The 174,163-nt window shown below is 35.3% G+C and carries 157 protein-coding genes and 1 other RNA gene; 64 read left to right on the forward strand and 94 right to left on the reverse strand.

Annotated features, from left to right (window positions below; genetic code table 11):
* On the reverse strand, positions 1–1,650 hold a 1,650-nt coding region (locus G530_RS16915; protein ID WP_035716428.1), incomplete at its 3' end, for an HYR domain-containing protein.
* 623 nt (positions 1,651–2,273) lie between these two features.
* On the opposite strand from G530_RS16915, the gene pdxH reads away from it, so the two are divergent.
* From pdxH to G530_RS0112795, 4 genes are read left to right on the forward strand one after another with little or no spacing between them, the layout of a single operon-like run.
* A complete protein-coding gene (pdxH, locus tag G530_RS0112780; protein WP_026934911.1) occupies positions 2,274–2,921 on the forward strand; it encodes a pyridoxamine 5'-phosphate oxidase in 648 nt (215 codons plus the stop codon).
* Positions 2,922–2,924: 3 nt separating this feature from the next.
* Positions 2,925–3,410 carry a SixA phosphatase family protein gene (locus tag G530_RS0112785; RefSeq protein ID WP_026934912.1) on the forward strand — a complete coding sequence of 162 codons (486 nt, stop codon included), beginning with the start codon at positions 2,925–2,927 and terminating at the stop codon, positions 3,408–3,410.
* 6 nt (positions 3,411–3,416) lie between these two features.
* Positions 3,417–5,519, forward strand: coding sequence for a polyphosphate kinase 1 (gene ppk1, locus G530_RS0112790; RefSeq protein WP_026934913.1), 2,103 nt, complete (start codon positions 3,417–3,419; stop codon positions 5,517–5,519).
* A complete protein-coding gene (locus tag G530_RS0112795) occupies positions 5,519–6,427 on the forward strand; it encodes a Ppx/GppA phosphatase family protein (RefSeq protein WP_026934914.1) in 909 nt (302 codons plus the stop codon). Before ppk1 ends, G530_RS0112795 begins: the two co-directional genes overlap by 1 nt.
* On the opposite strand, the gene G530_RS0112800 is transcribed toward G530_RS0112795, so the two are convergent.
* Positions 6,424–7,005, reverse strand: a complete 582-nt coding sequence (locus G530_RS0112800; protein ID WP_026934915.1) for a MiaE family protein — start codon at positions 7,003–7,005, stop codon at positions 6,424–6,426. The two genes, G530_RS0112795 and G530_RS0112800, sit on opposite strands and share 4 nt — an antisense overlap.
* A gap of 2 nt (positions 7,006–7,007) precedes the next feature.
* Positions 7,008–8,981, reverse strand: coding sequence for a DNA polymerase III subunit gamma/tau (locus tag G530_RS0112805; protein ID WP_026934916.1), 1,974 nt, complete (start codon positions 8,979–8,981; stop codon positions 7,008–7,010).
* A 115-nt stretch (positions 8,982–9,096) separates the two neighbouring features.
* On the opposite strand from G530_RS0112805, the gene rnpB reads away from it, so the two are divergent.
* An RNA gene (gene rnpB, locus G530_RS17390) (RNase P RNA component class A) lies at positions 9,097–9,410 on the forward strand.
* Here rnpB and G530_RS0112810 read toward each other — a convergent pair.
* The 5 genes from G530_RS0112810 to G530_RS0112830 are packed head-to-tail and all read right to left on the reverse strand — an operon-like array spanning position 9,408 to position 12,623.
* Positions 9,408–10,181, reverse strand: a complete 774-nt coding sequence (locus G530_RS0112810) for a glycoside hydrolase family 16 protein (protein WP_240472162.1) — start codon at positions 10,179–10,181, stop codon at positions 9,408–9,410. The genes rnpB and G530_RS0112810 overlap by 3 nt on opposite strands.
* A 50-nt stretch (positions 10,182–10,231) precedes the next feature.
* Positions 10,232–10,618: a hypothetical protein gene (locus G530_RS0112815; protein ID WP_026934918.1), complete on the reverse strand. Its 387-nt coding sequence runs from the start codon at positions 10,616–10,618 to the stop codon at positions 10,232–10,234.
* 16 nt (positions 10,619–10,634) lie between these two features.
* Positions 10,635–11,168, reverse strand: a complete 534-nt coding sequence (locus G530_RS0112820) for an RsmD family RNA methyltransferase (protein ID WP_026934919.1) — start codon at positions 11,166–11,168, stop codon at positions 10,635–10,637.
* Entirely contained in the window at positions 11,168–11,986 is an 819-nt protein-coding gene (locus tag G530_RS0112825; RefSeq protein ID WP_026934920.1) for a DUF3822 family protein, read from the reverse strand. Before G530_RS0112825 ends, G530_RS0112820 begins: the two co-directional genes overlap by 1 nt.
* Positions 11,970–12,623, reverse strand: coding sequence for a hypothetical protein (locus G530_RS0112830; protein ID WP_026934921.1), 654 nt, complete (start codon positions 12,621–12,623; stop codon positions 11,970–11,972). Before G530_RS0112830 ends, G530_RS0112825 begins: the two co-directional genes overlap by 17 nt.
* Positions 12,624–12,747: 124 nt before the next feature.
* Here G530_RS0112830 and G530_RS0112835 point away from each other — a divergent pair, with 124 nt between their 5' ends.
* Both G530_RS0112835 and kdsB read left to right on the forward strand, forming a co-directional pair.
* The gene (locus G530_RS0112835; RefSeq protein WP_026934922.1) at positions 12,748–14,184 is read left to right on the forward strand and encodes an ATP-dependent DNA helicase; all 1,437 of its coding nucleotides are present in this window, start codon (positions 12,748–12,750) and stop codon (positions 14,182–14,184) included.
* A 24-nt stretch (positions 14,185–14,208) separates the two neighbouring features.
* Entirely contained in the window at positions 14,209–14,955 is a 747-nt protein-coding gene (gene kdsB, locus G530_RS0112840; protein ID WP_026934923.1) for a 3-deoxy-manno-octulosonate cytidylyltransferase, read from the forward strand.
* Here the strand turns inward: kdsB and G530_RS0112845 are convergent.
* Genes G530_RS0112845 through G530_RS0112855 form a run of 3 tightly spaced genes read right to left on the reverse strand, consistent with a single transcriptional unit; the run spans position 14,948 to position 17,468 of the window.
* On the reverse strand, positions 14,948–16,258 hold the full coding sequence (locus tag G530_RS0112845) for a cryptochrome/photolyase family protein (protein ID WP_026934924.1): 1,311 nt from the start codon (positions 16,256–16,258) through the stop codon (positions 14,948–14,950). The two genes, kdsB and G530_RS0112845, sit on opposite strands and share 8 nt — an antisense overlap.
* Entirely contained in the window at positions 16,258–16,956 is a 699-nt protein-coding gene (locus G530_RS0112850) for an SDR family NAD(P)-dependent oxidoreductase (protein WP_026934925.1), read from the reverse strand. The genes G530_RS0112845 and G530_RS0112850 overlap by 1 nt, the downstream gene beginning before the upstream one ends.
* 2 nt (positions 16,957–16,958) lie before the next feature.
* Complete coding sequence (locus tag G530_RS0112855) at positions 16,959–17,468, reverse strand: SRPBCC family protein (RefSeq protein ID WP_026934926.1); 510 nt, start codon at positions 17,466–17,468, stop codon at positions 16,959–16,961.
* Between the two features lie 152 nt (positions 17,469–17,620).
* Here G530_RS0112855 and G530_RS0112860 point away from each other — a divergent pair, with 152 nt between their 5' ends.
* Entirely contained in the window at positions 17,621–18,469 is an 849-nt protein-coding gene (locus tag G530_RS0112860; protein WP_026934927.1) for a DUF2911 domain-containing protein, read from the forward strand.
* Positions 18,470–18,589: 120 nt separating this feature from the next.
* On the opposite strand, the gene G530_RS0112865 is transcribed toward G530_RS0112860, so the two are convergent.
* The 9 genes from G530_RS0112865 to G530_RS0112910 form a co-directional block, all read right to left on the reverse strand.
* Positions 18,590–19,564, reverse strand: a complete 975-nt coding sequence (locus G530_RS0112865; protein ID WP_026934928.1) for a Gfo/Idh/MocA family protein — start codon at positions 19,562–19,564, stop codon at positions 18,590–18,592.
* Positions 19,561–21,261: a sodium:solute symporter family protein gene (locus G530_RS0112870; RefSeq protein ID WP_026934929.1), complete on the reverse strand. Its 1,701-nt coding sequence runs from the start codon at positions 21,259–21,261 to the stop codon at positions 19,561–19,563. The genes G530_RS0112865 and G530_RS0112870 overlap by 4 nt, the downstream gene beginning before the upstream one ends.
* 108 nt (positions 21,262–21,369) lie before the next feature.
* Positions 21,370–23,859, reverse strand: a complete 2,490-nt coding sequence (locus G530_RS0112880; protein ID WP_026934930.1) for a PIG-L family deacetylase — start codon at positions 23,857–23,859, stop codon at positions 21,370–21,372.
* A gap of 72 nt (positions 23,860–23,931) precedes the next feature.
* Positions 23,932–24,471 carry a mechanosensitive ion channel domain-containing protein gene (locus tag G530_RS0112885; RefSeq protein ID WP_026934931.1) on the reverse strand — a complete coding sequence of 180 codons (540 nt, stop codon included), beginning with the start codon at positions 24,469–24,471 and terminating at the stop codon, positions 23,932–23,934.
* Positions 24,471–25,358, reverse strand: coding sequence for a hypothetical protein (locus G530_RS0112890; protein ID WP_026934932.1), 888 nt, complete (start codon positions 25,356–25,358; stop codon positions 24,471–24,473). The genes G530_RS0112885 and G530_RS0112890 overlap by 1 nt, the downstream gene beginning before the upstream one ends.
* A 23-nt stretch (positions 25,359–25,381) precedes the next feature.
* Complete coding sequence (locus tag G530_RS0112895) at positions 25,382–25,969, reverse strand: Maf-like protein (RefSeq protein WP_026934933.1); 588 nt, start codon at positions 25,967–25,969, stop codon at positions 25,382–25,384.
* 4 nt (positions 25,970–25,973) lie between these two features.
* On the reverse strand, positions 25,974–26,888 hold the full coding sequence (locus tag G530_RS0112900; protein ID WP_035716432.1) for a geranylgeranylglycerol-phosphate geranylgeranyltransferase: 915 nt from the start codon (positions 26,886–26,888) through the stop codon (positions 25,974–25,976).
* Positions 26,889–26,892: 4 nt separating this feature from the next.
* Entirely contained in the window at positions 26,893–27,408 is a 516-nt protein-coding gene (locus G530_RS0112905) for a KdsC family phosphatase (protein WP_026934935.1), read from the reverse strand.
* Positions 27,392–28,153, reverse strand: a complete 762-nt coding sequence (locus G530_RS0112910) for a Rossmann-like and DUF2520 domain-containing protein (RefSeq protein WP_026934936.1) — start codon at positions 28,151–28,153, stop codon at positions 27,392–27,394. The genes G530_RS0112905 and G530_RS0112910 overlap by 17 nt, the downstream gene beginning before the upstream one ends.
* Positions 28,154–28,281: 128 nt before the next feature.
* Between G530_RS0112910 and G530_RS0112915 the strand changes: the two genes are divergently transcribed.
* The gene (locus G530_RS0112915) at positions 28,282–31,446 is read left to right on the forward strand and encodes a cytochrome c biogenesis protein CcsA (protein ID WP_035716434.1); all 3,165 of its coding nucleotides are present in this window, start codon (positions 28,282–28,284) and stop codon (positions 31,444–31,446) included.
* A gap of 69 nt (positions 31,447–31,515) precedes the next feature.
* Here the strand turns inward: G530_RS0112915 and fumC are convergent, their stop codons facing one another.
* Positions 31,516–32,913, reverse strand: coding sequence for a class II fumarate hydratase (fumC, locus tag G530_RS0112920; protein WP_026934938.1), 1,398 nt, complete (start codon positions 32,911–32,913; stop codon positions 31,516–31,518).
* Positions 32,914–33,200: 287 nt separating this feature from the next.
* Here fumC and G530_RS0112925 point away from each other — a divergent pair, with 287 nt between their 5' ends.
* Together G530_RS0112925 and G530_RS17710 are read left to right on the forward strand one after the other, a co-directional pair.
* Positions 33,201–33,713, forward strand: a complete 513-nt coding sequence (locus tag G530_RS0112925; RefSeq protein ID WP_026934939.1) for a hypothetical protein — start codon at positions 33,201–33,203, stop codon at positions 33,711–33,713.
* 128 nt (positions 33,714–33,841) lie between these two features.
* Positions 33,842–34,018 (forward strand): hypothetical protein, encoded by a 177-nt coding sequence (locus G530_RS17710; protein WP_026934940.1) that lies wholly within the window; start codon positions 33,842–33,844, stop codon positions 34,016–34,018.
* 55 nt (positions 34,019–34,073) lie between these two features.
* Here the strand turns inward: G530_RS17710 and G530_RS0112935 are convergent, their stop codons facing one another.
* The 4 genes from G530_RS0112935 to prfB all read right to left on the reverse strand — a co-directional run bounded on the left by G530_RS0112935 (position 34,074) and on the right by prfB (position 38,616).
* Positions 34,074–36,611 (reverse strand): TonB-dependent receptor, encoded by a 2,538-nt coding sequence (locus tag G530_RS0112935; protein ID WP_026934941.1) that lies wholly within the window; start codon positions 36,609–36,611, stop codon positions 34,074–34,076.
* Positions 36,612–36,725: 114 nt separating this feature from the next.
* The gene (locus G530_RS0112940) at positions 36,726–37,094 is read right to left on the reverse strand and encodes a hypothetical protein (protein WP_026934942.1); all 369 of its coding nucleotides are present in this window, start codon (positions 37,092–37,094) and stop codon (positions 36,726–36,728) included.
* A 10-nt stretch (positions 37,095–37,104) separates the two neighbouring features.
* A complete protein-coding gene (arsC, locus tag G530_RS0112945) occupies positions 37,105–37,446 on the reverse strand; it encodes an arsenate reductase (glutaredoxin) (protein ID WP_026934943.1) in 342 nt (113 codons plus the stop codon).
* A gap of 71 nt (positions 37,447–37,517) precedes the next feature.
* Positions 37,518–38,616 (reverse strand): peptide chain release factor 2 gene (gene prfB, locus G530_RS16920; RefSeq protein ID WP_156888635.1). Its coding sequence is split into 2 segments (ribosomal slippage): positions 37,518–38,552 and positions 38,554–38,616, totalling 1,098 coding nucleotides; the frame shifts between segments, so codons are not numbered across the junction.
* Positions 38,617–38,713: 97 nt separating this feature from the next.
* Here prfB and G530_RS0112955 point away from each other — a divergent pair.
* The 3 genes from G530_RS0112955 (at position 38,714) to G530_RS0112965 (ending at position 42,801) form a co-directional block, all read left to right on the forward strand.
* A complete protein-coding gene (locus G530_RS0112955; RefSeq protein WP_026934944.1) occupies positions 38,714–41,110 on the forward strand; it encodes a zinc-dependent metalloprotease in 2,397 nt (798 codons plus the stop codon).
* Positions 41,111–41,167: 57 nt separating this feature from the next.
* The gene (locus G530_RS0112960; RefSeq protein WP_026934945.1) at positions 41,168–42,196 is read left to right on the forward strand and encodes a threonine aldolase family protein; all 1,029 of its coding nucleotides are present in this window, start codon (positions 41,168–41,170) and stop codon (positions 42,194–42,196) included.
* 89 nt (positions 42,197–42,285) lie between these two features.
* Positions 42,286–42,801 carry a redoxin domain-containing protein gene (locus G530_RS0112965; protein ID WP_026934946.1) on the forward strand — a complete coding sequence of 172 codons (516 nt, stop codon included), beginning with the start codon at positions 42,286–42,288 and terminating at the stop codon, positions 42,799–42,801.
* Positions 42,802–42,871: 70 nt separating this feature from the next.
* On the opposite strand, the gene G530_RS0112970 is transcribed toward G530_RS0112965, so the two are convergent.
* On the reverse strand, positions 42,872–43,198 hold the full coding sequence (locus tag G530_RS0112970) for a YbaB/EbfC family nucleoid-associated protein (protein WP_026934947.1): 327 nt from the start codon (positions 43,196–43,198) through the stop codon (positions 42,872–42,874).
* Positions 43,199–43,260: 62 nt separating this feature from the next.
* Here G530_RS0112970 and G530_RS0112975 point away from each other — a divergent pair, with 62 nt between their 5' ends.
* The 3 genes from G530_RS0112975 to capB all read left to right on the forward strand — a co-directional run bounded on the left by G530_RS0112975 (position 43,261) and on the right by capB (position 47,910).
* Complete coding sequence (locus G530_RS0112975; RefSeq protein WP_026934948.1) at positions 43,261–45,387, forward strand: S9 family peptidase; 2,127 nt, start codon at positions 43,261–43,263, stop codon at positions 45,385–45,387.
* A gap of 78 nt (positions 45,388–45,465) precedes the next feature.
* Positions 45,466–46,506, forward strand: a complete 1,041-nt coding sequence (capA, locus tag G530_RS0112980) for a cysteate synthase (protein WP_026934949.1) — start codon at positions 45,466–45,468, stop codon at positions 46,504–46,506.
* Between the two features lie 141 nt (positions 46,507–46,647).
* On the forward strand, positions 46,648–47,910 hold the full coding sequence (gene capB / locus G530_RS0112985; protein WP_026934950.1) for a cysteate-C-fatty acyltransferase: 1,263 nt from the start codon (positions 46,648–46,650) through the stop codon (positions 47,908–47,910).
* A 67-nt stretch (positions 47,911–47,977) separates the two neighbouring features.
* Here the strand turns inward: capB and G530_RS0112990 are convergent, their stop codons facing one another.
* Complete coding sequence (locus G530_RS0112990) at positions 47,978–48,949, reverse strand: transporter (RefSeq protein ID WP_035716437.1); 972 nt, start codon at positions 48,947–48,949, stop codon at positions 47,978–47,980.
* Positions 48,950–49,055: 106 nt separating this feature from the next.
* Here G530_RS0112990 and G530_RS0112995 point away from each other — a divergent pair, with 106 nt between their 5' ends.
* The 4 genes from G530_RS0112995 to G530_RS0113010 all read left to right on the forward strand — a co-directional run bounded on the left by G530_RS0112995 (position 49,056) and on the right by G530_RS0113010 (position 54,592).
* Entirely contained in the window at positions 49,056–49,337 is a 282-nt protein-coding gene (locus G530_RS0112995) for a DUF4834 family protein (protein WP_026934952.1), read from the forward strand.
* A gap of 78 nt (positions 49,338–49,415) precedes the next feature.
* The gene (locus G530_RS0113000) at positions 49,416–51,830 is read left to right on the forward strand and encodes a YfhO family protein (protein ID WP_026934953.1); all 2,415 of its coding nucleotides are present in this window, start codon (positions 49,416–49,418) and stop codon (positions 51,828–51,830) included.
* A gap of 20 nt (positions 51,831–51,850) precedes the next feature.
* Positions 51,851–53,134 (forward strand): glycosyltransferase family 4 protein, encoded by a 1,284-nt coding sequence (locus G530_RS0113005; RefSeq protein ID WP_026934954.1) that lies wholly within the window; start codon positions 51,851–51,853, stop codon positions 53,132–53,134.
* The gene (locus G530_RS0113010) at positions 53,135–54,592 is read left to right on the forward strand and encodes an oligosaccharide flippase family protein (protein ID WP_026934955.1); all 1,458 of its coding nucleotides are present in this window, start codon (positions 53,135–53,137) and stop codon (positions 54,590–54,592) included.
* Between the two features lie 80 nt (positions 54,593–54,672).
* Here G530_RS0113010 and G530_RS17370 read toward each other — a convergent pair whose 3' ends face one another.
* Complete coding sequence (locus G530_RS17370; protein ID WP_156888636.1) at positions 54,673–55,926, reverse strand: hypothetical protein; 1,254 nt, start codon at positions 55,924–55,926, stop codon at positions 54,673–54,675.
* Between the two features lie 140 nt (positions 55,927–56,066).
* The gene (gene uvrA, locus G530_RS0113020) at positions 56,067–58,853 is read right to left on the reverse strand and encodes an excinuclease ABC subunit UvrA (protein WP_026934956.1); all 2,787 of its coding nucleotides are present in this window, start codon (positions 58,851–58,853) and stop codon (positions 56,067–56,069) included.
* Between the two features lie 232 nt (positions 58,854–59,085).
* Between uvrA and G530_RS0113025 the strand changes: the two genes are divergently transcribed.
* Positions 59,086–59,670 (forward strand): RNA polymerase sigma factor, encoded by a 585-nt coding sequence (locus G530_RS0113025; protein ID WP_026934957.1) that lies wholly within the window; start codon positions 59,086–59,088, stop codon positions 59,668–59,670.
* 62 nt (positions 59,671–59,732) lie between these two features.
* Entirely contained in the window at positions 59,733–59,885 is a 153-nt protein-coding gene (locus G530_RS17715; RefSeq protein WP_169514043.1) for a hypothetical protein, read from the forward strand.
* Between the two features lie 39 nt (positions 59,886–59,924).
* On the opposite strand, the gene G530_RS0113035 is transcribed toward G530_RS17715, so the two are convergent.
* Positions 59,925–60,581, reverse strand: a complete 657-nt coding sequence (locus G530_RS0113035; protein WP_026934958.1) for an endonuclease III domain-containing protein — start codon at positions 60,579–60,581, stop codon at positions 59,925–59,927.
* Between the two features lie 31 nt (positions 60,582–60,612).
* Between G530_RS0113035 and bcp the strand changes: the two genes are divergently transcribed.
* Positions 60,613–61,065 (forward strand): thioredoxin-dependent thiol peroxidase, encoded by a 453-nt coding sequence (bcp, locus tag G530_RS0113040; protein ID WP_026934959.1) that lies wholly within the window; start codon positions 60,613–60,615, stop codon positions 61,063–61,065.
* A gap of 37 nt (positions 61,066–61,102) precedes the next feature.
* Here the strand turns inward: bcp and G530_RS0113045 are convergent, their stop codons facing one another.
* The 5 genes from G530_RS0113045 to porX all read right to left on the reverse strand — a co-directional run bounded on the left by G530_RS0113045 (position 61,103) and on the right by porX (position 65,810).
* Entirely contained in the window at positions 61,103–61,483 is a 381-nt protein-coding gene (locus G530_RS0113045; protein WP_026934960.1) for a DUF4258 domain-containing protein, read from the reverse strand.
* Between the two features lie 3 nt (positions 61,484–61,486).
* The gene (locus G530_RS0113050; protein ID WP_026934961.1) at positions 61,487–62,689 is read right to left on the reverse strand and encodes an alanine dehydrogenase; all 1,203 of its coding nucleotides are present in this window, start codon (positions 62,687–62,689) and stop codon (positions 61,487–61,489) included.
* A gap of 57 nt (positions 62,690–62,746) precedes the next feature.
* A complete protein-coding gene (locus G530_RS0113055; protein ID WP_240472163.1) occupies positions 62,747–63,370 on the reverse strand; it encodes a hypothetical protein in 624 nt (207 codons plus the stop codon).
* A gap of 355 nt (positions 63,371–63,725) precedes the next feature.
* Positions 63,726–64,130 carry a tRNA (adenosine(37)-N6)-threonylcarbamoyltransferase complex ATPase subunit type 1 TsaE gene (gene tsaE / locus G530_RS0113060; protein WP_026934963.1) on the reverse strand — a complete coding sequence of 135 codons (405 nt, stop codon included), beginning with the start codon at positions 64,128–64,130 and terminating at the stop codon, positions 63,726–63,728.
* A 129-nt stretch (positions 64,131–64,259) separates the two neighbouring features.
* Positions 64,260–65,810, reverse strand: a complete 1,551-nt coding sequence (gene porX, locus G530_RS0113065) for a T9SS response regulator signal transducer PorX (RefSeq protein WP_026934964.1) — start codon at positions 65,808–65,810, stop codon at positions 64,260–64,262.
* A gap of 127 nt (positions 65,811–65,937) precedes the next feature.
* On the opposite strand from porX, the gene G530_RS0113070 reads away from it, so the two are divergent.
* The 22 genes from G530_RS0113070 (at position 65,938) to G530_RS0113180 (ending at position 88,395) form a co-directional block, all read left to right on the forward strand.
* A complete protein-coding gene (locus G530_RS0113070; protein WP_026934965.1) occupies positions 65,938–67,167 on the forward strand; it encodes an HD domain-containing protein in 1,230 nt (409 codons plus the stop codon).
* Between the two features lie 24 nt (positions 67,168–67,191).
* Positions 67,192–68,217, forward strand: coding sequence for a UDP-3-O-(3-hydroxymyristoyl)glucosamine N-acyltransferase (gene lpxD / locus G530_RS0113075; RefSeq protein ID WP_026934966.1), 1,026 nt, complete (start codon positions 67,192–67,194; stop codon positions 68,215–68,217).
* Complete coding sequence (locus G530_RS0113080; RefSeq protein ID WP_026934967.1) at positions 68,210–69,607, forward strand: bifunctional UDP-3-O-[3-hydroxymyristoyl] N-acetylglucosamine deacetylase/3-hydroxyacyl-ACP dehydratase; 1,398 nt, start codon at positions 68,210–68,212, stop codon at positions 69,605–69,607. The genes lpxD and G530_RS0113080 overlap by 8 nt, the downstream gene beginning before the upstream one ends.
* A gap of 5 nt (positions 69,608–69,612) precedes the next feature.
* Entirely contained in the window at positions 69,613–70,398 is a 786-nt protein-coding gene (lpxA, locus tag G530_RS0113085; protein WP_026934968.1) for an acyl-ACP--UDP-N-acetylglucosamine O-acyltransferase, read from the forward strand.
* 8 nt (positions 70,399–70,406) lie between these two features.
* On the forward strand, positions 70,407–70,973 hold the full coding sequence (efp, locus tag G530_RS0113090; RefSeq protein ID WP_026934969.1) for an elongation factor P: 567 nt from the start codon (positions 70,407–70,409) through the stop codon (positions 70,971–70,973).
* Entirely contained in the window at positions 70,974–71,903 is a 930-nt protein-coding gene (locus G530_RS0113095; protein WP_026934970.1) for a UDP-3-O-(3-hydroxymyristoyl)glucosamine N-acyltransferase, read from the forward strand.
* A 7-nt stretch (positions 71,904–71,910) separates the two neighbouring features.
* Positions 71,911–72,306, forward strand: coding sequence for a nuclear transport factor 2 family protein (locus G530_RS0113100; protein ID WP_026934971.1), 396 nt, complete (start codon positions 71,911–71,913; stop codon positions 72,304–72,306).
* A 116-nt stretch (positions 72,307–72,422) separates the two neighbouring features.
* The gene (locus G530_RS0113105) at positions 72,423–72,788 is read left to right on the forward strand and encodes a BlaI/MecI/CopY family transcriptional regulator (RefSeq protein WP_026934972.1); all 366 of its coding nucleotides are present in this window, start codon (positions 72,423–72,425) and stop codon (positions 72,786–72,788) included.
* Position 72,789: 1 nt separating this feature from the next.
* The gene (locus tag G530_RS17375) at positions 72,790–74,859 is read left to right on the forward strand and encodes a M56 family metallopeptidase (RefSeq protein WP_084519470.1); all 2,070 of its coding nucleotides are present in this window, start codon (positions 72,790–72,792) and stop codon (positions 74,857–74,859) included.
* Positions 74,860–75,361: 502 nt separating this feature from the next.
* Positions 75,362–76,237 carry a succinate--CoA ligase subunit alpha gene (gene sucD / locus G530_RS0113120; protein ID WP_026934973.1) on the forward strand — a complete coding sequence of 292 codons (876 nt, stop codon included), beginning with the start codon at positions 75,362–75,364 and terminating at the stop codon, positions 76,235–76,237.
* Between the two features lie 128 nt (positions 76,238–76,365).
* Positions 76,366–77,112: a 3-oxoacyl-[acyl-carrier-protein] reductase gene (gene fabG / locus G530_RS0113125; protein WP_026934974.1), complete on the forward strand. Its 747-nt coding sequence runs from the start codon at positions 76,366–76,368 to the stop codon at positions 77,110–77,112.
* A gap of 72 nt (positions 77,113–77,184) precedes the next feature.
* Positions 77,185–79,218 (forward strand): hypothetical protein, encoded by a 2,034-nt coding sequence (locus G530_RS0113130; protein ID WP_026934975.1) that lies wholly within the window; start codon positions 77,185–77,187, stop codon positions 79,216–79,218.
* 15 nt (positions 79,219–79,233) lie between these two features.
* Entirely contained in the window at positions 79,234–80,049 is an 816-nt protein-coding gene (locus G530_RS0113135; RefSeq protein ID WP_026934976.1) for a prohibitin family protein, read from the forward strand.
* 212 nt (positions 80,050–80,261) lie between these two features.
* On the forward strand, positions 80,262–81,125 hold the full coding sequence (gene hisG, locus G530_RS0113140; protein WP_026934977.1) for an ATP phosphoribosyltransferase: 864 nt from the start codon (positions 80,262–80,264) through the stop codon (positions 81,123–81,125).
* Between the two features lie 21 nt (positions 81,126–81,146).
* Positions 81,147–82,430: a histidinol dehydrogenase gene (hisD, locus tag G530_RS0113145; RefSeq protein ID WP_026934978.1), complete on the forward strand. Its 1,284-nt coding sequence runs from the start codon at positions 81,147–81,149 to the stop codon at positions 82,428–82,430.
* Positions 82,431–83,483 carry a histidinol-phosphate transaminase gene (gene hisC / locus G530_RS0113150; RefSeq protein WP_026934979.1) on the forward strand — a complete coding sequence of 351 codons (1,053 nt, stop codon included), beginning with the start codon at positions 82,431–82,433 and terminating at the stop codon, positions 83,481–83,483.
* Positions 83,476–84,615, forward strand: coding sequence for a bifunctional histidinol-phosphatase/imidazoleglycerol-phosphate dehydratase HisB (hisB, locus tag G530_RS0113155; protein ID WP_026934980.1), 1,140 nt, complete (start codon positions 83,476–83,478; stop codon positions 84,613–84,615). The genes hisC and hisB overlap by 8 nt, the downstream gene beginning before the upstream one ends.
* Positions 84,615–85,208, forward strand: a complete 594-nt coding sequence (hisH, locus tag G530_RS0113160) for an imidazole glycerol phosphate synthase subunit HisH (RefSeq protein ID WP_026934981.1) — start codon at positions 84,615–84,617, stop codon at positions 85,206–85,208. Before hisB ends, hisH begins: the two co-directional genes overlap by 1 nt.
* 255 nt (positions 85,209–85,463) lie before the next feature.
* Positions 85,464–86,189, forward strand: coding sequence for a 1-(5-phosphoribosyl)-5-[(5-phosphoribosylamino)methylideneamino]imidazole-4-carboxamide isomerase (gene hisA, locus G530_RS0113165; protein ID WP_026934982.1), 726 nt, complete (start codon positions 85,464–85,466; stop codon positions 86,187–86,189).
* 81 nt (positions 86,190–86,270) lie between these two features.
* Positions 86,271–87,029, forward strand: coding sequence for an imidazole glycerol phosphate synthase subunit HisF (gene hisF / locus G530_RS0113170; RefSeq protein ID WP_026934983.1), 759 nt, complete (start codon positions 86,271–86,273; stop codon positions 87,027–87,029).
* Positions 87,030–87,113: 84 nt separating this feature from the next.
* Positions 87,114–87,734 carry a bifunctional phosphoribosyl-AMP cyclohydrolase/phosphoribosyl-ATP diphosphatase HisIE gene (gene hisIE, locus G530_RS0113175; protein ID WP_026934984.1) on the forward strand — a complete coding sequence of 207 codons (621 nt, stop codon included), beginning with the start codon at positions 87,114–87,116 and terminating at the stop codon, positions 87,732–87,734.
* A 106-nt stretch (positions 87,735–87,840) separates the two neighbouring features.
* Positions 87,841–88,395: a DUF4256 domain-containing protein gene (locus tag G530_RS0113180; RefSeq protein ID WP_026934985.1), complete on the forward strand. Its 555-nt coding sequence runs from the start codon at positions 87,841–87,843 to the stop codon at positions 88,393–88,395.
* A 26-nt stretch (positions 88,396–88,421) separates the two neighbouring features.
* Here G530_RS0113180 and G530_RS0113185 read toward each other — a convergent pair whose 3' ends face one another.
* The 8 genes from G530_RS0113185 to G530_RS0113220 form a co-directional block, all read right to left on the reverse strand.
* Positions 88,422–89,273, reverse strand: a complete 852-nt coding sequence (locus G530_RS0113185) for a pirin family protein (protein WP_026934986.1) — start codon at positions 89,271–89,273, stop codon at positions 88,422–88,424.
* A gap of 9 nt (positions 89,274–89,282) precedes the next feature.
* Positions 89,283–90,017, reverse strand: a complete 735-nt coding sequence (locus G530_RS0113190; RefSeq protein WP_026934987.1) for an NYN domain-containing protein — start codon at positions 90,015–90,017, stop codon at positions 89,283–89,285.
* A gap of 130 nt (positions 90,018–90,147) precedes the next feature.
* Positions 90,148–91,302, reverse strand: coding sequence for a baeRF7 domain-containing protein (locus tag G530_RS0113195; RefSeq protein ID WP_026934988.1), 1,155 nt, complete (start codon positions 91,300–91,302; stop codon positions 90,148–90,150).
* A 129-nt stretch (positions 91,303–91,431) separates the two neighbouring features.
* Positions 91,432–92,316, reverse strand: a complete 885-nt coding sequence (locus G530_RS0113200; RefSeq protein WP_026934989.1) for a cation diffusion facilitator family transporter — start codon at positions 92,314–92,316, stop codon at positions 91,432–91,434.
* A 38-nt stretch (positions 92,317–92,354) separates the two neighbouring features.
* A complete protein-coding gene (locus G530_RS0113205) occupies positions 92,355–93,110 on the reverse strand; it encodes a sulfite exporter TauE/SafE family protein (RefSeq protein WP_051199790.1) in 756 nt (251 codons plus the stop codon).
* A gap of 36 nt (positions 93,111–93,146) precedes the next feature.
* Entirely contained in the window at positions 93,147–93,980 is an 834-nt protein-coding gene (locus tag G530_RS0113210; protein ID WP_026934991.1) for a DUF1853 family protein, read from the reverse strand.
* Between the two features lie 105 nt (positions 93,981–94,085).
* Positions 94,086–94,598, reverse strand: a complete 513-nt coding sequence (locus G530_RS0113215; protein ID WP_240472164.1) for a GyrI-like domain-containing protein — start codon at positions 94,596–94,598, stop codon at positions 94,086–94,088.
* A gap of 14 nt (positions 94,599–94,612) precedes the next feature.
* Positions 94,613–96,793 (reverse strand): S9 family peptidase, encoded by a 2,181-nt coding sequence (locus G530_RS0113220; RefSeq protein WP_026934993.1) that lies wholly within the window; start codon positions 96,791–96,793, stop codon positions 94,613–94,615.
* Between the two features lie 394 nt (positions 96,794–97,187).
* Between G530_RS0113220 and truA the strand changes: the two genes are divergently transcribed.
* The gene (truA, locus tag G530_RS0113225) at positions 97,188–97,976 is read left to right on the forward strand and encodes a tRNA pseudouridine(38-40) synthase TruA (protein ID WP_026934994.1); all 789 of its coding nucleotides are present in this window, start codon (positions 97,188–97,190) and stop codon (positions 97,974–97,976) included.
* Here the strand turns inward: truA and recQ are convergent.
* Positions 97,973–100,081, reverse strand: coding sequence for a DNA helicase RecQ (recQ, locus tag G530_RS0113230; protein ID WP_026934995.1), 2,109 nt, complete (start codon positions 100,079–100,081; stop codon positions 97,973–97,975). The two genes, truA and recQ, sit on opposite strands and share 4 nt — an antisense overlap.
* A 145-nt stretch (positions 100,082–100,226) precedes the next feature.
* Here recQ and corA point away from each other — a divergent pair, with 145 nt between their 5' ends.
* Together corA and G530_RS0113240 are read left to right on the forward strand one after the other, a co-directional pair.
* Complete coding sequence (gene corA, locus G530_RS0113235; RefSeq protein ID WP_026934996.1) at positions 100,227–101,306, forward strand: magnesium/cobalt transporter CorA; 1,080 nt, start codon at positions 100,227–100,229, stop codon at positions 101,304–101,306.
* Between the two features lie 16 nt (positions 101,307–101,322).
* Positions 101,323–102,465, forward strand: coding sequence for a lactonase family protein (locus G530_RS0113240; RefSeq protein ID WP_026934997.1), 1,143 nt, complete (start codon positions 101,323–101,325; stop codon positions 102,463–102,465).
* 41 nt (positions 102,466–102,506) lie between these two features.
* On the opposite strand, the gene G530_RS0113245 is transcribed toward G530_RS0113240, so the two are convergent.
* From G530_RS0113245 to G530_RS0113260, 4 genes are all read right to left on the reverse strand, one after another.
* The gene (locus G530_RS0113245; protein ID WP_026934998.1) at positions 102,507–103,406 is read right to left on the reverse strand and encodes a M14 family metallopeptidase; all 900 of its coding nucleotides are present in this window, start codon (positions 103,404–103,406) and stop codon (positions 102,507–102,509) included.
* A gap of 10 nt (positions 103,407–103,416) precedes the next feature.
* On the reverse strand, positions 103,417–104,466 hold the full coding sequence (locus G530_RS0113250) for a glutathione synthetase (protein ID WP_026934999.1): 1,050 nt from the start codon (positions 104,464–104,466) through the stop codon (positions 103,417–103,419).
* Positions 104,463–106,313 (reverse strand): peptidase MATCAP family protein, encoded by a 1,851-nt coding sequence (locus G530_RS0113255; RefSeq protein ID WP_026935000.1) that lies wholly within the window; start codon positions 106,311–106,313, stop codon positions 104,463–104,465. The genes G530_RS0113250 and G530_RS0113255 overlap by 4 nt, the downstream gene beginning before the upstream one ends.
* Before the next feature lie 269 nt (positions 106,314–106,582).
* A complete protein-coding gene (locus tag G530_RS0113260; RefSeq protein WP_026935001.1) occupies positions 106,583–107,521 on the reverse strand; it encodes an NAD-dependent epimerase/dehydratase family protein in 939 nt (312 codons plus the stop codon).
* Between the two features lie 167 nt (positions 107,522–107,688).
* Here G530_RS0113260 and G530_RS0113265 point away from each other — a divergent pair, with 167 nt between their 5' ends.
* From G530_RS0113265 to G530_RS0113310, 10 genes are all read left to right on the forward strand, one after another.
* Positions 107,689–108,402, forward strand: a complete 714-nt coding sequence (locus G530_RS0113265; protein WP_026935002.1) for a glycosyltransferase family 2 protein — start codon at positions 107,689–107,691, stop codon at positions 108,400–108,402.
* 379 nt (positions 108,403–108,781) lie between these two features.
* Positions 108,782–110,035, forward strand: a complete 1,254-nt coding sequence (locus tag G530_RS0113270; RefSeq protein WP_026935003.1) for a tyrosine-type recombinase/integrase — start codon at positions 108,782–108,784, stop codon at positions 110,033–110,035.
* 502 nt (positions 110,036–110,537) lie between these two features.
* Positions 110,538–110,672 carry a hypothetical protein gene (locus G530_RS17900; protein ID WP_276202555.1) on the forward strand — a complete coding sequence of 45 codons (135 nt, stop codon included), beginning with the start codon at positions 110,538–110,540 and terminating at the stop codon, positions 110,670–110,672.
* An 11-nt stretch (positions 110,673–110,683) separates the two neighbouring features.
* Positions 110,684–111,043: a single-stranded DNA-binding protein gene (locus G530_RS0113280; protein ID WP_026935004.1), complete on the forward strand. Its 360-nt coding sequence runs from the start codon at positions 110,684–110,686 to the stop codon at positions 111,041–111,043.
* A 65-nt stretch (positions 111,044–111,108) separates the two neighbouring features.
* Positions 111,109–111,558, forward strand: a complete 450-nt coding sequence (locus G530_RS0113285) for a JAB domain-containing protein (protein ID WP_026935005.1) — start codon at positions 111,109–111,111, stop codon at positions 111,556–111,558.
* 464 nt (positions 111,559–112,022) lie between these two features.
* Complete coding sequence (locus G530_RS0113290) at positions 112,023–112,400, forward strand: BfmA/BtgA family mobilization protein (protein ID WP_026935006.1); 378 nt, start codon at positions 112,023–112,025, stop codon at positions 112,398–112,400.
* A gap of 11 nt (positions 112,401–112,411) precedes the next feature.
* The gene (mobB, locus tag G530_RS0113295) at positions 112,412–113,443 is read left to right on the forward strand and encodes a MobB family relaxase (protein ID WP_026935007.1); all 1,032 of its coding nucleotides are present in this window, start codon (positions 112,412–112,414) and stop codon (positions 113,441–113,443) included.
* Positions 113,444–113,449: 6 nt separating this feature from the next.
* Positions 113,450–115,030 (forward strand): type IV secretory system conjugative DNA transfer family protein, encoded by a 1,581-nt coding sequence (locus G530_RS0113300; protein WP_026935008.1) that lies wholly within the window; start codon positions 113,450–113,452, stop codon positions 115,028–115,030.
* Between the two features lie 214 nt (positions 115,031–115,244).
* Positions 115,245–119,021, forward strand: a complete 3,777-nt coding sequence (locus tag G530_RS0113305) for a class I SAM-dependent DNA methyltransferase (protein ID WP_035716447.1) — start codon at positions 115,245–115,247, stop codon at positions 119,019–119,021.
* A gap of 63 nt (positions 119,022–119,084) precedes the next feature.
* Positions 119,085–122,225: an STAND family AAA ATPase gene (locus tag G530_RS0113310; protein WP_026935010.1), complete on the forward strand. Its 3,141-nt coding sequence runs from the start codon at positions 119,085–119,087 to the stop codon at positions 122,223–122,225.
* A 242-nt stretch (positions 122,226–122,467) separates the two neighbouring features.
* Here G530_RS0113310 and G530_RS0113315 read toward each other — a convergent pair whose 3' ends face one another.
* The 15 genes from G530_RS0113315 to G530_RS0113385 all read right to left on the reverse strand — a co-directional run bounded on the left by G530_RS0113315 (position 122,468) and on the right by G530_RS0113385 (position 134,554).
* Positions 122,468–122,830, reverse strand: a complete 363-nt coding sequence (locus G530_RS0113315; RefSeq protein WP_026935011.1) for a nuclear transport factor 2 family protein — start codon at positions 122,828–122,830, stop codon at positions 122,468–122,470.
* 8 nt (positions 122,831–122,838) lie between these two features.
* Complete coding sequence (locus tag G530_RS0113320; protein WP_026935012.1) at positions 122,839–123,690, reverse strand: DUF4138 domain-containing protein; 852 nt, start codon at positions 123,688–123,690, stop codon at positions 122,839–122,841.
* A gap of 11 nt (positions 123,691–123,701) precedes the next feature.
* Positions 123,702–124,634, reverse strand: a complete 933-nt coding sequence (gene traM / locus G530_RS0113325) for a conjugative transposon protein TraM (protein ID WP_026935013.1) — start codon at positions 124,632–124,634, stop codon at positions 123,702–123,704.
* Positions 124,635–124,664: 30 nt separating this feature from the next.
* Positions 124,665–125,279, reverse strand: a complete 615-nt coding sequence (locus G530_RS0113330) for a conjugal transfer protein TraK (protein WP_026935014.1) — start codon at positions 125,277–125,279, stop codon at positions 124,665–124,667.
* 19 nt (positions 125,280–125,298) lie between these two features.
* The gene (locus G530_RS0113335; protein ID WP_026935015.1) at positions 125,299–126,135 is read right to left on the reverse strand and encodes a hypothetical protein; all 837 of its coding nucleotides are present in this window, start codon (positions 126,133–126,135) and stop codon (positions 125,299–125,301) included.
* A gap of 9 nt (positions 126,136–126,144) precedes the next feature.
* A complete protein-coding gene (locus G530_RS0113340; protein ID WP_026935016.1) occupies positions 126,145–126,726 on the reverse strand; it encodes a hypothetical protein in 582 nt (193 codons plus the stop codon).
* Positions 126,727–126,731: 5 nt separating this feature from the next.
* Complete coding sequence (locus G530_RS0113345; protein WP_026935017.1) at positions 126,732–129,134, reverse strand: TraG family conjugative transposon ATPase; 2,403 nt, start codon at positions 129,132–129,134, stop codon at positions 126,732–126,734.
* The gene (locus tag G530_RS0113350) at positions 129,127–129,405 is read right to left on the reverse strand and encodes a hypothetical protein (protein WP_026935018.1); all 279 of its coding nucleotides are present in this window, start codon (positions 129,403–129,405) and stop codon (positions 129,127–129,129) included. The genes G530_RS0113345 and G530_RS0113350 overlap by 8 nt, the downstream gene beginning before the upstream one ends.
* 32 nt (positions 129,406–129,437) lie before the next feature.
* Entirely contained in the window at positions 129,438–129,725 is a 288-nt protein-coding gene (locus G530_RS0113355) for a hypothetical protein (protein ID WP_026935019.1), read from the reverse strand.
* A gap of 392 nt (positions 129,726–130,117) precedes the next feature.
* Positions 130,118–130,774 (reverse strand): P-loop NTPase family protein, encoded by a 657-nt coding sequence (locus G530_RS0113360; RefSeq protein WP_026935020.1) that lies wholly within the window; start codon positions 130,772–130,774, stop codon positions 130,118–130,120.
* A complete protein-coding gene (locus G530_RS0113365) occupies positions 130,758–131,510 on the reverse strand; it encodes a hypothetical protein (RefSeq protein ID WP_026935021.1) in 753 nt (250 codons plus the stop codon). Before G530_RS0113365 ends, G530_RS0113360 begins: the two co-directional genes overlap by 17 nt.
* Before the next feature lie 3 nt (positions 131,511–131,513).
* Positions 131,514–131,798 carry a helix-turn-helix domain-containing protein gene (locus G530_RS0113370; protein WP_026935022.1) on the reverse strand — a complete coding sequence of 95 codons (285 nt, stop codon included), beginning with the start codon at positions 131,796–131,798 and terminating at the stop codon, positions 131,514–131,516.
* Between the two features lie 312 nt (positions 131,799–132,110).
* Positions 132,111–132,947, reverse strand: coding sequence for an RteC domain-containing protein (locus G530_RS0113375; RefSeq protein WP_026935023.1), 837 nt, complete (start codon positions 132,945–132,947; stop codon positions 132,111–132,113).
* Positions 132,948–133,166: 219 nt separating this feature from the next.
* Complete coding sequence (locus G530_RS17855) at positions 133,167–133,487, reverse strand: helix-turn-helix transcriptional regulator (RefSeq protein ID WP_240472165.1); 321 nt, start codon at positions 133,485–133,487, stop codon at positions 133,167–133,169.
* A gap of 593 nt (positions 133,488–134,080) precedes the next feature.
* Positions 134,081–134,554 carry an asparaginase domain-containing protein gene (locus G530_RS0113385; RefSeq protein WP_026935025.1) on the reverse strand — a complete coding sequence of 158 codons (474 nt, stop codon included), beginning with the start codon at positions 134,552–134,554 and terminating at the stop codon, positions 134,081–134,083.
* A gap of 276 nt (positions 134,555–134,830) precedes the next feature.
* On the opposite strand from G530_RS0113385, the gene G530_RS0113390 reads away from it, so the two are divergent.
* Positions 134,831–135,133: an IS110 family transposase gene (locus G530_RS0113390; RefSeq protein WP_026935026.1), complete on the forward strand. Its 303-nt coding sequence runs from the start codon at positions 134,831–134,833 to the stop codon at positions 135,131–135,133.
* On the opposite strand, the gene G530_RS0113395 is transcribed toward G530_RS0113390, so the two are convergent.
* The 6 genes from G530_RS0113395 to G530_RS0113415 all read right to left on the reverse strand — a co-directional run bounded on the left by G530_RS0113395 (position 135,097) and on the right by G530_RS0113415 (position 140,111).
* The gene (locus G530_RS0113395) at positions 135,097–136,347 is read right to left on the reverse strand and encodes an alpha/beta hydrolase-fold protein (RefSeq protein ID WP_026935027.1); all 1,251 of its coding nucleotides are present in this window, start codon (positions 136,345–136,347) and stop codon (positions 135,097–135,099) included. The two genes, G530_RS0113390 and G530_RS0113395, sit on opposite strands and share 37 nt — an antisense overlap.
* Before the next feature lie 100 nt (positions 136,348–136,447).
* The gene (locus tag G530_RS17655) at positions 136,448–136,600 is read right to left on the reverse strand and encodes a hypothetical protein (RefSeq protein WP_156888637.1); all 153 of its coding nucleotides are present in this window, start codon (positions 136,598–136,600) and stop codon (positions 136,448–136,450) included.
* Positions 136,584–137,294: a hypothetical protein gene (locus tag G530_RS16940; RefSeq protein WP_051199791.1), complete on the reverse strand. Its 711-nt coding sequence runs from the start codon at positions 137,292–137,294 to the stop codon at positions 136,584–136,586. Before G530_RS16940 ends, G530_RS17655 begins: the two co-directional genes overlap by 17 nt.
* A 53-nt stretch (positions 137,295–137,347) precedes the next feature.
* Positions 137,348–138,016 carry a DUF6090 family protein gene (locus G530_RS0113405; RefSeq protein ID WP_240472166.1) on the reverse strand — a complete coding sequence of 223 codons (669 nt, stop codon included), beginning with the start codon at positions 138,014–138,016 and terminating at the stop codon, positions 137,348–137,350.
* Between the two features lie 403 nt (positions 138,017–138,419).
* A complete protein-coding gene (locus tag G530_RS0113410; RefSeq protein WP_026935029.1) occupies positions 138,420–139,505 on the reverse strand; it encodes an acyltransferase family protein in 1,086 nt (361 codons plus the stop codon).
* 12 nt (positions 139,506–139,517) lie between these two features.
* Positions 139,518–140,111 (reverse strand): ankyrin repeat domain-containing protein, encoded by a 594-nt coding sequence (locus G530_RS0113415; RefSeq protein ID WP_026935030.1) that lies wholly within the window; start codon positions 140,109–140,111, stop codon positions 139,518–139,520.
* A gap of 238 nt (positions 140,112–140,349) precedes the next feature.
* Between G530_RS0113415 and G530_RS0113420 the strand changes: the two genes are divergently transcribed.
* Entirely contained in the window at positions 140,350–142,449 is a 2,100-nt protein-coding gene (locus tag G530_RS0113420; RefSeq protein ID WP_026935031.1) for a helix-turn-helix domain-containing protein, read from the forward strand.
* A gap of 187 nt (positions 142,450–142,636) precedes the next feature.
* Here the strand turns inward: G530_RS0113420 and G530_RS0113425 are convergent, their stop codons facing one another.
* The 11 genes from G530_RS0113425 to G530_RS0113475 all read right to left on the reverse strand — a co-directional run bounded on the left by G530_RS0113425 (position 142,637) and on the right by G530_RS0113475 (position 156,544).
* A complete protein-coding gene (locus G530_RS0113425; RefSeq protein ID WP_240472167.1) occupies positions 142,637–143,551 on the reverse strand; it encodes an alpha/beta fold hydrolase in 915 nt (304 codons plus the stop codon).
* A 4-nt stretch (positions 143,552–143,555) separates the two neighbouring features.
* Positions 143,556–144,989: an amidohydrolase family protein gene (locus tag G530_RS0113430; protein WP_026935033.1), complete on the reverse strand. Its 1,434-nt coding sequence runs from the start codon at positions 144,987–144,989 to the stop codon at positions 143,556–143,558.
* 245 nt (positions 144,990–145,234) lie between these two features.
* Positions 145,235–145,810: a YdeI/OmpD-associated family protein gene (locus G530_RS0113435; protein WP_026935034.1), complete on the reverse strand. Its 576-nt coding sequence runs from the start codon at positions 145,808–145,810 to the stop codon at positions 145,235–145,237.
* 156 nt (positions 145,811–145,966) lie between these two features.
* Positions 145,967–146,899 carry an NAD(P)-dependent alcohol dehydrogenase gene (locus tag G530_RS0113440; protein WP_026935035.1) on the reverse strand — a complete coding sequence of 311 codons (933 nt, stop codon included), beginning with the start codon at positions 146,897–146,899 and terminating at the stop codon, positions 145,967–145,969.
* Between the two features lie 94 nt (positions 146,900–146,993).
* Positions 146,994–147,848, reverse strand: coding sequence for a CPBP family intramembrane glutamic endopeptidase (locus tag G530_RS0113445; protein WP_035716450.1), 855 nt, complete (start codon positions 147,846–147,848; stop codon positions 146,994–146,996).
* A 26-nt stretch (positions 147,849–147,874) separates the two neighbouring features.
* Positions 147,875–148,957 carry a tryptophan--tRNA ligase gene (trpS, locus tag G530_RS0113450; protein ID WP_205619199.1) on the reverse strand — a complete coding sequence of 361 codons (1,083 nt, stop codon included), beginning with the start codon at positions 148,955–148,957 and terminating at the stop codon, positions 147,875–147,877.
* 180 nt (positions 148,958–149,137) lie between these two features.
* Positions 149,138–150,580 carry a serine hydrolase gene (locus G530_RS0113455; protein WP_026935038.1) on the reverse strand — a complete coding sequence of 481 codons (1,443 nt, stop codon included), beginning with the start codon at positions 150,578–150,580 and terminating at the stop codon, positions 149,138–149,140.
* Between the two features lie 224 nt (positions 150,581–150,804).
* On the reverse strand, positions 150,805–151,491 hold the full coding sequence (locus tag G530_RS0113460) for a DUF4386 domain-containing protein (RefSeq protein WP_026935039.1): 687 nt from the start codon (positions 151,489–151,491) through the stop codon (positions 150,805–150,807).
* 111 nt (positions 151,492–151,602) lie between these two features.
* Positions 151,603–152,223, reverse strand: coding sequence for a hypothetical protein (locus G530_RS0113465; protein ID WP_240472168.1), 621 nt, complete (start codon positions 152,221–152,223; stop codon positions 151,603–151,605).
* A gap of 125 nt (positions 152,224–152,348) precedes the next feature.
* Entirely contained in the window at positions 152,349–155,654 is a 3,306-nt protein-coding gene (locus tag G530_RS0113470) for an ABC transporter permease/M1 family aminopeptidase (RefSeq protein WP_026935041.1), read from the reverse strand.
* Between the two features lie 2 nt (positions 155,655–155,656).
* The gene (locus G530_RS0113475; RefSeq protein WP_026935042.1) at positions 155,657–156,544 is read right to left on the reverse strand and encodes an ABC transporter ATP-binding protein; all 888 of its coding nucleotides are present in this window, start codon (positions 156,542–156,544) and stop codon (positions 155,657–155,659) included.
* Positions 156,545–156,753: 209 nt separating this feature from the next.
* Between G530_RS0113475 and G530_RS0113480 the strand changes: the two genes are divergently transcribed.
* Together G530_RS0113480 and G530_RS0113485 are read left to right on the forward strand one after the other, a co-directional pair.
* Positions 156,754–157,548: a sensor histidine kinase gene (locus G530_RS0113480; protein WP_026935043.1), complete on the forward strand. Its 795-nt coding sequence runs from the start codon at positions 156,754–156,756 to the stop codon at positions 157,546–157,548.
* The gene (locus G530_RS0113485; RefSeq protein ID WP_026935044.1) at positions 157,545–158,246 is read left to right on the forward strand and encodes a LytR/AlgR family response regulator transcription factor; all 702 of its coding nucleotides are present in this window, start codon (positions 157,545–157,547) and stop codon (positions 158,244–158,246) included. The genes G530_RS0113480 and G530_RS0113485 overlap by 4 nt, the downstream gene beginning before the upstream one ends.
* A gap of 119 nt (positions 158,247–158,365) precedes the next feature.
* On the opposite strand, the gene G530_RS0113490 is transcribed toward G530_RS0113485, so the two are convergent.
* From G530_RS0113490 to G530_RS16965, 14 genes are all read right to left on the reverse strand, one after another.
* On the reverse strand, positions 158,366–158,665 hold the full coding sequence (locus G530_RS0113490) for a hypothetical protein (protein WP_026935045.1): 300 nt from the start codon (positions 158,663–158,665) through the stop codon (positions 158,366–158,368).
* A gap of 256 nt (positions 158,666–158,921) precedes the next feature.
* On the reverse strand, positions 158,922–160,175 hold the full coding sequence (locus G530_RS0113500) for an alpha/beta hydrolase-fold protein (protein ID WP_026935046.1): 1,254 nt from the start codon (positions 160,173–160,175) through the stop codon (positions 158,922–158,924).
* A gap of 81 nt (positions 160,176–160,256) precedes the next feature.
* The gene (locus G530_RS16945) at positions 160,257–160,454 is read right to left on the reverse strand and encodes a glycine zipper domain-containing protein (protein WP_035716453.1); all 198 of its coding nucleotides are present in this window, start codon (positions 160,452–160,454) and stop codon (positions 160,257–160,259) included.
* A gap of 288 nt (positions 160,455–160,742) precedes the next feature.
* Positions 160,743–162,698 carry a serine hydrolase domain-containing protein gene (locus tag G530_RS17535; RefSeq protein ID WP_084519473.1) on the reverse strand — a complete coding sequence of 652 codons (1,956 nt, stop codon included), beginning with the start codon at positions 162,696–162,698 and terminating at the stop codon, positions 160,743–160,745.
* Positions 162,699–162,778: 80 nt separating this feature from the next.
* Positions 162,779–164,515 (reverse strand): helix-turn-helix domain-containing protein, encoded by a 1,737-nt coding sequence (locus G530_RS0113520; protein WP_035716456.1) that lies wholly within the window; start codon positions 164,513–164,515, stop codon positions 162,779–162,781.
* A gap of 126 nt (positions 164,516–164,641) precedes the next feature.
* The gene (locus G530_RS17935) at positions 164,642–164,863 is read right to left on the reverse strand and encodes a DUF4113 domain-containing protein (RefSeq protein ID WP_051199792.1); all 222 of its coding nucleotides are present in this window, start codon (positions 164,861–164,863) and stop codon (positions 164,642–164,644) included.
* A 201-nt stretch (positions 164,864–165,064) separates the two neighbouring features.
* The gene (locus tag G530_RS17385) at positions 165,065–165,652 is read right to left on the reverse strand and encodes a DinB/UmuC family translesion DNA polymerase (protein WP_051199793.1); all 588 of its coding nucleotides are present in this window, start codon (positions 165,650–165,652) and stop codon (positions 165,065–165,067) included.
* Between the two features lie 249 nt (positions 165,653–165,901).
* Entirely contained in the window at positions 165,902–167,377 is a 1,476-nt protein-coding gene (locus G530_RS0113530; protein WP_026935048.1) for a serine hydrolase domain-containing protein, read from the reverse strand.
* A 103-nt stretch (positions 167,378–167,480) separates the two neighbouring features.
* Complete coding sequence (locus G530_RS0113535; protein WP_035716458.1) at positions 167,481–168,074, reverse strand: hypothetical protein; 594 nt, start codon at positions 168,072–168,074, stop codon at positions 167,481–167,483.
* Between the two features lie 69 nt (positions 168,075–168,143).
* Positions 168,144–168,713: a Crp/Fnr family transcriptional regulator gene (locus G530_RS0113540; RefSeq protein WP_026935050.1), complete on the reverse strand. Its 570-nt coding sequence runs from the start codon at positions 168,711–168,713 to the stop codon at positions 168,144–168,146.
* A gap of 236 nt (positions 168,714–168,949) precedes the next feature.
* On the reverse strand, positions 168,950–169,777 hold the full coding sequence (locus tag G530_RS0113545; protein ID WP_026935051.1) for an alpha/beta hydrolase: 828 nt from the start codon (positions 169,775–169,777) through the stop codon (positions 168,950–168,952).
* Between the two features lie 158 nt (positions 169,778–169,935).
* Positions 169,936–170,613 carry a tetratricopeptide repeat protein gene (locus G530_RS0113550; RefSeq protein WP_026935052.1) on the reverse strand — a complete coding sequence of 226 codons (678 nt, stop codon included), beginning with the start codon at positions 170,611–170,613 and terminating at the stop codon, positions 169,936–169,938.
* 152 nt (positions 170,614–170,765) lie between these two features.
* Positions 170,766–171,464 carry a LytR/AlgR family response regulator transcription factor gene (locus tag G530_RS0113555; RefSeq protein ID WP_026935053.1) on the reverse strand — a complete coding sequence of 233 codons (699 nt, stop codon included), beginning with the start codon at positions 171,462–171,464 and terminating at the stop codon, positions 170,766–170,768.
* Positions 171,461–172,414: a sensor histidine kinase gene (locus G530_RS16965; RefSeq protein ID WP_051199794.1), complete on the reverse strand. Its 954-nt coding sequence runs from the start codon at positions 172,412–172,414 to the stop codon at positions 171,461–171,463. The genes G530_RS0113555 and G530_RS16965 overlap by 4 nt, the downstream gene beginning before the upstream one ends.
* A 230-nt stretch (positions 172,415–172,644) precedes the next feature.
* On the opposite strand from G530_RS16965, the gene G530_RS16970 reads away from it, so the two are divergent.
* Positions 172,645–173,733 carry a serine hydrolase domain-containing protein gene (locus G530_RS16970; protein ID WP_051199795.1) on the forward strand — a complete coding sequence of 363 codons (1,089 nt, stop codon included), beginning with the start codon at positions 172,645–172,647 and terminating at the stop codon, positions 173,731–173,733.
* The last annotated feature ends 430 nt before the right edge of the window (positions 173,734–174,163 follow it).

A 174,163-nucleotide genomic window follows, 5' to 3' on the forward strand; every position in this document is an offset into this window, starting at 1 on the left:
AACTGAACAGGTAAGTTCAGCATTCTCACCAGCTTCCGCAGTAGGAGCAGTATCATCTAACGTAGTTGAAACAGATTCGGTATCTGTACAACCATTATCAGCGGTAACTGTTACTGTAAAAGTATCTTCAGTAGAAACTGTGATAGAAGCATCAGTTCCCAGGTCATCACCGTTGGAGTTGGTCCATGCAAAGGTGGTTCCGCCAGAAGCAGTTAGTGTGGTAGAAGGAGTGTCACAATTAAGCGCTAGTCCGTTATTATTATTGATCATTGCCGATGGAGCAGTATCATCTAGCGTAGTTGATACAGATTCGGTATCTGTACAACCATTTTCAGCAGTTACTGTTACTGTAAAGGTATCTTGGGTAGAAACTGTAATAGAAGCATTAGTTCCCAGGTCATCATCATTGGAATTGGTCCATGCATAGCTAGTTCCACCAGAAGCAGTAAGTGTAGTTGATGAATTCGCACAATCAAGTGCTAGTCCATTATTGTTATTGATCACTGCCGTTGGATCAGTATTATTCAGCGTAGTTGATACAGATCCTGTATCTGTACAACCATTATCATTGCTTACCGTTACTGTAAAAGTATCTTCAGTAGAAACTGTGATAGAAGCATTAGTTCCCAGGTCATCACCATTGGAATTGGTCCAGGCATAGCTTGTTCCACCAGAAGCAGTAAGTGTAGTTGATGAATTCGCACAATCAAGGGCCAGTTCAGTATCAGAAGATATATTGACCTCAGGAAGAGGGTTTACTGTCACATCAAAACTACAGGACTCTTGAAGAAATTCCTCACAGCCATTACAAGTTGCAGTATAAGTAACGGTTGTTGTACCTACAGGGAAGAAATCACCGGGATTATGGGTCGAAACAACAGCAAAATTAGCTTCAGCTGCACATGCAGATCCAAATAAACCGGCATCAATTGTAATAAATTCTATGTAGCTTTTGTTATTTAAATTTGTTCCATTAATGGCTGAAAATTCAAAATATAAACGGAAAATTTTATTATCATCATAAGAACCAGACCCATCAAAATAAGAAGGATCCACACTATATTGATAATTAGTTAATGAGTTATTTCCAAATACATTAAATGAATCTAGAATTCCAGATCTGGATCCATCAGCCTCTTCAAGATATACATCAACTTTAAAGTCCTGGTTGTTTGGAGCAAACACATCCATGGAAGCATTTACTATTTCATCCATGTAAAAAGAAGGTGAAGTTACTTCGGCAATACCGGAAGCACTGCCATCAGAACTCCAAAGTCTAAGTGTACCAGATCCGGTACCCACACGTTGTACCTTATAAAATTCCCAACATTCTTCTTTTCCCTCTGGTAAATCAAATGAAATTTGATACTGATAAGTATTTCCATCGCCGCACTCCAAACTGTAATCAGGTCCAGTCCAGGTAATGTAATTACCTAGAACATCATCTACAGTTACGTCCCCACACGGCTCAAATAAATTGCTTGGCGGACATTCAGCTTCGATAATTTCGCATTCTGCAGATTGTGCGAATAAGTTAGGAGTGGATCCTAGGAAAGCAAGGATCATAATAATACCGAAAGACTTAAACTGTCTACTCAGTCCAGTAGTTATAGTTTCGGTTATTTTAGAAATAGTAGTTTTCCAAATCATATCAATAATGTTTAGAATTATCAATTCTGTTTATATCGGTGTTAGCGATTCTTGTTCAAAAAAAAATTCAATAGTTTGACTTTCAGTGAAAATCAATTTCATCTGATTTGGGGAGGTCAGTATTTACAAAAACAAATTGGGTAAAAACACCGTAGTCTTGAGGAACTACTTAGAGAAGTGTGGGGGTGACTCTATAGCGGTGTAATTATGATGTAAAACTATCACAAGAAAAGCGGTATTGTATAGAAAAATTTAACTTTTAGATATAATGAGGTATATATTCGTTCAAATGCACCATTTTTGGATTTTTATCCTTTGATAATCTGGCATTTATCAGTTCGATTTGTGGGAATTTTGTAGGAAAAAATGAAAATTTATAAGGGTAAACCCGTATAAAACACTAAATTTTCATCCATTAAAACCTTGAAAATAAGCAATGTATAAGTTCTTGATATGTAGTCTTAAAAATGTAATTTGAAGGTTATTTCTGAAGAATTAATTTTTTCCTGAAATCTCACTTTATCGGAGAATTTTGTAATAAATCTAAATCGAATCTGAAATACCCAAAAAACATTTTATCGATGTTCATTAATCTTGTAAATTGCATGAAACAATCGGTGTAAATGGAAAAAGACCTTAAAGAATATCGTAAATCTTACGAAAAAGGTGCACTTCTGGAAGTAGATCTGCCAGAGAATCCTTTAGAATTATTCCAATCATGGTTTCACCTGGCTGATGAGTCTGACAGTGTAGATGAAGCAAACGCTATGAACATTTCGACAGTAGGCAAAGATATGATGCCTGTCTCCCGTATTGTGCTTCTTAAGAGCTATGATAAGGATGGATTCGTGTTTTTTACGAATTACCATTCTCAGAAGGGTAAGGCACTTCTGGAAAACCCTTATTGTTGTTTATCTTTTTTCTGGCCTGCTTTAGAAAAACAGGTAATTATCCATGGGAAAGCAACCAAAATATCGAATCAGGAATCTGAAGAATATTTTCATTCCAGGCCAAGAGGTAGCCAGCTTGGAGCGATCGCATCAGAACAAAGTTCCTCTATACCCTCCAGAGAATTTTTAGAAGATAAATTAAAAGGCCTGGAACAACGTTATCATAATATTGAAGTTCCTAAACCTGATAACTGGGGAGGGTACAATGTAAAGCCTTTGAAAATTGAATTCTGGCAGGGTAGAAGTAGTAGATTACACGATAGGATACTTTACTCTTCTACATCAGAAAATAAATGGAAAATAGAAAGACTAGCACCTTAACATATGAAAAGATTAATTTTAGTAAGACATGGTAAATCTTCTTGGGATAACAATCTTCCAGACCATAAACGTCCTTTGAAGAAAAGAGCTTATAATGATGCTGAAGTTGTTCTAAATACATTTCAGAATTTTCATCAACCCGGTGCATTATTCTGGAGTAGTTATGCTGTAAGAGCCCATGAGACCGCTAAATTGTTCAAAGAGAGATTGAATATTGCAGATGTCGATTTTAAAGTAAAAGAAGACCTGTACACTTTTAATCAGAATGAATTATTGTCTGAAATAAAGTCCTGTGATGATAGCAGAGATAAACTCATAGTCTTCGGGCATAACCCTGCCATGACAATTCTTGTAAATTCCCTCGGAGATAAAAAAATGGATAATCTTCCTACCACCGGATTATGTGTCATTGATTTTCAAGTAGATTCCTGGAAAGATATTCGGCAAGGCAAAACAATTCTAACTTTATTGCCTAAAAATCTACGATAGAACTATATGGCCGAAAAACGTTATATAAACAGAGAATTAAGCTGGCTGTCTTTTAATGCCAGAGTTTTACAGGAAGCCGCAGATGAGACTGTTCCGCTGATCGAACGCCTGAGATTCTTAGGTATTTTTTCTAATAATCTGGATGAATTCTTTAAGGTTAGATATGCTACGGTTAAACGTATAGATCTGGCCGGGAAAGCCGGGAAGAAAGTTTTAGGCGGAATCAAAGCAAATAAGTTGCTGGAAGAGATCACGAAGATCGTTATTGATCAACAATCTGTAAGTTTAAAGATCCTGGATGATATTCAGACTAAACTGAAAGCACACAATATCAATATTATAAATGAAAATGAAGTAACCCAGAGTCAGAAGGAATTCATCAAGAATTTTTTCCTGAGTAAAGTAAGCCCGGCTTTGGTAACTATCATTTTGAATGATCTTCCAGAAATGCCTTCCCTTAAGGATAGTGCAGCTTATCTGGCAGTAAAGATGGTGATGTCTGAAGATAAAGAGCCGGTACCCGGACTTCCTAAGATCATTGGGCGAAAGGTAAATGAAAAAAGATATGTCCTTATTGAGATTCCCCGCAATATTGAAAGATTTGTAGTGCTTCCAGAGGAAAACGGTAAGCAATATGTGATTCTCCTGGATGATCTAATCAGGTATAACCTGAATACCATTTTTAATATTTTTAAATATGAAAGCCTTTCGGCGCATATGATCAAGATTACCCGGGATGCCGAATTAGACCTGGATAGTGATCTTAGTAAAAGTTTTATAGAAAAAATATCTGATAGTGTAAAAGACAGGATCAAGGGTGACCCTGTAAGATTCGTTTATGATAAAAATATCGATAGTGATACGCTTACTTATTTAATGAACAAAATGGGAATCGACGCGACAGATAGTATCATTCCCGGTGGTCGTTATCATAATAGGAGGGATTATATGGATTTCCCGAGTCTCGGAGGAAAAGAACTTCAATATGAGGTTAGGGAGCCATTACCAATTCCGGGATTGATATTACAAACCAGTGTTTTGAAAGGGATTGCAGATAAAGATTATCTTCTTTACACCCCATACCAGAGTTTTGCATATGTTGTAAAATTTCTGCGTGAGGCCGCTTTAGATCCAAAAGTAAAAACGATCAAGATCACTATTTACAGGCTGGCCAAGATCTCTCACATTGCCAGTTCCCTGATAAACGCGGTTAAAAATGGTAAGAAAGTTACCGTCCAAATTGAGCTTAGAGCCAGGTTTGACGAAGTGGCAAATATCAGGTATGCCGAACAGATGCAGGAGGAAGGGGTTAATCTAATTTTTGGTGTACCCGGTTTAAAAGTACACTGTAAAACCTGTGTTATTGAGAGGGAGGAAGAAGGGAAGCTTAGAAGATATGGATTTATTAGTACCGGTAACTTCAATGAGAATACTTCCCGGGTTTATACAGATTATACCTTGTTTACTGCAGATCCTGAGATCCTGAAAGAAGTGAATATGGTTTTCGATTTCTTTGAAACCAATTATAAGGTGAATAAGTATAAACATTTGATAGTTTCTCCTCACTATACCAGAAATGTGATCTATAATCTAATTCAGATTGAAATAGATAATGCTAAGAACGGCAAACCATCTGGTATAAGATTGAAGCTAAACAGTCTTTCAGATAACGGAGTAATTGAAAAACTCTATACGGCCAGCAAAGCAGGAGTGAAGGTTAAATTATTAGTTAGAGGAATTTGCTGTCTTGTTCCTGGAGTCGAAGGTCTCAGTGAAAATATAGAAGCGATTAGTATTGTAGATAAATTCCTGGAGCACCCGCGGGTTTTTATTTTTGAGAATAATAAAGATAATAGGGTATATATATCTTCAGCAGATTTTATGACCCGTAATCTCGATCAAAGGGTCGAAATTTCCTGCCCGATTTATGATGAGGATATTAAACAGGAGCTTATTGAAACCTTTGATATTAGCTGGAATGACAATGTAAAGGCGAGAAATCATTGTAGGGGAATGGAAAATCCATACAGAGAAAGCAAAGGGCCTAAGGTAAGATCGCAATTTGCCTTATATGATTACTATTTAAGAAAAACAGATATTCAGGAATAATGATAAAGCAAAAAACATTCGCAGCGATAGATATTGGATCTAATGCCGTTAGGTTATTAGTATCTACAATAACTGAAAAGGAGGGAATGGAAACTAATTTTAGAAAAACTTCTCTGGTAAGGGTGCCTATTAGATTAGGAGCTGATGTTTTTTTGAAACAAAAAGTATCTGAAAAGAACAGAACTAGAGTCATAGATACTATGCATGCCTTTAGTTTATTGATGCAGTCACATGGAGTTGAAAAGTATAAGGCTTACGCTACTTCGGCGATGCGAGAAGCCAAAAATGCTTTAGAAATTGCTAAAACAGTAAAGAAGAATAGCGGTATTGATATAGAAGTAATAGATGGAAGCCATGAAGCGGCTATTATTGCGGCTACAGATCTACATGCGCTCATTCAGAATGACTGTAATTATCTATATGTAGATGTAGGAGGAGGAAGTACCGAATATACTATGTATAGCAATGGGAAAACCGTGGCTTCAAGATCATTTAAAGTGGGAACGGTTAGAATGATGGAAGACCTGGTTGAGCACAAAACCTGGGAAGAAATGATACAATGGGTTAAGGATGTTACCAAAGACTATGATGATATAGAGCTGATAGGTTCAGGAGGTAACATTAATAATATCTTTAAGACCAGTGGTAAAAAAGTAGGAAAGCCATTGAGTCTTAAATACCTTAAAGATTATGACGAAAAATTGAATTCTTACACTTATGAGGAGAGAATTACAGAGTTAGATCTTAAGAATGACAGGGCAGATGTAATTATTCCGGCTTCAAAGATCTATGTAAATTCTATGAAATGGGCAAAAGCGCACTGGATACATGTACCGCAAATTGGTCTAGCCGATGGAATTATTAAATCTTTATATAATGAATCAAGAAGAAAGAAAGTGACTTCCTAACCGTGGATGCTTTCCTTATTACCCAGGTCTTTCATGACTTCAGCTTCAAATTGTAAAAGGTCGTCCCATTTTTGATCTACAATTTCCCGATCACCATATTTTCTGGCAAATTTCAGGAACATGGTATAGTGATTGGCTTCGCTGACCATAAGATCTCGATAGAACTTAGCAAGTTCCTTGTCTTCCAGTTCCTCAGATAGTAGCCGGAAGCGTTCACAACTGCGTGCTTCGATTAATCCAGCAATTAGTAGACGATGAATTAATTGGGTTGCTCTGCTACCACCTTTAGGAAAGAACTCTCTAAGCTTAATTACGTATTCATCCTTACGATCCCATCCCATTTTAAAGCCCATATTCAGGATGCGGTCATGAACCATTTTAAAATGACCCATTTCTTCTCTGGCCAGGGCTGTCATTGCAGTTACTAATTCAGAATATTCTGGATAGGTTACAATTAAAGAGATAGCAGTAGAAGCTGCTTTCTGTTCACAATAAGCATGATCTACAAGGATGTCTTCAATATTCTTTCCGGCAATATCTGCCCATCGTGGATCTGTGGGTAATTTAAGTCCTAACATAATTATACGTCTAGATCAAAAGTTGCTCTTAATTTGTCTAATAAAGGATTGGATTCTTTCAGTTTCTCATATTTCTCCTGCGGCGTAAAAGCGTATTTCTTTGAAATCACCTCGTCTACATGAATATTCAGGGTAATATGTGTATTCCTGAGTTTTGCCTTTAAATAGGTCATCAATCTATTTTCTTCTCTTTCGAGATCGATCTTCATCGTCTCATTTGGAAAAGTAAGATGAATTTCTCTACCCTGTAGCGTTGGTGTCTGTGATTCAAAAATTGAAGCAAGGATCTTTTCGCCTTTTCTTTTCAGCCTTTCGGTGTAACTTTTCCATTCTTTAACCAGGTCTTCTTCGGTGAATTCATCATCCATGACCTTTTCTACCGGCATATTTGCCTTCTGCTGTTCGGCAAGTTCTTTTTTCTTCCCTATGCTTTTAATGGATAGGCCAGATACTTTTTCCCTTTTTATCTCCGGAAAAGCTCTTTTCTGAGGTTCTTCAACTTTCTGTTGTTGATTTTCTTCAGCCGTTACTGGATCTGAATTTTCTTCTGAATCCTCATTTTGAGGAGTTTTAGTTGCTTCTACAGGTGTCTCTTTCTGAGCTTCGGTTTCATTCTCGAAATCCTGAGCTTCATTAGAAGGAATAGTATCAGGTTCAAACTGTTTAGGTTGCTCTGAAACTTCATTATTTTCCTGATTTGTTTCCCCAGGACTTTCTTCAGAATAATATTTTTCTTCCTCTTCCCTGGCACAGGATTCTACAGCAACCTTTTGCTCCGGTAAATTGTTTTCTTCAGCAGGGGAGGAAGTATCATGTTCATTCTCCCTAACAAGTTCTTTTTTTTCTGAAGAAATACTTACTGCTTCCTGCTCATAATTTGAAGCAGGAACTATTTTGCGATCATTCTTTTTTTTTTGAGGATCAAATGTGACTGATGCAAGCTGCATTAAACACAGTTCCACTAAAAGTCTCTGATTGTGACTGGTCTTATATTTTAAGTCGCAAGAGTTAGCAAGCTCTATAGATTCAAGTAAAAATTGATGTGAAGTCTTTTGAGATTGCTCAAAATATTTTGCTTTGGTTTGTTCGCCAACTTCTAAAAGTATGATAGTTTTCTGGTCTTTACATACCATAAGATCTCTAAAATGAGAAGCAAGTCCGGCTATAAAATGATGACCATCAAAACCACTGGAAAGAATGTCGTTGAATTTTACCAGTAAATTAGGGATGTCATTGTCAAGAATTAGATCTGTAATCTGCATGTAGGTATCGTAATCCAACACATTCAGGTTTTCGGTAACTGCCTGTCTGGTTAGATCATTTCCACTAAAACTCACTACCCGGTCATAAATTGAAAGTGCATCCCGCATGGCACCATCGGCCTTTTGAGCAATAATGTGGAGAGCATCATCCTCAGCTTTTACTCCTTCCTGTTCTGCTATATATCCAAGATAATTCTTGGCATCGGTAACAGTGATCCTTTTAAAATCAAAGATCTGACATCTGGAAAGGATCGTTGGGATGATCTTATGTTTTTCAGTAGTCGCCAGGATAAAAATGGCATGTTTAGGCGGTTCTTCTAAAGTCTTCAAAAAAGCATTAAAAGCAGACTGAGATAACATGTGCACCTCATCTATGATATAGACCTTGTAATTTCCAACCTGCGGCGGAATTCTTACCTGGTCTATCAGATTTCTAATATCGTCTACAGAGTTATTAGAAGCAGCATCAAGCTCAAAGATATTGAAAGCAAAATCCTCATCTGGATCCTGGGTTTCTCTCTGGTTAATCATTTTGGCAAGAATACGTGCGCAGGTAGTTTTTCCCACCCCACGAGGTCCTGTAAACAATAAAGCCTGGGCCAGATGATTATTATTAATGGCATTTGCCAGGGTATTCGTGATCGCCTGCTGGCCCACCACATCTTTAAAGGTTTGCGGCCTGTATTTTCTTGCCGATACTACAAAATGCTCCATCAAAAAGTATTGAACTACAAATATAAAAATCACGAGCCTAAAGACTAGTCTGGGGTGGCTTATTTATGAACAAATACGCGAAGAAATCAACATAATTTAACTTACATTTGCCGCTGAAGCAGGCCGCCTTATCGCTCCGACATTATTTCGGGGAGGAAAGTCCGGACACCACAGGGCAGTATAGTGGGTAACGCCCACCGGTCGTGAGATCAGGACCAGTGCAACAGAAAGAATGTACAGGTTAAGCTGTAGTGAAACCAGGTAAACTCTATGCGGTGCAATGCCATGTAAACCGGCATTTAAGGATCGCCCGTCCGTTGCCGGAGGGTAGGCAGCTAAAAATTAGTGGCAACGCTAATTTCAGATAAATGATAAGGAGCCCGATCAATTATCGGGTTACAGAATCCGGCTTACAGGCCTGCTTTTTTATTCTTCAACTTGCTTATAAACCCTTACGTAGTCTATCGTGAATTTTTGAGGTAAGATATCAGGATCTACGGGGCCGGCCCAGTTTCCGCCTAATGCCAGGTTCAGGATCAAATAGAATGGTTTTCTAAAAGGATTATTTTCAACTCCGGCATCATCGATCGTAAAAGTGTGGAAGGAAATATTATCTATTAAGAATTCGATCTTTTCAGGAGTCCATTCAACAGAGTACACATGAAATTCGGTTGCCAGATCTTTCAGGTTTTTTGTTCCTCCCTTAGATTTTATTCCGTTATGATTATCCCATGGAAAATGTACAGTAGAATGAACTTCCTGAGGTTCAATGCCTACATGCTCCATAATATCTATTTCTCCTGCGAGCGGATACTCGATTTCTTCAAAATTGGCGCCTAACATCCAGATCGCCGGCCATACGCCATTACCTTCAGGTAGTTTAGCCCTTACCTCTACACGGCCATATTTGAATTCGAATTTGTCTTTGGTATTAACGCTTCCAGAAGTATATTCTGAATACTGGGTATTCATCCTGTAATTCTGAATATCTGGATCATAGCGTTTATTTTTGTACTCTTCTTTTAAGGCAGTGATCTCAAGTTTGCCATTTTTAACCCTTACATTTTTCTTTCTTTTTGTGTAGATCTGTTCCTCGAGGTTTCTAATAAATCCAGTTTCGTAATTCCATTTTTCAGGATCAGGTTTTCCGGAATAATTAAAATCATCATTCCAAACCAATTTATAATTTTGAGCATCCATATTTTGTAAAAATGAACTGCCTAGAAAAATTAAAAATAGGATGGAGGACCTCATTGAGACTCTGTAGAGACAATACCCTTTGCCCAGATAAGAGCTTCTTCCTTATTATCGAAAAGTTCGTACGGAACAGGGGAAAAGTTTTTTTCAAAATTGGCGGTTTTCAATCTTCCTAAGTTGTCGCTAAGAACAGCTATGCCTTTTAGGGTATTTACCTGTATAAGATCAATATAAATTACAGGATTAACATTGTAATTATTTTTTCTGTGCGTTATATAAACAAAATTTTTGTTTCCAAAATGTGAGGTGCATATCTCCCTGAGATCATCTATATGTTCTTTTTCTATAATAGTATCTTCTTTAACTGTAGACACGACTATAGAATCAAAGAACTCAAGACTTGTAAATTTCAAGTCGAGCTTTTTATTAGATTTAGTCATGGTTTAATATAGTTATTTATTCGAAGAAACTAAATACGGAACTTCCATATTTCCGAGATTCTCTAAAATTAGGAACATCAGAAAGATCTGTATGCTTTGAATGTTCCAGGATCAATTGCCCTTCTTCATGGAGTAATTTCTTTTCAAACACTAATTCTGCGATCCTGGTAAATTCTTCTTTTTCGAGGTTATAAGGTGGATCTGCGAAAATAATATCTGCTTTTACAGGAGCTTTTTCAAGGTATTTAAAAACGTCACTTTTAATAGTGGTAATAGGAAAGTCAAGCTCTGAAGATGTTTTTTTAATAAACTTCACGCAATCATAATTTGAGTCTACCGCCGTAATATTTTCTGAACCACGTGCAGCAAATTCATAGGAGATATTACCGGTTCCTGAGAATAGGTCCAGAACACTTACCGAAGAAATATGGTATTGGTTATTCAGGATATTGAATAAGGCTTCTTTGGCAACATCTGTGGTGGGTCTAACCGGCAATTTAGATGGCGCTATTATTCGTCTTCCCTTATGTGTTCCTGAAATAATTCGCATTATAAAGATTTTATTAGAAGATATTCTGAAAGCTCTTCCTTAGGTTTTGCTGTTTCTTCAAAAGTAAAAGGATGAAATGGTCCCATAAAGGAAATATTCTTTATGTATTCCCAGGCCATTTTATATTCCTCAGAGTTTTTATTGATTTCACCTAAAAGGATCAACTCAAATTTCTCTGGATCCAGCTTTAATTGTTCAGCCGTAAATAATAGATAGTATAAAAAATCGTCCTTAGTGTCGTACTCAAAGCTATTTGCAAATACCAGTTTACCGTTTTCAATTATAACTAGTTCATAAAAATTCTTATGTACATGAAGATAAACCTTTGGAGTGTCTGATTCTTTAGGTAAAGAAAGAAAAGATTCAATTAAAACACTTAAGCTATGACGATACTCAAATTCTCCATATCTATCAAAGAAATAATTTGTAATGTTTGCGTAGGGGATATAAACATTTACAGTGTCCTGGCCTATCTTATCAAAAGCAATAAAATCTGTCTTAAGAATCCTGGTATTGAATTTTAAATAACTGGCTGCGTTATCCTCATCAAATAAATTTTCCGGGACCAGGCTGAAAAGAGCATTATTAAACAAAAGAGCTACCTCATCAACTGGTTGATTAAGTTGCTCTTCATGTTCATATAGAAGTTCGATCTTACTCAGTACTTTAATAGGGTCCAGCTGTTTCTCAAAGTCTACCTTTTTGAAATAACAGATCTTATTATCCTTCCTGTTCAGGATACAAAAAGAAAGTCCATTCAGGCTAACCTGAATGGACAGTTTCTTATATACGTCTTTTTCTTTATTCGTTGTCACCATAAACTTTTGGCCAGTTACCGCTGGTATTGACCTCGCTCATAGAACCTACGCTAATATATCTACCGTTTACGTCATCAACAGACTGGATTTCATTTTCCTGAAGAACTAATGTTCTATCCTGATCGTTTAAGATCTTAGCCTTGGCAACTTTTACCTCGAATACCGGAATTTGAGATTCACCTTTCTGGATGGTTCCAGCTTCAAGATCAAATTGACCGTCAACACCTTCAATAGGTATATTCATCATATCACGGTATCTTTTCTCATCTCCTTTAAATAAAGAGTCTTTAACTGGTACAAATCCTAAAGTATCAATAACAACACTTTCTATGTACTGGTCTACACCATAAGTTTTCTTGTACTCCTCATCAAGGAAAGTAGTATCCCTTCTCTGAGTAATTGCAAATTCAGCAGTATCAAGGAATTTTACCAGATTATCCCAGTCTCCTGCGAACTCTCCAGCCACCTCTTTATGGGCTAATTGAGAAGACCTAATATCCTTAAGATTACTAATAACCTTAGCGTATCTCTTCTCTTTAATTTTGTTGAATTGTATCGGTTCGTAAACCGCGTTGAAAGTAAGATATGCCAGGAAGATAATCACCAACCAAAGAAGTATCTGAATTACAAATCTCATGTTTTAAAAGTTTATGTTTTAATTTGAAGGTTATTGGTTACACGCAAATCTACAACTTTTTTTTATTCGGAAAAGTTTCTGTGATGAAAATCCATTCTTATCTTTGAGATTTTATGCACTTTCTATGGAAAAAACCACTCCGGATTCCTTTTTTAAATTACTAATAGATGATCTTGGATTTGCTGCAACTCATAAACAGGATGTTGCCTTAAAAATGCTGTCTGAATTCGTCGTTAATGGAGGGAAGGACAGGCTTTTTCTTTTAAGAGGATTCGCCGGAACCGGGAAAACCACTATTATAAGTACACTGGTTAAAAATTTATGGAAGATAAGAAAGTCTGGTGTTCTACTCGCACCCACGGGACGCGCAGCCAAGGTGATCTCTAATTACTCTAAGAAGGAAGCTTTTACCATCCATAAAAAGATCTACTTTCCGAAGAAATCGAGTGGAGGCGGAGTTCAATTCACCTTGCAACCCAATAAACATAAGAATACTTTATTTATAGTAGATGAAGCCTCGATGATCTCTGATGATGGGGGGAATTCTAAACTATTTGAAAATGGATCTCTTTTAGATGATCTAATTCAATATGTATATCAGGGACATAATTGCCAGTTAATCCTTATTGGTGATACCGCTCAGTTACCTCCTGTAAAAATGGATCTTAGTCCTGCTCTGGAAGAGGACAAACTTCGAATGAACTATGATAAAGAAGTTTCGTTCATTGAATTGGATGAAGTGGTACGGCAGGGAGAAGGAAGTGATATTCTGCATAATGCCACTTTGATCAGGGAATCTCTTCAGGAAGGGTTTTATGAAAGTTTCAAATTTGAAATATCTCAAAATGCCGATGTAGTTCGTCTCGTAGATGGATACGAGATCATGGATGCTATTCAGGATTCTTACGGTGTCAATGGATATGAAGATACCAGTATCATTGTGCGTTCTAATAAAAGAGCGAATCTATATAATCAACAAATTAGATCTCGAATACTTTTTCAGGAAGAAGAACTTTCTGCAGGAGATTATCTAATGGTGGTCAAAAACAACTATTTCTGGGTTAAACCAACCAGCGAGGCTGGTTTCATTGCTAATGGGGATATTGTAAAAGTGCTTGAAATATTCGGTTTTAAAGAGCTTTACGGTTTCCGTTTTGCTGAAGTTCAGGTTCAAATGGTAGATTACCCCAAGATGCGACCATTTGAAACTGTCATCATGCTGGATACATTAACTAGTAATACACCTTCTTTAACATATGATGAATCTAATAAGCTTTATGAAGAAGTGAAAAAAGATTATGCCGATGAAAGGTCTAAGTATAAGCAGTTCATGAAGATCAAGAATAATAAATACTTTAATGCCCTGCAGATCAAATTCTCTTATGCCATCACCTGTCATAAATCTCAGGGTGGCCAATGGAAAAATGTTTTTATAGAACAGCCTTATTTGCCAAATGGTGTTGGAAAGGAATATTTAAGATGGCTCTATACAGCCATTACCAGGGCAGAGGATAAATTGTATCTTATTGGTTTTGGAGATGATTTTTTCGCATCTAACTAATTATTACTTTTACTGAAAAATTTTATGAGAGGATCAGCACAAAATAAGGTCATCGCCATGATTCCTGCGCGTTATGAGGCTTCGAGATTTCCGGGGAAATTAATGAAGGATCTTAATGGTAAGACCGTAATTACCCGAACTTATGAAGCTGCTGTAAATACTGGCCTTTTTGATGACGTGTATGTAGTTACAGATAGTAATAAGATCTTCGATGAAATTGTGAATGAAGGTGGTCAGGTAATTAAAAGTGATAAAGAACATGAATGTGGCAGTGACCGTATTGCAGAAGCTGTTGAGCACATGAATGTTGATATTGTTGTAAATGTTCAGGGTGACGAACCTTTTATAGATAAAAACAGCCTGGCGAAACTTCTGGAAGTTTTTAAACAGGAAGGGGCAGAGGAGATAGATCTTGCATCATTAAAAACACCGCTTTTAGAAAGCGACGATATAACTAATCCTAATAATGTAAAGGTGATTACCGGGAAAGATGATTTTGCTCTTTATTTCTCAAGATTCCCTATACCATATCCAAGAGATACTTCTGCCAATGTCACATATTACAAGCATATCGGGATCTATGCTTTTAGAAAATCAGCCTTGATGGACTTCTACCGTCTACCTATGTTACCATTGGAAGCTGCTGAAAAAATAGAATGCATTAGATATCTTGAGTATGGTAAGAAGATCAAAATGGTTGAAACCAGTGTGAAAAGTATAGGTATAGACACTCCTGAAGATTTAGAAAAAGCCAGGAAAATATTTAGTTAGTGCTTACCGCTTCTTTATAAGTTTTCAAGGCTCTTTCACGTGCTTCCTTATGATCTACCATTTTTTCTGGATACTTGTCTGAGCCATATTCCGGAACCCATTCCTTTATATACGCTTCGTTTTTATCGAATTTATCTATCTGTGTCGTAGGATTGAAGATCCTGAAATAAGGTGCAGCATCCACGCCACTGCCGGCAACCCATTGCCAGTTACCTACGTTTGAAGACATTTCATAATCCAGCAGTTTTTCAGCAAAATAAGCTTCTCCCCACCTCCAGTCTATGAGTAAGTGTTTACAAAGAAATGAGCCTACCAGCATTCTAACCCGGTTATGCATAAATCCAGATTCATTTAATTCTCGCATTCCTGCATCTACAAGAGGGTAACCTGTTTTTCCCTGTTTCCATAATTCAAATTCATCCTCATTATTTCTCCAGTTGATCCGGTCATATTTTTTCTTGAAAGCTTCTGTAACTGTATTAGGAAAATGATATAAGATCTGCATAAAGAATTCTCTCCAAACAAGTTCATCAAGAAAAGTTTTGTTCCTTTCCTTATCTGCATCCCTAACCATTTGTCTTACGCTTACCGTACCAAACCTAAGATGCGGGCCTAACCTTGAGGTGCCATTTTCAGCAGGATAATCTCGTTTGTCTTTATAATCTTTTATGAGACCGGGAGTAACCTTAAAATCAGGAACTTTTAATGAAGATTTCTTGAATCTCATATCACTTAGACTCAAATTTGGTAACCTGGTATTTTTTATAAGATTATCTAAATACCTGGTTGTATAATGGAATTCAAGATCTGTATTTTTAAATTTATTTCTCCAGAGATTTTTATAAGGGGTATACACCACATAAGGGTCTCCGTCCTTTTTTACTACTTCGTCTTTTTCGAATATAACCTGATCCTTGAAATCCTGGAATTCAATGTCATTCTTATTTAATAATTTTTCAATTTTTTCATCGCGCTCCTTTGCATAAGGTTCATAATCCCTATTTGTAAAGACTTTTTTGATTTCGTGATTGTCGATTAGTTCTTTAAAGATCTCATCTGGTGTTCCATGAAATATGGCTATTGAGCTATCATGCTTTTTCTGTAGCTGATTACGCATTTCCTGAAGGGTCTCAAAAATGAAGGTTACCCTTGCGTCGTCTTCAGGTAACTTTTCCAGAATTTCTTTATCAAAAATAAAAATTGGCAATACTGGTAGATCTTCCTGTAGGGCTGCTTTAAACCCGGCATTATCATCTAACCTGAGATCTCTTCTAAACCAGAATATATTTACTTCCTTTCCCATTAATTACTGTTTATGGTAGAAAGACCTCCATCTACTCCTAATACCTGACCTGTGATCCAGCTGCTGTTATCACTTAAAAGAAAGGCAGCCAGATTTGCAATATCTTTAGCTTCACCAACTCTTTTTAAAGGATGCCTGTTATTCATTCTTTCTCTCTTATCATCGTTCGATAATAATTTTTCCGCTAGAGGTGTGTCTGTTAAAGATGGTGCTATGACATTAACTCTGAATCCTGGAGCATACTCGGCCGCCAGAGATTTGGCAAAACCTTCGATTGCTCCCTTTGCTGCTGCCACATTAGTATGAAAGGGCATTCCAACTTTAACAGCAACAGTGCTAAAAAACACCAGGCTAGCCTGATCAGATTTTTTCAGTTTATCCAGTAAACCCTGTACAGATCTAACCAAACCGAAAAAATTAAGCTGCATTTCCTTTTCAAAACTCTCAGGTTTTATCATTTTAAAAGGTTTCAGGTCGATGCTTCCAGGGCAATATACCAGACCGTCGAGCTGGTCTGGGAGATCCAGCTTGGATATATCATCTTTTAATACATCAAATTCCAGATGCGTTACTTGATCTGTATCCAGATCACCTTTACTTCTTGAAGCGACGATGATCTTATTATTTTTATTAAGCAGTTCTGCAATCTGAAATCCAATTCCAGTGGAACCGCCTATCAGTAAGATATTCTTCATGATATTTAGTTTAAGATATCCTGTTTTAAAGTTTCGTTCTTTTCGGGATTACCCTTATAATCTCCAAAAAGCGCTATTAGCTTTTCTTTTCGGTAATCGAAAATTTCCTTTAGTTTAGGTCTTACCAGCACAGGATGTGTAAGCTGGCCCAGAATTCCGAAAGGCAATTTATAATCTATAATATCTTCCATCTCCACTCCGCCATCTATTGGTTTAATAAAATGTTTGTGATGCCATAGAGCATAAGGGCCAAAACGTTGTTCATCTACAAAGTATTCACCTTCTCGCACATGAGTTATTTCAGTAACCCATTTCGTTTTAATCCCGGCGACAGGAGTAACTATATATTGTATGATCTGTCCCGGAAACATTGGTCTATCTCCTCCAGAAAGTATTTCGAATCCCATATAATCTGGAGTTATCGTTTTTAAGTTTCGGGGATCTGAGAGAAATTTCCAGGCTTCCTCTGGACTTATGGGTAACTTTTGAACGCTTCGCAGGGTATAAATTTTCATTTAGCTAATTTCAAGTAAAAATAGGATAGCTTTTGTTTAAAATAAAATTTAATTAGTTAAACAAAAATTAAAACCTTTGGATGAAATTCAATTTGACTTGCTCATTTAGCTATGCTTCTTCCTATATTTACCTTGAATTAAACTACTAAAACATGAAAAAACTATTAGCAATTGCAGTAATCTATTTCCTTACCTTTTCGGTAAATGCACAAATTGAAACCCCTCAACCCAGTCCTCTCGGAAAGATCGAACAAAAGGTTGGCCTAACCGATGTAAGTGTTGAATATTCCAGGCCTGGAATGCGTGGAAGAACTATCTTCGGTGATCTTGTTCCTTTTGGAGAAGTCTGGAGAACCGGGGCCAATGCCAATACTAAGATCACATTTAGTGACGATGTTAAGATAAATGGAAAGGAACTTAAAAAAGGATCTTATGGTATCTACACCGTGCCTAATGAAGGTTCCTGGGAAGTAATGTTCTATGCTGATACTAATAACTGGGGTGTACCTCAAGAATGGGATGATAGTAAAGTTGCTTTAAAAGCTACTGCCGAAACTATGGAGATGCCTATGAAGATGGAGACATTCACTATAGTTATAGATGATCTTAAAAATAATTCAGCAACACTAAATTTCATCTGGGAAAATACGATTGCAATGTTGAACATCGAAGTGCCTGCAGATGAAAAAGCTATGGCTAGTATAGAAAGAGTGATGAATGGTCCTTCTGCGAACGACTATTTCTCTGCAGCAACGTTCTATCATGAAGCTGGAAAAGATCTTGAAAAAGCTCATAAATGGGTAACCAAAGCAACAGAAATGGCTGGTGACCAGGCATTCTGGATGCTGAGAAGAAAGTCTTTGATAGAAGCAGATATGGGTAAAAAGGAGCAGGCTATCGCTACTGCTAAGAGATCATTGGCATCTGCTGAAAAGGCGAAAAATGCTGATTATGTAAAAATGAATAAAGAGTCTATTGCAGAATGGGGAGGAAGTAAATAATTTTCTACCAAATTAAAAAATAAAGGTTTTCTGAATCATCCGTCATCCTGAACTTATTTCAGGATCTAATAGAAGCTGAATCAAGTTCAGCTTGGCGAAACTGGTGCAGAAAACTTTTTTCTATTTATAATAAAGACCAATTTCATTCCTGATCTTATCTAAAAGTCTCATCAAATCCAGGGTCTTTTCAAAATTCCAAATATCACTTTCAATTTTACCGCTCTGAAGCATTTTAGTAACATGGTCTGCTTCAAAATAGTAACCACTTTTATCCACTTGAAATTCTAAAGTTTCTTCTTTCTCTTTAGTAATTATAGTCACAGAGGTTGGTTCATGGAATCTGGTATTTAGAATGATCCTGCCTTTTTCCATATCAATCTCAGTGATCGTGGGGGTTTTTTCCATAAAGGTTGAGAAAAGATCTGCCGCAACATCTTCAGCATATTCAAATTTAACCTTGCAAGAAGAATCTATACCAGTTTCAGAAAACTCTGCATTTGCATTTACTTTCAACGGGTTTCCTAAAATACTGTAAGCTATAAAAACCGGATAAATTCCTATATCTAAGAGACTGCCGCCACCAAGGGTTTTATTGAAAAGTCTTTTTGTTTTATCAAATTTTGCCGGGAATCCAAAATCAGCTTTTAATGATTTTACTTTTCCCATTTCTCCTGAATTTATTTTTTCTAATACAAATTGGAAATGTGGCAGGAACATCGTCCAGAGTGCTTCCATTAAAAAAACACCCTTCTCCCTAGAGATTTTGACCATTGCCTCGGCCTCTTCCAAATTCATGGCAAAAGGTTTTTCACATAAAACAGCTTTGCCATTCTTTATGCAAGCTATAGTGAGGTCATGATGAAATACATGCGGAGTAGCAATATAGATCACATCAACATTGGAATCCTGCATTAAATCTTCATAAGTTCCATAAGCAACCTGTGCATTATGCTTATTGGAGAAAGAGATGGCATTGTCTTTATTTCTGCTGGCCACAGCGTACAGTTCTGCATTTTCAACAGGGGCAAGGCCTTCGGCAAATTTATTTGCGATCTTACCAAGTCCTATGATTCCCCATTTGATACTCTGTTTCATGTTGTTTTCAGTTCAGAATTATTAGAAATTAATTGAATTATAAATGCAATTGCAATGACCAGTACGCATCCCAGAACATTCAGCCATAAATATGGCATAAGTTCAAGTTCGAAAACCAGGAATATTAAGGCCTGGGTAATTATAGCAGCGATGAATACCGCATTACTTTTTACCGGTTTTATAAAGAATGCCAGTAAGAAGATTCCAAGTACATTACCGTAAAAGAGGCTTCCAATGATATTAACCAGCTGAATTAGATTGTCAAAAAGATCGGCAAGGCTGGCAAAGGCTATGGCGATTATTCCCCACATTAAAGTGAACCATTTGGATGCTGCCAGGTAATGTTCCTCACTTTTTGCTTCTTTATGATTTCTGCGATAAAGATCGATCACTGTAGTAGATGCCAGAGCATTCAGCTCTGAAGCAGTAGAAGACATGGCTGCTGAAAGTATTACAGCCAGTAAAAGTCCAATAAACCCTCTTGGCAGGTTATTCAGGATAAAATGTATAAAAACATAATCTTTATCATTGCTTTCTGCATCTTCGTCTGAAGCGTCTATAAATGTTCTTGCCTCCTCCCGAACTTCATTTTGTTCTTTTTCGAGCTGCACATATTCTTTTTCAAAATCTGCTTTTTGATCTTCAGTATAATTCGCTCTATTTTCAGAATAGCTTAGACTTAAATTTTGCTTTCTTTCCTGGATCTCATCGTTTTTTAGCATAAGATCACGATACTGTTCAGAATAATCTGAATTCAGGACTGTTTCAGTTGCCGCCGGATTGAAATTTAAAGGAGCGGTATTGAATTGATAGAAAACGAACACCATTACCCCAACAAGTAGTATAAAGAATTGTAATGGCACTTTTAATAAACCATTAAAGATCATTCCCATCTGACTTTCCCTAACCGTTCCTCCGGAAAGATATCTTTGCACCTGACTTTGATCTGTACCAAAATATGAAAGAGCTAAGAAGCTACCTCCAATAAGTCCGCTCCAAAGGGTGTAGCGATTTTCTAAATCAAAGGAATAGTCAAGAATATCCATTTTTCCTCCTGTCCCGGCAATTTCTAATGCATTGGTAAAACTCACCGATTCTGGCAAATAACTTAGAATTATAAAAAATGCTACTACCATTCCCGTTAAAATAACGGCCATTTGCTGTTTATGAGTAACGCTCACTGCCTTTGTTCCTCCAGAAACCGTGTAGATGATCACCAATACACCAATGATCATGGTTAGATACGTAAGATTCCAGCCAAGTACTGCAGATAAGACGATGGCAGGAGCAAAAATCGTGATACCTGCAGCCAGACCTCTTTGAACTAAAAATAATATAGCAGTAAGAGTCCTGGTCTTACGGTCAAATCTGGATTCCAGATATTCATAAGCTGTATAAACCTTTAAACGGTGATAGATCGGAATAAATACCATGCAGATAATTACCATAGCTATAGGCAGTCCGAAGTAAAACTGGACAAAACCCATTCCGTCATGAAATGCCTGTCCCGGCGTGGATAAAAAAGTGATCGCACTAGCCTGGGTTGCCATAACAGATAAACCAATGGTCCACCATTTGGCATTTTTACCTCCACCTATATAATCTTCAACATTTTTACTTCCGCGTGATTTATAAACTCCGTACCATACGATGAAAGCAATGGTTCCGGTAAGAATGATCCAATCTATTAACTGCATATCAGGCGAAATAATTCATAATTAAATAAAACGCCAGTATATAGATTGCGTTTGCGATAAGTACAAGGGTATAGCTTTTTTTCCAGTAGTAGGATTCCGGTTTTTCCATTATTTACCTATTGAAATTAAATTTGCAAAAAGTCTGAAGGCTCCTGGAACCGCTTCAGGAAATTGCCTGAAAAAGCTAATTCCCGTATAGATATAGTGTCCTTTTCCGTATTCAGCTACAAGTAAACTTCCATTTTTAGGTGATTCTCCCTGATCATGCATGCTAAGAATAGGAGTGAAGTTCTCGTCCCAGGTACCGGGAAAATATAAACCTCTTTCCTGAACCCAGCCCTTGAAATCATTGCCCGTAAGTTTATTTGGGGTGTTTAGAATGGCATGCTCTGGTGCAAGAAAAGTAACTTCCGCATTTTCATCGGTTACCCTGTCTCTGGAAAGACTTAAATTAAAGGGAGATATATTATTCACCACCAGGCCTCGATTTGTATTATACTGTACGATCATGGTTCCGCCTTGTTTCACATAATCATGTAAAATATCCTGTTTATACTTCAATTCATCCTGAATATTTAAAGCTCTTATGCCTAAAACCACCGCATCATATTTATTTAGTAATCCAGGAGTAATGGCAGATGGCGAAATCCTGGTAACCGTATAACCAATTTGCACCAGGCTTTCCGGGACAGCATCTCCTGCACCTTCGATATAGGCAATATTCTGACCCTTTTTCTTAATATCCAGTTTTACCAGTTTTAGCGAAGCAGGTCTAATGAGGTTTTGATCGGGGATATGATCGTAATTAATTTCAATTAAATGCTGATCATAAACTTTTCCATTTATGGTTGCTTTTGGTTCCAGCCTGGTTTCATTTTGTCCTTCTGGAGGAGTGATTTTAAATTTCAGATTTTCAGAACCTCCAGATTGTGCAATAGAAAAATTGGTTTTTATTGGTTCTACTTTCCAGCCAGCTCCTACATTTAAATTTAAGTCTCCGGTTAAATCAGCTCTCTTTGAAGTAACCAGGATCGAAATTTCTTTTGGTTCAACCGTGTTGAAAATAAGTACATCTTCTTCGAATTTAAGGTCTACAGGCGGTACGATCTCAAAATTCTTATAAGTTTCACCATAAACATTGTCGTTGAATTTATAAACCACTGGTTTCTCGAAGCTAATATTTACATCTTTAATAGATAACTTAAAGGTGGCCTTAGTGTTTAGGGGTGTTTCTGGGAGTCCTCTTAATTTCTGCTCCTTTACAGTATACATTCCCATGCTGCCAGTTTCTTCCAACCAGTAAGGTGTAGTGTAATTTGCAGTTTCGGGAATCTTAAAGGTCATTTTGTTATCCCAGCCTTTATTATTCTGAAGAACTACGCCAGGGTTAAGAATAGAATTATTTGGAGTTAATTCAATAGAGTTTAATACGATGTTTTCATCACTTCTATTGATAGCTTCCAGTTCTACTTTTAATTCTTCGGAAGGAGTGATGGCTGGTTTCTCAGCTACAGCTTCCAGGTATAATCCTGAACACGCATAGATAATATCCTTGATCTGCTCTATCTTAATTTCTTTCCAGTGTTCATCTTTCAGATCTTGAATCAATTCATATGCTTTCATTAATTCTGAAAGACTCTTTGAAGGATTGGCGAAATCGAAGTTTTTCTCAACCTGGGACAGGATCCTTTCTATTTCTTCTCCACCCTTAACTCTATTCCAGCTGGTGTCTATACCTTCAAAAACACCAAATTCTTTAGAAGGCAGATCCCCTTTTAATAATTCCAGGTATTCCATTTGTTCTCCTCTGCTACCGGTGCTGCCAAATCCCTGGGAACGATGCTGACTTCTGCTGATCGAAGCTATTTCTGTATTAGAAATACCTCTCAATGGGAAATAGGTTCCCGTATCGAAGTTGATGAAATTTGATTTATCGGCAGATTCGAATGCTTCATCACCTCCATAGAACCATGGCGAAGTATTAAAGAATAACCTCTTAGGTTGATAAGGAGATAAATATTCCAGTTGATCTTCATATGCATTCCTAGAGCCGGCAAGATCAAACGCTTCTACACTTAAAATAGCGGAAGAAGTATGATGACCATGAGTGCTGCCGGGAGTTCTGTGATCAAATCGATTGATTATGACGTCTGGCCTGAATTTTCTTATGATCCAAACCACGTCACTTAAAACTTCATCCTTATTCCAGATCTCTAAGGTTTCTGATGGAGCTTTAGAATATCCAAAATCGTTAGCGCGGGTAAAGAATTGCTGTCCGCCATCTATTCGTCTTGCGGCTAGTAGTTCCTGGGTTCTAATTAAACCTAGTTGTTCTCTAAGTTCTGGACCAATCAAGTTTTGACCGCCATCGCCTCGAGTGAGAGATAGATACGCCGTACGCGCATTCTTTTCATTGGAGAAATAGGATATTAATCTAGTATTCTCATCATCGGGATGTGCAGCTATATATAGAACTGAACCGAGGAAGTTCAGTTTCTTGATTTGGTTATATATCTCTGAAGAACTCCATTTTTCAGGAGCCTGGGCTTTACTGAAAGAAAAGCTAAAAAGAAAAAGAGCAAAAACTAGTTTCCGCATTAGATAAAGGATTTTACCAAATATAAAAACTTTCAATTCCTTAATCTGATAAATTTCCTGTTCTTTTATAGATCAAAGAGCATCTTTACCTTCGTCATTTCTTCGGTGTGTTTCTATTAAAGAAACGGCCTTCTGTAAAATAAGGTTATTAGGGTAGGTGATCAATTCTCCATCTGAAGTTCGAAGGTGCAGGTGAAAAGCCTTTATATCCTCAATCTCTGCCTCGACAGGTAGATCCTTATCATGGATCTTTATGGTATCGCCAATCTTATAAGGAAAGGAGAAAAACATTATAATCCCCGAAGTGATATTGCTTAGAATAGACCAGATCGCAAAAAGGGCAACCCCGATAACTGCGAATACCGAGGAAAAGATAAGAGAAAGGTCGGTTAAACCTACTCCCCAGGCAAAAGCAAGTAAAAATGCTGCGATCAATAAAATAAGAATATTAATGTATTTAAACATTAACCTGGTACGGGTAATATTTATTTCACTTCGCTTACCTACTTTATTTGCAGCCTTTCTTAATACAAATTGAATGATCATTAAAAGGATAATAACAGCAACCGTGTAGATTAATTGATCGCGATAATCTGAGAATAGTTCGTACATTAATTTAGCTCCAATTTATCTCGCAAAGGTATATTTTTATTCGAATTCTTATTCCAGTAATCACTTTTTATACGCTGTTTTTTTACGGCTTTGGTAGTTAAAACTTTTTGGTTATCTCCAAATCCCGATGGATAACTTTCTTCCCATTTTTCGATAGAATAGGGGAAGCCTCTACTGTAATATATTTTTAGTACTCTATTGAGTTCTGGATATTCCAGGCGGTAAACATTCAAATTTTCAATCGTATAAAACTCAGCGTTTACAGTATAAGGTTTGATTTCCCGATGGCTCAATCTTAAGAATTCTAAGGAGGGCAACATTTTGAATTCTCCAACCGGCAGATCATCTGGATTGATCCTTATCCTATTCCATACTTCATTTTCCAAAGGTATTTCGTCGAGGATGTAATCTTTATCGGCTTCTCCCTGGAAATAAGAGTGACTGGTAATATAGAAATCACCTCTGTTATTTAGTTGTGTATAAACCTGCCCACACCATTCCTGTATAGAGGCAGAAACCTTTAAAGCATGCTCTTCTCCATTTAAAGGGTAAAAAGTGCTTTGCATAATGCTGTATGGATATATACCGGTGATGAAATTTTTGGTATAATTCAATTTTAAAACTGAGATATTATCTTCCTCAGCAGAATTCGCTTTTACTTGTTCTTCCGGAAGGAAGTCTTCAGTCACGAAAATAAGAACTGCTTCACCATTTCTTATTTCGCCATACCTGGCCTGTTCCAGATCGTAAGAAGTGATCTCTGCCTCTCCAGAATACCAGTAACTTTTGAATTCATCTGAAACCTCAAGTGATGTGTTTTCCTGAGAAGGGCTAAGGCATGATGCAAGGATAGTGAGCAAGAATATGAAAATAGATTTTCTGATCATATTTTCTTTTAAAGTTACAACTTTCAGCTTTTCAATAATTTCTTTAAGGTTTTATATACTAGATGGGTAGGTAAACCAACAACGTTAAAATAACTGCCTTCTATCTTTTCAATTCCTATTAACCCAATCCATTCCTGTATGGCATAACCTCCCGCTTTATCGAAGGGTTTATAGTTGGATACATAGTATTCTATCTCCTCATCACTTAATTCTGAAAAATATACCCTGGTAGTGTGATGCAATATTTCCTGTGATTCCTTGGCAGTAAAACAAACGGAAGTGATCACCTCGTGATCTTTTCCAGATAAGGCTTTGATCATACTAACAGCTTCAAGATGATCTTTAGGTTTACCCATTGCAACTCCATCATTATATACTATGGTATCGCTGGTAATTAATACCTCATTGTTTTTAAGATCGGTAAAAGCATCTGCTTTAAGCGCTGCCAGGTAATCTGTGATCTCTGCGTCTGTTAAGTGCTCAGGGTATACTTCATCTACGGGTCTTACATCTATAGTAACCGGAATCTCTAATTCTTCAAAGAATTTTTGTCTTCTAGGTGATCCCGAAGCAAGTATGATATCGTGATCTTTCAGTAAGTCTTTCAGCATAATTTTATAGTAAAATGAATTGCAGTAAACCAATAGAAACCAAACCGAAGAATAGCACAGCTTTAAGGATCATGCTTAGTCGGCCATATTCAGCTATTTTTTCGGCAGTCCAGATATTGATAAGAAAAAAGAGCAGGGGAGCTACTAGCAGTAAAAGTGTATAAATTACAGCGGCAATATTTTCAAATAGGTAATGGTAAATATAATAGATAAGGAATCCCAATGGTAACAGGCACGCTAAAAATAAAATTTTATTGGTTCGGCTTTTGCCGAAAACAATCGGTAAAGTCTTGTACCCGGCATTGTAGTCTCCATCAATATCCTGTTGGTCTTTGACGATCTCTCTTAGTAGGTTCACTAGAAATGCAAAAATGGAGTAGTCTATTAAAATTGAAAAAATAGTGGACTGGGTTTGTTGATTTTGAGGGGTGATCGCAGGTAATAGATCGTAAAGACCCACACCAATTGGAATAAGGCCAACAATTAAACTAACCAGGATATTCCCAACTAATATAGTCTGTTGAAATTGTGAATTATATAGATAAAGAATTGCCGATCCAAAAATGAAAAATGCTGAAAATCCAGGTCTGCCAATCAAATTAGACAGGTAAAAACCCAATCCAACCCCAATTATATTCAGAATAAAAAAGAGCCTGTACCCAGCTTTTTCCGAGATCTTATTATTTATAAAAGTCTTCTCTGGTTTATTTTTAAGGTCTGCAGAAACGTCATATATATCGTTGATCACATACCCGGCGGCGGCTACAGTAACTACTGCCAATACCAAAAGTGAGAATCCGAATAAATTTAAAGTGATAGCAACACCAAAAGGTTCGAATAAGCCATACTTTATAAGGAACATCGTTAGAGCTATGAAAATTAAATTTCCGGCCCTAATAAGTTTTAAATAACTCAGCATGAAACTAGGAGTTTTTATCTATCCACTTACCCTGAACTTTCATTACCTGCTCGATCACATCTCTTACGCAACCTTCACCACCTTTTTTGTGAGATACATAAAGGGAAACGTCTTTTACTTCAGGCACTGCATCCTGGGGACAGCAAGGAAGCCCTACCAATTTCATTGGATAATAATCTGGAATGTCATCACCCATATAAAGAACCTCTTCTGGTTTAATACTGTAGATATCAAAGAATTCATCCATTTGCTCAACCTTGTCACTAACCCCAAGATATATGTCTGTGATCCCTAAGTCTCTTAAACGCGCACGAACACCTTCATTTTTTCCACCACTAATTATACAAACTGTATAACCAGCTTTTTGCGCCATTTTCATGGCATATCCATCTTTGGTATTCATAGTTCTAAGAAGTTCTCCGCGGGTAGAGATCTGGATATTCCCATCGGTTAATACTCCGTCAACATCAAAAACAAATGTATTTATCTGGTTAAGGTGTTCTTTATAGCTTTTTTCCATGCAATTTCTGTATAGATTCGGTTAATATAGTATATATCTTTTTTCGGTCTTCATCCAGTAAATTAAGATGTGCCGAAATAGTTTTCTGGTCATTTCTCAGGGCCGGTCCTGTTTGCGCCGAATAAGGATCTAAAGTTTCGATCTTAGAAACGGTTTCTTTTATAAGTGGTCTTAGAATCTCGAACGGAAGATCGTTTTCACGGCAGTAATCATCGGCCAGAGCAAATAAATGGTTGCTGAAATTATTTACAAATACGGCAGATACATGTAACGCCCTGCGCTGTTCAGAATTTACTTCAAAGTTCTTTTCACTTACTAATGAAGCAACATGTTTTAGAATATCCAGGTTTTTCTGGGAATTCGCTTCCAGACAGATCGGGATATCCTTAAAGTCCACCGATTTATTTTTTGAAAAAGTTTGCAGAGGATAAAAAACTCCGAAATTATCAAATCTGGAAAGCGCATTCATATGTTGACTCCCTGATGTATGAATAACTATACCATTATTAACGTTTAGTTTTGTTGCTAATTCTTCAATCGCTTCGTCTTTAATGGCAATTAAATAAAGATCAGCATCTTTGATATTGTCGATGTTTGAAACTTTCAATTCAGGATCCTTTACAAAATCCAGGTGATCTATATTTCGGTTAAAAACCTGTATTACATCAATTTGCTTCTCTTCTGAAAAGCTTTGGTATAAGTGCATAGCCACATTTCCGGCGCCAATAATTACCACTTTTATCATTTGGCTAAAATACCAAAATTTTCATGCGGGTGAAATTAACATTTGTAGACTTGAGATTGAATTGGGATAAGTCTTTAAAACTGATAATAAATCGTTAAATTTGCAGCCGTTAAAATGACACTTCTTCCATGCAGAAAAAAATAGCCTCTATCCTTTTTTCTACCCGCATTATGGCCGTTTTATTTATAATTTTCGCAGTAGCGATGGCCATGGGTACATTCATAGAAAGTTGGTACAGTATTGAAACCGCAAGAATCCTGATCTATAACACCTGGTGGTTTGAAGGGATCATGCTCTTTCTTCTAATTAATTTTATAGGTAACATAAAGCGTTATCAGCTTTATAAAAAAGAGAAATGGAGCACCTTATTGCTACATCTTTCTTTTATCCTGATCTTAATTGGTGCTATAATCACTCGTTATATTAGTTATGAGGGGATAATGCCGATTAGAGAAGGTGAGACTACCAATACTTATATGACTCATGAATCTTACCTCACTTTTTTTATAGATGGTGAAATAGATGGAAATGCCCGAAGACGAGTGCTTCAGGAAGATGTCCTTTTTGGTCCTGAAGTTGAAAATGATTATACTTTAAATACAGATTTCAATGGTCAGCCGGTAAAATTTGCTGTAACCAACTTTATTCATGGTGCAGAGGAGGCTTTAGTGCCTGCAGAAGATGGAGAGAATTATTTAAAGATCGTGGAAGCTGGAGATGGCAATCGTCATGATCATTATCTGCAAGAGGGAGAAGTAAGCAATATTCACAACACACTTTTTACATTGAATAGTCCTCAGGATGGGGCTATCAATATTCAGGTGACCGAGGAAGGGGAATATCTTATTGATTCTCCATTTGAGGGAACTTATATGAGAATGGCCGATCAAAAACAAGGTGAATTGTTGCAGGATTCTACTCAAACTTTAATGCTGAGGTCTCTTTACAACATAGGGAGTATGCAATTCGTAATTCCTGAACCTGTTGTAAAAGGTGAATATGATGTAGTTCCTACCAATCCTAAGACTAAGCAAGATATGGATGCGGTTACGCTAAATGTATCCAGTGGTGGAGAATCTGAAACTGTTACATTATTAGGTGGCCAGGGCGTAGTGGCAGATCCAGTTCCTCTTAATGTTGGAGGCTTGGAGATCTTCGTTAACTACGGTTCAATAGAAAAGGAACTTCCTTTTGCTTTAAAGTTGAATGATTTTATCGCAGAAAAATACCCGGGTACTGCAGACAGGGCGACTCCGGGGTATGCCTCATTCAAAAGTAAAGTTGAAATTGTTGAAGAAGGTAAGGAACCAGAGCCTTATGACATTTATATGAATCATGTATTAGATCATCAGGGATATCGTTTTTTCCAGTCTAGTTTTGATCCAGATGAGAAAGGTACGATCCTTTCTGTAAATCATGATTTCTGGGGAACATGGATAACTTATATAGGATACTTCTTATTATATTTTGGATTAATGTGGATCTTATTCGATAAAGGTTCAAGATTTGGACATCTTGAAAGAAAACTGAAGAAAATTAAAAAAAGAAAGAAGGCATTAGCAACATTGTTGTTGATAGTTTCTGCAAGTTTCGGGATTAATGCCCAGGATGCAGATCATGATCATATAGATTCTGATTTTTCACAAATAGACAGTATTATAAAGACAAATGCTGTAAGTGAAGAGCATGCGGCTAAATTCGGAAGATTGATCATACAGGATGCAGGGGGTAGAATGAAACCTGCCAACACCTATTCTTCTGAATTACTTAGAAAATTAAGTAAGAGTGATGAGTATGCAGGACTAAGTTCAGATCAGGTATTGGTTTCAATAACTGAAAACCCGGTCTTCTGGTACCAGGCTCCGCTGATTTATGTAAAAAAGCATAATGACAGTCTGCATAATTTACTTGGAGTAGAGGAGGGTAGAAAATATTTGTCACTTACCGATTTCTTTGATGAAAAAGGAAATTATAAGTTGTCTTCTGTTCTTGAAGGCGCTTATAAGGCAGCTGTTCCTAATCAATTTCAGAAAGATTTTATAGAGACCGATAAGAAGGTAAACTTACTTTACCAGGCGGTACAGGGAAAAGTATTAAAGATCTTCCCAATCCCGGAAGATGAAGACAATAAATGGGTCTCCTATCCAGAAGTTGGAGAAGCTAATTTAAAGGGAATGGATTCGGTTTATACCCAACAAATCCTTCCTTTATATATGAATGCTTTAAGATCGGCGAGAGAGACCGGTGATTATGAAAAAGCTGATCAATACCTGGAAAGTATTAAAAGCTATCAGACTAAATTTGGTAGTGAAGTTATGCCTTCAGAAGAAAGGGTAAACGCCGAGATCCTATACAATAAGTACGATGTTTTCAGAAATCTTTTCTGGATGTATATGGTTGCCGGTCTGGCAATGCTATTATTTGTGATCATTCAGATTTTCAATGACAATAAAATCATTAGATCGCTTATTACGGTTGGCGCTGTATCTATAACTATCTTGTTTTTGATCCATACCGCTGGGCTTGCTGCCAGGTGGTACATTTCTGGTCACGCTCCATGGAGTGATGCTTATGAGTCCATGATCTATGTGGCGTGGGCAACTATGTTCTTTGGTCTTGCCTTTGGTAGAAAATCTAATCTAACCATTGCATCTACCGCATTTGTTACTTCAATGATATTGATGATTGCACACTGGAACTGGATGGACCCTGCGATTGCAAATTTACAACCGGTACTTAATTCTTACTGGTTAATGATACACGTTTCTGTGATTGTTGGTAGTTATGGTCCGTTTACATTAGGAATGATCTTAGGGACTGTAGCGCTTATTTTAATGATCCTTACCAACGATAAGAATCGCAAAAAAATGGAGATTAATATCCATGAGATCACTGTTATTACTGAAATGGCATTAACCGTAGGACTGGTGATGTTAACTATAGGAAACTTTCTTGGTGGTCAATGGGCTAATGAGAGCTGGGGGAGATACTGGGGCTGGGATCCTAAAGAGACCTGGGCATTGATCAGCATCTTTGTATATGCATTTGTAATTCATATGAGACTGGTACCTGGATTAAGAAGCCGTTGGTTCTTTAATTTAATGGCTATTGTTGCTTTCGCCAGTATTATGATGACTTATTTTGGAGTGAACTTCTACCTGAGCGGACTGCATTCATATGCCAGTGGAGATAAAGTGATCACACCAACCTTTATTTATTATGCAGTGGCAGCCGTGGGATTACTTGGAGCGGTCTCTTACTGGAAGTATAAAAAGTATTTCGCGAAAAAATAGATACTTGATAATCTTATATAGAAAAAGCCCTGCAAATTGCAGGGCTTTTTTTGGGGGGGAGTGGAATATCTATTTAAGATTTCCCACCATATCTTTTGGATCTACCCACTCATCAAACTGTTCTTCGGTTACATAACCAAGATTTGCAGCTTCTTCTTTTAAGGTAGTCCCATTTTGGTGAGCTGTATTTGCAATTTCAGCAGCTTTATAATAACCAATTTTAGTATTCAAAGCAGTTACCAGCATTAGGGAGTTGTTAAGGTGTTCCTTGATCCTTTGTGTATTTGCTTCAATTCCTCTGGCACAATGCTCTTCGAAAGACATACAGGCATCTCCAAGTAATTCAGCACTCTGCAATAAAGCATTAGCCATTACTGGTTTAAATACATTCAATTCAAATTGTCCCTGCATTCCTCCAACACTCATAGTAGTATCGTTTCCAATTACCTGAGCGCATACCATAGTTAATGCTTCACACTGAGTTGGATTCACTTTTCCTGGCATTATAGAAGAACCTGGTTCATTAGCCGGGATATTAATTTCTCCAATTCCACTGCGTGGTCCTGAGGCCAGCATTCTAATATCGTTACCTATTTTATTAAGAGCAACAGCTATTTGCTTTAGAGCACCATGCGTTTCTACAAATGCATCATGTGCTGCTAAAGCTTCGAATTTATTGCCCGCAGATATAAAAGGCATATCAGTGAATTTGGCGATGAATTCTGCCACCCTTTTTGAATAACCTTTAGGTGTATTTAAGCCCGTTCCTACCGCTGTACCACCCAAAGCAAGTTCAGCTAAATGGGGAAGAGTATTTTCAAGTGCTCTAATTCCGTAATCCAGTTGCGCAACATATCCGCTAAATTCCTGACCCAGGGTTAGGGGAGTGGCATCCATAAAATGAGTACGACCAATTTTCACAGTAGTCTTATACTCATCAGACTTTTTCTTTAATGTATCTCTTAATTTGCGTAAACCTGGAAGAGTTACTTTGGTAACTTTTCTATAAGCAGCAATATGCATTCCCGTTGGGAAAGTGTCATTAGAAGACTGAGATTTATTTACATCATCGTTTGGTTGAAGTGTTTTATCACCTTCACCTATAGTTTTTCCGGCTAACTGATGCGCACGATTGGCTATAACCTCGTTCACATTCATATTACTTTGAGTACCACTACCGGTTTGCCAGATCACTAATGGAAATTGATCATCATGTTTCCCTTCGAGAATTTCATCACAAGCTTGCGCAATAAGATCTCTCTTATCAACCTGAAGTACTCCTAATTCACAATTAGTATAAGCTGCAGCCTTTTTTAGGTAGGCAAAACCGTAAATAATATCCAATGGCATGGAGGAAGCAGGACCAATTTTGAAATTGTTTCGTGAACGCTCGGTCTGCGCACCCCATAATTTATCTGAAGGAACTTTAACTTCCCCCATGGTGTCTTTCTCTATTCTGTATTCCATAATACTAAAATTGGTTGTCGCGCAAAGTTAAGGTTTAGCAATTTTCTTTAAACTAAAAAATCTTTAAAATTAATTATTTCTTAAACCAGTTTCGACTTTATCAATTTTCTTTTTCTGAACCTTTTTTCTTTGAAATTTTCACATTTAGAAGACAATTTTTATCAAAATGTGAATATTGTAGAATACTGAAAAACAGAAAGTTAAATGACAAAATAGGGGGTATCTCCCGTTTTATTGCATGATTATTAGACTTAACTTTTCAGAACTAAATTCTAAATTATAGTAATATGAAAAAGCACTATTTCTTTTTATTAATTTCATCGGTATTATTGCTTTCTACAACAGGCTGTAGTTCTGATGATGACGGAAAATTTACTTCAGATCAATTTGTGACTGCGAATGTAAATGGTGTTACATTTCAATCAGATCAAAATGTTGGACCTCTTGGTTTTTCCAGAACCCTTACGCCTTCAGGCAGTATAAATTTATATGCTAAAGCTGTGTCTTCAGATGGATATGTTATGGAAATGCAGGTAGAAAATTATAAAGGACCCGGGAAATATTATATTGGGGAAAATTTTTATAACAAAAGCTGGATGAAATTTCATCATTCCGCCGAAACCGAATCCTGGAGTATTAGCTCTAACGGAGCCTTAAATAAACATTCAAATTACATCGAGATCACATCGGTGAAGGATAATTATATAGAAGGTAAAATTGGTTGTAAAGAATTAAGAAACAGTCTTGATGGAGTTTTAGGCGCTATGGAAGGAGAGTTCAGACTTCTGTTTATCGAATAGTTTTGTGACTTATTGTGGATATTCTAACTGGCTCAGCTTTAAAACTTAAAGAAAAAAACAGGTATTTTTTGTGATAAGCGCCGTAGACTTCATATCTTTGGCGAGATTCAAATCAAACTTTGACTGTTATGTTCGAATTCGATCAATACCTTGGTTTCTTAGCATTTTTAGCTATTTTAACAATGGGTTTCTGGCTTATGATCTTCTTAATGGCATTCCTTCCTTACTGGATTGGAGGTTCTGTAGGAGAACTAATTAAAGAGAAACGAGAAGCTCGCAAGAAAGCTAAAGCGGAAAAAGCATAAAAAAAGGGACTAATTTTAGTCCCTTTTTTTATGTCTAGTTAATATATCTTGATTTCTAGAATTCTCCTTCTTCAAAATCTTCACCACCGCCTCTTCTTTCCTGACGCTGCTTTTTTTGATTGAATCTATAGATAAAAGCTATATTTACAGATTGGCCCTGTCTCCATTGAAATTCACTTTCCTGATTAAAAAATTCGGTTGTTGTAGTACTACTTCTTTTTCTTCCGTTGAATATATCCCGCACGTTTAAAGAGATCGTTGCTTTCTCATTTAAAATTTCCTTGCTAAATGCCAGGTCAACATTCAGGATACCATCCTGTGTTCCCTGGATCTCATCTGAAGGTCCTCTGTAGTAAAGGTTTGTCTGCCAATCTATTTTTGCAGGCAGGGTCACCTTAGAACTAAATCTACCAAACCAGCTGGAGTTTTCCTGGCTATAATCTACACCATTGAATTCTCCATCGAGTTTAAATTGAAATAAATTCACACTTCCATTTAATCTTAACCAATCTGCAGGATTATATAGGAAACCTAATTCAGCTCCCATACGATCGTTTGTTGCAAGGTTAAAAGGTATACTTCTAATTACTTCGATATCCTGTCCAGAAGGTCCCGAGATCATAACTTCTTCACTAACTCTCTGGAATGCATCTGTTTCTCGTTGATAATAAACAGAAGATGTAAGAGTGAGTTTTTCCCATCTCTTTAAATAACCAAGATCAAATGCATTAGAAAATGCCGGGTTTAAATTAGGGTTACCCTGGAATATATTATTTCTACTACTTCTAGATGGGAATGGATTAATGTACCAACCTCTTGGTCGGTTTATTCTACGGTTATAGCCTAAAGTTATATTTTCTTCTTCTCCAAGTTCATAAATTAGATTAAGAGTAGGAAATAAACCAAGGTAGTTATTGTCAAAATCGGTATTTATATCAAATGAAAACTCTTCCTGTAATTCTGCTTCAGTAAGTTCAGAATCAATTTCACCTTTTAGGTTAGTGTTTTCTAATCTTAAACCAAGAAGAAAGCTAAAATCTCCAAATTTTGTCCCGTACTGAGTATATATCGCCTGTACATTTTCAGAATAGTCAAAAATGTTCGTCTGGCTTTCATTTAGTATAAAATCACCATCTACATTTTCCTGAAAAAGTTTATAATCTGTAACTTCATTTTCAAAATTACCACGGTAACCGGCCTCGAATTGAGACTCTTCGCCAATAGGACGAACGTAATCTACCTGTAACAAATATTCTTTCTGATCTTCTAAAGTAATCGTAGATTCTGAAGGAACCCTTACGGCTTCAATATCAGTATTATTATAAAGAACGGGTTCTTCAATAAAAGCATCCTGGGTTTCACTATCTATTTCATATTGAAAATCTGCAGTTAACTCATGTCCTTTATTATCGAACTTCTTCATATAATTTAGGGAGAATTGAACGCTTTCATCATCTTCATTTTCGGTTTCCATTCTATTAGTTCCTAATAGCTCCTGGTTCCCTATTAAATAATCGTTCACGTTAAGAGTGATGTCACGGTCATCGCCAATTCTATAAAATACAGATCCGGTAATAGAGGACATATCAGAAAGATACCACTCCAGGCCAACATTTGTATTGAAACCTCTATTGATTCTATCATAATCTCTATCCTCTATATTGCGATCATATGCAATATCACCTAAGAATCCGTCTTCTCTAGGTTCAAAATATCTTGTATCGAAATATGCATAACCTGGAGATTCGCTATAACGATAACCGGTAGTTGTAAATAAGTTGTATTTATCTGTTCTATAGTTAAGATTCGTAGAAATACTGGCATTTTCAGGAATACCGGCATTTAGTGAAACAGAGCCATTAAATCCTAAAGTTTCCTTTTTTCTGAGGATGATGTTTATAATACCAGCGGTTCCTTCAGCATCATAACGAGCAGAAGGGGAAGTGATCACTTCAACTCTCTCAATCGCCTCTGCAGGTAATTGACTTAAGACATCTGTGCTGCCAAAACCAGCCATAGCAGAAGGTTTACCATTAATAAGAATCCTTACATTCTGGTTACCTCTAAGGCTTATTCCACCTTCTATATCCACAGAAATTGAAGGGACGTTATTTAATGCATCACTTACGGTTCCTCCGGCTGTGGTAAGGTCCTTACCAATATTGTAGATCTTTTTGTCTAATCTTATATCTACCTGGGTAGTTTCAGCACGAACTACAACTTCATCCAGATTCTCTGAACCAAGACCTAATTTTATTACCCCGAGGTCGAGGTCGTTTCGTACAGCGCGATTTTTGTATTCCCTGGTTTCGTAGGAAATGAATTCTACGATTATATTATAAATTCCGTCTTTAACCTCTACAGAAAATTCTCCTTCTGCATTGGTAATACCACCGGTTATATCTGAAGGATCTTCAGTATTCTGAACTGAAATTGTAGCATATTCAAGAGGAACTTCAAGTTCGTTGTCTATAACTTTTCCTTTTATAGTGTTCTTTTTGAAATTTGATGGGCCCTGCGCAGAAACATTAAAAATGAAAACGCTGAGGAAACTCAGGATCAGGCTGAGCGTAAAGATTTTTCGGATGGTCATTGTCAATTTTTTTACTATGACCAATAAGAAACAGGATGGTTTAATCCAAAGCGGTTAATATTTTGTTAAACAAAACAATGTAAATATTAAACAGAAAATTAAACAGGTTGAGAATCAGGATTTACGCGTAAGTTGTTTATTTAAATGGACATAATTTTCAAACTGATCTTCCCCTAAAAATTTTCTCAAAGACTTATATTCATTCTTCTGAATACTTTTAAGTTTATTTATCTGCTGGGTTGTACCCAGACTGGAATTAATGATCTCATTTTTCTTAATAGTGTACTCAATGATCGAGTCTTCCAGTAATTGAGTTTGAGTTGAATTTAATTGCAGCTGATCTTTCCAGGTCAAAGCCAGTTCACTTGCGACATCTTTGATCTCTCTTCTGTTCTTTTCGTGGATATAGATTTGTGAATAGACGAAACCTGCAACTGCTGCAGCTGCTACACTTATTAATGCAATTCTATGTTGAACTTTCATTATACCTTGTTTAAAGCATTTTTTCAATATCTGAAGGAGGTCTACCAATTACAGCCTTATCATCGGTCTCTACCACGGGTCTTTCAATAAGTTTCGGGTGTTTCACCATGACTGTTATTAGTTCCTTATCGCTGAGATCTTTGTCTTTATAATCCTCTTTCCAGATCTTTTCATTTTTTCGAACGAGTTGAATAGGGGTTATCTCAAGTTTATTGATTAGTTTCTCCAGTTCACTCTCACTCAAAGGTTCCTTAAGATATTCTCTAATTTCAAAATCCTTTCCAGAATTCTCTAAAATTTCGAGTCCTTCCCTTGATTTTTTACATCTGGTGTTATGATATATCCTAAGCATTACTATTTATTTTTTCTTTTTAAAATAATCAATTATTTCAAATTTAAAAATCTTATTGAAACGGTATTTAATCAATCATCGTTCCGTTGTCCCATCATCATTAAAAAAGATTTTAGAAATGCGTCGATATCACCATTCATCACAGCATCTACATTTCCTGTTTCTTCGGCCGTTCTAACGTCTTTTACAAGTTTGTAGGGATGCATCACATAATTTCTAATTTGTGACCCCCATTCTATTTTCATTTTAGAATCCTCGATCTCTCTTCGTTGTTCCTGTCTCTTCTGAAGTTCGATTTCAAATAACTGGGATTTTAAAAGCTGCATGGCTTTGTTCTTATTTTCAAGCTGAGATCTGGTCTCTGAATTTTCAATAACGATACCTGTAGGCTCGTGGTGTAATCTTACCGCGGTTTCCACCTTGTTTACATTCTGTCCTCCAGCCCCTGAAGATCTCATTGTTTCCCATCTTAAATGTGATGGATTTATATCAATTTCGATAGTATCATCGACTAAGGGATAAACATAAACTGATGCAAATGAAGTATGTCTTTTGGCATTGGAATCGAATGGTGAAATTCTCACCAGTCTGTGAACTCCATTTTCCCCTTTTAACCAGCCAAAGGCAAATTCACCTTCAATCTCCAGGGTTACGGTTTTAATTCCAGCTACATCGCCTGCCTGATAATTAAGTTCACGTATCTTATATTTTCGCTTTTCAGCCCACATAAGATACATACGCATGAGCATTTCTGCCCAATCGCAACTTTCAGTTCCACCTGCACCGGCAGTGATCTGAAGCACAGCGCTCATATTATCGCCTTCTTCAGAAAGCATATTCTTGAATTCAAGATCTTCTATAAGATCTACAGCCTGATCGTTTCTTTGCTCAACGTCTTCTGCAGTAGCTTCATCCTCTTTGTAGAATTCGTAAATGACCTCAAGGTCATCTACCAGGGTTTCGGCCTTTTCAAAGTCACCCACCCAGCTTTTTTCAGAATTGACCTCTTTCATGATCTGCTCAGCCTTTTTAGGGTCCTCCCAGAAATCCGGAGCAAAGGTCTTTTCCTCCATATTGGTTATTTCGATCTTTTTGGCATCAATGTCAAAGATACCTCCTTAACGCAACCAGGCGCTCTTTAAGATCTCTAATATTTTCTATTGTAATCATTCTTGGTCGATTTGTCGTAAAAATAGAATTAAAGGGAGTTTCGGAAAAGTATTTAACGAATATTTTTTAGTTTTAGAAGGCTTTAAAAAATCACTAAATGCGCACTATATTATTTATTATTCTGGCTCTCAGTATATCTCTGTCTTCTTCGGCTCAATTTTTAGAAAATAAGAAAGACCTGAAGGAATATGAAGGTTACTTCAATTTTCATTATAACGAGAAAGAAGATGAGATCTACCTTGAGGTAGATACTCTAAATGCAGAATTTCTCTATACCCATTTCTTAACCACTGGAGTAGGATCAAATGACATTGGTTTAGACCGTGGACAATTAGGAGGCACTGCGGTGGTGAAATTTGAAAAGGCCGGGAACAAGCTTTTGCTGGTTCAGCCTAATCAGGATTACAGGGCGATCACAGATAATGAAGCTGAAAAACAAAGTGTGGCTGAAGCTTTTACCAAATCTGTAATATTTGGTTTTGAAATTAAAGAAGAAAAGGGAGGTAAGTATATAATTGATCTTACTCCATTTTTAATGCAGGATGCACATGGTGTAGCTGATAAGTTGAAGAAAGGCGAATACGGAACTTATAAGATCGATAAATCTAAAAGTGCCCTGGCGCTGGAAAGAACAAAAGCTTTTCCCGAAAATGTGGAATTTGAAGCCTTAATTACTTTTGAAGGGGAACCCAAAGGAAGAACTATAAACACTGTTGCCCCTGATCCGAAAAACATAAGTGTGAAGCAACATCATTCTTTCGTGAAATTACCAGATGATAATTACGAAAAAAGGGAGTTTGACCCTCGTAGTGGTGCTATATTTATTTCTTATATGGATTATGCCTCTCCGGTATATGAGCCAATAAAAAAGCGTTATGCGGTTAGACATAGATTGAAAAAGAAAGATCCACAAGCTGAAGTGAGTGAAGCTGTAGAGCCAATTATCTACTATCTGGATCCTGGAACTCCCGAGCCGGTTCGGTCTGCCTTATTAGATGGAGCAAAATGGTGGAACCAGGCTTTTGAGAATATAGGTTATAAGGATGCTTTTCAGGTGAAAATGTTGCCTGAAAATGCCGATCCTTTAGACGTTAGATATAATGTAATTCAGTGGGTGCATAGGTCTACTCGAGGTTGGAGTTACGGTGCCAGCGTGGTAGATCCAAGAACGGGGGAGATCATAAAAGGACATGTGAGTTTAGGAAGTTTGAGAATACGTCAGGACTTTATGATCGCCCAGGCAATGATGAATAAGCCTTTTGCTGAAAGCGATTCTAATCATGACCCAATGATGGAACTGGCCCTAGCCAGGATAAAACAACTTTCAGCACATGAAGTTGGACATACCATAGGTTTTACCCATAATTTCGCTGCAAGTACAGAGAGTCGTGCTTCGGTTATGGATTATCCGCATCCACAATTCGAATTGAATAATGGAGAAGTTACTTTTAAAAATGCCTATGACACTGGAATAGGAGAGTGGGATAAAGTGACTGTCAATTATAGTTATAGCGATATTCCGGAAGGAAAGGAGGAGAAGGAATATCTCAAGTCAATTCTGGAGAAAGCCAGGGAAGATGGTTTGATTTTTATTACAGATTCAGATGCTAGAGCTGCAGGAGGAGCAAATGCTCTGGCGCATTTATGGGATAATGGTAAAAATGCCACAGAAGAGTTAGAAGAGGTTTTAAAGATCAGGAAAAAGGCAATAGAGAATTTTTCTATAGATAATATTAGAGATGGTGAGCCTTATTCTGTTCTGGAAGATGTATTTGTGCCACTTTATTTCTTTCATAGATACCAGACCGAAGCTGCAGTTAAATTAATTGGTGGTCTTGAATATGAATATGCTGTTAAGGGTGGGAATAATCAGGTTGTGAATCATGTTGATGGAAAAGTTCAGAAGAAAGCCATCTCAACCATATTAAAAACTTTATCTGCAGAAGAAATTGCCATTCCTCAGGAGAAATTAGAGCTTTTCCCACCGCGAGCATTTGGATATTCAAGAGATCGCGAATCCTTTAAAACTAATACCGATGTAGCATTTGATGCATTTGGCGCACCTGCAACTGCCAGTGAGATGACGCTTACCTATTTATTGCATCCGGCAAGAGCTGAAAGGCTGGTACAGCAGAACTCTATGAATAATGATCTACCCGGTCTCTCCTGGATGCTGGAAGAATTGATCTCTGAGACCATTAAGAATAGAACAAATGGGAACGACTATGAATCTTCAGTTCAAAAAACGATTAACTTCGTAGTTTTTAAGCATCTGCTGAACCTTGCCGTAAATAACGAATCAACACCTTTGGTAAGATCCATCACGAATGAAAAGATAGATAATTTAGCTAATTGGCTAAAAGGGAGAGGTGATGCTGTTTCAGAAGAAATGTATCGTAACATCAAAATGTTGAGAGATAAACCTGAAGAATTTAAATTGGAGTTGAATGTTCCAGAAATTCCAGATGGTTCACCCATCGGTTCTTATAAATAATCTAATGTTGCTGGAGACTTTAGAAATTTTACCTTAGCATCTCTGAAAAATTATATGATGAAAGAAATAGATCTTAGAAGTGATACGGTTACTCGACCAACCAAAGGAATGCTACAGGCAATCATGTCTGCTGAAGTTGGAGATGATGTATATAAAGAAGATCCTACCATAAATAAACTGGAAAAGAAGCTGGCTGATATGTTTGGGAAAGATGAAGCTTTATTTTTTCCAACAGGAAGTATGGCTAACCAGGCCGCAATAAAATTACATACTCAGCCAGGAGAACAATTGATCTGCGATAAATGGGCCCACGTATATAATTATGAAGGAGGCGGTGTATCTTTTAATAGTGGGGTTTCCTGTAAGCTTGTAGATGGCGACCGCGGAATGATCACCGCTGCACAGGTTGAAGAAAATATTAATCCACCAGATTTTTATCATAGTCCCCTAACGACATTGGTGTGCCTTGAGAACACTACCAATAAGGGCGGAGGAGCTTGCTATGACCTGGAGGAAATTAAAAAGATTCGCCAGGTATGTAATACACATAAGCTGGGTTTACATTTAGATGGAGCGAGATTATTTAATGCACTGGTTAAAAAGAATGAAGACCCTAAAGATTATGGAAAGCTGTTCGATACCATTTCAGTATGTCTTTCTAAAGGGCTAGGTACTCCAATGGGATCTGTATTAATAGGTGATAAACGCCTTATGAAAAATGCCATTAGAGTGAGGAAAGTTCTGGGTGGGGGAATGCGACAGGTTGGATTTATGGCTGCAGCCGGAATTTATGCTCTGGATAATCATTTGGAACAATTGGCAAAGGATAATCAAAGAGCTTCAGAAATTGCTGAGGTTCTCAAAACCATGAATTATATAGGTAAGGTTGAACCTGTGGAAACCAATATTGTCATATTTTATCTTGAAAAGGCTGAGAATGAAGATGAGTTCATGAAACAACTTTCAGAAAACAATATCAGGATAAGTAATATGGGTCAGGGTAAACTAAGGATAGTGACGCACCTTGATTATTCTGAAGAGATGCATAATCACTTCATTGATACCTTACGTCAAGTAACATTCTAGAATATTTTCAATAAAACTTAACTAAAGATTGGCAGGTCTTTAATATAGACTGGGATCTAATTCAGGTAATTTTCAGGAAAATTGAAAAAATGAAGAATTTGAAACCAGGCCAGGAAGTTCCAGAGCTAATTGTAGAAACTACAAAAGGTCTTAAATGGAATCTGCGAGATAATGAACCAGAGAATTTCACAATGCTAATTGTTTACCGCGGTATTCATTGCCCGGTATGTAAAAAATATCTGGAAGAACTTAATACAAAAATTGAAGATTTCAAAAACAAAGGAGTAAACGTGATTTGTCTAAGTTCTAACAATAAAGAACTTGCTCAAAGAACGGTAGAAGAGTGGGATATAGAAAACCTAAATATTGGCTACGACTTTAGTCCGGAAGAGGGTAGAAAATGGGATCTCTTCGTATCAAAGGGAATTAAGGATTCTGAACCAGATGTTTTTCTGGAGCCTGCATTATTCTTAATCAAACCAGATAACACATTATATTCGGCTAGTATTCAATCAATGCCATTTGCACGACCAAAATTCGATGAATTATTAAAGTCTATTAGCTTTGTTCTGAAAGAAGACTATCCTGCAAGAGGAGAAGCTTAATGAACAAATCTCAATCATAATAAAAAAAGCCCGGAAGTTTTATCCGGGCTTTTTTTATATAAATGCATTTTTATTTCATCAAACCATCCATTCCAGGGATATCTGGCATTCCATCTTTTGCGGCTGCACCAATTTCAGCTTCATTAATACTGGTTGCTTTCTCGATCGCCTTGTTCATTGTAAGAACCAGGTAATCTTCAAGTTGCTCTTTATCTTCCAGTAGCTTATCGTCAATAGAAATATTCTTTACTTCTCTATTTGCTGTAATAGTAACCTTTAAAAGACCATCACTGGATTGTTCGTCTACCAAAACAGTATTTAGCCTCTTTTTTGTGGCTTCGACTTTTTCCTGGGCTTCCTTCAGTTTATTCATCATGCCCATCATATCTCCAAACATATTTTTTCAATTTAAAATTTATGATTTCAAATTTACTAAATTACCACATCAAACCAGTCAATATGAAAAGACTATTAGTATTTCTATTAGGATGCGTTACATTTGCAACCGCTCAAAATAATACCGAATTGAAAAAAGATATTAAAGCCCCGATAGCAAAGAAGGCAGCTAAAGAACTTGAAATGCATGGAGACGTGCGTATTGATAATTATTTCTGGATGAATCAGCGCGAAGATCCAGAGGTCATCGCTTATCTGGAGGCAGAAAATGACTATAATGATAAAATGACTTCTCATACCAAAGAATTCCAAAGTGAATTATTTGAGGAGATGAAATCAAGAATAAAAGAAGATGATGAGTCAGTTCCCTATAAACTGAATGGTTACTGGTATATCACACGTTTTGAGAAAGGATATGATTATCCTATATACTCCCGAAAAAAGGATACTCAGGATGCTCCAGAAGAGATCATGTTCAACGTAAATGAAATGGCCAGAGACTTTGATTATTATAGTCTGGGAGGTCTTAATGTGACTCCAGATAATAAACTGGTAGCATTTGGAACAGATACATTAAGTAGACGAAAATATACCATCAGGATCAAGAACCTTGAAACAGGGGAGATCTACGATGAACAGATAAAGAATACTACAGGTGGATCTACCTGGGCGAATGATAATAAAACGCTTTATTACACCAAGAAGGATCCTCAAACTTTAAGATCTTACAGGATTTATAAACACATTTTGGGGACCGACCCAAAAGAAGATCTATTGGTCTATGAAGAAGGAGATGAGACCTTCAATACTTATGTCTATAAATCTAAATCTAGAGAATATATTATTATTGGTTCTCACAGTACCTTAACCACGGAATATCGCTTTCTCGATGCCGATACACCCGAAGGAGAATTTACAGTTTTTCAGCCAAGACAAAGAGGTCTGGAATATAGTATTTCCCACTTTGAAGATTACTTCTACGTAGTAACCAATAAGGATAAAGCAACCAATTTTAAATTGATGAGGACTCCGGTGGATAATACGGGAATGGATAACTGGGTTGATGTGATTCCGCATAGAATAGATTTTCTGCTTGAAGACATCGACATTTTCAAAGATTACCTTGTAGTTAGCGAAAGAACCAATGGTCTAAATAAGATAAGAATAATTAAATGGGACGATAGTGAAGAGTTCTATATTCCTTTTGATAATGAGACATATACTGCTTATACGTCGATAAATCCAGATTTTGAAACAGATATTTTAAGGTATACCTACAACAGTCTTACCACGCCAACTTCGGTTGTAGAATACAATATGAAAACTGGTGATAAAGTCGTGCTTAAAGAACAGGAAGTCCTGGGTGGGAAATTTGACAAAAATAACTATGTTTCAGAAAGGCTTTGGGCAACTGCCAGTAATGGCACAAAAGTTCCGGTTTCACTAGTATACCGCAAGGGAACTAGAGTTGATGGAAGTAGTCCTTTACTGCAATATGCTTATGGATCTTATGGTTCTACTATAGACCCATATTTTTCATCTGTAAGGTTAAGTCTTTTAGATCGCGGGTTTATTTACGCAATTGCTCATATTAGGGGAGGAGAATATCTGGGCCGTGAGTGGTATGAAGACGGTAAACTCTTTACTAAAAAGAATACGTTTACAGATTTTATTGATGTATCAGAATTTTTAATAAAAGAGAATTATACTTCCTCTAATCATCTATACGCCATGGGTGGTTCTGCAGGAGGATTATTGATGGGGGCCATTGTGAATATGGCGCCTAATCTTTATAATGGGGTGATCTCTGCGGTTCCGTTTGTAGATGTGGTAACTACGATGCTGGATGATAGTATCCCTCTTACTACGGGAGAGTATGATGAATGGGGTAACCCGAACAACAAAGACTATTATGAATATATGAAGTCTTATTCGCCTTATGATAATGTTGAAAATCAGGATTATCCAAATATGCTGGTCACCACTGGATTACATGATTCTCAGGTTCAGTACTGGGAACCTGCGAAATGGGTTGCAAAATTAAGAGAGCTCAAAACCGATAATAATACATTATTACTACATACCAACATGGATGCTGGTCATGGAGGAGCTTCGGGGAGGTTTGAAGCCTTGAAAGAAGTGGCTGAAGAATATGCGTTTTTGCTGGATCTGGAAGGTATAAACGAATAATTAAAATATTTGCCTTAAATTTGACCGGTCTTAATTAGTAATACTTTTTAAGATCTTTTGTAAAACGAACTTCGATTTATGAGAGAAGACTTAAAGGTTTATGATAATGTATTACAGCTAGTAGGTAATACACCGTTGATTCACCTAAACAAAATAACCAGGGGGTATAAAGGACAGTATTTTGCTAAAGTAGAAGCCTTTAACCCGGGACACTCTTCAAAAGATAGAATCGCCCTGCACATTATAGAAGAAGCCGAAAGAAAAGGCATCTTAAAACCGGGAGATACCATCATCGAAACTACTTCAGGTAACACTGGCTTTAGTATCGCTATGGTAAGCTGTATCAAAGGTTATGAATGTATTTTAGCTGTTAGTTCTAAATCTTCTAAAGATAAGATAGACATGCTAAAAACGATGGGAGCGAAGGTCCATGTATGTCCTGCTAATGTTCCTGCAGATGATCCAAGATCTTATTATGAAGTTGCAAAAAGACTTCATTCTGAAATAAAGGGTTCTGTCTATATTAATCAATACTTTAATGAGTTGAATATTGATGCACATTTTCAATCTACAGGGCCTGAAATTTGGAAACAAACTGAAGGAAAAATCACACATTTAGTGGCTTGTAGCGGGACTGGAGGAACTATCTCTGGAACAGCGAGATATTTAAAAGAACAAAATCCAGATATAAAGATTCTTGGAATAGATGCTTTTGGATCTGTTCTGAAGAAATATCATGAAACCAGGGAATTTGATAAAGAAGAAATTTATCCATACAGGATAGAAGGTCTTGGTAAGAATTTAATTCCTACAGCTACAGATTTTGATGTAATAGACAAATTCACTAAAGTAACAGATGAGGAGGCAGCCCACTCTGCAAGGGAACTTGCAAGGTCTGAAGGCCTTTTTGTTGGGTACACTAGTGGTGCGGCAATGCAGGGATTAAAGCAATTGAATGATGAAGGAGAATTTGACGAGAATTCTAATGTTGTAATTATTTTCCCAGATCACGGTTCTCGCTATATGAGTAAAATCTATAGTGATGACTGGATGAATGACCAGGGATTTTTCGATACCGAACACGAAAGCAAATCACAATCTATTGATGTGATCAAATAAATACTTTGTTAACACTTATTAACAAAAGCATCCTATTTTTTGTAGGATGCTTTTGTTTTTATTAGATTTCGATGTTTATAATTTACTTTGTAGAATTGAGCCAAATTTCAGTATTTTTGCGGCTCGTCTAAAAAATGACCGATGAAGGATTTATTTGATAAAATTTACAAAGACAAAGGACCGCTAGGTAAATGGGCTGAGCAGGCAGAGGGATATTTCGTTTTTCCTAAACTGGAAGGACCAATTTCTAACCGTATGAAATTCCGTGGTAAGGAAGTTATTACCTGGAGTATCAACGATTACCTGGGGCTTGCCAACCATCCTGAAGTTCGTAAAGTAGATGCAGAAGCAGCAGCCGAATATGGTTCTGCATATCCTATGGGTGCTAGAATGATGAGTGGGCATACCGACCTTCACGAGAAATTACAGGATGAACTTGCATCTTTTGTTCATAAACAATCAGCATATTTATTGAATTTTGGTTACCAGGGAATGGTGTCTACTATTGACGCATTGGTTTCTAAACAGGATGTTATTGTATATGATGTAGATGCACATGCTTGTATTATTGATGGTGTAAGATTACACTTAGGCCAGAGATTTACTTACAAGCATAACGATATGGAAAGTATCGAGAAAAACCTGCAACGAGCTACCAAGATTGCTGAACAAACCGGAGGCGGGATACTTTTGATCTCAGAAGGTGTTTTTGGAATGCGTGGTGAGCAGGGTAGACTAAAAGAAATTGTTGAGCTTAAGAAAAAATATAATTTCAGATTATTTGTAGATGATGCTCATGGTTTTGGAACTCTTGGTAAAACTGGAGCCGGTGCAGGTGAGGAGCAGGGAGTTCAGGACGAAATAGATGTATATTTCGCAACTTTCGCAAAATCTCTTGCAAGTACAGGTGCCTTCATCGCCGGTGATAAAGAGATCATGGATTATTTAAAATATAATCTCAGGTCACAGATGTTCGCTAAATCATTGCAAATGCAATTGGTTGTTGGAGCATTAAAACGTTTGGAAATGCTTAGAACTATGCCAGAGCTTAAAGAGAAGCTTTGGGAGAATGTAAATGCATTACAAAACGGATTAAAGAACAAAGGATTTGATATTGGTACTACACAAAGTTGTGTGACTCCAGTATACCTTAAAGGAAGTATTCCAGAAGCCATGGCTTTAGTGAAGGATCTACGTGAGAACCACGGAGTATTCTGTTCTATAGTTGTGTACCCGGTAATTCCAAAAGGACTTATCCTTCTTAGAATGATCCCAACGGCAACGCATACTATTCAGGATATTAATGAAACACTAGAGGCATTCTCAGCAATTAGAGAAAGACTTGAAAATGGTACTTATAAAAGACTTTCTGCCTCTGTAGAAGCAGCGATGTCTAATAAGTAAAAAGATAAATTCTATATAAAAAAAGCCTCGTTTATAGCGAGGCTTTTTTTATTTAGAATATTTTCAGTTAGTTGTTGTTGCCATCTCCGCCATCATCTTCGCCTTCGTTCTCTCTACTTAACTTTTCACTTCTTCGCCTTCTTTTATTTCCTTCATTGGATTCCTCCAGAAATTCATCGACTTTATGTAGATCCAGCCTGTAAGAAACACCAGCTCCAACCTGCCATTTTGAAGGAGTATCTTTAAAGTTAACCAGGCCCGAGATGTCAAACTGTAAGTTCTTACCAATTAAATAAGCGCCCCCAGCCCTTAAAATATCATCAGCATAAATATCACCTTTAATGGCCTGGTATTCCCCGAATATTGCCATATTCTGGCTCAAAGTATGAGTTACCGTAACGATCCCTGTATAGGATCTAAAATCTTCAGAAAGTTTGTCGGCAATTAAGTTCAATACTAATACCCAACGACCCCAGTTGTTCTGAGTAATAATAGCTGCTTTCGGACTAAATTTCCCTTCACCTTCAAATAAGTACGGATTATCCCCAAAAGCAACGTTTGCCCCTGCATAAATTGAAATTGCCGGAATTAATGTTTTCCATTTAAATCGCTGATTCGCTTTCCAGCTATATAAATTTGGTTTGTCTTCTTCAAGACTTTTATAAGGATCAAAGATGAGGTATTTAGCGCCAATAGTATTAGATTTAAAATTACTTATCTTTCCTTCACTAGTAACCCCCAGAAAATCCCGGTAGATATTTTGAGATTCAAAAGCACCTGAAATATTTAATTCAAGGTTCTCGAAAAGTAATCCATATCTCAATTGGTAATCTACTCCCCATAGATCTGTTTCTGTACCAAGCCCCGTATGTTCTTCATCACCAAAATATAGACCAGATTCTAACTGTATTACATTTGTCCCTACGGCAAAAGCACCCTGAGATTGTCCCGGCCGGTTGGAATTTATGGTTTCGGTATATTGAGCGTGAAGACTGGTAGCAATAATTAGAAATAGGCTAAATACGGCTGATTTACGCATAGTTAATTGGGTTGATTCTATCAAAGATATAAGATTTATTATAATTTTATAGCTGAAACTTCCCTGATTGTGGCGGCTTCTTTTTATTTTTACAAAAAGTTTTAGAATGTTAGAAGCATCTATGTCTGGAGTATTAAAAACGGTACTTATAGTTCTGTTAGTATACTTTGGTCTTAAAATATTACTTCGGTTTTTTGGGCCTCTCATCCTTAAATGGTTTATGAAAAAGATGGGGCAGAAATTTGAAAAACAATTCAGCCAGCAATTTGGAGGCGCCCAACAAACTCAGGATAAAAAAGGAAAAGTAAGTATCGATAAAAAGCCAAAAAATGGAAACCAATCCAATAAAAATGTTGGTGAATATATCGATTACGAAGAAATTGATTAATTTCGGATTTTAACAAAGCGCTGATATCAAGGCTTTGTTTTACACAAAATTTGTGGTTTAAAATCAAAAGTCCGATTAATGGCTAAATTGAAGCAATTCTTACCTCACCTGTTCGTTCTGGCAGGTTTTATCTTATTATCATTATTTTACTTTAATCCGGTTCTTCAAGGCAAGGAGATATACCAAAGCGATATTATTCAATATATCGGGATGGCTAAAGAGCAAAACGACTTCAGAGCCGAAACTGGAGAGGAGCCTTACTGGACAGATGCCGCTTTTGGAGGAATGCCCACTTACCAGTTAGGTGCATACTATCCGCATAATTATATAAAGAAACTTGACACCGCTTTAAGATTCCTTCCCAGGCCGGCAGATTACCTTTTTCTCTATTTTATAGGATTTTATATTCTACTGCTATGTATGAAAGTGGATTATAAGCTGGCTTTTCTTGGATCTATTGCTTTTGGTTTTTCAACTTATTTAATAATTATTCTGGGAGTTGGTCATAATGCCAAGGCCCATGCCATTGCCTATATGCCAATGGTTCTTGCTGGAATAATTAGCATTTTCAGGCATAGAAATATCTGGAGTTTTCTGTTACTTACTGTGGCCATGGCTCTGGAGATCCAGGCGAATCATTTCCAGATGACCTACTATTTATTACTCCTGGTCATTGCTCTGGGAATCGCTTACCTGGTGGATGCCTATCGTAAGAAGTTAATTCCTGAATATTTTAAATCTTTAGGGATCATGGTTGTTGCGGTGGTTCTTGCAATAGCCGCGAATGCAACAAATTTACTCGCGACTAGTGAATATACAAAGTTTAGTACCAGAGGTGAATCAGAATTAACGATTACACCAGATGGTGCTCCTAAAGAAAACACCGGTTTAAGCTTCGATTATATTACTGAATATAGCTATGGAATTATAGAAAGTTTTAATCTCCTGATTCCGCGTTTTATGGGAGGAGGTAGCTCAGAAAACATAGGCAAAGATTCAAATCTTTATGAAGCCCTTAGAGAAATTGGTGCTTCTCCTGTACAGGCTGAAGGTTTTACAGAAGGTGCTCCAACCTATTGGGGAGATCAGCCATTTGTTGGTGCTCCAGCATACATTGGAGCAACCGTTATCTTCCTTTTTGTCTTTGCCTTATTCCTTATTAGAGGAAGATTGAAATGGTGGATCGTTGGTGGTAGCCTTCTGGCATTGTTTTTAAGTTGGGGGAAGAATTTTGAGTTTCTCACCAGTTTCTTTATCGATTTTATACCTCTTTACGATAAATTCCGAGCAGTTTCATCTATACAGGTCATACTTGAATTATGCCTTCCGTTATTGGCCATCATTGGTTTATATAAATTGTTTCTTGCTGAAGTTAAAAAAGAAGAGAAATTATACGCATTAAAATGGTCGTCCATAATTACAGGTGGATTGTTATTGATCTTCTTATTATTTAAATCGGTATTATTCGATTTTGCCGGTGCTAACGACGCTGCTTATTCTCAGCAATTTGGGATGGATTTTATGAATGCTCTGGAAGAGGACAGGAAAAGCATATTTACTTCAGATGTAATTCGTTCTCTTATTTTTATACTACTTTCTGCAGGATTGATCTGGGGCTATCTTCAGAATAAAATAAACCGAAATCTTGTTATTGGTGGTTTTGTAGTACTTATGCTGGTTGACCTTATTGGTGTAGATCGCAGATATGTCAATGAAGATGACTTTGTGATGGCAAGGGAAATGGAGCAGCCATTTCAGAAGTTAGCGGCAGATCAGGCAATTCTTGAAGACAAGGAACATTATAGAGTCTTTGATGTTTCCGGTAGTCCTTTTAATACGGGAAGAACATCGTATTATCATAATGCACTGGGCGGATATCATGCAGCTAAACCAGGTAGAATTCAGGAACTCTACGATTTCTATATTTCAAAGAATAATATGAAAATATTGAGCATGCTGAATGTGAAATATTTCATTGTGCCTACAGAAGAAGGAACCAAGGCCCAACAGAATCCTAATGCTTTTGGAAATGTCTGGTTAGTGAATGATATTAGATGGGTGGAAAATCAAAATGATGAAATGCTTGCCCTGGTAAATACAGATCTGCGATCTACAGCAGTTGTTAATTCAGAATTTAAGCAAATCCTAAATGAAGATTTTAATTTTGATCCAGGAGCAAGTATAGAACTTGTAAGCTATCAGCCAAATGATTTGAAATATAAATTTTCGGCTAATTCTGCTCAGTTTGCTGTTTTTTCAGAAAATTATTATCAACCAGGTTGGCAGGCTTACCTCGATGGTAAACCTGTTTCCCATGCCCAGGTGAATTATGTTCTAAGAGGAATGAATATTCCTGCCGGGGATCATGAAATTGTGTTTAAATTCGAACCTGAGGTTGTTAAAACCGGTAGTACCATTGCGCTTATTAGTTCGATATTAATCGGATTAGTTTTAATAGGCGGGATAGGCTTTGAATTTAAAAAGCGTAAATGATCTTTTGATCTGAAACCTGAATGAAAAAAGTTCTCATTATAACATATTACTGGCCACCTGCAGGTGGTCCCGGAGTTCAGCGCTGGCTTAAATTCGTAAAGTATTTAAGAGGATTTGAAGTAGAGCCTGTGGTATATGTGCCGGAAAATCCTAGTTACCCGATAATTGATAAGACTTTTGTAAAGGAAATTCCTGAAGGAATAAGGATAATCAAAAAGAAGATCTTTGAGCCCTATGCCATTGCCGGAATATTCTCTAAAAAGGATACTGAAACAATTAGTTCCGGGATCATTCAGAAAGAAGAGAAGCAATCATCGCTGCAAAAAGCGATGTTGTATATAAGGGGAAACTTTTTTATTCCTGATGCCAGAAAGTTCTGGATAAAACCTTCAGTGAAATTTTTAAAAGAGGAAATAGAGAGAGGAGCATACGATGGTATTATCACTACCGGACCTCCGCATAGTTTGCATCTCATCGGCCTGCAGCTAAAAGAAAATTTGAACATTAAATGGATTGCAGATTTTCGTGACCCTTGGACTCAGATAGGTTATCATGACAAATTAAAACTTAGTGAAAGTTCAAGAAAGAAGCATGAAGAACTCGAAAAAAGAGTCCTGAATTCTGCAGATCATATTATCACTACTAGCTTTACTACTCAAGAGGAATTTTCTGCCAAGACTAGCAAACCGACTACCGTAATTACCAATGGATACGATTCAGAAATAGAATATAAAAATTCGTTTAGCTCTAAATTCAAAATAGCCCATATTGGTTCCTTGTTATCTGGTAGAAATCCTGAATCCCTTTGGAAAGCATTAAAACAGCTTAAACAGGAACACGAAGATTTTAATAAACTTTTTGAGCTTGAACTCGCCGGTAAGGTAAGTGAAGAAGTGCTGAGAAGCATTAAGAATTACGGGCTGGAGGAAAACCTTAATAATAAAGGATATATAAGCCATTCTAAAGCCCTGCAGATGCAAAGAGATGCATCTGTTCTCCTATTGATTGAAATCGATTCACAGGAAACCAGAGGTATAATCCCGGGTAAATTGTTCGAGTATCTTGCTTCCGGAAGGCCGATCTTAGCTATTGGCCCAGATAAATGGGATGCTGAGAGGATAATATCTGAAACTGAAGCGGGAAAAGTTTATAGCTATCAGGATATTACATTGATTAAAACATACATTTTAGGTTTATTTCAGAAGTACATGAATAAAGAGGATATGGTCTATTCTCATGATTTAGATCAATATCATCGCAAATCATTGACGGGCAAACTGGCAAATCTAATTAAGCAAGTCTAGATGGGAATCATAATTAATCAGTCCTTTAAGAATATGGTTACCACTTACGTGGGATTCGGGATCGGGGCGGTTAATACTTTATTTCTTTTTACCTATTTTCTGGAGAAGGAATATTATGGTCTGGTGAGTTTCCTTTTATCGGCAGCAAATTTAATCTGGCCATTTCTTGTATTTGGTGTTCACAGTACACTTATAAAATTTTTCACCTCCTATAAAACCCGTGGAGATCAGGACAGGCTATTGAACCTGATTTTAATTATTCCTGCAATTGTAGGATTAGTATTAGGAGTTTTTGGTCTTATCTTTTATGAATATCTGCTGAATTATTTTGAGGGGGAAAATAACCTTGTGCAACCCTATGTATGGCTGATCTTTATCATTTCCCTGGCTACAGCCTATTTCGAAGTTTTCTTTTCCTGGTCTAAAATATATTATAAGAGTGCTTTCGGGAATCTTATGAAAGAAGTATTCCATAGGATCTGCATTACCATTCTCTTATTGGCATTCTATTTTAAATGGATTAGTGTAGAAACATTCATATATAGTATATCGGGCGTGTTTGTAATAAGAACCCTTTTAATGGCGATGTATGCATTTTCATTACATAGACCAAAGTTCAGTTTTAAGTTTCCAAAGAATTTATCTCCTGTCTTAAAATATTCTTCTCTAATTCTTTTGGCGGCTTCTGTTGCTACTGTTTTACTGGATCTCGACAAAGTGATGATTGAGCATTATTTGCCAATTGAGAATGTGGCTATCTACGGAATTGCGGTTTACATAGCTACAGTGATCTCAGTTCCTCAAAAAGCTATGCACCAGATCACAAATCCTCTTACGGCAGAAATGCTGAATAAAAAAGACAAAGCCGGACTGAAGGATCTATATGAAAAAAGTTCATTAAACCTTCTTATAGTAAGCGGCCTGATTTTCGTTTGGATCATATCTAACGTGAATTCGCTGTACGAGCTTATTCCTGATGAATATGAAATAAGTATCCTGATCGTATTATTAATCTCTCTGGTGAAGCTATACGATAATTTGCTAGGGAATAATAACAGCATACTTTTTAATTCAGATTATTACAGGATCGTTCTTGGAGTAGGAGTGATCCTAGTATTTGTTGCCTTTATTTTAAATATGTTATTCATACCTGAATTTGGAATAGAGGGAGCTGCTATAGCTAGTTTTATTGCTTTTACTCTTTACAATTCATCCAAGCTATTTATTGTTTTCAATAAATTCAGGATTCACCCTTTTACAATGAAATCCTTTTGGGCATTCCTCCTAACGGTTATTTTCAGCATAGGATTCTATTATCTGAATTTCCTGGTGCATCCAATTCTGAACATTTTTATAAAGGGAATTCTAGCAGGAGTATTATATCTTGCCATTGTTTATTCCTTTAGGTTTTCTGAAGATATCAATGCAATGATAGATAGGTTTCTAAAAAGGTCATAAAACGAGAAAACCCTATCAGCTTAGGAGCTTCAAGGGTTTTCCAACTAACCAACCAAAAAATTAAATTATGAACTTGTCATCTATATTCTATTATTCACATTTCGTGCCGAACTTCCAGATCGCGAAGAATTTTTTGATCTAAACGTCTGAGATCTTGATGTTCCCGAAGTTCTGGACTTAACCGAACTGCTTTGTCTTGTTGGACGCTTAACCGTTGATTTCCTTTCAGAACTTCTGGAATTTTTTTCTATGGTTCTGCTCTTTGTTGCTGGAGCAGATCGCTCAACTCTAGTAGTACGACTGGATGGAACAGCTCTTCCTCTTGTGTTCGAATTAGGTTTTTCTATCCTTTTAGAATTTCTGTTTTCAACTCTATTCGAAGTACGTGGCTCTGGACTTCTTACAGAACTTTCTCTTTTAGAAATTCGAGAATTATCAACTCTGGCCGATTTTCCTCTAGAATCAGTACTCCTTTCATTCCTTTCGCTATAAACCCGTGTTCGCTTATTTGCAGGGGTTCCTCTTTCAATTCTTTTAGAGCTATTTCTTTCTGAATAAGTTTTATTTCTAGCTACACTTTGTCTTGTAGCCGGTTTATTATAATTATTTCTGCTTCGCACCTGAGCAATTTGTCTCTTTGTACTTGTTCTTCTTCCATAATTATAAGATTTTATATTTTGAGACGGTCGGTAAAAATTTCTATGTCGCTTTTTGTTTACGTAATAGTTATTATAAACTGTAACGTATTTGTTATAAGAGATTCTTTGCGGCTCATAATAGGCTCTATATGGTCTACCGAAAACAATACTAACATTCACATTAGGACGACGGTAGAAGTCGTGCCATGGTCTATAGACATAGCGTCTGTTATAATGATTAATATAACCTGAATAATGAGTTACATGGTGAGCATGGTTATAGTGAATACGTAGGTTACCAACCCGAGCTAATCTTCCAAAATTATTATAGTCTAGAAAAATGTTTCCAGCCTGGATTATTCTACCATAGTAATCATAATAAATAGGAACATTCTCGATCTGGATCACCGCTCCATAATCATCGTACTGTACGTATGGATCGTAATTATAACCAGCATTATAACTAATATTCACATTCGGGGTAGAAAGATTAAAAGAATTTCCTCTTCTTAAATCCGGATTAAAATAGAAATCAAATTCACCATTTGGGTAAACCGCAAATTCTACTCCTCCTTCAACGAAAATGAATGAATCATTATAATTATAAAAATTGGTTGTGGTTGGTTTAGATTTTACGGATGCCGATACTGACCATCCAATAAATAAGAATGCGAATATAAGGGTCAGGTTTCTCATGGTAGTAGTGTATTTAATTAAGAACATTTTTCTTGTTAAATACAAAGCACGTGCCAAAGTCCGTCTCCAGGCGTCAAGCATGCCTTAGGGTAGGTGGAAATAAATATTCAATATACTGAAAAACAGCTACTTAAAATACCTTAAAGTTTTTCTTTAAGGTATTTAGCGGTATATGATTTTTTAATCTTTGATAATTCTTCAGGTGTGCCTTCACCTACAATATATCCACCATTTTCTCCTCCATCAGGGCCAAGATCAATAACATGATCGGCGCATTTTACTAAATCCATGTTATGTTCTATCACAATAACTGTATGTCCTTTTGCGATCAATGCATTAAAGGACTTTAATAGTTTCTGGATGTCGTGGAAGTGTAAGCCGGTAGTAGGTTCGTCAAAAATAAAAAGCGCTTTGGTCTTTGTGTTTCCTTTAACCAGGAAGGAAGCAAGCTTTATACGCTGAGCTTCACCACCAGATAGGGTAGAGGAACTTTGTCCCAATTGTACATAACCCAGACCAACATCTTTTAAAGGCTTTAATTTCTTAACGATCTTATCCTGATCATGCTCCTCGAAAAATTTCGTAGCATCGTCTATGGTCATATTTAGAACATCATCGATATTCTTATCATGAAAATTAACCTCAAGCACCTCTTTTTTAAAGCGCTTCCCATTACAGGTTTCACATTCCAAATGCACATCGGCCATAAATTGCATTTCAATGGTAACTTCACCTTCACCTTTGCATGTTTCACATCTACCGCCGTCTACATTGAATGAAAAATGTTTAGCCTTAAAACCTCTAAGTTTCGCCAAACGCTGACTTGCAAAAAGATTTCTAATATCGTCATACGCTTTAATGTAGGTAACAGGATTAGATCTTGAGGATCTTCCTATAGGGTTTTGATCTACAAATTCAACAGTCCCTAGACTTTTAAAGTTTCCTTCCACTCCATTAAACTGACCCGCTTTTTCTCCATAACCGCCTATTTCTTTCTGAACCGCTGGATATAAGATCTTTTTTACTAATGTACTTTTACCACTCCCTGATACTCCGGTAATAGCCGTAAAAATGCCTAATTGAAATTCAACATCTATATTTTTAAGGTTATTCTCCCTGGCACCTAATACCTTGATCTTATTTTTTGAAGTTCTTCTTTTTTCGGGAACCGCGATTTCCATTTTTCCATTAAGGTAACTGGCCGTAAGTGAATCTGATTTAAGTATATCCTTTAAGGTTCCTGTAGCTACCACGTGACCTCCATTGGTTCCGGCTTCGGGACCAATATCAATAATTTCATCGGCGGCATTCATAATCTCCTCATCATGTTCTACTATGATCACCGTATTTCCAAGGTCACGAAGATTCTTCAATACGCCAATTAGTTTTTCGGTATCTTTTGGATGAAGGCCAATCGACGGTTCATCAAGAATATACATGGAGCCAACTAAGCTACTACCTAATGATGTAGCCAGATTAATTCTTTGTGATTCCCCACCAGATAAGGTATTCGACTTTCGATTCAGGGTAAGATAATCCAACCCTACATTTGAAAGGAATTCAAGCCTATTTCTTATTTCAGTAAGTAGGCGTTTAGCTATTTTTTGATCATATTCATTCAACTCTAAATCGTTAAAAAATGTTCTTACTTTATCTAAAGGTTTTTCAACAAGATCTGTAATGCTATGGTCACTTATCTTTACATATTGAGCTTCTGGTCTTAATCTTTTTCCTTTGCAGGTTGAACATTTTGTTTTTCCGCGATAGCGTGAAAGCATGACTCTATTCTGGATCTTGTAAGCTTTGCTTTCCAGAAACTCAAAGAATTGATTAAGTCCTTCAAAATATTGATTTCCATTCCAGACTAAATCTTTTTGTTCAGCACTTAATTCAAAATATGGTTTATGTATAGGGAAGTCGAATTTATGCGAATTATTCACCAATTGATCACGGTACCAGCTCATGCTGTCGCCGCGCCATGGAAAAATAGCATTTTCATAAATAGATAAGCCGGTATTTGGAATTACCAGTTCCTCATCTATCCCAATAACATCACCATAACCTTCACATTTTGGACAGGCCCCATATGGATTATTAAAACTGAATAAATGAACGTTTGGTTCAAGGAAACTAATACCATCCAGCTCAAACTTATTGCTAAAATGTCTCGAGCTATGGTCTGAAAGTTTTTCTATAAACAACTCTCCCTTACCTTCAAAGAAGGCAGCTTCAACGGCATCTGCAAGGCGATTATAGAAATCCTCCTCGTCTTTGGTTATAATCCTGTCTACAACCAGCCAGGTGTTATTATCTTTGGCTTTAGAAAGATCTGTTTCATCAATCCTTACTACAGTATCATCCAGTTTTATTCGACTGTAGCCTTGTTGTGCAAGTACTTTAATTTTTTTCTCCAGAGAACGACCTTCTTCAACATGAATAGGAGCAAGTAGTAATAACTTTTCACGTTCGGGAAACTCCTTTACATAATTTATTACATCTGTGACCGTGTCTTTTTTGACCTCATTACCAGAAACAGGGGAGTAGGTTCTACCAATTCGAGCAAACAACAGTTTTAAATAGTCATAGATTTCAGTGGCTGTTCCAACAGTAGAGCGTGGATTAGTAGAATTTACTTTTTGCTCAATAGCGATTGCCGGAGCAATTCCTTTTATATAATCAACTTTTGGTTTATTCAGTCTTCCAAGAAATTGTCTGGCATACGAGCTTAGACTTTCTACATATCTTCTTTGTCCTTCCGCATAAAGAGTATCAAAAGCAAGACTTGATTTTCCTGAACCAGAAAGTCCAGTGATCACCACCAGTTTATTTCTGGGGATGATCGCATTAATATTTTTAAGATTGTGCAGTTTTGCACCTTTAATGATAATGTTCTTTTTGGGGTCTACTTTTGCTAAGTCTGTTGTCATGCTCAATTTCTGCTAAAAGTGCAAAGTTACTCATAATGAAGCGGGAAAGAAAGCCTGTAAAAACCTATAGTATTGTTAAAATATTAAGGTTTTGTTTGCATTTCTCAATTTTATCTTGCTATATTTGAACCATAACCGAAAATTATAGTTGCCTATTAAACACAGTTACTTTTTTTAAACTAAATAACCTAATCCTCAGGAATTCTTAATTCCTGTAACTAAAGTAACTGTTATGAATAACACTAAGGTAACTGACGCGTCGCTCGTTCGTGATTATCTTGATGGAAATGAAAACGCACTTGGCGCCCTCATCAATCGTCACCAACATCGTATTTACAGTTTTATTTATTCGAAAGTCTTTGACCGGGATATCTCTGAAGATATTTTTCAGGATACTTTCATCAAAGTCATCCGGACCCTGAAAAGGGGAAAGTATAATGAAGAAGGTAAATTTCTACCCTGGGTTATGCGAATAGCCCATAATCTTGTCATCGATCATTTTAGAAGAAACAAAAAAATGCCGAAATTCGATAATAGCGGTGACTTTAATATTTTCTCTGTCCTTAGCGATGACAATCTAAATGCTGAAAAACAATTAATTAAAGACCAGATCGAATCTGATGTTCAGGAATTAATTAAAGAATTACCTGAAGATCAATTGGAGGTTTTAACAATGCGTATTTATAAGGATATGAGTTTTAAAGAAATCTCAGAACGCACTGGAGTGAGTATAAATACTGCTCTTGGAAGAATGAGATACGCTCTTATTAATCTGCGTAAGATTATTGAAAAAAGAAATTTAATATTAACTAACTAAAAAGAAGCAATATCCCCCCGTTTGTATCGTTATTCTATTAAACCATCATAAAATAATATCAAATGGGGAAACTCTACTTTAAAAAATCTTCAAAAGAAGAAAAAATTAATCATCCACTACCTAAGAAAGAGACGATCGAGTTTCTTTTGAATTACTCAAAAGCATTAAATGTTGTTGAGTATAAGAAGATGAAGTTCGAGACGATGCTGAATTAATTTTAAAAAAGGCCTGTGTTATTAGCCTGCAGGTCTTTTTTATTTCTTTCTCTTATTATATTCGTTTATAACCGTTTTTCTGCCAATAGTTTTGGTAATGATATCTTTATCCAGATCCCAACCTCTGGCTGGGGAATATTGTCTGCCATACCATATTATCTGTAAATGTAATTTGTTCCATAGGTCTTTTGGAAAAAGTCTTTTAGCATCCTTTTCAGTCTGAACTACGTTTTTACCGTTAGTAAGATTCCATCTATACATAAGTCTGTGAATATGCGTATCTACAGGAAAAGCAGGAATGTTAAAAGACTGGGCCACAACTACACTAGCCGTTTTATGACCCACCGCCGGTAATTCTTCTAAAGCATCTATATCTCTAGGTACTTCACCATTATATTTATTTATCAATATTTCAGAAAGTCCATGGATGCCTTTGGATTTCATGGGTGAAAGTCCAACAGGTTTAATGATATCTCTTATTTCTTCGATTGTGAGCTTTACCATTTTATATGGATCGTCTGCGATCTCAAATAGTTTGGGTGTGATCTCATTAACTTTTACATCTGTGCTCTGTGCAGATAATAATACAGCAATTAGAAGTGTATAAGGATCCTTATGATCTAAGGGAATAGGAATTTCCGGATATATATCATTTAACGTATCAATAACAAACTGTACCTTTTCCTGTTTGGTCATAAAGTTTTAATTTAGGGCAAAAGTAATAATTATGACAACATTGAAAGAAGGGGATAAGGCTCCCGATTTTAAAGCTGAAGATCAGGACGGGAATGAGATTAAACTATCAGACTATAAAGGCAAGAAATTAGTTCTGTTTTTTTACCCAAAAGCCAGTACTCCTGGGTGTACTGCAGAGGCTTGTAATCTAAGCGATAATTATGATATTATGAAGGATAAAGGTTACGAGATACTTGGAGTTAGTGCCGATACTAAGAAAAGACAGCAAAATTTCAAGAATAAATATGATTTCAAATATCCTCTTTTAGCCGATGAAGAAAAAGAGGTTATCAATGCCTACGGTGTATGGGGACCTAAAAAATTTATGGGTAAGGAATATGAAGGTATTCATAGAACAACCTTTATTATTGATGAAAAAGGCAAAATTGAAGAGGTTATTAAGAAAGTGAAAACAAAAGCTCATGCGGAGCAGATCATGGAATAAGATCTAAGGTTATTAATATAAAAAAAGACGAGTTTAACTACTCGTCTTTTTTTATGTATGCTTTTTTAATAGTTGCAATACTATCACAATTCTCAATTTCTATTACCAGGGTATTTCGACCTGTTTCGCCTGAAACAAAATAGATCTTACATGGCTTGGCTTCGGTATTACTTTTATTAAAGTCTACATCGCCATCTTTCAGGATAAGAGAGACTATAGAGGTATCTATATTATTGGTCTCAAAAAAGTTCATGGAATTAGAAGTAAAATGTCTTTCTTTTATTTTAATATTTTTGAGAACCCTTGCATTCGGAGAATAGTCACAGGAAGTTTTTTTACCTCCCAGAAAGAATATCAAAATTACAATTCCAAAAAAAAGTCCTAAACCATAATAGGCAAGGCGATGAACAAATTTCATTTTTTAAAATATCAATAAGTTTATATCACGGTAGGAAAGATTAAACCAGTCTGCTATAGATTTGCTGGTTAAAATTCCGTGGTAAAAATACAAACCATTGCGTAAACCTCTGTCAAATCTTAAAGTATTTTCCAGCCCGCCTTCTTCACCAATATGTAAAAGATAAGGAGTGAAGATATTACTAATAGAAAGAGACGATGTACGAGCGTATCTTGAAGGAATGTTAGGGACGCAATAATGTATAACATCGTGTTTTGTAAAAATAGGTTCATCATGAGAGGTGATCTCACTGGTTTCTACACAACCGCCCATATCTATACTTACATCAATAATAACGGCTCCACGTTTCATGGATTGTACCATCTCTTCAGTTATAAGTATGGGCGACCTGTCTTTTCCGCGTACTGCTCCAATTACTACATCGGCTCTTTTTAAGGCCTTAGATAAATTTTTTGGCTGAATAGTACTCGTATAAAAAGTATTGCCGAGATTTGCCTGAATGTTCCTCAATTTGGTCAAAGAACTATCAAATACTTTAACGCTGGCGCCCAAACCAATTGCCGATCTTGTAGCAAATTCTCCAACGGTTCCAGCTCCAATAATTACAATTTCAACTGGAGGAACTCCACTTATATTTCCAAACATTAGTCCATTACCTTCAACATGATTACTCATGATTTCAGAAGAGATCAAAACTGAAGCCGTACCAGCAATTTCACTTAATGCACGAACAATAGGATAACTACCGTCATCATCTTTAATGAACTCAAAACCAAGCGCGGTAACTCTCTTTTCAGCAAGTTTTTGAAAATATTCTTTACATTGAGTTTTAATCTGTAAAGCTGAAATTAATATGGTTTGCGGATTAATATACTCAAGTTCTTCTATAGATGGTGGTTCGATCTTTAGGATAGTAGGGCAGGAGAATACTTTCTTTGTATCCTTAGTGATTTCTGCTCCGGCGTCTGAATAGTCTTTATCGCTGAACCTGGCCCATTTTCCTGCTCCAGATTCTATCATAACCCGGTGACCATGCGCTGTGATAGCCGCAACAGCATCTGGACTTAAGCAAATTCTTTTTTCCTGATAAGCTGTTTCTTTAGGAATACCTATAAAAAGCTGACCTTTACGTTTGTAAATTTCAAGAGTTTCTTCCTGTGGTATTAGTTGATCTTTGGTAAAAGGTGAAACCTGCTGTTTTCCCATGTAAATAAGTTAAAGCAGTTAAATTACAACTAAAAATATAAAATGAAGAATTATGGATTATAGTTTACGGTAGTAGTCTTCTACCAAGATATTAGACTGATCTATTTCTTCATGATCATCTTCATCCTGGAAGCTCTTAACCTCTTTTAAATCCTTATCTGATATGGGTGAAAATACAGAGATTTCAGTCTCATCTAGTTCTGATAGATCTAACCCATATACCCGATCAAATATTTTAATTCTTATAAGGTACACTATTGATAATATAATTATAAAGAAAGGAGCAAGATATATAAGGCCATTAGTATCCATGAAAAAAGCACTATCAAGATAATAATCATCATAAAAAGTAATGATTAATTGATAGGCATACATCACTGCCGGGATTAGTATTACATGATACCACCAGTGCTTACAAGTAAAAAACCAAATTAATAAAAGAAATAGAGGAGTTATTTTACCTAAATACGTCCATGCAGCTGTGAGTACATTTTCATAGTATTTACTTTCATAGGTAAAAAAAGAATTTTCCCAAACGGGTGTGCTTGGGAAAATTTCATATAAATAAAATAAATATGGTGAAAAGGCTATTAATAGCGCAATTATACTACCCAGCAGAAGGTACTCTGATTGTCCTTTTGTCGACAGCTTGCTCTTTAATTTCATTTTTATTGGTGTCATCGTTTGAAGTTGAAGTTACAAAAAAACTAGCTCCAAATATTGCTGCTGCGAAAAGTATTGCTTTAAGTTTCATAATTATAGGTTTTTAAGGTTGTTGTTTTGTTCTGTTTTCTGTTACAAACATATAACAACTTAAAAACCTGTAGGTTAAAACATTAGTCGTACCTTTGCGCCTTTTTTTGAGCGAAAAAAATGGCTCAAAATCGCAATTTAAACTTTAAATATGTTAGGTTAAATTTATTTATAAATCGTTCAATGAATAAAAATTCTAAAATTGACTTTATAAATCAGAGGTAAAAGTAAAAAAATTCTTACAATAAAGTTTATGCTTCAACTATCCTTAATTTCCGATTTGTTAACAAAACTTTAACTTTCTAGTGTTTTCAGATTCTACCAATATCTCCAATTTTTGGGTGTTTTCCCCTATTAAATTTTCTATTTTTTGTGGCCATTCAATCAAATTCCAATTATCTGAATCCAGGTAATCTTCAATTCCAATATCTAAAGCCTCTATCTCATCTTCGATCCTGTAAAAATCAAAATGATAAACAGATCCTTTCTCTGACTCGTAATGGTTAACTAGTGAAAACGTTGGACTGGAGGCTACGTCTCGTATGCCAAGTGCTTTAACCAGCTCTTTTATAAGAGTGGTTTTACCAGCACCCATTTCGCCGTAAAAAAGCAAGGTTTTACTTTTTGTGTTACGTAGAATGTAATCTACGGCTGTATCCAGTTCTTGAAGTCTGTAGGTTAACTCCATAAATTCAAAATGTCAGATTTGGGATTGTAAATATAGGTAAAAAATAGATAAACTGCCTCACTCTCTTGAAAGTCAAGGGGATACAATTTAATTAAATGTATTTAATCGATGATAATGGTATTTTATCGATTATTTTGGATTTAGGACTACAAAGGGTATTACAACTTCTTCAAGTGAAACACCTCCATGCTGAAAAGTATTTTTGTAATAACTCACGTAGTGATTATAATTATTTGGATAGGCGAAGAAAAGATCCTCTTTGGCAAAAATATAAGAACTACTCATGTTAATGGTAGGTAAATAAACAGATTTTGGGTCTTGTATAGCGAATACTTCTTTATTCTCATAGGTAAGACTTTTGCCCGTTTTATATCTTAAGTTCAGGCTAGTATTCTTGTCGCCAATAACCTTTGAAGGGTTTTTTACATTAATTGTTCCGTGGTCTGTAGTGATGATTAGCTTAAATCCAGATTGTTGCGCTTTCTGGATAATCTCTAGTAAAGGTGAGTTTTTAAACCAGCTTTGAGTAAGGCTTCTATAGGACTTATCATTGGATGCAAGTTCTTTTATCACTTCCATCTCGGTTTTAGAATGGGATAGCATATCAACAAAATTGTAAACTACCACCGTTAAGTCATTTGATTTTTGGGTTTTAAAATTATCTACTAACTTCCTACCAGCTTTAAGACTACTTATTTTATGGTATTCAAATTTGAGATCTTCTCCCAGTCGATTTAATTGCTCTTTCAGAAATTGAGCCTCAAACTGATTTTTACCTCCTTCTTCGGTATCATTTTTCCAGTATTTAGGGAATAGTTTTTCCATTTCACTTGGCATTAGGCCAGAGAAGATGGCGTTCCTTGCATATTGAGTAGCCGTTGGTAGAATGCTGTAATAAGCGCTTTCTTTTTCCTTTTTATAATAAGGATTAATAATTGGTTCAAGCGTCTTCCATTGATCGTATCTTAAATTATCTACGACTATAAGTAAGGTAGGCTGGTCTTTCTTTAATTCAGGTAGAATATTCTTTTTAAATAATGTGTGAGACATAACCGGTGGTTCGGCATTCTTTTCAAACCAACTTTGATAATTCTTTGATATGAATTTGAAGAATTGATTATTTGCCTCCTGCTTTTGTGACTCAAGAATTTCAACCATACTTGAATCTTCAATATCTTCTAGCTGAATTTCCCAGTATACCAGTTTCTGATATAGTTCTGCCCACTCCTCGTAAGAATTCACCTGAGACATTTCCATGGCGATCTTTCTGAACTCCTGCTGATAATTAGATGTTGTTTTTTCAGAAATAAGTCTCGAGTGATCCAGATTCTTTTTAATGCTAAGCAGGATTTGATTAGGATTGACCGGTTTGATAAGGTAGTCTGCAATCTTGGAACCGATGGCTTCTTCCATGATATATTCTTCCTCACTTTTTGTGATCATCACAATAGGCACCGTTTCTCTTTTTTCCTTGATCTCAGCTAGAGTTTCCAGCCCGGTAAGACCAGGCATATTTTCATCCAGGAAGACAATATCAAAATTTTCAGTTTCAATTTGCTCTAATGCTTCAGTTCCACTTTTACAGGTTGTCACGTCATAGTTGCGGGCTTCCAAAAACATAATGTGTGGTTTCAGCAGATCTATTTCGTCGTCTACCCATAAAATTTTGATATTATTCATAAAGTGTTTCTGTATTTATTGATTGAATAAAAATGTAAATAGCCGGTAGTATCTTACTTAAATTGAAGAATATACTTTGGCTAAATTCATATATGTATCTTTGTTTTGAATTTTAGAAAAATAAAGCTTGGCTTCCCAAACTAAACTTAAAATATTAAACGATCCAATTTACGGTTTTATTACCATTCCTAATGAGCGGATCTTTCAGATTATTGAACATCCTTACTTTCAAAGATTACGCCGAATTTCTCAAATGGGATTGTCTTATTTAGTATATCCAGGTGCACATCATACCAGATTTCATCATGCCCTTGGCTGTGTGCATTTAATGCAGAAAGCAGTTCGAGTCCTTAAGTATAAAGGAGTTGAGATTTCTGATAAGGAAGAAGAAGCTCTTTTGATCGCTATTCTAATGCATGATATTGGACATGGACCATTCAGCCATGCCATGGAACATAGTTTAGTGGAAGGTGTTGATCATGAGACTATTTCACTTCTTTTCATGGAGGAAATGAATGCGAATTTTAACCAAAGTTTAACGCTGGCCATAAAGATCTTCAAAGGTAGTTATGAAAGAAAATTTATGAATCAGCTAATATCCAGTCAGATGGATATGGACCGTTTAGATTATCTTAAAAGGGACAGTTTTTATACTGGTGCTGTAGAAGGTAATATTAATAGTGAACGTTTAATTACCATGCTCAATGTGGTAGACGATGAGCTTGTTGTTGAAGAAAAAGGTATCTATTCCGTAGAAAAATTCCTCATAGGCCGCAGATTAATGTACTGGCAGGTTTACCTGCACAAAACAAGTTTAGTAGCAGAACAATTACTTATTCGTGTTCTTAAAAGAGCAAAAGAATTGATTGGCCAGGGACATACGTTGCATGCAAGCGGATCCCTGATGTATTTTCTGGAAAATAAAATTACCAGAGAGGAATTTGATTCCAAGACCTTAAATATGTTTTCACGTCTGGATGATAATGATGTGATCTCTGCAATGAAAGAGTGGATGTATTCTGATGATTTTGTACTTAGTAATCTTTGCGAAATGATCATTAACAGGAATCTTTTGAAAGTTAAGATCAAAAAGAAAAAACCTACTCAGGATAAACTAGAGAAAAGATCGTTGGCCCTTCAAAGGAAATACGGAATTTCAGAAAAGGAAGCTTCTTATTTTGTTTTTGAAGGAGAAATAGCAAATCTGGCCTATAAACGTGAAAAGGATAATATAAATATTCTTCATAAGAATGGAAAGATCAACGATGTAGTAAAGGTTTCAGATCAATTCAATTTAAAAGCCCTCACAAATACTGTGACTAAATACTATATGTGTTATCCAAAAGTTAAAGATTAGCGCATTTTTTTTACTTTTGCCAGAATGAAGTTTACAGCAGAGCAAATAGCCGAGATATTAGAAGGTAAGGTTGAGGGCAATCCTGAGGCGGAAGTTTCAGAACTAGCCAAAATCGAAGAAGGAGCGGAAGGTTCTCTTACTTTCTTGAGCAATCCTAAATATACTTCCTTTTTATATACAACCAATGCATCTATTACGATCGTTAATGATGATTTTGAAGTAGAGCAACCAGTTAATACAACTCTTATTAAGGTAAAAGACGCCTATAAGGCCTTTTCAACCTTGTTAGAATACTATAATCAAATTAAGCTGAATAAGTCTGGTATAGAATCACCTAGTCATATTTCAGAATCAGCCACATACGGCGAAGGATTATATCTAGGTTCGTTCTCATATATTGGAGATAATGTGAAGATAGGAGAAAATGTAAAGGTATATCCCAATGTATATATAGGAGATAATGTAAAGATCGGTGATAATGTTACAATTTTTGCCGGAGTAAAAATATATTCAGAAACCTTGATTGGGAGCAATGTCACTATTCATAGCGGAGCTGTTATTGGGGCAGACGGATTTGGATTTAGTCCTGGAGAAACAGGTGAATATAGCAAAGTGCCTCAAATAGGAAATGTGGTGATTGAAGATCATGTGGATATTGGTGCAGCTACTACTATAGATCGTGCGACATTAGGATCTACTATTATTAGAAAAGGAGTGAAGCTGGATAATCAAATTCAGATAGCTCATAACGTTGAAATAGGCGAGAATACAGCCATCGCGGCACAAACAGGAATTGCCGGATCAACTAAAATTGGTAAGAATTGTTTAATTGGAGGCCAGGTGGGGTTCGCCGGCCACCTTACCATTGGGGACCGTGTAAAGATCCAGGCTCAATCTGGAATTGGTCGTGATATCAAAGATGATGAGATGTTGCAAGGTTCTCCCGCAATTGGATATAGTGATTATAATAAATCCTATATACATTTTAAGAATCTACCCCAAACTATGAATATTATAAACCAACTAGAAAAAAAATTGAATAATGGCTGATAGAATTTCGAAACAAAGAACCATTCAGGAGGAAGTTTCTCTTGAAGGTGTTGGCCTGCACACAGGGAAAGAAGTGAAGCTTACATTCAAGCCAGCTCCAGAGAATACAGGCTACGTGTTTAGAAGAACAGATCTTGAAGGAAATCCCGAAGTTGAAGCCGATGTAAGTTATGTGGTGAATACCCAAAGAGGTACTAACCTCGATAAAAACGGGGTGACCATTCAGACCTCAGAACATGTACTTGCGGCTTGTGTAGGTTTAGAAATAGATAATCTATATATTGAGTTAGATGCTTCAGAACCACCAATTATGGATGGTTCTTCAAAATTCTTTGTGGAAGCTTTAGAGAAAGCGGGTACCGTAGATCAGGAAGCAGACAGGGATGAATATATTGTTGATGAGATCATCTGTTATCGTGATGAGAATGGCAGCGAAATTATTGCTATGCCTGCAGATGAATATCAGGTAACTACGATGGTAGATTTTGGCACCAAGGTTCTTGGAACTCAAAATGCATCTATAGAGCATTTATCTGAATTCAAGAAAGAAATAGCCGATTCCAGAACTTTCAGTTTTCTACATGAAATAGAAACTTTGTTAGAGCACGGCCTTATTAAAGGTGGTGACCTTAACAATGCGATCGTCTATGTAGATAAAGAGATCAGCGAAGAAACTTTAAAGAAACTCAGGGTAGCTTTTAACCGGGATGAAATTTCAGTTAAACCAAACGGAATACTTGACAACCTTACCCTTCATTATCCAAATGAAGCTGCTAGACATAAATTATTAGATGTACTTGGAGATGTGGCACTTGTGGGAACCCGAATTAGAGGGAAGATCATTGCAACTAAACCAGGTCATCACGTAAATACTGAATTTGCCAAAAAATTAGCTAAAGTAATTAAAGCTGAAAAAAGGAATAATGTACCTAAAATTGATCTTTCACAGGCGCCATTAATGGACGTGAATGATATTATGGATACATTACCGCACAGATCTCCTTTCCTGCTTGTAGATAAGATCTATGAGCTAACAGATACGCATGTAATCGGGATGAAAAATGTTACTATGAACGAACCATTTTTCGTAGGACATTTTCCTGGTAAGCCTGTAATGCCCGGAGTTCTTCAGGTTGAAGCAATGGCACAAACAGGAGGGATCCTGGCTTTAAAATCTGTTCCAGACCCAGAAAACTATCTTACATTCTTTATGAAAATCGATAATGTAAGATTCAAAAGACAGGTGGTGCCTGGGGATACACTTATATTTAAATTAGAATTATTAGCTCCAATAAGGAGAGGAATTTGTCAAATGCAGGGATATGCCTATGTAAATGGACAACTTGCCACAGAAGCCGTTTTAATGGCACAAATAGTTAAATCAAAATAAATAGAATGAACCAACCTTTAGCATATGTACATCCGGGAGCTAAAATTGCCAAAAATGTGGTGATTGAGCCTTTTGCGACGATACATAATAACGTAGTGATTGGAGAAGGTACCTGGATTGGTTCCAATGTTTCTATAATGGAAGGCGCACGTATCGGGAAGAATTGTAGTATTTTTCCAGGAGCCGTTATATCAGCTGTTCCACAGGATAAAAAATTCAACGACGAAGACACCCTTACCGTTATTGGTGATAACACTACCATTAGAGAATGTGTGACTATTAATAGAGGTACTACAGATCGTATGAAGACTGTGATTGGCAACAATTGCTGGATCATGGCTTATTGCCATATTGCCCATGATTGTATTGTTGGAGATAACTGTATTTTTTCAAATAACAGTACTCTTGCTGGTCATATAAATGTTGGAGACCATGTTATCCTTGCGGGTATGGCAGCTATTCAGCAATTTTGCAGTATTGGTAATCATGCCTTTGTTACCGGCGGATCTTTAGTTAGAAAAGATGTTCCACCGTTTGTAAAAGCCGGTCGCGAACCTTTAAGTTATGTTGGTATCAACTCAATAGGACTTCGTAGAAGAGGCTTTACTACGGAAAAGATTAGGGAGATCCAGGATATTTATAGAATATTGTATCAGAAAAATTATAATAACTCTCAGGCAGTAGCAATTATTGAAGCAGAAATGCAGGCAACGGCCGAAAGAGATGAAATATTAGAATTCATTAAAAACTCACAAAGAGGTATCATGAAAGGATACTTCAGTTCAAATTAAGATAAAGAATGGCATCAACTAGCGATATTAGAAACGGACTTTGTATTAGATATAATCATGATATTTACAAGATCATTGAGTTTCTTCATGTAAAGCCGGGAAAAGGACCTGCTTTTGTAAGAACTAAATTGAAAAGTGTTACTACCGGGAAAGTACTTGAAAATACTTTTTCTGCTGGTCATAAAATTGAAGATATTCGAGTTGAGACTCATAAATTTCAGTTTCTGTATGAGGATGGTGAATTCTGGCATTTCATGAACGTAGAAGATTACACGCAGATCAGGCTTACAGAAAATGCTTTGGATATGCCAAAACTTTTAAAGGAAGGTGAAGTTGTAACTATCCTTATTAATACTGAAGATAACATGCCACTTTCTGTAGATATGCCGGCAAGTGTTATTCTTGAGGTTACTCATACAGAACCTGGTGTGAAAGGAAATACAGCTACAAACGCCACTAAACCGGCTACTGTAGAAACAGGTTTTGAAGTAAACGTTCCTTTATTTATCAATGAAGGAGACAAGATCAAGATCGAAACCGATAAAGGTACCTACAAAGAAAGAATCAAGGAATAAATGAAATTCCCCCGAAAATATTCACTTACGGAGATAGCAGAACTAATTGACTGTAATTATAAAGGAGATTCTGAATTCCCGGTTCTGGGAATGAATGAGATTCATGTGGTAACTCCAGGTGACATCGTATTTGTAGATCATCCTAAATATTACGATAAGGCGCTGCAATCTGCCGCAACTGTTATTTTAATTAACAAGGAAGTAGAATGTCCTGAAGGCAAAGCGCTTTTGGTTTCTGATGATCCATTCCGGGATTTTAATAAATTAACCAGGCATTTTAATCCTTTCAAAGGTTCAGTTAAAGCTGTGTCAGATTCAGCAAAAATTGGTGAAGGAACTTATATTCAACCAAATGTAGTTCTGGGTAACGATGTGAGAATTGGTAAAAATTGTTTGATACACGCTAATGTAAATATTGGCGATAATTGTATTATTGGTGATAATGTAGTTATTCATGCCGGTACTGTTCTTGGGGGTGATGCTTTCTATTACAAAAAAAGACCGGAAGGCTTTGATAAATTACTTTCTGGTGGCAGAGTAGTAGTGGAGAATAATGTTGAAATAGGTTCAAACTGCTCGATAGACAGGGGAGTGACTGGAGATACGATCATAGGCGAAGGCTCAAAACTGGATAATCTAATTCAGATAGGTCATGATACCGTAATCGGTAAAAAATGCATCATCGCTTCGCAGGTTGGTATTGCCGGCTGTGTTATCGTAGAAGATGATGTAACTATCTGGGGCCAGGTTGGAATTAGAAGTGACATCACTATTGCAACCGGAACCGTATTAATGGCTCAATGTGGGGTTTCTAAAGATACTATTCCAAATACCACATATTGGGGCACGCCTTTTGGAGAAGTACGTACAAAATTGAAGGAATATGCGGCGATAAAGAAATTGCCGGAGATTGTAAAAAATTTAAAATAAGTAAACTATGGGTTTGAGAACAAAAGAAATTGTTAAGAAATTCTATGAATCCAATTTTTATAAGGATGAAGATGTTTTGAGAAGCTATCTGCATCCAGAAGTGGAACTTTCCTGGTATGGGACAACTGGATTAAGAAGGTTGAACCTGGAAGGTATTGCACAGATCAGTGAGCAATTAGCCAATTCTTATGAATCTCTTAGAGCTGAAGTAGAAAAGGTTATTGCAAAAAGTGATAATGTAGCAATTCATTTTACTTATCATGTACGAACTATTGAGAACCCGGAAGAGGAAATGCCTTTGGCTCACTTTTTAGCAATGTGGGAAATGAAAGATGGTAAACTTTTTAAAGGTGTTCAAATAAGCCAGTTAGGCGAGGAGATCGATGAAAATCCCTGGTCGTAATTATATAGAAACTTACAAGCCCTCCACTTAATAGTTGAGGGTTTTTTATTTTATTTTAATTCTATGTTTGTAGAATGAAAATATTTTTCTACATTTGTAGAGTAATATAAAATTATATGGAACTTTCAAACGCAGAAGAACAACTAATGCAGATCCTTTGGAAAAAGGAAAAGGCTTTTATGAAAGATCTGGTAGAAGCTTATCCAGATCCTAAACCGGCATTAACAACTGTGGCTACGCTTTTAAAACGAATGCAGGCTAAAAATTTTGTGGGCTACATACAAATAGGGCGTTCCAGAGAATATTTTCCTAAAGTATCTAAGAAGAATTATTTCTCTAAGCAAATGAATGGAATGATTAAATCATTCTTCAATAATTCTGCTTCACAGTTTGCTTCATTCTTTGCTGAAGAGTCCAATCTTTCTGAGAAAGAATTAGTAGAGCTTAGAAAGCTTATAGATGAAAAGATAAAAAAGAAGTAGGATGTTAGAATATATCGTAAAATCAGGCTCTTGTTTAGTGGTGCTTTTCTGTTTCTATAAATTATTTATGGAAGGTGAAAGTTGTCATAGAATTAAGAGAGCCTATTTGCTTCTGGCGCTGACCATTTCGATAATTTTACCCCTTATTACCATTAGTTATGAAGTTGATGTTCCTGCGAAAGAAGTCGGAGAAACTTTTTTTTATTCAGTACAAAAAAATGACTCTGAAGTTGCTGAAATTTCCAACTGGGAAGAACAGGCACCCTATCTTCTATTGCTGATTTATAGTATTGGGGTTGTATTCTTCGGTTTTAGATTTTATAAGAATTTGAGCGCATTAATTTCTGAAGCAAAAAGAAATGACAAGCAGCAAGATTTGCCTTATATCTATGTTTTGCTGAGTAGAAAACTTAACCCTCATTCCTTTTTTCAATATATTTTTTTGAATAAAGAAGAATACAGAAATCACGAAATTTCAAGTGCAGTAATGGAGCACGAGAAAGCACATGTAGATCAAAAACACTCGCTAGACCTGCTTTTCATAGAATTACTGCATGTGATCTTCTGGTTCAATCCCGTATTTATCTACTTCAAAAGATCGGTTAAATTAAATCATGAATTTCTTGCAGATAGTCGTGTAATTAAGAAGAATTATAATCCTCTGGATTACTCAAACCTTTTATTTCAATACAGTTCCGGGCGTCATCACAATTCTTTATCGAGCCCAATTAGTCATTCATCAATCAAAAAACGAATTATTATGATTACAAAAAGTTTTTCGCTTAGGCGGTTAGTATTAAGATTAGTTATTTTTTTCCCTGTTCTGGGAGGATGTATTTATCTTTTCAACGAAGATATTGTTGCTAAACCTAATTATATAAAGTCTGTGAACAATCCAGTTTCTTTCGTTGAAACAATTCAGGAGAGAAAGACGCTAATTATCAAAGTTGTAGAAAAGAATATCTGGTTAAATCAAAAAGAAGTAAACCTGAATAATTTCAAGGATGCTGTAAATAGAATAACCAGTAGCTGGTCTCAGGAGGAAATGAAAAAACCATTGTTTCAAATAGATTTTCAAAATTCGACAACCGAGTTTATAGAAAGGCTAAATAAAGAATATCGTAAGACAAAGTTGTCTAAAATTTCTGAAACTGAATTTTTCGCTCCAAGTCCGGTAGCTCCGGGTGCAACTCCAGCACCGCCACCACCACCACCACCACCGGTAAAAAAGAGGGTAGGAAAGGTTCCTGCGCCAGCAGATGTTAATTCAGATAAGTATAGCGATAGAGAAAGTCTTTTCAGCGTTCGTATTACTGGAAAAACACTTAAGGTAGACGGCGAGGAAATTAAAGCTAAAGACTTTAGTAAGACTCTGGACAAACTGTCTGAAGGGAAGACAGATGAGGAATTAAAGAATTATAACTTCAGAATGCATATTTCAGACCCTGCACCAGGATTTATGGAAAAATTGAATGAAGAGTTCAAAAAATCTAGAATGTCTAAAGTTACGGGTCACGATATTTTGCCTCCGCCGCCTCCAGCCCCGCCAGCAGCTCCCGTTCATGAAGAATCATCGGAAGTTAATAGAGCACATAGAGAAAGAGCGCGTGAGTGGAGAGAAATGAAAGATGCTGAAAGGGAAGCGATTGAAGCAGAACGTGTAAGAATTAGAGAGATTGAAAACCGGCTAAGGGAGGATGAAAAACTAACCAAAGCTGAACGTAAAGCCATGCTACAGGAAGTAAATGTAAAAGAGGTGGAAGTGCAACGTAAAATGAAGGAGGTTGAAAGAAGTCATGCCGAAATTGAAAGAGAACATAAGGAAATGGAAAGAGAGCAAAAACGAATGCAGAGAATTGAGCATAATGTGCCTGATGCACCATCTCCACCGCCAGCCCCAGATCCTATAGAATCGATAAACAAATTAGAAAAAGCGGGAGGGGATTTTTTTCACAACGGAAAGAAAGTTTCTGCAGAACAAGCTAGGAAGATTGTTCGGGAAGAAGAATATTCCATGATAAGGGTTAGAAAGGGTAGTAGTGGTAAAGATGAGCTTGAAATAATAGATTAATTATCATTTTATATTGAATTGGAATCCCGAATTATTAATTCGGGATTTTTTTATCTGGTCTCACTTCAGAAAAAACACTATTCAATTCAATATTATAGACATTCAATGAATTTTGGTCCTTGCTATGTCTTCCTCAGCTTATATTTAGTAAGGTAAAACCAAATAGTAGCTAAAATTTTAAACTATGTCTTTTATCCAGCCTGATAAGCAAAATGAAATAAATGAGGATATAAAAAAAATGACCAGATCTATAAACGTTTTAAGTGTTTTGGTTTTATCACTTTCATCATTAATTTTCATTTATATCATCACATTATAGATCTTAAGATTTCCAGGCATAGGCTTATTTTATTTTACAATCCCGATCCTAATTGATCGGGATTTTTTATTTCAGCTGAATTTTATATGAATTTTAAGGTTTTTTCACTCAATAATCTATAAAATGACTTTAGGGTTTATATTTAAAAACATACTTTTGTAATCCAAAATTCAAAAGACACTTATGAGCGTTTTAGTCAATAAAAATTCTAAAGTAATCGTGCAGGGTTTTACGGGAAGTGAAGGTACTTTCCATGCCGAGCAGATGATAGAATATGGTACAAATGTAGTTGGTGGTGTAACTCCTGGTAAAGGAGGTCAGAAACACCTTGATAAACCTGTTTTTAATACAGTATCTGATGCGGTTGAGCAAACAGGAGCAGATGTATCTATTATTTTTGTACCGCCGGCATTTGCCGCTGATGCGATTATGGAAGCTGCTGATGCAGGTATAAAAGTAATTATCACGATCACAGAAGGTATTCCTGTTTCTGATATGGTAAAAGCTTCAGATTATATCAAAGGTCGTGACTGTAGATTAATTGGTCCTAACTGTCCTGGTGTGATTACTCCTGGAGAAGCAAAAGTTGGTATCATGCCAGGTTTTGTATTCAAAAAAGGTAAAGTAGGTATCGTTTCTAAGTCTGGTACTTTGACATATGAAGCTGCAGATCAGGTTGTAAAACAAGGTCTTGGAATTACTACCGCTATTGGAATTGGTGGAGATCCTATTATTGGAACTACTACGAAAGAAGCTGTTGAGTTATTGATGAATGATGATGAAACCGAATGCATAGTCATGATCGGTGAAATTGGAGGTCAATTAGAAGCAGATGCTGCACAGTGGGTGAAGCAAAATGGAAATAAGAAACCTGTGGTAGGATTTATCGCTGGTGAAACTGCTCCAGCAGGACGTACAATGGGTCATGCCGGTGCGATCGTTGGAGGTAGTGAGGATACAGCTCAGGCTAAGAAGAAAATTCTTAAAGAGAATGGAATTCATGTTGTAGACTCTCCTGCTGAAATTGGAAAGAAAGTTGCTGAAGTTTTAAACAGCTAAACGAATAATATCTTTTATCTAAAATCCTTCTGTTAGATTCCAATCGGAATATTTCAGAAGGATTTTTTATTAGAGGCCTACTCAGGTTTTGTTATATTTGGAAAGTCAATTAACCAAGATCATTTAATATGAAATTATTAGAAGGAAAAAATGCTATAATTACAGGTGGTAGCCGGGGAATAGGTAAAGGCATCGCTGAAGTTTTTGCTAAACATGGAGCAAATGTTGCTTTTACATATAATTCATCATCTCAATCTGCAGAAGAGCTTGCAAAGGAGCTAGAGACTTTAGGAATAAAGGCTAAAGCTTACCAGTCTAATGCAGCCAGTTTTGAAGAAGCACAACAATTAATAGACAGGGTTAATGAAGATTTTGGCTCTATAGATATTGTTGTAAATAACGCCGGAATCACTAAAGACAATCTTCTTATGAGAATGAGTGAAGAAGATTTTGATAAGGTGATCGAGGTTAACCTTAAGTCTATATTTAATATGACCAAGGCTGTGCAACGTACGATGTTGAAACAGCGTAGTGGTAGCATTATTAATATGAGTTCTGTTGTGGGGGTAACGGGTAACGCCGGTCAGGCGAATTATGCGGCATCAAAGGCTGGAATCATTGGTTTTTCCAAGTCTATGGCTCAGGAATTAGGATCGCGTAATATTCGAACTAATGTGATCGCTCCAGGTTTTATAGAAACTGAAATGACTGAGAAATTAGACGAGAAAACTGTTCAGGGTTGGAGAGATGCTATTCCATTGAAAAGAGGTGGTAAGCCAGAAGATATTGCAAATGCATGTGTATACTTAGGGAGTGATCTTAGCTCTTATGTAACGGGACAGGTTATCCATGTAGATGGTGGGATGCATACCTAAGATGCTCAGTTTATAAGTAGATCGTGAGATAATTCTTTAAAATTGTTAACTTCACGACTCTAACTTATCTTAATGGAAACAAGTACTATTTTATATATAGCCCTGGCGCTCTTTGCAGCGCTGGGGTTTGCTTTTTTTCAGTACTTATATTTCCCTAATCGCAGAGCTAGAAAAGATTATATCTTCTTTGCTTTGAGATCCCTTTCTGTTTTTCTCGTTTTATTACTACTAATCAATCCTAAAATTAAGTCGGTAAATTATGAGATCAATAAACCCGGGCTCATTCTGTTATCAGACAATTCTCAGTCTATTTCTTACCAGGGACAGGATAAGGAGCTTAGGAGGCTTTCAGAGTTTATTGCTGAAAATGATGAAATTCAGAAGAATTTTCAAGTTGACCGATTGAATTTTGGAGAAGTGATTGGGCTGAATGATTCACTTGACTTTTCAGCAGACCAGACAGATATATATTCTGCGCTTTCTGAAACCGAGGGTGTTATTTCTAACAAGAATTCAGCGGTAATCTTACTTACAGACGGTAATCAAAGTATAGGCCGCGATTTTAGATATTACAAAAACAAGCCAGGAATGGAGGTGTTTCCTGTTATTATTGGAGATACTACTACCTATAGAGACTTGAGTATAGGCCAGGTAAATGTTAATCGCTATGCCTTCTTGAAGAACAAATTTCCAGTTGAAGTATTTCTCGATTATTCAGGCAAGGGAGAATTAGACGCTGAAGTAAATATTAGGTCTGGGAATGTAGTAATCTATAATCAAAAAGTAAGTTTTTCTGAAGAATCCAGATCACAGATTATTCGTACTGATATCCTTGCAAATTCCTTAGGAGTTAAAACTTACCAGGTAGAAATCGATCCAGCAAGTGATGAAAAAAACCTGGTTAATAATACTCAGAAATTTGCTGTCGAGGTTATAGATGAGCGAACATCTGTCCTTATTTTAAGTGATATTACTCATCCAGATCTTGGTGCTCTACAAAAAGCAATAGAAAGCAATCAGCAGCGTACCGTGGATATAAAATATATTAATGGAGAAAAAATACAAATATCAGATTATCAATTAATTATAATATATCAATTAAATAGGAAATTCAATAAAATTATAGCTGAAATTCTTGAGAATAACTCTAATTATTTGATCATTTCGGGAACAAAAACAGACTGGAATTATTTAAATAATCTTGATTTGGGCTATTCTAGAAGTTATGCTAATCAGCCTCAGGAGATTTTCCCGGTTTACAATGCAACCTTCAGTTCCTTCCAGTTTGCAGATATTGGTTTTAATGATTTCCCCCCTTTGATAGATAAGTTTGGTTCAGTTGAATTTGAAGATAATAAATACAATGTTTTACTTTCTCAGGAACTTCAGGGAGTAAAAACTGGAGAACCTTTATTGGCTGTTACGCAAAACACTCCGAAATCTGGATTTTTGTTAGGAGAAAATATCTGGCGTTGGAGAGCGAAATCGTACCTGGATAATGACTCTTTTCAGGAATTTGATGATTTTATAGGTAAACTGATTCAAAATCTTGCTTCTGCCACTTCCAGACAAAGGTTATCGGTAGATGCTGAGAATTTTTATTATGCAAATCAGAATGTGATAATTTCAGCCCAGTATTTTGATGAGAATTATCAATTTGATGCCGGCGCGAATTTAAAGCTGGTTATTGAACACAAGGAATCGGAGGAGGCAATTGAATCTGATCTTGTGCTAAAAAATAACTTTTATCAATTTGATGGAGGGGATCTTGAACCTGGAGAATATGCATATAATATAATAGTTGAAGGTGAAAATCTCTCAAAATCTGGAAGTTTTGAAGTGATCCAATATAATTCGGAACAGCAATTCGTTTCTTCTAACCTGTCTGGCATGCAGTATTTTGCAGAGAATAACGGGATAAACCTTCATTACCCGGATAAGATACAGGAACTTGTGAATGTGTTGCTTACAAATGATAAGTTCAAACCTATTCAAAAAAGCCGGCAAAAAACCTTACCTTTGATAGACTGGTATTACCTACTGTTTATCCTGATAATTGTTCTTGCCGTTGAGTGGTTCTACCGAAAATATTTAGGATTAATTTAATTTCAATTTTTATATATGGAAAGATTACCCAAGATTGCCGTACCACTTTTTATAGGTATCGTCATTTTAATAATTTTTATTGCAAAATCAACAGTTACCATAGATTCTGGTGAAGCCGGAGTTTTATACCGAACCTTTGATGAAGGTGTGGTAACCGATGAACCACCTTTATCTGAAGGTTTTCATTTTGTAGCTCCCTGGAACAAAGTATTTATTTATGAGGTGCGTCAACAGTCTCTAGATGAAGAAATGACCGTTCTTTCTTCAAATGGATTAGAAATATCCTTAGATGCTTCAGTTTGGTTTCAACCGGAATATGAAGTTTTGGGAAAACTTCACCAGGAGAAAGGAGAGGCTTATATTCAGCGTTTGCTTCAGCCGGCGATTCGTTCAGCGACAAGAGCAGTGGTAGGAAGATATAATCCTGAGCAGCTTTACGCGAGTAAAAGGGAAGCCATTCAAAAGGAGATCTTCGATGAAACCAATTTGTTGCTTGACGAACAATATGTTCAGGTGAATGAAGTGTTGGTTAGAGATGTTTCTTTACCATCTACAATTAAAGAGGCTATTGAAAGAAAGCTTAGACAGGAGCAGGAATCTTTAGAGTATGAATTTAGATTGACTAAAGCGGAACAAGAAGCAGAACGCCAGCGTATCGATGCTGAAGGTAAAGCCACGGCTAACCGTATTCTTAGTGAATCTTTAACCGACAAAGTATTGAAGGAAAAAGGTATTCAGGCTACTGTAGAGTTGGCTAAATCACCCAATGCCAAGGTTGTAGTTATAGGTTCTGGTGATGAAGGGATGCCAATTATTCTAGGTAATAACTAATAAACAAATCTTAAATAATAAATTTCAGGTTTTAGTTTTGAAAAATTTATTTAGATTTGAACTCAGAATGAGAAATTATACAGTACATCATCATCATTTTTCTACCCACGCTCATGCGAGGTGAATTTGATATGTTGTAACATTAACTAATATCATAACCCGTTTGAGCAATCAAACGGGTTTTTTTATTTCTAATAGTAGCCAATAAAATTATGAGTAAAGAGAAATTAAGAATTGCAGTACAAAAATCAGGACGTCTTTTTGAAGACTCGATAAGCATTTTAAAAGATGCGGGAATATCAATAGATAATGGGAAAGAGCAACTAAAAGCTTCTTCCAGAAACTTTCCCCTGGAGGTAATGTATCTTAGAAATGGAGATATTCCTCAATATTTAAGGGACGGAGTAGTAGATGTAGCGATCATTGGAGAAAATGTTCTTATAGAAAAGGGGCAGGATATTATTCGTGGTGAAAAACTAGGCTTCTCAAAATGCCGGGTATCCCTGGCGGTTCCAAAATCTTTCAATTATAAAAATATTAAAGATCTTGACGGATTAAAGATCGCTACTTCTTATCCCAATACCGTAAATGAATTTCTAAAAGAAAAAGGAATTACAGCTGAACTGCATATTATTAATGGTTCCGTGGAGATAGCTCCCAATATAGGTCTGGCAGATGCTATTTGTGATATAGTTTCCAGTGGAAGTACTTTATTCAAGAATGGGTTGAAAGAAGTAGAGGTAATGCTGAAGAGTGAAGCTGTACTGGCAATCTCACCTCAGATTTCTGAAGAAAGAAAGGCTATTCTTGAAAAGCTTCAGTTCAGAATGAAATCTGTTTTAAATGCTAGAAGCTCAAAGTATATTCTAATGAATGTGCCGAATGAAAGGCTTGATGATGTAATAAAGTTGTTGCCGGGAATGAGAAGTCCCACGGTCTTGCCTTTAGCAGAGGAAGGATGGAGTTCTGTGCATACTGTTATTAACGAGGAAAGATTCTGGGAAGTTTTAGATGAGCTAAGAAATTATGGAGCCGAAGGTATTCTGGTTGCACCAATAGAAAAAATGGTAATTTAAGAACTGCTGAAAATTCAAATTATGAATAAGATACTAAATCCATCAAAATCAGACTGGCCTGAAATACTGAGAAGACCTACACAAACGGTTGCTGATATTGAGCAAACGGTAAACCAGATCTTTGATGAAATTAAAGTAAAAGGTAATGCTGCAGTGGCTAAATACACAGAGCTTTTCGACGGAATTAAACTCAACGACCTCATAGTTTCTGAAACTGAAGTCAGCAATGCCGAAAAGAGAATTTCAGAAGATTTGAAATCTGCAATAAAACTGGCAAAAGCAAATATTGAAAAGTTTCATGCGGCTCAAAGAACACATCGGGTAAGTGTAGAAACTTCAAATGGAGTGAAATGCTGGCAGGAAAAGAAGCCAATTCAAAAAGTTGGGCTATATATACCAGGAGGAACTGCTCCCTTATTTTCTTCAATTTTAATGCTTGCAATTCCCGCGAAACTTGCCGGTTGTGAAGAAATTGTACTTTGTACGCCACCAGATAAGGACGGGAATGTGAATCCAGCGATCTTATATGCGGCTAATCTTTGCGGGGTTACCCAGATGTTCAAGATTGGAGGGATTCAGGCTATTGGAGCCATGACTTTTGGAACCAAAGATGTTCCGCAGGTTTATAAGATATTTGGGCCGGGAAATCAATTTGTAACCGTGGCTAAGCAACTTGCTACAAAATATCAGGTCGCGATAGATATGCCTGCCGGACCTTCAGAATTGCTGGTTTATGCAGATGATTCTGCAAATGCTGCCTACGTGGCTTCAGATCTTCTAAGCCAGGCCGAGCATGGGATAGATAGCCAGGTAATAATGGTGACAACTTCAGAAAAGCTTTTAAACCAGGTTTCTGAAGAGATCCAGGTGCAATTACAGGATCTACCTAGAAAAGCCATTGCAGATAAAGCTATAGAGAATTCAAGGCTTATTCTTGTTGATTCAGAAAAAGAAGCTTTAGAACTTATCAATGAATATGGTCCCGAACATTTTATTATTTGTGCTGAAAAAGAAGATTACTTTATAAATGGAGTTATTAATGCAGGTTCAGTATTTATAGGGAATTATACGCCAGAAAGTGCCGGGGACTATGCTTCGGGAACCAATCATACCTTACCAACGAATGGATATGCAAAACAATATAGCGGTGTGAACCTGGATAGTTTTATGAAGACAATTACATTTCAGAAAATATCAGAAGAAGGAATTAAAGCAATAGGTCCGTCAATAGAATTACTAGCGGAGGCTGAAGGTTTACAGGCACATAAGAATGCGGTGACTCTTCGTTTAAAAGATTTAAACTAGATGAAAATATTCGATTTAGATAAGCTGGTAAGGGATAACGTTTCGGTTTTAAAACCGTACTCTTCAGCCAGGGATGAGTATAAGACTCAGGGTGAAGAGATGATTTTTCTGGATGCTAATGAAAATCCTAATAATAATGGATTGAATAGGTATCCCGATCCGCAGCAATGTAAGGTTAAGGAAAAGCTTTCTGAAATAAAGGGAGTGCCAGCGAAAAATATTCTTCTGGGTAATGGAAGTGATGAAGTATTAGATCTTGTTTTTAGAGCCTTCTGCGAACCTGGGGACGATAATGTGATCACTTTACCGCCAACCTACGGAATGTATAAGGTGCTTGCAGCAATCAATGATATAGAAAACAGGGAAGTGTATTTAAATCATGATTTTGAGCCAGATGTAACGGCTATTCTTAATGAGGTTGATGATAATACGAAGGTCATATTCCTGTGTTCTCCAAACAATCCTTCTGGGAATACTTTTGAAGCAGACAGGGTAAGTGGTATCCTGGATAATTTTGAAGGCTTAGTGGTAATTGACGAAGCTTATATAGATTTTTCTGAAAGAGAAAGTTGGTTGCAAAAACTGGAGTTCTTTCCAAATTTGATTATTACTCAAACCTTTTCCAAGGCCTATGGTCTTGCTGGAATCAGGCTAGGAGTTCTTTATGCTTCAGAAGAAATCATTTCAGTATTGAATAAGATCAAGCCACCTTATAATGTAAACCAACAAACTCAGGATCAGGCTGTCAAATGCCTTTTAGAAATAGATAGTGTAAAATCACAAGTGTCTGATATACTGATAGAAAGAACTGGGTTATCTAAAGAATCACTTCAACTTAAATTTGTGCTCAAAGTTTACAAGTCTGATGCTAATTTTTTACTCATTGAGGTAGATGATGCAAATAAAAGATATGAGCAATTGCTTGATAAAGGTATTGTTGTTAGAAATAGAAGTAATCAGCCGTTATGTGAAAATTGTCTTCGAATAACCGTAGGAACCAGGAAAGAAAATAATCAACTAATTAAAGTATTTAAAGAATTAGATAATGAATAAAGTATTATTTGTAGATCGCGATGGAACTTTGATCCACGAACCTGAAGATTACCAAATAGACAGTCTGGAAAAGCTGGAATTTTACCCCGAAGTATTTACTTATCTAAGTAGAATTGCGAAAGAATTAGATTATGAGATTGTCATGGTTACTAACCAGGATGGATTGGGAACCGAAAGTTTTCCAGAAACAGATTTCTGGCCTATTCAAAATTTCATTATTAAAACCTTTAAAAATGAAGGGGTAGAATTTAGTGATGTATTGATAGATCGAACTTTTGCCAAAGATAAAGCCTTCACCAGAAAGCCAAATACCGGTCTGTTGCAAAAGAAATTTATAGATAACCAGGATTACAATCTTAATCATTCTTTCATGGTTGGAGATCGACTTACAGATATTGAGTTTGCCTTGAACTTTGGAGGGAAAGGGATCTTTATTGATAATCATGAAGAACTTGCTGCAGATGAAGTTGCGAACGATAAATCTGAGGTTGAAAAACATATAGTTTTAAAGACCAATTCCTGGAAAGAGATCTATGAGTTTTTAAAACTTCAAGATAGAACTGCTGAAATTGAGCGTAAGACCAATGAAACAGATATAAAAATAGAGCTGAACCTTGACGGAACGGGAAAAAGCGAAATAAGCACCGGTATCGCATTTTTTGATCATATGCTGGATCAATTGGCGCGTCATGGACAGATGGATCTTAAAATAGCTGTAAAAGGAGATCTGGAGGTAGATGAGCATCATACCATTGAAGATACGGCAATTGCCTTGGGAGAAGTCTTCAGTAAAGCCCTGGGGAATAAATTAGGAATCGAAAGATATGGATTTTGTTTACCTATGGACGACTGTCTGGCTCAGGCTGCTATAGATTTTGGAGGCCGAAACTGGTTAGTTTGGGAAGCAGATTTCAATCGTGAAATGATTGGTAAAATGCCAACTGAAATGTTCTACCATTTCTTCAAATCCTTTACAGATGGCGCCAAAGCAAACCTGAACATCAAAGCTGAAGGCCAGAATGAGCATCATAAGATCGAGGCTATTTTTAAAGCTTTCGCAAAAGCAATTAAAATGGCAGTGAAAAGGGATGCCGAAAAAATGATTTTACCATCTACAAAAGGAATGCTTTAATGAAGATCGTTATAATAGATTACGGTGCAGGAAATATTCAAAGTATCAAATTTGCGATAAAGCGACTTGGGTATGAAGCAGTCTTAAGTAGTAATGAAGACGAAATAAGACAGGCAGATAAAGTTATTTTCCCTGGTGTAGGAGAAGCGGGTAGTGCCATGAAGATGTTGAGATCTACCGGACTGGATAAAGTGATACCAACGCTCAAACAGCCGGTGTTAGGAATATGCCTGGGAATGCAACTTATGTGTGATCATTCTGAAGAAGGGGATACTCAGGGTCTCGGAATTTTTAATGCGGAGGTGAAGCGATTTGATAATTCTGTGAAAGTGCCTCAAATAGGATGGAACCAGATCACCAATCTTGAAACTCACTTATTTGATAATGTTCAGAATGAGGAGTATGTCTATTTAGTACATAGTTATTACGTGTCCGAATGTATAGATGAAATCGCCAGAACTGAATATGGAGTTAATTATTCAACAGCTTTACAGCGTGATAATTTTTACGGAGTACAATTTCACCCTGAAAAAAGTAGCAAAACCGGAGAACAGATTTTAAAGAACTTTTTGAAATTAGATTTACGAAACTAGAGTTACGGATGATAGATTCAAAAAGTAGAACTAAGTTGCTATAGATTGCTGGAAATTTTGCTCAAAAATTCCTCCGAAAGTATGTATTTCCTGAAATATTAATGGGAACTATGCCAGAGGTTAGTACAGAAGCAAAGAAATTGCATTCAGAATGTAATGAAATTATATCAATTGTTGTTGCCTCTATCAATACGTCCAGAAAAAAATATTAAAGAAATGAAATTCGTTAATCTTAAATCAAAAATCTAAATTCAAATGCGAATCATACCCGCAATAGATATTATTGAAGGCAAGTGCGTAAGGCTTTCTAAAGGTGATTATAGCACCAAGAAAATATATAACGAAGATCCGCTTGAGGTTGCAAAATCTTTTGAGGCTCACGGCATCGAGTATTTACATCTTGTAGACCTTGATGGTGCAAAATCCAGCCATATAGTAAATCATAAGATCCTGGAATCGATAGCAACTAAGACAGCTTTAAAGATAGATTTTGGTGGTGGACTCAAAACCGATAAAGATCTTCAAATAGCTTTTGAAAGTGGAGCGACCCAGATCACCGGTGGAAGTATTGCCGTCAAAAACCCTGATTTGTTTCAAAGCTGGCTTCAGAAGTATGGAAATGAGAAGATCATTCTTGGTGCAGATGCTAAGGATAGGAAGATCGCGGTTTCCGGATGGCTGGAAGATTCAGATAAGGAGATCATTCCTTTTATTCAGAATTTTGAAAAAGCAGGAGTGAAATATGTGATCTGTACAGATATTTCCAAAGATGGAATGCTGGAAGGTCCGTCATTCGAACTTTACCAGGAAATTTTGTCTGAAACAGAAAATATTAACCTGATCGCTTCCGGAGGTATCTCAACCTTTGATGAATTACCGAAACTTGATGAGCTGGGATGTGAAGGAGTGATTATAGGCAAAGCGATCTATGAGAACAGGATCAGTTTAAAACAGCTGGAGAATTATATTTTAAATAAATAGAGAACATCACCTTGAAGTTTCAGGTTCTCAAAGTAAAAGATTCTGAAACAAGTTCAGGGGAATGTGTCAAAAAATGAAAATGTGCTAACAAAAAGAATAATACCCTGCCTGGATATTAAAAATGGAAGGACGGTGAAAGGAGTTAATTTCGTAGATCTACGGGATGCAGGAGATCCGGTGGAACTTGCCGCTGCCTATGCTGAAAAAGGTGCAGATGAACTGGTATTCCTGGATATTTCAGCAACAGAAGAGAAACGAAAAACACTAGCTAAATTAGTACTGGATGTAGCGGAGCAATTGAATATTCCGTTTACGGTTGGAGGAGGAATCTCTTCCGTAGAAGATGTGGATATACTTTTGAAGAATGGAGCAGACAAAGTTTCTATAAATTCTTCCGCAGTAAAAAATCCAGACCTCATAAATCAGCTTTCAGATAAATTCGGTAGTCAGTGCGTTGTGGTGGCAATTGATGCAAAAAATATTGACGGGAAATGGACGGTTCACTTAGTAGGCGGAAAAGTACCTACAGAACTTGATCTTTTTGAATGGGCTAAAGAGGTGGAAGAAAGAGGAGCTGGGGAAATACTATTCACGTCTATGGATCATGACGGTACTAAAAATGGATTTGCCAATGAAGCGCTGGCCAGATTATCTTCAGAATTGAATATTCCCATTATCGCTTCTGGAGGTGCAGGAAATATTGAACATTTCACAGATACATTTAAAAAAGGAAAAGCAGATGCGGCTTTAGCAGCTAGTGTCTTTCACTTTAAAGAGATAGAAATTTCAGAATTAAAGGATCAATTAAGAATAGCCGGAATACCGGTGAGAATCACCTAATTCGTCATGCTGAAATAATTTTAGCATCTTATCTTGAGATCCTGAATCTCGTTCAGGTTGACGTGAGGAGTAAATTAAAATAATATGAATATAGATTTCAATAAAAATAACGACGGACTTGTACCGGCAATTATACAGGACTCAATCACCAGGAAGGTTTTGATGCTGGGTTATATGAATGAAGAAGCTTTTTTAAAAACAAATGAGACTAAGAAATTAACTTTTTTCAGCAGGACAAAGAACCGCTTATGGATGAAGGGAGAAGAAAGCGGGAACTTTCTTAACCTGGTAAATATCAAACTAGATTGTGATAATGATACGTTACTTATCCAGGTGAAACCCGAAGGTTCTGTTTGTCACAAGGGAACCGATACTTGCTGGGCTGAAGAGAATACAGCTGATTATGGATTTCTTTCCAAACTGGAAGGGATCATTGCCAGCAGGAAGAAGTTGAGTGAAACCGAACCTGGACTGCGAGATGAAAATGATTCCAGTTACGTTGTTTCACTATTTGATAAAGGCATTAATAAGATAGCGCAGAAAGTGGGAGAAGAGGCGGTAGAGACAGTTATTGAAGCTAAGGATGATAACGATGGTCTATTCTTAAATGAAAGTGCAGATCTTTTATTTCACTATATGATTCTCTTAAAGGCAAAAGGTTTTGGCATAAAGGATATTGTTAAGGTGCTAGAAAAAAGACATTAATGGCAGATTTATCAGCTTCAACCTGAAAAATGGAAGTTTAAATCAATTCTTATTTTTCAGGTTTTTTTTTAATTTTAGAAATAGAATTCAGACCAAACTGATTTAAATGAAAAAGCTTAGTTCTCAGGAAACGGTTTCTATTTTAGAAGTTTTAGAAGGTAGATTTCAGGAAACTAAAGAAAGGTTTCCAGATCTAAACTGGACTGATCTTAAGGTAAAACTTGAGCAAAATCCAGATAAGTTAAGATCGCTTTACGAAATGGAAAAAACTGGAGGCGAACCAAACCTCCTGGAATATAATAAAGATGTAGATGAATTTATTTTTTGCGATTTTTCTAAAGAAAGCCCGAAAGGTAGAAGAAGTCTGTGTTATGATAAGAAAGCTCTAGAATCGAGGAAAAAATTCAAACCTGCAGATAATGCCCAGGATGTAGCTTCAAGAATGGGAGTAGATCTAATGAATGAAGAAGATTACAGGAAACTACAATCTTATGGTGAGTTTGATACTAAAACATCCAGTTGGCTAGAGACTCCTGAAAATATTAGAAAACTGGGAGGAGCAATATTTGGCGATTTTCGATATGGAAAAGTTTTTATTTATCACAATGGTGCGGAATCTTATTATGCAGCCAGAGGATTTAGGGGAATATTGAAATTATAATATTATGAGTTAACGGAAATATTTCTTTATTCCCAGCTTCCCATTTTTCCAGATTTATAGTCTTCATAGGCCTGCTGAATTTCCTCTTCAGAATTCATAACAAAAGGTCCGCCGAAAACTACCTTTTCTTCAAAAGGTTCGGCATGACCGAGCAGGAGTATGCTTTCCTCTTTAGCTGAAATATTTAAGATCTCACTGTTCTTTGAGAATTCAGCTAAATGAAGTTCAGGTACTTCAATTTCGTTTACTTCTAACCTTCCGCGGATAACGTAAAAGAAAATATTATCAGATTTTGGAATTTCCAGTTGCACTTCAGAATCCTTATCAAAATGCACTACAGATAGACTAACCGAAGTTGGAGTATCAAAAGCACCACGGATACCTTTAAAATTACCGGAAACCACCTGAGCTTTTATTGATCCTTCTTCATTTTTCCAAATGGAGATCTGGTCTTTTTGAAGTCCGCGATAAGCCGGTTGCATCATTTTTAGACGTTTGGGTAGATTTACCCATAACTGTAAAATTTCCAGGGCGCCGCCTTCTTCTTTAAATTCCTCTGAAGAGATCTCAGAATGTAGCAATCCACGACCGGCAGTCATCCATTGCACACCACCACTTTCAATAACATTATAATGTCCATCACTATCTTTATGAGCAATATCACCATCAAGAATAATGGTAACCGTCTCCATTCCGCGATGGGGATGAGGCCCAAAGGGTAGCCCATCATTATTAGGTGGATAAACCTGAGGCCCGTGATGATTTAGAAAAATAAAAGGATCTATCATTTGCAGATTCCTGGTTGGTAGGGGAGACCAGGTTTTAAGATCTCCCATAGGTCTGTATTCTGCTTTATGAAGTTTCTTTATATTCCTCATTTTGAAATTCTATTTATTCCTAACGTAAATAAGTTTGAATTTAGAATTGGCGTTTTCACGAGATTCAATTTCAAATTTGTCTATGGAATTGATCATAGGTGTAAGCTTTTGAAATCCATAATTCCTTGAATCGAAATTTGGCTGTTTCTTTTGCAGTAAACTACCTACATCTCCAAGAAAGGCCCAGCCATCTTCATCTGCAACATCAGATATTGTATAGGAGATAAGCCTTACCACTTGAGGAGTGATCTTATCTACATTCTGGCGTTTGGCGCCTTTTTCTTTGTTCTTATCTGTTCCAGATTCCTTTGAATTATTCTTAAGAATTTCTATATAAATGAACTTATCACAGGCGACTATAAAAGGATCTGGAGTTTTCTTTTCACCAATCCCGATTACTTTCATACTGGCTTCTCGAAGTCTTGTGGCCAGTCTGGTAAAATCTGAATCACTTGAAACCAGGCAGAAACCATCTACTTTATTAGAATATAGAATATCCATAGCGTCAATGATCATTGCTGAATCTGTCGCATTCTTTCCTTGCGTATATCCGTATTGCTGAATAGGCTGAATGGCATTCTCTAATAAAACGCTCTTCCATTTATTAAGATGAGGTTTCGTCCAGTCACCGTAAATTCTTTTGATCGTAGGGTTGCCATATTTGGCAATTTCTTCCATCATTTCTTTAATGTGAGCCGATGGTATATTGTCGCCGTCTATAAGCACGGCCAGATTAGTTTCCATTAAGTTGAATTTTTTTGGGCGACTAAAGTTAAGATTAAAATTTTAGTCTGCTTGAATTAAGGAAAGAATTAGAAGGACTATTCAGAATTTGCAGGTGAATAGATACAAATCTGAATAGTCCTCTGAAAAATTAAAATCTTAGTAACGCATTCATTTTAGATTTTTTCTGTGGCATAAATTCGTGTTCTACCAGATAGACCTTTCCGCCCATTTCAACGGTCTTCTTCGCGGCAAGATTCAGTAGGGAAATATTCCCATTTTCATGATTATCACTGAATTCTACCTGCATATTTTCTTCATTATAATTACCCCATACCTCAGCTCTGTTCTCTATGAATAAAGTATCCACTTTACCCTGGTAAACTGCAGGAATTATATCACTAAGGGCTGAGGTTGTGTTTTCTGTACTGCTCAACTCTTTGTATTTATTGATTTTTTTATCACGATTTTCATCCAGGTATGGCTGAAATACTTCCAAAGATTTTTGATGGATGCCTAACATATCAGTATCGTTTGGATTTCCTGGAATAACCTTTTCAAATAGATGATTATAAGTATTTGCATCCTGATAGATCGGGAATAAATAATCCTGACAAAATACTACCAGTGGCAGGCTTTCCTTATTTAGATGTTCTTTCAGGCCTTGATCTACAGCTCTAAAGAATTGCTTGATCTCTGTTTTTTCATCACGCTCGCTACCGCCATGTCCATGAAATTGTGTTTTATCACCGCCTTCTCCCTGGGTTCTGAATTGTAAAGCCTTTTCTTTATAGTCAAATCCAACTCTTTCCTCCAGTCGGGATGGAGTAAGTTCATCTATTTCTACCGGCATAATGCTAAACTTTGAAGCTTCGTATAGTTTAACATCTTCAAGTTGGATAGAAAGTATATTATATTTTACGTCTCCCGTCATAGCTGGAACCAGCGGTTTCACATAAAATTCTTCTGAAATATAATGGTAAGCTTCAAAATTTACCGGTAGGGTGTAATTTTCAAAGAAATCTGGAGATGAAAATATTGCCAATCCATCTGATTGATGTCTCCAGAAATCCCGATCTTCTATCAATTGCTGAATAGGATTTCCAATTTTATTAATAAGGTCGTCTGAAACATTCTTGTCCTTCAATTCTTTTTTTACCTGGGTCCATTCGGAATGTAGGTGTTTTTTATTCTTTTCTTCCAGAACCTCTTTTCCTCCTCGCTGAGTGGGAATAAAGATTGAAACGCAAGTGTCATTTTTATAGTTCGACAGCTTCTTAAATTCTTTATCATTGATCATCGACATAACTCTGCTTTTTTGGTTAATTCTAAGCTTTAAGATACGTTATAAGTAAATTCCATCAAAACCTAATTGGGCTGGTTAGTGCTAAAATATTCTTAACAAAATAAGGGGTGATGGGTTTAAAGAAGTGAATTAGGGGTATAATTCATCATCAGGCTCAACGTGAATTAGAACATCTGCAATTTGTGGGATCTTCAGCAGTATTTCGTCTTTGACCCTATGCGCTATATCGTGACCTTCCTTTACACTAATACTGGCATCTACAGCTATATGAAGATCAACATGATAAGTCATTCCGGTTTTTCTTATGTAGCATTTTTCCGTTTCAACTACTCCCTTATCAGCAAAGGCGATTTCCCTAATGAGAAGTTCAATATCATCATACCTATGTTCATCCATAACCTCGCCCAGGGCAGGTCGCAGAATTAGATAGGCATTAAACAGAATAAATCCGGAAGCAAATAACGCGGCCCAGTCATCTGCATTTTCATATCCTTTTCCCATTAGTAAGGCCACAGAAATTCCTATAAAGGCCATTAAAGAAGTGATAGCATCACTGCGGTGGTGCCAGGCATCAGCTTTTAAAGCTGTACTGTCTGTTTCTACGCTTTTTTTCGATACAAAACGATATGAGATCTCTTTGATAATAATAATTACTGCCAGCACTATAAGAGTGTAGGGCTCTGGTACTTCATGAGGAGTCTGGATGTTCTCAATACTTTCATAAGCGATCACGGTTGCCGATACGATGAGAAAACCAACAACCATAAAGGTGATCAATGGTTCTGCTTTTCCATGCCCATAGGGATGATTTTCGTCTGCCGGCTTGTTGGCATATCTTAGACCCAATAGTACCAGGAACGAAGAAAACACATCTGTAGTAGACTCTATGGCATCGGCAATAAGTGCGTAAGAATTACCAAATATCCCGGTAATAGCTTTGGCAATAGCCAAAACCGTATTTCCTGCAATACTAAAATAGGAAGCTTTCATGGCTTCCTTGTATCCCGGTCGCATAGATTAGGTTTCTAAGATTACAAATTTATAAGAATATGTTAGTAGAGCTGTTTTATGATCAGTAAAATTCCACTCAGTACCATAAGGGCAATTAATAATTTTCTGAATGTGCTGCTTTTCATTTTGGCAAGGAACCTTTTTCCAATGATATTACCTACTACGGCGCCTAATCCAAGAGAAATTCCGTAGATCCATAATTCCCTGTATAAAAGTCCGAAAAAGGCGTAGCTACCTATCTGTGATATTCCAAGGAAGAAGGAATTAACTGTTTTTGTAGCTATAAGCTCTTCTTTATCCAATCCTAGATTTAAGTAGAATGGATTTAAGATAGGTCCCAGGGCCCCGATAATAGTTCCTAATATTGATACTATGAAACCCAACGGAATAAAATACCAGAGCTTTACCGGGAATGATCTATCTTTTTTACCAAAGCGATACTGAAAAACAGTACTTACGAGAAAGATCCCAACTAATATCTGCAACCACGATGCTTGCATCCTGGTAAAGAACCATCCCGCTACCCACGCTCCCAGCATTGCTGCAGGAACATAATACCAGAATACCTTCCAGTTAATATGTTTCCAGAATAAGATCAACCTGGCCGGTCTGCCAATAAAAGTTCCAAGGTTTACTACCGGGGCTGTTTTAGTAGTTCCTATTAGAAAATTGAGGAAAGGCACTAAAATAAGTGCGCCGCCACCTCCAGAAATTGTAGAGATAAGAAAGGCAATAATCCCGGCGATAAACAGGATCGCCAGATAAAGTATACTAATATCATGAAAAAGGTCTGCCATAAGATCTTTTACTTATTTTACAGGGTCATTTGTTGTTTACCACCAAACTATAAAAAACCTATGATAAGATTTTTCAGTTTTCATCCAAACCAGGGGTGCTTTGTTATTTTGAAATAGATCTTCAATTTCAAGCAGTAGGGTAGAATGACTTATCCAGTTTTTGTTTTTACCGGGCTCACAATTCCAGTTTTTCTTCTTAGGGCTATAAAACAAGTTATTTTTCCAATCTTTATTCAGGAATTCTTTAAGACTATACCAGTTTCCTGTATAAGCTTCCGGGTTAAGTATATTGGCATCTTTTAGAATTAAATCTAAAGGGGTGAATAATTGAGCTTTAAAACATAACTGCTGCTCGATATTTTGAGGATCAACGCCTAATTTATCCAGGTAAGAAGAAGTTTCATTTTTAAATAATAATGGGAATTGTTTGGTGCGGAGCTTTTCCAGCTTTTCAGAAAAACTATCCTTCCTATTTGGGCCAATCCATCGTTCTAATTCTGAAGGAAATTCAGGGTCGTAGACATATAGCTTATAAACCAGTTCAACGTGTAGAGGTTTAGCTTCTTCATTATCAAAAAGTAAAAAATCAAGCTCTCCCAGGGTCTGCTTATTCTCTATGATCTGGATATTTGAAGCCAGGAGCTCATACCTTGAGCTATGATCTATGGCAATCTCAAAAAAGCTTTCCATGCGTTTTCCAAGTACCGAATTTCTTGGGTGATGCAGGTCGTCCAGAGAAGCTGCCAGGGAATCTGTAATATTGACTTCAGGGAAATCGAAAGTTTTAAATTCTGAATCTTTAGATTCAGGAAAAATATCTGGTGTCTTTAAGAAACCAAGAAACTGTTCTAATATGCTAATTTCTTTCAAGTGAGATCTAGTTTTCGGGGTTCAGGTAGATAGAATAGTCAGTTTTATAATTCCTGCGTAGTCTATTTTCGGGTAATAAAATTAGAAACATAGTCTTTTTTCAAATCAACCTTTTTTTATAGGTATCCAGATCTTTTCTTTTGAAGCCGGATCTTCCGGGCCTTTATATTCTTTTCCTAAAACTTCGAAATGCGGCCTGTCGTCAAGAATATATTCAGAGGAAGGAATCCATTCTTCAAAAATAAATTTAGCTGTTCCTGCAAATTCATTAGATGTACCTTCATGAGTAAATACCGCATACAGCCCAGCTGGTAGTTTCAAACCTTTTAATCCCTCATCAATACCCGAATAGTCTTCAACCTCTACCGCGGCCCATTTCTCGAATACCGATTGGGAGTTAAAATGGCCTGAAATAAATCCTTCATCATAAACCTGTACCGAAAAAAGATCATCACTCGTCGTATTAAAAATTTCATCTTTCTTTTTCATGAACCTTTTCCAAAGTAGCTCGGTTTTATCGTCGGCGAGGCTTGTATGCAAACTAATTCCTACCAACTTTTTTGCTTCCATTTCAATAATTTCAGGATCTTTCATTTCAATAATTTCAGGATCTTTCATTTCAATATTATTTGTTAATCTTTTTTGAGATCTATTTTATAGTTCTTAGGATGTTCAGCTCCTTTTAAATGTTCCACAAAATAGTCCCATCTTCTGCGCATCATGTAATAAAAATCATCACCATACCCATGCCGGGCATGCGGGATTACTAACAGATCAAAATCTTTATTGGCCTTGATCAAAGCATCTACCACGAGATAAGTGTGATAAGGAGGTACATTATCATCCTTGGCTCCATGGGCCAGCATTAATTTTCCTTTCAGGTTTTCGGCATATTGAGCATTAGCATCATAGATATAAGCTGAAGAACTATCCGGCTTTTCACCCATTAGTCCAATGTACCTTTCTCCCCAATCATCTTCGTAATTCCTGTTATCATGGTTGCCAGATTCGGCGATACCAACCTTATAGAATTCAGGATATTTGAACATGGCTGCAACGGTTGCTGAACCACCGCCCGAATGTCCCCAAACACCAACTTTAGAGGTATCTATATAGGAATATTTTTCAGCAAGTTGTTTAATGCCGCTTATTTGATCTGGTAACGTATTTTCTGAAAGACTTCCGTAGCATGCATCATGGAAGGATTTAGTTCTTCCCGGGTTGCAGGATCCTTCTAAAACAATTACAATAAATCCTAATTCTGCCAGGGCCTGATGATCTCTACGAGAAGCGTCAAAAGTCCACTTTCTAATACTTCCTCCCTGCGGTCCCGGATAAATGTAATTCACTACAGGATACTTTTTTGATTTATCTAAATTCTTTGGAGTAAACATAAGTCCGTAGAGATCCCATTGATCATTAGCAGATCTAACGTTAAATTCTTTTGGAGCATTCCAGCCATTGGCTATCAATTTGTCAATATTAGCCTCTTCTAGTTTAGTTACAACTTTTCCATCTTTCTTTTTTAATACTGAAATATTTGGTTTGGTAGGAGTGGAGTAGCTGTCTATAAAATATTCATGGTTTGGTGACCAGTTTATGGAGTGATCTCCGGTTTCCGGTGAAAGTTCTTTAAGACCTTTACCATCGAAACCTATTTTATAGAGATGGCTATAATAAGGATTTGCATCTTTATTTTTTCCATTGGCTAGAAAATAGATTTCATTAGCGTCTTCATCAACATAAGAAACTTTTGTGACCACGAATTCTCCCTCGGTTATTCGGTTCTTTAATTTTCCATTTTCGGCATCATAGAGATATAAATGACCATAGTCGTCCCTTTCTGAATACCATATAATCTCGTTACTGTTATCCAGATAACTCCAGTTTATCTGTCCGCGTCCAGATTCATACTGAGTTTCAACCTTCTCTTCAAATATTTCCTTGACCTCACCTGTAGTAGCATTTGCCATTCTTAATTTAGCCGATCTATGATCTCTTGAAGTTGAAATAAAATAAAGTCTGGAAGAATCATCGCTCCATTCATTATCATCAAAGGCACCTGAACAATTAATATTATCACATAAAGTACCTCTTCTTGGATCTGGTTCTATATTAAGTGAGATTACTTCATTCTTTTCGGTATCAATGATCACCCTCTCGATTTGAATGGCCTTGTCATCTTCTGGCAGCGGATATTTCCATTGTTGTAATCTAGGAGCGCCAACGTTAGTAGTAACCAGATACATATCGCTTACGTGACGCTGATCCTGTTTATAAGTAGCGATTTTTTCAGAATCTGGAGACCACAATAAAATAGCTTTATCACTGCGCTTCCACCCAGCATTGTCTGTAGCATAGCCGTAATTTTCTACTCCATCATGTGTGAGTTGAGTTTCCTCTCCAGTTTTGAGGTTGCGCATCCAGAGATTCCAGTCTTTAATAAAAGCGACTTTTTTACCATCAGGAGAAACCATCTCGGTTTTAGAATATTTTTTTTCACTTGTAGAACTGTCCAGGTCTGAGTTGGCTAAAAGGTCTTCTAAATTTTTGGCAGAATTACGTTTACCAGTTTTAGTATTGATCAGAATAAATTCTTTTCCAGATTCAGTAGTGATCTGATACCAGAAATTTTCATCGTTTAACCAGGTAGGATTTACAGATTTTCTAAAAATGAATTTATCCGGGTTACTACTCAAGAATTGAACTGCACGATCGTAATCCTCTATCGTCACCTTTTTTATCTCATTTTGTGACCGAATTGAGAAAGTGGATAAGAAAGCAATGAATATTATTAGCAGGGATCTTTTCATTCCATTTAGATTGAACTAGCAATATAAAAATAAAAAGGGCTCTATTTGAAGCCCTGTAGATTGAATTTTTTATTGGGTATTTTGCTTGATCAAAATCGTAATGAAACCTCCAAAATACATTTTTACCTTCCTCGACTTTCGGCAACTGGAAAATCATTATTGATTAATTTTTCATCTATCACTATCATTCTTAGATGTTAAATTGTTTCCCAGTGTGACCATTTTTAGGGAGAATTAGGATTAAAACCTTTACTTCCGCAAACAACCTAAACTTCTGTGCTTCCATATTTACCCAAAGCCACTACTATCGCCTATTAGTACTTCTATTATTACATATTCATCCTGTCCAGAACAGAGAATATTATTTTAAATATCTTTGGCCAAAATCCCAGATTTGTTCAGAAAGAGATTCTATTACTTTATAAAAGTTCAATATTTAGGTTACAGGCTACATGGCTGGCAAAAACAGCCAGACGTAAAGACAGTTGAAGGTCTTATCACTAAAACCTTAAGATGGGTAATACCAGACGCGAAATGTAAAATTCTTGGAACCAGCAGGACAGATGCGATGGTATCTGCGGAAGAGTCGGCTTTTGAGTTATTTCTGGATCATGAGCCTCTGGCTGATCTGGAAGAATTTTTAAAAGACTTTAATAAGAATTTACCACAGGATATAAGAGCATTGAGCATTGAGCAGGTTGATGAAAAATTCAATATTATTCAGCATTCCAAAACAAAGGAATATGCTTATTTATTTAGTATAGGAGATAAGTTTCATCCTTTCTGTGCTCCATTTATGGCCAATTTCCAGGAAGACCTGGATATTGATAAGATGAAGGAAGCGGCTAAACTATTTGAAGGGAAACATAATTTTAAGAATTACTGTGTACGGGTGTCAGAAAAAAGTACTTTCGAAAGAGAAATGCTGAAATCTGAACTGGTAGAAAATACTGAATATACGGCTAACTTTTTCCCCGAGAGATCTTATATTTTTCATATTCATGCCTCGGGTTTTCTTCGTCACCAGGTAAGATTAATGATGGGTAGTCTTGTGCTAGTAGGGAGAGGAGAATTAAGTCTGGATGATATAAAAGAAAGTCTTAAGCCAGATAGTCCTGAGCTGCAAATGGATTATATCGCTCCTGCTTCAGGACTTATTCTTAATAAGATAGAATTCGATTAATTTTCTTTATTGTCAAGGATCTTTAAAGATATTTTAATCGTCTCGTAAGGAATAGCTTCTTCAAAATACTCATAATAGGCTTTTAACGAACCCGGATTGTCCAGCTTCTTTTTTGCTTTTTCCACTGCCTTTAGATCTGAAATAGGAATTAACTGATGCAGGTTTATTTCTTCCTTTTCATCATAAAGCTTAAGCAGGTGGGTGATAATGGTATTTTTAGCGACACCTCTTTCCTTTGCAATTTCTTCAACACCCAGCCCGTCTTCGTATAGAGCTAAGGTCTCTTTTAAAGTATTTCCTTTTGTAGTTTTCTTCTTTGGTTTATTGTCACGCTTGTCTTTACTGAATGCGATGATCTCTTTAATGAACCTATACCCGTAATCTTCCATTTTCTTTCGACCAACACCATTTATCAACAGAAATTCAGAGTCAGACATTGGTCTTTGCTTTTCCATATCCTTTAGTGCTGCATCATTAAATATCAAATAGGCCGGAATATCTTCCTCTTTGGCAATTTTCAGTCTTAACTGTCTTAGTCTTTCAAATAAAGAATTGGCTGCGGTCGCTGCTTTTTCTTCAGGAGTTTTAAGTTGTTCCTCCTGGACATCTGCGAGGTATACAGTTTCTTTTTCGAATAATACCTTTTTAGCCTGTTCTGTTAATAGTAAATGATTGTTACGGTCAAAGGCAATTTCTACATAACCAAGATTTATAAGCTGAATTAGATATTGTTGCCAATGCCGCCAGGAGATATTATTGCCGATGTTATAGGTTGAAAGTTGTTCGTAACCATTTCGCCTAATCACTTCATTCTGAGAGCCACGTAATACATCTATCACAGTTCCTATAGGTTCAGTTCCTTTTAATCTGAAAATACAGGATAGTGCTTTTTGAGCAATGACCGTTCCTTCAAAGAATTCCGGCGGATTTCGGCAGATGTCGCAATTCCCACAATCTTCTTCCAGAAATTCTCCAAAATAACTAAGTAAGATCTTTCGTCGACAGCTAAGCGCTTCAGAATATTGTTTCATCCGGTCTAGTTTTGCCAGCTGAACATCTTCATTTTTTGCATTTGAAGCGAACTTTTGAAGCTGAATAACATCTGCATAACTGTGGAATAGAAGTGTGTCTGATGGTAATCCATCCCTACCGGCACGCCCAATTTCCTGGTAATAACCTTCCAGGTTCTTAGGCATGTTATAATGGATCACCCAACGTATGTTGGATTTGTCGATTCCCATTCCGAAGGCAATAGTGGCGCAAATGATCTGTTTTTCGTCATTGATGAAATCATCCTGGATCTGTGATCTTTCTAAATGATCCAGTCCGGCATGATAAGCCTCTGCCTTAAATCCTTTAGCTTTTAACTTTCCTGCAAGCTCTTCGGTAGTTTTTCTACTCAGGCAATAGATGATCCCACTTTCTTTTTGCCGATTCTTTAGAAACTGACTTATCTGCTCAAACCTTTTTATTCCTTGCTTAACATCCAGACTAAGGTTTTTACGGTCAAAAGATGCTACATGTTTCTTAGCATCCGGAATATTTAGCTGTCTGCAAATATCATTTCGCGTAGCCTTATCGGCCGTAGCGGTTAAGGCCAGGACTGGAGTAGAAGGGAAGCGGTTCTTTAAATATCCCAGTTGAGTATAGGCAGGTCTGAAATCATGCCCCCAGCTGGAAATACAATGTGCTTCATCAATAGCGATGAGACTTACTTTTCCATCGCTTAAAAATCTGTCAACGAATTGCAGACTTTCAGGGGCTACGTAAAGCAATTTGATCTCTTTTTTATCAATTTTCTGAAAGATAGCCTGCTTATCTGCTTCTTCCTGACTACTGTTTAAAAATGCAGCCGGGACACCGTTAGCATTCAATCCATCCACCTGATCTTTCATTAAAGCAATAAGAGGGGAGATAACTAAAGTTATTTCAGGAAGAAGGATGGCAGGTAACTGGTAACAGATAGATTTACCACCACCGGTAGGCATGATCACCAGGTTATCTTTCTTTTTAAAGACATTTTCGATGATCTTCTTCTGTAATGGCCTAAAACTCTCGTAACCAAAATATTCTTTTAAGGTTTCTAACAGCACAACTTCTTCCATATCGCAAAGGTAAAATTAAGCTTAGATTATGCTTACTTTATAAGGAGGTTTTCGGTAAAATTTTAAAATAAAAATAGTCTTTAAAGTTTTTGAAAATCGGCGTTTGCGGATTATTCTTACATTTATAAAAATTATTATTCTGTCCATGGCCAAAAGGAGAAAGTTAATGTTAAGGCGTCCCAAGACCACAAAATCTGCGAATCAGATTCCGGGAACCATGACCTATGTGGGAAACAAGGAATCTTCAGAAACCAAACTCGATGTTATAGATTATAATGCCGAGAGATATGAAAGATTCAGTTCTACAACTCCGGAGGATGCCTTTCGATTTGTCGATGAAAAAAGCGTTACCTGGTTTAATATAGATGGGCTTAGCAATATTGAGGAGATAGAAAAACTCGGAGATTATTATGAGCTGCATCCACTGGTAATGGAGGATATTGTGAATACTGGACAGAGACCGAAAATTGAGGAATATCAGGACTATTTGTTCATTGTTGCCAAGATGCTTTATTATAAGAACGGCGAGATCGAGAATGAGCATTTAAGTATGATCATTGGTAAGAACTATGTGCTTACTTTCCAGGAGTCTGATGGGGATGTATTTGATCCCATCAGAGAGCGTATAGAAACGGCCAAAGGAAGAATTAGAACTCGTAGTGCAGATTATTTAATGTTTGCCCTGCTGGATTCTATCATTGATAATTACTTTTTAGTGATAGATGATATGAGTGATAGAATAGAAGCGCTGGAAGAAAGTCTATTTACTTCCAGACCAAGTGATGATATTACTTATGAGATCCAGGATCTAAAGAGGAATATTCTAAGAATTAGAAGAGCCGTATTCCCGCTTCGGGAGGTGATAAGCCGATTGGAAAAGATGGATTCTGAACTTATAGATACTCATACGGGTAATTTTATACGAGACCTTTACGATCATATCATACAGATATCTGAAAATATTGACATATATCGTGAGATGATCTGGGGGTTAATGGATATGTACATGACCACCATTAGTAATAAGATGAATGAAGTGATGAAAGTACTTACCATTATGGCGAGTATTTTTATTCCCTTAACTTTTATCGCAGGTATCTACGGAATGAATTTCGAATATATACCAGAACTCCAATGGAAATACAGTTATTTCGTACTTTGGGGAGTCATGATCATTGTATTTCTATTGATGCTGTATTATTTCAAAAGAAAGAAATGGTTATAAATATAAACCTGATATTATGAGAAATACCATTCTAGTTGGATTACTAAGCCTACTCGTCTTTAATCCTTGTCTGGCTCAGGGCGATCTGGTGCAAAAGAAAGATTCTATTAATAAGATCTATGTAGGGACTTATACTAAGAAAGAAGGTCATGTAGACGGAAAAGCTCAGGGTATCTACCTACTGAATCAGGTTCCAGATACCGGCGATCTAAATTTTGTCTGTACCGCCGCACAAATGACCAACCCATCTTTTGTGAAAGTAGGTAAAATGGGCAAGTATCTTTATGCCGTAAGCGAACTAGGTCCCAATGATGCAGAAACAGGTTTTGTGTATTCTTTTGAGATCCTGGAAGATGGGTCTTTGAAAAATATTGGCAAGTTAAGTACAGGTGGTTTGGCTCCCTGCCATATTTCTATAGATAGGTCTGGAAAATATGCTTTTGTGAGTAATTATCTGGGAGGTGTAGTCATGGTCTATAAAATAGGAGCAGATGGTAGTCTTGAAGAAAGTCAGGAATTAATACTGGAAGATTCAAATTCATCCCATGCACATTCAGTAAAAATTAGTGGAGATAATCGCTACGCTTATATTGCAGATCTAGGGAACGATAAAATATGGATCTATCATTTTGATGTAATGGAGGGAAAACTGAAGTCTCATGATCAAAAATTTGTGAAATTAAAGGATGGCGCTGGACCCCGACATTTGAGTTTTGCTAAAAACGGCAGTTTTGCATATTCTGTTAATGAATTAAATAGCACGGTGAGCACCTTTCAGATAAAAAAAGATGGAAGCCTTGATCATTTGCAGGATATAACCGCCTTGCCAGATGCTTATAAGCATTCAAATTCTGCAGCAGATATTCATATTCATCCTTCAGGAAAGTTTTTATACACGTCTAATCGCGGCCACAATAGTATAGCCATTTTTGGAATTAATCCTGATACGGGAAAATTGTCGAATATTGACTTTGTACCCATAGCTGGAAAGACTCCCAGAAATTTTGCAATATCTCCCTACGGAAAATATCTATATGCGGCCAGCCAGGATACTGGTAATATTACTACCTATAAGATCAATGAGGAAACAGGTAAATTAAAACCTCAGGAACCGGTGTTTCAGATAAAGACACCTGTATGTCTTGAGTTCGTGAAATAAAAAAAGGACAGCTTTATTGGCTGTCCTTTCCTATTGAGTTTCTAAACTTCCTTTACTACAAAAAAGCCATCATTACCCTGCGACTGGTAGAGAGGCATGAAAATGTGGGCGTCCCATTCACTTTTAACCTCATTCCCGTTTTGTTTAGCCAGTAGTTCACCTTTTTCGATCTTCTGAAAATTCTCATATCCGGGTTCCATTTCAAAAATGTCACTGTCTTCCAGACCATGTCTATGAATGATCTCAAAAGTTTTTTGCTCCGGTGCATTCTTTTTGGCAAATCTATTTACGCATTCCGGGTAGGTTGAGATCTTATCGAGATCGAGATTACAAGCTTCTTTCAGCGCCAACCAGATAACACCTTCATGATTTTCCTGAGATGTTTTATCTGTATGCTGCCCGGCTTCAAATACGAAACCTGTCATGCCTGTTCTACTTAGATAGTGATCTATGTCTCCAGTAATAATATCACTGAACCCTCTGATAATATACGTTGGGAACTTATGAGCCCATTCGTCGTTATCATTCACTTCTTGCACCGAAACATAAGGTAAGCTGGCAGATGAGGTGGTATGACAATCAAGGAAATATCTTTTTGTAAAATCTCCTTCTGAATATTCATTCAGAACATCAATGATCTCAAACATTTCCCTGGATTCATGGGTATCCCTACCACCGTCTTCTATATTCTCTTCAGTCCAGGTTCTATTTAGATCTTCGTCTATATAACGCTTGTTCTGGTTGAGAGCCTTTTGATTCCCGGCAACACCTATGATCGTACCTTCAATTTCTGGTTTGGTCTTGTTCAGCTCTTCAAATACCGTTCTTAAGGCATTTACACCACTGGGTTCATTTCCGTGTATTCCTCCGGTTACGAAAAGCAAAGGGCCTTTCTTTCCCGAGGAATATTTTCCTATAATTCTATCTACGTTCTTTTTCATTCATTTTATTTTAGTCCATCGTAGCCAGAGTTCTATTACTCAACTGACCCTTATAGATTTCCTTAAATTCAACTTTTCTTTCTATAGCTTCAATGATATAATCTGTAAATGCAGGCAGACCAATATCTTTAAATCTTTCCATTCCGCCCGGGCTTAGTACATTGATCTCGATTAATTTATCATCTACAATATCCAGTCCAACGAAAAACAATCCGTCCCTTATAAGTTTAGGAGCAGTAAGATCAATGATTCTTTGCATTGCGGGAGTTAAATCGCTACTATCAGCCGTGGCTCCAACAGAGAAATTACTTCTGAATTCTCCTTCACCACTTCTACGTCTAATAATAGCCTTTTTACCATCCTGCTCCATCACTTTACCATTCACAAGTAAAACACGAACATCACCATCTTTACCAGCAGGTAGATATTCCTGGGCTATCACATATCCCTGTGAACTTAGATGTGTAATGATTTGATTCACGTTCTTCTCATGCTCATCTATCAAATAGACATCCTGACCGCCAGAACCTTCAAGGGGTTTTAGCACCATTTTCTTATTTTTCTGATTAGCCCAGAAATCCAGAATCTGATCTTTATCCCTTGTGATAATTGATGCAGGTTTAATTTGCTGCGGAAGCTCTTCAAAATATAATTTATCTATAAATGCGTGGGATAGGGCATAGGCATCATTTAAAACCAATACCTCCTGCTGTTGTATCATTCTTCCAAATGCCACACCGGCCTGCTCTGCCCATTGGCGACCTTCTTCTTCAGTAGGATTATTTCTAATGAAAAGTACGTCGAGTTTTGAAGAATCTATCTTTTTAGATTTGTTCTTTTTATCCTGAAGTGCTTCCAGAAATTTCTTTGGAGACTTGCTTTTGAAGCTTTTTGGTACTGTATAGGCATTAATACTAATTGGTTCATCATGATGAAAAGTAAAATCACCAACTCCCATAGCATAAACCTCATGACCTCTTTGATTAGCCATTGCCATTAAAGCACTTGACGTACCATCTTTTTCGGTCGCTACATCATTTAAAACAAAACATATTTTCATTTACATATCATTTGTGGAAGGCTTAAGCCATTCCTGATTAATTCTAGTTTTTTAAACATTTGCTCGCTGTGTAGATAACTAGGTTTGATCTGCACAGGCTTTAATACTTTTCTATCGGTTAGTTCCTTAATTATTCCGGTATGCTTGATGCCGTATTTTCCTGCAAGTAGAGGTTCATATTCTCCTCCATTCTTAATATGATCTTTTAGGAGGACCAGACCTTTCAGGTAGATGATATCCTTCATAAATCCACCTCCCTGCATAATTCTGGAGGTAATATTAAAGGCTCTTTCGGGAGAAAAGTTGTAATCCATTTTCAGTAATCTAAAAATCTCCTGAAAATTTCCGCCCTCCATTAAAGCTTCACCGGCTATAACTCTACCGGCAAGGATCCTTAATCTATTTGCAGTTAAACCGTTTACCATGAATTCAGACATTACGGCAAGTCCTTCCTGAAGCGGGTCGTAATCTGCGAGTCCAATGCTTAGCTGGTTTAATGGCTGTTTGCTTCCATTATAATAAGTAAGTACATGTGTTCCTACTTCATGCTGAATCAATGCTTCAGCTTCCACACGGTTCATTTTATAGTCTGCAGGTATATAAAGTTCACCCTGGGAAACCATCATTACGTTTACATCTTTTCTAATATGAACCTTACATTTAAAGTTTTCATCCTGCTGTCTGAAAAAATCAAATTCTTTTCTCGCCAGACTACTAAAGGCCTTGGAGTCTAATAGATCATTGTCTTCGGTTTGGCCTTCTTCAGGAACTTTGTTTAAGATATCGCGGGCCTCTTCACAAAGTGGTTTATCTACACCCTGATACAATCTGATGCTATCGTAAAGAAAATTCCTGGAACCTCGTTCACTTAACATGGTGATCTGCATATCCAGTTCCTCTCTTTTTTCCCGAAATAAGTAGGACATGGCAGGATCGTCTATATCTTCGATCTTAAGGTTGTAAAGCCTTCTTTTTAGCACATCTGGATCTACTGGAAGCAATCTATAATGATAATCTATAACGTGGTCATAATTACTATTAAAGAATTCCTGTTTGATATCATGAATATTTGCTGGGGATACCAGCCATAAGAACTGATATGACTTTTCTATATCGGCTAATTGCTTATCTATATCAAAAACGATCTGTTTGAGATATTTTCTACCTAAGGCATTAAAACTTGCGACTCCTCCTGTTGTCTGGACTCTAATGAATTCAAAGAAGGACCGATGGATCGCTTTTATCACATAATCCTTGAAATTTCTGAAAAATACAGGGTATAGATTGTTCTCTTCGTCTCTATATATTGGTGGTAATTCAAGACCTACCAGAACAGCCCCACAATTTTTAGCTTCTTCTATACTCATTAATTGGGCATCACCTTCTGCCTGTCGGTTTGGGGTATCTAAAATCTCTGTATCAAGATATAAACCCGTAAACTCTGAATTTATCTTTAAAAAATCTTCTTTTAAAGTATCCAGTGCAGAGGGCAATCTTTGAGCGGGACCTTTAATCTTAATTTTTGTTGAATCGGTATTTCCAGAATAAATCTCAAAAAGAAGGTATGACTCCATTTCAGCTGAAATTTTATCAGCAATTCTGTAAAGTAATTTCTGGTATCCCGGAAAGTCTTCGTTTCCTATCACCAGATATGAAGATTCATTAATTACTAATCTTCTAGTTCCTCTGTCTTCTTTCTTTCTACGATAAATTACCAGGTAGGGGAGTTGCTTTTCTATATGTAATATTCCTTTCCCGGGTAATTCACAACTAATTTCCTTCTCCTTTTCAAGAATTGTTAAAATTAGCTCAATGGAATTCTCAGAAAAATCAGGTATTTCCTGCATTACTTTGAAAACTTATACGAGTAGCTACCTAAAGGCGCTACTTCTATTGGTTTATTGATTAGTTTTTGATCGTCGGCATACCTAATTTAGGAAGATTAAAAGGTATGAACCTGATTATTCAGGCTTTTGACAATACTTTAAGACAGGCTAATAAAGAAATGTGAAATTTTAGTTTTTATAAAATTTCAATTGACCTGGTGGATAGGGTAATTTTTTCAGAAAGAACGAATAAATATATACTCTTCAATTAAATGAATGAAAAAGCTAAATCAAAGGTTATTTTTAAACCATTCTGTTTGATTTTCGAGACCCTGGTAGAATGAAGTTTTGGGTTCGTATTTTAAGAGTTTTCGTGCTTTATTAATATTAGCACTAGTGCGAAGTTGATCTCCCGGTCTCTTTGGTAAATGTTGGATCTTAATTTTTTTATTGGTGATCCTTTCAATTATATCTATTCCTTCCTGAGTGGTGTGCTCACTTTCAGTTCCAATATTGAATATTTCGCCATCACATATATCTTCTTTTCCAATAACACTTAAAATTCCGTTGACGATATCTGCCACATAAGTGAAGCTTCTTATATGTTTTTCGCTTCCCTCAAAAAGAGGAAATTTTTTATCATATAAGGCGCAATCTATAAGTTTGGTAAACAATTTATCTGGTCTCTCCCGGGGACCATAAACCGAAAATAATCTTAGAGAACATGATCGTAATAAGTTTGAGCGTGATTTTGCCAAAACAAGCTGTTCTGCAGCTAATTTGGTAACTCCATAATCAGATACAGGTTTTGTTTCTTCATTTTCAGCAAGAGTGGCATATCTGCCATAGACCGAAGATGTACTTAAATTGATGAATAATTTTAGTTCCTTTTGCTTCTGAGCAAAATTCAACAGGTTATAGGTGGCTATAAAATTATTAGATTGGTAAGATTCAAAAGTAGAATCAGCAGATATACCTGGTTGGCCAGCGAAATGGAAGATATAATGAATTTCCTCATTAAGGATCTCTTTCAAATTATCATTACAAAGATCAAATTTGATAATTCTGATGTTTTTTGATTCTAATTGCCGGGCATTTTCAAGTTTTAGCTCCTGGCTGTAGTAGTTAGAAAAGTTATCTATTCCTATTACATTATATCCTTGCGAAGCAATCTCTTCTGCGAAATGAGATCCAATAAAACCAGCCGCGCCAGTTACCAAAACGTTCATAGATAATTCAGATTTAGAATCAAAATTCAAGCAAAATAAACCATTAAACCGGAGAAAACATAGTATTTAATCACATTTCAATTGTTATAAATTTTGAAGATTATATACAGGGGATTGCCTGTTAGGTTTAATACTTCTATTTTTGGCAAAAATTTTAATATTCCAGAATGGATTATAATCTTACGATCATTGTTCCAGTTTTTAATGAAGAAGAAAATCTGATAAGGGTTGAGGAAAAGCTGAAGGAGTATACTTTAAGTTCCAGAGTGAAAACCCAGGTCTTATTGGTTAATGATGGTTCTAAAGATGGTTCTGAGAAGTTAATGATTGAAATTTGTGACCGTAATCCGGAATTCAATTATATAAGTTTCGAGAAGAATTGTGGTTTAAGCGCCGCTATAAAAGCTGGATTTGATTATTCTACAACGAACCTTACCGGGTATATAGATTCAGATCTTCAAACCGATCCCTTTGATTTTGATCTTTTACTGGAGGAAATCGAAAATTACGATCTGATTACTGGTTATAGACATGAGAGAAAAGATTCGGGTATCAAGAACCTGTCCTCACATGTTGCGAACACAGTTAGGAATTGGTTTACTCATGATGGGATGGACGATACTGGATGTCCGCTAAAGATCATTAGAACAGATTACGCGAAAAGGATACCAATGTTTAAAGGCTTACATCGTTTTTTGCCAGCTATGATCTTATTACAAGGAGGTCGAATCAAGCAAGTTCCTATAAAGCATTTTCCACGGATAGCAGGAACTCCAAAATTCGGACTTAGAAATAGACTGGTAAAACCATTAATGGACTGTTTTGGCTATTTATGGATGAAAAAAAACTATATAAACTATAAGGTTTATAAAAAGTCCTAGACTCACTTCCACTTTCAATTTAAATTCTTTTATAATTCTATCCAAGAGTAGGTTCTGAAACTTACTACTATTTTCCTATAGGGTATACTCCCAGTTGTCACCAATAGGTGCGGAAAATTTTAATTGTGATCATAGAGGGGTAAAAACAAAAAAGCCTTCCATGAAGGAAGGCTTTTCGTGATGGCACCAGGATTCGAACCTGGGACCGCCTGCTTAGAAGGCAACTTTTTTGGCAATCATCTAAATGTAAAAATATTGTAAACACAAGAATCACAGAGTTTTATATGGATATTGGATACTTTTGATATCATTTGTTACGAAAAAATACTATGCACAAACTATGCATTTTTTAGTTATCTTTAATTTAAGATTTTAAAAAATGGCAAGGGCAAGTTTAATACTAGACGTTAGAAAATCATCCAGAAACGTTGATGGATTATATCCAATTGCTCTCAGAATATTTCACCGAAAACAACGAATCATTCGTCTTACCGAAAGTACATCAAAAGCTGGATGGAATGAAAAAAGAATGTTTTTAAAAAAATCTGTCCTTGCTAATCAAGGTAAAGATTGCGATACAATCAATAAGAATCTATACGACAAATTACATTCTGCAAAATCTATAATCAATGAGTTAGGAGATACAATAACTGCAATAAATGTTGATACTTTGGTGGAGCATATTAAAAAAGCCTGGGATGATAAATTAAAGTCGGATTTAAAAACTAATTTATCCAACGGATTATCCTTATCGGATTGGGGAGAAGTTCTAATTAAAAGAAAACTAAAAGAAAACAAACCCAGTACTGCAAAATGGTATAAAGATTCCATGGCGGCTTTTACAAAATTTAATGACCAAAAATCATTAAAGCTGTATGAAATTACTGTTACCTTGCTTAAGGAATTTGAGCTTGAACATAGGTCAAAAGGTAATTCAAACAATGCAATTAGCGCCTATATTCGAGCAATTAGGGCCATCTATTATAGTGCTGTGCGAGAAGATAAATATGTACCCAGCAAAAATCCGTTTCTAAGTTATAAGATTCCAACAACTAATAGAACTAAGAAGAAAGCCCTATCTAAGGAAAAAATAGTAGCTATTAGAAAATTGAATTATCAAACGGGTACCAATTTATGGCATACCAAAAATTATCTATTAAGTATGTTTAACTGCAGGGGAATGAATCTTATTGATCTTGCAAAATTAAAAGTTAAGGATGTAGGCGAAAATAGAATTTTTTACGGCAGGAGTAAAACTGGTGACCCTTTATCAGTAAGAATTACTGAAGAATTTGCCCAAATCCTTTCCTTTTATCTAAAAGATAAAGAAAAGGATAATTTTATTTTTCCAATTGGATATGACGGCTCAGTGGAAAAATTTACCAAATACAAATCGGATAGGAGATTGGTGAATAAACTTTTAAAACAAATCGCTAAGGATGCAGGAATTGAAGAAAAGATCACCTCTTATTATATTCGGCATTCCTGGGCTACCATTGCAAAAAACATGGGGATTTCAACTGAAATCATTAGCGAAGGTTTAGGACATCATTCCATAAAAACCACTGAAATTTATCTAAAGAGTTTCGATAATTCTGTATTGGATGACGCTAATGATCTAATTGTTGCTTGAATAAATAAAAATTTTAGCTACTCTAGTTTTCAAAAAGTTCAATCTAAATAATAATCCCATTTAATATCCCCGCTCAGCCCATTCCCCTCCACTTCGCGAAAAGCTACATTTCGGGAAAAGAGCTTCACTGCAAAAATCTTGGACCCAATCCCCAATTTTGGCTTTCCATTTCGTTAATCCTTCCCGCTATGCTTAGAAGCAACACTTCATTTCCGAGCCACAATCGTGAATAGCGTCCGCTTGATAGGAATTCCATTTTATCATTTGATGCCGCTTCCTATGTTATGATACTTCACAAAAGTCTTTGGACTTACTCTCGCACCCTCACTGCTACACCCTTTTTTGACAGCAAAATACCAACATTTGGTACTTGACCAGACTGCATAAGCCAGTCGTGCCTCCTTTTTATAAGTCCTTATCAATCCCAAATATTGAAAATGTATCAGCAACAAAAAAAGGTAACAGCGAAGGCGCTACGGGAAGTAAATCTAAAACAGATATTATGAAATCACTTAAAAACATACAACAGGAAGCAGCAGCAAAGGAAACAAAAAAAGAAAACGCTCCAGATACAATAAGTAAATCATTTAAAACCACCTGTCTGAAAAGTTCAGTCAGTATTAATACTAATTTTTAATTCTTTCAATCATGAGTACTTTAAAAAATCACGTACAGTTAATCGGAAACGTTGGCCAGGAGCCAAGTATTACCAATCTTGAAAGCGGCAAGAAAGTAGCCCGTTTTTCACTCGCCACTAATGAGTATTACAAAAATGAGAAAGGCGAGAAAATTCAGAATACCGAATGGCACACCATCGTGGCCTGGGGAAAAACAGCAGAAATCATTGAAAAGTATGCAGGTAAGGGAAAAGAGATAGGAGTGAGCGGAAAACTCAAATCCCGAAGCTACGAGGATAAAGATGGTATAAAGCGCTATGTAACCGAAGTGGAAGCCAATGAAATTCTTTTGTTAGGCGTAAAGGATGGCAATAATTCTGCCGATAATTAAAAAGATAAAGAGGGCGGGTACTTGTTCGCGGTAACGCCCTCTTTTCATAATCTAAACATGCAACTATGAAAACTAAAGTTAATGAAATATCGATAAAATATCGGGGTAATTTTAAATTGTCTCAGGCTCCTAAAATTACTTCCTCAGTAAGTGCAGCAGAACTTTTATTTGAATCATGGAATAAAGACCGCATTGGAATCCAGGAATGTTTCAAGGTTCTACTATTGAACAACGCCAATAAAGTAAAAGGAATTTTTGAAGTTTCTACCGGAGGGATTACGGGAGCTATGGTAGACCTAAGAATAGTTTTCGCGGTTATTCTAAAGAGCCTAACTACTTCTGTGATCTTAGCACATAACCATCCTTCCGGTACTTTGAAACCAAGTGAGTCGGATAAACGTTTAACCGAAAAGATTAAAAGTGCTGCTATCTTACTTGATATCAAAATTCTTGATCACTTGATTTTGACACCGGACGGGGAATATTATAGTTTTGCAGATGAAGGAATATTATAATTTTATATCAAATTATATTTAAAAAGACCTGGGTAATTTCCGGGTCTTTTTTTTGAAAAGGGTTTCGATATCCAACCTTTAAACTGCTTAAATTTTGGTGAAAAATTGTATATTTAAATAACTGAAATTCAGTATTATTAAAAACATAGTTACCCTGATTTTTTGACTTTCGCTGGTAATTATATCCATCAATTTATTTACGGTAGGAATTATATTTCCTAATTAGGCAATTGGCAAAAGCCATATTGTATGAAATTTTTGTCCCGCCTGGCGGGACGAAAAGGAATAGCAAGAGGGTAACGGGCAAAGCCACGTTTTATATTCCTTTTCTAATTTAAATTATTGATTATCAAATACTTAAAAATTAATAATATGTGCAGATTTCTTCAATTTGCGTCAAATGTGCTGTAATAGTCTGTAAATAGTGATGGAATTACGTCAAATACTTCTAAAAAGTCAAAAAAATGGACTCCTTTATCACTATTCGAATTAAACGAAAAACGGCAAAACGTTTTCAGAAATTTTCTAAAACATACTTCAATTCTCATTCAGAAACGATGGCTGTAATGCTGGATTTTTTTCTATATAATGAAATCTCTCCAAAGGAAAATTTAGGACCTACCGGTAGAAGGATCGAACAAACATTCAAGAAAAGGATCAACGCTGTAATCGCTATTATGAGAGATATTGAAAAAACACAAACGAAACCGACTCTGGCAATGCTGCAATCGCTTTTTGAGAATGAAGGGGTTAAAGATAAAGCCCTGATTTTAGAGAAGAAAGTACTTGAGAAAACCGATCGGGTTGGTTACCAGGAGAAAAAAGATTCAGGAGCATTATAAAATATGAAGCCATGTACATCACAATCACAGCCCAGAAAATAGGAGGGACGTTTTCAAAAAGTGTGGCAGATTTTGTGAACTACCTGGAAAAGGAAAATCAGAGTTTGGAGACAGAAGATACCGAATACTTTTTCAATCAATATGGAGATAAAATTTCTGCAGAAGAAGTGATAAAGGAAATAGATGGAAATACCGCGAAGTTGGAAAAGACTGAACCGAGGTTCTATTCCATTACGGTGAGCCCTTCCAAATACGAACTAAACAGGTTGCAAAACAGCAGCGAAGATTTAAAGAAATATACCAGAGAGCTGATGAAAGATTATGTAGTTTCATTTAACAGGGAGATCCATGGCCGACCGGTCAATATTGATGATATAAAATATTACGCCAGGATCGAGCACCAACGAAGCTTTAAAGGCACCGATATACAAGTAAGGGAAAACCAGCCTTTCGCATCCAAAATACTTCAACTCAAAAGTGAACTCAAGAAAGTAGCGCGTGGCGAACTCTCAGGTAACCTAGCAAGGATGGAGCGTGAAATTAGAAAACTTGAAAAGGCTGCCCCGCATCAGCATGGAGGAAAACGGATTGTTCAGGGCATGCTCAAAGAAGGCAAGCAAAGCCATATTCATATAATCGTGAGCCGTAAGGATGCTTCTAACAATTTTAGTTTATCTCCCGGCAGCAAATACAAAGCTTCCCAGGTAGAATTAAACGGAAAGATGGTGAAAAGAGGTTTTGACCGTGATAAATTTTTTGGAAATGCAGAAAAGACATTCGACAAAAGCTTCGGATATCAACGCAATTTTGTGGAAACCTATATAGCCCGAAAAGAGTTTATTCGAAATCCTAGAAACTACTTTTCCGTATTATTGAAACTGCCTATCAATGAAAAAGTCATGGCCATGAAAATGTTGCGGGAATCCGGGATGCCCTTGATGCCCAGTATTCCTACGAATAAGTCACAACTTGCTTTAAAGGTTTTTAACCGGTTGAAGAAGGGTCTGGATATAGCAGTTAGATCAGGTTCTATAGGAATATAATTAGATATGGAAATTTTTAACTGGTCACATATCATTCTATTTATCATGCTTAGCAGTTTGGTATTTTATGGAATGTACCGAATTTCCAGATTCGCCTTTTTGATAAATATCCTATTGCTGTTCGGTTTAATAGCCCAATTCTTTTCTTCCGACCAAATTATTGAAGGCTTACTTTATTTAGGTTGCCCATTATTATTGATCAATACGTTAGGCTATGTTTTCTTCGATAAGACTGATACAGATAACGGTCCAAAAGACAAACATCAGGTAATATTTAAAACCACTGGTAAGGATTTCAGGATAGACAACATTAGACGGGGAGTTTCCATAATTGGATCTGCAGGAAGCGGTAAAACGGAAAGTATCGTGCATGGAATTCTTAAGCACTTTCAGCAACATAATTTTTGCGGCGTCATTCATGATTATAAAGATTTTGAACTAACCGAAATGGACTATCCCCTGTATAAAAACTGCAAAATTCCATTTTATATAGTTTCCTTTGATAAGATCATTCACCGGGTGAATCCTATTGCTCCCAGATATCTCGAAAATGAGGAAAGTGTGAACGAGATCTCCCGGGTGCTGATCGAAAACCTCCTGGAACAAAGAGAATCTGGTACTACGGGAACCACTAAGTTTTTTAATGACGCGGCAGAAGGTTTGATTAGCGGATTGATCTGGAAGCTAAAAACGTCTTATCCTCAATTCTGTACCCTGCCGCATCTTATCGCCATTTATCAATACCTAGATACCGAAAGCCTTATTAAATTTCTGGAGACCAATAGAACCTCCAGGGTAATGGCCGATGCTTTTATTAGTGGAAAAGATTCTGAAAGACAAACGGCCGGTGTAAAAAGTACCCTGGCCAATGCATTGAAGCGTATTAGTACGCAAAGTATTTTTATGGCCTTATCTGCAGACGAAGTTCCTCTAAATATTAATAATCCTGAGAATCCGTCGGTTATTTCTGTAGTGAATAACCCGAAATTTGACACTTCCTATTCACCCGTTATAGCGGCTATTATTCATACCGTTATTAAACAAATGAGTGTGCGAAATTCTGAACCAGCATTTTTGTTGCTGGAAGAAGCACCGACCATAAGGCTATTAAATATGCACCGCATTCCGGCTACTTTGAGAAGTTATGACATTGCCACGGTTTATGTAATGCAGGATAAGATACAGAACGATATGATGTATGGGGACAAGGCAAGCAAGGCAATACTTAGTAATCTTTCCTATCAATTCTTCGGAAAAGTGAATGATCCGGATACTGCTAAATACTACGAACGTTTCTTTGAGATAGTCAAAAAGGAAACTACAAGCGTGAACAGGGGGTACAACCTGGATTTTGATACCCGGGTAACTACCGGAGAAAAGGAAATCCCTAAAATAAGGGCAGATGTTTTTTTTCGGTTAAAACAGGGAGAATTTATTACCTATGCCGATGGGAACGACAGAAAAGTGCAATTTAAATTGACTAAGATTAAACGAGAGTTTCCAAAAAAATCCCTGAAGTATTCTAAAAAGGATCTGGAGTTAAATTTTGAAAAAATTCATAGCGAGGCTAGATCTATTTTTGGTTGATTTCTAATAGAAATTCTGCTTATCATAACTCTTTGTAAAGCCTGTTTATATCAACAATTCCCTGTTGAAAGCTTTTTTGAAACTAAATTTCAGGTTTTCAATCTTCTTTATATCTTGTTAAAAATTTAATATCGGTAAATCATACAATTTGATTTTACCGATTTAGAGAGCATTCCCTACAAGCTCTCTTTTTTAATGCTAACCTCATTTCTGCATGACCGAACAAGGAATTGATTCGTATAGTTTTAATATTCTTAAGCCTAGAAAGGCACTCAATAAGGCATTTTTAAAGGTAAAACCCAATCGTTCCCAGATAGAACTTTTTAAGAAGAATCTTAAGGAATTACTGGACAGGACCAATGATACCGAAACTGAAGAATTCCATAAAAACCTGGTAATAGATTTCTTGAAGAAGACCTACTACGATCCCGATCACTTTATCAATACCAAGGGCCGTAACGACCTGGTGATCCATAACGGGAACAAGGCCAAAAGTATGGTTGGGGTGATCATTGAGGCCAAGAAGCCTACGAATAAAGCAGAAATGCTAAGTAAAGGGAAGGTCAATGTCAAGGCTTTTCAGGAACTGGTATTGTATTATCTCAGGGAGCGAATTAGCCAGAAGAATCTGGAGGTGAAATATGTGATCGCCACCAACATCAATGAGTGGTTTATCTTTGACGCTAATTTCTTTGAAAAGACCTTTGCTCAGAACAAGGGTCTGGTAAGCCAGTTTATAGATTTTGAGGAGGGACGACTAGCCGGAAAAACAACCGATTTCTTCTATAAAGAGATCGCTGAGCCTTTCATTGCCCGAATGCAGCAAGAGGTAGAATTTACTCATTTTGACATCCGGAACTTTGAAAAACCGCTGCGGAATAACAATCCAAAGGACGATAATAAACTTATAGCGCTCTTTAAATTATTGTCTCCGGAACATCTCCTGAAATTGCCGTTCACTAATGACAGTAATAGCCTGGATAAACGATTTTATGGCGAGTTGCTTCATATTATAGGCCTTACCGAAACAAAACAAGGAGGCAAGAAAATTATTGAGCGGCAAAAAGAAGGCCAGCGTCACACCGGTTCTTTTTTGGAAAACGCGATCATCCAGCTGGATAGTACAGATAAGATAAGCCGTTTGGAGACTCCCTCTCATTTTGGAGATACCCATCAAGAAAGGCTGTTTAATGTAGGACTGGAATTAAGTATTACCTGGCTAAACAGGATATTATTTCTAAAACTGTTAGAAGCGCAGCTTATCACTTACCATAAAGGTGACAGGTCTTATGAATTCCTTAGCCTGGACAGAATACATAATTACGATGATCTTAATAGTTTGTTCTTTCAGGTACTGGCACGGCAGTATGGAGATAGAAATGAAGACGTAAAAGCACTTTTTGAAAAGGTACCTTATCTCAATAGTTCATTATTTGAGCCTACAGATATTGAACATTCCACCCTGTTTATAAGTAACCTTCGGGATGATAAAGAAATTCCTATCTACAGCGCTACCGTTCTTAAGGATAAAAAAGGAAAAAAACGCAGTGGAGAGATCAATGCGCTGGAATATCTTTTTGAATTCCTGAACGCCTATGATTTTAGCAGCGAAGGAGGGGAGACCATACAGGAAGATAATAAAACGTTGATCAATGCTTCTGTGCTGGGGCTTATTTTTGAAAAGATCAATGGGTATAAAGACGGTTCTTTCTTTACGCCGGGTTTTATCACCATGTATATGTGCCGGGAAACCATCAGGAAAGCGGTGGTACAAAAGTTCAATGAAACCAAAAACTGGGACTGTAAAAACCTGGATGAACTTTATGATTGCATAGAAGACCGTAAGGAAGCCAATGAACTCATAAATAGTTTAAAGATTTGTGATCCCGCGGTGGGATCGGGGCATTTTCTGGTTTCGGCGCTAAACGAGATGATCGCTATTAAAAATGACCTGAATATTCTGCAGGATCGCTCGTGTAGAAGACTGAAGGAATACCAGGTGGAAGTGGTGAACGATGAACTTATTGTAACCGACGAGGAGGGAGAACTCTTTGAATATAACCCATCTGCTAAAGAAAGCCAGCGCATACAGGAAGCGCTTTTCCATGAGAAGCAAAAAATAATTGAGAACTGTCTTTTTGGTGTGGACATTAACTCCAACTCGGTTAAGATCTGCCGACTGCGATTATGGATTGAGCTTTTAAAAAATGCCTATTACCGGAACGAAACAGAACTGGAAACCCTTCCCAATATCGATATCAACATCAAGTGCGGAAACTCGCTGATAAGCCGCTTTGACCTGGATGCAGATTTAAGCAAAGCGCTTAAGGATAGCAAATGGAGTATAGATAGTTACCGGGTAGCGGTAGACACCTATAGGAATGCCGAAAATAAGGAGCAGAAGCGGGAAATGGAAAGGATCATCCATGATATCAAAAATGATTTTCGAAGTGAGATCTCTGCGAACGACTCCAAGGTAAAGAAATTACAAAAGTTCAAAAGCGAGCTTTTTTTGATGACCCAACAACCCAAAATGTTTGAACTTTCAAAAAGGGAAAAATCCAAATGGAATAAAAAAGTTGAAAAGCTTACCAAAGACAGTAAAAAACTGGAAGCCGAGATCCAGGAGATCAAGGACAATAAGATCTATGAAAATGCTTTTGAATGGCGCTTTGAGTTCCCGGAGGTATTAAACGATGACGGTGATTATGTTGGGTTTGATGTGGTAATTGGGAATCCTCCTTATTTTTCTTTATCTAAAATAAAGGATCAATCTGAATATTTTTCTAAAGCAGATTTTAAAACTTATTCAAAAGTTGCAGACATTTATTGTTTGTTTTATGAACGTGGCGGGCAAATTATGAAAGATTATGGTGTTCTTACTTTTATAACTTCTAATTCATGGTTACGCGGAATATATGGGAACCTCCTTAAAAACTATTTCGTTGAAAACTTGCAACCCGTTTCTTTAATGAATATTGAAGATATTCAGGTTTTCGAAGAAGCCACTGTAGAATCAAATATTATTACTCTGCAAAAAAGTTATAAAGCTGAAACTTTTCCAGTAGTAAATCTTTCGAAAGAATATTCCATGGGCTCTTCTTTATCTGAATTTTTTGAGCAAAATTCTTTCCAATTTGTAATTCCTGAAAGTTCTGATTGGTTCATTGGGGATGAGGCTGCATCCAAATTAAAACTGAAAATAGAAACAGATTCTAAGTTGTTAAAGCAATTTGATCTAACTATAAATTTTGGTATAAAGACTGGATATAATGCTGCGTTTTTAATTGTTGAAGAAACTAAGGAACATTTGATAGAAAGTGATTCCAGAAACGATAAGCTAATTAAACCGATTCTTCGTGGGCGAGATGTCCAAAAATACGGTTATCAGTTTTCTGACCAATGGGTAATTGGCACATTCCCAGCACTGGATATTAACATTACTGATTACCCAGATATTCGCGATTATTTACTCACATTCGGAAAAAAAAGACTGGAGCAGGTAGGAGGGACCGGAAGTAGAAAGAAAACCTCTAACGAATGGTTCGAAACTCAGGATTCAATTTCTTATTGGCAAGACTTTGAAAAACCAAAAATAATCTGGGGTGAAATTTCAGACAGACCAAAATTCGCCTATGATGATTCTGGCTATTACGCCGAAGCCACAACCTTTTTAATGACAGGAGAAAAATTGAAATTCTTGTTAGCATTATTAAATTCCAAAGTTTCAGAATGGTATTTTAATCTAATAGGGACTACTACCGGAATGGGGACTAACCGATGGAAAAAGTACAAAATAGAACTGCTTCCAATTAAAGAACCAACTGGCAAACAGGAAGAGGAGATTGAAAATGTAGTGGAAAAAATTCTTTCGCTAAAAAAAGAAAACTCCGCAGCCGACACCTCTTCTTTAGAAACAGAAATTGACCTGCTTGTTTATGAGCTTTATGGTTTGACGGAGGAGGAGATTGAGATTATAGAGAACCAGTAGTTTAAAGCGAGTAAACAGAAAATCTAATAATTTATAAAACAACAATTCTTAAAAATATAAACTTTGATTCGAATTATCCACCTTAGTGATTTCCATCTTAAAAATGAAAATCTTGAAAATTCCCAAAAAAATCTTATAACTGCTCTTATCAATGATATTGAGCAATATGTCAATAAAGATACAGTCGTTATATTTTCGGGTGATTTTGTGGATAAAGGAGGGTTAGCATTTAAAGATCCTGATTTAAAATTTTATTATTTTGAAGAGCACGTAATAGATCCAATTCTGAAAAAGTTTCCGGAATTAAAGGGAAAATTTTTATTTGCTCCCGGAAATCACGATTTAGAAAGAAATAAAATTAATTCCTTTAAGGATAAACCTATGAGGGATTCCTTTGTTTCATCTCCTGATTTAGTTGATGAATTTCTACCATCGATTAGAAAAGATAAAGGTGAAAATATTGTGGGTATGAATAGTTACAAAACTTTTGAAAAAGATTTTTTTGTTAAACATTTAGATCCCTCAAATTATGATATAACTGCTTTCGAATCTAGTTTCATAATTGAAAATGGTGATGAATCTGTTGGAGTTACGGCCTTAAATAGTGCATGGTTATGTTATGAAGATGATAATTTAGGAAAACTTTTTATTGGCAGAAATCAAATTGAAAATTCTTTAGATTTTATATCAGATACAACACTAAAAATTGCAATTCTTCATCATCCCTTTGAGTTTCTTAATAAAAAAGACTTCAAAAAAATTAAACCATTACTTTATAGCAATTATGAAATGCTTTTTCTTGGCCATACACATAGATTAGAATCTCAAAAAGTAGATGATTTGGATGGAAATTTATTTCTGTCAATTGGAAAATCAATAAATGGAATTCAATCAGAGGAAATTAACTATACCAATGGGTATTCTGTTATTGACTATGAAAAAAATGAAAGAATTACAGTCTATCATCGAAAATATATAGATAACCATAAAACGTTTGTTGTCAATAGTGATATTGGTAATGATGAGGGGGTTAAGTCTTTTGAAATTCCCAAAGAAGGTGAGCAAAAAATAATCCAAGAAGTCAGTAGGATCATAGATAATATAAAAGAGGAAAATTTCCCAAAACTAAATGAAGATTTAATTTTAAATATTTCTCAGAGTAATAAAGGAAAACTCAGCGAAATATATGTTGAACCTGTAATTGGAAATCTACCAGAGAACAACCTAGATAATAACGATAATTTTCAATTCTACTCTACACAGGACTTAGTAAATTCAATAGAAAGTCAAATTATCTTCGGTGCAAAAGAGACAGGTAAAACTATCTTACTAGATAAATTATTAATTGATCTTACAGATAATTTTCATAAAACGAGAAGGTTACCTATCCTATTAAAATTTAATGAAATAGGTAATAACAGTGTTAAGCAAATAGTTAAGCAATATATAAGCAAAAGTTCAAAAGAAACTACAGAACTAATTAATTCTGTAAATATCGATTTGCTGATTGACGATCTAGATTTTTCTTCACAATTTAAATATCAAATAAATGAATTAAAAAATTTTATATCTGAATACCCCGATACAAGGGTTATTGCTACAGTTAACAATACGGAAGACGAAATAGTTCCAGTAAAATTAATTTCAGCTTTTTCAGAAATTAAAGATGATTTTGAAACGTATTATATTCATCTTTTCAAATCAAAACAGATTAAGGGACTTATCGCAAATTGGGTTACAACATCAGATATTGACCTACATGAGAATATAGAAAAACTTCTGAAAGGATTTCGAGAAATAGGCTTACCCAAAACTCCTTTAGCTGTAACCATTTTTCTTTGGATAATTAACAAACAACAGAATAGACCCATTAACAATGCCGTTTTGGTAGAAATGTTTGTGGAGAATTTATTAGAGAAGGGTAATATTCAAAATATTTACTTTGATACGTTTGATTTTGGTGACAAGCAGCGATTACTTGCATTTCTCGCTAAATTTATGTTAGATAAAGATAACAGTAACCTGGGATATAGAGTCAAAGAGTATGAGCTTGAACAGGAAATTGAGAGCTATCTAGAAAATAAAATAGATATAAATCCTTCTAGGGTACTAGAATATTTAATTGAAAGAGGGATTTTAGTTAAATGTAATGGTAATAGTATTAGGTTTAAAACCGCCTTTTTCTTCAGTTATTTTTTAGCAAAATATATTGGTTATAGTAAAAAATTTAAGAAAAAAGTTCTTAATGGTAAAAATTATTTAAACTATATCAATGAATTAGATTTTTATACAGGTTTAAATAGAGAAGATGAGGAGGTATTTGATTTTTTGAATAAAGAAGTAGAAGAGGTTTACGGATATATAAATTCCAAGGTGAAAGATGAGTATTATGAGTTAGATAGAGTATTAGAAACTAAAGAGACCATCTCCTCTCGTATTGATCTTTCAAAGGCCAAAACAAAACCAACAGAACAAGAAATTGAACAAGCCTATGATAGTCAAATTGCAACGGTACCTTCGCGTAAGAATATAGAAGCAAAAATAAATTTAGAGGATCAACCTACGGAAGAAATAGAAGCAATAAGGTTTTCTAAATTGTTGAAATTAACCGCTATAGTATTTAAAAATAGTTCAGATATCGACCATAAAAAAAGAATTGATGCGTATGGTAATATTCTTATAAGTTCTATTTCATATATGATGATGTATAGAGATTCAATACTGTATTTTAAAGAAAATCATAAGGAAGAGGTTGCTAAATTAATCCCAAAAGAAATGGATTTTGGCTTTTTTATGAAAATTCTACCTATTCTTCATCAAGTAACTATGTATAACTGGCTAGGATCCTATAAATCAGCACCCATAATAAGGAAAAAAATTATTGCGGATCAGACTACAGAAGACATTTCAGAATTTGAAAAATTCTTATCAATTTATATTTATGCAGATATTCGAGGGAAAAATTATCCTGATTATATTAAATCCTTATTTAAATCTACAAAGAAAAAATATATACTGGATTCGAGTTTCATCAAAAACATGTCTTATTACTATTTGCGATCAAAAACCACAGAATCCGACAAAGATTATGCAGGATTGTTAGCAGACATAAAAACAAAACTGGGAGAAAGTTCCAAAAGAAATAAAGGGGAGTTTATAAAACACCTAAAAGAAGAGAAAAACAAAAAAGAAACCGAAGACTAAACTAAACATTTAATAAATGGATGCTTTTAAGTTGTTTACAAATTGTTGTTGTTTACGCTTATGTTATTTTGAAATTAGTTAATGTAATTTTTCTATTGTAAAAGATTTAAATCATATTAAATAATTTTTAAAAAGTAAGAATTTGGAGGTATTTAGAATTTATTAAATAGGAGAGGAATATCCTTTTTGCCAGGTAAACATCCCAAGCAAGAAGAAAAATTTGATTTCCAGTATAAGATCTTTTAAAAGGGGCTGCGCTCTCGTAAACCAGTTTCTGTAACCTTCCATTTGCCGTCCTGCTGGATCAATTTAAAAGTTTCCGGCCGGTCGGCATAGGCAGAATTAAACTTTACCCAGGCGGTATCGCCATAAACCGTATCCTGGACTACTGAAAAGTTGGATTTTCCGCCAGAGGCATTGGTTAATTGATCCTGGACAGAAACATATGACTGGTATATTCCTGGGGTAGTATATTCTTTAAGCCTGGCGTTATCACGATTGTAAAAACTTTCCACGACGATCCTGGCCGTTTCTTCCGGGGATTTCTGGCTTTCTCCACAGCTAATAGCGAAGACTATCGAAAATAGCAATAATAACTTCTTCATAAGGCTGTCTAATTTGGGTTATTAATGATCCTTGCTTTTACATTTAGTTTTGAGTTACGTTCTCCGTTTCTTTCATTGAGTGCAACCACTAATCTTTTGTCGTTTGCCAAAGAGAATTTTGAAAGTACAAACACCATTTTCCTGGTTTCATTTTCAGGGATTTTCACTGGTAGCTGGTGTATATAAATTGGTTTCTGCTCTAATCTTTGAATAGATTTTCTTTTTCCCTGTTTCTTTGTTTCTATATAGAATTTCAGAAAATTAAGATCATAATCCAACGAAGATGAATTTTCAATTTCAATAACGAAATACATTTCTCCCCTGTCAAAAACAAAATTCTGGACACTCAGTAAAATACCATCAGCACGTTTTTTGATCCTGCCTATTTTTTGATTTCTGTCCAGCAGGAATTCACTAAACTTTTTATGATAGCGATCCCTGTTTTTAGCTTTCTCGCTTATACTGTCCTTTGGCTCCTTATTCTTTAAAACCGGTTTTTCAGTCCCAATACTTTGGCTTCTGGGGATAAAATAATTCAGTTTAGGAAGCTGCTTTTTATACCTAACAATATACGAAAAAACAGCACCATCACCATTGATAATGAGTAGATTACTTTCCTCTCCGGGCCTTGCCTGCAGCAGTCCGAAATGCTGTTCCTGCTCCCGATTGTAAGTGAATACAAAGTTCTCTGCCCCTGTAATTCCCTGCCTGATAGGGGCAGGGAAGAACAGGGCCACATTCTTGGAATCATTGGCAAAAATGGTATCCAGAATGGGACTACTGGAACTAGTTGTCTGGGCAAAACTATTTCCAGCTAGGAAGGGCAAAAAAAGGATCGTGGTGATTATTGAGGTTTTCATAATTTATGGATTTAATTTCCCCGTGAGGCTTTTAAAATGAGTTTATAAGTGTTGGTTACTGTGACCTTGATGTTGCGGTTATCGCGCTGAAAGACTTTTTTAATCCCGCTTACTTGTGGAACCCCGGCAATATTGATGTCCTGCACCAGATCATCTATAACTTCCCGGGTGGCATCGGCTCTCAAATTATTCTCTACATAGATGCCTTCGCTACCATCCTGAAGATCGTATGCCTTGAGTTTTACTGGCCTGTGGTTGATATTCTCAATTTCTATCAAAGCCCTGTTGGGTTGAAAGCTTATAAAACCAAAAACAGGCGTGTTTTTAGGAACATACCTCCCGTTGATGCTGGCATCCTTGCTTAATCTCATACGTAACCGGTAATTCTGTTTCACTACCTGGGTGCCGTCAACTTCAGCATAGATCATATTATCTGTCTTTGCCTGTACCAACTCAGGATTTTCAGACGGATCTGAACTGAAAAATAACTGGTGTTCCAGTTCTATTTCTTTTGTAGAAATTATCGTATTGCTTTCAGGTAAAATAGGATCAATTATAGTGGCTTCCTGTATATTGGCTTCTGAAGATTCATGGTTATAGGAATTATCTGAATATTGAACAGGCCTATAATTATCAATACTGTCTATAATTCGCTGCTTTTCTTTATCATAAAGATCAGGGTCATAATAGCCAGCCGAGTCTAACAAGCTTTCATCGTATATGCTCGGGGCATTGGTTTCTTTAACTTCCTTCAAGGCATTAATGGCATCCAGCTTTGTAGAATAATGTTCCTGTTCATTCCCAATTTCTGGAACGGTAATTTCTCTTGGGTTTTCGTTTTCATTAGCATCCTCAGACATTATTAATAATGAATATGACACAATGAACAGTATCACTAATGCTAGTACCGAAGCAAACACTATTTTGTTTTTTTCAACTTTCATAATCCTGTTTTTTAAATGCCGATTATCGGCTCAATTTTCATTATTTAGTTTTTTAAGGGTGTTTTCGAAATAATTCGTGATGAGAAGACCGTGGGTGTTATTAGGATAATTACGATCTACAACAATCAGGTTTCCTGTCGATACCAGTTCGTAGGTATCGGTGATCGTCCCGCGATTGATCTCAAAAATGGTGGTCGTCCTGAATTGATAGGAATCATCTAATAATTCAAGTTCAGATTCTGTACTTAATACTTTTTGAACCAGGGAATATTGAATCAGGCGATTATATACTCCATCTGCTTTCTTCTGTCTATAGAGATTGTCTACAGAACTATTGCCGAGCCATAATGCTTTTTCCAGGTTCTTTTCATAATTGCTGGCATCTATATTATAGAAATAGGTATGGAAGAGTTCCAGATGGGCCAGCGCTTCCACTTCCAGATTTTCCTGCTGCGCAACCCATTTTAATGGAATTACCGAACCATCGGTATTGATCGCAAAAGAACTATTCATGGATTGTTGGTATATATCATAAACCATTAATCCTGAGAAAGCGCTTGAGACCAAAGCAAGAACCACAACGCTCATTACAATAAACCGGTTGATTTTTAAGACTGAGTAGATATTTCGGTATGCTGTTTTCATGTTTCTGAATTTATCTGAATTAGGAAGTAAAAAGTTTAAATGTGAAGGAGGTGGCACGTCTATAAAGTTTGAATTTCAGAAAAACGATAAAGCCAATAGATCCCGCTTCCACAATGATTTTGATAATGTTATTATCTGTGGTGTTGCCTAGTAGATTTGACCAGAAATTCGTATTGATTTCTGCATAAAGATTATTTACAAAAATATTGACCAGGAAGAAGGCAGGAACCAGCATATAAACCGCGGTGTACAGCTTAAAGAAGTTATAGGCCAACTCCCTGAATTTTTTAAATACGGCAAGACTAATTACCAGTGGAAAAAATGCCTGCATGATCCCAAGCAGGAAATATCTTTCAGCTAAAAAGAGAGGATAAATGAAAAGGTCCAAAACCCATAAGAACAAGCCTATCACAAAAGAAATCACCTTAACCGGGTACAATGGGGTGACCAGGGCATCATAAAGCAAAGACATTGCCTTGGTGGCCACTTCCAGGGGACCCACCTCTGTTTCCAGATCTATATCCTGTAGTTGCAAGGGGATAAGGGCAGGAGCTGTGTCTTTATACTGAGATTCTATAGCTACCAGGATACTATCAAAAAAACCGAGTACCTGGGTAGAAAATATAACCAGCACGACTACGGCGAAATTTTTAGCTAGTTCCCCCGGGCTAAGTCCCCAGGTATAACCCTCCTTATCGGCAATCCCTTCGTTATATTTTTTAAGAATATTAATTAGAAAAAAAAGCACAGCCAGGGTTTTCATTCCGGCAATAGTGTATTGGGAAAAGTCACTGTTTTTAATAACCTGAAAAACAGCATCCACATATTCCAGTCCTATGCCTAATAAAAATCCCATATCATTTTTTTAATAGTCTGTTTCCCGATTATTGATCCTGTCCTGCATTTCTCTAAATGAAATGATGTCCCGATAGCGTTCGGTTTTCAGTTTAATTTCTGAAACCATCTCCTTTGATTGAAGCTCTTTTTCTTTTAAAATAGCCGCGCGTTCGGCGTCGGTCATTTTCAGGTAATCGCTGGATAAGATCTGATCTATAAAGTCCAGATCATCCAGGGAGTTTTCAATTATGCCATTGAATGAATCTGAAATTCTGGTAACTTCCTCAGGTTTGATATAAGGAGAATTCAGAATTTTCCGGAGGTCATCGCGCACCAGGTCAAAAAGCCTTTGGTTGTTTTGAGCGATCTCCTGTACGGCCTTCAATTTCCTCACTACGCTATTTACCTTTTCAAGGTTCTCTTTTTGTTGCTTCAGGAAATCGACGGTTTTGAGCAATTGTGAGGTTTGTTTTGCAGATTCTATAAGCGATTTGGCCAGGCTTATAAAATTGGTATTATCATAAACCGGCATCCCCTGAGCGAATGTACGGGCAGGCATTATTAGGGTCAGAGCCAATGCTAGTGCTAAAAATTGGATTTTGTATTTCATTGTTTTTAAGTTTTTGAGATGAATTCATTAATTGCTTTTTCCATAGATTGATGTTTTTTATAGAGAGCCATGATAAGATCGTTTTCAGATCCATCGGTGAGGTAAGCAGCATAGACCTCCTTGGGTACTTCGAGTCTGAATACATTGCTATGCTTTCCTATCTTTATAAAAATCTCGGTATACTTTCTGGGTCCGGTAAAGTTGTTCTTAATGGATTTCAACTGATTTAGGTCGTGTTTGGAGAGGTTTAAGCGTTTGCCCAACTCCACATATCCTTTTTCATTATGTAGGCTGTAAAAGACCTGTGTGTTATCCAGAATACTTGCCGAAGTAGAATTATCTGGAAGCTGGTTGATAGATTGTAAAATAATCCCAATAGCACCATTCTGTTTACGAATGGCCTGATAGTAAAACTCCACGCTTTCCAGTACGTTTTTAAATTTTAACTGCTTGGCAAATTCATCAAATAGGATGATTCCTTTTTCTGATCGATTTTTCCAAATTGTTCTTTGGATAGCAGATTTGATCAGCTTCAACATTACAGAAAGGATCTCTTTGTTTTCCCTTACTTCATCTAATTCAAAAACAACCAGCCGCTTATCCTCGATCTTATAAGTTTGATCTTCAGCAACTTCGAACAGGAAACTATATAGACCATCGCCAACGTACTCCGACATTATGTGCAGAAAGTTTGTAATGTTGAAGTAGTCGGGATGGATTTTGAGGTTCTGGAGCAGATCCTTTTGATTGCTTTCGATGAAGTGGTAAAAACCATCCAAAGAATACTTATTAGGAGTGCATTCATAATAGTACCTAAGGATCTTTTTGATAGATACCGATTCTGCCTTGGTAACTTTTAGATCGGAGGTGAACAGCTCAAAAAGGAACACCGATAAATCTTCCAGTCTTTCAGGTGTTAGATCATCCTGATTTTTTATATAAAATGGATTAATCCCCAGGTTCTTCCCACTCTCGTAGCGCAGAATAGTGTATTCTCCGGGGTATAGTTTGGCAAATTTAGTATAGGAACCACCCAAATCGATAATGACCAGGCGGATACCACTCTCAAAGTATTGGCGCAGGATATTGTTTGCCAGGAAAGATTTGCCTTCACCTGTAGGAGAAAATATGGCAAAATTCCGGGCCTTGATGCGTTTCTTTTTCTCATCCCAGACATCTTTTAATATAGGTATATTATGTTCACGATCATTAAATATGATACCTGTAGAATCAGATTTATAATTTGTGTTATTTATAAAAAGGCATAGAGCATGTTTTAGATCGGTTACATATAAATCTTCATTGGAAAAGTTGGATGAAAAGCCACAGTAGCTATTCAGTATATAATTTTTACGTTCCTCTCCTTTTGGATAATAGGGGATAATATCCAATTCCTTAAATTCGGTCTTAACTTGAGATCCAATTCTCTTTAGATTTTCTGAGTTCTTATCCCAGAAAATTATGTTAAGGTGTCCGCGAATAATTCGGGAGGTGTCATCAACATTGATCTGATCAAGTATATTTTGAATTTTACCAAGTACAACTTTATTCTGCGAACCGAAATTTGAACTTTTTTTAAGTGCTTCAACTTTTTTATCCAATAGCTTGCGCCATTTATGTTTGTCATCCAGATACAAAATCTGATTTACAATATGATTTGCGTTGAGCGTTAGTCCCAAACCATCTATAAATCCTTGATGGAATACAAAATCGTCTGACGTGTATTTTTCATTGGTTTTGCTACTTTTTACATTTTCGCCAAAGCACAGTTCGCTGTTAATGGCCAGGACATCAAAATAATTTTGTCCTATATTGACATTCTTCTTTTCTAATAAAATATCTGTATCAAAACCTTTATTAAAGCCATTGAAATAATCGTTGGTCAGACCCTGAATTCCATTTGCATTAAGAGGAACAAGTTCTATTTTACGATTGGTATTGATAAAGGAAACTGTATCGCTGACTGAACTAACAAAGCTGTTTACATTCTCCTCCAGTTTCCTGATAATTACTTTCGATATATTTTGAAATGGATTTACATATTTAGAATTATTAAGGGCTTTATTACTGGTCAGCAGAAAGAATAGATAACAATGATGCTCCATATACTCCCGGTTCTTAAAGTGATCATGAGTAGCCTTTTCTAAAAATGTTTTATTGTGTAATTCTTCTGATGTAAAGATCTTTTTCACGTAGATATCCTGCTTATGGACGACAGTACCAACCGGGAGGGACTTTAATGCCTGAAACCAGACATCATGTATATCCTCGAAGTCTTTTTCTGAAAGAGAATAAATTTCAGGTAATATCACTTCATAGCAGATGACGATATTTCCATTCATAGCAAAAGCGATATTGTTTTGAATATCTGCTATAACCTTACAATTGGATAGGTTAACCTTATTCATAATCGAAGCCTGAATTTCTTTTGTTACTTATGATATCTGGAAAGGAAGCTGGGAATTGAAGGAGTTGCGGATTACTATAGATCCTGATTAGCATAATATAGAGCACCGAATTAAAAATTAGTACTCCAATAATGATCTCGAAGCTGAATGAAAAAATAACTACCAGGAGGGAGGCTACTATGGAAATCATCATAACGGCGAATAGGGAGACTGGCAATCCAAAAATGATAGCTTCTTTCCTAATGTTTCTATAGACCTCGAATTTTTTCATAATGCCTGGATTAAAAGCCCTTGATACGATCATTAGACTACAATAGAGATTAGATAAGTGAAGATTCCCACGACTGCACCGGCAATCAGGACAAAAACCAATACCCGGGTAATTCCCTTTTTTAAATCGGCATTTTCACCAAAGAAATGACCAGCATTAAAAAGAAATCCAATTAGGAAAATAACCCCAAGAATGATCGGGAAAATGGTTCTTATGGTATCAGAAACATCATTAACTGAATTTTCGATACCTCCTATCTGGGCAAAAAGGGGGGTGGAGATCAGTGAAAGGAAAGCTGTGAAATAAATTGATTTTCGCATAACGGAACAGTTTAGATTTTTGTGTTGTTTTCGTTAAAGGAAAATTACATATATTTGAATTTAAACTACTGAAAATCAATAATTTGTGTATAAAATATTAATTGATTGAGTTTGAATTCGGTTGCTATTATTTGGCATTAAATTCTATGAATTTTAATAGGTAAGTTGTTGATAACCTGAAAACTGAATATAAAAAAGTACTGAAAAACGTCAGAATTGTCTTTTACCAATTCAGTTTTTGTTTCGGTTTTACCGCCTCAAGCCTATTTTGTAATTATTTAATTAGGTTAAAATGAAGATGATTTTATTAGAAATAGTAAACCTTATTCAGGAAATTATAAGCCAGATCTCTAAGGAGGTACTTTTGATATCTAAATCTTTTCGCTCCTAACTTATTTTCGCTTATCCCAAGCTGTTATATCAAAGGCAATCAAATTAAAAAGTTCCCGCATCCGGCTTCTTACTCGATTCCCGTAACGTTCTTCCAATTCCTCAGCATTTAAATTTGTGGTAGCATGGGTTTTTATTTTTGTCGCCAGAAAAAGTTCATACCGGGATAGTAGAATTTCTCCAATGACATTACAATCCCGGCCATAGTGTCTTCCCAAAGGTTCTACACCCATATCATCAAAACAGAAAAAACTACTTTCGCCATAGTCTTCTATGGTTTTATATCCTAAGTGATTGAATGCAAAGACAATATTGCGACAGGGCATCACCACATATTTTCGCTGGTACGGTACCAAAAAATGTAAGAGTTTCATAAGACTTGTTTTACCACATCCTACGGGTCCGGAAAGTAAGATTCCCTTATCCACATCAATACCAAATTTTCTGCAATTTTCCTTATCCCTGATGAAGTAGGAGCACAGCTTTAATAAAACCTTTTTATCCTTCTTGTAGATTTTAAATTTTTCTCCAAAAAGAAGCTTCCCTTTGGCATTTAAGTAAACCAGAATTTTTGGAAAATCATATTGCACGGATTTTCCATCGAATTTGCCTAGCGAATATTCCACGCCACCTTCGGTAATTTTAGAGGGGTTGTCCATAATCCTTGGTTTTAGTGGTCTTTAAGTTGTCCTGATTATGGGACGCTACCTTTTTGATTTCTTTGTGGTTCTCTTCGAATAATTCGGTTCTTTTCATCCAGTGGATCGCTAAAGCCTGCCAGTCTTTTACCTCATTTCCATTGCTTGTTTTCCAATCATTGGACTGGTAATGATCAAAGAATTTTTTTCCTTCATCAGCAGGAAATCCTTTTTCTTTAAAAAAAATTAAAACGGCCTGCCTGCCCTTTGGCTGTTTATTAATGTTTATTTGTTTAGTATTGTTTATATAAGGTACCAATGCTTGTCTACTTACGGGACGGTGCGGGTCCTCAACTTGACCATTTATGGGATAGTGCTGGTACATAACCTGATCCCGTATGGGATAGTACTGTTCCGCGTGCTGTTCCATTATATGATCGTAGTCTCCCGTAACCGGTTCATCAGTGGTGCAGATAATGGACATCTTGATTTTACTTCCCTTGTACGGATTATAGGAAGGGAAATAGGAGAGATAACTCCAGGAATCAAGATCTGTGATACAACGATGATAGGTAGATTTTGAACCTATCTTGGCCATATGCATGAGCTCCCGGCGATTTACAAAAAATCCATCTGCAAACCGGCTACTATTCCATTCCTGGAACAAAGCCATATAGAGGCTAATATGCGTTGGGTTTAGGCGGTCATCGAAAAAGAACTTTTCAAAAGCCGCGTTAAGTAGCTTTATATAATTCATCTTTTATAAATCGAAATTGTGTTGTACTCTGTTTTCATCCATAACCCGTTGAATCTCCTGAGCATCATAGTAAATGATCCCACCCACCTTGGTGTAGGGCAGTGTGCCATTAATTCTAAGATTTTGCAATGTTCCCGGGCTTATTTGAAGCAGGTCCATAACTTCGGATGATTTCAGATAGCGCTTGAGGGTTCCGGAAGATTGTTTAGAAAGGATACCTCTTAATTCTTCGAGCAATTCCATTTTGAATTCCCGAAGGTCGTCTGTAGTAATAATACTTGTTGGCATAATAAAACGATTTAAAAGAAAGGGACTATCACATGGTTAAGATTTTTTATTGATAGTCCCTAACTCAGTTTGACTTTCGTTTTACAAATTTGGATAGTATTAATGGCTTTCTTTCACCAGTATGACCCTAACTCGGTCAAAATTTAACAGTCGAAAATAAGCTCCCTTTTTGAGGTATTTTAAAGAAATGTAACCCTTTTTGTTGATCTTAAAAGCTATAGATTTGATGAACTTTTTCCTTAAATTCTAAATCCATAGTACGGTTCTACCACTGGCATAATTTAACAGTCGAAAAATTATAGAATTGATATTTTATCCTTCACTTTTATTTATTTCATAAAGCAGGGAAGTAGCTATCTGGTCTAGAAAAATGGTGCGACTATTTTTACGTCTTTTTATTTCCTGAAAATTCTTGTAAATATCTGTAGATTTAAGATCAAATATTTCTTCCAGCTTTTGAGCCAGCTGAATAATGCTAAGATTTTTTTGTCTATAAAACCCTGCATACCATAAGGCGTAAGTTAATTCCGTAAAATCAGTATTAGTGAATGGCCAGGGAAGTTTATCTGTATTCCGGCTATTTGAGAAGCTTCCAGATTTAGAGGTTTTAATTTCACTCATACGATCATCCAGATAAATCACCAGGGAATTATATGCTTTATATTTTCCTAATAACATATCTCTAGGCGTGGAAAAGTCAGGATCCTGAAAATAGAATTTTGAAGTGGTAATATGATATTTATCCAAGTAATTTCTCGTATAGTATTCCTTATCAAAATGAGTTAGTCCAGAATTTATATATTGACCGAAGTCCAGATTGTAGAGAAAAAAACGGTTTAGTTTATTAATCTTTCTTTTAATATATTTGAGCTGAGAGTCTTTATTTCCTTTTGGAAATTGAATTTCAAAGGAATGAATTTCAGAAAAGTAAATTAGCTTAATTAAAGGGATTTGCTTAATTATTTTGAAAAAGTTGATTTCGGAGTCTAAGGAATCAAAACCTTTGGAGATGACTTTACTTTTAAAGCTATAGAGAACATGTTGGCATAATTCAATAGTGAGGTAAGCTTGCCGCAAAATGCTGGCATTAGCAACTTCAATTTCCTTCAGGTCTAATAAAAACTTTTCCGTTTCTAAACTTAAATCCATCTTTCATTCATTTTCATTTTAAAAAAATGGCTTTTCTTTATGAAAACTTCCTCATACATCAGTCGTAATAAAGATAATTACAACAATTAAAAAGCATTAAAAATTATTACGTATTTCACCTTATTAAATCCGTATTTTTCTACGGAAACTATGAAATATTTAATGATGGGAATCAGTTTGTATGCAGGCTAATCCAATCATATTCTTTTGAGGTATAATTTATTTTAAGAAGCGAAATAGAAACTCTTTTTTATTTTTGACTCCTGTTTTTTTAAATATATTTGAGGCATGTTTAGTAACCGTATTTTCTGCAATAAATAAGTCTTTAGCTATTTCTCTATAAGTTGTATCTGATAAAATAAACAAAGCAATTTCAAATTCTCTTCTAGTTAGATTTTGAAAAATGATTTTTGTTTTAACTGATTCCTCATCAGGGTCATTATTAAAACTGAGAACCTTTTTAAGCTTCGCCTGGTTTTTAATTAAATAAAGATATCGATTGATCTCCAGGGCTGTGATGGCATAAAACCCGAAATTCATTACTGAAAATGTTATATACTGATAATCTCCAATTACAGTTAAGATTGGTAAAAGGACAATACAACCTATACTAATGGTTGATAATTTTTTTCTTTTCGAAAGAAAGGAATTTGGATTTTTAATTGCAGATATCCTCCTATAAAATAAGCCTAGAAAGATAAAACCTAAAATGGAAACTGGAAGAGTAAAAAGAATCCTGGCGGAATCTAAAGAACCGGTAATTAGATAAGGGAGTAAAAATAAAATGATGAAGCCAATTCCCAATGTAATTGTTATGTTCTGAATACTGAAATATCGTTTTAAGAAAACAATGTCATAATCTTTATATAAGTAATAAATGAGATAAACACAGAGTGAAATGGCTACACCATATGTAATTATATATTGAAGAATTAAGGGTTCAAGAAAATTTCTGTCGGGTAGAAATCCACCAGATGAATTATAAGCAATAAAAAAGCATCCTAGAATAATAAACCTTCTAAGACTTAATTGCTTTAATTTTGGATTTTGAATTACTGCGAAAATTACTATTAATAAGTCTATTAATAGATAAAAAAAAGTCGTCCAGTGTATTGATGTCCCAAACATTTTTCTTACTCATTTGACTCAAATTTTTCGCTAACTAAATTTTTCGTCACACTGCTCCAATGAAAGACTTTGCCATGCATAGCAATGTAAACATCAGGTTTTAGAAATTGTAGAGAACCTATAGCAAACCCAAGATTAAACGGGGCATCTGAATTTGATGATGAGCCCAGGATGAATGATCCTACTAAAACAATAGTTTTATCTAATTCTTGACGTCCAATATATTTCGCGGTTTCAGCCATGGTATAGGTTCCATGAGTAATTAAAATTTTATCTGAGTTTGACTCCTGAATTGCTCTTAGTAATAACTCTCGATCTTTATCTGTAATGGATCGGCTATCCTTAGAGACAATATTTTTTACTTGATAAGTAAATGAAAGTTTTACCGGTTCCAAGAGTTTTTCAAGCGAAATCTCAGATTGAGAAGATGGATCAATCCCTTGAATTGTTCCACCAGTAGTTAGAATTACCATCTTCATAATCACCTTTTCTATAAAGGTAACAGTTATAATATTATGAAATAAAACTACTTCTTAGATTTAACAGTTCTGAGAGTAAGGATGCGGACTTGTGGGCTTAGTTCTTCTTAAGTTTAATTTCTCTAAATTTTGATAATTAAATCAGAAAGAACCAAAGAGAGGAATAAGATTATATGAACCGTGGGAACTTGAGATTCCGTCAACATTGATAATCCCCTCTCTTTTCTACTTTAATTTCGTTTAGTTCTGTGAGACCTGGATCTCGTTTTAAAGTCGATGAAAACTAAAGTAGCAGTTCTTTCCAATCAATCTATTATGGATAAAATTAAACATTTTTACGGAGTAGACATTAGTAAATCTTTCTTTGATGTAATGAATCAGGATAGCAAGCATGATCAATTCTCCAATGATCTAAAAGGCTTTAAAAGCTTACTGAAGTTCATCAAGAAAGATAGCCTGGTAGTTATGGAAACTACCGGTTATTATCATTACGGTGTAGTAGCATCCCGCAGGGTGTTGCACGATAAACATTTTAGCTTTCGTTATATTTTCTTTAGTGCTTCAATTCTTTCTTTATAGTAATCTTTACCACTAAATTCAAAGGCCTTGTTTAAGTATTTTAAGGCATTCTCTTTGTCGTTTTGAGATTCATAAAACTCAGCCATCGAATCATAGGCATTTGCACTATTTGGATTTTGTTTAATGTTCATTTCAAAAAACATGAAAGCTTTTTCAGGCTGTCCCATTTGCATATTCATATAGCCATAACCATTTAACATTTCGTCTACCATTGGTGCAGTGGGGACACCAAAATTTTCGGTATAGATTTGTTCCTGCTCCTTCAATAGCGAAACCAATTCTTCTATAGGTGTTTCAGGATTATTAAATTTTTGAGGAGATTTGAACTGATACCATTCAAAAAGAAAAATCAGCCCATCTCTTAATGTTGGTAAAGGCACAGTACCATGTAAATCCTCATGATAAACCTTCCATGAAAAGTTTAATTGATTTTGGCTCTTCGCAAGTTGGGAGAATTCTATTATTGATCGTGCAGGCAATGAGAATTCTGAAGTGTCACTCATTACATTATCAATAGTTATACTTTCATTTTGTATATGTAACATCTCTGCGGCAAGTGAAACAAAAAGCGATTTCCCATTGTAATCTTCCGTTTTAAATTTTTCTTTGGCTTGCTTTAACAATTTTTGGTTATCCCAATCCAAAGTTGGATCTATGGCAATATAATTTTGAAAGAGATGTGCATGGTTCATCAACATATTTATGGTAAACTGCCCCGCATGGGAATGACCAATTAATGTACGGTAGGCTATAGTTGGATACTTACTATCAATATATGGGATGAGTTCCTCCTCCATAAATTTAGTAAAGGTTTCTGCACCTCCAGTTTCATAATCAAATGCACTACCACGTCTCATTTTTATCTGCGAAGTAGTTAAATCTCTTGTTCGGTTCTTGCGATTAGAAACCCCAACAAGTATCATATGTGGTAGGTAATGCCCCCAATAATTATCATAAACAGCTTCAAGTGTACTTTTTAGTGAAAACCCATCCATTAGATAAATTACAGCATATTTTTCATTGCTACTTGGGTCGTAGTTATCAGGAAATTTTACCCAAAAGTCACGTTTCTCACCTAAAATATTAGAATAGATAGAATCAACAATAGTTTTTTCGAATTGCTCCGATTGTTGTTCAGTTGATTGTGCAACTGCATTTTGATTTACGATCAAAATAGATCCTATCAGTAGAAATAGTAGCGTGTAATTTTTCATGTTTGTAATTTGAAATAATATATAAATGAGCTATTACAGGTTCATTATTTTAAATGAATCCTAGTTGTTTTTAGGTCTAAGAATTTCAATAACCTGAGCATCAACCTAAAAAGATATTGGCATAACTTTCTTCAAAAGTCTCGCCTAATTTTACGCGGTGAAAAATGAAGTATTTGCCGTCTGAGGTAACACTGCCGTAACTATCTTCCATGTTAGATTGATATCTTTTCCCATATTTATGGCTGCTCCCCATGATCCATTTTTTTCCGAAAACTAATGTATAAGTCAGAACTCCCATAATCATCCTCTTTTTCACAATCCCAAATGATATAACTTTCATCTGGTGCAATAAAAGGATGTGAGATATAAGTGCCTGATTTGAATGTTTTTCCCATTTCTATGGGGTCCTGACGAATTCCATTTTTTATAACAGACATTCTGATTGTCCCAATAGAATCTATTTCGTCAAAGACATAGATACCTATAGCCGAAGATGTCAGTCGCATAATGGAGATTTGCTTATATAATGGACCCAAACTTTTTTCTTCCGACCAGCCAGTCGATGTTCGTTCTTTGTATTTATTACCCAAAAACATGATTTTATTATCAGTAGAAATAAATATTTCACCTGTGTTTGGTTCTTCCATAAAGGTTTTCCAACTTCCATTTTCCAATCTAATTCCCAAATTTTTAGAGACATCACCTTTTATTTGTCTGGTAAAATAAAACTCATCTAAGCTAGGTAAAATTGCTGGTAGTACTTCTAAATGATCTGTTGAAACTAAATCAGGGGCAAAGGGCTTAGGGGTTAAACTAGTAGGCTCTTGGCCAAGATATGGTGTTTTAATGGATGATATATTATTATCGTTTGTTTGACCTTTTTTTGAGTCACAAGATTGTGAAGAAAGTATCCCGACTATTAGTATGACTTTATATGTTTTTTTCATTTTACTACTAAACTTTAAATATTCTAAAGAATAGGTATTATGAAAAGATATTTTTAATTTTCGTCTTGCAGTTCAGCATAGGTATTCTTTAGGTTTTTTAATGATTCAATCGCGGTACCGTAGGCCTCTCGATTTTGTGCAAGCGTTGTAATTCTGGTTAAAACCATATTTTCAAAATAAATATCTTTTCCGTAATTTTCAGAAGACGTACCCATATTTCTAAATTTTACGTTTCGCATCAGGAAATTTTCATAGTAGGATTCAATCGCTTGTTTCTCAGCAGATTCAAGTTTTTCTATTGGGATAAAGGTCTCATATGTTTCAGATATGGAATTACGTAAGTCTAAATCATCAAACAGTTTTAAATCGCCGGAAAACTTCAAATTTTCATAGGTTATCATTACCGGATAGAACTTCTTAGACATGATTAAATAGTACGATTTCGTCGATAATTTGGGGTTCTCATAATCTTTGAACAATAAAAGTTTAAATACGGTATCTAACTCTGCAAGCATTTGTAATGCCTCTTCATCAAGCATAGTTAACTTTTTTAGGTTACGATCAGCCTCGTCATTTAACTGAGTAATGTAGGCATGGCGTAACTCTAACTTCTTATTTTTATTGGAACGATCATTAATTGCCAGTGCAATAAGAATTCCTACAATAACCAAAATAATTTCTCCGGTGGCATAAGCAAGATAGCCTGCAAACTTTTTTCCCATCAACATTTTGAGTCTATGTTTTCTGAATAATTTTACCATAAGCTATTGGTTTCTTGACTTAATCGTTTATATATAGTTCAAAATATCAATAAAATTTATTGTAATGAAATGATTAATAGTCACTTGCTTTAATTCTGGATTATTTAAAAATTTCAGTTGACTAATTTTTAGTCTACTTTCAACCCGGATTATACATTTGAAAGTTTTCAAATGCAATACGAATAAGAAAACACTACCATTAAGTCGATTTACCAAATCACCTTAACGGTGTTTTTCTAAACCGAGAACTCTCAAATAAAATACGAATTAATGAATTCTTTTATTCGGAGGTATACTCTGTATTAATTCGGCTCATTCTTCGCCTTTTAAGGCACAAGTTGGGTTAAAAATATAATTGGAAAAATTAAACATTTTTTAATTCTTTCTGTAATGCACTTTCAAACTTCCATTTCAATCCAAACAATGGTCTTAAAATTTTAATTCGTCTAAGAATAAATTCATAAATGAGAAAACAGACTGTAAAAGTAAATAGAGTGATTCCTATAAACTCTAGCATAGGATGAAGGTCTAAAGGTAAAATGAGTAATGCTCCTACATATAATACAAACATGTGAATAATATAAATAGGATAAACAGCTGCACTCAAATAGCTTAGTAAGGCACTTGGTTTATTAAGGTAACAATATCCTATCCCAAATAATCCTAATATCCAGGCATTGGATTCTATGGTGGTGATATACATATTTGAGATAGACTCAAATCCAGTGAAACGAATCACGAATAGGAAGGTTGCAAGACCTATATACAACCATTTCCACTTTGAAACGGTTTCCCAGAATGCTTTACCGCTATACACAAATAGAAAACCAAAAAAGAAAGCCAGAAGGCCGATAAAAAATCCATGCCAGGTTTTAGCATACATTTCAAATAGCTGTGGTTTAACAAGACCTATTTCTATCATAAAAAAAGCAGATATTGATAATGGTCCTATGGCATAAGTCATGACTTTTGAAATTGCTTTCTTAAATTTTCCATTTTCATTAGTCTTCAAATAGAAAAAAACAGGTGACAACACTACTACATAGATAAAAATGTTTCCTAAAAACCATAGATGTCCCATATGCGGAAAATAACTCAGTGGCATATTATAGTACTTCTGAAAAACTAAAAAATGTAAAGGAGTGATCACCAAAATTCCGAACACAAAGGGTAAGAGAATTCGTTTACCTCGCTCTATAAGTAATTGCTTCCAATTTCTTTTTTTCATGGCAAAATATAAGCCCATTCCCGATACAAAAAACAGTAACGGTATCCTCCAAACATTCAGCATTGTCATCGGTTTCCAAAGTCCCTCTAAAGCATCTTCACTTCTTATAAACCCTATAAACATAGCCCAAGGTTGAAAAATGATGGCTATGTGGTAAATCAGTAATAAACCTATAGCAATCACTCTTAGCCAATCAATATCGTATCTTCTTTCTGTTGTCATCTTGTTTTATGTTTATTGTAGCATCATTGCAACAACAGGACGTGCTTTTTGTAATTCATTAAGATCTAATGTAAACCCCATTGGTTTTAATTGTTGAATTAACATTTCATAGATAGGTTTCATTTGAGCAAAATCTGCCATTACTGTTTCTCTCGCCGTAGCTCCATAATTATTTCTAACCGTTTTATCGGCATTTGCATCTATAAGTAATTGTACAATTTCTACACGTCCAAAAAATGCCGCAGTGTGTAAAGCTGTGCCTCCATCATTATTTTTTACAGATAAATCTGCATCTGCATTAATGAGAACTTTGGCAATTTCCGGTTTATTAAAGGTAGCTGCTGTCATTAAGGGTGTAGAACCAGACATGGCCTCCTTTTGATCAATATCAGTCCCAGCTTCAATATGTTGCTTTACCGCATCCAAATTTCCAGTAAGTACAGCACCGTGAATATCAATGCTTGGTTTGTCTATTGTTTTTGTTGTTTTAGCTATATTATCTGAGGTTGTTTTTTTGTCAGATTGTGCACATGAACTTGTCAATAAAAGCGTAAGGAATAATAGCTGAACCGTCTTTCTAATTGAAGAAATGTTAAGGGTTTTCATAATTTAAATTTTTAATGATTAATAACTTAATTCTTATTTCTTCAAAGATGCGACACTAACCTAATTGACTGGTAATCCGCATGAAGCCTATTGTGCTAAGTTTGGTGAGTGGTTAAAAATTATGACGCAGAAGTATAAATTATGACGCAAGCAATTGCTTTTCAACGAAGAGTTTGAGGTGTAAAGCAGTAAAGGATTTTAAATAAAAAGCTCTAAATTTGAAACAGTACAATGCGTTATGTCTAACACCTCATATCAACGAAAATTTATTGAGCAAGCTGAGTCGCTTATTTTAGAGAATATCTCAAATGAGCAATTTGGGGTTTCAGAATTGGCAGACCTTATGAATATGAGTCGATCAAACTTATTGAGGAAGATTAAGAAACAAACTCAACTTAGTGCTAGTCAATTTATTCGTGAAGTTAGGCTTCAAAAAGGGATGAAGCTTTTAGAAGAAACAGAACTTACTGTTTCTGAAATTTCTTATCAGGTTGGTTTTAGTAATAACTCCTATTTCATTAAATGCTTTAGAGACTATTATGGGTGTTCTCCTGGCGAGGCTAGAAAAAAAATAGGTGAACAAGTAGAATTTGAACAAGAAGAACATTCAAGTACAGAAGCTAATAAAGGTAGTAAAAAAGAATTTTTCCAACAGTACCGAGTTCAATTAATATTAGGAATTGCCTTGGTCTTGGTAATATCAACATTCCTATTTTATCCAAAAAAAACATCCAATGTTGATAAAGAAGATGCCAACCTTAAGAAATCTATAGCTGTACTACCATTTAAAAATATGAGTAGCGATTCTGATAATCTGTATTTTGTGAACGGACTTATGGAGTCGACATTAAACAATTTACAAAAGATAGAAGATCTCCAAGTAATCAGTAGAACCTCTGTAGAAAAATATAGAAATACAGATAAAACCATTTCAGAAATAGCAGAAGAACTCAAGGTCAATTATTTAGTTGAAGGAAGTGGACAACGCGTTGATGATCAGGTTTTATTGAATATCCAATTGATTGATGCCTCAAGCGATACTCCGATGTGGGCAGAACAGTACAACCATAAAACAAAAGACATTTTCTATGTGCAAAATATGGTTGCCAAAAAAATTGCGGAGGCTATAAAAGCGACAATGACACCTGCAGAATTAAAACAAATAGATAAAAAACCAACAGAAAACTTATTGGCGTATGATTATTACCTAAAAGGGCTTGAACAACTTCAAGAAGAGACAAAAGAAGGTTTGGAAGCTGCTATCGGTTTATTTGAAAAAGCGATACAACAAGATCCTCAATTTGCGCTCGCGTACTCTCAGATTGCAATATCCTACTATTATTTAGACTTAAACCAGGCTGAAAAACGGTATACAGATATTATAAATAACAATGCAGATAAAGCCTTGCTTTATGATTCAAAATCTGCCGAAAGCCTTATAGCAAAAGCTCTTTATTATATTAATGTTAGTGAATATCGATTGGCTATACCACATTTAGAAAAAGCATTAGAATATAATCCCAATTCGTCTTCTGTAGTTCAAATACTTGCCGATTTGTATTCAAGAGTTATTCCTGATACAAGCAAATATTTGAAATATGCCCTAAAAGGCTTGCAGCTTGATATTGAAGCGAATGATTCAATAAACAAAAGCTATATATATTTGACGTTAAGTAATGCTTTTATTCAAAATGGTTTCACAGATGAAGCCAAGAAGTATATAGATTTATCTTTAGATTATAATCCTGAGAATTATTATGCACCCTTTTTAAAAGTTTTTATACAATACGCACAGGAGCAAAATATAGAAAAAGCTACAAATGCCTTAGTTATAGAATGGAAAAAGGATACGACGCGTTTAGATATCATGCAGGAAGTGGCCAAGTTCTATTATTTTCAGGAAAAGTATAATAGTGCTTATTATTACTACAATAAATTTCAAAAAATCCAAGAAGCAAACGGGTTAAATATGTATCCACAAGAAAACCTGAAGATTGGTTTAGTTTATGATAAAATGGGGTTTCATGATAAAGCCGAAGACTTTTATAAAGCATACGATGAGTATTGTGAAAAGGACCAATCTATATACCAGCCAGTTAGTTTGACCATGGAATACTTGCATGAAGGAAAGCCTAGTCCTGCTATGGAGCAATTAAAACTGTTTGCCACTAAAAACAATTACCAATATTGGATTTTGTTGTTCCTTGAAAAGGATCCATTGATGAAAACCTTAAAAAGTCATCCTGAATATGATGAAGTTATTCGGAAAATTAATGATAGATTTTGGGAAAATCATAATCAATTGAAAAAATCATTAAAGGAAAAAGAACTTATATAATTTATTTGATTTACAGGTCAAAGCCTATTAAGACCTGGGGCATTATCTTAAATCAGTTCCTAATGCTCTATGAAAAAACTGTCAGAATTTAAAAAAGTCCAACCCCTATTATTTTTAACTTTTTACACTTAGTGAGATATTGTCAATTCTCCCAAAATCTTTCTTGAAAATCCATGCACATAAATCTTTAATTTTTAGAAACTAAGTCTTCAATTATTTTAAAACTTTTAGTATTTGGAACATGCTTCGAATCTTCTAACAAGACTGTTTCTTTTAGTGATGGAAAAATAGCTTTAGCTCGTTTTATCATTTTTTTACCTGGAAACATGATGTCTTTTTCAGCTGCAAAAATGGTAATTGGTGTTTTAATGTTTTTTGCTGAAGTTTTAGAGATAACAGGAAGTGGTGAAAAATCCATGTTACAATATTGAAAAGTAGTTGACATAAAATTTAATGCAAAATCATCATATTCAGTAAAAAGTACACCCATTACTTTTTCGATGTGCTTTTGATTATTTGTCTTAATAAACCTTTTTAAGGGTATAAACATTTTCCATAGGCTAAGTAATGGATTCCCATTAACAATATAAACCGGGGCGATTAAAAAAACCTGTCTAATTGGTGTTTCATTAAACTCTAGTGCTTTTAAGCTAATCAAACCACCATAGGAAAAGCCTACTAATGTCACGTCTTTCAGTCTCAATTTTATAATAACTTCAATAAGCCATTTTCCATAATCTAAAGATTTCATGTCCAATCTATTCTCAGCACTTTTATTGGGTTGTGCCAGCACATCTACTGCATAGACACAATAATTTGAGGCTAAATTAGGAAATGAGTCTAAAATTTGTGGTGCACATCCTCCTGTGCCATGAATTAGAATTAAAGGAGCTTTTTTAGTATCGCCAGTTATGATAACATTAGTGACTCCAAATTTTGTTTCTACCAATTTTTCTGAATATTCAACATTCAGGTCATTTAACTTTTGATTGTAAAGGGTTATAATTTTTTCTTTTCCTTCTTTTGATTTGAAAAACATAGACTTTTCGTTTTTTGATTGATGATTTATGGCTTGATATTTAGTAGAATTTTTCTTAGGCAATAGATTATTTTTCTACGATTAAGTTTTCTAAATACAGTAGCGCAGTAGCTACTAGGTTCTTTCGATTTTTTGCCTTTTGATTAAAAGAATCTAACGTCTCTCTATTTAATTTTCGCCCCTTCACAAAAACATAGGTGGGATTTTTAAGAGATGATAAATCTACAAGTGGGTTTTTATTCACTACTAATAAATTAGCAACCTTACCTTCTTCAATAGTTCCAAGTTGATTCATCATTGAGTGCGTTCGGGAAGCATTTACAGTAGCTGTTTTCAACACTTCGTAATTAGAAAGTCCAACCTCTTTGTAAAAATTCAGTTCTTTATGAATTGAAAAACCTGGAAGCGTAACCCCAATTCCTGCATCAGTTCCACAAATTATAGGCACACCCGCTTCATGTAGTTTTTTAACAATGGTCATGTGAAAATCGTGCTGTTTTTTTATCCGCTCAACCGTAGATGAATCTTCGTGCTTTGCATTAAACCAACGCTCAAATTGCCTTTTGCTGTCATCCTTTTTAATAAGTGGATTCATATACTTCAATGATTCTGAATCTAAAATATCATCATTCATCATCATTTCATAAATATTATGAAACACTGTAAGTGTAGGACTATAACTAGTGTGTTTGACTTGCGAAATTGAATCAATTATCGGTTGTAACTTACTAGTATTTAAATCAAACTGTAAAGGTTGCTGGACAATTTCTTCAGCATGTTCAATGGATTTGATTTTTGGATGTAAATGATATGAAAATGGTACTTTTTGAGAAGGGTGAGCAATAATATCTATTTCAGAAACCTTAGCTTGTTCAATAACAGCATCAAAAACCTCTTTATCTAATCCATAATACGTTTTGATGAAGTCGTAACCTCTGTCTTTATATGAAATCACTTTGTTTTTAGCTTCACTCGGATTACTTAGATTTAAATTGTCATCACCAATAAATTCTGAGCCCGTTAATTTTGGGCCTGTAGTAAAAAACGATGGTGAAAAAATATTGTCTTCCTTGACATCTTCTTTAATTCTTAAATGCATAGGCATACCCCAAAGATTTCTAACTGCTGTTACTCCGTTGGACAGGTATAGTCCGAGTTCATATCTATCCCACACATGAACGTGCATATCGATAAGACCTGGTGTTAGATATTTGTTCTCTGCATCAAAAACTTGAATTCCATTGACCTTGATTGTATCTGCAATATTTTGAATAATCCCCTCTTTTATATACACCATTTTATCAACCAAAACAGTGTCTTGGTTCATTGGAATCACATTGACGTTTTTTATGAGGTAAGAATTATGAGATACTGATTCATTTTTATTAATCTCAAGATAATTTGTTCCTGACGAATCCACCCAGAGTGTAATGATTATTATTAGCGCAAGCAAGCCGATGAGAGTGAAGACAATTTTTAAAATTCGTTTTAATATTTTCATTTTTATAAATTTAAACAACGGATGATATCTGTTTTAAGTAAACAGTAGTTGTTGATTAAAAACATATGCTGTTCGTTTTTTGATTAATAATTTATGAATTGACGTATAGTAGAATTTTATTAGGTAATAGATTATTTTACAACGATTAAGTTTTCCATATACCTTAGAGCTGACTATTAGCACAATCAAGGCGATGAGAGCGAATACGATTTGAAATATTCCGAAGAACATTTGCTGATAGTCGTTTATCTAAACTGTTTTGGTTTCATCTGTAAACTAGCGTTTTCAACAATTTCCGAAATTCGTTTATTTCTTGTGTCATATCTCTTAGCTGAAACAACCCAGTATAGAAGTCCCTTTTTAGAAGACTTATTTAGACTTTCAAAGTATTTCATTGCTCCTTTCTGTCTTCTCAGTTCTTGTTCTAGGTCTTCGGGTATTTCCAGTCTTTCAACAGTATCTAGAATTGTCCAAGAACCATTTTCTTTTGCGATTTCAATGCTTTTATAACCAGCCTCTTTCATAAGACTCTGGTCAATTAAAATTTTTACTTTATCCTTATTTACTTTTGACCAATTACTTTTCGGCTTTCTTTTGCTGAAATATTGCTTGAATCGCTCATTATCAAGTGTCTTTTTTGTACTATCAATCCAACCAAAACGAAGTGATTCGTCAACAGATTCACTCCAACTGAGGTTAAAATTAGGAGTGTCTTTTTTATAAAAAACCAACCAAACGGCATCCTTTTCTTTATGATTCAATTCAAGCCATTCTCTCCACTCTTCTCTAGTTCTTGGACAAATTTCTTTAGCTTCTTTCATTCTGGTTTCTCAAATGATATACAACAGTCTTAAATTAGTAGTAGTTGTGATTTAAAAAAAACATGTGCTGTTCATTTTTTGATTGATGATTTATGGATTGACAACAGTACCTTTTATTAATTAATAAAGTTAAGAAATGAGCTATCTAAAACCCAGCTAAATAGTGATGACCACATTTCCTTTTTTATGCCCCATTTCCACATATTTATGAGCTTCGACCATTTTATCCAAAGGATATATGCTATCAACTACAGGGGTAATCTTTCCTTGTTCTGCTAAAGATTTTAAATTGAAAAAGGCTTCTTTTGGAGTTAATGGAATCCCATCATCGATGGAAATATATTTGCCATTCGGAGTCAATGCTTTTTTACTATTTTTCTTTAATTTTGATGTTTTCGAGTTACCTACGGCATCAATTACATATTTATATGTTTCCAATTGTTTTTCAGCATTTTCTAGGGTATAATCAATCATCTTATTACTACCTAAAGAGGTTACTAATTCGAAATTTCGACTACTGCATACACTAGTCACATTAGCACCCATATGCTTTGCCAATTGTATTGCCATTGTGCCTATACTTCCTGATGCTCCATAGATTAAAACTTTGTCGCCCTTGTTTATTCTCGTCTTTTTCAATAAATGAGAAGCAAGCAAACCACCATAAGGGATCGCTGCAGCTTCTTCAAAACTAAGGTTTGCAGGTTTTAGTGCTATATTCCAATCTTCCGGTAAACAAATATATTCTGCATAAGAACCAAAACGATGTTTGGTAGTTGAAATAGAACCGTAGGCAAAAACCTCATCCTCTATTTCAAACATTGACACATCTTTACCTATACTCTCTACAATTCCAGCTGTTACCATACCCAATATAGGATTTCTCGGACCTCCAAAACCAAATATGAGTTGAAGTATAAATCTGGGAATTAAAGGTTCCTTCATTCTTCGAATAAGAACGTCACTCGTGGTTACTGAAGTAGCACATATTTTTATAAGTACTTCATCATCTTTTGGTGTTGGTTTTTTAACATTGCTAAGAACCAGGTTTTCTTCACCGCCATATTTTAGACATTCTATTGCTTTCATAATTATTATTATCTCAAGCAAAGGTGGTTAACATTTGGGGTTCAAAAGTTCGTGTTGTGAAATTAGAACCTATTAAATAGAAAATTAGTGTGGACTATAAGTGCTGTTTTACTGCTTTTCTCCAAAAGTATAATCCAAAAAAAAGTGTTACTATGGCAAACATAATTCCGTTTTCACCAAGCCAATGTTCACTTCCTTCTACGTTTATTGTTAGAGAAGGCATAATTTTTTGAATATACACGTTGCTTACTGCATGAAAAATAACTGCTGGCCATAGGCTATTGGATTTAAAAGTGTAATACGTCATAATAAATGACATAGAAACAATTACGATAGTGAAAGTTGTAAATTCTAATAGTACATTGTTACTATAGTAAACTAGCAATGGCCAATGCCAAAAAGACCAAATTAGTCCACTAAAAATTGCTACTCCATTAAAAGACAGCACTTTTCTCAATTCATAGATGAAAAATCCTCGCCATCCAATTTCTTCACCTAGGGTTGTTGCAGAGGCTCTTATTACTTCAACAGTGCCTAATAAAATAATGGCTATGATGGCTATTGACGTTGGATTTAAAGTTCCAATACCAAACAGACCCAGTTCTTTTCCCCATTCAATTATGGCTCCTTCATTTGCTAGGTTTCCGAACCCAAAAATCCAGATTAATGAATAAGTGATTACACCATAAAAGGCAGGAATAAAATAAGACCATCGAATATATCTCCAATTATCCCAATTCCAGCTTAGTGATGAAATTTTACGTCCTCTTATTTTTAAGGTAATAAATGCAGCTATTGCAGGACACCACATAATAGCTCCAACATAAATTCTTGATGGATATAAATTGACTATTGCATAATGAAATGGTGAAGTAAGAGCAATTACAAGGCCCAGAAATAAGAATATTGTTATCCAGGTTTGTTTTTTATTTTCTATAGATTTTATCAAGATCAGTAGTTTTTTTTATGGTGCTATTATATTTTCATATTCATTGCTTCATTGACTTCGCTCAGCGTTTCAATTGCTGTTTCTCTTGCCTTACTTATACCTTTATGCAAAATATCCCTTACATAGTCCTTGTTTTTTTCAAGCTCTTTTCGTTTTTTTCTAATGGGTTCAAAATATGTGTTTATAGCTTCTGCTGTTATCTGTTTAAGTTTTCCTGATCCTTGGTCACCAATTTCATCTGCAATAGCTGTTGGATTTTTATCTGAACATAAGGAAGCTAACTTAAGTAAGTTGGAAACTTCTGGTCTATTTTCTGTGTCATAAGATATGTGGCGGTTTGAATCAGACTTGGCAGATTTTATTAGTTTTCTTGTTTCTTCAGCAGTCGCTTTTATCATAATTGAATTGTTGCGACTTTTACTCATTTTTTGAATACCGTCTAACCCAAGAATAGTAGGGGTATCAGTAAAAAATGCAACTGGTTCTGTAAAAATTTTTTTATTGAATTTTGTATTAAACCGCTTTACAATTTTACGGGTTAATTCTATATGAGGTAATTGATCTTTCCCAACAGGAACAACATTACTTTTACAAAACAAAATATCTGCAGCTTGGTGAACAGGATAGATGTACATGCCTGCATTAATAGTATTCATCCCTGAAGCAGTAATTTCTTCTTTAACCGTAGGATTTTTGTTTAATTCTGAACTAGATACCAATGTTAAAAAGGGAATAGTTAGTTGATTTAATTCAGGAATATGACTATGTGGAAAAATATGAGTTTTATAATTTTCAGGGTCTAATCCACAGGCTAAATAGTCTAAAGTTAGTTCATAGGTGAATTTTGAAATTTCATTAAAAACATTTCTATCTGTCAACACTTGATAATCAGCAATTAGAATATAAGTCTCAATTCCCAAGCTTTGTAATTTTAATCGGTTTATAATTGAGCCAAAATAGTGGCCAAGATGCAAATTACCTGTAGGTCTATCTCCCGTTAATACGCGGTACTTTTGAGGGTTCTTATACAAATCATTTTCTAATAATTTGCTTTGCTCTTTTGCTTTTTCAAAACTTTTATTTATCATTTTTTGTTTACTTTTATTCAAGTAAGTTCAATTTTTCTCATTATCCACAATGTGATTTTATAAGATTCGTTGCGTGTTTAAACATCTGATTTAGCAAATAAATCACAGATAGAAAGTCAGCGAGAACTTTCGAAAGTAGACGAGAACTAACAATGACACGAGCGCAGCGAACTGGCGAAGCAATTATACAGGTTGTTGACATTAGTTTGTTTTTACATTTATTTTTTCAATTCTGTTTATCATTTCTTCTGCATTTGTATTTTCGGGATTGAGTTCTAAAGATTTTTGATAGCTTATTTTAGATAATTCAAATTGGTCATTTAAGAAATAGCTTTCGCCCATACTATCAAATGCATTTGATGAATTTGGGAATTCTGAGATAAGTAATGTAAAAATGCTAATAGCCTCTTTTAATTGACCTTTCTTAATCAAATCATAGCCAAGTTGGTTTAATTCATTTTCATCCGAAAAATTATATTCATAAAAATTTAGCTTTTTTAAGTTTTTATAAAGCTGAATTCCCTCATTAGCATTATCATAACATTTTTCTCTAATTGCGAAATAAATAGACTTCTGTGGTATTGAAAAGGAATTGCCTTTTAAAATATTTTCGACTGCATCAGTTATTTCTCGAAGCTTGCGGTTTTTATTATTTGTCATTAAAATGATTGATAAATCTTCTTTTACATTATAATGGATAAAAGATTCAAAATTGAAAGATGATCCATGATGTTGATGAATTAGTAAAGTGTCATTCTTAATTACACCAATCCCTAAAGCAGAAGAACTCTCCTTAGAATGCGAATCAAATAAAGTAATTAACGATTTATCAGATATAAACTGTCCTGAGTGTAAGTTGATTATCCATTTATACATATCATTTGCAGTAGGGTTTACCCAACCAGAGAATTCGATATCCATTGCTCTATCATTTACAAAAGCATTATTAAATGCGGTTACTAATTCAGGGTTTTGAGTATCCGCGTCAATAATAGCATTTGTCATACCACCAGGAATAAGTAGGTTTTTTTGAATGAAATCATTAAAACTCATTCCAGATACTTGTTCAACAATTCTTCTTTGTAGAAAAACATTATTGTTACTGTACAAGTAATCTGTGCCAGGTTTGAAACTTAGATGTTTAATATTTTTTAATTCGTTATAAATATCTTTGTCATTTTTAATATTGTTCCAGTTGATTCTTGGCAGTCCACTAGTATATTGAAGTAGATGCCTAATACTAATGGTATTTGACCATTCTGGTAATTGCAATTCAAAAGTTGAGATTTTATCATCCAGATTAAGTAACCCTCTTTCATTTAAAATCATTATCGCAACAGCGTTGAATTCTTTTGCTATAGAGCCAATGTTAAATATTGAGTTTCTACTAAGTTTTTTTGTTCTAGAGGCATCTGAATATCCAAATTCATTTTGATATATTACTTTATTATTTTTAGCAACAAGGATGTTTCCATTAAAAACTCCACGCTCATAGGATACTTTAATCAAAGAATCTATCAAAGTTTGATTGATTCTTTGATTTTTATTAATTTCTGATAAATCCCTTGTGTTTTTGCTGTTAATGTTTTTGCAACCTATTAAAAAGATTACTGATATTAGTAAAAGGAGAAAATTTGATTTCATTTGTTACGTGTTTAGAACTAGGTTTATGATTATTCCTGACGATATGATTTTTGGAATGTTCCAATTTAATAATTGGCTACAACGATCTCGGTTATGAGTAGTTTCGCGGATTAGCACTTAACGTTGCAAGTATAAACCAAACTGAAATCCGTGAGGATTTTCAGAAGTAGGAGAGAACGGTGCCATTACTTATAGCCACTTTTGTGTTCCGTTTTAATTTAATTTTACTTATAGCTAGGTCTTATGCCAAAAATTAGTAAATAACCTATCATCCAAAATTCTCCAATGGTTGCAGGTAGAGTAAGAAATCTATTGAAGCTAAAATCAATTCCTGCGTAGTGTATAACTGTAGAAATTAGATAGCCTATACCACCTAAAATAATTATTCTTCCTAACCAGACAGGCAACCTTTTGGATTTGATAACTATGTATCCCATTGGAAATAGCCATAACCCGAAAAATAGGCCACCAATACCCCAAGCATTCGAAATAATATTTTGAAAAACCTGAATTAGTAAAACTTTGTCTTCCATAGCACTTATTTCAGAATTTGCAATACCTATTGCTGAGGCGATTGAAATTGCACTTATCATAATGGCTAAAGCATTTACCATTCCCCATATACCTAGAGTCCAAGCTTCCCATTCATAATTATCTTTAAATAATTTGAAAAACCAAACTGCGGTAAGTGCCTGGGAAATTACTATACCAAATTCTAATAGCAATCGAATTCTTGCTGTAGATTCTAATTCTACTAAATTTGTTAGCGTTTGTTCAGGATTACCAGACACAAATAATTGAGAATGAAAGACCATAAACCCTAGAATTCCTGTAATAGCCATCATTAAATACCATAAGCCAGTTATTCTAGCGGTCTTAATTAAATTTTTCTGTTCTGTATTTGCAATCATAGATTAAACATTTTTATTACTTTATACTAATTCTGACTCTGTAAAAGAGTAATTGTAACAGTTTTGCCCTAATGGCACACAACAACAGAATATATGGCTATAGATAAATTTTTATAACCAACTAAAACCTAATCCTACATTAAAGATTACTGCATCCCTATGAGCATCTCCATCTAAAGAAGCACGACCAAGCACTAATTTAGACTGAACATTGAGCGCAAAGTTTTTCTTTTTGTAAATTTCATTACCTGTACTTGCCATTACTGCGCAACCAAAGTTCCAATCATCATTTACATCATCTTTAATATCATATAATGCAGGCGAATCTATTGCTAAACCAATTCCGCCATGAATCCACCAGTTGTCTTTTACCCAATATTGTAAAGATGGTATAAAACCTCCAAAATTCCTGTCATTATCTTTAAATTCGTATATGTTTCCTGGCATAGCGGCAGTAATGGCAAGATTTTCATTCAACATATAGCCCAACTTTAGATCTGGAAAAACAAACGTTCCTTGAGATTTGTCGAACGTTTGAATACCTTCACTATCTTCTAAACTGATTAGACCTCCACCTACTGAAAATTCAATAATAAAGCCATCTCGCTGCGTTGTTGTTGTTTCAGAATCTGCGTTCTGTGCATATGTCATACTTGATACTAATGCAAAGGCTACGAAAGCCATTCTTGATAAGATTTGTTTTTTGATTGTTTTCATTTTAATTGATTTCATGATTGTTCGTTTTTTGATTATTAAAATTGATGTTTACTATTATTCACAACAAAATTGTGAATATTATGGGGGCTAAAAGTTCGTATTTGGAAATTAGAACCTATTACATAGGGACGTAATACGTACTATTCGTTCGCTGCATCAATTTTTAATTCTCCTACAGATTCGAAAAGATCTGTAATTATATGCTGCTGATGATCTGGTGTAACCTCCTTAAAATAATCAAGTAAATCTTTACTAGTTGCATACCTCCTAGTTTTAGTTTTTAATTTACCATTAGAGGTGTTCCAATCTTCAAGAAATTGCTTTAACGCTGTATTTACCTTTTCCTCTCCAATGGTTTCCTGTAGTTTAAACATGTTTATGGCACTTTTTGCATAGTAGACGTAGTCCTGATTGTCTACTAATGCTAGCGTTGGTTCTACTCCAGATTCTCTTAGTTTCCCTTTTTCGTATTTCTCTAATTGCAACTCTAAAAATTGCTGAACCTTTTCTTTTGGATAGTGCTCTTTTAAAACCATCATTGCCGCATATTGAGAAAGTGTTTCCAAAATGAAGTATTGCCCTTTTACATTTGCTGCTTCTACCTGCATGGCAAACCATTGGTGGGCAATTTCGTGTGCAGTCACATAAAATGCCATATCTACATCGGTTTTATCGTCAATATCTAGAACAAATCCTATAGACTCTGAGAATGGCACAGTTCCTGGAAAAGATTGTGCAAATTGCGCATAACGCGGAAACTCCATAATACGTAAGTGCTTGTATTGATACGGACTAAAATTTGTACTATAATAATCTAATGATGCTTTCATAGATTTCATCATTCTGTCTATATTGTAACTATGCGCTTTATCATAATAAATTTCAAGGTCAACCGGGGAAGCAAAAGCATCCTTACTTGGCATCCAGGTGTCTTTTTTTATTTCATATGCTGCTGAAACCATAGCGTAAAAATTAATCATTGGAATTTCCATTTTATAATGAAAATAATTACGATTATTTTCTGTCCATTCCCGCAATAAATTTCCTGGAACTACGGCTGTTTGATCTTTTGATGTGCCAATAGTCATTTCAAAATTAATACCGTCAGAATCACTACCAGCTCTTGCATTCATTATTTCTTTAGTATCATTTCTATTAGCTCTATTTATTCTTTCTGGTAAATTATATGCTAAACGTTCATCAGTATCACTCAACTCATATTTTCTGTTATAGCCTAATGTTGGAAAGTGGTTATTATTGAAGAATGTTCCATTTTCTACAATATTGGCATTTGAATTACCTGCTTCAAACCCAACAGTGGTAAATGATTGTTTAAAATTCATTTTAATCGAATCTCCAGGGTTCAACGTATTATTCAACTTATAGATGGTATAATGGTAGGACGCGTACGTATTAACTTCCGTAGCGCCTCCATCAAAAGTGATCGTGTCTATTGTAACGTTCTCTTCAATGCGTTTTTGAATATGAATCTCGTTAATGGATTGCTTATTGGTGTTTTTCAATATGTAATACCCTTCTGCAGTATAGTCTCTTGAGGTAGGATACAATTCCACTTTTAAATTTACAGCTACTATTTTGGGTTGTGGTATATATTCAAACTGTTTGAGTTCCTTTTCATAAGCTACTCTAAATTCGGTAGCTTCAGAATTGGTCCAATAGGTGTTTAAAATATTAGTGTTATAAAAAATAAAACTTCCTAAAGCTACAAATGCTATAAAAATAATACTCGTTAGTTTAAAAAGTGGCTTGCTTAATCTATGTTTCCCTGCTTTAATACGCTTAATTAAGTTTGTTTCGGTGCCTCTAACGTTAACTAAAGATCCAATAATTAGTAATAACATTCCGAAGAGAAACCAGTAGGATTTAATTAATAAATAAGGTTTTAAAAAGTGTCCATACCCATTCATATCAGAATATGTTCCTAAGGCGCTTCCTCCGAAAAAATATAAATCGTGATCAAACCCAAATAATCCCATAGCGATATTGCCCATAAAGAATATAATCACGAGCATGATGCCTAAAAACTTGTGGTTCACCACAGATTGAATAAAAAATGCAATAAAAGTATACAGTGCTAAAAACGGTAAAATCTCTAAGAAGAAACCATAAAAATAGACTTGGAATTCGTATTTGTAATACCCGCTTAATGTTTGAAATAGAATTCCTGAACTTATTAAGGCAAGCATTAATACTACATACACTAAGTTTAATCCAATATACTTACCCATTAGCTTTATAAAGCCAGAAATTGGAGTTGCGTCATAAATGAGATCTAGTTTAGCACTTCGCTCTTTCCATACCAATTCTCCTGAATAAAACACTAAAATGATTATGAAGAAATAAATAGATGTTTCTTTGAGTTCTTCAACAATAAAATAGGTTGCTGGATAGCTATCAACACCGTATACAGTCCCGAGATTTACAGAATTAATAAGTATGATAATCATCCCACAGATAACAATTCCCCAGAATGAAGCCTGTTTGCAAATACTTATAAAGTAGAACCAAGAAAACTGTTTTAACTGGATTAGTTTTGAAAGGAAACCAAAGTGTTTTTGAGTAGTAGGAACCTCTACTTCATGGACCTTATACGAAGCTGTACTAGCCAATACTTGCTGCTTTTTTCTTTTAGCTCGCTTTTCTTTAACAACATTAAAATTGAATTTTTTATAACCATAGATTAATGCAAGTATTCCTAGAGAAGCCCAAAACAGTTTGTTATACAGCAATGCTCCAATGAAATCAAGCTCTAGCGTACTCTTTTCTATAGCTGACCAAGATTTTGTGGCAAAGGTGGTGGTTGTGAGTGAAAACGGATCTAGAATGGCTTGCCAAAACTCATTAGTGATTGCTTTGGTTAGCATAAAAACCACAAATAAAATAATACCTTGGGTGTATACTACCACTAGGCTTCTACTTAAAGCACCTGTAACAAAAAACAGCGAAGCCCCAAAAAATAATGTTGGCAGCGTTACCATTAAAAACGTTTTTACATAAATAATTGCATTAAAATCTAATAAATCCTCAGGGTTCGTCCAGGGCATAAACTCGCCCAGCATCATACCAAATAGAATACCTGTAAATGCAAATAGTAAGACAGTAAAGGACCCTAAAAACCTACCTAGTAAGTAATCTTTTTTATGAATTGGCGTAGAATATAGCAATGATTCTATATTGTATTCAAAATCTCTCAATACTGAAACTCCCATAATCATTGAGGCTAATATCATGAAGATACCCGTAATCGCTCCCATTGTTTTTGCAATCACTAGAGGTGAGTTTTTTTTTAGAAGTCCCATCTCTGAACCTTGAAAAATAAAGTCTACTCCTACAATAGAAAATAGAAACAGGAATAAGAAAAACACAAACGTATCTGGTCGCTTAACTCGATATAGTATTTCGAACTTAAAAATATGATACCACATTACTAGTTAGATTTAGGATTAGTGTTGTTGAAGATTTCTGAGAAATACACATCTTCTAATTCAGCATTAATTAGCGAAAAACCATCTCCTGGGTTTTTATCATTCACGATATGAATGGTTGGTTTTCCTAGAAATAATCGTTCACTGATAACCTGATAATTTTCCTTATAACAGTTCAATTCTGCCTTATCGATTGTTTTTCTATAGACTTTATCCTTTAAACCTTCTAATATTTGCAACGGATTCCCTTGTAAGCATACATGGCCTTGATTAATAATTGCCATGTTGGTACAGAGTTCTTTGACATCATCAACAATGTGTGTAGATAAAATAACCACGGTATGTTCTCCGAGCTCACTTAAAACGTTATAAAATCGATTTCGTTCCACAGGATCCAACCCTGCTGTTGGTTCATCTACTATAAGTAACTTCGGGTTGTTAAGTAACGCTTGTGCAATACCAAAACGCTGCTTCATCCCACCAGAAAACCCTTTCAGGTTTTGTTTTCGTACCTCGTATAAATTTGTTTTATGTAAAAGTGCATCTACTAAATCGTTACGTTCTCCTTTATTAGTAATGCCTTTTAACACCGCGAAATGATTCAGTAAAACTTCAGCAGATATTTTAGGATACAAACCAAATTGCTGCGGCAAATACCCAAGTACCTGCCGCAACGCATTTTTCTGTTTTAATACATCTATGTCTCCAAGAATAATAGAGCCAGAATCTGCTTCCTGTAGCGTTGCAATGGTTCGCATTAAAGTGGATTTTCCGGCACCATTAGGACCTAATAAACCAAACATACCGTTTGGAATTTCTAGTGAAATGTTTTGTAAGGCTTTAATCCCATTTGAATACGTCTTTGATAGCTTGTCAATTCTGAGTTCCATACTGTTCATTTTTTGATTGATATGGAACAAACATAAAAGCGTTTTTAGCCTTTAAAAAAAGATAGTGACACAGATAAGTCTACTAGTGATAAACTCATTGGCATAAGTTATAAAGTCGCTTCAAAACACTTTCATTGTGGTTTATCACGGATTATATAACGTTTGTCAACTTATTTGTTGGCCGGGTTTTATTTAATTAATATTGAATTATGAATTTTAGAATACCGGATAGGAATAAGAAAATTATAAAGCGCTTTTATATCATAACCCTTATAGGTGTTGGGTTAATTGTTGTTCTTTTTAATGACACTTTTGGCAAGTTGGAAGGGTTTGTAGAATTTATAGCCTTGTACTTTATCCTGATATTTGTCACCATCGCATATTGGCTCTTTAAACAAATAAAATCGCTTATACGCTTGAAGAATGAAAAGGCAAAAACAGAGTTAATGCATTTAAAAAGTCAAGTGAATCCACATTTCTTTTTTAATATGCTCAACAACCTCTATGGATTGGTAGATAAGGATGCTAAGAAAGCGCAAAAGCTGATCTTAAAACTTTCCGATATGATGCGTTATAGCATCTATGATGGTGAAAAGGACACTGTTTTATTATCTGAAGAAATCACTTACCTGGAGAACTATATCGAACTCCATAAAATGCGTTATCATAAAGCGATTGATATTCAATTCAACATTGAAACAAACGACACTGATTATGAGATAATGCCACTTCTTTTTATCATCCTTTTAGAGAATGCCTTTAAGCATGGTGTCGAAAATTTAAGAGAACATGCGTATGTGCATATCAATTTAATTGCGAGCAATAATCAAGTTACCTTTACAATAGAAAATAATTTTGATGCAACACAAGATGATCCCAATACAGGAATTGGCATAAAAAACCTAAAACGAAGATTAGAACTGGTATATCCAAAAAATCATAGGTTAACAATGTCTAAAACAGATACCATTTATTATGCTACATTAACTATTACTGGCTTATGATTTCATATATCATTATAGACGACGAACATATTGCGCACGATATTATAAAAGGCTATTGTGATATGCTGCCAAATTTAGAATTTAAAGCAGATTGTTATGATGCGATAGAAGCTATCGACTACTTAAGTAAACATGATATAGATCTCATTTTTTTAGATTTAAATATGCCTAAATTAAAGGGATTTCAATTTTTAAAAACACTTTCATCACCACCAAAAGTTATTGTAACAACAGCCTATAGTGAATTTGCGATTGACGGCTATGAATTAAACGTTGTAGATTATTTATTAAAACCGTTCAGCTTTGAACGCTTTTTAAGTGCTGTTAATAAAGTGACCGCGGCTAACACTAAAGGAATAAGAAAAGAAAATAACGAGGCTATAAAAGCTGAAGAGAAGTATATTTTTTTAAAACAAAATAATAGTCATGTTCAGGTAGCTATAGATGATATTCTATTTATTGAAGCTTCAGGCAATTATACCAAAATTATCACCAATGATGAGACTATCAGTATTCGTGAAAAATTATCAGATACCATACAATTGATATCTGATAATGATTTCATACAAGTTCATAAATCATTTGCCGTTTCAAAAAAGCACATGGCTAGGGTAGAAGGTAATAGAATTTATATTGGCGATCAGGTTGTACCTATTGGTAAATTCTATAAGGCAAATGTTATTGAATTATTGAAGTAGCTCGTTTGGTTCTAATGTCTTGTCCTGAAATATAGCTACAGGTTAAAATTGAATTTAAGCTGATAATTTATATACCATATTAGTTATTACCTGCCGGTAATTGTTTGTTTCCATTTAAATTAGATAGAAAATCTTTGATCAAGATAATCTTTCAGAAAGAACATTATTAATATTGTTATGAATATTGAAATTGCCAGGTATTTGAAGTCTTTTATTAATTCTCTTTTTGCATTAGCTTTAATTTGAGCTATCACTCGTTCTAATTTATCTTTTTCTATTTCTTCAAATAAAACACCATCTGTTCTTATTTTATCTACGTAAATATTGTCTCTTATGTCTTCTTTAAATTTTGGTCGATTCGAATATAAGAGTGACTTATTATGTTCGTGAAGACTTTTAGTACCTAATTCAACAGACATATCTTGAGATGTTAGTATTAATTGATAATCAGTATGATATTGATGTTCTAGAGTTAATTAATTTTTTTTTAGTCAGTTATTTTTCTGATTCCTTCACTTTTTGAATGAAAGACCATATAACCTAAAATCCCTGAAATAGCCATCATTAAATACCACAAGCCAGTTATTCTGACAGTTTTAATCAACTGTTTTTGTTCTGTATTTATGGTCATAAATTTTAATTAAAAATTTTATACTATAATTTGTTGGCCTTTCGTTATTCTTTGCGCAAATCTTCTAACCTATTTTTATAGTAGTCATCATTAGTAATTTCGTAAGCTTTAGATGCAAATTTTATTGCATTGCCGTAATCACCTATTCTTTCATAATATTCTGACAAAGAATCGTGTGAATTTGAACTATATGGATAAAACTTAATTGCAAACTCGAAAAACATTTTTGATTTTTCTTGTTGATCCATATCCATGCTCATATAACCTAGTGCATTGAGAAGTTCTTCGGGATACGGTGGAACCTTATAGCCAAGATGATTCTCGAGTTTTTTAGCTCTATAATTTACAATACTAAAGAGTTCCTCTTTGGAAGTTTCGGGGGAGTTAAACTTTTCAGTATTCTCCATTTGATACCAATTAAATAGAGAAATCAAACCATCCATAATGGAAGGAAAAGCAACGGTACCATGTAAATCTTTGGGGTAAAATTTCCAGTCAAAAGACAATCCGTTTTTAGCATTTTTATTTGCCAACTGTGAAAAGGCAATATTCGAACGGGAGAACAATGTAAAATCAGTTGTATCCTGCATTACATTATCTATGGTGACGTTTGGATTTTGCATATTTAATTGTCCATTTAAAGACATAAATAAAGCTTTTCCGCTATAATCTTTATTGACCAATTTATCTTTAGAATCTTTAAGTAATTTTTGATGGTCCCAATCTAAACTTGGATCAACGGCCAGGTAATTAGAAAATAATTGAGGATTATTAATTAATGTATGAATAGTAAATAGGCCTCCATAGGAGTGACCAATTAAAGTTCTAAAATTGGTTACTGGATACTTATTTTCTATAAATGGAATTAATTCTTTTTCTAAAAAATCACTAAAATTTTCAGCCTCTCCATTATCTTCATTAAAAGGCATTCCATATTTTTTAGTTATTTTAGAAGTAGTCAAATCTCTTGTGCGATGATTTTCATTAGAAACACCAACCAGTATCATTTCTGGTGTAAACCCACCACTATAAAAACTTTGAACATTTTTAACTGTAGATAAAAGTACTTCTCCATCTAAAATAAAAACTACAGGATATTTCTCATAATTTTGAGATGTATAGTTACCTGGAAACTGGATATAAATTCTTCTATATTCTTCGAGCGTTTCAGAGTAAATACTATCTAATATCCCAATATTTTCAAGGTATTTTTTATTTTCATTGTTTTGAGATCTTCCTGAAAGGTTAATTAAAACGCAGAATCCTATGATTAGTATTAATCTTATACTACTTTTCATATTAATGGCAATTTATAACTAATGAAGGCCAACTTGATAATAAAGTAAAGACTACAAAAGCCGTTTTTGTAAGATATGTTTTTATATTACAAGAATTTTTTGTTCTAATAAACTATTCCATTTTATGATTTTTTTTTTGGTGCCATATTCTAACGCAGCACCTATGGCAATGCCTAGAACAAACCATAACTGGATATTTGAGGTTAAATAGCCCACTATAGATCCTAGAATAATTCCTATTCCTAATTTCACTCCCTTTAAATTTTTCTTAGTTTCCATATTTTCTAATATTTCTAATTTTAATTGATTTATTGTAAAATTACAATAGCTTCATCTATAAGAGGTTCTACTTTAAAAATCCGAACGAATTACATTAATCGGTAAACTTTACACATATCAATAGACTGTTTAAAATGCTGAAAAAAGTTTTACCTTGATATGAAAACTACCAGCAGCGGATGCTCTTAACTGTTTTAGCTATGGTAGTTTTTCCCTATTATAAAAAACAGGATTTAATTTTACTCCACTAATACTTTGTGAGCGTTTAATATAAACTTTTGACTTATATTATAGTTTAATAGCAGTTTCACCGTAAAGTTGAAAAGATTGGTAATCATTTGTGGCAGTAAAAGAAACCTCAACTCCCTTATTAGGATTGATAAAACTTAATTCTTCACCTTTTATTGGAATGAGTTCATAAGCATCACCGTTTGGAAAGTGCAATGAAATTTGGTTTGTTTCATCATTAAAACTTATAGAAAGCTCTACCTGGTTATTCCATTTGTATTCGCCTTTAAGTTGTTTTAATAATTCTGAATCTAATTGATTTCGTTTAACAGATACACGTTTAAAGTGATTCCAATTGTATAAATGTGAAGCTGATAACAACAATTCATTACCTAAAGCACCTCCATTATCTGAATTAATTAAATATACCAATCCCTTTCCGGTATTAAGGTCTATCGTCATGCCAGTTCTGTATCCAGCATTACCACCATAATGGGTGATTGCAAAACCTGTCTCTGATTTATCCACGATTAATCCATAAATGTGTCCATCACGTTCTTGATTGAGTATCGATTGAATTTCAGGCTTTGAAAAAACTGCACTTTCGCCCTGATAACCTTTATAGATTTCAATTAAGAATTTAGCCATATCAGTAGCGTTGCTCCAAAGTCCAGCTGCTGCTTGTTCTGGATGATTTCTCCAGCCAGCATCTAAAACAGTTCCATTTGAGGTGTAGCCTTTTGCAACTTTGCTTGAATCTGTTACCTGTAAGGGTTGTGTAAATTCAGAATTTTCCATACCAATGGGTAGAAGTATCCATTCGTACATAATATTAGAAAAATTGTCGTTAAAAACATCCTGAAGCGCTACCTCAGCTAAGGTGTATCCACCACCGGAATACGCCAGCATTTCATTGGGTGTGGCGATGACTTCTATCGCTGGAGAATTTACGCCGGCACCCCCTTTTAAAACAGCAACATCAGTTGGTATGGCAAGGCCTTTCGCATAACCTTGATACCCTCCTGAAGTAATACCAGAAGTATGCGCAAAAATATTCCGAAAGGTTACTGGATTTTCTGCCGTTTGCTTACCCTGAGGTAATTGGTAACTCAACAAGTAGTTCTCAATATTCTCATCTAAATTTATTTTTCCTGCTGTATCCATGCGCAAGGCAGCAAAAAAGGTTACTGGTTTCGATAATGATGCCGCCTGAAAAATACTAGAATCGTTCAAACTCTGTTCTGAAAAACTTGAATTATGATACGTTTCAGCCCATTCTATTTTACCATCATTAATGACTGCAAGGGAGAGAGCAGGTATTTTATATTTGGTCATTTTATTTGCTATAGTGCGAAAGTTTTCAGGCTCATCTAAGAACTTCACTTTTCCAATAATCTGATTTTCTAATAGAACTTTATTTTTTGAAGGCTTATTAGAATACTCAATTAGCTCTTCGTTATAAACATAATCATCTTGTTTTTGAGTTAGCTTAATGAAGTTTTTAACTTTAGGTGCATACAACCAAACCTCATCTACAACCGCATTATAACCTCTGGAATTTGTGATGTTTCCATTATAATGAATCGTGTACGCCATAAAAGTTCCTGCTTCTACTGTTTCTTTTTTATAGGATAATACCTCTGCGTTTAGTTTTTGATTACCAGTTGTACCATCTTGACTTGTCCAGTTCTCTTCGTAAATCCACTTTTTACCTACATTAAGGGGCCAATCATACTTTGGTGTATCGCTTTCTTCAGGCTTTATAATATCTGTAACCGGAACCGTGTCCTTACCAACAGTTATATATAACTTACCCTTTATATCAATTATTTCTCGAGTGTCTGTCCCTTCAGATCTTACTTCTCCTTGGGTAGTTACTCCTTTAAACTTCCACACCCATTTTTCTCCAACGGTGTAATCAGATAAGGTGGGTTGTGTGTTTGTATCAGAATTTATCTGACCATTACAAACGCAAAGCATCATTAATGCGAAAAATAATGTGATATATGTTTTCATTTCAAGAAGTTTAAATTCATAAATACAAGACAAAACTAGCCCAAAGGCAGATAGGTAGAGTTCTATTTTTTAAATCAGAACTAATTCCCTTTTTTTGATTTGAGGAATGAATTTGGGGTAGTTCCTTCTATTTTTTTAAAAAATGTATTAAAGACCGTTTTAGAGTTAAAACCACTATCATAGGCGACAGCCATTATTGTTAATCCTTTGTTTTCTTCTTGAATAACACGCTCTTTAAATTCGATAACCCTAAAGGTATTAATATATTCAGAGAAGTTCTTTTGAAAGCCCAAGTTTAATAATTGCGAGACATAATTGGCAGGAAGTTCCAGGTAAGAGGCTACATCTTTTAACGAAAGATCTGGGTTTAAGTAAAGTTTATAATCTAGCATTATTTGCTCAAGCTCTTTGCTATACATTTTAATTTCGTTTGTATCCAGTAATGCTTGTTTGTACCTTTTCTTCCGTTTGTAGTTTACATTATCAGGAATGGCTTTTAGCATGATGTCTTTAAACCTTTTGTGGTTTTTTACAGGCTTAAGAATTGGTGATGGATTTAATAAAAATATTAATGGCAAACGGTTATTGTATGCTTGTGTTACTAATTCAACTACCTTCTCATTATTTCCTAATAAGGCATTAACTAATATTAAAAATGTAAATGCCTTATCCACTAATTCTGTTATTAAATAGGTTTCTAATTCTTTTAATCCATCATTGCACTTTTCCGTTTCATTGAGCATTGCATAACACATAGTTTCACCTCCTAATTTGGTAAGGTCTTTCACAGAAACCCCTTTAAGTGAACCGAAATATGCCAAAGCTTCATTTGGTTTATCAGACATTAATAAACAAATCCCTATATAAATTGGTGGAAAAGGTAACATTGGGTCTAGTTCCAATGCCTTTTTTAAAATAGGTATTGCAGTGGTGTAATCTTCTTGTAGGTAATATAAAAAACCTTTATAATGATGGTTAATAGCGGCATAAGGGTCTAACTGTAAAGCTTTATCCAGATAATTACGTGCTGAATCTAATTTTCCTTCCACTGTCAGAAAATTAGAAATGGTTAAGTAAATATCGTCTGATTGTTGAATCTCCAAAGCCTTATTGGCATGTTTGTAAGCTTTCTTAAGATTCCAGTTTTGCCAGCATTCTATCCAAGCCAAATTCAATTGTGACCTAGATGAGTTTGGGTCTAACTCTAATGCCTTTAATAAATAAGGCTGGGCCTTCTCGTATGCTTCTAATGCAGGTAAAAGCCCCATGGTTCCCATATTAAAATAGGCTAGATTAATATCTAGATAAGGATTTGAAAAATTGGGTGATTTATTTATTACCTCATTTAAAATATTGATACCCTTTATAGAGTTTTTATAATCCAACTTCATGATGTAGTACCTCCCTTTCAGGTATTCCCGGTATATATCCAGCGGTACATCTATAGGTTCTACTAACTTTTCTTCAATTTCCAGATGACCTATATGCTCTCTTAACTTTTCAGCTATAAACAGGCTAATTTCATCCTGAACTTCAAAAATATCTTCAGGATCCCTGGTAAAAGTTTCAGACCAAAAGTGCAAATCCTCTATAGTATCGATCATTTGGACCGTAATACGCATTTTGTTTTTGGAGAATCGTACGCTACCTTCGATGAAGGTAGCTACATTTAGCTCATCCTTGATTTCCTTGGTAGAAACCTTTTTGTTTTTGAAATAGAAAGAGGAAGTACGAGAAGTAACTGACAACTCTTGAATTTTTGCCAGTGCATTTATAATTTCCTCGGTTAAACCATCGCAAAAATATTCATTCTCCATGCTACTACTCATATTTTGAAATGGTAGTACTGCAATAGATTTTGAACTAATATTTTCAGATGTCAATCGTTAGAGTTTAGGAAGGGAAAATATTTAAGTAAGTTAAAAAATAATTCAATACCGAAATTAGGCAATTGTCTCGATTGTCGCAAGTTGAAGTGGGAGGGAAGCATTGTTTTTTTGATGATAATAAATTTCGGAATTCTTCACCTTAATAATTTCATTTAATCTAGTACTAAATCTATTTGATAGCTTCTCCTGCTTAATCTTACAGGTCCGTCTTAGATCCTGACCTCCGAATTTAATTTTTCCATTTTCTCTAAAATTTAATTGATCTACTAAATGCATCAATTGGTCATGCTTTGGGTTTTCTTGTGAAAATAATTTAAACTGCTTCTATTTTGCTGGGGTGAGTTTCGATGCTATAATGCCTACTTTTTTATACTGACATCCTTCTTTATATTTCATAGATAGTCCAGTAAGTGCAGTTTGGACGAGAGCAATACTTAAGTTAGTTGGAGTAGGAGTATAGACAGATATACTGGCTCATTACTGCTTTAGATCGTTTCTAAATTGATTCGTTTGTATAAAGACTTGAAGCAGACTAAAATTACTCTCTTGTCTTCTAAGTTTTTCCCCAATCCTCACTGCATAAGTAGGCACTCTTTCTTTGAATTCGTTATAATCACTATAACATATTTCGAATGCTCGTGTGACAGTATTCTTTTTCTTCGAAGTTGCTTCTAGTGATAGGGTAGTAAGGCCAGAAAGTTCTCTCTTCAAGCGTAATCTTACCACAGAAAGCTCTTTCCGAACATAATCGTCATGCAATTCGACAAATTTCTGTGCATTTCTAATATTTAATGCAAGTAACCTTTTTTCGTATTGTCGGCCAATTCCCAATACATCGCCAATCTTTTTCCATAACAATGCCTTCCTGGTTTTCTCTGGATTATCCAAAACATAAACTCCTCCAATACGTGTTGAAAATTTCTTAGCTATTTTATTAGCCACTTTGGCTAAAGCTTTCGTAGGTGCAATGCCAACACTTGTGGGTATTCCTGTTCTATTTTTCACCGTCAGAATCATTTCTTTTCCATAAGCTCCAAGATCAAAATGTTTTTCAAATCCAGCCAACAGTAAAAAGCTTCATCTATAGAATAGATCTCGATGTCTGGCGTAAATTCGGAAAGTATATGTTTGCTTGATGCGGAGAGCCAGCTCCAGGACTGGAGAATTGCACTCTAACGGCTCGAATATGCGTAGTGCGGGATTTCAAGACACTTCACTATTAAACCGCTACGTTAATTATTAAATGCTTTAATGTTCAAATTAACCAAATTGCCCCGCATTACGAATATTTATTTTTGGCAACAGTTTTTTACTCTAGTCTTTTTTTAACAATTCATTCAATATTTTCTTTGAGCCTTCACTTCCTAATTCCACTGCCTTTGTGTAACTCTTTATAGCTTCTTCTTCTTTGTCATATTTTAAGTAAGCTTCACCAAGTGAATCCCATAAATTACCATCTTCAGGGAATAACTTCACATTAAGTTTAAATAGTTCCAAAGCCCAATCAGGTTTGTCTTCTTTTTTCAATCTGCTATATCCTAGTCGATTTAGTATTGCATTGTCGTTAAATTCATTATTAAGTTCTTTCTTTAAAAAATCAGGTAATTTTCCTGCATTTGAAGATGCATTGGTTTTCATAAATTCTTGAACTAATTCATAAATGTTCCTTGAAATTGGTGATGCAGTATAATTGGAATCAAAAATCATTTTGCCAATTTCTCTAGCAACGTTTTCTGATTCACTACCTAAAAACGCATTTGTTATGTATATAACAACTACATCATCATCTATAAATCTAACAAAATCTGCAAAATACAATCCATTACTACCATTATGAGCAACGATTTTCGTGTCTCTTCTACTTTGAGATATTGCCCAACCATAACCATAGTACGAAGTCATTTTATCATTTTCGGCTACATACGGTGTTTCTTGGATTTCTTTAGTTTTTGATGTTAAAACAACGTTGTTTTTTAAAACTAAATGCCATTTATATAAATCTTCAATGGTGGAATGAATGTCTCCCTTACCTATACTATACCAATGTTTATCGTTGTAAGGTAGGTGTTGTTGGGTTGTTCCCCAATCTGTCCATTTCTCATCATTTGTATTATAGTAGTATCCATGTGCTAGTCGTTCTGTACTAAAGTTGATACTTTTATATCCTGTGCTTTTCATTTGAGAAGGTTCAAACAAATAGTCATTTAGAAAAGAACTATACGTTTGCCCTGAAACGGACTCCAATATAACCGTTAACATGATGTAGTTGGCATTTGCATATTGGTACTTTGCACCTGGTTTAGATTGTAATTCTGATTCAAAGAATTCTCTTAGAAACTGTTTTTTACATGCCTCATCATATCTAAAACCACCAGTTCTATTAGAAATTCCTGATGTATGAGTTAATAATTGATGAATAGTTATATCCCTTTTATCAATTGGTGTCTGAATAAAATATGAACTTATTTTATCTGATGTTTTAACTTTTCCTTGTTCTACAAGTTTTAATATAGCTGATGCTGTAAATTGTTTAGTTACAGAACCAATATTAAAAACTGTTGATGGTGAGTTGAGTATTTTATTTTCCCTATCTGCCCATCCATATCCTTTGGATAAAATAATTTCTCCCTTTTTAGAAACTAAAACAACTCCTGAAAAGCCATTTATTACGCTTGCCTCCAAATAAGTGTCAATTTTATTGAAGAGCTCTTTATTTGTATTTTGAGAGAAAGAGCTTAAAGTTGAAAGAGTTATGAAAACAAAAAATAATGCTTTAATAGATAAATTCATTTTATGATTTTTTGATTGATTGATTGATGAATCAGTCTGTCTGTTTTCTATTATTTTACAGTTTTTATTCAAATTGTTGCTAGAGGTTCGGCTAAACTGTGTTTTAATGCAGTTTAGGTTTTGTTAGAGCTCGTTTCTTATTTCTTTCAAGAATTTTCAGTTTAAACCATTTAATACCGTATACCAATATTGCTATCCATGAAATTGAAGTTAAGATTCCTTTTAAAACACTAAATATACTAGATAAGATCACGATAGTTTCAGAGACCGGAATTGATTTTGTAATCATTAAAATGATACATATGTTTTCTGAATAATCAAACATCATCGTCAGAAATGGAATAATCAAGAATATCGATGCGATTTTACTTTTTGCCCGGGTTATTTTAATAAGCCGAAATAATAGACTACTTAAGAACAACGCCAGTAGACAAGGGTAGAGTAGATCTAACAAAGTTAATTGCGGGAAAAGGTAAAGGCTAGTAGTTTGATCATTCAAGTTGTTTACAATTGATGCTGCTTCAGAAACCGAATATCCAAAAGGTTGGAGGTCAAATGCTTTAGTCCCAATTTGATTATTGATCACCGGAAAAGTATATACCATCATCAGTAGCAAGACAAAGTGACTTGCAATAAATGAGATACATATTTTCTTTACTGAGGCAGTCTTTGTAAGGAATGAATTTAAAATTGACATAATTATTGTTTTGAATAGAAAACAAAGGTTGCCAATTTATGAGGCAATTCCATTAACAAATGATAAGCGTTAAGATTGCGTTCTTAATCTGCTTAAAGAAATAGTAGTTATCCCTAAATATGAAGCGATGTCAGAATGCGGTACGAGGTTTTCGATATTCGGGTAATTCTTTCTTAATAGAAGTAATCGATCTTTTCCTTTAAGTGAAGCCAAAGCTATTTCTTTCTGAACCTTAGCCATAAGTTCAATTCTTAAGACAGAATTTCCAAAATCTCGAATTTCTAGATCTTCAATCATTAATTTTTCAAACTCTGTAGCATTGAAAGCTGCAATCTCAACATCTGTTAAAGCTTGTATATTAATTACAGATTTACCCTTTTGATTTCTTGTAGTACTTGGTGATATTATCGAATTAGACATGAAAAAAGAAATCGTCACATTTTCTCCTTCGGGTGTGTTTAGAAAACTTTTGCAGATTCCCTCAATCATAAAATACTCCAGATTATTCCTTTGTCCAACTGTGGTTATTGGCTCTCCTTTTTTAATGGTAGTGTATTCGACTAAATCCTCTATTTTCCAAATTGATTTACTTGAAACAGGCGAAACAGAATGGATAATAGGGCTAATCTTGTCGTGCATTTTTTTATTTATGATGAGCTCTAGCGGTTTTGTATATGACTCGTATCGTGTAAATTAGAAAATAAATTTCGGATTAAGGACAAGCCAGATTTTTAAATTTTAATATATATCTTTTTTATTGGAAATCGTCCAATTTAAAAATTTTGCGAACTTGCAAATATGCCTTAACTTCGATTGAGCAACTAATTAGCTATGAGCTATATACATTGTTACCAAACGTATTTTCTACAATATTATCAATTCTCTTGATTAATGTAGATTAAACCTTCGTACAAAGCTATTAATGGTACAGAGCGATGGTTTTCCTTGTCAAAATACTTTATTTCGACATTTAGAGGTTCTTTCGATTTCTTTGTGATTAATTCATAGAGATAGTCGTGTCTTTTTTTATTCCGCTCGTAACTAGCCTCTCCTTGATTGGCAGTAGCTATATAAAGTTTTTTATTCAATGATATTGATGAAATAGAATCAACTTTGTTTTTCATCATCTCTTCACTCCACCAAATACTTGGGTCTATAGAAATGTAAGCATTGAAAACGCTATTTTTATCCATATAAGAATTTAATGTAAGTAGACCTCCTAAAGAATGTCCAACGAGAGTTTTAGACGGTTCTGTTCTATAATTTTCATCAACATATGGTATTAGCTCTTTCTCAATAAAATTCAAAAAATTCCTTCCACCTCCCATAGTATTTGGCCGTTTCGTCTTAATTTTTGTAACGGTAAAATCTCGTTCACGGTCAACATTTTCTATGGCTATAATAATACTTTCTGGCATTAAATTGTTTCGGTTTCTATTGGAACTCATAAAATGTACTATTCCAGATGCTGTTTTAAAATGAGTATATCCATCCAATAATATGATAATTGGATATTTTTTCGCCACTTCAGTTGAATCATTATATGAGTCAGGAATACTTATTAAACAAGTTCTTTCTTCATTTAAAATACTAGATTTAATAATGAACTGACTTCCAATTATAATATCCGTTTTATTCTGTCCGAACGTCGTTTGTGCTCCGAAAAGAAGAATACATAAAATTACAAATGTAAAAGTTCTCATAGTTTGCTTTATATGTTTGGTACCGGTCTCGGTTATCGCCAGTTGGCGGAGTAGGGACCGCGGCATTGTCGGCTTAGACCTGATTTGTTGGTGAATTTAATTATTTTCTTACTAACGATACCGGCTATTTGCGATGAATCGTTGTTGTAAGCTGTGCTTTACTTCAATTTTTTTAATAGTTCCTCAGCATCTAGTAATCCTTGTTTAGATGCAAATTTCAAATATTTTTTAGCTTTTAAAGTATCATTTAAATGGTAATATGCTTGACCAATCCAACTAGCTGCATCTGGTGCTTCGAAATTGTATTTGATTGCTTGCTTTAAATCTTGAATTGCAAGGTGATACTTTTTTAAATACATGAAGGAAACACCACGCTCAAACTCTATTTCATATTGGCGGATAAAATAGTCAGATTCTTGTTCCCTTTGGTTCTGTAAATTAATCTTTATATAAGTACTGTCAGATTTAATCGCACCCTTAGAATTTAATGCTTTATTGTAATAATATATGGAGTTTTTATAATCTTCTAGTCTTTTATAGTTATTACCAATATTGATTAATGCTAAAGTATTATCACTATCATATGCCAAAATTTGTTTATAATCTTCAATAGCTCCTTTATAATTTCTCAGTATAGATTTGTCTGCTCCTCTATTTAATAAAGCGGGTTTAAAATCAGGTCTTTTTTCAATTGCTTTATCTAAAATTTGAATAGCTTCTTCAAACCTCCCTTGTTCTTCAAGTTCATATGCTTCATTATAGTATTCTTCTGGAGTAGCAAAGTCACATCCACTAAGTACAATTAAAATTAATATGTAGAAAATTTGTTTAAGCATTGCTTACAACGTGTTTGTGTATGATTTCGTTGCGTTGTTTAAGCACTAAAGTTAGCAAATAAATCACAGATAGAAAGTTCGCGAGGACTTTCGTAAGTAGGCTATAACTAGCAATGAATTATACACGTTGTTGTAGCACGTTTTTGAATATTTTATTTTATTAATCCATTTATGTTAAGCTTATACATTTTGCCTATTGGAATTTTGTGATCCTTTATATGTATTCTATTACCTTCAATTAGTTCTATTTTATCAATTGAAATAATAAATGATTTATGCACTCTTATAAATTGACTTTCAGGTAGATTATGTGTAAAGGATGTTAATGTTTGGTGCGAAACAATTATTCTGTCAACCATATTAATTTTTACATAATTTCCATAAGCTTCTATAAATAGAATGTCTTTTAACTTAATCTGATAGTATTTTTTATCTTCTTTTATAAAGATTTTAGCACCTTCGTTGGTTTCAGAATTTTGTATTGATATTGATTTATTAGCTAATGCATCGGAAACTTTACTAACAGATTTTACAAAACGACTAAAATTAAATGGCTTTAATAAATAATCGTCAATATTCAACTCATAACCTTCTAATGCAAATTCTTCATAGGCTGTGGTAATAATAATCTTTGGCGGATTAGAAAGTGTCTTTAAAAATTCTAAACCAGAAAGTTTAGGCATATTAATATCTAAAAAGATAAGGTCAATTGAATGTTTATTTAAATATTCAAGAGCTTCAAAAGCATTATAACAACTTTTTTGGAATGATAGGTAGGTCAAGTTACTCGCATAATCTTTAATATTATCATGCGAGGCTGTCTCATCGTCTACAATTATATATTTTATCATTTCTTATATATTTCTAATGTTGTTGAATAGATGTTTTCTTCAATACTATTATGTAATGTATGTGTATTTGGATATAATAAATTTAAGCGGTCTTTTAAGTTTTTGAGTCCAATACCTTTGTTTTCTAATGATTCATCAGTATCATAATTATTCTTGACTGCAAAACTTACCTTATTATCATCTTCTATAAGTTTTATATGAACAAATGCATTTTCAGTAGCTCTTTCAACACCATGCTTAAAAGCGTTTTCTAATAAGATGATAAACAGTAAAGGGGCTATACTTGCATCTGAATTCTTAATCGTTTTTTCAAAATTAACATCAATATCTTTGTGGTATCTGGCCGTTTGCAAATCAATAAAATTTATTAAATAGCTTACTTCGTCTTTTAGTTTTACACTTTCTTTACCACTATCATAAATGGTAAATCGCATTAAATCGGATAATTTTAAAACATAATCTTGAGCTGCATCAGCATCTTTCTTTATTAAGGAATATAAATTGTTTAATGTATTAAAGAAAAAATGTGGATTTATTTGATTTTTTAAAAGCATCAATTCTGCTTCCAATTTATCTTTTTTAAGTTTTTGAATTCTTTTTCGGTATTCGTAGGTCCAATAGAAAATTAAGTATGCAATTTCAATTGCCAAAAGAATTCTTACGCTATTCTTTAGGAAACCTCCATCTAAATCTGTGGTAACATCAATAGCAAATATTAAAAGAGGAATACTTATTCCTAAAACGAGATATTTTAATCGAAGGTTAGACGTTCCAAATTTTATCTTTTCAGTTTGAAAGAGATAATACAAAAGGGTGTAAAAAATAACTAAGCCCAATGTGCTTGATAGTACTGTGAAAATTTCGCTTTGAGCGTTTCTTAAAATTAGCATTAATATAATGATGATTCCAGATAGAATTGCTGTTGCCTTATAAAGTTTTTTATGTGTCATGATTTTAATTTATTTATGATTTTGACACAAATCTATATTGCATATTCAAGGTTGCAATTTTTATTTTATGAACGTCTCTCTTCATATTCCAAACGTATCAAATTTAATGATAAAGGTACTTTAAATATTATAATGAGTTGATTACCATTTGACACGTTAGCTTCATCAAAATAGTTCTAAATAACGAATATTCAGCTCTAGGTTTGCATCGAATTTAAAACTAAATACATATGAAAACTTTAATTACAATTATTACAATCGCATTATCAACCTTATTTGTAAATGCTCAAACGAGTTCTGAGAAGGAACTATTAAAAACTTTAAATGAAACTACACCAAAGGCATTGCAAGACAATAAAGTACCTGGATTGGCATTGGCTATTATTAAAGATGGTCAAGTGATTATTAAAAAGGGATATGGATTTTCTGATGTAAAAAAAAATGAGATTGTTAATAGTAAAACAGGCTTTAATATTGGATCTATATCAAAAATGTTTACCGCTTGGGGAATTATGAAATTGGTAGAAGAAGGAAAACTTAATTTAGATATTCCTGTTTCAAAATATATTTTGAATTGGAAATTACCATCTAGTGAATTTGATTCAGATAAAGTAACCATAAGGAACCTATTACAACATACTGCAGGTTTGTCTGTTCATGGTTACAGCGGTTATGAAACTAAAGATGAATTAACTTCGATTGGTGAGTCGTTATCCGGAACTACTAATTCAGATGAGGCTGTAGAACTCGTTATGGAACCTGAAAGCAAATGGAAATATTCAGGTGGTGGTTATTCTATATTACAATTAGTTATTGAAAACGTTAGTGGCAAATCATTTGCGGATTACATGAAAGAAAATATTTTTAAGCCTTTGAGAATGAAACAGACAAGTTTTAATATTAGTAAAAAGGTTTTAAAAAAATCTGCAAAGGCATATGATGAAGATGCAAAGGAAATTCCATTACGCCTTTTCAATGCGCAAGCAGCAGCTGGTTTACATACAACACTTAATGATCTTATTCTTTTTGCAAAAGCATCATTTTCAAAAAATCCTGTTTTGTCAGAAGAAAGCATTGCTCTTTTAATAGAACCTACCGAACTATCAAAAGGGAATTACGGAATGGGTTATATGATTATGAATCGTTTTGGGGATTTCACATTATCTGGTCATGGTGGTTCTAATGAAGGATGGCAATCTGGTTTTATGCTCGATTTTGAATCGAAATCTGGTATTATTGTACTTACCAATGGCTCAAATGGAAGGAATGTCTTATTTGGAAGTATGAAAGATTGGGCCAAGTGGCATGGAAGCAACTAATTATATTTTCTCTTATTTTAACAGTGAATGTCCATAAGTTGAACATTCACTGTTTTTGTACATAATGTTTAAAATTATGTAGCCTTTATTCAGGACGGGTCAGAATGTGCTACAACGGTCTCCTTTACTTTGTTTTCATATTTTAAGAGAGAACTAAGGGGAGAACTATAACGGTCTCTAGTTAGGCACCATTAATCGTAAGAGTCCCCTTAGCTTCTACTATTGTTGCGAAGAACTAATTGGAATACCAGGTCTTAGCGGAACCCGTTAAAGGAGATAGTTAACGCAACTTCATTTTAAATCGATTTTAAAGATATGAAAAATTACCAGTTAGCTGTAGGGATTGATGTATCCAAAAAGACCTTAGATGTTTTCCTTCATAACCATAGTAAACATCGGGTATTCGATAATACCAGATCAGGCTATATTT

The organism is Christiangramia echinicola DSM 19838, assembly GCF_000423065.1.
In the GTDB taxonomy this organism is placed as follows: Bacteria; Bacteroidota; Bacteroidia; order Flavobacteriales; family Flavobacteriaceae; genus Christiangramia; species Christiangramia echinicola.

Bases quoted from the DNA above. Each gene is read 5' to 3' on its own strand.
- G530_RS0113460 (WP_026935039.1), bottom strand. From the start codon at position 151,491: ATGATTGCAAATACAGAACAGAAAAATTTAATTAAGACCGCTAGAATA.
- G530_RS0112910 (WP_026934936.1), bottom strand. From the start codon at position 28,153: ATGATAAAAGTGGTAATTATTGGCGCCGGAAATGTGGCTATGCACTTA.
- G530_RS0113080 (WP_026934967.1), top strand. From the start codon at position 68,210: ATGGCTGATAGAATTTCGAAACAAAGAACCATTCAGGAGGAAGTTTCT.
- G530_RS0113530 (WP_026935048.1), bottom strand. From the start codon at position 167,377: ATGAATTTATCTATTAAAGCATTATTTTTTGTTTTCATAACTCTTTCA.
- G530_RS0113355 (WP_026935019.1), bottom strand. From the start codon at position 129,725: ATGCGAAAATCAATTTATTTCACAGCTTTCCTTTCACTGATCTCCACC.
- G530_RS0113195 (WP_026934988.1), bottom strand. From the start codon at position 91,302: ATGTCGATGATCAATGATAAAGAATTTAAGAAGCTGTCGAACTATAAA.
- efp (WP_026934969.1), top strand. From the start codon at position 70,407: ATGGCATCAACTAGCGATATTAGAAACGGACTTTGTATTAGATATAAT.
- G530_RS0113265 (WP_026935002.1), top strand. From the start codon at position 107,689: ATGGATTATAATCTTACGATCATTGTTCCAGTTTTTAATGAAGAAGAA.
- G530_RS0113055 (WP_240472163.1), bottom strand. From the start codon at position 63,370: ATGACACCAATAAAAATGAAATTAAAGAGCAAGCTGTCGACAAAAGGA.
- G530_RS0113465 (WP_240472168.1), bottom strand. From the start codon at position 152,223: ATGAAATCAATTAAAATGAAAACAATCAAAAAACAAATCTTATCAAGA.
- G530_RS0112970 (WP_026934947.1), bottom strand. From the start codon at position 43,198: ATGTTTGGAGATATGATGGGCATGATGAATAAACTGAAGGAAGCCCAG.
- G530_RS0112960 (WP_026934945.1), top strand. From the start codon at position 41,168: ATGAAAGAAATAGATCTTAGAAGTGATACGGTTACTCGACCAACCAAA.
- G530_RS0112890 (WP_026934932.1), bottom strand. From the start codon at position 25,358: ATGATCAGAAAATCTATTTTCATATTCTTGCTCACTATCCTTGCATCA.
- G530_RS0113095 (WP_026934970.1), top strand. From the start codon at position 70,974: ATGAAATTCCCCCGAAAATATTCACTTACGGAGATAGCAGAACTAATT.
- capA (WP_026934949.1), top strand. From the start codon at position 45,466: ATGAGAGAAGACTTAAAGGTTTATGATAATGTATTACAGCTAGTAGGT.
- G530_RS0113025 (WP_026934957.1), top strand. From the start codon at position 59,086: ATGAATAACACTAAGGTAACTGACGCGTCGCTCGTTCGTGATTATCTT.
- ppk1 (WP_026934913.1), top strand. From the start codon at position 3,417: ATGGCCGAAAAACGTTATATAAACAGAGAATTAAGCTGGCTGTCTTTT.
- G530_RS0113045 (WP_026934960.1), bottom strand. From the start codon at position 61,483: ATGAAATTTGTTCATCGCCTTGCCTATTATGGTTTAGGACTTTTTTTT.
- hisD (WP_026934978.1), top strand. From the start codon at position 81,147: ATGAATAAGATACTAAATCCATCAAAATCAGACTGGCCTGAAATACTG.
- G530_RS0113500 (WP_026935046.1), bottom strand. From the start codon at position 160,175: ATGAAAAGTAGTATAAGATTAATACTAATCATAGGATTCTGCGTTTTA.
- G530_RS0113035 (WP_026934958.1), bottom strand. From the start codon at position 60,581: ATGACCAAACAGGAAAAGGTACAGTTTGTTATTGATACGTTAAATGAT.
- tsaE (WP_026934963.1), bottom strand. From the start codon at position 64,130: ATGGAGTTAACCTACAGACTTCAAGAACTGGATACAGCCGTAGATTAC.
- G530_RS0112975 (WP_026934948.1), top strand. From the start codon at position 43,261: ATGAAAAGACTATTAGTATTTCTATTAGGATGCGTTACATTTGCAACC.
- G530_RS17710 (WP_026934940.1), top strand. From the start codon at position 33,842: ATGTTCGAATTCGATCAATACCTTGGTTTCTTAGCATTTTTAGCTATT.
- G530_RS0113535 (WP_035716458.1), bottom strand. From the start codon at position 168,074: ATGTCAATTTTAAATTCATTCCTTACAAAGACTGCCTCAGTAAAGAAA.
- G530_RS0113300 (WP_026935008.1), top strand. From the start codon at position 113,450: ATGGAAATTTTTAACTGGTCACATATCATTCTATTTATCATGCTTAGC.
- hisG (WP_026934977.1), top strand. From the start codon at position 80,262: ATGAGTAAAGAGAAATTAAGAATTGCAGTACAAAAATCAGGACGTCTT.
- mobB (WP_026935007.1), top strand. From the start codon at position 112,412: ATGTACATCACAATCACAGCCCAGAAAATAGGAGGGACGTTTTCAAAA.
- G530_RS0113475 (WP_026935042.1), bottom strand. From the start codon at position 156,544: ATGGAACTCAGAATTGACAAGCTATCAAAGACGTATTCAAATGGGATT.
- corA (WP_026934996.1), top strand. From the start codon at position 100,227: ATGGCCAAAAGGAGAAAGTTAATGTTAAGGCGTCCCAAGACCACAAAA.
- G530_RS0113350 (WP_026935018.1), bottom strand. From the start codon at position 129,405: ATGAAAAAATTCGAGGTCTATAGAAACATTAGGAAAGAAGCTATCATT.
- G530_RS0112880 (WP_026934930.1), bottom strand. From the start codon at position 23,859: ATGCGGAAACTAGTTTTTGCTCTTTTTCTTTTTAGCTTTTCTTTCAGT.
- hisB (WP_026934980.1), top strand. From the start codon at position 83,476: ATGAATAAAGTATTATTTGTAGATCGCGATGGAACTTTGATCCACGAA.
- G530_RS17370 (WP_156888636.1), bottom strand. From the start codon at position 55,926: ATGAGAAACCTGACCCTTATATTCGCATTCTTATTTATTGGATGGTCA.
- G530_RS0112940 (WP_026934942.1), bottom strand. From the start codon at position 37,094: ATGAAAGTTCAACATAGAATTGCATTAATAAGTGTAGCAGCTGCAGCA.
- G530_RS0113050 (WP_026934961.1), bottom strand. From the start codon at position 62,689: ATGGGAAAACAGCAGGTTTCACCTTTTACCAAAGATCAACTAATACCA.
- lpxA (WP_026934968.1), top strand. From the start codon at position 69,613: ATGAACCAACCTTTAGCATATGTACATCCGGGAGCTAAAATTGCCAAA.
- G530_RS0113375 (WP_026935023.1), bottom strand. From the start codon at position 132,947: ATGGATTTAAGTTTAGAAACGGAAAAGTTTTTATTAGACCTGAAGGAA.
- G530_RS0113540 (WP_026935050.1), bottom strand. From the start codon at position 168,713: ATGCACGACAAGATTAGCCCTATTATCCATTCTGTTTCGCCTGTTTCA.
- sucD (WP_026934973.1), top strand. From the start codon at position 75,362: ATGAGCGTTTTAGTCAATAAAAATTCTAAAGTAATCGTGCAGGGTTTT.
- G530_RS0112955 (WP_026934944.1), top strand. From the start codon at position 38,714: ATGCGCACTATATTATTTATTATTCTGGCTCTCAGTATATCTCTGTCT.
- hisIE (WP_026934984.1), top strand. From the start codon at position 87,114: ATGAATATAGATTTCAATAAAAATAACGACGGACTTGTACCGGCAATT.
- G530_RS0113135 (WP_026934976.1), top strand. From the start codon at position 79,234: ATGGAAAGATTACCCAAGATTGCCGTACCACTTTTTATAGGTATCGTC.
- G530_RS0113105 (WP_026934972.1), top strand. From the start codon at position 72,423: ATGGAACTTTCAAACGCAGAAGAACAACTAATGCAGATCCTTTGGAAA.
- G530_RS0112820 (WP_026934919.1), bottom strand. From the start codon at position 11,168: ATGCGAATTATTTCAGGAACACATAAGGGAAGACGAATAATAGCGCCA.
- fabG (WP_026934974.1), top strand. From the start codon at position 76,366: ATGAAATTATTAGAAGGAAAAAATGCTATAATTACAGGTGGTAGCCGG.
- G530_RS0112845 (WP_026934924.1), bottom strand. From the start codon at position 16,258: ATGGGAAAGGAAGTAAATATATTCTGGTTTAGAAGAGATCTCAGGTTA.
- G530_RS0112815 (WP_026934918.1), bottom strand. From the start codon at position 10,618: ATGACTAAATCTAATAAAAAGCTCGACTTGAAATTTACAAGTCTTGAG.
- G530_RS0112965 (WP_026934946.1), top strand. From the start codon at position 42,286: ATGAAGAATTTGAAACCAGGCCAGGAAGTTCCAGAGCTAATTGTAGAA.
- G530_RS0113250 (WP_026934999.1), bottom strand. From the start codon at position 104,466: ATGAAAATATGTTTTGTTTTAAATGATGTAGCGACCGAAAAAGATGGT.
- uvrA (WP_026934956.1), bottom strand. From the start codon at position 58,853: ATGACAACAGACTTAGCAAAAGTAGACCCCAAAAAGAACATTATCATT.
- G530_RS0113245 (WP_026934998.1), bottom strand. From the start codon at position 103,406: ATGAAAAAGAACGTAGATAGAATTATAGGAAAATATTCCTCGGGAAAG.
- G530_RS0112825 (WP_026934920.1), bottom strand. From the start codon at position 11,986: ATGGTGACAACGAATAAAGAAAAAGACGTATATAAGAAACTGTCCATT.
- G530_RS0113270 (WP_026935003.1), top strand. From the start codon at position 108,782: ATGGCAAGGGCAAGTTTAATACTAGACGTTAGAAAATCATCCAGAAAC.
- arsC (WP_026934943.1), bottom strand. From the start codon at position 37,446: ATGCTTAGGATATATCATAACACCAGATGTAAAAAATCAAGGGAAGGA.
- capB (WP_026934950.1), top strand. From the start codon at position 46,648: ATGAAGGATTTATTTGATAAAATTTACAAAGACAAAGGACCGCTAGGT.
- G530_RS0113010 (WP_026934955.1), top strand. From the start codon at position 53,135: ATGGGAATCATAATTAATCAGTCCTTTAAGAATATGGTTACCACTTAC.
- G530_RS0113280 (WP_026935004.1), top strand. From the start codon at position 110,684: ATGAGTACTTTAAAAAATCACGTACAGTTAATCGGAAACGTTGGCCAG.
- G530_RS0112870 (WP_026934929.1), bottom strand. From the start codon at position 21,261: ATGCAGTTAATAGATTGGATCATTCTTACCGGAACCATTGCTTTCATC.
- G530_RS0112925 (WP_026934939.1), top strand. From the start codon at position 33,201: ATGAAAAAGCACTATTTCTTTTTATTAATTTCATCGGTATTATTGCTT.
- G530_RS0113290 (WP_026935006.1), top strand. From the start codon at position 112,023: ATGGACTCCTTTATCACTATTCGAATTAAACGAAAAACGGCAAAACGT.
- traM (WP_026935013.1), bottom strand. From the start codon at position 124,634: ATGAAAGTTGAAAAAAACAAAATAGTGTTTGCTTCGGTACTAGCATTA.
- G530_RS0113320 (WP_026935012.1), bottom strand. From the start codon at position 123,690: ATGAAAACCTCAATAATCACCACGATCCTTTTTTTGCCCTTCCTAGCT.
- G530_RS0113260 (WP_026935001.1), bottom strand. From the start codon at position 107,521: ATGAACGTTTTGGTAACTGGCGCGGCTGGTTTTATTGGATCTCATTTC.
- G530_RS0112915 (WP_035716434.1), top strand. From the start codon at position 28,282: ATGCAGAAAAAAATAGCCTCTATCCTTTTTTCTACCCGCATTATGGCC.
- G530_RS0112855 (WP_026934926.1), bottom strand. From the start codon at position 17,468: ATGAAAATTTATACCCTGCGAAGCGTTCAAAAGTTACCCATAAGTCCA.
- G530_RS0113405 (WP_240472166.1), bottom strand. From the start codon at position 138,016: ATGGGAAAAAAGTTTGCAGGCTATCTTGCTTATGCCACCGGAGAAATT.
- G530_RS0113335 (WP_026935015.1), bottom strand. From the start codon at position 126,135: ATGGGATTTTTATTAGGCATAGGACTGGAATATGTGGATGCTGTTTTT.
- G530_RS0113520 (WP_035716456.1), bottom strand. From the start codon at position 164,515: ATGGAGAATGAATATTTTTGCGATGGTTTAACCGAGGAAATTATAAAT.
- hisH (WP_026934981.1), top strand. From the start codon at position 84,615: ATGAAGATCGTTATAATAGATTACGGTGCAGGAAATATTCAAAGTATC.
- G530_RS0112905 (WP_026934935.1), bottom strand. From the start codon at position 27,408: ATGGAAAAAAGCTATAAAGAACACCTTAACCAGATAAATACATTTGTT.
- G530_RS17935 (WP_051199792.1), bottom strand. From the start codon at position 164,863: ATGCATTTAGTAGATCAATTAAATTTTAGAGAAAATGGAAAAATTAAA.
- G530_RS0113330 (WP_026935014.1), bottom strand. From the start codon at position 125,279: ATGAAAACAGCATACCGAAATATCTACTCAGTCTTAAAAATCAACCGG.
- G530_RS0113305 (WP_035716447.1), top strand. From the start codon at position 115,245: ATGACCGAACAAGGAATTGATTCGTATAGTTTTAATATTCTTAAGCCT.
- kdsB (WP_026934923.1), top strand. From the start codon at position 14,209: ATGAGAGGATCAGCACAAAATAAGGTCATCGCCATGATTCCTGCGCGT.
- G530_RS0113185 (WP_026934986.1), bottom strand. From the start codon at position 89,273: ATGAGGAATATAAAGAAACTTCATAAAGCAGAATACAGACCTATGGGA.
- G530_RS0113345 (WP_026935017.1), bottom strand. From the start codon at position 129,134: ATGAATAAGGTTAACCTATCCAATTGTAAGGTTATAGCAGATATTCAA.
- G530_RS0113440 (WP_026935035.1), bottom strand. From the start codon at position 146,899: ATGAAAGCAATAGAATGTCTAAAATATGGCGGTGAAGAAAACCTGGTT.
- G530_RS0112805 (WP_026934916.1), bottom strand. From the start codon at position 8,981: ATGGAGCATTTTGTAGTATCGGCAAGAAAATACAGGCCGCAAACCTTT.
- G530_RS0113390 (WP_026935026.1), top strand. From the start codon at position 134,831: ATGAAAACTAAAGTAGCAGTTCTTTCCAATCAATCTATTATGGATAAA.
- G530_RS0112795 (WP_026934914.1), top strand. From the start codon at position 5,519: ATGATAAAGCAAAAAACATTCGCAGCGATAGATATTGGATCTAATGCC.
- G530_RS0113485 (WP_026935044.1), top strand. From the start codon at position 157,545: ATGATTTCATATATCATTATAGACGACGAACATATTGCGCACGATATT.
- hisC (WP_026934979.1), top strand. From the start codon at position 82,431: ATGAAAATATTCGATTTAGATAAGCTGGTAAGGGATAACGTTTCGGTT.
- G530_RS16970 (WP_051199795.1), top strand. From the start codon at position 172,645: ATGAAAACTTTAATTACAATTATTACAATCGCATTATCAACCTTATTT.
- G530_RS0113220 (WP_026934993.1), bottom strand. From the start codon at position 96,793: ATGAAAAGATCCCTGCTAATAATATTCATTGCTTTCTTATCCACTTTC.
- G530_RS0112860 (WP_026934927.1), top strand. From the start codon at position 17,621: ATGAAAAAACTATTAGCAATTGCAGTAATCTATTTCCTTACCTTTTCG.
- G530_RS16965 (WP_051199794.1), bottom strand. From the start codon at position 172,414: ATGACACATAAAAAACTTTATAAGGCAACAGCAATTCTATCTGGAATC.
- G530_RS0112895 (WP_026934933.1), bottom strand. From the start codon at position 25,969: ATGCTGAAAGACTTACTGAAAGATCACGATATCATACTTGCTTCGGGA.
- G530_RS0113205 (WP_051199790.1), bottom strand. From the start codon at position 93,110: ATGGCAGACCTTTTTCATGATATTAGTATACTTTATCTGGCGATCCTG.
- G530_RS0113360 (WP_026935020.1), bottom strand. From the start codon at position 130,774: ATGGACAACCCCTCTAAAATTACCGAAGGTGGCGTGGAATATTCGCTA.
- G530_RS0113000 (WP_026934953.1), top strand. From the start codon at position 49,416: ATGGCTAAATTGAAGCAATTCTTACCTCACCTGTTCGTTCTGGCAGGT.
- G530_RS0113415 (WP_026935030.1), bottom strand. From the start codon at position 140,111: ATGAAAACCCTTAACATTTCTTCAATTAGAAAGACGGTTCAGCTATTA.
- G530_RS0112995 (WP_026934952.1), top strand. From the start codon at position 49,056: ATGTTAGAAGCATCTATGTCTGGAGTATTAAAAACGGTACTTATAGTT.
- pdxH (WP_026934911.1), top strand. From the start codon at position 2,274: ATGGAAAAAGACCTTAAAGAATATCGTAAATCTTACGAAAAAGGTGCA.
- G530_RS0113130 (WP_026934975.1), top strand. From the start codon at position 77,185: ATGGAAACAAGTACTATTTTATATATAGCCCTGGCGCTCTTTGCAGCG.
- G530_RS17535 (WP_084519473.1), bottom strand. From the start codon at position 162,698: ATGAAAACATATATCACATTATTTTTCGCATTAATGATGCTTTGCGTT.
- G530_RS0112900 (WP_035716432.1), bottom strand. From the start codon at position 26,888: ATGCTGAGTTATTTAAAACTTATTAGGGCCGGAAATTTAATTTTCATA.
- porX (WP_026934964.1), bottom strand. From the start codon at position 65,810: ATGAATAATATCAAAATTTTATGGGTAGACGACGAAATAGATCTGCTG.
- G530_RS0113365 (WP_026935021.1), bottom strand. From the start codon at position 131,510: ATGAATTATATAAAGCTACTTAACGCGGCTTTTGAAAAGTTCTTTTTC.
- G530_RS0113100 (WP_026934971.1), top strand. From the start codon at position 71,911: ATGGGTTTGAGAACAAAAGAAATTGTTAAGAAATTCTATGAATCCAAT.
- G530_RS0113435 (WP_026935034.1), bottom strand. From the start codon at position 145,810: ATGAAAGAAGCTAAAGAAATTTGTCCAAGAACTAGAGAAGAGTGGAGA.
- recQ (WP_026934995.1), bottom strand. From the start codon at position 100,081: ATGGAAGAAGTTGTGCTGTTAGAAACCTTAAAAGAATATTTTGGTTAC.
- G530_RS0113315 (WP_026935011.1), bottom strand. From the start codon at position 122,830: ATGAAGAAGTTATTATTGCTATTTTCGATAGTCTTCGCTATTAGCTGT.
- G530_RS0113180 (WP_026934985.1), top strand. From the start codon at position 87,841: ATGAAAAAGCTTAGTTCTCAGGAAACGGTTTCTATTTTAGAAGTTTTA.
- G530_RS0113285 (WP_026935005.1), top strand. From the start codon at position 111,109: ATGAAAACTAAAGTTAATGAAATATCGATAAAATATCGGGGTAATTTT.
- G530_RS0113455 (WP_026935038.1), bottom strand. From the start codon at position 150,580: ATGAAATCAAATTTTCTCCTTTTACTAATATCAGTAATCTTTTTAATA.
- lpxD (WP_026934966.1), top strand. From the start codon at position 67,192: ATGAAGTTTACAGCAGAGCAAATAGCCGAGATATTAGAAGGTAAGGTT.
- G530_RS17855 (WP_240472165.1), bottom strand. From the start codon at position 133,487: ATGAATTTCGGGTTTTATGCCATCACAGCCCTGGAGATCAATCGATAT.
- G530_RS0112935 (WP_026934941.1), bottom strand. From the start codon at position 36,611: ATGACCATCCGAAAAATCTTTACGCTCAGCCTGATCCTGAGTTTCCTC.
- hisA (WP_026934982.1), top strand. From the start codon at position 85,464: ATGCGAATCATACCCGCAATAGATATTATTGAAGGCAAGTGCGTAAGG.
- G530_RS0113340 (WP_026935016.1), bottom strand. From the start codon at position 126,726: ATGAAATACAAAATCCAATTTTTAGCACTAGCATTGGCTCTGACCCTA.
- G530_RS17900 (WP_276202555.1), top strand. From the start codon at position 110,538: ATGAAATCACTTAAAAACATACAACAGGAAGCAGCAGCAAAGGAAACA.
- G530_RS16940 (WP_051199791.1), bottom strand. From the start codon at position 137,294: ATGAAAAAAACATATAAAGTCATACTAATAGTCGGGATACTTTCTTCA.
- G530_RS0113420 (WP_026935031.1), top strand. From the start codon at position 140,350: ATGTCTAACACCTCATATCAACGAAAATTTATTGAGCAAGCTGAGTCG.
- G530_RS0113555 (WP_026935053.1), bottom strand. From the start codon at position 171,464: ATGATAAAATATATAATTGTAGACGATGAGACAGCCTCGCATGATAAT.
- G530_RS0113240 (WP_026934997.1), top strand. From the start codon at position 101,323: ATGAGAAATACCATTCTAGTTGGATTACTAAGCCTACTCGTCTTTAAT.
- G530_RS0113370 (WP_026935022.1), bottom strand. From the start codon at position 131,798: ATGCCAACAAGTATTATTACTACAGACGACCTTCGGGAATTCAAAATG.
- G530_RS17715 (WP_169514043.1), top strand. From the start codon at position 59,733: ATGGGGAAACTCTACTTTAAAAAATCTTCAAAAGAAGAAAAAATTAAT.
- G530_RS0113550 (WP_026935052.1), bottom strand. From the start codon at position 170,613: ATGCTTAAACAAATTTTCTACATATTAATTTTAATTGTACTTAGTGGA.
- G530_RS0113430 (WP_026935033.1), bottom strand. From the start codon at position 144,989: ATGAAAATATTAAAACGAATTTTAAAAATTGTCTTCACTCTCATCGGC.
- G530_RS0113215 (WP_240472164.1), bottom strand. From the start codon at position 94,598: ATGAAAGATCCTGAAATTATTGAAATGAAAGATCCTGAAATTATTGAA.
- fumC (WP_026934938.1), bottom strand. From the start codon at position 32,913: ATGGAATACAGAATAGAGAAAGACACCATGGGGGAAGTTAAAGTTCCT.
- G530_RS0112785 (WP_026934912.1), top strand. From the start codon at position 2,925: ATGAAAAGATTAATTTTAGTAAGACATGGTAAATCTTCTTGGGATAAC.
- G530_RS0112865 (WP_026934928.1), bottom strand. From the start codon at position 19,564: ATGAAACAGAGTATCAAATGGGGAATCATAGGACTTGGTAAGATCGCA.
- G530_RS0113480 (WP_026935043.1), top strand. From the start codon at position 156,754: ATGAATTTTAGAATACCGGATAGGAATAAGAAAATTATAAAGCGCTTT.
- G530_RS0113385 (WP_026935025.1), bottom strand. From the start codon at position 134,554: ATGAAGATGGTAATTCTAACTACTGGTGGAACAATTCAAGGGATTGAT.
- G530_RS0112990 (WP_035716437.1), bottom strand. From the start codon at position 48,949: ATGCGTAAATCAGCCGTATTTAGCCTATTTCTAATTATTGCTACCAGT.
- G530_RS0113395 (WP_026935027.1), bottom strand. From the start codon at position 136,347: ATGAAAAATTACACGCTACTATTTCTACTGATAGGATCTATTTTGATC.
- G530_RS17375 (WP_084519470.1), top strand. From the start codon at position 72,790: ATGTTAGAATATATCGTAAAATCAGGCTCTTGTTTAGTGGTGCTTTTC.
- G530_RS0112810 (WP_240472162.1), bottom strand. From the start codon at position 10,181: ATGGATGCTCAAAATTATAAATTGGTTTGGAATGATGATTTTAATTAT.
- G530_RS0112800 (WP_026934915.1), bottom strand. From the start codon at position 7,005: ATGTTAGGACTTAAATTACCCACAGATCCACGATGGGCAGATATTGCC.
- G530_RS0113005 (WP_026934954.1), top strand. From the start codon at position 51,851: ATGAAAAAAGTTCTCATTATAACATATTACTGGCCACCTGCAGGTGGT.
- G530_RS0113545 (WP_026935051.1), bottom strand. From the start codon at position 169,777: ATGAGAACTTTTACATTTGTAATTTTATGTATTCTTCTTTTCGGAGCA.
- G530_RS0113490 (WP_026935045.1), bottom strand. From the start codon at position 158,665: ATGTCTGTTGAATTAGGTACTAAAAGTCTTCACGAACATAATAAGTCA.
- G530_RS17655 (WP_156888637.1), bottom strand. From the start codon at position 136,600: ATGGGGAGCAGCCATAAATATGGGAAAAGATATCAATCTAACATGGAA.
- G530_RS0112830 (WP_026934921.1), bottom strand. From the start codon at position 12,623: ATGAGATTTGTAATTCAGATACTTCTTTGGTTGGTGATTATCTTCCTG.
- bcp (WP_026934959.1), top strand. From the start codon at position 60,613: ATGACAACATTGAAAGAAGGGGATAAGGCTCCCGATTTTAAAGCTGAA.
- G530_RS16945 (WP_035716453.1), bottom strand. From the start codon at position 160,454: ATGGAAACTAAGAAAAATTTAAAGGGAGTGAAATTAGGAATAGGAATT.
- G530_RS0113190 (WP_026934987.1), bottom strand. From the start codon at position 90,017: ATGGAAACTAATCTGGCCGTGCTTATAGACGGCGACAATATACCATCG.
- G530_RS0113255 (WP_026935000.1), bottom strand. From the start codon at position 106,313: ATGCAGGAAATACCTGATTTTTCTGAGAATTCCATTGAGCTAATTTTA.
- G530_RS0113410 (WP_026935029.1), bottom strand. From the start codon at position 139,505: ATGACAACAGAAAGAAGATACGATATTGATTGGCTAAGAGTGATTGCT.
- G530_RS0113200 (WP_026934989.1), bottom strand. From the start codon at position 92,316: ATGCGACCGGGATACAAGGAAGCCATGAAAGCTTCCTATTTTAGTATT.
- G530_RS0112835 (WP_026934922.1), top strand. From the start codon at position 12,748: ATGGAAAAAACCACTCCGGATTCCTTTTTTAAATTACTAATAGATGAT.
- G530_RS0113470 (WP_026935041.1), bottom strand. From the start codon at position 155,654: ATGTGGTATCATATTTTTAAGTTCGAAATACTATATCGAGTTAAGCGA.
- G530_RS0112885 (WP_026934931.1), bottom strand. From the start codon at position 24,471: ATGTACGAACTATTCTCAGATTATCGCGATCAATTAATCTACACGGTT.